The sequence below is a fragment of the Pseudacidovorax sp. 1753 genome, assembly GCF_040544975.1.
Lineage (GTDB): Bacteria > Pseudomonadota > Gammaproteobacteria > Burkholderiales > Burkholderiaceae_C > Xenophilus.
In genome coordinates, this window is the sequence record NZ_JBEPKY010000002.1 from 1 (window position 1) to 219,519 (window position 219,519).

A 219,519-nucleotide genomic window follows, 5' to 3' on the forward strand; every position below is an offset into this window, starting at 1 on the left:
CTCATGCGCGTGGCCTTCTCGCTGTTCAAGCAACACGCGATGTTCGATGCCCGCCTGGCGGCCACTGTCGCTTGACGAGAACCATAGAACCTCAGAGCGAACGGACTCGGAGGCCCCTGGCGGCAAATCCTGCCGTTAAGGACCACCGTCGAGGCGGAGGATGGCGGTGTGCGTGCGGAGGTGCCATTCGCGGCGCCGTGCAGTGCCCAAAGCACGTCGGTGGAGAGCGAGCACCCGTGTGGTGAGGCAAGCCGGTCAGCGCGAGCGTGCACCGGGAGCGCGCATGCCGACGTCCTCCGCCCGGTTAGCGGTACACCGCTGGTGCGCCCCGACATAGCGCGCCGCACCGAGCTGCTCTGCCCTCGGCTCGGCTCGGCTCGGCTCGGCTCGGCATCACCATATCCATGGCCATAACCATCGCCATACCGATGCCACCGGCCGATCGCTGAGGCAGACCCCGCAGCGCCCCCGATCGCATACCCCCGCGTCTCGATCTTTACGCCGTTTTGATACGGCACCGGCCAGTCTCTACACCGTCTTGAGGCGCCCCTTCAGACACTGCCAGCCATCGTCTTTTCGATGACTGGAGTGAGAAATGGACATCGTCTGGCTCGTCGCCATCGCCGCCCTGTGGGCCGGCATGGTGGCGCTGGTGTATGCGCTGGCCGCCATGGAGCGGCCGAACGGGAGCCGGCCATGATGTCGCTCGCCGCCCTCTACGGACTGGCCGGCACGCTGGCCGCCCTGCTGCTGGCCTACCTGGTCTATGCACTGATCCGGGCGGAGGACTTCTGATGACCGCCTCCGCCTGGACCCTCCTGGCCGTCTTCCTCGGCCTTCTACTGCTTCTCGCCTGGCCGCTGGGCCGCTGGCTCGCCGCGCTCTGCGAAGGCCGCATGCCGCGCTGGATCGCACGCGTCGAAGCCCCGCTCTACCGCCTGGCCGGCGTCGAGCCCAATGCCTCGATGGGTTGGATGCGCTACGCCCTCGCCCTGCTCGCCTTCAATGCCCTGGGCGCCCTGGTCGTCTACGGCCTGCAACGCCTGCAGGCCCTGCTGCCGCTCAACCCGGCCGGTCTGCCGGCCGTCTCGGGCGACTCGGCCTTCAACACCGCACTCAGCTTCGCCACCAACACCAACTGGCAGGGCTACGCCGGCGAGAGCACCATGAGCTACCTCACGCAGATGCTGGCGCTGACGGTGCAGAACTTCCTCTCGGCGGCCACCGGCATCGCCGTGGCCTTCGCGCTGATCCGCGGCTTTGCGGCCCGCGGCGAGGCGGGCCGCCGCAGCGCGCGCTTCGGCGCCATCGGCAATGCCTGGGCCGATCTCACGCGGCTCACGCTGTGGCTGCTGCTGCCCATCGCCTTCGTGCTGGCACTCGTCTTCGTCAGCCAGGGCACGATCCAGAACTTCGACGGCTACAAGACCGTCACGACGATCGAGGCGACCGTCTACCAGGACCCGCAGAACGGCCCCGACGGCCAGCCGCTGAAGGACGCCGCCGGCAATCCCGTCACCAAGGAAGCCACCACGCAGTCGCAGACCCTGCCCATGGGCCCCGTCGCCTCGCAGGAGGCCATCAAGATGCTGGGCACCAATGGCGGCGGCTACTTCAACGCCAACTCGGCCCATCCCTTCGAGAACCCGACGGCGCTGACCAACCTGCTGCAGATGCTGGCCATCTTCGCCATCCCGGCAGCGCTGTGCCTGGCCTTCGGCCAGGTGGTGGGCGACCGGCGCCAGGGCTGGGCGATCCTGGGTGCGATGACAGCGATCTTCGTCGTCGGCGTGATCGTCGCCACGGGCGCCGAGCAGGCCGGCAACCCACTGCTGGCCGCCCTGGGCGTGGACCCGTCGGCCGGCAACTGGGAGGGCAAGGACCTGCGCTTCGGCATCGCCGCCTCGGCCCTGTTCGCCGTGGTCACGACGGCGGCCTCATGCGGCGCGGTGATCGCCATGCACGACTCGCTCACACCGCTGGGCGGGCTGGTCACGCTGGTCATGATGCAACTGGGCGAGGTGGTGTTCGGCGGCGTGGGCTCGGGCCTGTACGGCATGCTGGTGTTCGCCATCCTGGCGGTGTTCATCGCCGGCCTCATGATCGGCCGCACGCCGGAGTACCTCGGCAAGAAGATCGAGGTCTACGAGATGAAGCTGATCGCCATCGCCATCCTGGTGACGCCCATCCTGGTGCTGCTGGGCACGGCCGTGGCGGTGAGCGTGGAGGCCGGCCGCGCCGGCATCGCCAACCCGGGGGCGCATGGCTTCTCGGAGATCCTGTACGCCTTCACCTCGGCCGCCAACAACAACGGCAGCGCCTTCGCGGGGCTCTCGGCCAACACGTCCTTCTACAACACGACGCTGGGCGTGGCCACCTGGCTGGGCCGCTTCGCCGTGATGGTGCCGGTGCTGGCCATTGCCGGCGCCCTGGCCGCCAAGCAGCGCCTGCCGGTGACGGCCGGCACGCTGCCCACCCACGGACCGCTGTTCGTGGTGCTGCTGATCGGCACGGTGCTGCTCGTCGGCCTGCTCAACTATGTGCCGGCGCTGGCCTTGGGCCCCATCGTCGAGCAGCTGATGCTCTGGAAGTGAGGCGCGCCCCATGAACAACAACACGCTTTCCCTGTTCGACGGCGCGCTGGTGCGCCCCGCGCTCGTCGCGTCCTTCACCAAGCTGAGCCCGCGCGTGCAGTGGCGCAACCCGGTGATGTTCGTCGTCTACGTCGGCAGCATCCTGACCACGCTCCTGTGGGTGCACAGCCTCAACTTTCCCGGCGACACCGGCATGCGGCCCGGCTTCATCCTCGCGGTGTCGCTGTGGCTGTGGTTCACCGTGCTCTTCGCCAACTTCGCCGAGGCGCTGGCCGAAGGCCGCAGCAAGGCGCAGGCCGCCTCGCTGCGCAGCCTGCGCAAGGACAGCTGGGCGAAGAAGCTCGAAGGCGCACCGCGCGAGATGGCACGCCTGGCCGAGCAGCTGGCCCGCGTGCGTGCCGAAGGCGCCGCGCCGGAGCCGGCCACGGCCGAGTCCACCAGCGCCATCTGGCGGCCGGAGCGCGCCACCAACCTGCGCCGTGGCGACGTGGTGCTGGTCGAGGTCGGCGACATGATTCCGCTGGACGGCGAGGTCATCGAAGGCGTGGCCTCGGTGGACGAATCGGCGATCACCGGCGAATCGGCGCCGGTGGTGCGCGAGTCCGGCGGCGACTTCTCCTCCGTCACCGGCGGCACCCGCGTGCTGTCGGACTGGCTGGTGGTGCGCATCGGCGTCAACCCGGGCGAGTCCTTCCTGGACCGCATGATCGGCATGGTGGAAGGCGCCAAGCGCGCCCGCACGCCCAACGAGATCGCGCTGACCATCCTGCTGGTGGCGCTGACGCTGGTCTTCCTGATGGTGACGGTGACGCTGCTGCCCTATTCGCTCTTCAGCGTGCAGGCGGCGGGCACCGGCACGGTGGTGTCCATCACCGCGCTGGTGGCGCTGCTGGTGTGCCTGATCCCGACCACCATCGGCGGCCTGCTGTCGGCCGTGGGCGTGGCCGGCATGAGCCGCATGATGCAGGCCAACGTGATCGCCACCTCGGGCCGCGCCGTCGAGGCCGCGGGCGACGTGGACGTGCTGCTGCTGGACAAGACCGGCACCATCACCCACGGCAACCGCCAGGCCTCGGCCTTCCTGCCGGCGCCGGGCGTGAACAAGGCGCGCCTGGCCCATGCGGCGCAACTGGCCTCGCTGGCCGACGAAACGCCCGAGGGCCGCAGCATCGTCGAACTGGCCCGCCGCGAGGGCGTGGATGTCGCCCCCGTCGACGGCGCCGTTTTCGTGCCCTTCACCGCCCAGACGCGCATGAGCGGCGCCGACCTGCCCGCCGCCGCGCTGGACCTGGCGGGCGACCCCGTGCCGCTGCGCAAGGGCGCGGTGGAGGCCGTGCGCCGCCATGTCGAGACCCTGCGCGGCACCATGCCGCCCGAGCTGCTGCGTGCCGCCGACGAGGTGGCCCGCCGCGGCAGCACGCCGCTGGCGGTGGCCGAGGGCGCCCGCGTGCTGGGCATCGTCGAGCTCAAGGACATCGTCAAGACCGGCATCCGCGAGCGCTTCGCGCAGCTGCGGCGCATGGGCATCCGCACGGTGATGATCACGGGCGACAACAAGCTCACCGCCGCCGCCATCGCCGCAGAGGCGGGCGTGGACGACTTCCTGGCCGAGGCCACACCCGAGGACAAGCTCAAGCTGATCCGCCAGTACCAGTCCGATGGCCGCCTCGTCGCCATGACGGGCGACGGCACCAACGACGCCCCCGCCCTGGCCCAGGCCGACGTGGCGGTGGCCATGGGCAGCGGCACGCAGGCCGCCAAGGAGGCCGGCAACATGGTCGACCTGGACTCCAACCCCACCAAGCTGCTGGAGGTGGTGGAGACCGGCAAGGCCCTCTTGATGACGCGCGGCGCGCTCACCACCTTCAGCATCGCCAACGACGTGGCGAAGTACTTCGCCATCATCCCGGCCATCTTCGTGAGCACCTACCCGCAGCTGGCGGCGCTGAACGTGATGCGGCTGGAAAGCCCGTCCTCGGCCATCCTGAGCGCGGTGATCTTCAACGCGCTGATCATCGTCTTCCTCATTCCGCTGGCGCTCAAGGGCGTGCGCTACCGGCCCATCGGCGCCGCCGCGCTGCTGCGCCGCAACCTGGCCATCTACGGCCTGGGCGGCCTGCTGGTGCCCTTCGTCGGCATCAAGCTCATCGACCTGCTGCTGGCCGCGGTCGGCCTGGTCTGAACCTTTGGAGATGTCCATCATGACGAAGCAGAAGCTCGTGCGTCCCTGCTTGGTGCTGTTCACCGCCCTGAGCGTGATCACCGGCGTGGTCTATCCCGTCGCCGTGACCGGCGTGGCCGGCACGCTGTTCCCGAAGCAGGCGGCCGGCAGCCTGGTGGAGCGCGACGGCCAAGCCGTGGGTTCCACCCTCATCGGCCAGAACTTCAGCGACCCTGGCCACTTCTGGGGCCGGCCCTCGGCCACCGCGCCGCAGCCCTACAACGGCAGCGGCTCCTCGGGCTCCAACCTGGGGCCGCTCAACCCGGCATTGACCGATGCCGTGAAGGCCCGCGTCGAGGCCCTGCGCACCGCCGACCCCGGCAACACCGCGCCGGTGCCGGCCGACCTGGTCACGGCCTCGGCCAGCGGCCTCGATCCGCACATCAGCCCCGAGGCGGCGCGCTACCAGGCCGCGCGGGTGGCGCGGGTGCGGGGCCTCGATGCCGCCCAGGTCCGGCAGCTCATCGACGCGCAGGTACAGCGGCCCGTGCTGCCTTTCCTCGGCGAGCCGGTGGTCAACGTGCTGGCCCTCAACCTGGCGCTGGATGGGCTGGCCCGCCGCTGAGTGCCTCCACATGCTCGCCGACCTTCTTGCCGCCGCCACGGCCCTGGTGGCCGTCCTGCTGCCCAGCGGCGTGGCCTGGCTGATCGTGCGTGGCTGCGAACGCCACGCCCGCCGACGCCGGCCGCGCTGAAAACACGCCGCTTCTTTCTCTCTGTTCCTTCGCATCGACGATGCCTTCTCCCATGAACTTCCGCTCTTCCTCCTTCTGCTTCCTCGGCCTGGGGCTGATCGCCCTGGGCGCCCATGCCCAGTCCGAGGCGCCCGCGCCGGCCGCAGCGGCCGAGCCCTCGCCGATCACGGCCAACATCTCCCTGACCAGCAACTACAAGTTCCGCGGCCAGGACCAGGACGCCATCGGCAACAACGGCTTCTACAAGACCAATGCCGCCAAGCCCGCCGTCCAGGGCGGCTTCGACTATGCCCACGAAAGCGGCTTCTACGTCGGCAACTGGAACTCCAGCGTCAACTGGCTCGCCGGCAACTCCATCGAGAGCGACATCTACGGCGGCTACAAGTTCAAGGCCGGCGTCTTCGACCTCGACTTCGGCGTGCTCACGTACATCTACCCCGGCAACCGCACCGGCAACACCACCGAGCTGTACGGCGCCGCCACCTGGAGCGACGAGGCCATCGGCGCCTTCACCGTCAAGTATTCCAGCACCGTCTCCAAGGACTACTTCGGCTTCGCCAGCAACCGCACCACCGGCTGGAAGGGCCGCGGCACCGGCTACCTGAACATCGCGTACAGCAAGGAAATCTTCCCGAAGGTCACGCTGAAGGCCGCCGTCGGCTACACCGCCCTGTCCAGCGACATCCGTCGCAACACGCCCTACAAGAGCTACGTGGACTACAACGTGGGCGCCACCTACGACTTCGGCGGCGGCCTGAGCCTGACCGGCGCCATCGTCGGCGCCAACAAGAAGGACGCCTACCAAGCCACCACCGGCCAGCTCGTGCTGCCCGCCGGCACCTTCACGACCAGCGAGTCGCCCAACAAGGCACGCTTCATCGCCACGCTGACCAAGACCTTCTAAGGTCGGCCAGCCCGCTGCTAACCTGCCGGCCCGATGACCGAGCGCGAACGCCCCGACCCCGACGCCCTGCTGGCCCAGATGCAGGCCGAGGATGGGCGCGCCCGCCGGGGCCGGCTGCGCATCTACTTCGGCGCCAACGCCGGCGTGGGCAAGACCTGGTCCATGCTCAGCGCCGCCCAGCGCGAGCGCGCCGCGGGCCGCGATGTGGTGGTCGGCGTGGTCGAGACCCACGGCCGCGCCGAGACCGCCGCGCTGCTCCACGGCCTGGAGCAGTTGCCACTGCGCCAGACGCCGCACCGCGGCCATGTGCTGCGCGAGTTCGACCTGGACGCCGCCCTGGCGCGTCGCCCGCAGTTGCTGCTGGTGGACGAGCTGGCCCACAGCAACGCCCCCGGCTCGCGCCACGGCAAGCGCTGGCAGGACGTGCAGGAGCTGCTGGAGGCCGGCATCGAGGTCTGGACCGCCCTGAATGTGCAGCACCTGGAAAGCCTCAACGGCACGGTGGGCGCCATCACCGGCATCCGCGTGCACGAGACCGTGCCCGACGGCGTGCTGGACGAGGCCGACGAGGTGGTGCTGGTCGATGCCACACCCGACGAGCTGCTGGCCCGCCTGGCCGCCGGCAAGGTCTATGTGCCGCATCAGGCGCGGCAGGCGCAACAGAACTTCTTCCGCAAGGGCAACCTGATCGCGCTGCGCGAGATCGCCCTGCGCCGCACGGCCGAGCATGTGGAGGACGACGTGCGCGGCTGGCGGGTGGAGCAGTCCGGCGCCCGCGCCGACGGCCAGACGCCACCGGCCTGGAACACCTCGGGCGCGCTATTGGCGGCCATCGGCCCAGGCGAAGCGGCGGCCCACACGGTGCGCGTGGCGGCGCGCATGGCCGGCCAGCTCAACGTGCGCTGGCATGCAGCCTACGTGGAAACGGCGCGGCTCGCCCGCCTGCCCGCCGCCCGGCGCGACCAGGTGCTGGCCGCCCTGCACCTGGCCGAGGAGCTGGGCGCCGAGACCGCCGTTCTCACCGATGAGGACGTGGCCGGCGCGCTGGCCGCGCAGGCGCGGCGCCTCAACTGCGCCACGCTGATCCTCGGCCCTGCGGCCGGCAGCGCGGACGCGCCCGCCTGGGACCGCTGGCTGGCCCGCATCCGCCGGCCGCTGGCCGAGCGGCTGGGTCGCCGCGCGCCCGACCTGGACCTGGTCTGCGTGGGCCGCGCCGACAGCGCCCGCCGCCTGGCCCGCTCGCCCGCCGGCCTGCGCCATGCGAGCACCGAGGACGAACCCGCCCGTGCGGCGGGGCCGTGGAAAGGGCTGGCCTGCGCCGCGGCCGTCTGCGTGGGCGTGACGCTGCTGGCCACGCCCCTGTCGGGCGTGCTGGAGCTGTCGAACATCGTCATGCTCTACCTGCTCGGCGTGGTGGGCGTGGCCTGGCGCTTCGGGCGGACGCCGGCGGCCTTCGGCGCGCTGCTCAACGTGCTGGCCTTCGACTTCTTCTTCGTGCAGCCCACCTTCTCCTTCGCGGTGAGCGACGTGCAGTACGTGCTGACCTTCGCCGTCATGCTGGGCGTGGGCCTGCTGGTGGGCCAGCTCACGGCCGGGCTGCGCTTCCAGGCCGCCGTGTCGGCCAGCCGGGCGCTGCGCACGCAGTCGCTGTTCGAGCTGACGCGCGACCTGTCGGCCGCGCTGGAGCGAACACAGGTGGCGGACATCGGCGCCGCCGCCGTGCAGCGGCATTTCGGCGGCGAGGCGCTGGTGCTCACCGCCGACGCGCAGGACCGGCTGCAGCCGCCGGCCGCCGCGCCCGCGGGCTTCGACTTCAGCGTGGCCGACTGGGCCTGGCAGCATGGCCAGAGCGCAGGCCTGGGCACCGGCACGCTGTCGGCCCAGCCCTGGCATTACGTGGCGCTCAAGGCACCGATGCGGGTGCGCGGCGTGCTGGCCCTGCGGCCGGCCGAGCCACGCTGGCTGCTCGTGCCCGAGCAGGCCCAGCAGCTGGAGACGCTGGCCCGCCAGATCGCCATCGCCGTGGAGCGGGTGCACTACGTGGAGGTGGCACAGCAGGCGGTCGTCGACATCGAATCCGAACGCCTGCGCAACGCACTCCTGGGCGCCCTGTCGCACGACGTGCGCACGCCGCTCACGGCGCTGATCGCGCTGGCCGAATCGCTGCAGCGCCTGCCCGGCGCCGATGCCTCGCCCGCCATCGGCGAGGCCACACAGGCCATCGTGGCGCAGGCCCGGGCGCTGAGCGCCCTGGTCAACAACCTGCTGGACATGGCGCGGCTCGAAAGCGGGGCGGCCGGCGGCGCTGTGAGCCTGCGGCGCGACTGGCAGTCGGTGGAGGAAGTGGTGGGCAGTGCCATCCGCGCCACGCGCTCCGTGCTGCCCGCGGGTGCCGTTCGCACGTCCCTGCCCGCCGACTTGCCGCTGGTCGAGTTCGACGCCGTGCTGCTCGAGCGCGTGCTGGTCAACCTGCTGGAGAACGCGGCCCGCTATGGCGCGCCGCCGGTGCTGATCTCGGCCCGCGCGCTGCCGCAGACGCTGCAGCTCACGGTGCGCGACCATGGCCCGGGCCTGCCCGCATCGCTGCAGGGCCAGCCGGACCCGCTCTTCGAGAAGTTCACCCGGGGCCATGCCGAGTCGGCCACGCCCGGCGTGGGCCTGGGCCTGGCCATCTGCAAGGCCATCGTGCAGGCCCATGGCGGACAGATCCATGCGGCCGATGCGGTGCCGGACGAGGCCGGCGGCGGCGCAGAATTCACCGTCGTGCTGCCGCGGCGCGACCCACCCGCCGCGCCCGCCTGAACCCTTGCGCCATGCCTGTCGCCGCCCCGCCCGCTTCCACCCCCAGCCCCACTGCCGTCGTCATCGAGGACGAGCCGCAGATCCGCCGCTTCGTGCGCGGCGCGCTGGAGGCCGAGGGCTGGCAGGTGCACGAGGCCGGTGATCTGCGCGAGGGCCTGGCCATGGCCGGCACCCGCCAGCCCGACCTGCTGGTGCTGGACCTGGGCCTGCCCGATGGCGATGGCGTCACGCTGATCCGCGATGTGCGCGGCTGGTCGGGCGTGCCGATCATCGTGCTCTCGGCCCGCAGCGACGAGGCCGACAAGATCGCCGCACTGGACGCCGGCGCCGACGACTACCTCACCAAGCCCTTCGGCACCGGCGAGCTGCTGGCGCGCGTGCGGGCCAACCTGCGCCGGCCCCGCGCGGTGGGCGAGACGCCGGCCGATCCCGTGTTCCGTTTCGGCGAGGGCGAAGGTGCGGTCGAAGTCGACCGCCTGGCGCGACAGGTGCGCCGCAACGGGCAATTGCTGCACCTCACGCCCACCGAATACCGCCTGCTGTGCACGCTGATCGCCAATGCCGGCCGCGTGCTGACCCATCGCCAGCTGCTGCGTGAGGTGTGGGGCCCATCGCATGCCGAACAGAGCCACTACCTGCGCGTCTACATGGGCCATCTGCGGCAGAAGCTGGAACTGGACCCGGCCCAGCCGCGGCACCTGTTGACAGAGACCGGCGTGGGCTACCGGCTGGTGCTGCAGCCAGGCTAATGCCACTTCGGCCCGGACGGACGTGGGACAGGCCGCACACGCGACGCCGGCAGGCGCGGTCAGGAACGCAAACGCCGCCGGGCTATCATGATTGGCTGGGTGCGAGGCGCAGACGGGCGCCACGCAGGAGTCGCGAAGGTCGGGCCGCCTCGCGGATTGCTCCTGGAGATCCGTCCCATGCATCGGACCGTCGCCCCCCACGCCCTTCCGCGCGCACAGCGCATCGCCAAACGCGCCTTTGCGGCCTTCGAACGCTTTCTCCACATCGAAGCCGTCAGCGGCATCGTGCTGCTGGCTGCGGCCGCCTTCGCCCTGCTGTGGGCCAACTCGGAATGGCGGGACAGCTACGACGCGCTGTGGCACCTGCCCGTGGGCCTGACCGTCGGCGCCTGGTCAGCGGCGCCCTCGCTGCACTTCTGGATCAACGACGGCCTGATGACGCTGTTCTTCCTGGTCGTCGGCATGGAGATCCGCCGCGAGATCCACGAAGGCGCGCTCTCCAACCTGCGGCAGGCGCTGCTGCCCATCGGCGCCGCGCTGGGCGGCGTGGCCGTTCCGGCGCTGCTGTATCTGGCGCTCAACCACGACCCGGTGCGGCAATCCGGCTGGGCCGTGCCCACGGCCACCGACATCGCTTTCGCCGTCGGCGTGCTCGCACTGCTGGGGCGCGGTATTCCGGGCAACGTGCGCGTCTTCCTGCTGGCCCTGGCCATCATCGACGACGTGATCGCGGTGCTGATCATCGCCCTCTTCTACTCCGGCGGACTGGCGATGGCCGGCTTCGCGGTGGCGGCCATTGGGGTGCTGATGGTGCTGGGCCTGCAGCGCATCGGTGCCGGCTCGGCCTGGGCCTATGTGCTGCCGGGCGCGGTGCTGTGGGGCGGCATCCTGATGACCGGCGCGCACCCGACCCTGGCCGGCGTGGTGCTGGGCCTGATGACGCCCGTGCGTCCCGGCCGCCTGGGCCAGCCGGCGCAGGCGCTGATCGACGAGGCGGCGGCCCGGCTGCGCAGCGCGGCCGCCGATGCGCGCCTGGGCGCCGCGCCGGCCGCGCTGCTGCATCCGCGGCGCCAGCTGCTGCAGGCCCAGCGCGAGCTCGTGCCGCCGGTCTCGCGCGTGCAGATGACGCTGCATCCCTGGGTCGCCTTCGGCGTGATGCCCATCTTCGCGCTGGCCAATGCCGGCGTGCACCTGGGCGGTGGCGGCGGCGATGCCGGCGCGGCGGTCTGGGTGATGGCGGGGGTGATGGTGGCCCTGGTGGCCGGCAAGCCGCTGGGCGTCGTCGGCGCGAGCTGGCTCATGGTGCGCAGCGGCCTGTGCCGGCTGCCGCCTGGCGTGGACTGGGGCGGCATCTGGCTGGTGGGCTTGCTGGCCGGCATCGGCTTCACCATGTCCATCTTCATCGCCATGCTGGCCTTTGCAGACCCAGACCTGCTGGCCGCCGCCAAGCTGGGCGTGCTGGGTGCCTCGGTGGTGGCGGCCGTGCTAGGGCTGGGCTGGGGCGCGGTGTATCGTCGCCGCGCAGCGCGGACGGACGCCGTGCCGCACGACCTTTCCCACCCCTCCCTGGCCGACGACCGCCCATGATGACTACCCTGCCCGGCCCTGACGGCCACGAACGCTGCCGCTGGTGCGCCGCCACGCCACAGTACGGCGCCTACCACGACGACGAATGGGGCTACCCCGTGGCCGACGACCGGCGCCTCTTCGAGAAGCTGTGCCTGGAAGGCTTCCAGTCCGGCCTGAGCTGGCTGACCATCCTGAACAAGCGCGAGAACTTCCGCGCCGCCTTCCACGGCTTCGACATCGCGCGCGTGGCCGCCTTCGGCGAGTCGGATGTCGAGCGGCTGCTGCAGGACGCGGGCATCGTGCGCCACCGCGGCAAGATCGAGGCGGCCATCCACAACGCCCGCTGCGCGCAGGAACTCATCGCCCGCGAAGGCTCGCTGGCCGCCTATGTGTGGCGGCACGAGGTGCCGGCCGATCGCGGCGATGGCGTGACGGTGCGCGCCACCTCGCCCGCCTCCATCGCCATGTCCAAGGACCTCAAGAAGCGCGGCTGGAAGTTCGTCGGCCCCACCACGGTGTACGCATTCATGCAGGCGATGGGACTGGTCAACGACCATGCGGCGGGCTGCGCCTTCCGCGAGAAGGCGGTGCAGGCGCGGGCGCGCTTCCAGCCACCCACGGGCCGCGGCTGAACGGCTGCGGCTGAGCGCCGGCCGCGACGTCGCGTCGCCCTGTCCCGCCCGCAGGCGCGTGGTTTGATGAGGCGCTCAGTCGGCGGGCGGCGCGACCCCCAGTGCCTTGAGCCGCCGATAGAGGGTGCGTTCGCTCAGGCCCAGCTGCTGCGCCAGGGCCTTGCGGCTGAGGCCGCGGTCGGCGGCCAGGCGCTGCAGTTCGGCGTCGCTCGGGCCGGAGGCCCGGGGCGCGGCGGCGACTGCGCCTGTCGCCGATGCTGCACCCGCCCGGGTGGCGGCGAGGAGCGCATCCGGCAGGTGCTCCTCGCGCACCTCGCCGCCATCGGCCAGCAGCTTGGCGCGCTCGATCACGTTGCGCAGCTCGCGCACGTTGCCGGGCCAGGCGTAGCGCGCCAGCCGCGCCATGGCGGCCGCGTCGATGCGCCAGGCGTTCAGGGGCGACTCCTGCTGCAGCAGGGTCTGCACCAGCACCGGCAGGTCCTCCACCCGCTCGCGCAGCGGCGGCAGATGGATGGGAAAGGCGCTCAGACGGAAGTACAGGTCCTTGCGGAAGCGGCCGGCCTGCATCATGGCCTCCAGCGGCAGATGGGTGGCGGCCACCAGGCGCACGTCCGCCCGCTGCATCTGCACGGCGCCCACGCGGCGGAAGGTGCCGCTTTCCAGCAGGCGCAGCAGCTTGACCTGCAGCGCCAGCGGCACGTCGCCGATCTCGTCCAGGAAGAGCGTGCCGCCCTCGGCCGTCTCGACGAGTCCGGCCTTGCGCGCATGGGCGCCCGTGAAGGCGCCCTTCTCGTAGCCGAAGAGCTCGCTCTCGAACAGCGTCTCGGTCAGGCCCGAGCAGTCCACGATGACGAATGGCCCCTGCGCGCGGTCGCTCGTCTCGTGCACGGCCCGGGCGAAGAGTTCCTTGCCCGTGCCCGATTCGCCCTGCAGCAGCACGGGCAGCCGCGAGGGCGCCACACGCTGCACGGCCGAAAGGGCCTTGTTGAAGGCGGCCGAATGGCCGATGAGCCGCGCACGGCTGGCCTGGGGCGAGGCATGGCGCAGCGCGGTCAGCCGCTCCACATAGGCGGCGATGGTGCCGTCGGCGGCCAGGATGGGCCGCAGTTCCACATCCACATGCTCCGGGCCGCGCGGTGTGTGATGCACATGGAGCACGCGGTCGGGCGCGCGGGTGTCGCGGGCATGCTTCATCGGGCAGTGCTCGCCCGACTGGTCGCAGGGGGCGTCGTAGCCGTGCGAGACCCGGTAGCACTTCTGCCCGAGGAAGGGGCGCGCCTTGACGCCGAACTGCCGGCGATAGGCCGCGTTGCCCGCCAGGATGGTGTAGTCCGGGTCCATCACGATGGTGGGCACGGCGTCGTGCTCCAGGTAGTTGACCAGGCTGTCGATGGCGGGAGCGGCGGGCGCGGGCGACGGGGACATGGGGCATTCCTTGTGCAAGGCTGCCATTCTGGCGGTGCCAGGATGGCAGCCCAACTGCCATGACAGGCGCAGCCGCGCCATCGCGCCGTGTCACCCCGCGCAAGAAATTCTTTTATCTCCACCACTTGCGCGTTTTCCTCGGCGGGCGGCCGCGTGGCATGGATATTGGATTGATCCAGGGCAAACCATCTGCCAAGGAGACGCCATGCCATCCGCTGCCACCCTGCATATCGAGCATTTCTTCGACCCGGACACCGGGACGCTGAGCTATCTGGTGCTCGATCCCGCCACGTACCAATGTGCACTGGTGGACAGCGTGCTCGGCTACGACCCCAAATCGGGCCGCACCTCCCACGCGCCCGCCGACCGCCTCATCGCCCGGGTTCGCGAGCTGGGCGCCACGGTGGCCTGGATCCTGGAAACGCATGTGCATGCCGACCACCTCACGGCCGCGCCCTACCTGCAGCAGCAACTGGGCGGGCGCATCGGCATCGGCAACCGCATCACGCGCGTGCAGCAGGTCTTCGGCGCACTGTTCAACGCGGGCGAAGGCTTCGCCAGCGACGGCCGGCAGTTCGACCACCTGTTCGAGGATGGCGAGGCCTTCCAGGTCGGCAAGCTGCAGGTGGAGGCCATGCACACGCCGGGCCACACGCCCGCCTGCATGACCTACGTCGTGCGCTCCGGCCCCGGCGAGGACGCCGACATCGCGGCCTTCGTGGGCGACACGCTGTTCATGCCCGACTACGGCACGGCCCGCTGCGACTTTCCGGGCGGGGATGCGCACACGCTGTTCCGCTCCATCCGCCGGGTGCTGGCCCTGCCGCCACGCACGCGGCTGTACATGTGCCACGACTACCAGCCCGGCGGCCGCCCGCTGCAGTGGGTGAGCACGGTGGCCGAGCAGCGCACGCACAACGTCCATGTGCACGACGGCATCGACGAGGACCACTTCGTCGCCATGCGCCGGGCGCGGGACGCGACGCTGGCCATGCCGGTGCTGATCCTGCCCTCGGTGCAGGTCAACATGCGCGCCGGCCACCTGCCCGAGCCGGAGGCCGATGGCCGGCGCTACCTGAAGATCCCGGTGGATGCCCTCTGAGCACCACCGCCCGGACGCCCCACCAGGAGACACGCCATGGACATCAGGACCCTGAACGCCGACATCGCCGTCGGCCCGCAGATCACGCCCGCCGACGTCGCCGCGCTAGCCGCAGCGGGCTACCGCGCGATCCTCTGCAACCGCCCGGACGGCGAAGGTGCCGACCAGCCCGGCTTCGCAGAGATCGCCCAGGCCGCGCAGGCTTGCGGCCTGCCGGTGCATCACCTGCCGGTCGAATCGGGCACGGTGCGCGACGAGGACGCCCAGGCCTTCGGCGTGCTGCTGGCCAGCCTGCCCAAGCCGGTGTTCGCCTACTGCCGCACAGGCACGCGCTCGGCCACGCTGTGGGCGCTGTCGCAGGCCACGAAGCTGACGCTGCCCGAGATCCTGCAGCGCGCCCGCTCGGCCGGCTATGACCTGCAGGCCGTGGTCCGCCGCGTGGCCAACGGCGGCCAGACGCCCAGCGATGCGATCGATGCCACGCACGACATCGTCATCGTGGGCGGCGGCGCCGCCGGCGCGGCCGTGGCGGCCAGCCTGCTTGCGCGCCGCCGCGACCTGGACATCGCCATCATCGACCCGGCCGAGGTGCACTACTACCAGCCCGGCTGGACCATGGTGGGCGCCGGCGTGTTCAAGCCCGAGGTGACGGCGCGCACCATGGCGTCGGTGCTGCCGCGCGGCGTGCGCTGGCTCAAGGGTGCCGTGGCCGCCTTCGAGCCCGAGCGCGACGCCGTCGTGCTCGACGGCTGCCGCGTCGTGCGCTACCGGCAGCTGGTGGTCTGCCCAGGGCTCAAGCTCGACTGGCAGGCCATTCCCGGCCTGCCCGAGACGCTGGGCCGCCATGGCGTGACCTCCAACTACCGCTACGACCTGGCGCCCTACACCTGGGAGCTGGTGCAGCGGCTGCGCGGCGGCAAGGCCGTCTTCACCCAGCCGCCCATGCCCATCAAGTGCGCGGGCGCGCCGCAGAAGGCGATGTACCTGTCGGCCGACCACTGGCGGCGCCAAGGCGTGCTGGACCAGGTCGACATCGATTTCTGCAATGCAGGCGCCGTGCTCTTCGGCGTGGCCGACTATGTGCCCGCGCTGATGGAATACATCGCGGCCTACGGCGTGCACCTGAACTTCGGCCACCAGCTGGTGGCGGTGGACGGGCCGGCCCGGCGGGCCACCTTCATCCACACGCACACGGACGGTCGGAAGGAAGCCGTGCTGAAGGACTTCGACCTGCTGCATGTGGTGCCGCCACAGACCGCCCCCGACTTCGTGCGCGTGAGCCCGCTGGCCGATGCGGCCGGCTGGGTGGACGTGGACCCGGCCACGCTGCGCCACAAGCGCCATGCCAACGTCTTCGCGCTGGGCGACTGTGCCAACACCACCAACGCCAAGACTGCTGCCGCAGCGCGCAAGCAGGCGCCGGTGGTGGCGCACAACCTGCTGGCTGCGCTGGGCCACGCCAAGGGCGAGGCGCGCTACGACGGCTACGGCTCCTGTCCGCTCACTGTGGAGCGCGGCAAGATCGTGCTGGCCGAATTCGTCTACGGCGGCAAGGTGGCGCCGACCTTTCCGAACTGGCTGATCGACGGTACGCGTCCATCGACGCTGGCCTGGTACCTGAAGGACCGGGTACTGCCGCCGATGTACTGGTCCGGCATGCTCAAGGGCCGCGAATGGCTGGCCGAGCCGGCCCTGACCGAGTGAGGGTGGCGCCATGACTGCCCTGCTCATCAGCCTGTCGATGGGCGCCGCCGTGGGCTTGGTGCTGGCCCTCAGCGGCGCGGGAGGCGGCATCCTGGCGGTGCCGCTGTTGGTCTTCGGCCTGCACCTGAGCATGGTGCAGGCGGCGCCGGTGGGCCTGATCGCGGTGGGGCTGGCCTCGGCCCTGGGCGCGGTGCTGGCGCTGCGCGAGGGCAAGGTGCGATACCGCGCCGCGGCCATCATCGGCGTGACGGGCATGGCCTTCGCGCCGTTGGGCGTGATGCTGGCGCACCGGCTGCCCAATGCGCCGCTGATGGTGGGCTTCTCGCTGGTGCTGGCCTGGGTGGCGGTGCGCAGCATCCGGCAGTCGCTGGCGCCCGTGCCGGCCGGGCCTTCCGCGCCGTCTGCGCTGCAGGTGTGCCGGCTCGATCCGGTGCGTGGGCAGCTGCGGCTGGTGTCGCCCTGCGTTCTCGCGCTGGGCGCCACCGGCGCGCTCTCGGGCCTGCTGAGCGGGCTGCTGGGCGTGGGTGGCGGCTTCGTCATCGTGCCGATGCTGGGCGCCTTCTCCAATGTACCGATCCGCGGCATCGTCGCCACCTCGCTGGCCGTGATCGCACTGGTGTCGGTGGGCGGCGTGGCCGGCGCCGCCTCGCAGGGCGCCGTCGCCTGGGACGTGGCCCTGCCCTTCGCCGCCGGCGCCGTGCTGGCCTTGCTGGCCGGCCGCCGCCTGGGCGCGCGGCTGGCGGGGGCGCGACTGCAGCAGGCCTTCGGCGCAACGGCCGCCGCGGTCGCGGTGCTGGTGTTGCTGCGCGGGCTGGGGGTGTTGGCGCTGTAGAGCAGCCTGGGAATCGCGCCGCGGCAGGCTGCGCAGGCCCCGGCAACCAGTGGGTGGCTCATCCGCGGGAGCATCTGGGCAACTATGGGGTTGCCGCGAGGGTCGTCGCTGCGTCGCTGCGTCGAATGGATGAATCCCTTCGCGCTAGGCAGGCTCCAGCCGTGTGAGACTGGCCCGATGAGTCACGCCTTCCTGCTTCTCGCACCCGTCACGGCGCTGGTTCTCGCGGCGCCACCGGTGTACGCCCAAAAAGCGGTCTACAAGTGCGTCACTCAGGGCAAAGTCGAATACAGCCACACACCATGCGTCGGCGCCGTCGAGATCGATGCCACCCCCACCCAGGGCGCCGACCGCTGGAGCGGCCAAAGCCGCAAGGGCCGGGACGTCCAGCGACTGGAATTCAACGAGCAGATGGGCCGGGCTGTGCGCCCCTTGACCGGCATGGACGATGCCCAATGGAAGACCGCCACCCACCGCCAGGCGCTCAGCCCTTCGGCCCGGCAGGAATGCGATCGACTGGACCCGATGCTGGCCGCGCAGAGAAGCCGGACCGACGCTGCGACAGTCGAAGAACGTGGCCGTGCTGATGTCCGCCTATGGCAGTTGAGACGCAGGTTCGCCGATCTTGACTGCTGAAGCCTAGCTTGCTGGCGGTGTCGGAGCATCCAGCGAAGCGGACGCGACCGCCTCGCCAACTCCTGAGTGCTGCGCGCCCCGCAGCGCCCGAACCGTGCAAGCAGCATGGGGGCACGATCAAGGTGCCATCGGGTCAGCAGGCCCGTACACCCTACGCTGGCCACAGCACGCCCACCGGCGGCGCGAGGCGCGAGTGGGCGCAGGAAGAGAAAAGTGGCGGTGCGGGGGCGGTGGGAAGACGTGAACCTGCGCGCCGGCACGATGCGCGTGCACCGGGCGCGTGCTGACCGAGGACAGGGCCCGCACCAAGACCACACCGCGAGCGGCTGGTGGAGCTCAACCACCGCGCTACATCGATGAGCGGTCGCAACGCCGCGCTTGGCTGCAAGCCCGGCTGGCGGCAGGTGTGCGCTATCGCCCGCCAAAGGAATGCCGCGACACGAGTGTGACGCTGGCACTGATGGCCGGCGCCAATCCGGTGTGGGTGGCCATGCAGCATGGCCACTCGGTGCAGGTGATGATGCGCGACTACGCGAAGTGGATTCCATCCGCCGACCGAGGCGCGAACCTGGCCGCGGTGAACGCCACGCTGGGCGCTGCGACCGAGGGCCCGCAGGGCCGGGAATGAGCGATTCAGGGATGGTTTAGGGCCAGCAGCGCGCGAGGCCAACCCCGGAAATGAAAAAAGCCGTTGAAGATCAACGGCTTTTTATGCGAAGGGCTTGGCGGAAACGGAGTCCTCCAAGCACACTGTAAAATCAATCACTTAGGGATGTCTTTCCGGCCATGCCCACAATGGTGCCCACAAACGCATGGAGCCCTTTCTGGTAGGTCCGCGAGGCTCAGAAGTGTGCGATGCGCTCACGAAGGATCACCGCAAGTTCGTGCATCACGTCCAGTTGGCGCATCTGCCGAGCCCGCTCATCCCGGTCCAGCGTCGGGAAGATCGGATTCGAATGGATGAACGCGTCGAGCTTCGCGATCCTCTGGTCCAGATCCATTTTCTCGTCCAGCACGCGGCGCTGGTGCGGCAGCAGTTCACCTGCCATGGTTAGCTCCCGGCGCCTGATGCCGAGCGGCCGAAGTTGAAGAGGGCCGCCCGGCACGAACCGTAGGCGAGGTTCACTCGGTCGGCTTCGTAAGCGTCGTCATCCGCTGCAGCCGCCGCGTCTGGAAATAGCCCGGCGGTTTGGGCTCCACCTGCAACACGATCGCCGGCACCGGCGCCGGCTGCGCCTGGGGCGCCACCACCACCGCCCCCACGTCCACCGGCTTCGGCGGCACCGGCGCGCAGCCGAGCAGCGCGAAGCTGCTCGCGCAGATGTTCAACAGTCGCGCCATTGGTCGCATCGGTCTTCTCCTGCGCCGCGGCCGCGGCGTCGATTCGTTTCTGCTGTGCCAGCACCGAGGCATTCAGGCTGGCCAGGGTTGCGGCCGCCTCGGCGCTCTGCCGCCTCACTGCGGCATTCACCTGGTCGAGCGCCTGGCGCGCGCCGTCCCGCTCCTCGGTGGCGGTCTTCAACTTCGAGGCCAGGCCGCCGGCGCGGGTGCGCTCTGCGCAGCCCATACCCCAGCCAGCGATGGCCACGGCGAGCAGCGCCCAGAGGGCTAGGTTGCGGATGTCGGGCATGTCAGCCTCCCGCGCTGAAGTGGCCGTCGCGGCCCCAGTCGCGGCAGAGCTCGTCGGTGGTGTCACGCCGGTCCACGAGGCCTGCCATGCGGGTGCGCACGCCAGCCACGGTGCCAAGGACCCAGCGCGGCATCTGGCGGCACGCGCCAATGAGGTCGCCGGCATTGGCCAGCCGGACGATGGTGGTGCTCGGCTCAAGCGCGGACGGCACGTTGAAGCCCATGTCGATGAAGCTGGCCCGAACCCACACGTTGTAGGAGGCCCAGTAGCGCAGCCGGCTCTTGGCCCGGGCTTCGGCACGCAGATAGTGCGGCAGTTCCAGGCGCTTGCAGTCCTCGGCTGTGTAGTAGCGGCTGGCCACGACCTCCGGGCCCGTGATGCCGTTGCAGACAGTCAGCGGCTGGCCGCGGCCGATCTTGTCGACGTAGGGCACGCCGATGTGTCGGCCGCTGCTCTCGTAGTAGGCGCCGATCTCCTGCGCCAGCACGACCTCAGGTGAGGGCTGGCCAGCGACGTAGGTGCCGACGCCTGTCCCGCCGACGCCCAGCGCCAGTGCGGCGGCCAGCAGCTTGCGGCGCAGCGGAGCGGGGACCTTGCTATCGCCGCTCACACATCCTCCAGATCGCCGAAGTCTGTGACCACCTGACGGCCGGAGCGGTTCAGCGCGTCGATCTTGGCGAGCTGCACCTGCTTGTTCAGCTGGAAGTCGCGCCAGCGGAAATAGGCATTGACCACCAGGCCCATCAGGCCGATCAGGATGCCCATGACGATCCCCGCCTCTGACGAGGTGACCCAGGCCCAGATAGTTGTCCCGGCTGCGGTGTAGGTCACCTTGCTGGCCGTTGAGGCAATGGCGGCGTCAGTGACGCCAAGGGTGGTGTTCGGCTCAGCCATACCTGAATGATCCCGGGGGCCAGCCGAATGCCTAACCCCTACAGGGGTGCAAGTCGAGGGAATCGCTTGGCCAGATCAAGATGAGCCGTCGCCGAACGAACAAGCAACGCTCACCTGAGTCAAGTTCAGCACAAGGATTTTCCGCTTTAAAGATACACTCTAAAGACCATCGGAGAATAAAGAATGACCCCTGCCGCAAAAGCGCTTGCACAAATATCTAGTGAATTTGAAAAAACAAAAATTTTAGAAGGTTTTTTAGAAAGACTCAGCAACATAAACGATGAAGTCATCAAAAACCTTCAAACAATTGCGTTGGGTGGAAATACCAATATTCAGAATGCAGGAACTCAAATAAAAGGTTTGCTTACCGATCACGTTACTGCCGCGGTAGCAGGAATTTCGATTTGGGATACTTTCAGAGAAGTGGATTCTCTTAGAAAAACATTGGATTCCATTGACAATCAGTCAACTAAGGTGGAATTTCTAGGCCAGCTAAAAACAGCTGCAAGCGAATTTGGCAATGCGCTCGGAAAATACCTCGGTAATCGGGAAGCCTCTCGTTCAGCTGACTTGGTTGCAAAGGCAGTCGTTCTAAATAAGCTTCGCGAAAGCGCTATTGAATTTTTCTCGATGCTCTGCAACCAAGCTGATATGCCTGCCGATGACAAGGTTGGCGCAGCATCGCTGGAGATCTACATCCCTGATATTTTCGATTTGGCGGATTTCATCGCAAAACTTCAAGCTATCGCTCAAATTTATACTGAGATAGCGGGCTTGCTTGGAATTTCCTTGCAAGACCACCCCCTGCGAATACAAAAAATTGAATCAGGAAGTCTGTGGGCGCTACTGTTTGGTGATACCAAGATCGTCGCTATAGTGGTTGAACTGATTCGCGACGCCGCAGCGTATATACACAGAAACTACACCGCCGAAGGAAAATTGGCTTCAATCCCTTCTAAGATTGAAACTATTGAAAAAGCCTTGCACGTAGTGAGTAAGTTGGAAGCCTTAGGAATCGAAACAAACCCAATTAAAGAAGAACTCACGCACGCGACTTATCAGTTGGGTAAATCCATGAACGAGCTTTTAGCTGATCAATCCCTCCTCGAACTAAATGGCGAAGCGATACCGCTGGGCCCACAAGACACACTGAAGCTAGGCCATCGCGGGTTACGCCGGATTTCCTATGAAAGTCCGGACCACGCTGATCCCGACTCGTCCACGCAATAAGCAAGGTTGAACAGCGTAAATAGTCGATGCTACGCATTCATTTAGTTCTAATACCTAGATTCCACAGCCAATTCGTGCATTCGTTGCCGCAGCGCCTTCGGAGATGAGGCTTCGATCCGCGAAGTGCGGTCTTTGTTCATCTCCCGCACCCTCTTCCATACGTCGGTCATCTTGACCACGATGGGCTGCTCCGGGTTGGCCTCGTTCCAGTCCTTGACGCGCTGGCGCGCCGCTTCGACGCCGCCCTCGTCCTTCTCGAAGAGCGCCTGCGCCCACTGCGCTTTAATCTCGCTCGACGTCTGCGTATAGAAGGCCTTGGCCCGCTGCATGTAGCTGTTGGCCTCCTGCACATCGGCGACGCTCTTGGGCTGAAAGCCGATTGCCTTTGCCAGAGCCTCGTCGACGGTGGTGTCGATCACCTTGTAGCCCTTGCGGTCCTTGTACATGCCGGAGGCCAGCATGTCCGCGCCTTTCACGGCGTTGGTCACGGCGGTCGGGGCCACCGACAGGGCCGCGCCGCCCAGGTCGCCCTTGAGCGCCTGGCCCGCGGCCGTGAAGCCGCGCTTGAGCAAGTCGCCCGCCGGGCCGGCCAGCTCGAGCATGTCGGTCGAGTGGTCCTGCTTCGTCAGCAGCATGCCGGTGCCGGGGATGATGTTGCCCAGGCCCAGTCGGCCGGAGACGTCCACCGGCGCGCCCGGCAGCCCCGAGACGCCCTGCTCCACGAAGTCCGCCATCTCTTTGCCCAGCACGGACTGCAGGGCCTGCTTGCGCCACTGCTTGGACGAGATGTTGTAGCCCAACATCTGGCCGATGGCGTCGATCAGGTCCTCGAGGTCTTCCATGAACGGCAGGCCGCCGGCGCCACCCATCAGCATCATGGTGGCCATGGCCCAGGCAACGGCACGCTTACCTTCTGGGCCGCCCTGCGTCCACATCCGGTTCAGGAGTTCGAGATAGCTGACGCTGTACGTCTTGAAGGTGAAGAGCGTGCCCCCGATCGGACCGCGCGCCCACCGCGGCTTGTTGGCCTTGCTGTAGACGAATTGGGTCTCCAGCACGGCACGGCGCGCGAATTCAGCCGGGTTAGGCATGTGCTCCGCCTTCGCCACGCGGTAGGCCGCGATGAAGGTGCTGCGACGGTTGAACTGCTCGGCCAGCGCGAACGGCTGCCCCCACACCACCTTCGTCCGCTCCCAGGCGTTGGAGGCCGCGGCGCGGGCATTGCCCACGCGCGTGCCGTCCCCTGCCCGTAGCGCTCCGGCGCCGCGCGCCTGCGCCATGAGCTGGTGGATCTCCTGCGGGCTGACCACGCCGTCGACCTCGGCCTGATGCAGCGCGTGGGCCAGATCGGCTTCGAAGCGCTTCCCGCGCGCGGCCATGTCGCGCACCGCGCCGGCCAGCTGCGCCGCCGCCTGCCGCATGCCGCCGTACTGGCTCAGCCAGGGCATGGTGATGGCGAAGGGCTGGGTGGTGTTCACGAGCGCAGAGGCGATCGAGCCCCCCAGGTACTGGGCGAAGAGCATGGCGCGCACCGCGTGGCCCTCCTCCTGCGGATTCTGGATGTACTGTTGCAGGCCCATGGCCAGGTCCTTCAGCTGGCCCTGCTCCTTCGGGATATCCGAGACAGCCCGCTCCAGCTGGCCGGCGTTGACGCCGCCGGACGCGAGTCGCGCGTTCGAATAGACGAAGTTGGCCAGCACGCGCCCCACGTCCTCACTGAAGCCCGCGATGCCCTGCCGATGGATCAGGCGCTTCAGGGCGCTGTGGTTGTTCTTGGCCAGGCGCAGGTATTCCTGGAAGGCCTTGTCGCGTGCGGCGCCTCCCTCCCCATCCAGGCCCAGCATGTTGCCGAACATCTCCAGGCTCTCCGGCGTCAGACCCTGGAACAGCTTGAAGGCCTCCTGGCTCATCGTGCCCTGCGTGACCTTGCCGTCCGGGTAGAGCCCCTTCATCTTGGCTTCCATGGCATTCGATTCGGACTTGCTCTCGAACATGCCGAAATACTGCCGCTCGCCCGCGGCGTCCACCACGTCGACGGTGTAGCGGCCGAAGCGGGACAGCGGCATGTAGCCCTTATCCATGAGCTCCTGCGCCTTCTCCTCGCGGTCCTGCACCTGCTTGAGCAGGTCGGCCACCCGGTCGGCCCGGTCGGGATTCGTGCGTGCCTCGTCCTGCAGCTCCGCCGTGATCGTGGCCACCGCGTCGCGCATGGTGGGCCCGTCCAGGACGATGTCGCGCAGATCCGCGTACTCGCGGCCAAGGGCCCGCAACATGTCGGCGCGGGCGGTCATGTCGATCGAGCGCTCCACCGCGGCCCGCGCCTCGCGATAGAGGCTGATCTGGCCGTCATCGGCCTTGAAGATGTCGCGCAACTCCTGATCCGACCACACTACCCCCGGCTGCAGCATCTGGCTCTCGAAGCGGCTGTTCACCGCGCTGTCGAACTGCTCCTTCTGCATGCCCTGCCACATCTTCAGCACGTTCGGATTCAGGCGGCCGGCACGCAGCATCATCTGAGCCTTCTCTTCCGAGGCCAGGCCCGCATATCGCTGCGTGAGCTCTTCTACCCGCACCGGCTTGCCGTCGGCGTCCCGAGCCCACGACAGCGTGCCTTCGAAGAGCGGCCGCGCGATCGCCGCGTTGTCCTTGGCCGCAAGCGGCTTCTTCGTCAGGTCGCGCCAGTTCTCCACGCGCGGCAGCAGCCGCGGCGCCGTGTCGGCCGCGTCGTTGGCGAACATCGAGATGTCATCGATAAAGCGCTGGGCCGACTCGTACACCGGCTTGAATGCGGGCGAGCGCTCGGCCAGGTTGCGCATGGTGCCCACCGTCTTGTCCCAGATGCTGACAGTCCCCGGATGGCTCATTGCCGCGGCGAGACGGTCCTGCGCAGCCATGCGGAAGTCCGCCACCTTGGTGCGGCTGAACGGCGTGTCCGCGGCATACTCGCGTTGGAAGCCGGCAGCAGGCTGAACCACCCCGGGCGATTGGCGACCGGCCGTCGTAGCGGGCTGTCGGCTTCCCTCGTTCATCGCAGCGCCACGCTCCACCCAGCTACGCGCCGGCGCCAGGTAGTTGCGCACGATCTCCGCATCGGACAGCGCCAACCGCTCGAAGCCCGGCACGTTCTCGCGCAACCAGGTGCGCACGGCCGCGATGGCCTGACGCACCACGCCCAGTTGCGGCGACGTCTGGGCCAGCTCGGCCAGGACCTCCTCCGCTGCCATCAGTCGCTGTCGCGGCACCTGCAGATTCAGGCCATAGGCCTCGGCCTTCGCCTGCACGTCCGCCTTGCGCGTGGTGGCCACCATGTTGAGCACGTTGGTGAGGCCGCTGCCGAAGACGCCGCGAAGGCCGTAGTGGCCCAGGGCTTCATGGAACAGCGCACGGGCAACGTCGTCCCGGCTGGCCAGCTGATCGGCGACCAGGTAGACCTTGCCGCCATGGAAGAACCCTTCGGGCGCGCCAGACGCACCCTGCGCCAGCTGCGCGTCGTTGTAGGACCGCACAGAGGCCGGTACCGCAGGGTCGCTCATCGACGCGACCACCTGCACGTCCGGGCTGTTCGTCCACCGGCTGGTCAGCTGCGCGACGTGACGGCGGACGTCGGCCACGCGGCCGGCGGTGGGAACGGCAGGGCTGCCCTTCTCCATGGTCCGCAGGAAGTCCTGCACATCGAACGACGCCGCGTCATCGCTGCGGCTGAAAACCGGGCCACTCGCGACTTGCCCGCCAACCTCGGCAGCAGAAGAGCCCGTGCGCACGTCGATCATGTCGAGCGGGCGCACGCTGACCTTGTCGAATGCCGCGGCCACGTTCTGGCCCTTGGAGACGGACACCGAGGACGGGTGTGGCCCGTCGAGTTCACCAGCATGGGCGAGGATCACCGCCCCTGCATTGGCCTCACTCACGGCACGATAGAGCGCCCGCAGCTGCCCGGTGCCGCGCAGGTCGCCCATCATCGCCTTGCCGATGGGCATCCATCCCACCACGCCGTGGCCAGCGTCAAGCAGGATCGCACCTGGCCCGCCAGACTGCTCGTAGTAAGTCTTTGCCACCTCGCGCGCGATGCCCGGGCTGGTCAACTGCACCGGCTCCGCTGACGAAGGAATCTGCTCACGCTCGATGACGGGCACCGATGTGCGGGTGGCCCTGGGCACGATATCGCCCCGATCCCCATCTGAGGCCGAGTAGCGGCCGTTCCCGACCGCGATCAATCCCATGGGCTCGATCCCGGTGCCGCGGAAGACATCGCGCAGCATGCTTTCAGTGAATTCGTCCGCAGTGGACAGCGTGGAGTTGCCAGAAGGGTGGTTGTGCGAGAACCAGATGTGGGCCGCTCCAGGCACGCGCACGGCCTCGGCCACAAGCGTCGGTGCAAAGACCGAAGTCTGAGCCAGGGCCCCCTTGAATCCACCCACAACGGCGAGAGGCTTGCCGTCCTTGTCCGTCACGATGCCGTCGAAGCGCTCGACGGCCGATCGATACAGGTACTGGGTCGCCGCGGCCAGATCTGCAAACGACCGGATTGTGGACGCGCCTAGCTTTCGCTCGGCTTCGCTTCCGACGATGGTTCGGACGAGGTATTGCCCGGCGGGGGCCGGGGTGTCGCCCGGTACTCCGGCGGCGGGCTGTACGTCCCGACGTACCCCGGCGCCGTCGGATCCGGTGTCTGCAGGTCGTTTGACGGGGGCACCGAATAGGTCTTGGGTGTAGATGTCACGGATGGCCTTCGATCCAGCCGAGCGGCTGAAAGGGACGTCTTCGAACTCGCCGGCGCCAGCAGATGGCCCCGGCTCAGTGCGCTGGGGCGCTTCCGCCTGGCGGCGGGCAGGCACCGGCGACGCGGCCGGCACGGCGCCAGCTGCGCGCATTTTCTCCACCACGCCGCGGGTGTACTGCGCGGTCCCGCCATTCGCGGCCGCGGGCGTCGGCGTCGCCACCGGCTTCTTGAACCGCCCGCTGGCCAAGCCCTTCTTGAACTCGTCCACCGACATGGCCGTCACGGGCCCGACCTTCCAGCCGCGGTCGTAGCTGCCCTTGTACGCCGCGATGGCGTCAGCCTTGGTGTCGAACCCGAAGAGGGCCTTCGCCTCGTCGTAGCTGCCATCCGGATTCACCTGGTCGACCACGTACACCGTGGAAGCCGCCGATGGGTTCGGGCCCACGAAGATGTCGACATGGTCGCCGTCTGAAGCGATCGAGCCCTTCACGTAGCCGTAGTGCGCGGCCATGGTGTTGCTCCAGGCCTTGCCGTCCGGCGAAATTCCGCTGCGGGCGCTGCCGGCGGGGTTCTCGATCGTGATGCGCAGGCCCTGCACCTCGGGCCCGGACAGGTGCCCCATGGCGTAATTGCCGGCATCCTTCTGACCATCCGTGGGCTCCGGCCGGTCGTTCTGCGGGCTGGTGGCTGCCTGGTTCGCGCGTGCCTCCACCGCGGCGCTGGCCTGGGCCTGCTCCCAGCCGGCGACGGCGGCCTGCAGCCGGCGGCGCTGAGCCTTGAGCGGCACCGGCGCTTTGCGGCTGCGCATGGCGACCTCGACGTCTCCACCAGAGTCGGGTGCAGCGGCCGCGATCCGGCGCTCGACCTCCTGCAACTGGGCCCGCAGCGCCGTCAGCTCCGGCGCGTCGGCCGCGCGGGCAGCTTCGGCTGTGCGCCCAGCGGCGGCGCGATCGGCTTCTGCCTGCGGCGGTCGGCGCGGCGCTGCTTGCTGGGCTTCAGGGGCTTGAGGGCCACGGGTGCGTCCTTTCTTCTGGGTGGTGGAAGGCCTTGCAGCCGCTACCCCAGGGGCTTCCAGGGAGGCGGATCCGGCAGCGGGTACGGCGCCGGCGGCGGCCGACGTGTTGGGATTTGGCGCAGCGGCACCTTGGGCATCAGTCAGCTCCAGCTGTTGGGGCGCGGCGCGACGTGCGCGGGCGCGGGCCAGGCCCTCGCGAAGGTTGGTGGGCGGCGCGTCGGTCGGCGGCACCAGCGTGGCCAGCTCCTGCTCCGCCTGTCGCAGGGCAGTCACCATCTGCTTCGTCCAGCCGCCCCGGCCCTGCTGGCGGATGTAGTCGATCTGGGCCTGCAACTCGGCGACACGCTGGCCATTTCCCGGACCGGACGCCTGCGCCGGCGGCTGGCCGGCGCGCGACTCACCGCCGCCGGCGGGTGCCGGCGCCGCCGCTGGAGTGCCGGCCGCACCGCGGCGGTCGCGTGCCTCGGCCCCGGCCTGCGCGGCAGCGGCCATCTGCAGCATCTGGTCGTGCGCACCGCCGTCCACCGCCAGCGCTGCGCCGGTGCTGAGCGGGCCGGCAGCCGGGTCGATACCCATGCGCTGCGAGCGCGGCACGCGCGGTGCGCCGCGCTCGGGGATCAGCGCCTCCATCTGGCTGTTGTTGGCCCGGGCGTCAGCGGGAGGCATGCCGAGATCGGGGAGCGGCGCGGGCTGCGTACGGCCGGTGAATGCCGCATTGGCATCGAGCATGCGCTGCACACGCGCGCGCTCGTCCGCGCCCATGGGCTGCTCGCCGATGCGCTGCAGGCCTTCGTCCAGGCCACGAATCAAGGCCGCCGAGTTCGGCGCGCCGGCATCGATCAGGTTCTGCGCAGCCGTGAAGACGCGGCGCTCGCGCACGCGGCGATCTACCTCAGCGGTCGCCGCGGCCTGATCGCCAGGCGCCCCCTGTTCAAAAGCGGCAGCGGCGTCCGCCGGCGGCGCGGCGGCGGCGACGGCCTGGTCCACCTGAGCCACGTTGTCGCGCAGCCAGGCGTCTTCGACTTCGCGACTGACCTGCTGCACCTGGTCCGGGCCGGTGTACGCCGTCTCACCGCGGACGCGCGCCTGCAGATCGCCAAGAGGATCGGGCACCTCGCGGCGGTAGGCGTTGTTGAAGGCGCGGATCTCGGCCGGCGTGAGCGGGCCGGCGGCGCCCTCGGCCCGCGCTGCAGCAGCGCCAGCCCCTGCGCCAGCCGCGTCAGGCCCGGCCTCGGCCGTGTCGGTGGCCGGCCCCGGCGCTTCCTGATCAGCGATCGGCGCCGCGTGGCCGGCCTCCTGCCGCCGGATCGCACCCGCCGCACCGCCCAGTGCCCCACCCAGGCCACCCAGCGCCGCGCTGTCGATGTAGTCGCGCACGGCATCACTGTCGCTCAGGCTCTGTTGCGCGCCCCATCGCTCGATCCCGGTCTGCGCGGCCTCGGTACCTGCCTCGCGCGCCAGCGTGCCGGGAATTGTTCGTATGGCGCGCCCGGCCAGGGTGGGTGCCGAGGATGCGCCCCCCATGACGCCATGCAGCATCTTGGCGTCCATGAGGGTATCCAGGCCGGCAGCCGCAACCGCGGAGCCACCAACCCGGGCCAGATCGCCACCGGTAAGCGTGCGCCCGTCCTTTTCGGCCTGCTCGACCGCATCGGGGTAGATGCTCCCGGCCTCCTGCATCAGGTTGCTGCCGCCCTGGGCGGCTGCGGCGCCGGCGATCGTGCCGCGCTGGACGGCCTGCTGTGCAGCCGCTTGGCCGGCTTCACCCGCGAGGTACTTCTCCGCGCCCGCGGCGGCCGCGCGCTCGACACCCTTCTGCGTGATCTTGCGACCTACGAAGCCGCCGACCCCGCCCGTGGCCAGGGCGCTGAGCGCCTGGCCGCCCACGTAGCCCGCGCCGTACTTCACGAACTCGCCGAGATCGCCCTGCCCCTCCAGCACATTGGAAAAAGAGTCGGACGGCCGGGACAGCTCCTTGATCTTGTCGTCCTGGCCCTTGTAGATGCGCATGCCGGCGTCGCGCACCGCGTCCGAGCCGATGGCGTCGCCGATCAGGCCGAGCGCGCCGCCTGCCGTTTGGGGGATCTGTCGCGCCGCAGTCTCGAGGCCGCGCGAAAAGGAGCCCTGCTCGCCGTCCAGAGCGCCCGAGAAGGGTCGCAACGATGGCGCCTGCGCTTGCTTGCCGTGCGCTGCATCGAGATTGCCGGAGAACGGCTTGAGCTGAGGATCTGCCATCCCTGCAGGATGGCCAGCTGCAGGGGGAAGGTCGAACCCTAGAGGGGGCAGCAATGGGGGGACAGGCGCGCCAGACCACGTTGCGGGCGCCAGACCCAGATGAATCGTTCAGGTCTACCTGCTGAAAACCCTAGGTAGGGGCGGCTTCAGGATGGCCCCGCATCTGCTGCCGCCGTCCTACGATCGCCGCATGACCCAGGAAGACGCCGGACGCATCGAACTCCTTGAGCTCGCCCTTGCGGAGATGGAAGAGGACCTGCGAGATCAGCAGGTCGAAGTGGAGATGCTGATGGAGCTTGTCGTTCGGCTGCTCCAGGCGCTGCACACCAAAGGGAGCCTGACACTCGACGAAGTGGCCGCCGCCGTCGAAGCGGCGCACCCACCATCGGTCTTCGCTCAGGACTCAGCCCCCCACCCGACGCATTCAGAGCTGGCCGCGAGGCTTAGAGAGCTTGGGGTCAGGATGTCCCTACGTTCGCGCTGAGCAATCCGCATGTTTCCGGCCCAAAAAGTCGGCCTGCTTTCGCCCCATCTTTGTCCTTCGCTTCTAGGTCCGACAGACCTTGAGGTTGGCAGCGTTACTTTTCGGGCCTGAACTTCGGCAAACTTGTTGCCTCATAATTGAGGCTAAAAACTTGGTCCGAAGAATGACCAAGGGCACTGAAGGGGCCGTTACGGACCTCGAGCAAGGAGAAAGAAGATGATTCGAGTTGGGTTTCCGGGTTGGAAACTTGCGGCTCGGCTAGGGCTGCGGGTGGTGTTCAGGATCAATGTGATCCATGACGACGAGGCGGGCGTGTACGTTGCTACCAGCCCTGACCTACAAGGCTTGGTCGCCGAGGCCAAGTCGATGGACGAGCTGTTCGCCGCGGTCTACGACTGCGTCGGCATGCTGATGCAAGACGAGCTGAAGAGCGTTCCCAAGTTCAAACCGTTTGCTGCTTGGACAGGCGAACTTCAGCCTGCATGAATGGTTACTACGTTCAGGTTACAGCCGTGCTCAAGAAGCACGGCTTTTCTTTTTCTAGGCAGAAGGGTTCGCACCAGACTTGGACGAACGGCAGGCGATCAGTGACCGTTTCGACGACCTGTGACTCGCGATACACCGCCAATGCGATCATGAAGCAGGCGGGTATCAATCACCATTTCTGAGCGGCTTCTCCATGGTCAGGCCAGGATGAAGTCGAGTGTGACCACTTCGCCGGCCGGAACCCCCAGCGCGAGGTTTGCCGCAACCTGAGCCCGTGACGTCACGTCGAGGAGGCGCTGGTACTCCTGGCTCGGCCGGAATGCCTCAAGGTAGCCGGTCTCCCCCCAACGCTCTTCCTCCGCCCAGGCCAGCCAAGCCTCGTAGGGATCGACGCCGGCAGTCTTGAAGACCGCTATCGCTGCTGCGCGCGCTGCCTCCAGCTGCTCGGGCGTCGCTGACGGGTAGTCGAGATCCAGCTTCATGTCCATACCGGCTCCTCAGTTGAAGGGGCCTGACACACGCCCCTTCGCGCGCGCCACCGGCGTCAGCCATTAGGCCCGAGCTCCCTTCGCCCAAGCAAGGGTGTAGAGGATGGCCAGCGCGAACATTCCCCACTGCCCTGCTTCCCACGTCGACAGCAGGAAGAACGGCTGGCTCAGCAGCCCGAAGACGCATGCCCAGCGCGCCAGGCGCGGGCGCCGGTCCTGAGACAGCCACGCCGCGGCCGCGCCGCATAGCAGGATGACCGCCTGATCAGCGCCCACCCGCGGACTCCACCGGTGCCAGCCATCGCGAGGCGGCGGCCGCCGGCGCCAGCCGCCGCAGCTCGGCGTCGTGCGCGATCTCACGCGCGGTCGCTTCCAGTTCAAGCGGATCGACAGTGCGCCAGTGCTGCTGGAGCCGATGCGCGCGAGCTGCAATCCAGGTGGGGTCTTCATGCTGTTCCATGCTGCCAGTCTACCGACAACACTGTATGTTTCAACAGTTGTGCTGTATATTTTTACAGCACTCTAACGAGACCCACGATCATGAAACTGGACAGCGGACGCACCTGCCGAATGAGCGGGCCCGAGGTGGCGGCAGCTACCGCAATGATGCCCAAGGCAGGGCCGGACCAGCCGAAGACGGCTACGGTCGAGATGGACACCGAATGGAGCGGCCGCGTGCTGGTCATGCTGGAGTGCCGCCAGTTCCGACACTACAAGATCACCCATTGGGGATGGACCGTCGTCGACGCCGTTCCGGCCCCACCGTCGGCGCCAGCCGCAGAGGCACAGCAATGACGGGCGCCGCCCTGGGGCATCCAACCCTCCTGCGTGTGCCCGCGTGGTACAGCGACCAGGTGCAGGACGAGATCATCCTGCCGCTGGCGCCCGAGGAATACGACATCGCTCCTGGCGATGGGATCAACGCGCGCTGGGTTGTCACGAGCTCGAGCGGCGCGGTCGTCTACAACGGAATCGGACCCGTGACGGTCCTTCGCTCACCCGCTCCCTTCTGACAGGAGTTCCCCATGCCATGCACCGTGCGACTGATCGACCCACCATCTGCCACGCCGCCCGAGGGCATCAAGGATGCCGAAGCCAGGTTCCGCCGCGAACTCGAGCGGGCACTCGGCGACGACCTCATCGAAGCCCTGCGGGCCTTCAACGCGGCCAGCGAGAGCAATGCCGAGGATCTCACCAAGGACGAGATCAAGTTGGCGGCGCGCTGGTCCGCCGCCTTCGACAAGGCGCGCCAGGCCGGCATGAGGGATCTCGGCGACGCGCAGGAAAGCTATTTCGAGGTGCGCGCCGCAGGCTGACCCGGCGGAGCGGCTGCTACATTCCTTCCGGAATGACGGAACGGAGTGGAGCATGACAGCACAAGCTGAAGCTGCGGGCACGATGCCGCAGCTGCGATGGGCGCGGCAGCTGATCGGCACGGCTTTGGTGGCCCTGCTGAACCCATTCGTCTACACGGGACCAGCCGGCATCTTCGCCTGGATAGTGCCGTGGGCCGTGGCCTTCATTGCCGCCGGCGTGATCTACGGCCTGTATGCCCTCTTCCTCACCTCGCGTGCGCGAGCCGGGTGGCCAAGCAGTTTCTTCATGCTGGCGTGGGTGCTGCTGGCCCTGCAGCTCGCTGGGTACTGGCTCACCTACACGCAGGCCGACAAGCTCCATTCAATGAGTGGAGCGTCTACCGGGGACGTGCCACCGCAGGGGCCACCCAGCCTGAAGCCGTTCCAAGGCAAGCTGGACGGTGAGTGATCAGTTGGCAATGAAGCGCTTTCCGTTCGCATCCTCATAGACGGGCTTTCCGCCGGAGGTCCCCACTTGGCGAGTCATGCCAGGTGGTAGCGAAGGCCCTGCTGGCCGCGGATCGATGAACTGCCGCTCCTGAGCATCGAACACACGGCTCGGCTCCTTGACCACCTGACCGCTGGCATCCACGGTCTGGCCGCCTTGTACTGCGATGAACCGGTTTGCCGGATCCGACTTGCCCTTCAGCGCCAGCAGCGCGGACTGAGCCTGCTGGCGCTGCGTTGTCGTCGCATTGGGGTCCAGCAGCACATTGCGCAGTTGCTCTTCCTGCGCGGCCGCTCGCGTCTGGAAGCCCTGGGCCGTCTGCTCCAGGCCGAAGCGATCACGTGCCAGCTGGGCGGCCGCGGTCTGCTGGGCTCCTTCGAGCGCGAGACGTGCGTCCTGTCGCTGGTTCTGGCCAGCCTCCTGCGCCGTCGTGCGCGCCATGTCAGCCGCGGCGCCGATGCGCGCACGTTGCGTGGCACCGCCCTGTTCCATCTCGGCCTGGCGCATCTGTGCGCGCTGGGCGAGCGGTGCGGCAGCGGCCTGCAGCTGCGCTTGATAGACCGCCGCGCCCGATCGGCCAGGGCTTGCACCCCGCGCCGCCGCCGTGCGCAGCGCCGCCGAGTCGTTGAAGTCGGCATTGCGGTTGGCGTAGTCGACCGGACCGATCATCCCCAGGCCGGGCGTTGCGGGCACGCCGATTCCTTGGCGCGCCTGCTCGATCGACGCCTGGGACAGCGCGCGCGAAGCGGCGGCATCCCGGTTCATCTGCGCCACGCGATCGCTCGAGGCGGCTTGCGCCGGCGGGAAGCCTGCTGCCTGCGGTGCGGGACTTGCGGCAGCCGCCGCACCTGGTGCGGGGGCCGCGATAGCCAACGGAACGCCGCCCGCTTCGGAAGCGGCCGCTTGCGGCGCAGGAGCCGGCGTGCTCGGTTGCTGGGCACGCGGCGTTGCGCCGGCCGCGGCGGGCGCTGCCACCGGGACAGGGGACGTCGACGGCGCAGCTGCGGGCGTGGCGCTCACCCCGAAGAGGCCCTGCCCGAAGCCCTTCGCAGCGTCGTATGCAGCGCCGGCTGCGCGCGTGCCCATGTCGATGGCCGGCGTGGTGATCACGCCCAGGCCGCCCGCAGCCGCCTGGCCAACCGCATTGGCGTACTGGCCACGGTCCCAGGCATTTCGAACGGACTGGCCCACCGCCTGGTTGTTGTCGGCGTAGGAGAGCGACGGCGCTGGCGCCGCGGCAGGTGCCGCCGGCGCGGAGGGCGAAGGTGTTGGCATGCCGGCGGTGGCGGCCTGCGCCAGCCTGCGCTTCTGCTCATCATCGACCAGGCCGCCGTCGGCATAGCCCCGGCGGGTCTGAAAGCCCAGGCCGGGCCCGGCCGCGCGCGCCGGCTTCATGCCAGGTCGGAAGCCGCGTGCAGCCACCTCGCCGCCGTCGGCGAAAAAGTATTCCGGCCTGGCCTGGGCAACCGGCGTGTGCGTGGCCTCGCGCGCCGCGTCGAGCACCTGCGCGCCGAGGGCATGGACCTGCTCCGGTGGCACTTCGAATTCACCATTGCTCAGCCGCACCGGCACACCCGCCGAGGTCGCTCCGCCGGCGGGACGCCGCGCGCCCGGGAAGCCGCGGCCGGCCGCCGCCAGCGCTTCAGCGCCGATCTTGGCCGTGCTGTCGGCGGGCATGATGAACGTGCCGGCGGGAACCTCCTTGGAGATACTGTCCGAGGTGCCGGAGCCAGGCCCGCGAACCATGCCGCCCGCCTGCTTTGATGGCTTGAAGCCGTACATGAGGTGTCCCTTCTCAGATTTCTTCGGATGCGTCTTGCGCGAAGGCCATGCCGAGATCGGCCAGCAGCTCGGGCACATCGACGCGCGGCACGATGACGCACGCCCCGAGGATCTGCTGGCACTGCTCCAGCTTCATGTCGAGGCCGGCGGCCTCGCAGGCTGCATGCATCACAGCGGGGTCATCCAGCAGTGCAGCCATGTCCTCACCCACCGCGCCGCTGGAGAGCCACCAGATGCCCTCATCCGCGTCGGCCAGGCGTCTGGGGAACATGCCTGCACCAGCTGGGCCAGCCAGGCTCTCGCACAGAGCGCGAGCCTGCGCCACGAGCGCGTCAGGGACGATGAGAGTGCGTAGAACGTAGTCCATCGTCAGGCTCCCATCTTGCTGCGGATCCAGGCCTCGCCGAGGGAGATCTGCTGGGCCGTCAACGGTGCGTTGGACGCGACTTCGATGTGGGCATAGATGCGCCCCGTGAAGTAGTTGGCCGTCGTGTTGCCGCGGCGAAAGATGAAGTGCGGAAAGGACCCAAACGGGGAGCTTCCTCCACCTCCGGGCGCCACGGCAGATTGGTCCTTGTTGAGCCGAACCGTCGCAAGGTCGCCGACGACGCCCGTGGTCACGACAACATCCCTGCCACCAATCAGCCGAGTGGCGTCGGTCACAGTTGCTTCCGCGACATTGCCGAAGTTCACGAGGCTGCGATATCGATTGCGACCGCTGTCGGGCGAAATCACGAGCGCGTGCGTCCCGACATTGTTGTCGCGGTTGACCGAGATCTCCCGGATGATGGCGGTGATCGGGTTGCTGAGACGCTGCACCCCGGTGAAGGTCGTCAGGCGGCCGAAGGCGCTGTAATCGATGTTGCCCAGAGACTGGAGAAAGTCGTCAGTCCCATCAGCATCGGCGTACCACCCATATGCGTCCTGTTGCCGCAGCGGCCGGGCGGTGGAGGTGGCCTGTTGAAAGTGATTGCCCGGAACTTCTCTGACGGATATGGCTGAAACCGAGAGCGTTCCTTGGTCGCCAGTTCCATTGCCAAGTAACAGTGAGCTTGCGACCGTGGTCGCTTGGAAAACAAATCGGAAGGCAGTATTTGCGGCTACGGTCTTCTGATACAGCACAGTGCCGAAGCCATCGTTCTGATTTCGGGCAAAGACCACCACCGGTTGTTGCGAGCCGATGTTGCCCACAACTTCATAGGAGCGACCCACAACCGTAGTAAGAGGGGTGAAGGCACGAACCGTGGACCCGCCGGATGCCGTGCCACTGACGGTGATGACATTTCCCGCAGTGCTGACCGTACTGGCATAGCCCGATGGTGGCTGGAACGCATTGACCGCGACTTCCGGCCCGCGAGCTAGGCCGGATTTCTGGTCCAGAACAAGACCCAGCGGATTCGTCGCCGCAGCAGCAGACGCTTCACCCGTGTTGTCTTGATACAGCGCCTCAGCCCGATCAAAGCTGAGCATGTAGCCGCCCTGCCCCTGACCAAACAGCGCGGCGCGCACCTGAGCATCGAGGTTGCCAAGCCGCATGCCCGGAGGCCGGGCACCGCGGCCACGCCCGAAGGCGTGCATCGAGGAAACACGCTGCATGGTCAGGCCACCGCGCGAGCTTCCGCAATGACCGTCACCGCCGTTGCGACTTGATCACGGCGGCGAACGCCAATCTGGCTGGCATTGGTGATGCCGTCGATCAGGCGCGTGTAGCCAGCGGGGATTGGCACGCTCGGGCCGGAGCCGCGGTTGTATTCGATGTCAACCGCATCCGAGCGAGTGTTGATGATTTCCAGCGCTGTGCACGCTTGCGCGGGGAAGGTCGCAAAACCCGAACCTCCAGCCGCGGGCGTCGATACGGAGATGGAAGTGACCGTGTAAAGCTCACGGCCGACGTTGGCGTCCGAGGCCGGCGTAACGCTGAGCGACGTGGCTGCGGTCTTCGCTCCCAACGAAGCAGGGAACTTACCAACCAGCACAACGACTTGTTGCACAAGCCGCTTGAAGAAGGACATGAACGAGAACGTGCCAGTGTCGCTGGCGGCAACGGCATCGTCTTGCTTGCCAAATGCCGTGTTCAGCGCAGCCAGAGTGGTCTCCGTTGCCCCACCGGCCCCTACCAAGGTGAGGTTGGCCGCCGAGGGAGCTGCCCCCAAATCAGTATTGGTCGAATCGTTGCGCCAGATTGATGCATCGGTCGTCGGAGTCGACGTGCTGACGTTGAGTACCCTCACGCAGGTGATGGTGTCGCCCACCGAGGCGCCGGCAAACGCGGTCTTCACCACATACGTGGTCAGCACCACCTCCCGGTCGACACCAGCCGAGCCGCCGACCAGGGACACAGGCAGCGGGGTTGCGGTGCCGATGGCCTCCCCCGTGGCCGGGTCGAGGAGCACCACCGGCAGCTGCGCGCGCGTGCGGCCGGGCTGGCCGGGAACGGGGATTTCGATGGAAGCCATGGGCGCACCTCGGGAGATTGAGTTGCGGCCCATTCTTCTGACGGCTCACGCTGCCGTCGAACCCTAGAGGGGGGATCAGTCGTCCTGGCCGCTGTAGCTCGCCTGGGCGTTGATCGCGTTGATGCCGGCTGAGGCCATCGAGGCCGCCGCCTGCAAGGCAGCGAGGGCGGCCTTCACCTTTTCCTCGATCGACGTGAGGACGGCTGACTGGTTGGCCTGGCCGACCTTTGCCGCCAGCTCTGCATTCCCCAGTGCGAGACGAATGCGCGGATCCAGCGCGGCGACCTGAGCGGAGTAGAAGGCAACCAGCGCCTGGGCACCGCGGGTGCGGAGGTCGGCCAGGCCGGTGGCCAGGCGCACAGCGATGTCCGGCGCCTGGGCCAGCGCTGTCATGTAGCGCAGCGCCGAGTCCATGGCCGCCTGACGCTGGTCGATGACCGTCCGCACCGCGAAGCGCACGTTCTCGAGTTCGGCCTCGAACTGCTTGATCGCGATGTCGCGACTTTGGGCGGCAAGCTGCCCAGCGGCGGCGAGCCGCACCTGCTGGACCTGGGCCGCCAAAGGGCCCGACGGAAGCGGGAAGCCACGATCTGCCCAACTGGCCACGGACTCTTCCTCGGCGCGCAGCATCTCGGCGGCTATGCGGGATCGATCACGCTCCCAAAGCGCCACCTCCACCGCGACCTTGATTCCCGAGCCTCCGTCTCGCACCGCCCGATCGCACCAGTCGAGCATTTCGTCGTAGAGGGCGAAGCGCGGGAAATATGTGCTGATGATCGACCCGAAAGAGTCCCGCATCATGGCCAGGATCTCTTCCTTCGATGACGAATACAGGGCCTCTTGATCGCTCGCGTCGTCCAGGGAGATCGTCGGCACCTCCGGCAGAGCCAGATCCGGCACAGCCGCCGTCTGCACCGTGGGCACCGATTGGCCCATCCCGATGGCGGTGTTGGCCCAGGTCGAAACCTCGGCGTATTTGTCCGCGGCCTCCTTCCACATGTCATTGATGACGCCGGCCGTGAAGGCGGCGGCAACAGAGGAGCCGTTGTAGGTCACTGCCATTTTCAGATCCTTCTCGCGAGGTCGACCACCTTGAACATCACGGTGTCGAGTTCGAAGTCCGCGCCCTCCTCGTTGTAGAGCTCGAAGGTCGCATAGTTGAAGCGCAAGCCCTTTCCGGGCGTCACCCGCTGCTGCCGCAGCGCCGGGTCGCTGCTGCGCGCGGCATAGGTGTAGGCACCGTCGCCGGTGATCACCTTCAGGAAGAGCCTCCCTGCCGACGACACGCCGAGATAGCAGGCCTCGACGCTCTTCTGCTGCTGGTTGCCGAAGTCCAGCGTTCCAAGACCGAGGGCAGCGCGAATGGGCAGGCCGTCGTCCGTATCCCCGTCGAGGGCGAAAAGGCCCCCTGCCCGTGCGCCGTAGTGCACGCCGCCGATCCGCGCGAAGCTGTTGAAGCCATACCCGGTGTATTCGGTCGTGCTGCCGCTGTCCAGGTTGACGACGAAGACCAGGTCGCCATCGCCCGGAACTGTGATGGCTGCTCCACTGCGTGCGTAGGATCGAATGACCGCTTCGAAGACCTGCTGCGCGGCGAAGCTATCGCCGGCCGTGGCCGCGCCCAGGATGGCGGCATCAAGCAGCACATGCGCCTGCACCGCTGCCCAAACATGCCCAGCGCTGTTGACGATGACCGCGAGAACCGCAGTGCCGGTCAGGCGGCTTTCTGCGCCACCCAGCGACAACATCGAAGCCCGGCTGTTTCCTTCCCACGCATTCAGCGTCACCTCCAGCGCGGGCAGCTGCAGGACCGCCTCCGCATAGGGATGGTCCGCGAAGAGCGTGGCCAGGGGCCGCAGCTCCAGCGCCAATTGCGCGACCTCCCCCGTCAGCGCGTGAGCGGTGAACAGAGACAAGGGGCACTGAACGTTGAACGAAGCCCAGGAGGGCTGCAGAGGCTGTGAGGCCAACTGGATCTGCAGGGGCACGACGACGCTGAGGGCCGCATAGAGATGCTCTGCCAGTATCAGCGCCAGGGGCGGCAGTGAAATGTCGAAGGTGGCATTCTGGTCGCTCGTGTCCAGCGAGGCGGCAACGATCGATGGATCCTGCACACGATCGCCGGCGGCATACAGTGACGCCTCAAGCCAGGCGACGCCACTGGACGGCGTCGGCGAGACGTAGACCTCGCTCTCGTCGATCAAGTACCGGACGACGCCCTCCTCACGCGCGATCTTGAAGACGGTTCCGCTCTGGTAGTAGCCGACGACGGCCTTCAGAATCCCGGCCTCCATCACACGCGCGGTCCCGCGCGTGAGATAGAACGCATGATCGATGTTGATGCCGGGGTAGTCGGCCGGCGCCGGCGAAGAGCACAGGCCCGCGATCACGCCAGAGACCGACGCCGCCACCTTGAACTGAACGAACCCGTCACCGTCGATGAAGGCAATCGACCGTCCGCCAGCATTCCAGCCGACGTTGGGATCGACGACGTACTCATACCCCGTGCCGTAGATGGCTTCGCTGGCGGGCACAGCAGCATGCTGCACGAGGACCTGCTGCTCACTGCACACGTACTGGCCAGGCGTATACGAGAGCGACGAGGGACTGCTGCTGTTGGAGGTGCCGTCGCTGTTGAGGATCACGGTGCCGCCGGTGGCCACCCATCGGCACACGGTCCGCGTCTCCACGCTCGTGTATGCGGCGCGGCCGGCCACCGCGGGCTGCAGCAGGATCTGCGTCGCTCGCAGCACGCGGGTGGAAGTCTTCAGGAGGTCATTGCTCATTGGGGGCCTCGATGCGGCAGTCCGTCACCCAGGGCGTCATTGGGAACGCTGGCGCCGGTCGCCCGTCGCGCTGGAGCAGCGTAATCCTCGAGAAGTCGCCGAGCACGTACTGCTCAACGGCAGGATCAGGCGCCGGCGCGCCCTTGGCGATGGTGGCCCACCGGCGCCACGTCTCCCCAAGGTCATCGCTCGCGTACAGCGAGTGTTCCCCGTCGTAGAAGGGACAGATCAGCGTGTCCCTGTCCCATCCCGTGATGACACCGGTCCGATACGTGGGCTGGGGCAGCTCTGCGACGAACGTCAAGCCGGCGCCGTCCGAGGTGTAGGCCTTCTGGGGCCGCAGCCATTCGTCCAAGCCACCGGTCACGGGCGAATAGCTGACCAGCGCCGCGCCTTTCATGGCCACCATCGAAAGGCTCTCACGCCATACCGTCGCCGAGCGGACAGGCCCATCGGCAAGCTCCACAGACGCGCCGATTCGAACGCCGTCGCTCAGATCGATGCTCCCGACCTTCAGCTTCCAGCGCACCTCATAGGCCTCGGCCGTGGTGCCGATCGCGTAGGGCACGACACCGACCATCACCGCCTTCGTGCCGCTGATCGGGGCGGCCCAGAAGGATGCGTACGCGGCGCCGATGTCGAACCCAGCGCTGACCGTCAGTGCGCGCAGCGCCGCCAGTTCGCCGACGCAGAAGTCGTTGTGCTCGACCTGCTGCCACGTCAGCCCACCATCTCGGCTGCTGGTGAAAACGAGTCCCGGGCATGCTTCATCGGCCGAATCGAGAGCGCGCAGGTACCGGTCCACGCGCAGCAGCTGACCGGGGGCCAGCGTCATCAGGTCGTGTCCGTGGGGCCGGTGGCCCGGCGCATAGAGCGCGGCGCCGGTGGTGAAGGTGCCGCGCCCGTCATCGTGCAGGTACACCGGCAGCGGCTCGTCCTCGCCGATCGCGGTCCATGCAGCCCCTGCGTAGAAGGCCGGACCTGCCGCGGTGGGCCGATAGCCGCCAGGCACCTGGGTCGATGCGGTCAGATAGCCTGCCGGGCTCGCCTGGACATAGGTGTAGTAGTCGGAGAAGCGCCGGCCGTCGCGCGTGCGCTCGATCGCCGTGTCGATCACGGTGTAAGAACCGAAGGCGGGGTTCTCAAAGACATGGGTGCCCGCGGCCTTTGACCGCGCGGCAATTCCGTACTGGCGGCCGAAATACGCAAGCTCAGAGGTGACAAAGCCGCCATCCTCTGGCGCAGGCCCACGGCGCGAGAAGCGGCCCCTTCCCGTATCGGAGGCCACAATGGTGGGCACGTCTCCGATGTTGCCGAGCGCGAACGCCTGCAGCGGTCCGCCCGTCCTGACGACGTCGATGAAGTCTCCGACCCGGCGCACGAGGGCGTCGCCACGGCGCCGCGTCAACACCGGCGTGGGCCCGCCCATCATCCGGGCCAAGTGCGCGCCGTCGCTCGTGTAGCCATTGCGGAATTTGGGAAGCTGCGGCATCTCTCACACCACCTCGACGGCGCCAATCACGCTTGTCCAGAACTCAGAGGCAGAGCCTTCCTCCTGGCCAATGTCGACATAGTCGACGAGCATGGACACACCACCTGCGGGCACGGCATAGCACTGGAGCGAGAACACGGTCGAGGTCGCTTCCAACGGCGCGGCAGGGAGGTCAATGGTGAAGGCGCTTCCGCTGTCTGGCTCGTAAAGGCAGCGCGCTCCGGTCTCGTCCCAGGTGATGCGAAGCGTGAACGGCTGAGTGCCCGCATTTGGCGCCGGCGTGCTGACGGATCCGCCGCCGTCGTAGGAGCAACGGCGCCGTACGTTTGAAGCACCAGGGCTGAGCCGGACCTGCACATATTCAGCACCGTTCTGGATGCTCAACGCGAGCCCATCCTGACCAATGCTCGCTACTTGGAACTGGGCCCGGACCTCGAGCGTCAGGGGCGCTGCCGAGGGCAGCTCCAGCGTCAACGTGTGGTCGAAGGAAGAGGAGGTCTGCGGATAGGCCATCAGAACCCCTCGGATCGAGCCTCAGCCTGACCTGCTCCGTTGAGGACCAAGCCATAGGTCGAACTTGCCCCCGCTTCGGAGACCCAAGCGGGCGGCGTGCCCAGCCCCTCTACGACGTTGGGCACTCGACCTTGAATGGGCGTGTTCGCGGCCCCCACAAAGTCGTCGCGGACATGAATTGCGAGTGCCATCTCGACGCTACGCCATCGGCATCGTGATGGCGCCGGAGTCGATGGTCTGAACGGCATTCAGCACCAGGTTGACGCTGCTCATGTTGAGCTGCGCACCTGCCGTGCCGCACGAGCCTTGGAGCCGCACGGCCGTGCTCGAAGCTGCACCGGTGTCGTCCGGCCGGACCCAGCGAAAGTGCGTCGCGGTGCCTGTGGCCACGACAACGCCGCCCCACATGTCGCCACTGGGCTTGCTCATGGTCTGCCCGACCGCGTCGTCGAGCTCCAGACCGGAGCCGTCGCCGTTCAAGCTCACGGTCACCAACAGCGTGCCGGTGGCGGCGTCATCGGCTCCGGCCGGCGCCGAACCGCCGTAGATCCGGATGATGCCGCCCGACAGTGCCGACTTCACGGATCCGCCGCTGAGGATGGCAGCGGCCAGGCCGGTGGAAATTTTCGTGGTCATGTGGAGCCTCAGTCAGAAGTGATTGCGATGCCAGCGACGACGGTCAGCACGTCGCCGATGGCCGGCTGCTTGGGTGTCGTGAACCGCGCGATCGAGCCCAGGCGGCCTGTGGTCGCGCCCTTCGCGGCCGCGGAGACCAGAAATGCCCCGTAGAGCGTGCTGGCCGCCGTGAACGTGAAGCTAGCCTTCGCGGCCGAGTTGTCGGCCAGGCCGGCAGCCACAGCGCCCGGCGTCCAATGCACGCGGGTGGCCGCGCTGTAGCCGGTGAACTCGGAGGCCAGCGTCGCCACGTTGGATGCACTCACGTCGCTCGTGGGTGTGTAGTTGCCGGCATAGATCCCCAGGTACCAGTCCGCGCTGGCAGTCGCGCCAGCGAATGCGGCCCCTACCAGGTAGTTGAGGCCCTCGACCGGAATGAGGTTGTGCACCTCGTCCAGGTCGATGATCCGCATGCGCCCGCTCTTGGCCGGCCGGCAAAGCTGCGTGCGGTACGTAAATCCCGCTCGAGCCAGCGCGGGGTGGTTTTCAGAGGTCACTGGATTGCTCCTTGCGGACGAGCTCCGCTTCGATGAAAGACGTCGCGCGAGCCATCGATGCGCCCGAGCCAAGACGTGACGTGACGACGTGCAGGTTTCCGTCCTGCTCACGATGCAAAGAGGCGCCATATGCCGCCGGGCCGAAGAACATCGCATCCTGCTGGGGCGTCTTGACGGCACCCGAACCGTCGCCCACCACGAGCCCTTGCGGACTGCCCCAGAAGGCGGTCAGTTGGTCCGGGGAGGTCCCGCCTGACCCCGGAATGCCGCCGAACGGAAGCACCGGCACCAATGCGCCTCCGGACAGATCGGGAAGCCAGTAGGTCTTGTCGGCGGCGATGTAGATCCCGCCGCCTGCGGCGCTCTCGACGGGCTGGACGACCGAGATGGGCGCGGGGAAGGGGATGAATCCGCTGGCGGCGTCATACAACCCGTAGTTGTAGGGCCGGGAGAAGTACAGGACCGCTCCCGCTGCCACGAGCATGCGGCCCTTGAAGTGCCGCACGATGGATCCCGGCGGCATACTCGCCGTCTGGCCCGTCCGCAGCCGCTTTCCGCCCTCCGTCGGTGCCACCACGAGGAAGGCCCCTGCGCTGGAGGTCTGCACCAGCGAAAGCACATCACCGTCGGGCCCGGAAAGGTAGAGGTTCACCGAACGCCCTGCCAGGCCTGGCGCATCCAGCACAAGCCCGCCGGCGGCGGGCACGCTGATCTGCTGGATGACCGTCGCTGCCGACTCGCCGGCATCGCCTTGGACGGTGAAGGCGTAGAGGTAGAGCCCCGCTCGCAGCGCACCGGCCGTGAGCTGCAGAGCAGGGGCACTGCTCAGGCCGTCGGTGGCAACCGGCAGATCGCTGGCGCCGATGAGCCGCCGCACCTCGTGCTGGTTGGTCCAGTAGACGGCCCCGTCTGCCCCCGATGAGTACGAGACCGGGGCCGATGCCATGCCCCCGCGCACGATCGTCGCGCGCAGCCCGGAGCCCTCCGGATCCAGCCGCGTCAAGGCCCCGTCCAGCACTGCCAACCCGAATGCCCCCGAAGGGTCCGCCCAGATCGAATGTGCAGAGGCGGCTTCGACCGCCACGGTCTGGCCGCGCCGCCGCTTTGCGAAGCCCTGTGCGGAGAGGTCGACGTTCTGGGCAGCGTGCAGGAACGTGCGCCGCCCGGCCTTGTCCGAGACGCCGAGGCGCGCAAGATCCAGCCGGTTGTTCAGGCCTGGCGCGATGCTTCCGAGATTGAAGTCCCGCATGTCAGAGCCAGAACGCCTCGGTGTGATGGTCCATGTCCGCGCGCGCATCCTTGCGCAGATCCGCATCCGGCCTGCTGCCGAAGTAGGCAGTGAAGGCCACCTCTTCGCGCGCCGCGCGTGCCGCGTCGAAGGTGTCGGCGTCCTGGTTGCTGTAGGCGCGATGGAGCGCCCAGTGCACGAGGAAGCGGTGATGTACCGGCGCGATCTCCGGCGTGTCGGCGCCGGCGGAAAGGACGGCGGCCGGCAGGCGGTAGCCCTCCAGCGTCAGCGTGTAGTCGCGCTCGACGGCGCCGCCGAGCACCACCTGCGTGTCCTCCACGATCAGGCGCGCGGGCACGCCCGGCCGTGTCCGCCAGCCGGCGTCGAACCGGTCCATGCCATCGCGCGAGACGATTCCAAGCTCTGAGGCGGGCGCCGACAGGTCGGACACCTGCAGCGTGGCGTGGGTCACCTCGAACAGGCCCGTGAACGGGTAGGTGCGCCCGGCGGCAGTGGTGACGTTGATCGCGGGAGCCGAGCCGTACAGCAGGCGCCGGCGCACGGCCGCTTCCTGCTGCGCCTCATTCAGCCAGCCCTTGACCAGGTCGTCCGCCCAAAGGTAGGGCTCCGCCTTGTCGCCAGCATCCTGCCGGAACGATGCGATGAGCTCGGCCAGCGTCACGTCAGCGCACCCCGAACTGCTCGACGGCCGTGCTCACCTGTTCGCGAAGCGCCTGCACGGCCTTGCGCTTGTCCAGCTTCAGCTCGTACTTTTCGGCGTAGTCGGCCAGCGCATCCTTGTCCCAGGTGCCGATCGAGGCCAGCATCTGCTCCAGCTCCTGACGCTGCGCTTCCGCCTGGCGGCGCGCCTCGTTCTCCCGGGCCTGCGCTTCTTCCAGCGCGGCCTGGTTGGCCGTGTCGTTGGGCGTGCTCGACGTGTCGCCGGAGGCCGCTTCCCCGGTCGCGCTGCTCTGCCCTTCAGTCCCTTGGGCGCCGGCAGCACCCTCGGTGGACGCGAGAGTGGCACTGGCGGAGGATTCGGCAGAAGCAGCCGCCACGGTCACGCGGTCGAACTCGGCGAACCTCAGCAGCTTGGTCGCGATCCTGGCCGGCACGAACCGGATCTGGCCCGGCGCCCACGTGGCGTTGAGCAGAGGGTCCGGGTACGGCTTGCGGCCGTTGTACTGCACGCGGTCGAAGTCGGTCGACATGAGAGATCCTTGAGGAAAACAGGCCGGTCAGAGCCGGCCTGTTGGGTTGCGAACAGGCGCGCTGCGCCCGCGTCAGGCGACGCCTTCGCTGATGCCTTCCAGCACCACGTCGACCCGCGATGCCTTCGCATTCGCCGCGCCGCCGGTGGTGAGGATCAGGTAGGCGTCCTTGGGCAGCGTCACCGGCGCGTTGGCCGTGGCGTTGCGCAGACGCGCGGCAGCAGACGCAGCGAGCGCGGTACCGAAGTAGGTCGCCGACTGCGGGACGATGGAACTGTCGACACCGTCCACATACTCGAAGCCGACGCTGAGCGTCACGTTGGCGCTCATCGGCGTCGAGACGATCACCTGGCTGTCGTACAGCAGGGTACCGGCCGGGATGACGCCGACGCGGACCTTGTCGCCCGAGGCGATGGCAGCGGCGGAATCGCTGTTCTCCAGCGCGCCGGCCGCGTTGGTGGTCAGGACATAAAGCAGTGCGTTGAGGTTGCCCCAGGGCGTGGAGCCCAGGTTGTTGCGGTGGGGCATGGTCTTGCGCGTGATGGTGGCCATGGACTTCTCCAGAGATTGGGCTACGGTCCCGCCCCGAGCGGATCGGGGCGGTGGGGGCGATTACGAGCGGGCCGCGATGATGGGCACCGCGGTGTCCACGGCGATCACGCCGTGGTCGGTGTAGTGCATGACACCGCCGCCTTGATCCACGAGCCAGCGCACCTTGGACAGGCCCATGATGGCGCCGATCAGCAGCTCCATCTTGTCGCCGTGGTCGAAGTCCTTCTCGCTCCAGAAGAACGGCATGCCGCCTTGGTCGCCCTTCGCGGCCGCGAAGGCCTGCGCCAGCGCCTGGCCGCCCAGCAGCAGCGCACGATCGACCGCGAAGGTGGTTCCGAACGACGCGGGCACCACGACCTGGCTCTCCGCCTCGCTGGTGTTGCTGGCGGCGTAGTTGATCGTGTCGCCCGCGTAGAAGCGGATCGGCTTCGGCATCTTGCAGATCAGGATGCCGTTCCACAGGCCCACCTCGCCCAGGAAGAGCGGGTGCTGTTGGGCCTTCGAAGCCCGCGCCAGCGCGTTCGCCTGGAACTGGCGGAAGCTGGGGTCCTGCGCGAACTTGTGGTACTGCGCGGGCGACACCAGCATGATGCGCAGCGGCGAGTCGTCGGCCACCACGTCGCCGGGAATCTTCACGGCCGGGGGAGGCAGCGCGATCGACTCGATCATGGTGCGCACGGCATCCACCACGTCCATGGTGAGCATGTCCGTGGTCTGCAGGTCCACCTCGCCCGCGTTGATCGTGAAGGGCTTCACGGTGCCGGAGTCGGCGATGAAGTGGCGGTTCTTCGTGGGCGCCTTCACCGTGTTCACCGCGATGGCAGCGAACTTCGGATGGGAGGCCAGCGGCACGCGCCACTCGATCGTGTCGTTGAAGCCCCGGGCGCCGGCAAGGTGCATCAGGGTGGCCTGATCCTGGTAGGAGTCCATCAGACTCTGGGCGATCGGGCGCCCCAGCCGACGGAACTCCACCGGGCTGCGCAGGCCGGTCATGGTGTCGCCCAGGTCCACGGGGAAGCGCGCCTGATTGACACGCACCCGGGACTTGTCGAGCGAGATACCCACGCCCTTGCCCTCGGCCATTTCGCTGCCCATGATCGGGTAGCTGTTCACGGGCTGCACGAAGTGGAACTCCACCTCGTCGCCGCGGCCGCGCGACAGGTCCACCGTGCGGACGATGGGCATGTCGGTCGTGGTCTGGTTGCGCACGGTCGAGGCCACGCCGGCCTCGCCCTGGGGCATCTTGCCCACCATGCGGTTGAGCGTGCTGTTGCGCTGCATGGACTGCGCGAACAGCCCGGCAGCTTGGACGAATTGCGCATTGGACGAGCCAGCGGCAATGGCGGTCTTGGTCATTGCAGTCTTCCTTCGAAGGGATGGGGCAGCCTCATCACGAGGTGGCCTGCGGGTTCAGGGTCAGACGCTGTTCATCGCGCGTTCGATCTGCGCGGGTGTCAGCGCCTGCATGTGGGTCAGCAGCGATTTCGGGTCCTCGGCCAGCTTGTTCAGACGTTCGCCTTCGCTGCCGGTGGTGCCGTCGCCCGTCAGATCCGACAGGCTGTTGGGCACGATGGGCTGCGCCTGCGCCGCGGCTTTCGCCTGGGCCACAGCGGGGCTTGCAGCGGCCGCGGGGGCTGCTGGAGCCGGCGCGGCGGCGGGCTTGGCTTCGGACTTGAAGGCCGAGAACACGTCGACCACATCCGTGGCGGCGCCGCTTTTCAGCGTGTTTTCGATGGCGCCCCGCAGGAAGGCAGGCTTTCCGGCCAGCCAGTCGCGGAACTCGGCGGATTCGTAGACCTCGTCGGCGTCCGGGTGGGCGCCGTAGATGGCCTCGCGGTGCGTCTGGGCCGCGGACTTGGCCGCGCTTTCCTGCAGCGGCGCCACGTGCTTTGACAGTTCTTCGCGCAACTCGGCGCGGACCTGGTCGCGCGCCTGGTCGGTCAGCGCACGGATGCCCTTGGCGATCCCCTCCTCGGAGAAGTCGCCGAACAGGGCCGCATCCGCGCCCTGCCCCACTGCGGCAGCTGCCACGGCGGCGTTCTTGTCGGCCTGGGTCGGCGCTTGGCCAGCGTCCGCACGGGCCTGCGCTGCGCCCTGGGCTCGCCCGAGGTTGGCGGCCTGGGCTGCGTTCAGCTGGGCGACCTGGTCTCGCAACTGCGCTGCCTCGGCGCGGGCCCGGTCGCGTTCCTCGCGTGCAGCGACGAGCTTCTCGTACGGGATGGTGTAGTCGCCCGACTTGCTCGCGATGGGTGCCGGCTTCTCTTCCGAGGAGCTGGGTGCCGCCGCGGCCGGTGCAGGGGAAGCCGCAGCCGGTGCGGCAGCCGTGGGCGCAGCGGCGGGTGCAGCACCATCAGCAGGTGCGGCTGCGGGCGCTGCAGGTGCAGCAGGGGCCTGCGCCTCCGGCGCCGGTGCGGGATTGGGTGCGGATGCGCCTTGACCCTGCGATGCGTCCGCATCCAGGTTCAGGTCGCCCGCGAAAGCGGCGTTCAGCAGTTGCTGAGCTTCGGTCGTCATGTGCTCCACCGTCCGGACGTCCATCCGGCATGAGGTTTGAGAACACCACGGCATTCGAGGGCCAGGCGGGGCCGAAGCCCCGCCGTGCACTCTCCAGCTATGGGAGATGCCTCGCGCTCTTTCGAGGGAGGCGCCGGCTCTCACGAGCGGGCTGCTTCACGATCTGCTTTCGCTTCACGCTTGGCGCTACTGTGCAGGCTATGGCGCGGCCGACGAAACCCTACAGGGGGGTAAAGGCCGCCGCGGCGCTACCCACGGCGGGCGCGACGGTGACGGGCCTGGTTGCGGCGCTTGCGCGCCATGCGCTGCACATGGCGCACAGTCCAGCCTGGACCGTCCGGGTAGCCAGCGCGACGGCTGCAGCGATGGCGCGCCCACCACGGCCCGAACGAAGGCTCCGCGTGCCAGGTCGTGAGCGGTGCCGGTGTGCTGGCATTGACCTTCGTCGCGGTGGCAGGCTCGAGGCTGCTTCTGGCCGGTGAAGGAACGATGAGCGACGTCGGGATGGCTGCTGCTGCGAGGCCGGCGGCCAGGACCCCGGCGATGGATGGGCGAAGTGAACGCATGGTGGACTTCCGGCTGATGATGGGCAGCCGATGCTCTGTCCATCACCACCCGGCGCCGAGCCCTACAGGGGTCAGGCCAGATTGTCGGAAGTCCGTGCCGTTTCGATCCCTCGCATCCCCGTGCCATCAGCTGGCGGTCGTGGCGGGAACGTGGGGCTCGTGTTCTCGTGCACCGGTGGCGCAGCTGCGGCCGCCTCTTCCGCGGCCGCGGGCTCGGCCGGGCCCTGGCCCTGGATGTACGGGCTCTTGATGTTCATCGCGGCGGTGACGGCCGGCGTGGGGAAGTTGGGATCGTCGCCAGCGGGTGTCGGGCGCTGATACCCCGCCCCTTGCATGATGGCATCGGCGATCGGCGCGATCATCGGCATCTGCGCCACCTGAGCACCGCCCTGCATCGCCGCGAAGGCGGCCTGCACGCCGGTCTGCACGGCCTGGGCCATGAGCTGGCGGATCTGCGCATCGGTCAGCCGTTCCTTGTTGGCCAGCTCCCGCTCTTTCAGATCGTGCATCAGCTCGGTCTTTACCTGCTCGCGAATGGCGTTCGGATCGGCCTGGCCCTGCTGCAGCGCCCGGGTCACGGCCTCGACCACTTCCCGCTTGCGCGGCAGATCCATCAGGTCGACCATGAAAGGCACGATCACCTGCTGCAGCGCCGGCGGGGCCGACTTCCCAACCTCGGTCAGCGCGGCCAGCTGCTGGGCCCGGAAGCTGCTGGTCGTGGGCACATCTTCCAGCGCCACCAGCAGGCGGGCCCGCTGAACATCGTTCGACAGGTACACCTCGCCTGTGGCGGGGTCGCGTTCTTGCACGTTGAGCATCACCGTGCGGGAGGGCTTGAGCGTGTCGCCCTCGATGACCACGGTTTGCTGGTCGACGCCGATGTCGTCAATCAGCATGGCCAGCAGCATCTCACCGACCATCGCGCGGCCGCGCTTGAAGTTGTCCATCAGGCCGGCGATGCTGACCTGGCTCTGCTCCACCTGCGTCTGCTCCTGCAGGCCCGAGTTGGCTGTCCCGGTCTGACCCTTGAAGCTCGCGGTGATGCTGCTCACGCGCTCGAGCGCCAGCCGCGAATCCTGCATCAGCTGAAACTGCTGGGCATTGAGCTGGAAGTCGCGCTTCACCTCGAAGCGGGCGCCTGGCCGCGCCATCGCGTCGGCTTCCAGCACGATGTCGGCATCCGGCCGCGCCACCTGCCGGCGCAGCTGCTCGTCCGTCATGGCCACGGCGCCCTTTGTGCGCTCAACCCGCGTGGCGGCCATGCCCCAGCGCAGCTTCGCCATCGTGCTGTTCAGGTTGTCCTGCGGGAAGAGCATGTCGCGCACGAGGCCGAAAGGCACGCCCGTCATGTCCTCGCGGTAGCCCCAGAACGGCACGTACGGGAAGTGCGGATGCGGATGGGGCGTTGGCCCGTCGTGCACGCACACCGGCCCGATCCAGTAGCTGCGACGCACGCGCGTGACGGTCGCGCGCTCAATACGGCCCCAGCCCTGCTCCACCGCCATCACGTGCGCGAAATTCTGCTCATCGAACTCGACCACACGGTTGTTGGCCTTCACGCGCAGGATGAGCGCTGGCACCCAGCGGCGGTACCAGACTTCACCGATGCACACCTCGTCCGACTCACGCCGGTACCAAGCCTGCTCGCGCGTGGTCCACGCACGGTTCATGTCGAGCCCGGCGATCAGGCCCGTGCCATCGCCACCCTCCATCACCGGGCCATAGCCACCGAGCCCGTTCGCCACCGTGTACTGCTCGATCAGGTCGGCAGCGGCCGGGAACTGCGCCAGGGCACGCGCCTTCTTCACGTAGCGCTCGCGCACGAGCCAGGCAGCATCGGACAGGTCGCGCTCGCGGGCGCGCATGTCCCAACGGATCTCGTTGCGGTGGACGTAGCGGCAGCGGAACGGAAAGCCGAAGGGGTCGCTGTTCTTCGTCACCTCGACCCAGCCGAGGCCCACGCTGGCCTGCGGACGGAAGGCCTCGCTCATCGCCTCATCAGCCTTGCTGTGCCGCTCGGCCTGGTTCAGGCGATAGTTCAGGGCATCGGCCAGATCCTGCCCGCCTGGATCGCCGTCGGGCGTGACGCGCCAATCCGTGCGCGTCTTGGCCTCGTAGCCACAGAGCGCGGCAATTGCCGGGCCGATGATGTTCTCCTTTGCCGGCGGCACGCCGAGGGCCTTCAGGCGCTGCATGAGCTCGGTCGAAAGCTGGTTGCCTTCGACGTAATCGGCTTCGACATCCGCATTGCGGCGCCACGGCGGCTGGTCGATGCCCTCGTCCAGGATGGCTGCGTACTCTTTGGGGGTGAGGGGCGCGCCGAAATCTGCGGCTGCCGGGGGGCGTCGGAATTGCATGATGGTCCTCTCCTATGAGCGCCAGTCGCCGGCGGGTGCCTCTCGGTAGCTGTCTTGGCCGCCCGAGGAGAGCATTCCAAGCTCCTTGGCCTGGGCCCACTGGCGCAGCGCGTCGGCGCCTTCGCTGCAGCCGTTGCTCTTGTCCGGCTGGTCGATGTACCGGTTGTCGGCCCGGTTGAACTTCTTGCGGTAGCCCTCGATGCGGCCGATGCCCCTCTCGCACCGACTCTCATCGAAGTAGGCCGCCTTCAGGTGCTTCCGCGTCTGCTGGATGCCGGTGATCAGCTCCGTGATGCGCGGCACAACCGTGAAGCGCTGGCCAGGCAGCAGGGCCTGCAGCATCTCCAGCGTGGAGCGGTTGAAGTCGCCGAGGCGGCGGTGCTCGGCGTCGTGCGGCAGGAAGTGCGTGCCGAACAGGTAGCCGAAGGCCTGCAGCTGGGTGACGTAGTGGCGCAGGTCCTCGCCGTGGGCCTCGTAGTACCCGATGAATCGGTCTTCCCCGCGCAAGTCCTGGTGGAACCAGATCGCGCAGCCGTCGCTGTTGCCGATGTCCCAGAAGGTGTTCACGGGCACGTCCAGCATGGGCACCTTGCAGACGCCGCCGCGCTTGCGCAGGGCCGCCATGTCCTTGGCGTAGTAGTTGCCCTCTGTGCTGACCTGGAAGGCCTCCGCCGGCGTCGACGGGTACTCCTGCCACATCTTTTCGTCGCGGCCGGAGAAGTCAGCGCGCTTCGTGGCCACGTACCAGGCACGCTGGTCCGGGTCGATGTGGCAACCCATCTGCGTCTCGATGAGCTCGAAGTATTCGTGATCCTCGCGGCTGATCGACACCGTGCGCGAATCCAGCCGGTACCGGGGCTCCTGCCACCAAGCGTAGAAGTGGAAGCGGTAATCGCGCGGGGTCAGCGGCAGCTTGCTGAGGTGGCGCGCCTCGGCCTGCTGCACCATCTCGAAGAAGTCGCCTTCGCGCCCCTCAGCCGTGCTCTCAATCACGAGGATGCCGGTCAGCGGCACGGCCGGGATCGAGCCCGTGACGACTTCCTGCGCTTTGTCGGGGAACTTGGCGCAGATCTTCCCGAACTCCGACACGTGCAGGCGGTGGATCGTGCCCGACCGCATGGACGTGGCCACGCGCACGCTGGAGTTGTTGTGGGCAAACAGCAGCTCGACCGCACTGTCACGAGCGAGCGGGAACCTCTCGCGGATCTCGGCTGGCAAGTTGTTGTAGGCGAAGCGGACCTTGTCCCGGAAGATGGCTTCGGCAGCCTCACGGTCCTGCGCGATGATCCCGCAGCGCTGGTCGGCGTTGAACAGCGCGTGGTCCAGCCACAGGATTGCGATCAGCGTGGTGAAGCCCAGTTGGCGGGCCTTGAGGATCAGATTGCGATGCCAGAGCCTGCGGACGAACCGTCGCTGCGCGCGATTGGGGATGAACGGCATGACCATCGCGTCCTCGCCGTCATCCCCCTTGATCATGATCTTGTAGAGGCAGCCGGAGAACACCCGCCACTCCGGATCGGCCAGGCACCGCGCCAACTCCTGCGCGTCAGTCGGCAGGGGCAGCAATGGCCGCTCAACCACCTGTACAGTGCTCACGGCTCGTCGCTCTCATGTTCGGGATCGCGCTGCACTGGCCGGAACCCGTTGCTGTTGCCCGAAGCGATGGAGTGCAGCAGGCTGGCCAGCGGATCCGTGCGCTGCCGGTTGTCCTCAGCGTAGAGGCCCAGGTGCTTGGCCAGCTTCTCCAGCGCCTCCACCTTAGAGTGCATCTTGATTTCGATGCCCTCCTTGGTCTGCTTCGCGCCGGCGTACAGCGCAGCGGCCTGCGGGGAAAGCGTCCGGGTGTCCTTCAGGACAGTGCGCGCCATGCCATCGCCGCCGCAGATGGGACAGCCTTCCTTCGGCAGCAGCAGGGGGTTGAAGCCGATGCCGCCGGCTTCATCGAACTCCGCTGGATTCCCGCCCTTCTCCACCCAGTCTTCCCGATCGCGGTTCATTTCGCCGACGGTGCGCTGGTATTTGTGGCCCTCGCCGTAGCAGCAGCGGCAGCAGCCCGTTCGGACCTCGACCAGCTCGCGCGCGTCAGCCAGCGCGACGTTGGCGATCTCCTGCACGACCCGGTCGGCCGTGATTCGGGTGCGCTGCTGCTGCGCACGGCGGGCTTCGGCGATCGCGTGCTGGATGTAAGGTTTTGACAGGTTCTCCGATGCGATCTGCCGGGCTGACGATGCGCTGTAGCCAGCGCGGATCGCAGCCTGCGTGCCGTTGAGGTCGATCAGGTATTCGTCGACGAAGCGCTGCTCCTTCGGCGTGCACCGGCGCATCGAAGAGGTCTGCTTTTGCCGTGAGGCTGCGGAGGAGGCAGACGCGGCAGAGCCCGCGGCCTTCTTTCTGGCTGCGGGCTTCTTTACTTCGGGTTTCGGCTTCTTCGGCGGATCGGGATCCGGCGGCTTGGCCGGCTTGCGTGGTGGCATGCCGGGCAGTCTGCTCACCGCCTCTGCGTCAGTCCAACCCTACAGGGGTTTCCCATTGATCTACTGCGTTGGCATGCGTTCGCTCCCAGCACTAAGATGCACTCTCCACAACATGGTCGGAGTTGAGAAGTGAACTGGCTCAATAGAATTCAAGATGCGATTGACCAAAAGAACCAGGCAGCCGAAGAAGCACGGCGTGCTGAAGAGAAAAAATCACAAGACGAGCAAAATGCCCGGGCGGTTTCTGCCAGAGTGATACAGCAAATCGTCGCTCCCACATTTCGTCGGGCCGCTCAAAAACTTATTGAGAATAAGCAATGGGCCGATGTGCCTATGCTGGAGGGCCCAAACGGACCTATCGTTGAGATTAGGTGGGGCACGCGAAAGCCAGCAGTGTTTCCTGACCACTCTTATTATGACGCCGTCGTCTTTTCAATTCTTTCTGTGGGCGAAATTGAGGCAAAATATGCAGACGCCGGAGAGGCTTTTGAAGCAATCGTGTTGCCTGATCAAATTACCACGGAATGGGTAGAAAATTTATTGGGCGACAAAATCTCTCAATCTTTCGGAAAATAGAGTCGATTGCTCTAGGGCCGGTGAGGCTCTAACTCAAGCTGCGTACTATCTCTGGTCCTTTCTTCGCGGAGCGCACGAACCGTACGTTCCAGCCGCTTGATTTGTCCAGCAAGCTCGGCCGCCATCATGGCGGTGTTCCTGCCCGTCTCGATTGCCGCCAGCTGCGCCGCCGCACCTGCCTGCAGGTTGGCCAACATGCGATCCTCTCGCGGGGTCAGCTCCAGGACCTGATCGCCGATCTCGATCTTCACCATGCCATCAGGCATCAGCGTGCGCGACATCGCCCGGGCGGCTGGGTGACGCGGTGCCGGTACGAACACCCCACGCTGCACGCGCAGAATCAGGCCATCGTCCACCAGCGTCGCCAGCCGGTCATCGATCACTGTCATCTTCAGGCCCGTGAGTTCTGCCAGCGTCTCGCGCGTCACGATCTGTTCCTGGCCATGCAGGTCCTGCACCGCCTCCAGCACGATGGCGGTGGTGCTGCGTCGTCCCTCAGCCATGGGCGTCTCCTTCGCGTGTGAATCGATATCCCTTCTGCTTCCGCAGCGGCTCCAGTACCTGAGCGCGGACCAGCTCACCGATCAGAGTGTTGGCAGCGTTCGAGCTGGCCCAGCCAAAGTGCTCGGCGATCACCGACAGCGTGGGCAGGTTGTCGTTCTCGGCAAGGTAGTCGGCCAGGAACTGACGGCCCGCCGCCTGGCGGGCGGTGAGCTTGCGTGGCGCCGCGGCGGACGAATGTTCAGCATCCACCTTCGTGCTCTCCTTCCACCCACATCGGCAGGCGTGCCGGCCACATGCCCTGGCTTCGAACTTGATGCCGTGTCGCCGCAGCCCAACGCGCGCCGGCGGCGCGGTGCGCATCGCGGCCACCTGGCAGCAGGCGGTACTGGTCGAACGCCACATGGCATCCCTCGACGCCCGGCCGGGCGCCGCACAGAGGGAACGCTCTCCGGTCATCCACTTTGAGGCCCAGCCCCTTGCCCATGTTCTCGTGCGCGTGCTGGCTGAACCCGCTCACGCCGCACCAGGCGCAGCGCATGCTCGCCACGAGGCGACGGTAGGGCTCGCTGCACAGCGCGTTGTCCTTCTCGCACGCGGCCATCGGCGTGCTGGCACAGGCCACCATCGAGGCCGACCGCGGGCATGCACTGGCCATTGCCCTTGCTGCGCGGTCTCGCAGGCGCTGTTCGCGCGCAGCCTCCGCATCCGCCGGCGGCACTGCCCCGCCGCGTGCGGACGTACGGCACGGCGCTCCGCTGAAGCCGCGGCTCGCGAGCTGCCGCGCTCCACGGCTCATCGGCTGCTTGCGGCTCAGCATCCTGGCCTCCGGCCGGCACCTGCAGCGATACCTCTGAACTGCCAAGCCACCATCGCGGCGTCGCGGCAGTGTTGATTGCTTCGGCCCGTCCAGCCGGTGTAGGCGGCGAAGTTCTCAGCACTGCGCTTCGGCCCTTTGGCGGCCGGGCTGATGCCGTGGGCTGGAATGCCCAGTTCCTCACAGATGGCGTCGATGAGGCTGCACCAGGCGTCCACCTGACCCAGATCGCGCGCCGTGGCCAGCGCCGCGCCCTTGGCGGTCTTCGCCTGCGCCGTCCATGCGCGCGACTGCAGGCGCGAGTCCTCGTAGATCACGCGCGCCGGCGCCGCGGCGCGAATGGTGCGCTCCAGCTGCAGCGGGGTGATCGTGTCCAGCGCCCGGAGTTGCCCACCCTCGAACGTTGCGATGCCGGTGTTCGCGCCTGGGTCGATGCCAAGAATCTTCATGCCGCGGCTCCCATCGTCGCGCCAGCAGTGCCGGCAAGTGCATGGGAGATCGCCATGGCCCGGCGCTTGTCGCGGCGTGCAGCGCGGGTGCGGCGCCGGATGACGGCGAGCGGCTGCGGCGCCGGCCGCGGGGCGCTCCGCCCCGGCCCGATGACCCAGCACGCAACGTGCAGACCATTGCCGCCGGCCCGCGCGGGCGGGTCCCATGAGTGCAGATGCGCCAGTCCAAGCCGCGTGAGCAGGCGCACCAGCTGATTGATGGTCATCTCGTGGGAGCCGGTTTCGCGCGCCAGCGCTTTGGCTTGCGAAGGCTCCCCCATCGCGCGAAGGATCACCCGCAGCTGCATGAGCTCGGCGAACTTCTCTCGGCACGCCCAACCGAGGCGACTGACCTCGCCAGCGCCGGCGAGCCACAGAGGAGAGGCGGGGCCGGCCGGGCCGGTTCGCTGACTGCCGACGGTATGCGCAAGCCCCAGCTCGCCCATCCGATTCACCAGCTCGCGCACGTGCTGCCTGCTCGACAGGCCAAAGTCCTTCCACACGTCGATGGTGGTGGCGGGCCCCGCCGTCAGGTAGGCCAGGATGCAGCAGTAGCCGGCCATGCCCAACCGTGTCATGCCCAAGTCCTGCCATGCTGCCACCGCCCGCGCGCGGCCCGCGATGATCTCGTCGCTCACTTCCATGCTGTTTCCTGCTGTGCCTGATAGGCGGCCACCTTCGCGGCAGCCGCCGCCTTCAATGCCCGGACGCGGCGCTGGTCCTGCCACACGCGCACGCGCTGCAGGCGCACCGCGCGCGGGAACCCCTTCGTGATCTGGTTGCGCAGCACGGACAGTCGCGCCAGCGTCATGCCTTGCGCCTCGTTGAGGGCCACCGCAGGCGCAGGCAGCGCCATCTGCTGGCGCGGTCCGGGCAGCTGCACTTGGTCGCGCACGTCATCCGGGAGCGCCTCAACGCCGCCGAGCAGGCGGCCGGCCATCTCAGCTTCCTGCAGGGCTCGCGTGCGCCCTTCGAAGTCGTAGCCCAGGCTGACGAGCGGCCGCGGCGTGCGGCGCAGCGCCCGAGCCTCGCCTGTGATCCGCCCGTAGGCCTCCATGAAGGCCTGGCGCGCGCCGAACTTGTCGCCAGCGCGGGCCAGCGGCGCCGCCACGCCCCACGCAGCCGCGATCTCGTCGTTCCAGACCACGGTGATCTGGTCATCAGTGCTGGCCAGCGCCAGCGCATATGCCTCGGCGGGCAGTAGCCGGCCCATCGCGTGGTCGACGTACTGCAGCACCGTGCCGGTGAGGATGGGACCTTTGTGCTCGGCCCGGATCCGCGCCAGCGCGACCTGCAGCAGCTGCCTTGGCACGTGCTCCAGGTCGCTCACCAGCAGCGCAAGCGCAGTTGGACGGATCTGCTGGCCGGCCAGCTCCATCGTGGCGCCGAGCTCTTCGGTGAGCCAGTCATCGTGATTGAGCTCAGGCATGGGCGCCCTCCCTTGCGTCGCGAGCGGCGCGCTGTCGGAGGAGGCGCTTCGTCTCCTCGATCGCGTCAAGGTTGGCGCTCGACTTGTCGGCGGCCTGCGCGGCAGCGCCGGTGACGGCCTGACCGCGTGCCCACTGGGTGCGGAAGCTCTCGGCCTGGTTCACCAGGATGCCCACGCCGTGCGAGTTCTTCACCACGAACGCCTCGTTCACGTGCTCGACGTACCAAGCCGCCACCAGCGGCGCCTCGTCGTGGCCCAGCCGCTTGACCAGCGTCTTGACGTTGGCGTTGACGGCGGCGTTGCGGACCGGCTTCACCTGGTAGCGGGCCAGGTAGGCCTGGGTGTAGGCGTGCCAGGTCAGCCGGCAGGCGGCCTGAAGCTCTGTCTCGCCGCCCGAATCAGCCTCCCCACCGGCCGTCGGGCCCGCCTGCTCGCCAGGCGGGAATGGTTCAGTGGCGGTTCCCTGATGGTTCCCTTTACGGTTCATTGATGATTTGGGTGCGCCATCTGCACCCCCGGGGTGCGCCACCTGCGGGGGGTGGGGTGCGCTATCTGCACCACCCGGTGCGCCATCTGCACCCCCTGGTGCGCAAAGTGCGGGGGGTGCGCTATCTGCGGGGGGTGCGCCAGCTGCACCCGGTGCGCTTGGCGCACCCTTGCGCATGCGCTCGCGCTTCGTCGGCGCCGCGGCGGGCCGGTAGCTCGCTGGCGTCACGGTGTAGCTGGTGCTGGTGTTGAAGCGGTATTCCCTGAACACGAGGCCCACGGTCTGGAGCCAGCCGATCGCCTCCTGCACCGCACGCTCCGACAGGCAGGTGCGCTGCGCGATGGTCGAGATCGCCGGCCAGCACACGCCGTCGTCGTTCGCCTGGTCTGCCAGCGAGATCAGCACGGCCTTCTGGGATGGGCTCATGCCCTGCAGCGGCCAGCAGGCTGCCATCACGATCGTGCTCATGCCGTGCCGCTCTCCTGCGCCTTGCGCGCCAGGCGCTGCCCCCAGAGGCCGGCCACCCACTCGATGCCCTTCGGCGTGAACTTGGCCTGCGCGTAGGCGTGCTCGTTCCGCGGCGCGGTGCCTGTCCTGACCACGAACCGGCCGGCGTCCAGGTGCGGCGCGTGCGGCGTCATCTTCCCGGCCAGGCGGTACATGATCTTCTCGGCGATCAGGAACTCGCTGAACTCGTACTCGTTCGCCTGCAGCAGCTTGCAGACCTCGCGGAATCCCTTCTCTCCCGACGTGGCAGACACGTAGCGGTCCACGAACGCCACCTTCGGCGCGGCCAGCGCCAGCGCGGCCTGCTGCTGCTCCAACTGCTCCGCCTGCTCGGCGGCCAGGCGCAGGGCCTGAGCCATCGTCCGCGGTACGGCAGGCGACTGCTGGGCATGCTGGGCCTCCAGCTCCTGCCAGCGATCGACCAGCCGCGCCGTGAATTCCGGTGACAACCGCGCGATCAGGACGAGCGAGTCGCGCTTGGCCAGAAGGCACTCCATGTAGGCCTGCCCGTTCTGCGGGTTCGTCCAGGGGGTCTCCTGAATTTCAGGACACACCCCTCCGTTCCGAAGCGCGCGGCACACGGTCATCACGTTGTCGTGGCGTTTGCCCGTCAGCTCCGCGATGTCGCGGCTGCTCATGGTCAGCGGCGCGTTCTGCGCCAGCATGGTCAGAGTGGCCGTCATTGATCCGGGCCTCCGGATTCGCGGCCCTCGAATGGGCCTGTCATGTGCGCCAGCACGTCCATAGCATCGGCGTCATGCAATGCCTTCTCAGCCGCCATGACCGTGTACGTCTTCTGGTGCACCCAGGCATAGGCGCAGTCGCGCAACGCCGCGGAGGCGTCCTGCTTGCGCATCGCGGCCTTGCGACGGAACAGATCCGCAGTGCCAGCGTCGAGCCAGGTCTTCAGCGGGGTGTCCAGCTTGCCGAGCGGGCCGGCAACGCTGCGCGCGAACGGCGGGGGCGCATCATCCTCAGCGGCAGCGCTGACCTTGGCCAAAATCGCCCTGGCCCGCGCCGGCGAGAACTGTTCAAGCAGGGCCGCGATTTGCGAAGCGGCCAACGTCTCTGTCTTGTTGAGATGGTTGGGCATCTATGGCACCTCTCGGTCGAGAGTGGCCAAGGGCACCTCGCCACAATGGGCGTTCCCAAACGAGCCGGAAAAGGTCCCTGCCATGGACAAAGACGTGAAGGCGCTCACGGAGGCGCTACACAGCAACCTGGAACTCGTTCGCTTGCTCTCGCAGCGCATCGAATCGCTGGAGAGCCAAGTGGAAGAAAACGCAGCGCAGCGGATGTCCGTCATGCTGCTGCTCCGGGCTGTGGTTCAGTGCTCACCGAACCGGGATCAGGTGCTGACGATGCTGGAGCGGATGACAGCCCAGATGGGAGTGCAGCCCGGCATCCTTCTGGACGGGGGCAAGGACACACTGCAAAGAATGCAGTCTCATCTGGACTGGATGACAGGTCCACCCCGATCCATGGGGTGACGGCGGCCACATCTGGTGACCACATCGCGTCGAGGGCTGCCCGCACACCAAGGTCCGCGGATTGCGCGCGCGCCAGCGCTGCATGGCACTGCGCCATCAGCGGCTGCACTCCGGTGTCATCCATGAGCAACCTCCTTCGGCAAGAGCGCGGCGGCGCTGGGGGCCGGCGTCTCCGGTGTCACGAGCTCGGGCCAGATGAGGTGCCAGTCGTGGGGGAAGAGAGTCTTCCGACTGACGATTCCTCTCGCCTCGGCAACCGGGGCAAGGCGGATCCGCTTGTCGTCAGGTATGCGCGCGGAGTCCTTCCATCCGGAGACAGAAGGAGGCTTTACGCCAGCGAGAGCGGCAACCGCGAAGGTGCCTCCAAGCGCTTCTATGAGGGACAGGTCATCCATGCCCAAATGTTAGGCATCCCTTACATCCGCGTCAATAGGCATGCCTTACATGCCTATTATTAGGATTGCCTAATGCAAAGCACTTTGGCAGAGCGAATGAGGATTGCGCTTGAGGGACCGCCCAAGCGCACGCAGGCCGCGCTGGCCAAGGCCTGCGGCATCAAGCCGCCGTCCGTCAGTGCCTGGCTAAGCGGGGAAACGAAGTCGGTGGAGGGCACGAACCTCGTGAATGCCGCAGCCTTTCTGGGTGTGAACCCTAAGTGGTTGGGGGAAGGCTTGGGTCCAATGCGGACCGGCGAACAAACATCCAGCTCGCGCCTTGCCGCTGCGCCTCAAGTCGAAGTGGAAGAAGCGCCCACCCTGCGTTCTCGTGTCGCGGTCCCGCTCGTCGGCGAGGTGAAGGGTGGCCATGACGGCTACCTTGAGGAGACCCAGTACCCCGTTGGTGTCGGTGAGGGCTTCATCCTCTACCCGACGTCGGATCCGCAGGCCTATGCGCTCCGGGTGCGCGGGGATTCCATGCACCCGCGATACCGGCACGGGGAATTTGTCGTCGTGGAGCCTTCGCATGAAGCCCAGCCCGGCGACGACGTCGTGGTCCGCTGCCACGACGGGCGGAAGCTCCTGAAGGAGTTCGGCTGGCAACGACAGGATGAGATCCAGCTGCGATCCATCAACGATGGCTTCGAGCCAATGACACTCTCGCTTGCGGAGGTCGCCTCAATGCACCTGGTAGGTGGCCGGGCGCGGAGGGGCGCCCTTCAGATGCATACTTAGACGGGGTCTACCCACCATCAGCCCTTTGTCTTGCGCCGGCTGCTTGTTGGAAAATCCTGAGGCCGCGGGACACAGCATGAGCAATGAAACTGGCATCTTTTGGTACCTCCCTGCCGAGGTGATTGCCGCTGCTGCGCGGCAATTGCCCGCGCCTGACGAGACCCAGCCTGTGAGGCTGAGTGTGGCTGTCGAAACGGTTGATCACGGATTGGTGGCGATCCGCTATCAGCGACTTTCCATCCTTCGATCTGAAGGCGTGTTTTGGGAATGGAGCGTCTTGCGAGCCGACGCGATTCCCAGCCGCGATGCGCTACAGCCCCCAGTGCCTTAACCCGTTGTTAAGCCCCCCTGTTGCACCTGCAAGCAGGTGAAGCTCAACCGTCGCAGTCTAGGTCGTACTGCAACTGCAGCTGCTTAAGCACGCGAGCAACATCCGGCCGCCACGCACTAGGCGGCACGGTCGACCTCATCATCCACGTCGGTCCACCCTCGCCGTCACCCTCGATTCCGACCACCCGCACCAGCTGCGTGGCCAGCGCCGTGCCGCCCATGCCCGGCAGGGCCGCGAAACGCGCTTGTAAAAGCTTACTGAGTTCGCTGGCGGTCCGGGTGGGCTTGCTCATGTGCTCACTGTAGCGCCACGCATAGTGCCGACGCCGCCACTTAACTTTTAATTAGGCATGCCTATTGACACAAAAGTAAGGCATCCCTAATATTGACCCATCGACACACCACCTGAGCCCTAGCGACACGAGCGCGAAGCGCATAGGACGCAAACGCGGGGTGGGGCCAAAAGGCCGCGTGTCGATGGGCCAGCCTCCATCGTGCAGCAGCCCTACTCAGCACCTTTACAAAGCAGCCTGCCGATGTTGCTGCGCCACCTGGGGCGCTTTGTCCGGCACAAGAGGTTCCATGCGGCATGGGTGCGTGGTTCTGCGGGGTCCGCCCGTCTCCAGCCCGCCCAAGCGCGGTACACGGTCCAACAGGTGAGGGGTAGACGCCCAAGATCAGAAACGGTCACGCCGGTTGGAATGCCGGCATGCCCTCGAGAGAGGGCCATCACGCATGCAGGTTGCAGGCAGCCGGAAGGTCCGCCCGACAGCCAGCAATGGAGTAAGCCGGGTCAGCCTGCAGTCGTGATGGTGAAGCCGATACAGCACATCGAAGGCACCGAAGCCCATGGCGCCCGTCGCTCTGCGCGGGAAGACGCCAGCATCCCTTCACAACGGGTGCGGCCGAGGTTGAGTCGGTAGGCGCGCTCCCTGTCGATAGCCGTCATGACAGCCCGGAAAGACGGGCCTAGTTCCCTGATGAGCCCGTGGGATCCGGGCGAAACCGCGAGGTCGGAACGATGCCTGCGAAAGCAGAGGTTTTGCCGAGGAGGTGCATCCCAAATCGGCCACTGGTGCGGCAAGACGACCGCGTGAACGCCTGCACATGGTCAGAAAAGCCCCGCATGGGCAATGGCGTGACACCTCGGAGAGACGGGGACGAATTGCATGGGAAGGTGCGGCAAATGCCCGAATGCGGGTGATGCCCTGGCCGAGCGTTATGACCACGCCGATGAGCGTGGGCGCGGAGCAGAACAGCACTGACACCCCGGAAAGACGGGGACCATCATCGAAGCGCCCGTTGGGGCTGAGATTGGGGCATCAGGGCGCGCCTGCATGCTCAGCCCGCTTCGACGATGGTGGCGCATGGCCGTAGCCGGCCGGGACACGATCCTGGCCCCACTGGACGAGCCCCGTTGACCCTCGGTCTGCCCGAGGCGAGGCAAGCGCATCGGACGCAGCGAAAGCAGCCCGCCACCATCTCCTTTTCGCCGGGCCTGGGTAGGTTCTTTCTCCGACCTTCCTCCCTCCTCTTCCCCAGGCATGCCCCTTGGGGCACCGGCTTCTTCTTCTCGTGGGGTCCACCTCGGTGGACTTTTAGGCCCGGCACGCCCGGGCCTCTTTTCTTTCCCCCTCCGGCCCGCCTCACGCGGGCTTCGTTCTTTCTGGAGAAGCCAATGAGCGAACCCGACGCCTTGCCACCAGGCCTGCAGGCCCTGCGCACCTTCTACGAGCTGGCCGCCAACCACAGTCACGGCGGCGCCCGCGTCGCGGCCAAGCTGCTGCTGGGGCTCTACAACGGGGCGCGCTTCCCATTCGAGCTCACCGAGTTGCGCTGCCTCGATGACAAGCACCTGACGATGGCGCTTGAGCTGATGCGCTTCGATGCGACGCCCAAGATGGAGGTGCACGACTGGCTGAATCGACTCTACGGCCGGAAGGACTTCGGCATGCGCTTCGAACACCTCGCCCACGCCTGGCGCATGAAGGGCCGCTGCAAGAAGGCCTACCTCGAGCCGATCGCACCCATCGAGCTGCGCCAATGATCACCGAAGACCTGATCGAGCCGGATGCCGGCACCTGGTACCGCGTCGATGACGGCGGAGCCGTCCACGAGTCCAAGCCCAACGCCCCGCTCCACGGCCATGCCGTGCGACCCACTGTGCCCGCAGATGCGCGCCACACCCAGTGGATCACCGGGGCCGAGGCCCACGCCATGTGCATCAACCTCCGCCGGATCCGCCAATGCTCGACCGCATGAAGAACTGGGCCCTGGCCCTCGTCATCGTCGCCGCGTTCTGCTGGGCCAGCAGCATGGAGCCGGAGCCCGATGACCTGGTGCAACAGGATCTGCAGGACGCGATCGCGCAGGCTCAACTCGCCGCCGCCAACGATGCGAAGGGCCTGCCGCCACGATGACGCAGAACCCTCCCTCCGCGGTGGTGCCGCTGAGACTGGCCGACCTTTCCGAAGAGGAATTTGCCGCGGCCGTTGAGCGCGGCGCCACTCTCAACGTCGGCCAGATCAACGCGCTGATCGGCCTGGCCAAGATCGACCGCGAGACGCTGGCACTCCTTGGCATTGAGACGCGGTCGGCCCGAGCCGCCACCCACATCCCCCACCACGCCTGGCCGCTGCTCTGCCGTCGGCTGGCCTCTCACCTGCTCGCGATCGCCGGCCAAACGTCGGCGCGTGCTGGCACCGCGGCCGCGCCGAGGCACCAGGTGCTGCGGCTGCCGGCCGACGACTCCGAAGGCGGCGCTCTCTGAGCGGCCGCGCCCCTCATCTGAAGGATCCACATGCGCTTCAAGCACTGCATGACCTATCGCATCGAGCCCACCTGGGCGCCCGACTTCGACGCCGCCCAGCAGCAGTTGGAGAAGGAGCGCTTCGTGCCCTGCGGCGCGACGCAGGAATCCTCCGCCGGCTGGGTCGAGCCGCGTGGCCAGGCCGAGGGCCCGCTGCTGGAGTCTGTCGGCGGCCAGTGGCTTCTCGAGTACATGGTCGAGAGCAAGACGCTGCCGGCCTCGGTGGTGCGTCGCAAGCTGGACGAGCGCTGCGCGCAGATCGAGCAGCAAACCGGCCGCCAGCCCGGCAAGAAGGAGAAGAAACAGCTCAAGGAAGACATCACCCAGGAGCTGCTGCCCATGGCCTTCACCCGCCATGCGCGCATCGCGGTGTGGATCGACCCGATCGCGCGGCGCCTGACGCTGGATACCTCCAACCAGGCCCGCGCCGACGGCGTTGTGACGGCGCTGGTGAAGGCGCTGGACGGTTTCGGCGTGTCGGCCTTCCACACGCAGGTGGAGCCCGGCAGCGCCATGGCCGGCTGGCTGGCCACGCAGGAGCCGCCGGCGGGCTTCTCCATCGACCGCGAGTGCGAGCTGAAGGCCACGGACGATTCCAAGGCCGTGGTGCGCTACGGCAAACACCCCCTGGACATCGAGGAGGTGCGCCAGCACATCGCCCAGGGCAAGCGGCCCACGCGCCTGGCCATGACCTGGGAAGACCGCGTGTCGTTCGAGCTGACCGAGGGCATGCAGCTGCGCAAGCTGCAGTTCCTGGAAGGCGTGTTCGATGGCGCTGCCAGCGATGCACAGGCCAAGGACGAGGGCTTCGACACCGATGCCGCCATCGTGACGGGTGAGCTGGGTCAGCTGCTGCCCGCGCTGCTGGAGGCGTTAGGCGGAACGTGAGCAAAGGTCATGCGCGCCGAAGCAAGCGGTGCACGCTCCCGGGACGACGCGCTTCGGCCAGATCCTCCAACGCTTTGGCAGCGGCTGCGCGGATCTCGGGCGCAAGCGCAAGCGATTCGGCATCTACCCAGATGCTGTAGCAGCCCGTGTCCGTAAGGACGCGCCTTCGGTAAGCGCGAAGAGCGACCTCGTAGACCTCCTGATCGAACAGGTCCATCTGGGGATGGCGTGACGTTAACAACTCCTCCTAATTTAAGCGTCGTTCCCGCATATCGCAACTAGCTCAGCTCAGCCATTTGGAACAACTCATGACCATCGAAACCTTTTTGGCACTCATCGTCGGAAGCACCATCCTCCTTGCCTTCATTGCAGGCTTAGGTGTCGGCTTGCTGTTTGGGCGCAGGCGCGCACTCCGATTGCCCGCCCCAGCCGCGCAAGCTACGGAGCTGGAGCCTGGCCATGTCGACTTCCTCGACATCGCGCCCACCCGAACCCTGAACCCGTCGCGCGCGCTCCATCGCACGCCATGTGCGTCGTGCGAGACCGTGGTGCACTGCTCGAAGAGCGGCTGCATTCCCGTCAGCGGCGGCCCGGCACCTGAGGTGCTGCAGCCAGGCCATCACCCCCTCTGAGGAGCACGCTCATGGCTGATTGGGAAGGTAAGCAATCCATGCTGAAGCGCGGCATCCAGCTGATGGAGGGGTTCTGCGCCGCCAACGATCTGCCGGTGCCACCGGTCACGCTCACGAATCGCGAGGGCTGGAGCTTCGACGCCTGCGCCTACTACCGCCCGGTCGAGATCCACATCTGCGTGGACAAATGTGCCTCCATCGGCTATGCCGGCATGCAGTGGTCGTTCCCTAGCCACTCGGTCGACCGCACCCCCTACGGCGTCATCGCGCACGAGCTGGGCCACCACGCCGACTGGAGCAGGAGCACCCGCAAGGGCCGCTACTTCGGCGACTTCAGCATCGGGGTGCGCAAACGCAGCGGCGAGGCCCCCCTGACTTCGTACTGCCCGAATGACGCGGAGTGGTTTGCGGAGATGTTCCGCCTCTTCGTCACCAACCCCGACCTGCTGCAGCACCTGCGTCCCCGCACGCATGCAGACCTGCTGCAGCACTTCAAGCCGGTCCTCAATGAGCCGTGGCGCGCGCGCCTCGCTGGCGCACCTGACCGCACCATCCTTTCCATCGAGCGCAAGCTTACGCCGAAGGCGCCCACCCAAAAGCGCCCCCGCGAGAAGCGCCCGGCACAGGGGACCCTGGTATGAGCCGTGAGGCCACATTCATCCGCGAGCAGTTTCTGCAGAACGTCGCCCGGCACGAAATGACAGTGCTCCGCGATGACGGCGTGGACCGTCACCTCTGTTTCAAGCAGCCCGACAGCAGCATCTACTGGTTCGACGTCATCACCTGGTCGGGCCGGCTCTACATCGGCGGCGACTGCGGAACGTGGGTCTTCAACCGCCTTGAAGACATGTTCCAGTTCTTCCGCTCGGATCGCGGCGGCATCAATCCCAGCTACTGGTCCGAGAAGCTGGAAGCCACGCCAGAGAGGGGCGCCGAGGAATTCAGCGAGGACCGATTCATAGCGGTCGTCAACGAATACCGGCTGAGATGGGTGCGCGATGCCGCACGCAGTGGTGACCTGACGCGCGAGCAGCGCCGCGAGCTGTGGCAGGCCGTCGACGATGAAGTGTTCCGCGCCCTGAGTTACCACGGTGAGCATGGGGCGTTCCAGGCCGCCAACGACTTTTCGTGGAAGCCTGACCTCGACCGCAATCGAGGTCGGTCCTGGTGCTTCGTGGACTTCTTCGACCACCGCTTCACCCGGTACACCGATCGCTTCATCTGGAACTGCTACGCCATCGTGTGGGCCATCGCCCGCTACGACGAGCGCAAAGCCCTTGTCGACTCCACAGCTATGAAAGGCAGCGGGCATGCGTAATCTGCTCTGGCGCCTCGTCGCCTTCATCGTCACGCGGCCCACCCTGACGGCATGGCTGATCACGCGCGCGCACCGAACGCCCTACTTCCACATCACCAGCCAGGACGGCAGCAGCATCTACATGGGCCGCTGGTGGCTGTTCAACGCATACGGCAGAGGGCCGGACGGCGAAACGCTCCCCGCGCGGTGGTCCTGGCTGCCAAGCGTGCGCATCCACCACATCATGCGGCCGGACACTGACCGACATCTGCACGATCACCCATGGAACGCGCGAACCATCGTGTTGGACGGTTGCTACACGGAGGAGCGGCCAACCTCCGGCATGCAGCGCGATGAGCTCCTGCGCGCCGATGGATTCGTGCTACCGCCCGACGAGCCGAGGCGGGCGCTCTTCCATCGGCGGGCTGGGTACACCGGCCGGCTGCTCTTCGGACAGTACCACCGCATCAGCACGGTCTCCGAGGGAGGTGTCTGGACCATGTTCTGGACATGGCGCAAGCAAGGTACATGGGGCTTCGACGTCGACGGCGTCAAAGTGCCCTGGCGCGAGTACCTGAACGAGAACACCCCCTCAACCAGGGACGCCTCGCAACCATGAAGGCACTCAGCATCCGACAGCCCTGGGCCTGGCTCATCGCGGCCGGATGGAAGGACATCGAGAACCGCACTTGGCGCACCCAGGTGCGCGGGCGCATCCTGATCCATGCTGGCAAGGGCATGACCTCCACGGAATACGCCAATGTGCGCGCGTTCCTGCAGGACACGCCCTCACTTCAGCACGTCCTGCCCCATTTTCCGAAGCCGGGCGACCTGGTACGCGGCGCCGTCATCGGCGCGGCAGAGATCACCGGCTGCGTGGATGTGTCGGACTCGCCGTGGTTCTTTGGCCCCCACGGCTTTCGGATGGCCAATGCCATCCAGTTCGCTGAGCCCATCCCAATGCGCGGGGCGCTGGGCTTCTTTCCAACAGGCATTACGGAGGACAGGCCATGAGCACAGAAGCCTTCCCGCTGCATTGGCCTGAGGGCCGCTCGCGCACCGTCTCATGGAAGCGCGAGCGCGCCAAGTTCGATGTGACCTTCGCTCGAGCCCGTGACAACATCGTCGCGGAGATCGGGCGCCTGGCCGGCCGCTACCCTGATCCGGCGATCGTGCTGAGCACGAACATCGCATTGCGACGCGATGGCCTGCCGCTGGCGAACCAGCGTGCGCCCGAGGATCCGGGCGTCGCCGTCTACTTCCTTTACAAGAAGCGTCAAGTCGTCTTCGCGTGCGACAGGTGGGAGAAGGTCGAGCACAACATGCAGGCCATCGCGAAGACGGTTGAAGCGCTGCGAGGTATTGCCCGCTGGGGCACCGGCGACATGCTCGAGGCGGCCTTCACAGGCTTTGCGGCCCTGCCCGCGCCAGCACCGGAGGCGTGGCGAAAGGTGTTCGGCGCTGACGTGAAGAATCGTGCCCAACTGCAGGAGGCCTTTCGCCAACTGGCCTTGATCCACCATCCCGATCGCGGGGGTGACCCCTCCAAGATGGCGGAGATCAATGCAGCGCGCGAGCAGGCGCTGCGGGAACTGCCATGAACGACGGAATGCCCCGACGCGTCCAACTCAGCCGCGCCAAGGGATGGCGGATGCCGGAGAACACGGTGAAGGTCGACCGGACCACGAAATGGGGCAACCCGTTCGTGCCGGGTCAGCCGGCCCCATTCGGCCCGACGAAGGGCGCGCCGGTCACGGACAAGCGCCATGCATTCGTGCTGTTCCGCTCGCTGGCCCCGCTCAACGACAACCTGGTGGCCGCGGCGCGCGACGAACTGGCCGGCAAGAACCTCGCGTGCTGGTGCCCGAAGGACAACCCCTACGAGGACGCATGCCACGCGGCCGTCCTGCTCGAGCTGGCCAATCCGCCAGACGGAGCCGGTCCGTGAGCAACCGCGCCAAGGCGAACCCTCTGCTCCTTCGCCGCGTCCTTGAAGAGTTGCCTCGCTTCGCCTACCGCTTCGCTGACGAGGTCGAGCTTCATGAGGGAATGGCCCAGGTGCTCACTGGGGCGGGCGTCCCCTTCGTGCGCGAGCACATCGCCGGCCCGCAGGACCGCTTCGACTTCCTCATCGACAGCGGCATCGTGATCGAGGCGAAGGTCAAGGGCTCGCTGCCGCCCGCACTTCAGCAGTGCGCGCGCTACCTCGACCGGGATGACGTCAGCGTCGTGATCCTGGCCGTCACCCGCTACTGGGGCAAGGCCCAGCCGGAATACCGCTCAAAGCGCACCGGTAAGTCCATCCATACCGTACACCTCCGGGGAGCATCGTTTTGACCTACGGAAGCGTCCAATACCTCCCAGGCATGCGCCAGTGGAAGATCGTCGGCGAGCCCTTCGTCCGCTCGCGCTTGAAACGTGTCTTCCCACGCATGCCCCAGCGCGCCGCAGACTCGATCGCCATCTCGGCCACGCCCGAGAACTCCCGCGAGCTGCAATGGTTCCTGGAGCGCTACCCCATGACCGTCGATCGGCCCGACGTCCTGGCCAAGCTCGCACAGCAGCACATCGACATGGAGGCGCGCATCGGCAAGCTCATCGCTGGCCACATCCCGCCCGACAAGATCGAGATGGCCGAGCCGCCCCGCGAGTACCAAGCCTTCGTGCCGCAGTTCCTGCAGCAACGCCGCGGCCTGATCCTGGCCGATGACCTGGGCCTCGGCAAGACGGTGTCGGCGATCGCCTGCATGGCATCGCCGGGCATGCTGCCGGCGCTCGTCGTGTGCCCCGCACACCTGCCGCGCCAGTGGGCCAAGATGATCCACCGCTTCATGCCGTCCCTGCGCACGCACATCTTGAAGAAGGGCACGGTCTACGACATGGCGCCAAAGCGCCGCCGCAATGCGCAGATGGAGCTCGTGCCGAACTCGGATACGCCGGACGTCATCATCACGAGCTACCACCGACTGCGCGGCTGGGCCGAGGAATTGGCCGGCAAGGTACCGCTCGTGGTCTACGACGAGGGGCAGCAGCTCCGCAGCCCCGGCACGCTGATCTACGAGGCCGCCCAGCACGTGGCCGCCGCGGCCACCTACCGCCTCGCCCTCACTGCCACGCCGATCTACAACTACGGCGAGGAGTTCTTCAACGTCATCGACGTGCTGGTGCCGGAGGCCCTGGGCAACCGTGAGGAGTTCCTGCGCGAGTGGTGCACGGCCGCGCCCGGCGGCAAATCTCGGCTGGCAGACGCCAAAGAGTTCGGCGCATACCTGCGACGCGAGGGGCTGATGCTGCGCCGCACGCGCGCCGACGTTGGCCGTGAGTTGCCGCCGCTGGAGAAGATCGTGCACGAGATCGAGGCGGACCATGCTCAGCTCGACGCCCTCAACTCCGACGCCGAAGCGCTGGCCCGCGTCGTACTGCAACACAACGAACGGTTCCGCGGCGAGAAGATGCAGGCCGCCGGCGAGTTCGACAACCTGATGCGGCAAGCCACCGGCCTTGCCAAGGCTCCCTTTGTGGCCGAATTCGTGCGCCTGCTGCTGGACAGCGGCGAGCCCGTAGTGTTGTTCGGCTGGCACCGGGCTGTCTACGACATCTGGGTCGAGAAGCTGGCCCCATTCAATCCGGTGCTCTACACAGGTACCGAGTCGGCTCTGCAGAAGGACGCCGCGGTGGCATCGTTCCTCAGCGGCGAATCTAAGGTGCTGATCATGTCGCTGCGCTCCGGCGCCGGCGTCGACGGCCTGCAGGGCTTCTGTCGAACCGTCGTGTTCGGCGAGATGGACTGGAGCCCTGGCGTGCATGAGCAGTGCATGGGCCGGGTCCATCGCGACGGCGCCGAGTCCGGGTGCCTCGCCTACTTCCTCCTCTCCGACGCAGGCACAGATCCGGTCATGGCTGAGGTGCTGGGCGTGAAGCGCGAGCAGATCGAAAGCGTGCGCAACCCGGACACCGCGCTCGCCGAGCGGATCCAGACGGGCGAGAACCACCTGCGGCGGCTCGCGCGTCAGTTTCTCGCCAAGCGAGGGTTGCCGACTATCGAGGCAGAAGACGCAGCCGTCGTCCCGATTGAGTGAAAAGCCCCGCCGGCTGACAGACACCATCATGAGCACAGAGAAGAAGGTCGCCGACCTGATCGGCCAAGAGCTGGACTACTGGGTCGCCCGCGCTGAAGGCCATGGCGTCTACAACGCCGGCAACAGCAAATGGTCTCCAGGCTGCTGGGTGATCAGCAAGGAGCGAAAGCTGCTCGGATACCTGGGTGGAACCCACGTCCCGCAGTGGTCGCCCAGCACAGACCCTGCCCAGGGCCAACCCATCATGGAGCGCGAGCGCCTAGAGATCATTCCCAACCATGAGGGGGGCTGGGAAGCAGGAAGTGAAGGTTCACTGGAGGCCAGCGCAATGTGCGTCTCATTCTGCGGGAGCGGCTACGCGGGCGCCACCATGTTGATCGCCGGCATGCGCGCCAGAGTGGCCAAGGCCTTCGGCTCCACGATCCGTGCGGACGGAAATTCCAGATGAAGCAGTACCGCCGGACAGGCCTCCAGTGGCACCCCGAGAACTTACTGCGCCCGGGCCTGGCGGACGACTACGAAGCAGGGCTGATCCGACGCGGGCACTGGAGCGTTTGCCTTCGCCTGACCGAGTTTGAGGTACAGGCCATCCAGGCCAACACAGCCGTATCGCTCGCGCCGCCCCGCGGGGTCAAGCATCGCATCCTGGGCCCGGGCCTCCTCATCTCGCCGCACTACGCGCTGCGCCTCGCCACGGAGCATGTGATGGAACTGCCTGATGGCTTCTACGTCTCGGCGTTCACCGCCCGCGTCGACCCACCTCACGAGATCGGCGTGCACCTTCTCGCTCCAAGGGAGCCGCTGCGCCGCTTCGTTGAAGCACGCAAGGTTCCCTCGCCGCCAGGTAGACAGCCGGCCGCCGCGCCAGCATCCCCAACAACGCCCGCACCTCCGGGCGTTTTTCGTTCTGAGGACCCATGAGCAACTTCCGCGACTACGTCACCAGCACCGCCTTCGCGCTCACGATCAGCCACCGGCAGATCCAGTGCATGTGCGAGATCGATCAGTACGGCGCCAGCTACCGGCTGCTGACCACCTTCCAGGCGCTGGAGCGCAAAGGCCTGGTGGAGCGCGTCAAGTCCGATGAGCAGTTCAAGGAAGGCGCCCTAATCCAGCTGACCGATGCGGGCCGCGCCGTGATCCCGCTCCTCAAGCTGGCCGGCCTGTACGTCGAGATGCCGAAGTGGGACCCGCAGCCGCCGGCTCCCGCATTCGACGTCGAGGTCGAGCACGCGCCTGGCCAGAAGCCACGCATCGTGTTCCGAGAGCGACCTGAAGGCGCTCCCTCCCCCACCTGACAACCCAAGCCCGCGCCAGCGGGCTTTCTTCTTTCTGGAGCCCGAATGCTCACACCCCAGTTCGTCCTTGCGCTGTCGGCAAAGCTTGTGATCGACCTGTTCGCCGGTGGCGGCGGCGCCAGCACCGGCATCGAGCAGGCCATTGGCCGCCATGTGGACGTGGCGATCAACCACGACGCCGAAGCGATCGGCATGCACGAGCTCAACCACCCGCAGACGCGCCATTACCGCGCAGACATCCGCGAGGTCGACCCGCTGGCCGTGACGCGCGGCCAGGCCGTGGGCCTGCTGCACGCCTCGCCCGACTGCACTCACCATTCCCAGGCGCTCGGCGGGCAGCCGCGCAAGTCCGAGATCCGCTCGCTGGCGTGGCAGGTGCTGCGCTGGGCTGGCAAGACGCGGCCCGACGTCATCACGCTGGAGAACGTCGAGCAGATGCTGCTGTGGTCGCCGCTGATCGCGAAGCGCGACCCCGCGACCGGGCGCGTGCTTACGCTGGAGCGTGTCCGCGATCCCGTAAGCAGCAAGCTCGTGCACCGCGTTGCCGAGCCAGGCGAACGGGTCGCGCGTAGCAATCAGTTCCTGATCCCCGACCCGAAGCGCAAGGGCAAGAACTGGGACCACTTCGTCGCGGCACTGAGAGCGCTGGGCTACAAGGTGGAATGGCGGGTGATCTGCAATGCGGATCTGGGCGCGCACAGCACCCGGACGCGGCTCTACATGGTCGCGCGCTGCGATGGCCTGCCCATCGTCTGGCCCGCACAGACGCACGCCAAGCGGCCCCGCGCCGGCCTGCAGGCCCACCGACCCGCCGCCGACTGCCTCGACTGGAGCATTGCGGGCACGAGCATCTTCGGGCGCAAGAAGCCGCTTGCGGAGGCCACGATGCGGCGCATCGCGCACGGCATGCGCAAGTACGTGCTCGACACGCCCAATCCATACATCGTCGCCGGCGCTGCGCCTGCTCTCGTGCCCGTCACGCATTCGCGGGACACCGCCTTTGACATCGGCAAGCCGTTGCGCACGATCACGACGGCCAAGGGCGGAGAAACGGCTCTGGCTGCAGCGCACCTGCTGCCGCTCACCCATCAGGGCGGTCATCGCAACCACGATCCGCGCGAGCCCCTGCCCACCGTCACGGCCGCGCGCCGCGGCGAGATCGCCCTGACGGCCGCGCACCTGGTGCAGATGGGCTATGGAGAACGCCCCGGGCAGGAGCCGCGCTCGCTCGATCCGACGAAGCCGCTTGGCACCATCACTGCGGGCGGGCAGAAGTTCGCCGTCGCCTCTGCCTACGTCGTGCAGGCGGGCCACGGCGAGGGCAGCCAGGGCGGGAAGCGTTGGAGCCATGGCGTCAACGACGTGACCGGCCCCCTCGGCACCGTGACGGCCAGTGGAGGCGGCCAGAGCCTCGCCGCAGCGTTCATGGTCCAGGCGAACGGCGGTTTCAACACGAGCCACGGCCGCGACCTGCGCGAAGGCGTCTCCACGGTCACCACCTCGGGCAGTCAACAGCAGCTCACGGCAGCGCACATGGTCACCCTGCGCCGGAACTGTAACGGCCGTGCAGTGGATGAGCCCGTGTCAACGGTCACCGCCGGCGCCGAGCATCACGCCCTGGTGCAGTACGCGTTGAGCAAGGAGCACGAGGCCGGCGCGCTGCGCTGCGCAGCATTCCTCATGCGCTACCACGCCAGCGGCGGCCAATGGGCTGACCTGCGCGACCCCATGACCACGATCACCACGCACGACAGGCTCGCGCTGGTCACCGTGTGGCTGCAGGGCGAGCCCTGGGTGATCGTGGACATCACGCTGCGCATGCTGGTGCCACGCGAGCTGTACAACGCGCAGGACTTCCCGCCCTCCTACGTCATCGACCGGACGGCCAGCGGAAAGCCGTTGACCAAGACGGCACAGGTGCGTATGGCGGGAAACAGCGTGAGCCCACTCCCAATGCGCCTGCTCGTGGCGGCGAACTACTGCGACCACGATCGCGAAAGGCTCGCAGCATGAACTACGACGACTTCCTCCGCGCCAAGGTCACGATCGCACAGCCGAAGGGATTCAACGTCGACCCGGCCGAGATCCACCCGCTGCTCAAGCCGCACCAGGTGGCGGCCGTGATCTGGGCCATCCGCTTGGGCTGCGCCGCGCTGTTCATGGCCTTCGGCCTCGGCAAGACCTTCGTGCAGCTGGAGATCGTGCGCCTGGTCCGCCAGCGCGTCGGCGGCATGGCGTTGATCGTGATCCCGCTCGGCGTGCGGCAGGAGTTCATGCGCGACGCGGCCCGCCTGGGCATCGCCGTGAAGTTCATCCGACGCATCGAAGAGGCCGACGACCCCGAGGGCATCTACCTCACCAACTACGAGACGGTGCGCGACCGCAAGCTCGACCCGCTGCTCTTCGGCGTGGCCAGCCTGGATGAGGCGGCGTGCCTGCGCGGCTTTGGCGGCAGCAAGACCTTCCGCGAGTTCATGGCCATGTTTGCCGGCGACGACCGGCGCGACATGGGCAACCGCATCAAGGGTGCCGGCGTGGCCTATCGCTTCGTGGCCACGGCTACGCCGAGCCCGAATGAGTTCGTGGAGTTGCTGGCCTACAGCGCCTTTTGGGGCGTCATGGACGTGGGACAGGCCAAGACCCGCTTCTTCAAGCGCAACAGCGAGAAAGCGGACCACCTGACGCTGAGCCCGGCGCGGGAGCAGGACTTCTGGATGTGGGTGGCCAGCTGGGCCCTGTTCGTGCAGAAGCCCTCCGACCTGGGCTACAGCGACGAGGGCTACGAGCTGCCGCCGCTCGACATCCGCTGGCACGAGATCCCGGCCGACCATGCCGCCGCCGGTGCTGACCTCAATGGCCAGGGCCAGATGTTCGCCCGCCAGGCGATCGGCGTGGTGGACGCCGCGCGCGAGAAGCGCGAGAGCCTGGACGCGCGCGTGGCCAAGATGCTGGAGCTGCGCGCCGAGGATCCGGGCGCGCACCGCGTGATCTGGCACGACCTCGAGGACGAGCGCCGCGCGATCGAGCGCGCCATACCGGGCGTGGCGAGCGTCTATGGCACCCAAGACCCGGAGACCGCACGCGAGCCGCTGGTGGTCGCCTTCAGTGACGGCCAGCTGCAGGAGCTGAGCAGCAAGCCGGTGCTGCTGGGCAGCGGCTGCAACCTGCAGCGGCACTGCGCCTGGGCGATCTACCTCGGCATCGGCTTTAAGTTCGCCGACTTCATCCAATCCATCCACCGCCTGCAGCGCTTCCTGCAGACGCGCCAGGTTCGCGTCGACCTCATCTACACCGAGGCCGAGCGCGAGGTGCGCCGCACGCTCGAACGGAAGTGGGCACAACACAAAGAACAGGTGCAACGCATGACGGAGATCATCAAGGAGTTCGGCCTGTCGCACGCGGCCATGATCAAGACCCTCTCGCGGGCCATGGGCGTGGAGCGTGTCGAGGTCCGGGCCAAGGGCGGCGAGTACACGCTGGTGCACAACGACTGCGTCAAGGAGACGCGGTCGATGCCCAGCGACAGCGTCGGCTTGGTGCTGACCAGCATCCCCTTCAGCACCCAGTACGAGTACTCGCCGAACTTCGCAGACTTCGGACACACCGACGGGAACGAGCACTTCTTCGAGCAGATGGACTTCCTGGTGCCGGAGCTGCTGCGCGTGCTGAAGCCAGGCCGCGTGGCCGCCATCCATGTGAAGAACCGCATCGTGCCCAGCGGCATGGTCGAAGGAGTCGGCTTCCAGACCGAGTACCCCTTCGACGTCGACACCATTGCCTGCTTCCGCCGGCACGGCTTCCACTTCGTCGGCCGCAAGACCATCGTGACGGACGTGGTGCGGGAGAACAACCAGACCTATCGCCTCGGCTACAGCGAGCAGTGCAAGGACGGTAGCCGCATGGGCTTCGGCCTCTGCGAGTACCTGCTGATCTTCCGCAAGGCGCCAACGGACGCCAGCCGCGGCTACGCGGACGTGCCGGTGGTGAAGGACAAGGCAAAGTACTCACGGCCGCGCTGGCAATTCGACGCCCACGGCTTTGCGCGCAGCAGCGGCAACCGCTTTCTCACGCCCGAAGAGCTGGAAGGGCTGACGCATGCCGACGTGTTCAAGCTGTTCCGCCAGCACTCTCTGGAGCAGGTCTACGACTGGGAACACGATGTGCGCATCGGCGAGGGCCTGGCCGGCCGCGGGATGCTCCCTACTACCTTCATGCTGTTGCAGCCGCAGAGCTGGCACCCGGACGTTTGGACCGACATCACTCGCATGCGCACGCTGAACGGCGCCCAGTCGGCAGCCGGCCGCGAGCAACACCTTTGCCCGATGCAGTTCGACATTGCCGAGCGCGCCATCACGCAGTACTCAATGGAGGACGAGGAGGTCTACGACCCCTTCGGCGGCCTGATGACCGTGCCCTATATCGCGGTGAAGCTGGGCCGGCGCGGCCGCGGCTGCGAGCTGAGCCCAGGCTACTTCGCAGACGGGGTCTCCTACTGCGAGGCCGCGGTGCGCGAGCGCTCGACCCCCTCGCTCTTTGACCTGGAAAGGGAAGCAGCATGAGCGCCAGCAGCAACATCGAGTGGTGCGACAGCACGTTCAATCCGTGGACCGGCTGCGCCAAGGTGTCGCCAGCGTGCGATCACTGCTACGCCGAGGGCTGGAGCAAGCGCGCCGGTGCAAGGGTCGGTAAGTGGGGCGCTGGTGCGCCGCGCGTGCGCACGGTGCCGGCCAACTGGCGCCATCCGGTGGTCTGGAACGAGACGCCTTTCTCGTGCTGTCAATCCTGCCGCTGGCGTGGCGAGACGCGCCAGTGCATCAGCGTGCCGCACCCGGATGACCAGATGCCCACGCGCGGCTGCCCGGCATGCAAGTCCGCTGGCGTGCGCGACGCACGGCGCCGCGTGTTCTGCGCCAGCTTGGCGGACTGGCTGGACAACGAGGTGCCCATCGACTGGCTGGTGGACCTGCTGGACCTCGTCCGCACCACTCCGGCGCTTGACTGGCTGCTGCTGACGAAACGCATCGGCAACCTCGGCCGCATCGCGACTGCTGCGATGGTGGCGAACCAGCGGGGCAACGAAGACCTGCGTGCCTGGTGCGTGGACTGGTGGAGCAACCGCAAGCCGCCGGCCAACGTCTGGCTGGGCATCACGGTGTGCGACCAGAAAGAGGCCGGCCGCGACATCCCGAAGCTGCTGGACGCGCCCGCAGCGAAGCGGTTCCTGTCGATGGAGCCGCTGCTGGGACCGGTCCAACTGCCGCTCTACATCGACCCAGCCCGAAGCGGCGCCTTTGATGTTTGGACGCCCGGCATCGACTGGGTGATCGTCGGCGGCGAGAGCGGCCCAGGCGCGCGCCCCATGCACCCAGCCTGGGCTCGCAGCCTGCGCGACCAGTGCGCCGAGGTGGGCGTGCCGTTCCTATTCAAGCAATGGGGTGAATGGTCGCCGCGGGCTGCGATCTGCGGAGCAGGGCAGGATTTCCAAACGCTGGACCCCCAATGCACTCGGTGGCCCGATGTGATCCGGCTTGGCGAGCACGGCCGGGATACGCGCATGACCGAGAACTGCACCGCCGATGCCGGAGAGGATGTCTTTGTACAACGCGTAGGGAAGAAGGCCGCCGGCCGCCTGCTGGACGGCCGCACGCATGACGGCTTCCCGTCGTGATGAACGACGCCGCCAGGCCGCCCACCTGGGACGCAGCGGACAGCGCCTACCAGCGGCACCACTTCACCTGCGCCACATGCTGCGCCGCCGGCGCCTCGCAGGGAGCGGACGCGCGCTGCCCGGCCGGCCAGACCCTGTGGGGCGCCTACCAATCCGCGGGCATGCCCCCGCACTTTCTTTGGATCCGAGAACACCGATGACGTGCAAACACACAAACTTCGCGGCCGAATGCGCCGTGGCCCGCCTCGAGGACGTTGGTCGATTCATGCTCGAGGTCAAGGTGCGCTGCACCGAGTGCGGCGAACCGTTCCAGTTCCTGGGGCTGCCGCCTGGCTGCAACCTCGAAGGCGCCAGCGTCAGCCTCGACGGGCTGGAGGCCAACATCGCCATCTGCCCGCAGGGCACGAGGCCCAGCCCGCTGCAGTCGCTCCTGGGCTACACGGTAGAGGCGTACAACTGATGGACCTTCGCATCCGCTGCATGCACTGCGACGCCCTGATCCAGGACGTCTTCTGGCGGATCTATGACCACGAGCAAAGGGTCTTCATCCGCGTGCGCTGCCACGGCGACGAAGAGACGATGGAGGCCGACCTGGCCGCGCTCTTCGGCGCGAGGCACCTTGAAGGCGTCGCCTTCTGCCCGCCAACCGCACTGCTTCCTGCTTCTTCAGCCCCGCCACCGAGCGGGGCTTCTTCTTTGGAGCCCCACCATGAAGATGGCCAAGCCTTCTGAACGCGACATCGACGCCGGCAGCGCCCTCCTGTCGCTGCGCAACGACCTCTCGAGCGGCTACTACCCATGGAACGATGGCGAGCACCGCCCGACCTACTTCGACCCGGACGACCGGCAGCACCTGCGCCGGCTCTACGACGCGCTGGACGCCCTCCTTGAGCGTGCACCAGGGTTCGCGGGCCGGGTGATCGGCGGCATGTGCTACGTCATCTGCTGGGACCGCAACCAGATCTTGGATCCCGCAGACGACTGCCTCGCACTGCATCCCGATCTGGTCCGCGGCCGCCAGCTGCTTGCCCTGGCCCGGGCTGACTTACTTCCTCGGCTCGAGCGCGAGGCCCGCGCCACGCTGGCCAGCCACATCGACCGCTCGGCCGCCGCTCACTTGGCCGCCATGCGCGCCAGCTGGGGCCGGCCAGCAAGCCCCGGGGAGTTCAGTTGATGAGCAGGAACACCACCAAGCCGCCGGCGGAGCCCGCGCCGGAGACGCTGTACCGCGAGAAGCTGGTCCTCTCGCGATTCGCACCCGTCCATCGCACCACCTGGTGGCGATGGATCAAGGCGGGCAAGGCGCCGGCCCCGGTGGCCATCGGGCCGCACGCGGTGGCCTGGCGCGGGATCGACTTGGCGCGCTGGCAGCGCGGCGAATGGGTCAAGCCGGAGCCAGGAAGTCTGCCCAATCCTGCATGAGGGGGCGCCGGCGCTCCAGCGCTCGCATGCGCCGGTACGCCGCCTCCGACTTGTTCTCGATGGTGTGCGCCAGCGCCATCTCGGCCAGGTCGCGGGGATAGGAGGTGTGCTCCCCTACCCAGTCACGGAAGGTGCTGCGGAAGCCGTGGGGCACGCAGGTCAGCTTGCGATCCCGGAGCACCTTCGTGATGGTCATGTCCGAGATGGTCTCGGCATCCTCTTTCACCGAGGGGAACAGGAAATCCTGTCCGTCCAACCTCGGTATCCTGGACAGCAGGTGCAATGCCTGCTCGCTCAGCGGAATGCTGTGCTCCACGTCGGCCTTCATCCGCGCCGCCGGCACCGTCCAGACCCTCTTTCCCAGATCGAACTCGCTCCACCGAGCGCCACGCGCTTCGCCTGACCGGGCGGCCGTCAGGATGAGCAGTTGCAGCGCCAGCGCGCCTATGCCGTTCGCGGCCTGCAACGACCGATAGAACGCCGGCGTGTCGTCAATCGGCATGGCCTCGTGGTGCGAAACCTTGCGCACCTTCTTCGGCTCCGGGAGGATCATCTCCAGCCCTCCCTTCCAGCGCGCCGGATTGTCGCCCACCCGCCACTTCTTCACCGCCGTGGCGTAGTCGAGCACCGCCTCGATGCGACCACGAACCCGCGTGGCCGTTTCGGTTTTCTCCGTCCAGATCGGCTTGAGGACCTCGAGCACATGCGACGGCTCAATGTCGGCCACGTTCATCTCGCCGAGCAGCGGGTACGCATAGGCCTCGAGGGTGGCGGCCCACTGGGCCGCGTGCTTCGCGTTCTTCCACCCCTCGCGCTTGGACTCGATGTACTCCTCGGCCGCCACCTTGAACTGGTGGGAGGGCGCGCCAGCAGTCTGGACGGCAACGCGCGGCGCGGGCCGCGGATCGGCGCCCGCCCGGATCATGCGCCGCCGTTCGATGGCGGCGTCGCGCGCCTGGGACAGGGACATGTCCTCCATGTTCCCCAGGCCGACGTCCAGCCGCTTGCCCGCTGCCATGGCGCGGTAGATCCACAATCGGGTGCCGGCAGGCGTGATGCGGAGGTGCAGCCCCTGCACGCCGCCCACTGGGTACCGGCCGGGCTCGCGCAGCTTGGCAACGGCGGCGGCGGTGAGTTCGCGGGCGATCTTAGGCATAGCGCAATGCTATCCCATGCCCACATCCTGCCCACAAACGCACTGCAATTTAGCGCAGCGGTTTGCAACAAGAGAACGGTTTGAGCCAAGAAAAAAGCCAAGTGAATCAATCGCTTGGCTTCGGGTTGCATCAACATGCAATCAACTTTTGGCGGAAACGGAGGGATTCGAACCCTCGATGAGGCTCTACACCCCATACTCCCTTAGCAGGGGAGCACCTTCGGCCACTCGGTCACGTTTCCAGTGCGCTAGGCAGACCATGATTATGCCATCAAATCTGCCCCGTTCGACCCCGAAGGCCGCGCGTTGCGCATTAATTTGCAGGCTGGTCCAGGTCAAAGGCCTTGTGCAGCGCGCGCACGGCCAGTTCCATGTACTTCTCGTCGATCACGACCGAGGTCTTGATCTCGCTGGTGGAGATCATCTGGATGTTGATGCCCTCCTCGCTCAGCACGCGGAACATCTTGCTGGCCACGCCCACATGGCTGCGCATGCCGATGCCGACGATGCTGACCTTGCAGATCTTGGTGTCGCCCACGATGTCGGCCGCTCCCAGCGTGGGCAGCACCTTGGTCTTGAGCAGGTCCACCGTGCGCGCGAACTCGGCGCGATTGACGGTGAAACTGAAGTCGGTCTTGCCGTCCTTGGAGAGGTTCTGGATGATCACATCCACCTCGATGTTGGCGTCGGCCACCGCGCCCAGGATGTGGTACGCGATGCCCGGCTTGTCGGGCACGCCCAGGACGGAGATCTTGGCTTCGTCGCGGCTGAAAGCGATGCCGGACACGACGGCTTGTTCCATGGTTTCGTCTTCCTCGAAGGTGATCAGAGTGCCCGACACGGCCTCTTCATTGATGTCGATGTCCCAGGGCGTGAAGCTGGAGAGCACGCGCAGCGGCACGCGGTACTTGCCGGCGAACTCCACCGAGCGGATCTGCAGCACCTTGGAGCCCAGGCTCGCCATCTCCAGCATCTCTTCGAAGCTGATCTTGGCCAGGCGGCGCGCATCGGGCTCGACGCGCGGGTCCGTCGTGTAGACGCCATCGACATCGGTGTAGATCAGGCATTCGTCCGCCTTCATGGCGGCGGCGATGGCCACGGCCGAGGTGTCGCTGCCGCCACGACCCAGCGTGGTGATGTTGCCCAGTTCGTCCACGCCTTGGAAGCCGGTGACGACGACCACGCGGCCCGCGTCCAAGTCGGCGCGTACGCGCTCGTCGTCGATGCGCTCGATGCGGGCCTTGGTGTAGCTGCTGTCGGTCTGCACGCCCATCTGCCAGCCGGTGTAGCTCACGGCCTCCACGCCTTCGCTTTGAAGCGCAATGGCCAGCAAGGCCGACGAGGCCTGCTCGCCGGTCGCGGCCAGCATGTCCAATTCGCGGTTGTAGGGCGTGGTGGGCTTGGCCGGGGCCAGTTCCTTGGCCAGGCCCAGCAGGCGGTTGGTCTCGCCGCTCATGGCGCTGGGGACCACCACCATGCGATGGCCTGCGCGCGCCCATTTGGCGACGCGCTTGGCGACATTGCGGATGCGCTCGGTCGAGCCCATCGACGTGCCGCCGTACTTGTGAACGATCAATGCCATGGGTGAGATGTCGGAAGAAAAGTGAGTCGCCTGGTCGGCGTCGCCCGGGATGGCGGGCCTTCAGAGCGGCCTGCGCGGTGGCGGCCCGGATGCCATTCAGCGCGGGGGCTTCGGCAAGGGCGCGCTATTGTACCAACGCAGGGTGTCGCCTTCGCGCACCACCTGGCCGCTGCCGGCCTTGATATGGATACGGTGGCCACGCGTGGTGCAGTCGGCGATCTGGTCCAGCAGTTCGTCGATCTGACGGGCCGCCGGCGCACGGCCGGCGGCCTGCGCCAGCCAGGCCCGCAATGCATTGGCCTGCCGGCTTCGCGGCAGCGCCTGCAGCGCGCGGATGCGGGGTGGCGTGCCCGTCTGGTCCAGGTCGGCACGGGCGATGTTGGCCAGCAGTTCCTGCGCCTGGGCTGCGTGCCGCGCACTGCGGGCGAAGGTTTCGCGGAACTGCGGGAAGGCGGCGGCCAGCGCGGGCAGCACCTGCTGGCGGATGCGGTTGCGCGTGTAGCGCGCATCGGCATTGGTGGGGTCGTCGACCCAGCTTTCGCCGCGGGCGCGCAGCCAGGCGCGCAGGGTGTCGGGCGGCAGGTCCAGGAAGGGCCGGTGCCAGCGCAGGCCGGCACGCTCGGCCATGCGCGGCATGGCGGCCAAGCCCGGCAGACCGGCACCGCGCGACAGGGCGAGGATCAGCGTCTCGATCTGGTCGTCGGCATGGTGACCCAGCACGATGTCCTGCACAGCGCGGGGCCCGTCGCCGGTCGGGGCAGGTTCCACGGCCTTGGCCTCACCCGACGCGTTCTGGACGAAGTCACCCTCCGCGCTGGCCAGCTCGGCCAGCGCCCTGTAGCGCCCCAGCCGCGCCGCCTCCTCCGGGCTTTCGCCAGCCTGCGCTCGCGCGTCGATCCGGCCCACCCGCAACGGCACCTGCCAGCGTTCGCAAAGCGCGGCGCAATGGCGCTCGAAGGTATCGGCCGCCGCCTGCAGCCCGTGATTGACGTGCAGCGCCACCACCTGGCCCGGCCAACGGCGCGCGCAGGCGACCAGCAGCGCCGTCGAGTCGGCACCGCCGCTCAAGGCGACGCCCAGCGGCAGGCGCGTCGTGAGCGCGGCGACGGCTGCCTCGACGCCACCCGGGGGAACCCCTGCCCCCCCTGGCGCTCCAACTGCGCTCATGGCCGCCGCATTCCCGCGCCGGCCGCACCCGGACCGAGGAGTTGCCGAATGTGGAAGTTGGGACGACTGTGGTGGGCGATGCGCAAGGAACTGCTGCTGGCCTGGGCCGTCCTGCGCGACGGGCGCTCGCCGTGGGGTGCCAAGCTGGCCGTGCTCGCTGCGGCGGCGTACCTGATCAGCCCCCTGGACCTGATCACGGATGCCGTACCGTTGCTGGGCTGGCTGGACGACGGCATCGTGGTGTTCCTGCTGTTGCGGCTGTCGCAGAAGCTGCTGCCGCCCGGACTGAGCGAAGCGCTCAAAGCGCGCGGTGCAACACGTCGGCGGTGACGCGCACGGCCGCGTGCATGAAAAGGGGAGCCGCCCTGCTGCGCGTCAACTCGGAACTCAGCGCCCGGCGTCAACCTTCGTGTCGGCGAAGCGCCCGTAGCTCTGAATGCGGTCATAGCGGCGTTCCAGCAGTTCGCGCGGCTTGAGGTCCACCACCTGGCGCACCGCCTCCGTCAGCGCGCGCTTGAGGAAGGACGCCATCTGCCGATGGTCGCGGTGCGCCCCGCCCACCGGTTCGTTGACGATCTTGTCGACCAGGCCCAGCGCCTTGAGGCGGTGCGCCGTGATGCCCAGCGCGTCCGCAGCGTCCTGCGCCCGGTCTGCGGTCTTCCAGAGGATGGAGGCGCAGCCCTCGGGGCTGATCACCGAATACACCGAGTACTGCAGCATCAGCACCTGATCCGCCACCGAGATGGCCAGGGCACCGCCGGAGCCGCCCTCGCCGATGATGGTGGTGAAGATCGGCACTTCGAGCTGCGCCATCTCGAAAATGTTGCGGCCGATGGCCTCGGACTGGCCGCGCTCCTCGGCATCGATGCCGGGATACGCACCCGGCGTATCGACGAAGGTGAAGACCGGCAGCTTGAACTTCTCGGCCGTCTTCATCAGGCGCAGCGCCTTGCGATAGCCCTCGGGCTTGCTCATGCCGAAGTTGCGCGCGGTGCGCTCCTTGGTGTCGCGGCCCTTCTGGTGACCCAGCACCATGCAGGGCATGCCGTTGAAGCGCGCCAGACCGCCCACGATCGACAGGTCGTCCGCGAAATGGCGGTCGCCGTGCAGCTCGACGAAGTCGGTGAACATCTCGTTCACATAGTCCAGCGTGTAGGGCCGCTCCGGGTGGCGGGCGATCTTGGTGATCTGCCAGGGCGTGAGGCTGCTGTAGATCTCTTTGGTCAGTTGCTGGCTCTTCTTGCCAAGTTGGTCGATCTCTTCCGAGATGTCGACCGCCGATTCGCTCTGCACATAGCGCAGTTCTTCGATCTTGCTTTCGAGTTCGGCAATGGGTTGCTCGAAGTCGAGGAAGCTACGTTTTGCCAAGATCTACTCCTGTGAAGTCAATAGGCCACGGGCAGGGGCTCGAGCGAGCGCCAAATGTACCAAGTGGCCACACTGCAATAAGGGGCCCAGGCGACGGCCACCTCGCGCGCATCGCTGCGGCTGACGGGGTCGCCCGAGAAATACTGCTGGCTGATGCCGGCGATGAGGCTGGCGTCGTCCAGCGGCAGGATGTTTGGGCGCAACAGATGGAAGATGAGGAACATCTCCGCCGTCCACCGGCCGATGCCGCGGATGGCCACGAGCTCCGCGATGATCATCTCGTCGGCCATGTCCTTCCAGGCGTCGACGTGCACGGTACCGCCGTCGAAGTGCAGCGCCAGGTCGACCAAGTACTCCACCTTGCGCGCCGAGAGGCCCGCAGCACGCATGTCGTCCACCTTCAGCTTGAGCACGTTCGCGGGCGTCATGCGGCGCGGCAGCTTTTCGAAGCGCTCCCACACCGATTGCGCCGCCTTCACCGAGATCTGCTGGCCCACGATGCTGCGCGCCAGCGTGGTGAAGGCGTCGCCGCGCGACTGAAGGCGTGCATCGCCGAATTGCGGGATCAGCCGGCGCATCACGCGGTCCTTCTTGACCAGGTGGCGGCAGGCCTCCTCCCAGTAGTCGGGCGTGATGAATTCCGGATCCTGCGGGCGCGGAGCAGCCATGGCCAGGGTTGCCGTCCTGTCCACCGATTACTGGGCCGCGGCCCAGGTGGTGCCCGTGGGACCGTCCTTGAGCACGACGCCCTGGGCGAGCAGATCGTTGCGGATGCGGTCGGCCTCGGCGAAGTTCTTGGCCGCCTTGGCCGCGGCGCGCTCCGCGATGCGCGCCTGGATGGCCGCGTCGTCAAGCCCCGCACCGGCCTGCAGGTAGGCACGCGGCTCGGTCTGCAGCAGGCCCAGCGTGCCGGCCAGCGCCTTGAGCAGGCCGGCCGTCTGTGCGGAACGGGTGCGGTTGGCCTCAGCGGCCAGTTCGAAGAGCACGGCGACCGCCTCGGGCGTGCCAAAGTCCTCGTCCATGGCGGCCTTGAAGCGTGCGGCATGGGGGTCTTGCCAATCGATCTCTGCCACCTCCACCGGCGGAACTCCGTCGAGTGCCGTATAGAGGCGGCGCAACGCGTTGCGCGCATCGTCCAAGTGCACGTCGCTGTAGTTGAGGTCGCTGCGGTAATGCGCGCGCACGATGAAGAAACGCAGCGTCTCGGCGTCGTACTTCTTCAGCACGTCGCGGATCGTGAAGAAGTTGCCCAGGCTCTTGGACATCTTCTCGTTGTCGATGTTGATGAAGCCGTTGTGCATCCACTTCATCGCGAAGGTCTTGCCCGTGGCGCCTTCGCTCTGCGCGATCTCGTTTTCGTGGTGCGGGAACTGCAGGTCGGCACCGCCGCCATGGATATCGAAGGTCTCGCCGAGCAGGTCGCAGGCCATGGCCGAGCATTCGATGTGCCAGCCGGGACGGCCGGTGCCGAAGGGGCTCTCCCACTTGGCCTCGGCGGGCTCGGTGGGCTTGGCACTCTTCCAGAGCACGGGGTCGAGCGGGTCTTCCTTGCCCTCGGCCACGGCCACGCGGTTGCCGGCGTGAAGCTCGTCGAGCGACTTGCCCGACAGCTTGCCGTAGCCCGGGAACTTGCGCACCGCATAGTTCACGTCGCCATCGGCTGAGCGATAGGCCAGGCCCTTGCGTTCCAGTGTCTCGATCATCGACAGCATCTGGGGGATGTAGTCTGTGGCGCGCGGGTCGTGCGTGGGCCGCTCGACGCCCAGCGAGTCGGTGTCCTCGTACATCGCGTCGATCATCCGGCCAGTGAGGGCCTTGAGCGTTTCGCCGTTCTCCACTGCGCGGCGAATGATCTTGTCGTCGATGTCGGTGATGTTGCGCACGTAGGTCACGCGCCAGCCGCGGGCCTTGAACCAGCGCTGCACCACGTCGAAGGCGATCATCGAACGGGCATGACCCACGTGGCAGAAGTCGTAGACCGTGATGCCGCACACGTACATCCGTACATGGCCCGCCTCCAGCGGCGAAAACTCCTCCAGTGCACGCGTGAGCGTGTTGTAGATACGCAGGGTCATGGAAATCGGAATGGGCGCCGTTGAAAGGTGGCGCCGGCCTGGGGGGTCGATCATGCGCCGCCGCGGGCGCACTGCCAAGGGCTTCGGACAACCCGTGGCTACAATCCGGCAAGTATAAACGGCCCCTGCGCAGCGCCTTTTTCAGAGGGGGCTGCCGCATCCAACCACGCCGGGGCGCACTCGCGGTCCGGCCTCACTCGCTCCATGACGCACGCCGCATCCCCCGTCGCCCGTTCCCTGCTCCGCGCTGCCCTGGCCTGCCTGTTGGTCGCAGGGGCCGGCACGGCCCTGGCCGACGACTACGCCGACGTCAGCGCGCTGCTGCGCGCGGGCAAGGCCGCAGAGGCGCTCGACAAGGCCGACCGCTACATCGCCGGCAATCCGCGCGACCCGCAGATGCGCTTCCTGCGCGGCGTGATCCTCAGCGAACAAGGCAAGCCGCAGGACGCGGCCGACACCTTCGTCAAGCTGACGCAGGACTATCCCGAACTGCCCGAGCCCTACAACAACCTGGCCGTCATCTACGCCGCCCAGGGCCAGCTCGACAAGGCGCGCGACGCGCTCGACAACGCCCTGCGCCTCAACCCCAACTACGCCGTCGCGCACGAAAACCTGGGCGATGTCTATGTGCGCCTGGCTGCGCGCCAGTACAACCGCGCGCAATCCTTCGCATCGACCAGTTCCAGCGTCGCGCCCAAGCTGGCGCTGGTGCGCCAGCTGGTGGACAGCACCGGCAATGCCGCCAACGGCAAGCTGCCCGCGGCCACGCCCGAGCAGCGGCGCATCGCGCGCTGATGCACCATCGGCGCCCGGCCGGAACCGCCGGGCCAACGGTCGCTCCTATCCCTTTCCGTGACCTCGCAGGGAGTTTTTGCGTGATGTTTTCCCGTTCCACCCTCTTCACCCGCCGCTGGCTGCTGGCCCTGGCTGCGGCCGCCACCGTACCCACTGCCGCCTGGAGCCAAGCCGCTGCGCCGCGCGTCAAGCTGGCCACCAGTGCTGGCGACATCGTGCTGCAGCTCGATCCGGCCAAGGCACCCAAGACCGTCGCCAATTTTCTGCAGTACGTGCAGGAGAAGCATTACGACGGCACCGTGTTCCACCGCGTCATCGACGGCTTCATGATCCAGGGCGGCGGCTTCACGCCCGACCTGCGCCAGAAGCCCACGCGTGCACCGATCGCGCTGGAGGCCGACAACGGACTGAAGAACGACCGTGGCACCATCGCCATGGCTCGCACCAGCGATCCGAACTCGGCCACGGCCCAGTTCTTCATCAACGTGAAGAACAACGACATGCTCAACGCGCCCAACCCGGACGGCCATGGCTACGCCGTGTTCGGCAAGGTGGTGTCGGGCATGGACGTGGTCGACAAGGTCCGCGCCGTCCCCACCGGTGCCCAGGGCCCGATGCGCGACGTGCCGGTCGAGCCCGTCATCATCCGCAGCGCCACGGTGCTGAAGTAAGCCCGCCCCGCGAGCGCCCTCCCCTTTCTCCAGGAGCCCCCATGAGCAATCCCAAAGTCGAACTCTCCATCAAGGACCACGGTCCCATCGTCATCGAGCTGGACGCCGAGAAGGCACCCAAGACGGTCGAGAACTTCCTGGCCTACGTCGCCCAGGGCCATTACGACAACACCATCTTCCATCGCATCATCGACGGCTTCATGATCCAGGGCGGCGGCTTCGAGCCCGGCATGAAGCAGAAGCCCACGGGCGCCGAGATCACCAACGAGGCCAACAACGGCCTGAAGAACGACATGTACACCGTGGCCATGGCCCGCACCAGCGCGCCCCATTCCGCCACCGCGCAGTTCTTCATCAACGTCGCCAAGAACGACTTCCTCAACCACACCGCGCCGTCGCAGCAGGGCTGGGGCTATGCCGTATTCGGCAAGGTCGTCTCGGGCACCGAGATCGTCGACAAGCTGCGCAAGGTGAAGACGGGCCGCCGTGGCTTCCATGACGACGTGCCCGCGGACGACGTGGTGATCGAAAAGGCCACCGTTCTGGCCGAGTGATCGCAAGGCGGCATGCACGCAACCGGCCCGTACGCGGATCCCCTCGCCTGCATCGCGGCTGAGCGCCCCGCGCCTGATCGATGACCGCGCAGGCCGCCTTCACCGAATTCCTCGCGCCGCCCGAGTGGCGCACGGTCGACCTGCTGTCCGACCTGCACCTGCATCCTGCCGAGCCGCAGACCCTCCTGGCCTGGCGGCAGTACCTGCAGACCTCGCCGGCCGACGCCCTGTTCATCCTGGGCGACCTCTTCGAAGTCTGGGTGGGCGACGATTCCGCCTCCGAGCCCGGTTTCGAGGCCGACTGCGCCGCCTGGCTCAAGGAAGCGGCGGCGCGCCGGCCGATGTTCTTCATGGCCGGTAACCGGGACTTTCTGCTCGGCCAGGGCTTTGCCGCCCAGGCCGGCATCCAGCGCGTGCCTGATCCGCTGGTGCTGGTGCTGCATGGCCGGCGCTGGCTGCTCAGCCACGGCGACCTGCTCTGCCTGGAGGACCACGAATACCTGGCCTTCCGTGCGCAGGTGCGCAGCCTGGAGTGGCAGCAGGACTTTCTCGCGCAGCCCCTGGAGGAGCGCCGCGCACTCGCCCGCCACATGCGCGAACAGAGCGAATCGCGCAAGGCCGATCCACGCGCCGTCTGGGCGGACGTCGATGCCGATGCAGCCGTCGCCTGGCTGCGCAGTGCACACGCCCAGACCTTGATCCACGGCCATACCCACAAGCCCGGACGGCACGACCTGGGCGACGGCCTGGAACGGCTGGTCCTCAGCGACTGGGACGTGGCTGCCTCACCTCCTCGCGCCCAGGTGTTGTGCCTGACGGCGGCCGGCGCGCAGCGCGTCGATCTGCGCTGAGGCCTCCATCGATGCTGGGACGCTGGCTGCGCGGACTGCGCCCCCCTCCCGAGATTCCCGAAGCCGACTGGCAGCGCGTCCTGGATGCGCTGCCCTTTCTCGCCGCCCGTCGCAGGGACGAGCGCGAGCGGCTGCGCGAGCTCAGCGCGCGCTTTCTGCAGCAGAAGGAATTCCACGGTGCGCTGGGCTTCGCGATCACCGACCAGGTCGCGCTGCTCATCGCCGCGCAGGCCGTGCTGCCACTGCTTCATCTGCCGGGCGACCTGGGTTGGTACGACGATTTCGTCGGCATCGTCGTCGTGCCCTCTGAGGTGTCCACGCGTCGCACCCTGGTGGACGAGGCCGGCGTGGTGCACGAGTACGACGAGGCCATCATCGGCGAGGCGCGCGAGCACGGCCCGGTCATGCTGAGCTGGCCGCATGTGGCCGAAGGCGCCGCCGGCACGCAGGCCGGCCCCATCCTGAACGTGGTGATCCACGAGTTCGCCCACAAGATCGACATGCGCGACGGGCAGGTGGACGGCTGTCCGCCACTGCCAATCGGCTTCATGGCCAGCACGACGGCGCTCCAGGCCCGCGAGCGCTGGCTGGCTGCGCTGCAGCCCGCCTACGACCGCTTCCGCGAGCAGGCCATCGTGGCAGAGCGCTTCGGGGGAGAGCCGCCCTGGCTCGACGATTACGCGGCCTCGTCCCTGGCGGAGTTCTTCGCCGTTGCCTGTGAAGCCTATTTCGTGGACCGGTCGCGCTTCATCCAGGAGTTCAGCGGCCTGGCGTCCGCCTTCGACGCGTTCTTCCTCGCCAACGACCGTCAACGCTGAACGCGAGAGGTCCGCAGGGGCCGCCCGCAGGTTGCCGCGGGTGTCGCGCCCGCTTCGAAGGGTAGCGTCGCCCCGGCGCTGCAGCCCCAAGAAAAAAGCGGCGCACCGTCGCCGGCACGCCGCTTTCGATGAGGCAACGCCCCGCGATCAGCCCTTGCGCAACAGCGGCTTGAGCGCGCTTTGCAGGCGACGCGCGGTCGTCGGCTCATGCGCCGAAGCCAGCACACGCGCGGCGTCCTGGGCCCAGGTCTCGACCGGGCCAGGCTCGTTGCGCTTGGTCAGCAGCTTGAGCTGCAGTGCGCGGCGCGCGTCCAGTTGCTCCGGCGGGGTGGGGACTTCGGCGGCCATCTCCAGGCGCAGCAGGGCCTCGGCCGGCTCGCCCGAAGGCGCGGCGGACAGCGACTGCACCCACTGGTTGCGCACCGAAGGCGTGACGCGGCCCAGTTCCTGCGCCGGCGGCACGGCGGCGCCGTCGCGCTTGCTCCAGGCGTCGAGCAGTTGCGTCACGGCCTCGCCGTGCGCCTGGCTCGCCAGCTTGCGCAGGGCGGCCTGGGCGTGCTCCATGGCGTCGCGCTGGGCGCGGAAGGCGGTATCGCCCAGACGGGGACCGCGGTCCTCGCGCGGCGGACGATCACCGCGCATGTCGCCGGGACGTCCGGCGCGGTCGCGGCCGAAACGGTCGCCACTGCGGTCGCCGCCCCGCGGGCCGCCACGGCTGTCGCGGGAATCACGGCGGTCGCCGAAGCGACCGGCGGGTGCGGCGGCCGGGCGTGCCGCGCCGGGACGGTCGTCGCCGCGGACGGCCACGACCGGGCGAGGTGCAGCCTTGGGCGCCGCAGCCGGTGCGGGTGCCGCACCCTCGCCACCTTCGGCGGCGGGTGCGCCCTCCTGGGCGGCAGCGTCCGTAGGCGCGGCGGTGGATTCGGCAGGGGCGGCAGCATCGGCGCTGGCCACAGGTGCTGCAGCGCCGCCCGGAGCCGCGGCTTCGCGACGGCCGCGCAGGGCATCTTCCAGCGCGGTCATGGCGGCGCGGATCTTCTGGGCATCGCCGGTGGCATTGGCTGCCTCCAGCGCCTTCGAAGCCTCGAGCACCGCACGGTCGTGTTCACCCATGGCTTCGGTCTGGCGCTCGCGCTCGGCGCTCTTGCGCTGGAAGGCGTCGTCGATGGGCTTGCGGAAGGCGTCCCAGAGCTTCTGCTCCTGGCGACGCTCCAGCGGCACGGCCTGCGCCTCGGCCTGCCAGCGCTGCTGCAACGCCTTGACGGCGTCGATGCGCAGCTGCGGCGCAGCGCCGAGTTCGGTGGCCTCGGCAATCATCTGCTGACGGCGCTCGATGCTGGCCTTCTGCGAAGCCTCGAGCGGGCCACGGGCCTCGGTCATGGCTGCGCCCCACAACGGCTGCAGCTCGGCGAACACCTTCTCGCTGACATGGCCGCCATCGCGCCAACGATCGGAGAACTGGTGCAGGGCGCGGTTGCGGGCCTTGAGGTCGGCATCGCTGGCGTGCTCAACCGTCCAGGCGCGCAACTCTTCGATCAGCGCAAGACGCTGGGCGCGGTGTTCGGCGGCTTCGGCGCGCACCTTCTCCAGCCAGGCCTCGACCACCTTGTGGGCCTTGTTGCAGGCCTCGTCGAAACGACGCCACAGCCCGTGGTTGGGCACGCCACCCTGGTCGGCCTGCTTCCATTGCTCGCGCAGGGCGCGCAGTTGCTCCTGCATCTTGCGACCGCCCAGCGCCTGACCCTCGGGACGATTGAGCAGGCCTTCGGCCTTTGCCACCAGTTCTTCGCGGACCTTGTCGGCGCCCCAGCGCTGCCAGCCTTCGAGTTCGCCGGCGGCGACGAGCGCGGCATGCACGCGCGCTTCCAGGGCATTGCCCACCAGCTTGCCGTGCTCCTTGAGCACAGCGCGCAGCGCATTGGCCGCGGCCTGGCTGCTCTTGCCCTGGCCCTGGGCCGTGGCTTCCTCCAGCTTGGCCAGGGAGGCTTCGACGGCTGCTTCGGCGGCAGCACGCTGTGCCGGATCCACCTTGGGGGCGGGCGGTGCCGCGGCCGGGGTCGGCGCGTTTTCGGGCGGCAGGCCCCGGGCGGCGCGCAGTTCGTCGGCCCAGACGGGGACGGGAGGCAGCGGCGCCTGGGCATCGGCCGCAGCGGCCACGGCCTGGGCCAGCGCGCTGTGGAAGGCCTCGGACACGACCTGCAATTGCGACCGCGATGCGTCGAGCTGCGGCGCGAAGCGCGCATCCAGGCTGGCCCAGTTCGGGTCCTGCGCAATCTCGTCGGCCTGGGTCGTCCAGTGGGCGACGTCGCCGCGCAGGCCCTCCTCGGCGGCCTGGGCGTCCTGCCAGCCCTTGGTGGAAAGCACCTCGAAGCGCTGCGCCAGCAGCACGGCGGCTTCGCGATGGACCTGGGCGCGGTGCTGCAGGTCCTCCACGCCCTTCACCCGTTCGGCCAGGTTGGCCTTGAGGCCGGCGAGCGGTTCACGCGACAACGGTGCGCCGGCCTTGGCGGCGTCGCGCTGCCAGGCCATGGCGTCGGCGATGTTCAGCCGGGGCTGGTCGAGCAGCGAGCGGGCCTTTTCGGCCCACTCGGCGGCGATCACCTCCTGGCCCTTGGCGCGCTTGATCTCGTCAAGGCGCTCGCGCAGGGCGCGGGCGGCGCCCTTGTCGCGGCCGCTGAGTTCCTTGAAGACTTCCTGCATCAACTCGGGCGAGGGATTGCCCGCGAGCCAGTCGCGCACGCGCTGCGCCCGTTCGCCGGAGGTGGCGGCGGTGAAGACGCCCCCGGTGAGCTGGTCGAGGGTGGGGAGATCGTGTTTGGTCGTGGCTTGAGTCACTGCGCCAGAGTCGTTGAAAGAGATCGGAGGGGGTGGGCCGGCGCGAAGCCGGTCATCCAAGCAAAGGCGCCGGCAAGGCCGGCGCATCCCGCATTGTCGCCCAGGAGCGCGTGCGTCTGGAATACCGCAGAAAGCGGTTGAGGAATCCTTCTCAGGGCATGTCCAGCGCCAAGGCCGTGCCGGGCATCCAGTCGGCGCCGTCCGCACGCGTGCGAACCGCCCCCAGGAAGATCCGGTCGCCGGGCAACTGCCGCTGGAGCAGGTAGTCACGTACGGCCGCGGCCCGGGCGATGGCCAGCTCGCGGATGGACTGCTCGTCGACGGCAATGGTCGGCAGCAGCAGCTTCTCCATCTCGGCGACCGACTGCGACTTGGCCATGCCGATGAGATTGCGGGGCTTGGGAATGTCGGCCCGCTTGTAGACGGCCTCCAGCAGCGCCGGGTATTCGGCGTCGGTGACCGGACCGACCTCGGCCGGGTCGGTGCCGCCGCGCACCGCTGCGCGGCGCTTCTCGGCCAGGGCCATGCGGCGCAGGCGCTCGCGCTGCAGCGCGTCGCGTTCACGCTCCAGGCTGGCCCGCCCGACGAGGGTGAGGCGCAGGCCGTCGCGCTGGCCCAGTGCCTTCTCGACCTTGTCCAGGCTCTGCTTCGCCGCGTCGGACAACGCGTCGCTGCCCAAGGCGAAGGGCACGACGCTCGATTCGCTGCTGCCGCCGCCCAGGCCGCCCGTGAGCAGGCTGAACGGAGAGGTCACCGCCTTGGCGATCAGGTTGAGGATGCCCTTCCAGATCAGCGGCCCGATGCTGAATTGCGGATCGTTGAGCGAGCCCGACAACGGCAGATCGACGTCGATGACGCCGTTGCGGTCGGCGAGCAAGGCGACGGCCAGGCGCACCGGCAGGCTGTTGGGCGCATCCTTGACCTCGTCGCCGAAGGCCAACTGGTTGAGCACCAGCTTGTTGGTGGCGGTGAGGCGCCCGTCCGGCGCCACTTGGTAGTGCACGTCCACGCTCATCTTGCCGCGCTCGATGCCATGGCCGGCATAGCGGATCGAATAAGGAGACAGCGGCGCCAGCTCCAGGTCGCGCACCTTCGCCGCAATGTCCAGTTCCAGCGGCTTGGCCAGCGGATTGAGCTTGCCCAGGATCTCGAGCGAAGCGGTCTGCTGCGCCTTGCCGCGAAGCTCCAGATCGGCCAGGGCCGGCCGGCCGCCGTCGGCCGGCTCGGAGGAGAAGGCGCTGAGCCGGCCGGTCAGCTCCGTGAGGTCGGCCGAATAATTCGGCTGCACAAACAGGTCGGAGAAGTCAACGCGCGCATTGACCACGCTGATCGGGCCGAAATGGATGATGGGCGCGAGGCCTGGCGCGGCCTCTGCCCGCGCAGTGGCCGGCGCCGGCGCTGGCGCCGATGCGGGGCCCCTTTCGCCGGCATTGGTGGTGGCACTGGCACCACCACGCGCGGACGCGGTGCGCGGTGCCGGCCGCTCGGCCGCGGCCCGCTCGCTTTCCTGCTGGCCCTGGCGGGTGATGGCCTGCAGGTTCAGGCGTCCCGAGGGCTGCACGATGATCCGTGCGAACGCATCCGTGAGCGTGGTCTCGCGCACGTCGAGCCGCAGGGCGGCGCGGGGACGCTGATCGAGTTCGAAACCGCGCAGGGCAAGCGTCTTCCAGCGCAGCAGCCGCTCGCCCCGCGCCGCGCCCGTCGCAGGGCTGTCTGCGGCGGTCAGCGCCACGCTGTCCACCCGCAGGTCGTCGACCGACAGGTCGCCGCTGAGCTTTGCCTGAACGCCCGCCGGCTGGACGGCCACCGCCAGCGTGCCCCGGTAGGCGGCGAAGGCACGCCGCACGTCCACATTGAGCGACTGCCCGTAGTAGGGCTGGAAGGCATGCACCGGCAGGCCCGTGGCCTCCAGCCGGCCGGACAGCACCACCGGGGCCATCGCCAGGCTGCCCTTGAAGTCGACGCGGCCCGGCTCCGACCGGGTGCCTGCCGTGATGCGGCCAGCCAACTCCACGGGCGACGCCGCAGCAGACGCGGGATCGAGGTCGCGGGCCCGCAGGCGCAGGCTGGCAAGCTTCACCTCCACCGGCGCGCCGGCCTGGGCGCGGTCGGCGAATTCCACGTCACCGCCGTCGACGGACAGGGCCGCGATCCGGAGCTTCCACGGGGGCGGCGGCTCACCCTTCACCTGGCGGGGCCGCGCCACCGGCGCAGTCGACGCGTCGGGCGTGCGCAGCCAGCGCTGGTACATCCAGCGCTGCTCCTCGTCCCGCTCCACCCGGACGCGCGGCTCCGTGGCCGTCAGGCTGCCCACGCTGAGCGTGCGCGCCTTCAGATCGGCCTGCGCATCGCGCACCTCGAAGTGGCCGACCGCAGCCAGGGCCGTCTTGCCTTCGGTCAGCGACAGGCTGTCGAGCGTGGCGCGCTCGGCCGTGAGCAGCAGCGTCTGCGGCGACCACTGCAGCCCCAGTCGGCCGCCCAGGCGCCCGTCCACGGCCGGATTGAGCGTCGAGGCCAGGTAGGGTGCGGCCAGGGACAGCGGGACGTCGCTGGCCTCCAGCTGGGCCTTCACCGTGCTCGGGCTGCCCTGCCCTTCGAAGCGCAGCCGACCTTGCGCCACGGCCATCTCGCCCGAGAAGCGGGCCGGTTGCGCCATGGGCCATGCCGCGTCGTCCACCGTGACGCCCAGGCCGGTCACATCGATGGCCGCCGCTGGGCGCACGGAATCGTCGCGCCAGGCCACGCGGCCTTCCCGCACCGCCACGCGGTCGACCCGCACCTGCCACGCACCGGGCGCGGCAGCGTCCTTCGATGGCGCCGAGGTCGGCGGCGCGGCCGTGCGAGCGGCGTGCGCGGTGGCCGGCGCCGGCGTCCGGCCGTCGGTGAGCAGCAGGTTGATGCGACCCTGCGCGTCGCGGCGTGCCGCCAGCGTGGGCGCATCGACCTCCACGGACGCCAGATGCACCTGCCGCTCCAGCGGACGCACATCCGCCAGCTGGACCTTCAGCGCATCGAGCCTGAGCAGTTCGCCGCCCTGCGCATCCACGGCCTTCACGTCCTTGACCTGGACCGTGCCGGACAGCTTGAGCGAGGCATGGTCGGCCCGCTCGAAGTCGGCACGCAGGTCCACGTCCACGACGCCCGACTGCAGCGCGACCGGCAGGCCGGGCGGTGCATAGGCCAGGTAGGGCGCCAGATCGAGGCCGGCAATGTGCAACTGCGCGGCCGTCTTGTGCGTGGCGGCGAAGGGCAGGGACGACGCGGAGGAGTCGAAGCGGCTGCCATTGAGCGTGAATGCCAGCCGGGGCTCGACGTCCACCTCGCGTTTCGATGCCAGGCTGCTGAGGAAGGGCAGCTGCACCTCCAGCCCCTCGACCACGTGCTGGCGCTTCGCCACCTGGTCGTCCAGCGCAATGCGCCCGTCGTGGATCGCGAGGTTGTAGAGCACGAAGCGGGCGGGCTCGCCCGCGGGCTTGGGCTCGGCGGGGCCGCTCAGCCGGCGCAGGATGTCGTCGACGTCCAGCGCGCCATCCGCGCGCCGCGTCAACCGCAGCGCGGGCTGCTCGATGCGCAGCGCATCGACCACCGGCGCCAGGCGCAGGAAAGACTGAAGTTCGGCGTCCGCATACAGGCGCTTCGCCGTGAACAGCGGCGGCGCAGCGTCCACGCCAGCGATCGCCAGGTCCGACAGCGACAACTCCAGCGTCCAGGGCCGGAACTGCACGCCCCCCAAGGTCACGCTACGGCCCAGCGCTGCCGATGCCTGCTTCTGGATCTGCCATTTCAGGAGCGGCGGCACGGCGGCCCAGAGCAGCAGCCACAGGAGCAGCAGGCCGGCGATGGCGACGCCCAGCCGCCTCAACCAAAGGCCGTACTTCGTTCCGGAGAAATTCATGGGCGGAGTGTGCCGCAACGCGTACTCGCCCTGCGACGAGAGGCGGGGCGCCGCCGCGTGGGCGCCCCTTGTCGGCATCGGCGGACCTCACAACGAAAAAGCCCGGTGGCTGCTTGCACAGGCCACCGGGCTCGACGGAGGGCGCCAGGCCGCATCCATCTTTTGGCGCGGGAAGAAGAAGGTTCCCGACGCACTGGCAGCAAGGGATTGCCGCCGAGGGGCCGGGCCACCCGTCAGGACTGCGTCCTTCAGGAGAAGCGCCGGCGGAGCGTCTGCGATGCAGACAGCCGCAGATTAGGCCTGCCGACCGGGCGTGGCAAATGAAGTCGAGCGATGAGGCTGGGTGGGGCAATAGACAAACTTTTAAGCACCTATTTAGCATAAAGAAAAGATTCGATATTCTTGACCGTGTATTTAACGGTTCATAGAATGCGCGCTGCCCGGGCTCCCGCAGTCCTACTCCCCGGGCTCTCTTCCGGACTTCCCAGGTCCGGCCTCTCTGGCGAAGTCAGGACGCCCGTGCACCTTGTATCCCTGCACGGACCTGTTCTCCGCCGCATCACGCGATCGTTCGAGGCAGTCGGCACCCTGGTGCACGACTCGCAGCCTTGGAGCTCGCAGAGAAAGGAAAGTAGCGAATGAATCAGGTCTTGCGGGCTGGCATGCAGGGGTTGCGAACCTTTGCCAGCGACGTAGCCGATGGTTTCTTCGAGATCGTCCACAACGGCTTCGCGCTGATCGGGCTCGCGCTCGTGTTCGTCGTCGTCGCGCTGGCCGCCCGCCCCGACCTGCAACAGGTTGGCGAGGAGCGTCTGGCTGCCTGGGTGGAATCTCGCAAGCCGGCTCCGGCCCCCACCGATCCGGCACCCAACGCCGTGGAGCGGGCCACCGCGGCGCGCCCCGAAGAGCTGCCCCGCCCCCAGGCGGCCGTGGCCTACTGGCTCAGCCGCAAATACAAGGTGGCGGCCGAGCCCCTGAGCGTGCTGGTCGCCGAGGCCTACGACATCGGCCGGCAGACCAAGCTCGATCCGACGCTGATCCTGGCCATCATGGCCGTCGAATCGAGCTTCAACCCGTTCGCCCAGAGCCCCGTCGGCGCACAGGGCCTGATGCAGGTGATGACCCGCGTCCATGGCGACAAGTACGAGCCGGCCGGTGGCACGCTCGCGGCCTTCGACCCCATCACCAACCTGCGCGTCGGCGTCAAGGTGCTGCAGGAATGCATCGCCCGCGCCGGCTCGCTAGAAGGCGGCCTGCGCTATTACGTCGGTGCCGCGAACCTGGGTGACGACGGCGGCTACACCGTGAAGGTGATGGCCGAGCACGACCGCCTGCGCCAGGTGGCCAACGGCCGCAATGTGCCGATCTTCACCCCCTCGGCACCGGCCGCCAGCACGCCGCCGCCAGCCGCGATGCCGACGCAGCCCACGCAACGGACCCAGCCGATCCCGGTCATGGCCCCGGCGGGAGAGCCCAAGCCCACGACGCGGCCGCCCGCCACGGTCGCCCTGCTGGAACAACCCGCGTCCTGACCGCTGCCGCCCCGGCGAGCCTTCCAGGCGCCTTTGATCAGGCGCCTTTTTCTTTCTTGGGCGTGGCGCGCTGCGGTTCCCCTGGGACGAGGGAGGGACGAAGGCCTCGGCTACACTCCGCCGGTGCGCGACTGGCGATAGGCGCGGCCCCTCCTTGCGAGGCGAGCCGGCGCTGACGTGGATGACCACTGGGAAGCGCACCGCCCGCGGCTGGAGCCGGGGCGATCAGCCGTTCGCCTGGGCAGCCCTTGCCGGATCCGACGCCGCAAGGTCCCTCTTCTTCGAAGGACTGCCATGTACCAACGCAATATCCTGGTCCCAGAGACCGATCCCGAGCTGTACGCCGCCATCGTCGCCGAGACGCAGCGCCAGGAAGACCACATCGAGCTGATCGCCAGCGAGAACTACGCCTCGCCGGCCGTGATGGCCGCCCAGGGCTCGCAGCTCACCAACAAGTACGCCGAAGGCTATCCGGGCAAGCGCTACTACGGTGGCTGCGAATATGTCGACGTCGCCGAGCAGCTGGCCATCGACCGCATCAAGCAACTCTTCGGCGCCGACGCCGCCAACGTGCAGCCGCACTGCGGCGCCTCCGCCAACGAGGCCGTGTTCCTGGCCTTCCTCAAGCCAGGCGACACCATCATGGGCATGAGCCTGGCCGAAGGCGGCCACCTCACCCACGGCATGCCGCTGAACATGTCAGGCAAGTGGTTCAACGTCGTCTCGTACGGCCTGAACGACAAGGAAGAGATCGACTACGACGCGATGGAGCGCAAGGCCCACGAATCGAAGCCAAAGCTCATCGTGGCCGGCGCCTCTGCCTACAGCCTGCGCATCGACTTCGAGCGCTTCGCCAAGGTGGCCAAGGACGTCGGCGCCATCTTCATGGTCGACATGGCCCACTATGCCGGCCTGATCGCCGCGGGCGTGTACCCCAACCCTGTGCCCTATGCCGATGTGGTGACCTCCACCACCCACAAGAGCCTGCGCGGCCCGCGTGGCGGCTTCATCCTGATGAAGGCCGAGCACGAGAAGGCGATCAACAGCGCCATCTTCCCCGGCCTGCAGGGTGGCCCACTGATGCATGTGATCGCAGCCAAGGCGGTCGCCTTCAAGGAAGCGCTGACGCCCGAGTTCAAGGCCTACCAGCAGCAGGTGGTGAAGAACGCGCAGATCGTGGCCGAGACGCTGACCTCGCGCGGCCTGCGCATCGTGAGCGGCCGCACCGAGAGCCACGTGATGCTGGTCGACCTGCGCGCCAAGGGCATCACCGGCAAGGAAGCCGAGGCCGTGCTGGGCAGCGCCCACATGACCATCAACAAGAATGCGATCCCCAACGATCCCGAGAAGCCCTTCGTGACCAGCGGCGTGCGCGTTGGCACCCCTGCGATGACCACCCGCGGCTTCAAGGACGAGGAAGCCCGCGCCACGGCCCACCTGATTGCCGACGTGCTGGACAACCCGCGCGACGCCGCCAACATCGAAGCCGTGCGCGCCAAGGTTGCAGCACTCACCAGCCGCTTCCCGGTCTACCGCTGAAGCAGGCACGGCCGCATGAAATGCCCCTTCTGCGGCCACGCCGAGACGCAGGTCGTCGAGACCCGCATCTCGGAAGACGGTGACTTCGTGCGCCGCCGCCGTCAGTGCGGCGGCTGCGAGAAGCGCTTCACCACCTACGAGCGGCCAGACGTCAACTTCCCGGCGGTCGTCAAGAAGGACGGCAGCCGCGCCGACTACGACCCGGCCAAGGTGCGCGCCTCGATGATGCTCGCCCTGCGCAAGCGACCCGTGGGCGTGCAGCAGATCGACGAGGCGCTCATGCGCATCGAGCAGACGCTGCTGTCGGGCGGGCTGCGCGAGATCGAGTCGAGCAAGCTCGGCGAACTGGTCATGCACGAGCTGCAGCGGCTGGACAAGGTCGCCTACGTGCGCTTCGCCTCGGTGTACCGCAGCTTCGAGGACGTCGAAGAGTTCCGCCGGCTTTTGCGGGACATCTGACCGCCGCCGGCCTCCTGGGGCGGCAGCATGCCGATGCACGCCCGCAGCGTCGGCTCACCTTCCTTTCCCGACTCTCCCTGCCTGTCCGCTGATCGCCCCCGGCGGCACTCCCGTCGTGCATCGGTGCCTGGCGCATGGATGCGTCCCTAACATCCCGCGCTCGAACGGGAACGAGGGGGCGCACCATGCGAGGAAGGAACGCGCGATCGGCGCGGATGCGGGGCTTTTCGCTGGTCGAGGGGCTGATCTGTCTGGCCGTCATGCTGACGGCCGCCACGGTGGCCATGCCCAACGTGGCGCGCTGGCTGCGCGACTGGCAGAGCAGCCGTGCCAGCCAGGCCCTGCGCGAGAGCCTCGACCTCGCGCGCATCCACGCCCTGCGTTCCTCCGGCCGTGCCACGGTCTGCGTCAGCGCCGACGGCAACGGCTGCCTCGCCTCCTCGGACTGGAGCGCCGGCTGGATCGTCTTCGGCGACCGTGATGGCGACGGCGTGCGCGGCACGGACGAGCCGCTGATGCACGTCCAGCCGCGTCTGCCCGGGCTGCTGCGCATCGCGCCGGCCAGCGGCAGCGTCCAGCGCCTCGTGTTCCTGCCCAACGGCCTGCTGAACAGCACGCCGACCAGCCTCGCGATCACCTCGAGCCATCCCGAAGTGCCGGTGCGCAAGCTGGTGCTCAACCGCATCGGCCGTGCGCGGGTGACGACCGGATCGTGAGGGTGGCCGCCATCGCGCCTCGCCGCCGCGCCCTGGGCTTTTCGCTGCTCGAAGTGCTCGTCGCGCTGATGCTCCTGGCCGGTGCCGCCCTGGGTGGGGCGCGGCTGGCCGCACGCACCTACCAGCAACTGCAGGCCACCCAGCAACGGGCGGCCGCCCTCCTCCTCGCGCAGGACCATGCCGAACGCGCCCGCATGAATCCCAGGGGCCTGCAGGAGGGGCGCTATGCGCTCGGCCTCGATCAGCCACCGCCTGCAGCCGCCGCACCCGCAGCCGACCTGGCCGACGCCGCGGAGGCCGCGCGGCGGGTCGCAGCGCTGGACCAGCGCAACCTCCTCACGACGGCGGCCGCCCAACTGCCCCAGGCTCGTGCGCAGGTGAAGACCACCCAGGACAACGGCGCCCAGGTGCTGCAGGTCTGGCTGGTCTGGTGGACCGCCGGCGCGGCAGCCGAGGACGGGCTGGGTGCCGCCAACCAGGCCGACTGCCCGGCCGAACTGGGCAAGCCTGCCCCCGAACAGGCCTGCCTCTTCCAGCGCTTCGCCCTCTGATGCCATCGGAACACCGTCGACACGCGCGGCGCCGGCAGGCCGGCACCAGCCTCGTCGAGTTGCTGCTGTCCTCCGCCATCGGCCTTGCCCTCGTGCTTCTGGCGGTCCAGGTCTACGTGATCACCGGCCAGCCGGTACGCCGCGTCGCGGCGCAGGTGCAACTCCACAGCGACGGCGCGATGACCCTGCAACTGCTGGCCCAGCAGATGCGGCTCGCCGGCTTGTCGGAGCTCGACGACCAGGGCACGCCGCATTTCCAGGGCCTCGCCGTGCGAGGCTGCGCAGGCGCCTTTTCCGATACGGGCGCCGCCTTCGACGCACTGGCCTGCAAGGCGCCCACCGGCGATGCGCGGCCGCACGCCTTCGCGATCCGGCATCAGGCAGACGTCCATGTCACGGTGCCGGTGGGCACCGACCAGCCGTCCAACTGCGTGCTGGAGGGCATCGCCGCCTGGGCCACGTCCAGCTCGGACGGCGCCTTGCGCTACGCGCTGGCCGACCAGCGCTACTTCATCGAGCCGGACGATGACGGCGTGCCCACGCTGTACTGTCGCGGCATGCGCGACGCGGGCGTGATGGGCAGCAAGCAGGCCCTCGCCAGCCAGGTCGAGGACATGCGCGTGCTCTACGCCGTGACCCGCCTTCCCGACGGCAGCGAACCGCAGTCGGCGCAGGTCACAGCCTATGTGCGGGCCGACGATGCCGCGCTGGGCGCCACCGCCGAGCGCTGGCGGCGCGTGATCGGCATGAGCCTGTGCATCGTCGTGCGCAGCGCCTCGCCGGTGGCAGGCGCCCAGCAGACGCCGGAGTCCTACCTCGATTGCGACGGCGAGCCGCAGCAGGCCCTGGACGGACGGCTGCGGCGCAGCTTTCGCACCACGGTCTTCTTCCGTGCCCTGCGGCCTGCACTGGACGCGGGAACCTCCTCATGAAGCGCCGCAGTCGCCAGGCACCCCGCGCGCGGCATCTGGCCGAGCGAGGGCAGGCCCTCGTGGTCCTGATGCTGCTCCTGCCTGCGCTGACAGCGGCCACCGCCCTGGCGGTGCGGGGCGCCATCACCGCCGCCCGGCAGTTGCAGGCCCAGCAGACCAGTGCGCAGGCTCAGGAGGCCGCCAGCCTCGCCCTGCGCCAATGCGAAGCGCTGGTCATGGCAACCCTCGCCCCCGATGCAGCCGATCCGCGAACCGTCGCCGTGACCGCCGCCCAGGCCGAGCAGACCTGGAACCGGCTGTCTGCCTGGCGCCCGGGCGCCTCCGGCCTGCGCACCGCCGCCGTCGCTGGACCCGACGGCCGCAGCCTGGGGGCGGGGCAATGCCTGTTCCAGCGGCTCGCGGACGGCGCGCAGGGCCTGCGCTTCGTGGTCACGGCACGGGGTCTCTCGGCCGATGCGCAGGTCTCGGCGCAGACCGGCATGCTGCTCGACGGTGCCGAGGCCTGGCAGCAGGCGGTGCTTCGCAAGGCCGCCGACCCTTGCCAGGGCGCGGGCGCGCCGTCCACCCCGACCTGCGCGCCCCCAGGCTGGACGCGCCGCTGGCGCACGTTGATCACCCCTCCCGCCGCCAACCCCGGATGAAACGTTCTGCCCCGCGCCGGCCACCCACCGGCTTCTCGCTGATCGAGCTGCTGGCGGCCCTGGCCATCGCCACGCTGCTCGCCGCCATCGCGCTGCCGGCCTACCAGGAGCACGTGCGACGCACTCATCGCGCGGCGGCCCAGTTGGCCCTCATGGAGGCCGAGCATCATCTGCATCGCTACCACGCCGCCCGCCTGAGCTTTGCGGGCGCGGCCATGCCGGACGCCCTGACCCGCGTGCCCGCCACCGGCGCTGCCGTCTATCGCCTGACGCTGACGCTCGACGCCAGCCAGCCGCAGCGCTTCACACTGGCCGCCACGCCCACGGGCGCCATGCAGGGCGACCGCTGCGGCACGCTGTCCGTCGACCAGACCGGCCGTCGCACGATCAGCAACAATGCCGCGGACACCCTGCCGAGCGACTGCTTCAAAGCCTCATGAGCGACCTCCCCGTCCTGCCACCCCTGCCCGACCACGACCTCACCTGGATGGCCCGGGCGCTGGACCTGGCCTCGGGCGCGGTCGGCCTGTCCGATCCCAACCCCCGCGTCGGCTGTGTGATCGTGGCCGAGGACGGCACGGTGCTGGGACAGGGCCACACCCAGCAGGCCGGCGGGCCTCATGCCGAAGTGATGGCGCTGCGCGATGCCCAGGCGCGCGGCCATGCCGTCAAGGGCGCCACCGCCTATGTGACGCTCGAGCCCTGCAGCCACCACGGCCGCACGCCGCCCTGCTGCGATGCGCTGGTGGCGGCCGGCGTGGGCCGAGTCGTGGCGGCGCTACAGGACCCGAACCCCCAGGTCGCCGGCCGCGGCATGGCGCGCCTGCGCGCGGCGGGCATCGACGCCCGCCTGCTCGACGCCGCCAGCGAGCCGGCCCAGGGCGCCCGCGCCCTCAACATCGGCTTTTTCAGCCGCATGGTGCGCGCCAAGCCCTGGGTCCGCCTCAAGACCGCCGCCTCGCTGGACGGCAAGACCGCCCTGCCCGACGGCACCAGCCAATGGATCACCGGCGAGGCCGCCCGCGCCGACGGCCACCGGTGGCGGGCCCGCGCCGCCGCCCTGCTCACCGGCGCCGGTACCGTGCTGGACGACGACCCCCGGCTGGACGTGCGCGGCCTGACCATCGCCCGCCAACCCACGCTGGTGGTGGTGGACAGCCGCCTGCAGACCCCGCTGGACGCCCGGCTGTTCGCGGCCGAGCGGCCGGTCTGGTTCTACGCGGCAGCGCCGGAGGACGCGCGAGCCGACGCGCTGCAGGCCCGCGGCGCCCACCTGACGCGCATGGCCGACACCCAGGGCAAGGTCGACCTCGCCGCGATGCTGGCCGACCTGGCCCGGCGCGAGATCAACGAGCTGCATGTGGAAGCCGGCCACAAGCTCGCCGGCTCGCTGTTGCGGGCCGGGCTGGTCGACGAGCTGCTGGTCTACCTCGCGCCCAAGCTCATCGGCGAGGGGCTGGACATGTTCCACCGGCCCACGCCCACCAGCCCGCTGGCCTCGCTGGCGGACGCGCCGGCGTGGGTGTTCCACGACGTGCAGCGCATCGGCGAGGACCTGCGCATCGTCGCCCGTCCGGCCGGCCGCGACGCGTTTTGACCCAGCGCGCGGTCCGCGCCTCGCCAGTCTGCGAAAATGGCGAGCTATGTTCACCGGCATCATCACCGGCATGGGGCGCATCGCCGCCGTCCATGACCTCGGAAGCTCCTCTCTTCACGGCAAGCGGCTGGACATCGAGGCGCCTGCCGGCTATCTGGACGACGTCGGCCTCGGCGACAGCATCGCCCTCAACGGCGCCTGCATGACGGTCACCTCGCTCGACCCGGCCGCCTCGCGCTTCACCATCGACATCTCCGCCGAATCGCTGGCCAAGACCGCTGGCCTCGGCCAGTCGGGCACCACCCTCAACCTCGAGAAGGCCCTGCGTCCGCAGGACCGGCTCGGCGGCCACATCGTCTCGGGCCACGTGGACGGCATCGGCCGCGTCAGCCGCTTCGAGTCGCAGGGCGAGAGCTGGAACCTGCGCATCCTGGCCCCCGCCGCGCTCGGCCGCTTCATGGCCTACAAGGGCTCGGTCACGGTCAACGGCGTGAGCCTGACGGTCAACACCGTCGAGGACCATGCCGAGGGCTGCGAGATCGGCATCAACCTCATCCCCCACACCGTCGAGCACACCACGCTGGGCCTGCTCAACGCCGGCAGCCAGGTCAACCTGGAGATCGACACCGTGGCCCGTTACGTGGAGCGCATGCTGCAGGCCGGCACCGCGGTCTCCGGCACCTCCTCCCTCGCACCATGAGCGCTTCCATCAGTTCCCTGCCCACCGCGGCCGTCACGCCCGCCCCCATCTCGCCGGTCGAGGAGATCGTCGAGGAGATCCGCGCCGGCCGCATGGTCATCCTCGTGGACGAGGAAGACCGCGAGAACGAAGGCGACATCGTCATCGCCGCCGACCACATCACGCCCGAGAGCATCAACTTCATGGCCCGCCATGCGCGCGGCCTGATCTGCCTGACGCTGTCGCGCGAGATGTGCGAGCGCCTGAACCTGCCGCCCATGGTGGCGCGCAACGGCGCCAAGCATTCCACGGCCTTCACCGTCTCGATCGAGGCGGCCGAGGGCGTGACCACCGGCATCTCCGCCGCCGACCGCGCGCGCACCGTGCAGGCCGCCGTGGCGCCGGACGCCCGCGCGAGCGACCTGGTGCAGCCCGGCCACATCTTCCCGCTGCAGGCCGTCGACGGCGGCGTGCTGATGCGCGCCGGCCACACCGAAGCCGGCTCCGACCTCGCCCGCATGGCCGGCTGCTCGCCCGCGTCCGTCATCTGCGAGGTGATGAACGACGACGGCACCATGGCCCGCCTGCCCGACCTGCAGCGCTTCGCCGCCGAGCATGGGCTGAAGATCGGCACCATCGCCGCGCTGATCGAATACCGCAGCCGCCACGAGTCGCTGGTGCAGCGCGTCGGCAGCCGCGAGGTGCAGACGGCCCACGGCCCCTTCCAGCTGCATGCCTTCCGCGACCAGCCCAGCGGCGGCTTCCACCTGGCCCTGGTGCGTGGCGAATGGCAGGCGGACGAGGCCGTGCCGGTGCGCGTGCACGAGCCGCTGTCGGTGCTCGACCTGATCGAGCTGCACCGCCCCATGCACACCTGGAGCCTCGATGCGGCGCTCGCCCACATCGCCGGTGCCGGCAAGGGTGTGGCGGTGCTGCTGAACTGCGGCGAAAGCGCGGCCGACCTGCTGGCCCAGTTCGAAGGCACGGCGCGCCCCGCCCAGGCCCCCGAGCGCGGCCGCATGGACCTGCGCAGCTACGGCGTGGGCGTGCAGATCCTGCGCGAATGCGGCATCCAGAAGATGCTCCTGATGGGCAAGCCCCGCCGCATGCCCAGCCTGGTGGCGGGCTACGGCGTCGAGATTGCCGGCTACGTGACCAAATGACCCCGGAGCGGCACCGGCCGCTCCAACCCCATAAAAAAGAATCCTCATGCTCAACGCCAACAAGGGAGCGGTCGGCCCGCTCGACGGACGCGGCCTTCGCATCGGCATCGTCCAGGCCCGCTTCAACGAAGACATCACCAATGCGCTGGCCGAGGCCTGCCTGGCCGAGCTGGCCCGGCTGAACGTGCAGCCGGCCGACATCGAACATGTGCTCGTGCCCGGCGCGCTGGAAGTGCCGCTGGCCCTGCAGGCCATGGCGCACCGCGGCGGTTTCGATGCGCTGGTGGCGCTGGGCTGCATCATCCGCGGCGAGACCTACCACTTCGAGCTGGTGGCCAATGAATCCGGCGCCGGCGTCACGCGCGTGGGGCTGGACCACCGCCTGCCCATCGCCAACGCGATCCTCACCACCGAGGACCTGCCGCAGGCCATCGCCCGCCAGACCGACAAGGGCCGCGATGCGGCCACTGTCGCCGTGGAGATGGCCCGGCTGGTGCAGCGCATCGGAGGCCAGGCATGAGCAGCACCCAACCGCCCGAGGACGCCCCGCTGACCGGCACCGAACTGCCGGCCGAAGGCGAGGTCCGCCCGGTGGCTCCAGCGGCCGGCGCCAAGCCCGGCACCAAATCCAACGGCGTGCGCAAGGCTTCGGCCAAGTCGGCCCGCACGCGGGCGCGCGAATTCGCCGTGCAGGCGCTCTACCAGCATCTGGTGGGCCGCAACGACGCATCGGCCATCGACGCCTTCACCCGCGACCTCTCGGGCTTCCACAAGGCCGATTCGGCCCATTACGACGCCCTGCTGCACGGTTGCGTGAATGAGGCCGCCGAGCTGGACGCGCTGATCGTGCCGCTGCTGGACCGCAAGCTCGAAGAGATCTCGCCGATCGAGCATGCCGTGATGTGGATCGGCGCCTACGAATTCCGCCATTGCGCCGACGTGCCCTGGCGCGTGGTCATCAACGAATGCATCGAGCTCGCCAAGGAGTTCGGTGGCACCGACGGCCACAAGTACGTCAACGGCGTGCTGGGTGGCCTGGCGCCGCAGTTGCGCGCGCCCGAGGTCGAAGCCGACCGCGCCTCCGGCAAGGCGCGATGAGCATCGCCACGCCCCTGCGCATTGCCCGCCGGGCCGAGCGCATCGAGCCCTTCTTCGTCATGGAAGTGGCCAAGGCCGCCAGCGCACTGGCGCGCGAGGCCGCCGCCGGCAGCCAGCCGATGCTCTACCTGAACATCGGCGAGCCCGACTTCACCGCACCGCCACTGGTGCAGGAAGCCGCCGCCCGCGCCGTCTCGGCCGGCCGCACGCAGTACACACCCGCGGTGGGCATCGACGCGCTGCGCGAGCGCATCAGCGGCTGGTATGCCCAGCGCTTCGGCCTCGACGTGCCGGCACGACGTATCGTGGTCACGGCCGGTGCCTCGGCCGCGCTGCAGCTGGCCTGCCTGGCGCTGATCGAGGCCGGCGACGAGATCCTCATGCCGGACCCGAGCTACCCCTGCAACCGGCATTTCGTGAGCGCCGCCGAGGGGCGCGCGGTGCTGCTGCCGACCACGGCGGAAGGCCGCTTCCAGCTCACGGCCGAGCAGGTGAAGGGCGCGTGGAACGAACGCACGCGCGGCGTGCTGCTGGCCTCGCCCTCCAACCCGACCGGCACGTCCATCCCGCTGGACGAACTGCGCCGCATCCACGAAGTGGTCAAGGCCCACAACGGCATCACGCTGGTGGACGAGATCTACCTGGGCCTGAGCTACGGCGCCGCCCTGGGCGACGCCGCCGAGGCCGATGCCCGCTTCGGCCACAGCGCACTCGCCATCGACGACAACGTCATCAGCATCAACAGCTTCAGCAAGTACTTCAGCATGACCGGCTGGCGCCTGGGCTGGCTGGTGGTACCCGAGGCGCTGGTGCCGGTGGTCGAGCGGCTGGCGCAGAACCTGTTCATCTGCGCCAGCGCCATCGCCCAGCAGGCGGCGCTGGCCTGCTTCGAGCCCGAGAGCATCGCCGAGTACGAACGCCGCCGCGCCGAGTTCAAGGCCCGCCGCGACTGGTTCATCCCACAGCTCGAATCGCTGGGCCTGCCTGTGCCGGTGGTGCCCGACGGCGCCTTCTATGCGTGGGCCGACTGCAGCGAATTCGCGCGCCATCTTGGCATTTCCGGCCCCGAGACAAGCTGGGACTTCACCTTCGAGCTGATGAAGCGCGCCCATGTCACCGTGGCACCAGGCCGTGACTTCGGCACCGACCAGACGGGCCGCTTCATCCGCTTTTCCACCGCCAACGCCCTGCCCCAGCTCGAAGAGGCGGTCACCCGCCTGCGCGCACTCGTCCGATGAACCGCTTCACCCACGACATCCGCGTCTACTGGGAAGACACCGACGCAGGCGGCATCGTCTTCTACGCCAACTATCTCAAGTTCATGGAGCGCGCCCGCACCGAGTGGCTGCGCGCCATGGGCGTTCAGCAGCAGCTGCTGCGCGACGAGACGGGCGGCATGTTCGTCGTCACCGACACCCAGGTGCGCTATCAGCGCCCGGCGCGACTCGACGACCTGCTGTGCGTCTCGGCCGAACTCAAGCACATGGGCCAGGCGTCCATCACGCTCTCACAGCAGGTGGTACTGGCCGCCGACCCCGCGTACAGGCTGGCCGAAGGCACCATCCGCATCGGCTGGGTCGAGGCGGCGACGCTGCGCCCGCTGCGCATGCCGGCCACGTTGCTGGGAACCCTCGAACGCCATCGCGCTCCATCCAACGCATAACCACACCGAAGAACATGAACCAGGATATGTCCATCGTTTCCCTCATCCTGCAGGCGAGCATCGTCGTGCAGTTCGTGATGGCGCTGCTGGCCTGCGTGTCGGTGGCCAGCTGGGCCGCCATCATCCGCAAGTTCTTCGCCCTGCGACGCATGCGTGCGCTCAACGACGAGTTCGAGCGCGAGTTCTGGTCGGGCTCCAGCCTGAACGAGCTCTACGCCGCTGCCGCGCAGAACGCCAAGCTGGCCGGCCCCATGGAGCGCATCTTCGCCTCCGGCATGCGCGAGTACCAGAAGCTGCGCGAGCGCCGGATCGGCGATGCCAGCACGCTGCTGGACGGCACCCGCCGCGCCATGCGCGCCAGCTTCCAGCGCGAAATGGACGCGGCCGAATCCAACCTGTCCTTCCTGGCCACCGTCGGCTCGGTCAGCCCCTACGTGGGCCTGTTCGGCACCGTGTGGGGCATCATGCATGCCTTCACCGGCCTGTCGACCATGACGCAGGTGACGCTGTCCACCGTGGCCCCCGGCATCGCCGAGGCGCTGGTGGCGACGGCCATCGGCCTGTTCGCCGCCATCCCGGCGGTGGTCGGCTACAACCGCTTCGCCCGCGACATCGACAAGGTCGCGATCGCGCTGGAGACCTTCACCGAAGAGTTCTCCAACATCCTGCAGCGCAACCTGTCCACCGCGCCCGCCGCCACCGCGGCCGGTCACTGAACCGCACGGAGAGCCAAGCATGCCCGCCGTCGCCTCCCGCGGCCGAGGTCGCCGCACGATCAACGAGATCAACATGGTCCCGTTCATCGACGTGATGCTGGTGCTGCTGATCATCTTCATGGTCACGGCGCCGCTGATCACGCCGAGCGTCATCAACCTGCCCACGGTCGACAAGGCCAACCGCCAGCCCGACAAGCCCCTGGAAGTCACGATCAAGAGCGACGACGTGATCGAGTTCAAGAAGGACCCGAGCTCCGGCTCCTCCGGCCTGCAGGTGCCCATGAACCAGATCGGCCAGGCCGTGAAGGCCGCCCAGAACGGCGACGACCAGCGCCCCGTGGTCATCAGCGCCGACAAGTCGGTCAAGTACGAGACGGTGGTGAAGGCCATGAACCAGCTCAAGCGGGCCGGCATCGAACGCGTGGGCCTGTCGGTGCAGGCCACCGGCAGCGGCCGCTGAGCGGCCCCGCGAGGACCCCGCCCCGATGTCCCTGGCTTCCGAACGCTCAGAGTTCAATCCCCCCCCGCAGCGCGGCACGGTGCGCGCCGTGGTGCTGGCCCTGCTCGCCCACGCGCTGCTGATCGCAGCCCTTACCTGGGGCGTACGCTGGAAGCGCGAAGGCGACGACGAGCCGGTCGAGGCCGAGATCTGGTCGTCTACCGTGCAGCAGGCACGGCAGAACGTGACGCCCACGCCACCGCCACCGCCGCCCCCGGCTCCGGCACCCACACCCGCACCACCGCCGCCGCCCCCTCCCCCCCCGCCGCCGGCCCCGGCGGTCGCGCCCACGCCACCACCGCCCAAGGCGCCAGACATCGCCCTGGAGCGTGAGCGCAAGCAGCGCGAATTGCAGGCGCAGCGCGAGGAGGAAGAGCGCCAAGCCGAGAAGAAACGCCAGCAGGACGCGCAGCGCAAGGCCGAGCAGGACCGCAAGGAACAGGAAGCCCGCAAGCGCGAGCAGGAAGAAGACCGCCGCCAGAAGGAACAGCAGCGCCTGGCCGATCAGAAGAAGCAGGAGCAGGCCGAGAAGGCAGCCGCCGACAAGGCCGCTGCACAGAAGGCTGCCGCGGCCGAGAAAGCTGCGGCCGACAAGCGCGCGAAGGACGCAGCCGCCGCACGCGCTGCCGCCCTGGAGAAGGAGCGGCAGGACAACATCCGGCGCATGCTGGGCCAGGCCAACGGCGGTGCCGATCAGTCCAGCGGGCCGCGTTCGGGCAAGGGCAATGGCAGCGGCGGTGTGTCCGCCGGCTACCTGGGCCGCGTGGCCGCGCTGATCAAGCGCAACGTGGTCTTCGACCCCAACTCGGTGGCCGGCAACCCGGCGGTCGAAATCCAGATCCAGACTTCGCCGGACGGCACCATCGTCGGCACGCCGCGCGTCACCAAGTCCAGCGGCAACCCGTCCTGGGACGATGCCGCGGTGCGCGCCGTCCAGCGCGCAGAGGTCATGCCGCGCGACACGGATGGCCGGGTGCCCTCCCCGTTCCCGATCATCGTGATGCGCCCCAAGGACTTCTGAGTTCGCGCGCTCGCCCGTTCAGCGGCGAGCGCGGCGCGACGACTTGGTCGTCGCCGCTTCCTCCCGCTCCCACACCCTTTCCTGCCGCAGCCATTCGCGTAGCGCGCCGGGCGCTTCCAGGGCTTGCAGCAGCTGCCGCAACCCCTTCTGCGCCGCGACGAGCGACTGCTTGCGCGCGCGCAGGTCCGCCTCGAAACGAGCGGCGGTGAGCGTGGGATGCGGCGGTAGCCCGAACGCTGCCGCCAGCCGCACCTGCTCGGCCCGCCATTGCGTTTGCAGATCGGTCAGTTGGCTTTCGAGCAGGCGGTTGTAGCGCGCGACGGCCTCATCGTTCATCTGGGCCAGGCGGCTGGATTCCGCACTCGCCAGCGCCTGCTGGATCTCCAGCAGTTCGAGCAGTTGGCCGGCCTCGTAGGCGCGGTTGGCGCGCTGCATGAGCCCCGTCTTGCGCTCGCGCTCGGCCGGGTTGGGCTCGCGATCGGGATGCAGCTGGCTGGCCAGGCGGCGGTAGACCTCGCGCAGCGGTACGGCCGTGTCGCGCGCTTCAGCCAGGGCCACACGCTCCTTGGCCTGGCGCGTGCGGTGGGCCCGGTGCGCGGCGCGGGCGGCCTCGGCCAGCTCGGCGGCGGCACGGGCGTGGGCTTCGGCGCGGTCGGCGAGCGTGACGGGGTCGTCGTCGGGCGGGGTGCCGGCGTCTGCCGTTGCGCCAACCTCGTCGTCGGATGGGCGCGCGCGACGGTCGGGCTCCACATCATCTGACCAGCCTTCGGATGCCTCGGGCGCGTAGTAGGCCCGCAAGCGCTGCATCGCCGCGCGCCGCGTCGCGTCCTCGGTCTCTTCGAGTTCACCCGCCAGTTGCGCGATCAGTCCATGCAGCCGCATGCGCTCGGGATGCGACAGGCGCTCGCCGCCGGAGGCCAGCGCATCGAGCCGCTCGACCAATTCCGCCCTTAGCGCGTCGTAGGCCTCGTGCAATGGCGCCACGTCGCGCGCGTACTGCACGCCCAAGCGCTCCGACAGCGCCTGCCACTCCGCCAGCCGCGCGCGGGCGGCCTCGATGTCGGCCAGCAGCTGCGCGAAGGCCGCACGCGGCGAGGCGTCCGACGCGGCCTCGGGTTTCGCCAGGTCCTGCCGACGTGCGACGTCTCCGCCCGTCATCAACGCCGGTCCGCCAGGCGGTCGGTCTCGCGGATCAGCGCGTCGAGGATGCCGGGCTCGGAATAGGCATGCCCCGCGCCTTCGATCCGATGGAAGTTCGCGTCGGGCCAGGCCTGGTGCAGCGACCAGGCGTAGCGCATCGGGCAGGGCATGTCGTAGCGGCCATGGACGATGGCACCGGGAATGCCCTTCAGCCGGTGCGCATCGCGCAGCAGCTGGCCTTCCTCCAGCCAGGCGCCGTGCACGAAATAGTGGTTCTCGATGCGCGCGAAGGCCAGGGCGAAATGCGGGTCGCGGAAGGGCTCGCTGAAGGCGGCGTCGGGCAGCAGCGTGATGGTCTCGCCCTCCCAGATCGTCCAGGCCTGGGCGCAGGCCAGCCTGGCGGCTTCGTCGTCGCCCACGAGCCGGCGACGATAGGCCGCGATCATGTCGTGCCGCTCTTCCACTGGAATGGGTGCCTGGAAGCCCTCCCACTTGTCCGGAAACATCTCGGAGACGCCGAACTGGTAGTACCACTGCAGTTCGGCCTTCGTGACGGTGTAGACGCCGCGCAGCACCAGCGCGCTGACCCGCTGCGGGTGTGTCTCGGCATAGGCCAGCGCCAGTGTGGAGCCCCAGGAGCCGCCGAAGACCTGCCAGCGCGGCACGCCCACGATCTCCTCCCGCAGCCGCTCGATGTCGGCGACCAGGTGCCAGGTGGTGTTGGCCTCCAGGCTCGCGTGGGGCGTCGACTGGCCGCAGCCGCGCTGGTCGAAGAGCAGCACGTCGTAGCGCGCCGGATCGAAGAGTTGGCGATGAGCGGGCGAAATGCCGCCGCCCGGACCGCCGTGCAGGAAGACCACCGGCGTGGCGCCGGGCGTGCCGCAGCGCTCCCAGTAGACGTGGTGCCCGTCACCCGCGTCCAGCATGCCGGTGGCGTAGGGTTCGATGGCGGGATACAGCGTGCGCAATGCGGTGCTCATGGTGATTGATTGCGTTCAGGCCGATTCGTAGACGATGGCCGCCTGCCCGGCCTCGGCCTGCGCCATCCAGCTGGCCAGCGCCGCATCGACCGGGAAGAAGCGCGCCGACTCGCCCAGCTGCAGCTCCACCTGCGCACCCGCGCGCTTGAGCGCCAGCCGTACCGGCAGGCCACGGTGCACCTCGCCCTGCTCCGTCGCCTCCACCCGCGCCGGATGGTCGCGCACGATGCGGGCGATGTCCGGCAGCTTGCCGTTGACGGCCACGCGCAGGTACTTGCCGAAGCGGCAGCGGGCGGTGGCGAGGTCCCACACCTGCTGCACGTTGAAGCGCGGCTCGAAGCCGCCCCGGCCCGGCTGCAGCCGGCCGCTCACGATCACCAGTTCGTCTTCCTTGAGCAGGTTGCGCGCGGCGTCCAGCACGGCCTCGTCGGCCACGGCCTCGATGGTGGCGCTCTTGTCGTCCAACGCGAAGATGGCCAGCCGGCCGCGCTGCCCGCTGATGACACGCAGGCCGCTCACGATGCCGGCGATCATCTGCGGCTCGCGGCTGTCGATCAGCTCGTCGATCTGCCGGCGCGCGAACTGGCGCACCTCGCGCGAGACCTCGTCGAACAGGTGGCCCGAGAGGTAGAAGCCGATGGCGGTCTTCTCGTGGGTCAGGCGCTCCTTCACGCCCCAGGGCGTGACCTCGGCCAGGGGCGGCGCCTCGGTGCTGCAGCCGGGGCCGCCGTCCATCATGTCGAACAGGCCACCCTGGTTGGCATTGGCCTCCTGCGCGGCGGCGTAGTCGAAGGCGCGGTCGAGCGAGGCGACCAGCGCCGCGCGGTCCGCGTGCAGGGTGTCGAAGGCGCCGGCCTTGATCAGCGCCTCGACGGTGCGCTTGTTCATGCGCTGGCGGTCCACGCGGGCGCAGAAGTCGAACAGGCTCTGGAAAGGCCCGCCCTCCTCGCGCGCCTTCACGATGGCCTCGATGGCCAACTGGCCGGTGCCCTTGACGGCGCCCAGGCCATAGCGGATGACCTTGTCGCTGACCGGCTCGAAGCGGTAGCGGCCCCGGTTGACGTCGGGCGGCTCGAAGCTGATGCCGAAGTTCTTGACCGCATCTTCGAACAGCACCTTCAGCTTGTCGGTGTTGTCCATTTCCACCGTCATGTTGGCGCAGTAGAACTCGGCGGTGTAATGGACCTTGAGCCAGCCGGTGTGGTACGCCAGCAGCGAATAGGCGGCCGCGTGCGACTTGTTGAAGCCGTAGCCCGCGAACTTCTCCATCAGGTCGAAGATCTCGTCGGCCTTCTCCTGCGGGATGTTGTGGGTGGCGAGGGCACCGGCGCGAAACTTCTCGCGGTGCTCGGCCATTTCCTCGGCCTTCTTCTTGCCCATGGCCCGGCGCAGCAGGTCGGCGCCGCCGAGCGAGTAGCCGCCCAGGATCTGCGCCGTCTGCATCACCTGCTCCTGGTAGACCATGATCCCGTAGGTCTCGGAGAGCATCTCGGCCACGGCCGGGTGCGGGTACTCCACCTCTTCGCGGCCATGCTTGCGGGCCACGAAGCTGGGGATCAGGTCCATCGGGCCCGGACGGTACAACGCGTTCAGGGCGATCAGGTCCTCGAGCCGCGTCGGCCGCGCGTCGCGCAGCATGCCCTGCATGCCGCGGGATTCGAACTGGAACACGGCCTCGGTCTTGCCCTCCTGGAACAGCCGGTAAGTCGGCTTGTCGTCCAGCGGGATGTTCTCGTAGGCAAAACCTTCCTGGCCCTTGTGGCGCTGCACGATGAACTCGCGCGCGATCTCCAGGATGGTGAGCGTGGCCAGGCCCAGGAAGTCGAACTTGACCAGGCCGATGGCCTCCACGTCGTCCTTGTCGTACTGGCTCACCGCCGACTCGCTGCCCGGCTGCTGGTAGAGCGGACAGAAGTCGGTGAGCTTGCCCGGCGCGATCAGCACGCCGCCGGCGTGCATGCCGATGTTGCGCGTCATGCCTTCGAGCTTCTGCGCCATTTCGACGACGGTCTTGACCTCTTCCTCCTTCTCGATGCGCTCGGCCAGCTGCGGCTCGGCGGCGATGGCGTACTTCTCCTTGTCGGCCTCGGACAGGTCCTTGGGCGGGTACTGCAGCGTGACCGGCTTGCCCGGCTTGTTGGGAATGAGCTTGCTGATGCCGTCGCAGAAGTTGTAGCTCATGTCCATCACGCGGCCCACGTCGCGGATGGCGGCGCGGGCGGCCATGGTGCCGAAGGTGGCGATCTGGCTCACCGCGTTGCGGCCGTACTTCTGCTTGACGTACTCGATGACGCGGTCGCGGTTGCCCTGACAGAAGTCGATGTCGAAGTCGGGCATGGACACCCGCTCCGGGTTCAGGAAGCGCTCGAACAGCAGGTTGTATTCGAGCGGGTCCAGGTCGGTGATCTTCAGCGCATAGGCCACCAGCGAGCCCGCACCCGAACCCCGACCGGGGCCCACCGGGCAGCCGTTGTTCTTGGCCCAGTTGATGAAGTCGCCCACGATCAGGAAGTAGCCCGGGAAGCCCATCTTGAGGATGGTGCCGATCTCGAACTCCAGCCGCTCCACATAGCGCGGGCGCTGCCTGTCGCGCTTGGCCGCGTCGGGGTACAGGTGCACGAGGCGCTCCTCCAGGCCCTCGAAGGAGGCCAGGCGGAAGAACTCCTCCATCGGCACGCCGCCCGGCGTCGGAAAGTCGGGCAGCCGCGGCTTGCCCAGCACCAGGGTGAGGTTGCAGCGGCGGGCGATCTCCACCGTGTTGGCGATGGCGCTGGGGATGTCGGCGAAGAGCGCGCACATCTGCTCAGCGCTCTTGAAATACTGCTCGCGGGTGAAGCGGCGCACCCGGCGCTGGTTGCCCAGAATCTCGCCTTCGGAGATGCAGACGCGGGCCTCGTGGGCCTCGAATTCGTCCGGCTCCAGGAACTGGACCGGGTGCGTGGCCACCACCGGCAGCGACAGGCGGGCCGCCAGCTTGACGGCGGCCACGACATGGGGCTCGTCCTCGGGACGGCCGGCGCGCTGCAGTTCCAGGTAGAAGCGGTGCGGGAACATGCCGGCAAGGCGCAGCGCCACCTCGCGCGCACGCTCGTCGTTGCCGGTGGCCAGGGGTGCGCCCAGCGGGCCGGCCTGGGCGCCCGAGAGCAGGATCAGCCCGCCGTTGAGTTCCTCCAGCCAGGCCCATTTGGCCTTGGCCTGGCCTTCGCCGCGACCCACGTTCTGGGTCCAGCCGCGGGCCAGCAATTCGCAGAGGTTGAGGTAGCCCTCGCGGCTTTGCACCAGCAGCACGACGCGCGAGGGCGGCGCGTCGGCATCCAGGCCTTCCATGGCCACTTCGCAGCCCAGGAGCGGCTTGACGCCCTTGCCGCGGGCCTGCTTGTAGAACTTGACGCCGCCGAAGAGGTTGTTGAGGTCGGTGATGGCCAGGGCGGGCTGGCCGTCCTTGGCGGCTGCCTTGACGACTTCGTCGATGCGGGTGGTGCCGTCGACGACGGAAAACTCGGTGTGCAGGCGCAGATGAACGAACATTCGCGCGATTGTAAAAAGCCCCCCGGCCCGCAAGGTCGACAGTGATCGGGCCGGCCTTGAACTGCGTAAGGCCAGAACACCCGCTCCCCGCGAACCGTGCTGCACTTCCCATGACCGAGCCCCGAGGTTTCAAGGGCAACAAGGCCGCCCTGCCCGCCAAGCCCTGCGCCGTCTGCGGCCGGCCGATGACGTGGCGCAAGGCCTGGGCCCGCAACTGGGACGAGGTGCGCTACTGCTCCGAGGCCTGCCGGCGTCGCCGTGCCGAGGCGCCACGGTGACGCTGCGCAACCTGGTGCTCGTTCTGGGCGACCAGCTCGACCTGGAGGCCAGCGGCTTCGACGATTTCGATGTCGCGCAGGACGCCGTCTGGATGGCCGAGGTGGACGACGAGGCCAGCCATGTCTGGTCGATCCAGCCGCGCATTGCCATCTTCCTGGCCGCGATGCGGCATTTCGCCCAGGCGCTGGTGGAAGCCGGCCGTACGGTGCACTACACCCGCCTCGACGGGAAAGGCAATCGCGGCAGCCTGGCGGCCGAACTCGAACTGGCCATCCGCACGCACCGGCCGCAAGGGCTGGTGATGACTGCACCGGGCGAGCACCGGGTGCTCAAGGCGCTCCAGGCGGTGGCTGCCGCCGAAGGCGTGCCGCTGGAAATCCGCGAAGACCGGCATTTCTTCTGCACCGTCCGCGAATTCGCCGCCCATGCACGGGGCCGACGGCAATTGCGCATGGAGTTCTTCTACCGCGAGCAACGCCGCCGCCACGACGTGCTGATGGATGGCGACGAGCCCGTCGGCGGCCAGTGGAACTACGACGCAGAGAACCGCGCCTCATTCGGCAAGACCGGTCCGGGCTTGGTGCCGGCGGCGCCGGCCTTCGGACCTGACCCGCTCACCCAGGGCGTGCTCGACCTGGTGGCCGAGCGCTTCGCCGACCGGCCCGGAAAGCTTGCGAACTTCGCCTGGCCGGTCACGCGAGCCCAGGCCCTGGACGCTCTGGCCGACTTCATCAGCCACCGCCTGGCCGGTTTCGGCCACTGGCAGGACGCCATGTGGCCGGGCGAGCCGTGGCTCTGGCATTCGCGCCTGTCGGCCGCGATGAACCTCAAGCTGCTCCATCCGCGAGAAGTGGTCGAGGCCGTCGAGAAGGCGTACCGCGCAGGCCATGTGCCGCTGGCCAGCGCCGAGGGCTTCATCCGCCAGGTCCTGGGCTGGCGCGAGTACGTGCGCGGCATCTACTGGACACGCATGCCGCGCTACCTGGAACTCAACGCGCTCGGCGCCAAGGAGCCATTGCCCGGCTTCTATTGGACCGGTGACACGCCCATGGCCTGCCTGGCCGACGCCATCGGCCAGACGCTGGAACACGGCTACGCCCACCACATCCAGCGCCTCATGGTCACCGGGCTCTATGCCCTGCTGCTGGGCGTCGAGCCGCAGCAGGTCCACGCCTGGTACCTCGCGGTCTATGTCGATGCGGTGGAATGGGTGGAACTGCCCAACACGCTGGGCATGAGCCAGTTCGGCGACGGCGGCCTGATGGGCAGCAAGCCCTATGTGGCCACCGGCCGCTACATCGAGCGCATGAGCGCCGGCAGCCTGTGCGGCCGCTGCCGCTTCAAGCCGGCGGAGCGCCTGGGCGACGAGGCCTGCCCCTTCACCACCCTCTACTGGGACTTCCTGGCGCGCCACGAGGAGCGCCTGGCGTCCAATCCGCGCATGACCATGCAGTTGCGCAACCTGCAGCGCCTGGACGCTGACGAGCGTCGGCGCATCGCTGAACGCTCGGCCGCCATCCGGCGCGGCGAGATCGTCGGTTGACGCACAAGACCACTGCGCTACCCCACCTCTCCTCCCACAACAACGCCGTCTGCCCATGTCCCAGACCCTGCTCGTCACCGGCGCCACCGGCTTCGTGGGCCGCCATCTCGTCCGCCGGCTGCTGGCGGACGGCCATGCGGTCATCGCGCTCTCCCGCGATCCCGCGCGCGCCGGCCGGACCCTGGGGCCGCAGGTGCGGGTGGTCGGCCAGCTGTCCGACATCGCGGCCGACACCCCCATCGACGCCTGCATCCACCTGGCCGGCGCGCGGGTCATCGGCCCGCCCTGGACCCAGTCCCGGCGCGAGGAACTGATGCGCAGCCGGGCCGCGCCAGCCTCCCAGTTGCTGGCACTGATGCACCGGCTGGCGCGCCCGCCCCGCGCCCTGCTGGTGGCGTCGGCCATCGGCTGGTATGGCAAGGTGCAGACAGGCGCCGACCTGCCTTGCGACGAAAGTGCGCCGCCGCAGCCCGGGCAGTTCCAGTCCGACCTGTGCGCCGCCATCGAACGCGATGCGCAGCTCGCCGAGGCGCTGGGCGTGCGTGTGGTGCGTCTGCGCTTCGGCGTGGTGCTGGGCACCGACGGCGGCGCCTATCCGCCACAGGCCCTGGCGGCACGCCTGGGCCTGGGCGCGGTGCTGGGCGACGGCCGGCAGCCCTCGCCCTGGGTGCATGTGGACGATGTGGTGGGCCTGGCCTGCTTCGCCCTGGCGCAAGAGACGATGGCCGGGCCGGTCAATGTCGTGGCGCCGCCGACGCCCACGCAGTCCGAATTCGTCCATGCGCTGGCGGCGTCCTACGGGCGGAAGGTGCGCCTGCGCGTTCCGGGGTTGGCCGTGCGCCTCGCCATGGGCGAGATGTCCGACCTGCTGCTGGCCGGCCGGAATGTGGTGCCTGCTGTGGCACAGCAGGCCGGCTATGCCTTTATCCATCCTTCGCTGGAGGCGGCCCTGGCCGCCTTGGCGGCCGAGTCGCGGCGCGCCTTGGCCGGCGCCCGCTGACGCCGGACGCTCACCAATAGCCCAGCACCTTCCACCACAGAAGCCCCACGGTCGCGAAGACCGCCAGTTCCACCACCGCCATCACCAGCCCCACGAACCACCAGCGGCCCATGCCCACGTAGCCGCTGCCGAAGACGATCGGCGAAGTACCGGTGGCGTAGTGGGTCAGGGTCATCATGATGCAGGAGGCCGCCGCCATCATGAGCAGGAAGGGCACGAGGTAGGCGCCAGGCACCAGGTGCGCGCCCACGCTCAGGAAGGCCAGCAGCATGGCACTGATGTGCGCCGTCGTGCTGGCAAAGAGGTAGTGCGAGAACAGGAAGACCAGCACCAGCACCGCCGCCGCGGGCAGCCAGCCCATGCCGCTGGACTCGATGCCACTGCGCAGGCCCGCCGAGAACCAGCCGATCACGCCGGCCTTGTTGAGCTCGCCCGCCAGCATCACCAGGGCGCCGAACCACACCAGCGTGTCCCAGGCGCTCTTCTCGGTCAGCACATCCTCCCAGTCCAGCGTGCCGGTGATCAGCAGCATGAACAGGCCGAGCAACGCCACCACCGTTGCATCCAGGCTGAAGGCCTTGCCCAGCAGCAGGGCCGGCACGTCGGCCCACAGCACCAGCAGCAGCGCGAAGGTGCCCAGCATGACCCACTCACGGCCCTGTAGCGGGCCCATGCGGGCCAGTTCGGCGCGCGCGAAGGTCACGGCATCGGGCGTGCGCGTCACCTCGGGCCGGGCCAGCACGTAGATCACCAGGGGCATCAGCGCCATGCACACCAGGCCGGGCAACAGCATGGCCAGCGCCCAGGTGCCCCAGCTCAGGTGGAAGGACTGGTTCGTCACCTTCGCCACGTAGTCGACCACCAGCGGATTGGGCGCCGTGGCCGTGACGAACATGGCCGAACTGATCGGGTTGGCGTGGTAGTTGACCAGCGCCAGGTAGGTGCCGACCTTGCCCTGCGTCTTCTGCTCCGGATCGGAGCCGAAGGCATGGGCGATGGACTTCATGATCGGGTGCACGATGCCGCCGCCCCGGGCGGTGTTGCTGGGCGTGAACGGCGCCAGGATCAGCTCACAGGCCGCCAGGCCGTAGCCGATGCCCAGGGTGCGCCGCCCGAGCAGCGAGATGAACCAGAAGCCGATGCGCGCGCCCAGCCCGGTCTTCTTGAGCCCACGCGAGATCATCACCGAGACCACGATCAGCCAGATCAGCGGATTGCCGAAGCTGGCCAGCGCATCGGTGATCGCCCCCTTGGACGAGGTGGCGGTGACCTGCGACAGCGCCACCACCATGATGGCCATCATCGCCATCACGCCGATGGGCATGACCTTGAGGATGATCGCCACGATGGTGGTCAGGAAGATAGCCACCAACGCCCAGGCCTTGGGCGTGAGGCCGTCGGGCCTGGGCACGAGCAGAAGGCCGATCAGCACGGCGGTGGCGATGGTGGCCGGCACGATGCGGAAGGGCACCGCGCGGCGAAAGTGGTCGAGCATCCTGGAAATCATGGCCATGGCCGGGTCGTCGGGAACGTGCCCATCGTGCAGGCGCGCTGCCCGGGGAGCCTTGACTCATGTCAACCGAAGCCGGATGTGCCCGATCACGCGCGGACGCCTTCCTACAATCCGCGCCGTGTCCGAATCCGTGCTCAACATCTCCGCCTATCTCTTCGTGCCCATCGACGACCGCGACACGCTGCGGCCGCACTTGCTTGAGCGTTGCCGTGCGCTGGGCCTGATGGGCACCATCCTGCTGGCCGAGGAAGGCATCAACCTTTTCCTGGCAGGCGCGCCCGAGGCAGTGCGCGGCTTCGTGGCCGAGCTGCGTGCCGATCCCCGCTTCGCGCCGCTGGCGCCCAAGGAAAGCTGGTCCGCCCACCAGCCCTTCCGCCGCATGCTGGTCAAGAACAAGCGCGAGATCATCCGCATGGACCATCCGGCCATCCGCCCTTCCGCCGGCCGTGCGCCGGCGGTGGATGCGCCGACGCTCCGCCGCTGGCTGGACCAGGGGCACGACGACGCCGGCCAACCTGTGGTGATGCTGGACACCCGCAATGCCTTCGAGGTGGACTACGGCACTTTCGAGGACGCCATCGACTGGCGCATCGGCAAGTTCAGCGAGTTTCCAGCGGCGGTGCAGGCGCACCGCGACCAGCTGGAGGGCAAGACGGTGGTGAGCTTCTGCACCGGCGGCATCCGCTGCGAGAAGGCGGCCATCTACATGCACGAGCTGGGGCTGACCCATGTGCTGCAGCTCGAAGGCGGCATCCTCAAGTACTTCGAGGAAGTGGGCGGCGCGCATTACCGCGGCGACTGCTTCGTCTTCGATGGCCGCGAGGCCCTGGCGCCGGACCTGAGCGCGCGCTCGTCGCATGCGAGCGCACGGGCCTTCGAGGACCCGGATCTGCCGATCAAGCAGGGTTGAGGGCGGCGAGGTCGGGCGGCACCGCTGCCCGTTGCCAAACCCGTCTGCCTGCTCAAGCCTTGGAATTGCCCTCAGGCTCCGCCGCGCTCGTCTGCGACTGCGTCTTGAAGGGATGGTCCGGCAGCGGGATGAATTCCGTCTCGCCGGGCACATGGCCCATGCGCTGGGCCTCCCAGTCCGCACCCGCCTGCAGGATGCGTTCGCGGCGGCTGGAGACGAAGTTCCAGCTCATGAAGCGCGGGCCGTCCAGCGACGCGCCGCCCACCACCACCAGGCGGCGCGCGCCATCGGCGGTGATGCGCACCGGGGGCCGCTCGCCGGCCGCGGCGTCCTCGTCGGGCAGCACGCCCATGGTGTGCTGCGGCAGGGGCTCGCCGTCCAGCAGCACATCGCCATCGACGGCGTAGATCGCCATCTGCGGCGCCAGTGGCGGCAGCGAGAAGGCGCCGCCCGCCGGCAGCGCAATGTCGAGGTAGAGCGTCGGCATCAGCGTGGGCACGGGCGAGCGCAGGCCGAAGGCCTCGCCCACGAGCACGCGCACCGGCACGCCCTCCACCTCCGTCGCGGGAATGTCCGCGGCTGCCGTGTGCGAGAAGCTGGGCTCGACCTCCTCGTGCTCGCGCGGCAGCGCGCACCACAGCTGCAGGCCGTGGTTGACGTAGGTCTCGGTCTTGAGCGCCTGGGGCTTGCGCTCGGAATGCACGATGCCGCGGCCGGCCGTCATCCAGTTGATCGCGCCGGGGCGGATCTCCTGCTCGGTGCCCAGGCTGTCGCGGTGCATCATCGCGCCCTCGAACAGGTAGGTGACCGTGGCGAGCCCGATGTGCGGATGGGGCCGCACGTCGTGCTGGTCTTCCGGTGTCTCGGTGGCCGGACCGAAATGGTCGAAGAAGACGAAGGGGCCGACCGCGCGCCGTTGCGCGGCCGGCAGCACGCGGCGAACCTGAAAGCCGCCGCCCAGGTCCTTGGCATGCGGATGGAGCGTGAGAAGGTCGGACATGGCGGCTCTCCGGTTCGGTTGGCGTGGATGGGATGCAGAGGGATCAGGCCAGCAGCTTCAGCGCGCCTTGCAGGCGCTCGCCGAAGGCGCGGGCGGTCTGCAGGTCGCCAGCCGGGATCTCGGCGGGGCTCGCGTCTGCGGGCGAGGTGGTCATCAGGCCACCGAAGCCACCAACGTAGTTGAGCGAGTCGCGGCTGGATTCCTTCTTGTTGCTCGGCACGATGCCCAGGCCAGCCCACAGGCCGCCGTGCTGCATGGCCAGCTGCCAGAAGTAGGCGATGGTGGCGAACTTGTCGCCGTTCATGGTGGCGCTGTTGGTGAAGCCGGCGAAGAGCTTGTCCTTCCAGCCCTGGACGAACCAGACCTTGGACGAGGCGTCGGCGAACTTCTTGAACTGCCAGCTGGGGGCGCCCATGTAGGTCGGCGCGCCGAAGACGATCAGCTTGGCCGCGGCCAGCGTTTCCCAACCGCCTTCGGGCAGGTTGCCATCCGCGTCGATGGCGATCACGGCGGCGTTGGCGCCTTCTGCGACGGCCTGCGCGACGCGCTGGGTGTGGCCGTAGCCGGAGTGGTAGACGATGGCGATGTCGGTCATGGGAGTTCCAGGTTCAGAAAGGGATTGGAAAAAGATGGGCCGTGGCGCCAGCACCGCGGCCCGCGGGCATCACTTCTTGTCGATGCTGAAACGGCCGGGGCCGAAGGCAAAGAAGGCCAGGAAGCCGCCGGCAATGGCGAAGTTCTTGAAGAAGTTGGTCTTCTGGGCCATCACCATTTCGGGGGGCACATTCCAGAAGGCATGGCCCAGGAAGGCGGTGGCGACGGTGAACACGGCCAGGATGATGGCCATCAGGCGCGTCTTGAAGCCGACCAGGAAGAGCAGACAGACCAGCAGTTCGACCACCACGGCGATCACCGCCGCCACCTCGGGCATGGGCACGCCGATCTTGCCGAAATAGCCGACGGTGCCGGCAAAGCCGGTGAGCTTGCTCCAGCCGGCGGGCAGGAACAGCAGTGCGATGAGCACGCGGCCGACCAGGGCTGCGGCGTCCTGGGTCGGGGTGGTGTTGGAGGTCTGGGTGATGGCCATGGAAGTAGCTCCTTGCGTTGAAAAAATCGGTTTGGACAGATTGGAAGCAGTGAAAGATGCCGCCGCATGACGGACGGCACCGCGAAGGGAATCGATGAAGAAACGGCCCGCACAGGGCGGGCCGTCTCATTCTGCGATCACGGCGCCAGGTCGAACACCAGCACCTCGGCGTCCTGGCCGCCGGCCAGGCTCAGCTGCGACTCGGCCGCGATCATCGCCGCATCGCCGCCCTGCAGGCGCTGGCCGTTGACGTCCAGCGCACCGCGGATCAGGTGCACATAGGCCTTGCGGGCCGGGTCGAGCTTCAGCTCGGCCGCCTCGTCGCCGTCGAACAGGCCGGCATAGAGCCGCGCGTCGGCATGCATGCTCACGGCGGCGGCTTCGCCTTCGGGCGCCGCCACCAGGGCCAGCTTGCCGCGCTTGTCGGCCACGTCGACCTGCTTCTGCTCATAGCCCGGCGGGATGCCGCGCACATTGGGTTCGATCCAGATCTGCAGGAAGTGCGTGGTCTGGTCGGCCTTGTGGTTGAACTCGCTGTGCATCACGCCGCGGCCCGCGCTCATGCGCTGGACGTCGCCGGGCGGGATCGATTCGACGTTGCCCATGCTGTCCTTGTGGGCCAGCTCGCCGTCGAGCACGTAGCTGATGATCTCCATGTCGCGGTGGCCATGGGTGCCGAAGCCGGCGCCGGCGGCCACGCGGTCCTCGTTGATCACCCGCAGGTTGCCCCAGCCCATGAAGGCGGGGTCGTAGTAGCCGGCGAACGAGAAGCTGTGAAAGGACTTGAGCCAGCCATGGTCGGCATAGCCACGTTCCTGGGACTTGCGGATCTGCAGCATGATGTTGAACTCCTTCGAATGGGGCTGGCGGTGGCGCCTGCTGCGCCGGCCTTCCCCGGTAGGCGGCACCGAACTGCGCCGCGATGGGATGAACTTTAGGCCGGCGGACCCGGCTTGAAACCGCAGTGCATTGAAGACGTCGTTCAAATTTTTTGAATGACAATCCGGCCATGCCCACCGCCCGCGAAGTGCTCACGCCCGACGCCCTGGCCATGCTGCAGACCGTGGTCGACCGCGGCAGCTTCGCCGCCGCCGCCCGCAGCCTGGGGCTGGTGCCCTCGGCCCTCACCTACCGTGTGCGGCAGATCGAGGACGCGCTGGACGTGCTGCTGTTCGACCGCAGCGCCCGCCAGGCCAAACTGACCGAGGCGGGCCGCGAACTGCTGCGCGATGCGGTGCGGCTGTTGGGCGAGATCGACGCGGTGGCGAACCGCGTGCGCCGCATCGCCACGGGCTGGGAACCTCAGCTGACCATCGCCATCGACAGCGTGATCGCCCGCGACCCGCTCTACGACCTGGTGGGCGCCTTCTATGCCCTGGCGCCACCCACGCGGCTGAAGCTGCGCGACGAGACCCTGCTGGGGACCATCGAGGCGCTGACCAGCGGCCAGGCCGACCTGGCCATCGGCTCGGTGCTCGACGCGGACGGGCTGGGCTTCACCGGCACCGGCATCCGCAGCTGTGTGCTGGGTCAGCTGTCCTTCGTCTATGCCGTGGCACCGAACCATCCGCTCACGCGCACCAGCTTGCCCGTCACCGAGGCCATGATGCGCCAGCACCGCGCCGTCGCCGCCGCCGATTCGGCGCGGCTGTCGCAAGGCATGAACGTCAACCTGCTGGCCGGGCAGGACGTGCTCACCGTGCCCACCATGCAGGCCAAGCTGCATGCCCAGCTGCACGGGCTGGGTGCCGGCTTCCTGCCCGAGCCGATGGCCCGGCCCTATGTGGAGGCCGGCCACCTGGTTGCGCTCCCCACCGAACGCGCCGCCCCCACCACCAACATGCATGCCGCATGGCGCGTGCGCAGCGCCGCCCAGCCAGGCCTGGCGCTGCAGTGGTGGCTGTCGCAGTTCGAGCATACGGGCACGCGCGAGGCCCTGCTGACGCAGCACCGCGGCCGCTGAAGGCGAGGCCACTGGCCGGCGGCCCGACCGTACCGGGGACAAACCCGGTCGCCCTGCGTTGGCGCAGCATGGTGCGTCATCGGTGCGGTTAGAGTCGCACGACCATCCCGCTGCCCGCAACACCTGCCACCATGCCCCTCTCCGACGCCGCCCGCCCTGACTCCCAACCCCGCCGCATCGCCATCGTGGGCGCCGGCATCGCCGGCCTCGCGGCGGCGCGCACGCTGGCGCAAGCCGGCCTGGAGGTGGCGGTGTTCGAGCAGGCGTCCACGCCCGGCGGACGGCTGGCCGGCCTGGACAGCCGCACCGGCAGCTTCGACACCGGCGCCCAGTACTTCACCGTCCGTGACGCGCGCTTCCGCCGGGCCCTGGACGCCACCGCCGCGCCCTGCCGCCGCTGGAGCGCCAACGCCGTGCGCGTGCTCGATGCCCTGGGCCGGGTGGTCGAAGCCTCGCTGCCGGGCCTGGAGCCGCACTGGGTCGGCCTGCCCCGCATGGACGGCCTGGCCGCCCACTGGGCGGCGCCGCTGGGCCATGCCCTGCACCTGGGCACCACCGTCTCGTGCCTGGAGGCCGACACGCTGCAGCCCGGCCGCTGGCAGCTGCGCACACAGGGCGACGGCGACGACCACGCCGTGCATGCCGGCTTCGATGCCGTGCTGCTGACCGTGCCGGCCGGCGCGGCGCGCAGCCTGTTGCAGCCCGTGGCCCCTGCCCTGGCCGCGCCGCTGGCACCGGTGCGCATCGCGCCCTGCTGGTCGCTGCACATCGCCTTCGCGCAGGCCAGCCAGCCCGGCCTGCCCCACCTGGGACCGCAGTGGAACTGCGCCCGCTCCACCCACCACCGCGTGGCCTGGCTGGCGCGCGAATCGTCCAAGCCCGGCCGCGGCAGCATCGAACGCTGGACGGTCCAGGCCAGCGCCCCATGGTCGGCCGAGCACATCGGCGACGACGCGGCCCGCGTGCAGGCCAAGCTGCTTCGGGCCTTTGCCGAGATCACCGGCATCCGCGTGGAGCCCTCCTTCGCCCACGCCCGCTTGTGGACCGAAGCCAAGACCGAGACGCCGCTCGGCCGCAGCCATCTCTGGAACGCCGCCTCGGGCATCGGCATCGCGGGCGACTGGTGCCTGGGCCACCGGGTCGAGGACGCCTTCGTCTCGGGGCTGGAACTGGCGCTGGCCATCCTCTGAGGTCCGTGCCCGGCTACATCGGCCGCTTCGCGCCCTCGCCCACCGGCCCCCTGCATGCGGGCTCGCTCGTGGCGGCGCTGGCCAGCTGGCTGGATGCACGCGCAGCCGGCGGCCGCTGGCTGGTGCGCATCGAGGACGCCGACACCGAACGCTGCCTGCCCGGCATGGGCGAGCACATCCTGCAGCAGCTGGCCGCCTGCGGCCTGGTGCCGGACGAGGCGCCGGTCTGGCAGACGGCGCGCGTCGGTCGTTATCAGGCCGCATTGGAGCGGCTGATCGGTGCCGGCCTGGCCTATCCCTGCGGCTGCACGCGCCGCGAGATCGACGCGGTGCTGGCCGCGCAGGGCATCGGCCACGACCGCCATGGCGAGCGCGTCTATCCCGGCACCTGCCGCCATGGCCTGAACGGCAAGGCGGCGCGGGCCTGGCGCTTCGCCACCTGGCGCATGCCGGCGTCGACCGTCGACTGGACCGATCGACGTCTGGGCGCGCAGCAGCAGGATGTGCTGCGCGAGGTCGGGGACTTCGTGCTCAGGCGCGCCGACGGGCCCTGGGCCTACCAGCTCGCCGTGGTGGTGGACGATGCCGAGCAGGGCGTCACCGACGTGGTCCGCGGCGCGGATCTGACCGACAACACGCCACGCCAGATCCTGCTGCAGCGCGCCCTCGGCCTGCCCACGCCGCGCTACCTGCACACCCGGCTGGTGCTGGGCGCCAATGGCGAAAAGCTGTCCAAGCAGAACGGGGCTGCGGCCATCGACACCGGCACGTCCAGCGCGGCGCGGTCGGCCCTGGACGCCGCCGCGCAGGCCCTGGGGCTTCCCGCGGCACCATTGCGAGATGGTGTCCGACAGGCCCTGGAGGGCTGGGTCGCACCCTGGGCCGCTCTCTACAATCCCGCCCCGTGACCGCCGACGAAACGAACGACTCCCCCGCTGCTCCGCCCGAAGCCGGCGACACCGAACATCCCCACCGCCGCATCCGCAGCTTCGTGCGACGCGCCGGCCGCACCACCGATGCGCAGGCCCGCGCCTATGCGGACTTCGGCCCGCAGTACCTGATTCCCTACCGCCCCGCCCCGCTCGACTTCGCGCAGGCCTTCGGCCGCGAGGCACCCACCGTGCTGGAGATCGGCTTCGGCATGGGCGAAGCCACCGCGCACATCGCGCGCGTGCGGCCGGGCGACAACTTCCTCTGCTGCGAAGTGCATGAGCCGGGCGTGGGCGCGCTGCTCAAGCGCGCGGGCGAGCAAGGCCTGGCCAACATCCGCATCGTGGCGCACGATGCCGTGGAGGTGCTGCAGCACATGATCCCGCCGGGCAGCCTGGCCGGCGTGCATGTGTTCTTTCCCGACCCCTGGCACAAGAAGCGCCACCACAAGCGCCGGCTGATCCAGCCCGGCTTCGTGCACCAGCTGGCCGAGCACCTGGCCCCCGGCGGCTACCTGCATTGCGCCACCGACTGGCAGCCCTATGCCGAGCAGATGGTCGAGGTGCTGGCAGGCGAGCCCCTATTGGCCAATACAGCCGCACCCGATGCGGGTGGTTTCGCGTCCAAGCCGGAGTACCGGCCGCTGACCAAGTTCGAGAACCGGGGCATCAAGCTCGGCCACGGCGTGTGGGACGTCGTCTTCACCAGGCGCTGACCGCATTCGCCGCTCCTGTCGTCTGCCGGACAGACGGCGCCCGCTGCGCAGGCCTACAGTGCCGTCTCCCCCACGACAACGACGGAGACGACCATGGCCCACAGGGCGACTTTCGTGCGCATGCAGGACAGCACGCGCGAGGACTGGCAGGCCATCAGTGGCGAGTTCATGCACTTCGCCAGCGGGCTGCCCGAGCGCGTGATGGCGCACCTGAAGCTGCTCGAAGGCGACTACGGCGGCTTTCCGGTCGACCGCTATACCCACAGCCTGCAGACCGCCACCCGCGCCCTGCGTGACGGTCGGGACGAGGAATACGTGGTCTGCGCCCTGCTGCACGACATCGGCGATACGCTGGGCGCCTTCAACCATCCGGACATCGCCGCCGCCATCCTCCAGCCCTTCGTCAGCGAGGAGAACCACTGGATGGTCAAGCACCACGGCATCTTCCAGGGCCACTATTTCTTCCACCACATCGGGCTGGACCGCGACCTGCGCGAGCAGTTCCGCACGGATCCGCACTTCGACCGCACGGCCGAGTTCTGCGAGCTCTACGACAACCCGGCCTTCGACCCCAAGGGCGAGACGTTGCCCATCGCCGAGTTCGAGCCCATGCTGCGCCGCCTGATGGCCCAGTCGCGCCAGAGCATCTACAAGAAGGCCCTGGCCACGGAAGCGGCTTGAGTGGGCACGCTGCCGCCGCTGCCCATCCCCGCGACCATCCGAACCTGCCGCCCGCGCGGCGCCCAAGGAGACACCCATGAACGCCACCACCCAAGCCGAACTCAGCGAAGTCCGCCGCCTCGTCTCCGACGAGGAATGGCAGCTGCGCGTGGACCTCGCCGCCTGCTACCGCCTCGTGGCGCTGTACGGCTGGAGCGACCTGGTCTTCACCCACATCAGCGCCCGCATCCCGGGGCCGGACCATCACTTCCTCATCAACCCCTACGGGATGATGTTCGACGAGATCACGGCTTCCAGCCTGGTCAAGGTGGACATGGACTGCAACAAGCTGATCGACTCGCCGTACCCGGTCAACCCGGCCGGCTTCGTGATCCACAGCTGCATCCACGCCGCCCGCGACGACGTGCAGTGCGTGCTGCACACCCACAGCCGTGCCGGCGTGGCCGTGAGCGCCCAGAAATGCGGCGTGCTGCCCATCAGCCAGCAGAGCACCTTCGTGCTGGCTTCGCTGGCCTATCACGAGTACGAAGGCGTGGCCGTGCGTGACGACGAGAAGCCGCGCCTGCAGCAGGACCTGGGCCGCAACAACTACATGCTGCTGCGCAACCACGGTCTGCTCACCGTGGGCAAGACGGTGGCAGACGCCTTCCTGCACATGTACACGTTCGAGAACGCCTGCCGCATCCAGATCGACGCCCAGGCCGGCGGCGAACTGGTCCATGTCAACCCGCAGATCATGGACGGCATCAGCCAGGTGATGAAGAAGGTCACCACCGGCCAGGGCGCCAACATCGCCTGGCCGGCGCTGCTGCGCAAGCTGGACCGCGAGAGCCCAGGCTACAAGGACTGAGCCCGGCCTTGGGCCGGGGACTTTTGACCTTTGTTGACAATTGGCGGCATGCATCGCCGCCAAGCCCTGCTCCGTCTTGCCTCGCTCCCCATCGCCACCGGCCTCGCCGGCTGCGCCGAGCTCCAGAAACCCGCCGAAGCCCTAGCCGAATCCCTGGCCGCCGATGCCCGCATCGAGGCGCTGATCCTGCGCATGACCATCGAGGAAAAGGTCGGCCAGCTGAGCCTCTACGCCCCTGCCGCCGAGGAGATCCTGGGCAATCCGCAGACCGGCCAGGTGGGCCTGCGCCAGCAGCTCGATGACATCCGCGCCGGCCGCGTCATGGGCCTGTTCAATGGCGAGGGGCTGGCGGCCAAGCGCCGCGCGCAGGAGGTGGCGGTGCGCGAATCGCGCCTGGGCATTCCGCTGCTCTTCGGCGTGGACATCATCCATGGCTTTCGCACTGTGTTCCCCGTGCCGCTGGCCGAGGCCGCGAGCTGGGATCCGTCCCTGTCCGAGCGCACCGCCCGCGCCGCCGCCCGCGAGGGCACGGCCGACGGCTTCCGCTGGACCTTCGCACCCATGATCGACATCGCCCGCGATGCCCGCTGGGGCCGCGTCGTCGAGGGCTATGGCGAGGACGTGCTGCTCACCCGCCGCTTCGCAGCCGCCCGCGTGCGCGGCTTCCAGACGGCGGACCTGTCGCGCGCCGACGCCATGCTGGCCACGCCCAAGCATTTCGCCGGCTACGGCGCGGCCGAGGGCGGGCTGGACTATGCCGCCGTGGACCTCTCGGAGCGCACTCTGCGCGACGTCTACCTGCCGCCCTTCAAGGCCGCCATCGACGCCGGCGCGCTGTCGGTGATGGCCGCCTTCAACGAGATCGGCGGCGTGCCCTCCAACGCCAACCCCTGGCTGCTGACGCAGGTGCTGCGACGCGAATGGGGCTTCGAGGGCTTCGTGGTGTCGGACTACACGGCCGACGAGGAACTGATCGCCCATGGCTTTGCGGCCGACGAGCGCGAGGCCGCCCGCCGCGCCTTCCTGGCCGGCACGGATGTGAGCATGCAGAGCGGCCTGTACATGCGCCACCTGCCGGAGCTGGTGCGCAGCGGCGATGTCTCCATGGCACGGCTGGACCAGGCCGTGCGACGCGTGCTGCGCGTCAAACAGCGGCTGGGCCTGTTCGAGCAGCCCTTCCGCGGACTGCAGGAGGACGCGCCCGGCGCGCCGCCGCGCTTCGACGGCGCCGCCCACCGCCGGCTGGCCCGCGAGGCGGCGCAGCGTTCCATCGTGCTGCTGAAGAACAGCGGCGACCTGCTGCCGCTGCCCAAGTCGGGCAAGCGCATCGCGCTGATCGGGCCCTTTGCGGATGCGCAGTCGCTCTTCGGGCCGTGGCGGCCCTTTCCGGGCCAGCTGCCACCGGTGGGCATCGAGGACGCGATCCGCGCGCAACTGGCCGATCCGTCGCTGCTGAGCGTCGTGCGTGGCAGCGACGTGGAATCGCCGCTCGATGGCGGCATCGCGCAGGCCGTGGCGGCCGCGCGCCAGGCCGACGTGGTGGTCATGACGCTGGGCGAGAGCGACCAGATGTCGGGCGAATCGCGTTCGCGCACCGACATCGAGGTGCCGCAGGCCCAGCAGCAACTGGCCGAGGCCGTGGCGGCCACGGGCAAGCCGGTGGTCGTGCTGCTGCGCAACGGCCGCGCGCTGGCCCTGCGCGGCGCGGTGCGCAACGCGCAGGCGCTGCTGGTCACGTGGTTCCTGGGCACCGAGACGGGGCCGGCCATCGCCGACACCCTGTTCGGCGACGTGTCGCCTTCCGGCCGGCTGCCGGTGAGCTTTCCGCAGACGCCGGGGCAGGTGCCCTTCTACTACGCGCACAAGCGCACCGGCCGGCCCGATACGCAGGGCGGGCCCGGGCGCTTCCGCACCCGCTACCTGGATGCGACCAACGAGCCGCTCTACGCCTTCGGGCACGGGCTGGGCTACTCGGCCGTGCGCTACGGCGCACTGGAAGTCAGCCCCGGCCGCATGGCGCCCGACCAGCCGCTGCGTGTGATGGCCAGCGTCACCAACGCCGGCACCCGCGCCGTCGACGAGACGGCGCAGCTCTACATCGGCGCCCGCGCCGCCAGCTTCACGCGGCCCGTGCGCGAGCTCAAAGCCTTCCACCGCGTGCGCATCGAGGCCGGGCAGACCGTGCAGGTGCATTTCCTGCTCACCCGAGAGGACCTGCTCTTCACCGGCGCCGACATGCGGCCCACGGTGGACACCGGCGAGTTCGACCTGTGGGTGGGGCCCTCGGCCATCGCGGGGCTGCACGCCACCTTCATGCTCGTGCCCGGCTGAGTGGATGTCACGGCCTTCCTGCCCCGCATACGGTGGAAGGCCAAGACAGCGGCCACACATGCCCATGTCCCCCTGACAGGGCCCATCGGCCCTCTCCCACAGGGTGCACGACGGTCACCGCGCAAGGTTCTTCCATGCGTCGGCACATCGCCGACCCCAGAAGGAGCACACCATGGCCAGAAGCAGCATCCTGGGCAGCGTGGACAACACCCTGCCCCACGACGACGACACCACCCTGCTGGGCCCGAGCGACAACTCGGACAGCGGCAGCGACACGGTGGGCGAGGACGCCTTTCTCGCACGCCCCGAGGACAGCCCCGGCGGGCCCATGCTGGAGCCGCTTGGCGGCGCCACCGATGCGTCCGGCACCGGCGAGCGCGCGGACGTCGAGGGCACAGTGACGCCCGATGCCGACATCCTGCCCGACCGCATCGTTGGCCCCAACGACGGCATGACAGATGACGACGTGCGCGTCGCCGTAGGAGAGATGGTCGATGACGACGCGGAAGACGAAGGCGAAGACGACGATGTCTGAACGGCGCTCTGACCCGCGGCGCCCCGCCAGCGCATGAACGAAGGGCGGTCCGACTTGCGTCGGACCGCCCTTCTTGTGTGCCGTGCACGCGCCAGAAGCGCGAGCTACGCCAACGTGCTCAATCGGCCTGGATGCCCAGTTCCTTGACCACGCGCGTGAAGCGCTCCAGGTCGGCCGCCGTCGTCTTGGCCAGCACGTCCGGCGCGCCACCGACCGGGATGGTGCCCAGCGTCTTCATCTTGGCGGCCACGTCGGGCATCTTGATGATCTCGTTGATGTGGGTGTTGAGCGTCTTCACGATCTCGGGCGACAGGCCCTTGGGACCGTACAGGCCGTTCCAGGCCGTGACCTCGACGTTCTTGTAGCCCAGTTCGGCCAGCGTCGGCACGTCGGGCGCCAGCGGGCTGCGCTGGGCCTGGGCGACGGCGAACAGGCGCATCTTGCCGTCGGCGAGGTAGGGCGCGATGGGGCCGTAGGTGATCCACGTCAGGGGCACATGGCCGCCGGCGATGTCGGTCAGGGCTGGGGCGACGCCGCGGTACGGCACATGGCGGAAGTTGGCGCCGGTGCTCTTGTTGAACATCTCGCCCAGCACGTGCATGGGCGAGCCGCTGCCGGGGCTGGCATAGGCCAGCTCGCTCTTCTTGGACTGGTCCATCGCCTCCTTCAGCGACTTGGCCTTGGTGCCCGGGCCTGCGGCGATGAACAGCGGCTGCGCGCCCGTCTGGATGATGGGCGTGAAGCCGTTCAGCACGTCATAGCCGGCCTGTGGCGTGGTCTTGAGTACCAGCTGTGCCATGGCGAAGGTGTTGGGTGCCATCAGCAAGGTGTAGCCATCGGGCTGGGCCTTGCCCACGAACGCGCTGCCGATCACGCCGCTGGCGCCGGGCTTGTTGTCCACCAGCACCGGCTGGCCCAGGCGCGGGGCCAGCTTCTCGGCGAAGACGCGCGCCAGCGCGTCGGTGTCGCCGCCTGCCGGATAGGCGACGACGATGGTGATCGGCTTGGACGGCCAGTTGCCCTGCGCCAGTGCGGCGCTGGCGGCAGCGACCAGACCCAGGCCCAGCATCAGGGCGCGGAGTAGTTTCGTGGGAAAGGACATGATTGATTAATAGGTGAAACGACGATTCTTTTCTGAAATACGACAGCGAGATTAAGGGCTGTCGACGGCTTTGGTATGCGGGTTGTTCCTAGGTTAGATGGCTCTTCTGATTCACATATGAATCAACGATCTATTACAGGAACGTTTATGCAGGAAGCATGCCCAAGCAAAACGCCCCGGCGCAGCCTGCGTCGGGGCGTTTTTCGGAACGCTGGCGGACGGTGGTGCGTCCGGCCCGCCTCGCGCACCGTAGCGATGCGCGAGGCTCAATAGGTCTTGTAGGGCAGGAACTTGCCCGACAGCACCACGTTCACGCGGTCGCCCTTGGGATCGGGTTCGCGCACGATGTCCATCTTGAAGTCGATGGCGCTCATGATCCCGTCGCCAAATTCCTCGTGGATCAGTTCCTTGATGGTGGTGCCGTAGACGTTGACGATCTCGTACCAGCGGTAGATCAGCGGATCGGTGGGCACGGCCGTGGGCAGCGAGCCCTTGTAGGGCACGACCTGCAGCCACTTCTGCTCGTCGGCGCTGAGGCCGAAGATCTCGCCGATGGTGGCGGCCTGGGCGGCGTCCAGCGTCATCTGGCCCAGGCAGGCGGCCGTGACCCATTCCTTCGAGAGACCGACCTGTTCGGCCACGGAGGCCCAGGTGATGCCCTTGGACACCTTGGTGGCGATGATCTTCTCGGTGACGTCGTTGCGGTTCATGCGATGGCTCCTTGTGTGTGGGGAGGGGTTGGAAGAAGGAAACGAGGGTCGTCACACCGCATGGGCGCGGCTGACCAGGAAATCGACGATGTGGTTGCGCAGCTCGTAGTAGCCGGGCAGCCGGTGCAGGCCGGCCCGCGTGCGCTCGCGCGGCAGCGCCACCTGCACCGATTCGGCAATGCCGCCCGGCCGCCATTGGCCGCCCGGGAGTTCGACGCCGTTGCGCATCAGCAGGATGCGGTCGGCCAGCAGGATGGCCTCGTCCACGTCGTGGGTGATCATGAACACCGTCTGCTGCGTGCGCTGGACGATGGCCAGCAGCTCGTCCTGGATCGTGCCGCGCGTCAGCGCATCCAGGGCGCCGAAGGGCTCGTCCAGCAGCAGCATCTTGGGCTCGATGGCGAAGGCGCGGGCGATGCCCACGCGCTGCTTCATGCCGCCCGACAGCTGCGAGGGCTTCTTGTCCAGCGCGGCCGACAGGCCGACCAGAGCCACGTACTTCTCGACATGGGCCGCCACCTGCGCCCGGCTCCACTGCGGCCAGCGCGACTCGACGGCGAAGGCGATGTTGCGACGCACGGTCAGCCAGGGCATGAGCGCATGGTTCTGGAACACCACGCCGCGCTCCAGGCTGGGGCCGCGCAACTCTCGGCCGCCCATGAACACATGGCCCTGGTCGGCCTCGTCGAGTCCAGCCAGCACGTTGAGGATGGTGGTCTTGCCGCAGCCGGAGTGACCGATGATGCAGACGAACTCGCCCCGGGCCACGCCGAAGCCCACGTCGGCAAACACCGGGCGGCCGGGCTGGAACACGCGGCCCAGGCCCTGCACCTGCAGGAAGTCGCCCGGCGCTGCTGCGATCGCGCCGGTCGCCGGCACCGGGCCGGCCTGTGCGGAGGGCATGGACATGTCGGCGGCCTCACTCCACATAGGTCACCTTCTTCTGCAACGCCGCGAAGCCCAGGTCCAGCAGCATGCCGACCACGCCGATCAGCAGGATGGCGAAGATCACGTGGGTCAGCGACAGGTTGTTCCACTCGTTCCAGAGGAAGTAGCCGATGCCGGTGCCGCCGACCAGCATCTCGGCGGCCACGATCACCAGCCAGGCGATGCCCATGCTGATGCGCATGCCGGTGAAGATGGTGGGCGCCGCCGCCGGAAGGATCACCCGCAGCGCCCGGCGCATCGGCCGCACCTCCAGGGTGCTGGCCACGTTGAGCCACTCGCGCTTGACCGAGGCCACGCCGAAGGCGGTGTTGATCAGCATCGGCCACACCGAGCAGATGAAGATGACGAACACGCCCGACACCGACGAATCCTTGATGGTGTAGAGCGCCAGCGGCATCCAGGCCAGGGGCGAGATCGGCTTGAGCACCTGGATGAAGGGGTCGAAGGCCTTGCGCATCAGCGGCGACATGCCGATCAGAAAGCCCGCCGGCACCGCCACCACGCAGGCCAGAGCGAAGCCCAGGCCCACGCGCAGCAGCGACCAGCCGAGCTGGATGGCGATGCCCTTGTCGTTGGGACCGTTGTCGTAGAAGGGATCGGACAGCTGCTCCATGACCGTGCGGCCCAGCTGGGCCGGAGTCGGAAAGCCACTGCTCTTCTGCGCTTCGCCCGCTGGGTCCTTGCCCATGAGCTTGAGGTAGTCGATCTGCTCCTGCGTCAGGCCGGCCGTGCTGGCGGCGGCGGCCACCGGCGCGGTGGCCAGGTGCCAGCCGCCCAGCAACAGCACGAGCAGCAGCAGTGACACGATGGCCGCCCGCAGGGTGAGCGACGGCGAAGACCGGTTGCTGGACATGCGTGCCTCCGGCTCAGGCCATCTTCGCGATGGCGAAGCTCTTGACGTACGCCTCGGGCTTGGCAGGGTCGAACTCCTTGCCCATCACCTTGAAGCGCGGATACGCGCCCTCCGGCGCCTTCCAGCCGGCGGCGGCCATCTGCTTCTTGGCGTCCGTCAGCAAAAAGACCTTCTCGGCGATCTGGCGGTAGTCGATGTCGCCCTTGACGTAGCCCCAGCGCTTCATCTGCGTGAGCATCCAGACGGCCATGCTCTGCCAGGGCACGGGATCGAAGTTGGCGCGGTCGGGCACGTTCTTCACGGCGCCCAGGCCGTCGGCGTACTTGCCGGTGAGCACCTGCGCGATCACCGTCTCGGGCTGGTTGAGGTACTGCGTGGGCGCGATCACCTTGGCGATCAGCTCGCGGTCCTTGGGCTGGCTGGCCATGAACGAGGCGTTGATCACCGCGCGGTACAGCGCTGCGAAGGTGGCCGGGTTCTGCTGGATGAAGGCCTCGCTCACGCCGAAGGCGCAGCACGGGTGGCCGTCCCATATCTCCTTCGACAGGATGTGGATGAAGCCGACCTCGTCGTACACCGCCCGCTGGTTGAACGGGTCCGGCCCCAGGAAGCCGTCGATGTTGCCGGCGCGCAGGTTGGCCACCATCTCGGGCGGCGGCGTGACGCGGATCTGCACGTCGGTGTCGGGGTTCACGCCATGCTCCGCCAGGTAGTAGCGCAGCAGGAAGTTGTGCATGCTGTATTCGAAGGGCACCGCGAACTTCATGCCCTTCCACTGCTTCGGGTCGCGCTTGTCCTTGTGCTTGACGTGCAGCGTGATGGCCTGGCCGTTGGTGTTCTGGATGGTGGCCACCTTCATCGGCACCTGCGTCGAGCCCAGGCCCATGCTGATGGCCAGCGGCATGGGCGACAGGAAGTGGCTGGCGTCGTGCTCGCGGCTGAGCATCTTGTCGCGGATGAGGGCCCAGCCCGCCGTCTTGTTGAGCTGGACGTTGAGGCCTTCCTTTTTATAGAAGCCCAGAGGGTCGGCCATGATCAGCGGCGTCGCGCAGGTGATGGCGATGAAGCCGATCTTCAGGTCCTTCTTCTCGGGCGTGCGCTGCTCCTGCGCCATCGCCTGCAGCGAGGCGACGGGCAGCAGCGAGGCGATGGCGGCACGGGCGGTGCCGGCACCCACCGCCTGCAGAAAGCGCCTGCGCAGCGGCTCGTGCGGAAAGAGCGCCTTCACCAGGCTCGCCTCCACGAAGTCGCGCGAGGCCTCCTCCACCGAAGCGGCTGCGGCGCCGTGGTCGCCAGGGGCATGGTCCTGGCCGCAGGCGCACCGCAGCATCAGCGGGCGTTCGGCGTCATAGGGGTCGGGACGGCGGTCGATGGCAGGCAGACGGGACATGCTTCACCTCGTTGATGGAATGTCCTCGCCTTGCAACGCGTGGGCCGGAATGGGCCAACACCGATGCGCCCTCGACAAATCGCGCCCGCACCGTCGAGCCCCTGTAGGGCTGCCACTACACGGGCGGCCGGAATCAGGGCCGGGTGCCGCCCTGGGCCAGCCTTTCGGCGTAGAGCGCGAGCTCGACGTCATTCTTGGTGCCGGTCTTTTCGAGGACGCGCGCCCGGTAGGTGCTGACCGTGTTGGGCGCCAAGCCCAGGCGCGCACCAATCTCGCTCACGCTGTGCCCCGTCGTGAGCAGGCGGAAGACCTGGTGCTCGCGGTGCGACAGCGCTTCGGTGGCGGCGCCGCCGCGGCCCACGGCGGCCGCCAGCGCCTCGGCAGTGGCAGCCGTCACGTGGATGCCACCGGCCGCCGCCTTGCGCACGGCCGCCACCATCTCGTCCGCATCGGCGCTCTTGTTGAGGTAGCCGGCCGCGCCCAGGCGGATGCAGCGCACGGCGTACTGCCGCTCCGGGTAGGTGGAGATCATCACCACCGGCAGCGTGGGCCAGTCGGCGCGCAGGGCCTGCAGCACGTCCAGCCCGTCGCGGCCGGGCAGCGCGATGTCCAGCAGCACCAGGTCGATGCCGGCCCGGCCGCCCAGGGCGGCCACCTGCGCCAGCACCTCGGGCCCGGTCACGGCCTCGGCGGCGACCACGATCTCGGGCGCGCCGTTGGCAGGGTCGCCCAGCACTTGGCGCAGCCCCTCGCGCACGATGCGGTGGTCGTCGCCGATCAGCACGCGCACGGCGGCGGGGCGGGAAGCGGTCGTCGGGGTGTTTGGCGTCATGGCGCCGGCATGCGAAGGTGCAGCGTGGTGCCCTGCCCCACCGTGCTGTGCACGTCCACCGTGCCGCCGAAATGCAGGGCGCGCTCCCGCATGCCGCGGATGCCGTAGGAGCCCGGCGCCTGGAAGGCCTGCACGGGCGCGCCCGCGCCGTCGTCGCTCACCATCAGGTGCAGGCTGCCACCGACGATGCGGATGTCGATGTCGACCCGGCTGGCGCGGGCATGGCGCACGACATTGCTCAGCATCTCCTGGAAGATGCGGAACACGGCCATCGCCGTGGGCTCGGGCAGCTCCGGCGCATCGTCGACGGCCATGCGCCAGCCCAGGGCCAGCTCGGTCGACTGCACGAACTCGTTGGCCTGCCACTCGAGCGCCGCCCACAGGCCCTGGTGGTCGAGGATGCTGGGGCGCAGGTCGGTGATGATGCGGCCCACGTTGTCCACGGCCCGCTCGATGAGCTGGCTCATGTTGTCGCACTTGGCGCGCAGCTGCAGGCGCATGGCCTCGGCCTCGGCGGGCTCGCGCGCCTTCTGCTCGCCCAGGCGGCGGTTGACCCAGTCGACGTCCATCTTCATGGCCACCAGCAGGCTGCCGAGTTCATCGTGCACCTCGCGCGCGATGCGTGTGCGCTCTTCCTCGCGCACCGAGTCCATCCAGGCCGACAGCGCACGCACCTGGCTGAGCGCGGCGCTCAGCTCGGCCGTGCGCTCCGCCACGCGGCGCTCCAGTTCGTCGCGCGATTCACGCATGGCCTGCGCGGCACGCTTTCGCTCGGTGATGTCGACGAAGGTGATGACGGCGCCGCGCACCGTGTCGCCGTCCACGATGGGATAGCTGGAGTATTCGACCGCGAAGCAGCTGCCGTCGCGGCGCCAGAACACCTCGCTGTCGATGCGGCACGGCAGGCCGCGGCGGAAGGCGTTGAAGATCGGGCAATCGGTGTCGGCATAGACCGAGCCGTCGGGATGCGAATGGTGCGTGAGCTCGTGCATGTTGCGGCCCAGCACCTCGGCGGCGTCATGGCCCAGCAGCTCGGCCCCGGCCCGGTTGATGAACATGCAGTGCCCGTCCAGGTCGATGCCGAAGATGCCTTCGCCGGTGGACTCCAGCAGCAGGCCCAGGCGCCGGTGCCAGGGCACGCCATCGCCCAGGTCCATCGGGGAAAGCGCGCCCGCGAAGGCGCCAGGGTCGTGCACAGCCATGCACCATCCGCATGCAACCGCCGTGCCTGCAAGGTGCACGGCGTGCCGCTCAGAGGCCGAGCTCTTCCAGCCCCGGATGGTCGTCGGGCCGGCGCCCCAGCGGCCAGTGGAAGCGGCGGTCGCTTTCGGCGATGGGCAGGTCGTTGATGCTGGCGAATCGCCGCTGCATCAGGCCCTGTTCGTTGAACTCCCAGTTCTCGTTGCCGTAGCTGCGGAACCAGTGGCCCGAGTCGTCGCGCCATTCGTAGGCGAAGCGCACGGCGATGCGGTTGCCGCCGAAGGCCCAGAGGCCCTTGATCAGCCGGTAGTCCAGCTCTCGCGCCCACTTGCGCTGCAGGAAGGCGCGCGCGGCCTCGCGGCCGACCGGGAACTCGGTGCGGTTGCGCCAGACGGTGTCCTCGGTGTAGACCTGGGCCACCCGGTCGGGATCGCGGGAGTTCCAGGCGTCCTCGGCGCCGCGCACCTTCTGGGTGGCGGATTCGAGCGTAAAGGGCGGCAGGGGTGGGCGGGTGTCGGTCATCAGAGTCAGGCTCCTGGGGTGGCAAGGGTGGAAAGCGGCCGATGTAGACAGACCTGTCTATATCGGCGGCCGCACGATACTGCATGTAGACAGACCTGTCTACAATGGCGGCATGCCCTCCCCTGCCCCCCAGGATTCCGAGCTGCCTGCGCGCGACCGCATCCTCTCGACCGCCCACGACCTGTTCTACCGCGACGGCATCCGCGCCACCGGGGTAGACCGGCTGATTGCCGAGTCGGGCGTGGCCAAGCTCACCTTCTACCGGCACTTTCCGAGCAAGGATGCGCTGGTGCGCGCCTTCCTGGACCTCCGGCATGCGCGCTGGATGGCCTGGTTCATCGACGCGCTGGGCCGCCATGGCGCCGGCGAGGCCGCGCACGGCAGCGCACACCTCCTGCTGCTCGCCGACGTCCTGGACGAATGGTGCGCGCAGCCGGACTTCCGCGGCTGCGCCTTCATCAACACCGTGGTCGAGCTGGCGCCCGCCATGCCCGATGCCGCCGCGGTGGTGCAGGCGCACAAGGCGGAGATGACGCAGGTGATCGCGCAACTGCTGCCGGAAGGGCCGCTGCAGGGCCTGCTGGCCGATGCCGCGGCCCTGGCCTTCGACGGCGCCATCGTGCGGGCACAGATGGCCACCGGCGAGGGCGGACGGAAGGCGGCCGTCGCGACGCTGCGCGCCGTGCTGTCCGCACTGGTCGCGCGGCGCTGAGCGCCCTCAGAGCCCCAGCGCCTGCCGCAGTTCGGCTGAACCCAGGCGCGGCGGCGGCGCGGGCCAGCCGCCATCCATCAACGCGACCATGCGCGCGTTGCGCGGCGCATCCAGGCCGTGGCCGCGGGCCAATCGGACCACGGCGCCGCACAGCGCATCGACCTCGGTGCGACGGCCCAGCGCCACGTCGTCGGCCATGCTGGAGCGCGCCTTGGCATCGACCTTGAGCATGGGCGCCGCCACGCGGCGGAAGAGCCAGTCCGGCAGGCGCAGCAGCCCGGGCAACCGGCCGGGCTGCACCGCGGTCATCTGTGCGGGTTCGATGCCCGCGGCACGCAGCACCGCCAACGCTTCGTCGATCAGCGCGGCGAAGCAGCGGCGGTAGCCGCGGTCCAGCAGTTCGTCACGCAGCGGCATGCCCGACAGCGCGTTGACGGGGTTGTTGAGGTTGAGCAGCAGCTTGCCCCACTGCACGCCGGCCATGTCGGCATGCAGGTCCAGCGGCAGGCCGGCGGCCTCGAACACCGGCAGCCAGGGCCGCAGCGCCGCATCGTCCTGTGCTGCCAGCCTGCCGGGCGTGCCGCGGTGGTAGGCACCAGGCGCGAGCTCAGCGATGTTGTAGGGCACCATGCCCGGCAGGGCGCGCAGCGCAGGCGCGGCCGCCTGCACCACGCGGTCGTTGCCGATGCCGTTCTGAAGCGAGAGCACGGGCGTGCCGGCCGGCAGGCTCGCGGCCAGTTCGGCCGCCGCCTGTGCCGTGGCGCCGCCCTTGACCGTGAGCAGCACCAGGGCCGGCCGCGAACCGGCCGGGACGGCCTGCGCCAGGCCCAACTGGGGCGCGCCAACGGTGCGGCGCGCGCCATCGCGGTCGGTCAGCGTGAGCCCCTTGGCCGCCAGCGCCTCCACCACGCGCGACCGCCCCACGAAGGTCACCGGCACGCCTGCCGCAGCCAGGCAGCCACCGACGTAGCAGCCGACGGCGCCCGCCCCCATGACCAGCACCTCGCCCGGTACGGACGGCTCGGAAGCGACCGGCACGTTCATCTGTATGGAACGAGCAATGCGGCGGCTGATCAGACCCGCTCGGCCACCCAGCCCTGCACCGAGCCCAGGGCCTTCGGCACGGCCGCGGCATCGGTGCCGCCGGCCATGGCCATGTCCGGCTTGCCGCCGCCCTTGCCGCCCACCTGCTGGGCGACGAAGTTGACCAGCTCGCCGGCCTTGGCCTTGGCCGTGAGGTCGGCCGTGACGCCCGCGGCGATCTGCACCTTGGCACCGTCGACTGCGGCCAGCACCACGATGGCGCTCTTGAGCTTGTTCTTGAGCTGGTCCATGGTGTCGCGCAGCGTCTTGGCATCGGCGCCGTCGAGCTTGGCCGCCAGCACCTTCACGCCCTTGACGTCGATGGCCGAGCCGGCCAGTTCGTCGCCCTGGCTGGAGGCCAGCTTGCCCTTGAGCGCGCCGATCTCCTTCTCGAGCGCACGCACCTGGTCGAGCACCTGTGCCAGGCGCGGCTGCACCTCGGTGGCGGGTGTCTTGAGCGTGGCGGCCACGCTCTGCACGGTGCCTTCCAGGCCCTGCAGGTAGGCCAGCGCGTTCAGGCCGGTGACGGCCTCGACGCGGCGCACGCCGGCGGCCACGCCCGATTCGCTGACGATCTTGAACAGGCCGATGTCGCCGGTGCGCTGCACGTGCGTGCCGCCGCACAGCTCGCGGCTGCTGCCGATGTCCAGCACGCGGACGGTCTCGCCGTACTTCTCGCCGAACAGCATCATGGCGCCGGTCTTCTGGGCTTCTTCCAGCGGCAGCACGCGGGCCTGGGTGGCGGCATTGGCCAGCACCTCGGCGTTGACGCGCTGCTCGATCTCGGCGATCTGCACCGCGGTCACGGGCGCGTTGTGGGCGAAGTCGAAGCGGGTCTTGTCGGCGTCGACCAGCGAGCCCTTCTGCTGCACATGCGTGCCCAGCACCTCGCGCAGGGCCTTGTGCATCAGGTGGGTGACGCTGTGGTTGCGGGCCGTCGAAGCACGGCGCTCGCCGTCGACGGCGGCCGTGACGGCATCGCCCACCTTGAGCGTGCCTTGCGTCTGCATGCCGTGGTGGCCGAAGACGTCGGCCTTGATCTTCTGCGTGTCCTGCACGCCGAAGACCACGCCCTCGGCCGTGATCAGGCCCTGGTCGCCGACCTGGCCGCCGCTTTCGGCATAGAAGGGCGTGGTGTCGAGCACCACGATGCCGGCCTGGCCCTGGGCCAGCTGCTGCACGGCAGCGCCTTCGTGGTAGAGCGCGACCACCTTGGCGGCCTCCTGCAGGTGCTCGTAGCCGGTGAAGACGTTGCCAGCGCCGCCGTACTCGACCGCGCGCTCCATCTTGAACTTGCCGGCGGCGCGGCCGGCGGCCTTCTGGCGCTCCATGGCGGCATCGAAGCCGGCCTCGTCGACCGTGACGTCGCGCTCACGGCAGACGTCCTGCGTCAGGTCGAGCGGGAAGCCGTAGGTGTCGTGCAGCTTGAAGGCGACCTCGCCCGGCAGGGTCTTCTGGCCGCCGGCCAGGGCCGTGTCCAGGATGTCCATGCCGTTGGCCAGCGTCTCGTAGAAGCGCTCTTCTTCGGCCTTGAGCGTGTCGGTGATGTGCTGGGCCTGAGCCTGCAGGCGCGGATAGGCGGCGCCCATCAGCGCAACCAGGTCGGCCACCAGCTTGTGGAAGAAGGGCTTCTTCTGGCCCAGCTTGTAGCCGTGCCGGATCGCGCGGCGGATGATGCGGCGCTGCACGTAGCCGCGGCCTTCGTTGCTGGGCACCACGCCGTCGCTCACCAGGAAGGAGGTGGCGCGGATGTGGTCGGCGATGACCTTGAGCGAAGGATTGGCCAGGTCGGTGCAGCCGGTCTCGCGCGCGGCGGCCTTGATCAGCGCGTCGAAGATATCGATCTCGTAATTGCTGTGCACGTGCTGCAGGATGGCCGCCAGGCGCTCCAGGCCCATGCCGGTGTCCACGCAGGGCGCGGGCAGCTTGACCACGCTGCCGTCTTCCTTCATGTCGAACTGCATGAACACGTGGTTCCAGATCTCGATGAAACGGTCGCCGTCTTCCTCGGGGCTGCCCGGGGGGCCGCCGGGGATGTGCGCGCCGTGGTCGTAGAAGATCTCCGAGCAGGGACCGCAGGGGCCGGTGTCGGCCATCATCCAGAAGTTGTCGGACTTGTACTTGCCGCCCTTGTTGTCGCCGATGCGGATCACGCGCTCGGGCGGCAGGCCGATCTCCTTGGTCCAGATGTCGTAGGCCTCGTCGTCGTCGATGTAGACGGTGGCCAGCAGCTTCTCGGCGGGCAGCTTGAAGACCTGCGTCAGCAGCTCCCAGCCCCACTTGAGCGACTCGCGCTTGAAGTAGTCGCCGAAGCTCCAGTTGCCCAGCATCTCGAAGAAGGTGTGGTGGCGGGCGGTGTAGCCCACGTTCTCGAGGTCGTTGTGCTTGCCGCCGGCACGCAGGCAGGCCTGCACCGACGCGGCGCGCACGTAGGGCCGCTTGTCCTCGCCCAGGAACACGTCCTTGAACTGCACCATGCCCGAGTTGGTGAACATCAGCGTCGGGTCGTTGCCCGGCACCAGCGGGCTGGACGCGACCACGGTGTGGCCCTTGGATTCGAAGAAGTCGAGGAAGGTCTTGCGGATGTCCGCAACCGTGAAGGTGGGCTGGCTCATGTGGTGTGGTCGCTCTGTACCGCGGTGCGCCGCGGCTTGGGGGCGCCTGATGCAGGCCCCGATGGCCGGCCCAAGTGCCTGATTTCGCAGAACATTCGATTATAGGTTTGGGGGGGTGGCCGACCCGCCCCGCAAGGGATAGCGCGCCAGCACCTCGTGGTGTACCGGATGCGGTGGCAGCCAGGAGCGCACGAGCAGGAATTCGTCCACCGCCCAGTCGATGACATCGCCCTGGGGCGCGGCGGCCTCCCAGGCGCGGCGCGCCAGCGTGACGTGGGGTGTCCAGGGCGGCGGCGGGGGTGCCCAGGGGCGCAGCACCTGCGCGATGCGGGCATGCAGATCCACCAAGGCGGGATTCGCCTCGGCCAGCAGCACGGCGACGCCGTTGTGCGTCCAGACGCGGGCCCCACCGAGATGCAGGTGCAGGTGCGAGCCGTCCACGCCGGCCAGCGCCTGCCGGATGCCCGGGATCGCCGTATCCGGCTGCGGACCGAGCACCGCCATCGTCAGGTGCAGCCGGTCCGCCTTCGGCCGCTTGGCTGGCTTGGGCCAGCACCACCGCGCCCGGTGGCCGTCCAGCGCCTTCTGGACCGCCGGGCCGGGCATGAGGAAGACGTAGAGGACGGGCGGACGGAGGTCGGTCATTGGACGAATGTGGGCCTTGCCCGCGGAACGGATCTCCCGGCGAAAGCCGGTCGGAGGCTCAGGGCGCCGGCGGTCATCATGCGGTCAGCTGAATGGCATGCGAATTGGGGCATCATCCAGCACGGCTCGGACGGTTCGTGACGATTTCCTACTGAATGGAAACAGTAAAAGCCCTAGTGTGTCGGCTTGCCGGCACGGCATCCGCCGAAGCCCGCAAGGAGAACCCATGCTGGATGTGCACACCAAACCGCACTGGACCCTGGATGACCTCGACTTCTCGCGCATCGACATCGACAAGGCGCGTGGCGACGACACCCTCTTCTACCTGGCCTGCTCCGCCTCCTTCATCGAGAGCGGCTCCGACCTCTACACCCGCAACCTGATCGACTATTTCGAGGGCGACGACGAAGTGGCCGGCTGGCTGCGCAGCCAGTGGGAGCCCGAAGAGCTGCAGCACGGCAGTGCGCTGCGCGCCTATGTCGAGCACGTGTGGCCGGACTTCGACTGGCAGCCTGCCTACGACGCCTTTCTGGCCGAATACGCCACCTACTGCAAAGTGGAGCTGCTGGCCCCCACGCGCGGCCTGGAGATGTCGGCCCGCTGCGTTGTCGAGACCGGCACCGCCACCTACTACAAGGCACTGGCGCGCTTCACGCGCGAGCCGGTCTTCCACGACCTGGCCACGCGCATCGCGGCGGACGAAGTCAACCACTACAAGCACTTCTACCGCTACTACCGGCGCTACCGGGCGCAGGAACGGCTGGGCCGCATGCGCGTGTTCGGCACCGTGGCCCGCCGCACGCTGGAGCTCAAGAGCGAGGATGCCGACTGCGCCATCCGCCACATCGCACCCGCCCGCGCGCCGGCCCAGGGCCATGATCCGCAGTACCTGCGCAAGGTCAGCCAGGACCTGAACCGCGTGATCCGCACGAATCTCGAAGTCGGACCCACCCTCAAGATGCTGATGCGTCCGCTGGAGCTGCCACCCCGCGTGCAGGCGGCCATGCAGGTGCCGGTGGCCCAGTTCATGCAGAAGGTCTTCCTGCGCTGACCCTGCGCCCGGGCCGCGGGGCGGCGCCCCATAATCGCCGCCCCATGAAAGTCGCCGACATCGGTCCCTTCTTCGCCACGCTCCAGGCCGCCAACCCGGCGCCCGCCACCGAGCTGGAATACACCACCCCCTTCGAGCTGCTGGCCGCCGTGCTGCTGTCGGCCCAGGCCACCGACGTCGGCGTCAACAAGGCCACGCGCAAGCTCTATCCCGTGGCCAACACGCCGCAGGCCATCCTGGACCTGGGCCTCGAAGGCCTGGAGGGCTACATCAAGACCATCGGCCTGTACCGCAGCAAGGCCCGCCACCTGATGGAGACCTGCCGCATGCTGGTCGAGCAGCACGGCGGCGAGGTGCCGCGCAGCCGCGAGGCGCTGGAGGCCCTGCCCGGCGTGGGCCGCAAGACGGCCAACGTGGTGCTCAACGTGGCCTTCGGCGAACCCACCATCGCGGTGGACACGCACATCTTCCGCGTCAGCAACCGCACCGGCCTGGCGCCGGGCAAGACGCCGCTGGCGGTGGAACTCAAGCTGGGCAAGCGCGTGCCGGTCGAATACCGCCTGCATGCCCACCACTGGCTGATCCTGCACGGCCGCTACGTCTGCGTGGCGCGCAAGCCGCGCTGCTGGGAATGCGCTGTGGCGGCCTACTGCGACTTCAAGCCGAAGACGCCGGCACCCGCCACGAAGTAGCCCGGGCGCCTTTCTCAACCAGCTGATCCACACAGCCACGTCCACCCGCCCTTTCACCCGACGACCGCCGCCATGACCCGCCACATCGTCCTCATCCACGGTGCCTGGCAAGGCGCCTGGGCCTTCGACGCCTGGCTGCCGCTGCTGCGCGAACGCGGCTGGCAGCCGCATGCAGTGGACCTGCCGGGCAACGGCTGGCCGCCGCTGGGCGATGCGCCCGCCAGCCTCGACACCTACGCCGCCCATGTGGCGGGCGTGATCGACGCCCTGGGCGAGCCGGCCGTGGTGCTGGGCCACAGCGGTGGCGGCATCACCGCCTCGCAGGTGGCCGAGGTGCTGCCCCAGCGCGTGGCCGCCCTGGTCTACCTGGCCGGGATGATGTTGCCTTCCGGCATGGGCTTCGGGGAACTGGTGCGGCAGGTGCAGGCCGAACAGCCCGGCCGCGACTTCTCGGGCATCGGGCCTTGGCTGCGATGGAACGCCGACCGCAGCGCCAGCCGCGTGGCCGCCGAAGGCGCGCTGCGCTGCTTCGTCCACGACTGCGAGCCCGCTGCCGCCGCACAGGCCGCGGCGCTGCTGCGTCCGCAGCCCGAAAGCGGACGCGCCATGCTCAACCGGCTGAGCGCCGACCGCTTCGGCCGCGTGCCGCGCTTCTATGTGGAATGCCTGGACGACCAGTCCGTCTATCACCCGCTGCAGGCGCGCATGCAGCAGCTCAGCCCCGGTGCCCGCCGCCTCACCCTGCCCTGCGGCCATGTGCCGCAGCTGGCCGCCCCGCAGGCCCTGACCGACCTGCTGATCCCCGAACTCGAAGCCCTGCTGCCATGACCGACACCACGCCGACGACCTATCCGCCTCAGGGCCTCGCGCCCACGCACGAACAGATCCTGCGCCACCTGCGCCGCTCCAACGACGTCGCGCGCCGCGCCATGGCGCTGGGCCACCATCCCTTCGGCGCGATCCTGGTCGGCCCGGACCAGGAGACGGTGCTGCTGGAGCAATGCAACATCGACACGGTCAACCATGCCGAGTCGACGCTGGCGCGCGTGGCGGCCACCAACTTCACGCCGGAGTTCCTGTGGAGCTGCACGCTCTACACCGCCGTGGAACCCTGCTGCATGTGCGCCGGTACCGCCTATTGGGCCAACATCGGCCGCCTGGTGTTCGGCATGACCGAGCACCAGCTGCTCGAGGCCACGGGCGACCATGCCGAGAACCCGACGATGAGCGTGCCTTCGCGCTATGTCTTCGACCATTGCCAGAAGCCGGTCGAGCTGATCGGGCCGGTGCCGGAGATCGCGGAGGAGACGGTGGCGATGCAGAAGGCGTTCTGGGCGAAGCGCTGACTGAAAGGCTCAAGGCGCTGCCAACGGCGAGCAGCGGCCGAACTCCACCGGCGTGGACGGCCAGTCCGCGGCAATGGCGATGCGCCGCCGGCCCTGGCTCAGCAGCTCCACAGCGCGGATCACGCCGGCATGGGTGATCCAGAGTTCTGGCCGGCGCGCCTGATGCCATTCTTCCCAGGCGCCGCCGATGCGGTCCAGGAAGCGGTGCACGCTCTCGCCATGCAGCCCGGGTGGCGTCTCGCCGAAGTCCCCGGTCCACGTCTCCATGGCCTCACGGCCGATGTCCGACCACAGACGGCCCTCCCAGGCGCCGAAGTCCATCTCGGCCAGGCGTGGTTCGGTGCTCGGCATCAGGTCCGGACGCAGCGCATGGAGCGCAAGCGCCAGGTCCTGGCAGCGACGGGCGGGCGAGCAGCGCAGTGCCATACCCTGCGGCAGCAGCCGCGCTGCCTGCGCCGCGGCCTCCTGCGTGGCCACCGGGTCGGCCTCGACCTCGGTGATGCCGTAGCACAGCCCCGGCGCCACCAGCACGCGCGCATGCCGCATCAGCCACAGCGCGGGCAGCGCGCCCTCCGCACGGTTCACCACGGCCGCCATGCCAGCGCCAGGTAGATCGCCAGCTCGCACAGCTGCTGCGTGGCGCCCAGGCCGTCGCCCGTGAAGCCGCCGAGCCGGCGCCGCAGCAGGCGGAACATCCACGCCGCCGCGGCTGCGCCCAACAGCAGCGCTGCAAGCCCGTTCAGCAGGCCCTGGGCGGCCAGCAGCAACAGGGCGGCAGGCACGGACCAGGCCAGGCCCACCGCCAGCGCCCCGGCCGGCAAGGCATCGGCCAGCGGCTTGGACTTGGAGGTCGCGCTGTCGCCCACATGCGGCAGGCCCCGGATGAGGACGAGGGGCGCCAGCCGCGACAGCACGTGTGCGGCGAGCAACGACGCCACCGCCGCCGCCGCGCCCTGCTCCGCCAGCGTGGCGAGCAGCGCCGTCTTGAGGCCCAGTGCCAGCACCAGCGCCAGCGCGCCGAAGCTGCCGATGCGCGAGTCCTTCATGATCTCCAGCGCGCGCTCGCGCTGCGCCGAACCACCGAGCCCATCGGCCGTGTCGGCCAGGCCGTCCTCGTGGAAGCCGCCGGTCGCCCAGACCGTCACGGCCGTGGCCAGCACGGCGGCAGCCAGGGCGCCCATGGGTCCGCGCAGGCCGGCCAGACCCAGCGCAAACACCATGGCCGCGATCAATCCGACCACCCAGCCGATGCCTGGAAAGTGCGCGGCGCTGGCCCGCAGCATCTGCGGGCTGTAGCCCACCCAGGCCGCCAGCCGGCCCGTGACCGGGATGCGGGTAAAGAATTGCAGCGCGAGCAGGAAGTGCCGCACGCCGTTCATCGCGACCTCATTCCGACTGGCGCGACACGCCGGCCGACTCGAAGCTGGCCATCTCACCCAGGATGCGGCAGGCCGATTCGAGCAGCGGCCAGGCCAGCGCGGCGCCGGAGCCCTCGCCCAGGCGCAGGCCCAGGTCCAGCAAGGGCTGCAGCCCCAGTGCCTGCAGCAGGCGCGCATGTCCCGGCTCGGCCGAGCCATGGGCGGCGACACAGCGCTGCACCACCTGCGGCCGCAGGCCCTGCGCCACGAGCACGGCGGCACTGGCGATGAAGCCATCGACCACGATCACCCGCCGCTCCTCGGCCGCCTGGAGCACGGCACCCACCAGCGTGGCGATCTCGAAGCCGCCGAAGGCGCACAGCGCGGCCAGCGGCCCCTGCGCATCCGCATGCCGCGCCAGCACCTGGCGCAGCACGGTGCGCTTGCGGGCCAGGCCGGCGGCATCGAGGCCGGTGCCGGGACCGGTGCAGGCATCGATGTCCGCGCCCTTCAGGCGAGACAGCAGCAGTGCCGCGGCCGAACTGTTGCCGATGCCCATCTCGCCCAGCAGCAGCGCATTGCCGGGCAGCCCGCGCACCACCTCGCGGCCGTTGGCGATGGCCTGCGCGCATTGCTGCGGCGTCATGGCAGGGCCCTGCGACGCATCGGCCGTGCCGGCGCCGATCCGCCGCGACAGCAGGCCCGGCGCAGCGTCGAAAGGCTGACGCACGCCGCAATCCACCACGGTGAGGGCCAGCCCGTGCTGTCGGGCCAGCACGCTGACGGCCGCACCGCCCGCCAGGAAGTTGTGGACCATCTGCCAGGTCACGTCGGCCGGATAGGCCGACACGCCCTGCTGCGCCAGGCCATGGTCCGCAGCGCAGACCAGCACCTGGGGCTGTGTCAGTGTGGGCGTGGCGCTGCCGAGGATCAGGCCCAGGCGCAATGCCAGGACCTCCAGCCGGCCCAGGGCGCCCAGGGGCTTGGTCTTGTTGTCGATGGCAGCCTGCAGGCGCTCGGCCAGTGCGGCGTCGTGCAGGTCGGCAACGGGGGGCAGGTCGAGGTCCTGCAGCAAGGAGTCTGGTGAGAAGGTCATTTCAGTTTCAAGGGCGACGGCCCGGGGGCACCAGCCGCCGCAGGCGCCTCTGTCAGTGTCCGTCAGGGGCGCTGAGCGCCGCCAAGTCCCGCCGCCGGGTCACGGGTCGATCAGCCCGGCCAGCACGCCGGGCGCGAAGTGTCGGTCGATGTAGTCGGCCAGGCCGTCGAAGGTGGCATCGAGCGTGGGCACCTGCGCGCCGAACAGCGCGCGCACCACGCCCGCATCCTCGAACAGGCCGTGCAGGTAGAGGCCCAGCACGTTGCCCGCGGTGTTCTGCCAGCCCAGGCCATCGGGCAGCACCGGCCGACCCTGGGACGCCAGTTGCGGATGCACGCCGGTCTGGCCGTGGTGGATCTCGTAGCCCGCCAGCGGCACCTGGGCAAGCGCGGACCAGGGGCCGGTCACGGCCTCGAAACAGGTGCGGCGAAGGCGCACGGTCTTCTCCCGTGTGAACACGGTCACCAGCGGCAGCAGCCCCAGGCCGGGCGCGTTTCCGTCGATGCCATGCGGATCGACCAGCGCCTCGCCCAGCATCTGCAGGCCGCCGCAGATGCCCAGCACCCGCCCGCCCGCCGCGGCGTGCGCGGCGATGGCGCGGTCCAGGCCCTGGGCCCGCAGCCAGGCCAGGTCGCTGGCGGTGGCCTTGGAGCCCGGCAGCACGATCCAGTCGACGCCTGCCAGCGCCTGCGGCGTGCGTGCCCAGACGAGCCGCAGGCCGGGCACCTTCTTGAGCGGCTGGAATTCGTCGAGGTTGCTGATGCGGGGATAGGCGACCACCGCCACCGTGATGCCGCCCGCCACGCGATCACCGCTGGGCCGGTCGTCGAACACGCCGTCTTCCTCCGGCAGACCGTGCTGCCACCACATGGGCAGCGTGGCCACGGTGGGCACGCCGGTCAGGCCCTGCAACTGCTCGGGGCCGGGTGCCAGCAGCGACGCATCGCCGCGGAAGCGATTGAGCACGAAGCCGGTCAGACGGGTACGGTCGGCCTCCGGCATCAGCGCCCAGGTGCCGTAGAGATGCGCGAAGGCACCGCCGCGGTCGATGTCGGTCACCAGCAGGCAGCGCGCATCGGCATGGCGGGCCATGCGCAGGTTGACGATGTCGCTGGCCATCAGGTTGATCTCGGCCGGCGAGCCGGCGCCTTCGAGCACCACCACGTCATGGTTGGCCGCCAGGCTGTCGAAGGCCTCGGCGATGCGCGGCCACACGGCGGCGCTGCGTTCGCGCCAGGGCGTGCGGGTCAGCACCTCGTGCACCTCGCCCATCAGGATCACCTGGCTGGCGGTGTCGCGCTCGGGCTTGAGCAGCAGCGGGTTCATGCGCACGTCGGGCACGGCACGCGCGGCCAGGGCCTGGAAGTACTGGGCGCTGCCGATCTCGCCGCCGTGGTCCGCGTCGGTGCGGGCGGGCACCACGCGGGCGTTGTTGCTCATGTTCTGCGCCTTGAAGGGCGCCACCCGCAAGCCCTGCCGCGCATACCAGCGGCACAGCGCGGTGGCCAGCCAGCTCTTGCCGGCACCGCTGGTGGTGCCGAGGACCATGACGCAGCGCGCGCCCATCAGCGGCCTGGGCGCCATGCGCTGGAACGGATCGGCAAATGGAGGCAGCAGGCGCAGGGCATCGAAAAATCATAGCCGCCGCGGCATGGGCGATCCGGCCGGCGGGGCAGTCGGCCTGTTCTGCTGCCGTGCCCTTCGATCTGTTCCGGCTCTTGCGGGGTCCGGCGTGGCATGCTCCGATGCATGACCGAGCTGACCCTCCCCAACTACGACGATGTGGCTGCCGCAGCCGCACGGATCGACGGCCACGCCCACCGCACCCCCGTGATGCGCTCGCGCACCGCGGACGCCGAACTCGGCGCCCAGGTCTTCTTCAAGTGCGAGAACCTGCAGCGCATGGGCGCCTTCAAGTTCCGGGGTGCCTTCAACGCGCTGTCGAAGCTGGACGCCGCACAGCGCCGCGCCGGCGTCGCGGCCTTCTCTTCGGGCAACCACGCGCAGGCCGTGGCGCTGGCCGCGCGCGAGCTGGGCATGCCGGCCGCCATCCTGATGCCCGAGGATGCGCCGGCCGCCAAGATCGCCGCCACCCGCGGCTACGGCGGCGAGGTCATCACCTACGACCGCTACACGCAGGACCGCGAGCAGTTGGCCCGCGGCCTGGCCGAGCAACGCGGCATGACGCTGATTCCGCCCTACGACCACCCGGACGTGCTCACCGGCCAGGGCACGGCCGTCAAGGAGCTGATCGAGGACACGGGCCCGCTCGACGCGCTCTTCGTCTGCCTGGGCGGCGGCGGGCTGCTGTCGGGCTCGGCGCTGGCGGCGCGGGCGCTGTCACCCCAATGCAAGGTGTACGGCGTGGAGCCCGAGGCCGGCAACGATGGCCAGCAGTCGCTGCGCGCCGGCCGCATCGTGCACATCGAAACGCCCCGCACCATCGCCGACGGCGCGCAGACGCAGCACCTGGGTGCCTACACCTTCGCCATCATCCGCCGCGACGTCGACGACATCCTCACCGCCACCGATGCGCAGCTGGTCGAGGCCATGCGCTTCTTCTTCACGCGCATGAAGCTGGTGGTCGAGCCCACCGGCTGCCTGGGCTTCGCGGCAGCACGGGCCATGAAGGACTCGCTGCGCGGCCAGCGCGTCGGCGTGATCCTGAGCGGCGGCAATGTGGACATGGCGCGCTTCTGCGCGCTGATGGCGGAACCGGCCCAGCCCCGCTGAGCCGCACGGTGGGCAGCAGGGACTTCCGTTTTTCACGGCCTTTGCGTCACCCCCGCCGTATGAACTGGCCCTGGGACAAAGATCGAAGGGCCGCGGAGCAGGCCACGCCCGAGCACCCCAGGAACTGGCTCTGCCAGGCCTGCGGGTGCGCCCCCCTCCAAGCCGAAGGCGCCAGAGAGGGGGGAGCCGCGAAGCGGCATGGGGGGTGCCTACTTCGGTGCATCCAGCTTGTCATGGCGGATCGCATCGTCTTCCATCAGCTCGAACCACATCGCGTTGAGCACGGCGAAGGCCGCCGCGAGCGGCAGGCCGAGGAGCCAGGAGAAATACCACATGGTGTTGTTCCTTCGTGTTTGTAGATAAGCAGTGCAGGCACGCTCAGTAGGCGTGGCCGCGCTCCTCGCGGATCGCATCGGGATCGACCTTGCCGCGCATGACCGAGAACACCCAGCTGGTATAGGCCAGGATGATCGGCATGAAGACCAGCGTGCAGACGAGCATGATGAAGAGGGTGAGGTGGCTGGACGAGGCGTCCCACACGGTCAGGCTGGCCCGCGGGTCCAGCGACGAGGGCAGCAGGAAGGGAAACATCGACACGCCCACGCTGACGATCACGCCCGCAATGGCGAGGCCGCTGGCCAGCAGCGCCGACAATTCGCGCCGAGCCATGAAGCACAGGGCCGCAAGCAGCGCGCCCGCCACGCCCAGGGCCGGCACCAGCCACAGCGCCGGATGCGCCGCGTAGTTGGCGAACCAGGCGCCCTGCCCCACCGCCACCGTCTTGAGCAGCGGTGCCGAAGGGCCAACCGGGTTGATGGGGCTCGTGATCTCGTAGCCGCCCACGAAGCGCGCCAGCAGCAGGCCGGCCACCCCATACAACACAGCCGTCAGCGGCGCGGCCACGATGCCGATGCGGCGTGCCCGCTCGGCCACGGCGCCGCCCGTCTTCAGCTGCAGCCAGGCCGCGCCGTGCATGGCCAGCATGGCCACCGACAGCACACCGGCCAGCAGCGCATAGGGGTTGAGCAGGCCGAGGAAGCTGCCCTCGTAGAAGATGCGCATGTCGTCGCTGAAGCGGAAGGGCACACCCTGCAGCACATTGCCCAGCGCCACGCCGAAGATCAGCGCTGGCACGAAGCCACCGACGAAGAGCGCCCAGTCCCAGCGCGAGCGCCAGGCCGGGTCTTCCTTCTTGCTGCGGAACTTGAAGCCCACGGGCCGAAGGATCAGCGCCACCAGCGTGGCGAACATCGCCAGGTAGAAGCCCGAGAAGGAGACGGCATAGATGTGCGGCCAGGCGGCGAAGATGGCGCCGCCGCCCAGGATCAGCCAGACCTGGTTGCCTTCCCACACCGGGCCGATGCTGTTGATGACCACGCGGCGCTCGGTGTCGTCGCGGCCGACGAAGGGCAGCAGCATGGCGCTGCCCAGGTCGAAGCCGTCGGTGAGCGCGAAGCCCACCAGCAGCACGCCCAGCAAGGCCCACCAGATGAGGCGCAGGACGTCGTAGGAAATGAGTTCGTGAAGGATCATGATGCGGCTCCTGCGGTGATCAGCGCACCAGCGCGAGTTCGGGGGCGGCCTCGGCGCGCAGCGCGGCGGGCGGCGGCACGGGATGTTCCTGCGGTCCCTTGCGGATGGCCTTGAGCATCAGCTTCATCTCGATGACCAGCAGCACGCTGTAGATGGCGACGAAGCCCAGCAGCGTGGCCAGCACGGTGCCGGCGCCCAGGTTGGAGACGGCCACGCCGGTGGGCAGCACGCCTTCGATGATCCAGGGCTGGCGGCCGAACTCGGCCACGAACCAGCCGCATTCGGCGGCGATCCACGGCAGCGGGATCGCCCACAGCGCCACCTTCAGCAGCCACGGGTGCGCCTCCAGCCGGCGCCGTGCCGACAGCCAGAAGAAGGCGGCCGTGAGCACGATGAAGAACAGGCCCAGCGCGACCATGATGCGGAAGGTCCAGTACAGCGGCGCGACCTGCGGCACGGTGTCCCAGGCGGCCTTGGCGATCTGCTCGGGCGTGGCCTGGCGCGGATCGTCCACATAGCGCTTGAGCAGCAGCGCATAGCCCAGCTGCCGGCCGTTCGCCTCGAAGGCCGCCTTGGCTTCGGGCGGCACGGTGCCGCTGGCGCCGGCGGCGCGGATCTTCTGCAGCGCGTCGTAGGCCACCACGCCCTCGCGGATGTTGACCTCGGCGCGCTTGACCAGGTCGTCGATGCCGGGGATTTCGGTGTCGAGCGAGCGCGTGCCGATCAGGCCCATAACCCAGGGAATGTGCACGGCGAAGTGCGTCTCGCGCGCCGCCTGGTCGGGGAAGCCGAAGGCGGTGAACGCGGCGGGCGCGGGCTCGGTCTTCCACATGGCCTCGATGGCGGCCAGCTTCATCTTCTGGTGCTCGGTGGAGAGGTAGCCGCTCTCGTCGCCCAGCACCACCACCGACAAGGAGGCGGCCAGACCGAAGGAGGCCGCGACGGTCATCGAGCGCTTGGCCAGGTGCACATGCCGGCCCTTCAGCAGGTACCAGGCCGAGATGCCCAGCACGAAGAGCGCCGCCACCACGTAGCCGGCCGAGACCGTGTGCACGAACTTGGCCTGCGCCACCGGGTTGGTCAGCACGGCGAAGAAGTCGGTCACCTCCATGCGCATGGTCTGCGGGTTGAACTGCGCGCCCACCGGGTTCTGCATCCAGCCGTTGGCGATCAGGATCCACAGCGCCGACAGGTTGGAGCCCAGCGCCACGCACCAGGTCACGATCAGGTGCTTGAGCTTGGACAGTCGCTCCCAGCCGAAGAAGAACAGCCCAACGAAGGTGGCTTCGAGGAAGAAGGCCATCAGCCCCTCGATGGCCAGCGGCGCGCCGAACACGTCGCCCACATAGTGGCTGTAGTAGCTCCAGTTCATGCCGAACTGGAACTCCATGACGATGCCGGTGGCCACGCCCATGGCGAAGTTGATGCCGAAGAGCAGGCCCCAGAACTTGGTCATGTCGCGCCAGAGGGTGCGGCCGGTCATGACGTAGACGGTCTCCATGATCGCGATCAGGATCGCGAGCCCGATGGTCAGGGGAACGAAGAGAAAGTGGTAGAGGGCCGTGACTGCGAACTGCAATCGTGAGAGGCCGACGATGTCGAGGTCCATGGTGAGACTCCTTCTGAAATGCTTGGCGTCGGAATGCGGGGAATGGCGATGGCCTCAGTCGTCGCGCAATGCGGCGAGGGCGGCGTCGAAGGCGGGTGTGCCGCGCCGCAGGTCGGCGCGCAACGCGCCGGCCTCGATGCAGAGCAGGCGGTCGGCGAGCCGCGCCTCGCGACGCAGATGGGTGGCGATGAGCAGCGTGCGGCCCTGCGCGCGCGCGTCCAGGCGGCGCAGAACCTCGCGGGCGGTGACGGCGTCGAGCGCCTCGGTCGGCTCGTCGAGCAGCCACAGCGGCGCGTCCTGCAGCAGCAGGCGGGCCAGCGACAGGCGGCGCATCTGCCCGCCCGACAGGCCCAGCCCGCCTTCGCCCAGGGAAGTGTCCAGGCCTTCGCGCAGGCGGGCGACATCCGCCTGCAGGCCGGCATCGGCGAGCGCCGCGCTCAACTGGGCGTCGGTGGCGTGGGGTGCGGCAAGCGTGAGGTTGTCGCGCAGGCTGTCGCGGAAGAGCTCGGGCCGCTGGGTCATCCAGGTGGCGCGCGGTGCCTGGACCTGGCCGGCGACCGGCGCGCGTTCACCCGCCACCAGCGCGAGCAGCGTGGACTTACCGGCGCCACTGGGCCCGATGACTGCCACGCGCTCGCCGGACTGGATGTGCAGCGACGACAGTTGCAGGACGGGGCGTGCCCCGCCGTCTCGGCGCACCACGATCCCTTCGAGATGGATGCCGCCGTCGGCCGCGGCGCCAGGGCGGGCCTGCGGCGCATCGCCCGACGGTGCGGACTCGGCCGCCGCCACGGCCGGCGCCAGCCGCCGGGCCGCCAGCCAGGTGCGGCCCGACTCCAGCGCGCCGCGGCGCAGCGCCGCCATCGGCTCGCCTGCGGCCAGCGCCATGAGCATCAGCAGCGCCGCGGCCGGCGCGCCGATGCGGCCCTGCTCCACCAGCCAGGCGGCCGCCAGCAGCACGCCCACCAGCGTGGCCGTGTGCATCAGTCCGTGCGCGAAGCTGGCCCGCGCTTCCAGCCCGGCCATGCGCAGGTCGGTGGCGGCCAGGCGCGTGTCGGCCTCGGCCAGCGCTTCGCACTGGGCCGTCAGCCTACCGGCCATGGCCAGTTCGGTCTGCCCCGCCACGAGGTCGACGGCACGGGCGCGCAGGCGCTCCAGCGCCAGTGCCCGGCGCACCGCCACGGGGCGGGCCCGGCGCGCGACCACCCATGCACTACCCCAACCTGCCACCAGCAGCCAGGCGGCCAGGGCCAGGCCCAGCCGCAAGTCGTGCAAGCCGGCCACGACACCGGCCATCGCCGCCGCTGCCAGGCTGACGGCCAGCGGCACGGCCATGCGCAGGTAGAGGGCGTCGAGCGCATCGATGTCGGCCGTCAGACGCTGCAGCAGCCGCGCGGGACGCAGCAGCAGGCGTTGGGCCGCCTCGGGTTGCGCCCAACCGCGCAGCAGACGCTCGCGCAGGCCGGCCAGCACGCCGAGCGTGGCGTCGTGCGTGACGAGCCGCTCGGCATAGCGCGCGCCGGTGCGGCCCAGGGCCAGCAGCCGGATGCCCGCCGAGGGCATGAAGACGTCGAACACCAGCGCCGTCGTCAGTTGCAAGCCAGCCAGCGCCGTCGCCGTGATGAACCAGCCCGACAGGCCCAGCAGGCCGATGCCGGCGAGGCTGGTGAGCACGGCAAGCCCGGCGCCCAGCCACAGCGCCCCGCGCCGCTGGCCGATGAAATGGCGACGCAGAACCTGGAGATCGTGGGTGGCAGAACGGGTCATGGCGTGGGCTCCTGATGGATCGCGGCTTCAGGCCGCTTCGCGCAGCGGCGCCGCGTCGAGGCGGAGCACACGGTCCATGCGCGCAGCGAGGCGCGGATCGTGGGTAGCCAGCACCAGCGTCCGGCCGCGACTCAGGGTGAGCAGCGCGTCGATGACGCGGTCGGCCGTCTCGGCATCGAGGTGGGCGGTGGGCTCGTCCGCCAGCAGCAGGCCGGCTTCGTCGTTCACGGCCAGCCGGGCCAGGGCGAGGCGGACGGCCTCGCCACCCGACAGGCCCACACCGGCCTCGCCAAGGCTCTGGCTGGGACGGCCGGCGGCCACGTCGGCGAGGCCTGCGAAATCGATGGCGCGGGCGACGGCCTGCGCGTCCGCGACCGGCCGACCCAGGTCCACGTTGGCGTCGAGGGAGCCGGCGAACACATGGGCACGCTGCCCCATCCAGCCCATCCGGCGGCGCAGGCCCGGCGCATGGGCTTCGTCCATGGGAACGCCGCCGATGAAAACCTGCCCCGCCTGCGGCGCCACCAGCCCGGCCAGCAGCGACAGCAAGGTCGTCTTGCCCCCGCCGCTGGGCGCGAGGATGGCCAGGCGTTCACCGGGGCGGACGTCGAGGTCGAACGCGTCGAGCACCGGCCGCTCGCCCGCCGGGGCAAAGCGCAGCCCCCGCACGCGCACGCCCAGCGCGCCACCGGCAGGCGCCGGCTCTGCCGGCAGGGCAGCGTCAGACTGCCCGGGAAGCCTCGGCCCCGCGCCATCGAGTGACGCCAGCGCCTTGCGCGCGGCCTCGCCGGCCGCACGGTCATGCCACACGGCCGACAGCTCGCGCAGCGGCTCGAAGAAGGCGGGCGCCAGCAGCAGGATGAACAGGCCCTGCCCCAGGCTGAGCGTGCGGCCCCAGCTGCCGAACTGCAGATGCCCCAGCAGATGGAAGCCCACATAGACAGCCACCATGGCCACGCCCAGCGCGGCGAACAGCTCCAGCACCGCCGACGACAGGAAGGCGATGCGCAGCACGGCCATCGTGCGGCGGTGCAGATCCTGTGCCGAGGCCCTCAGCCGCAGCGCCGTGTGATCGACCGCGCCCAGCGCGCGCAGGGTGGAGAGGCCCCGCAGCCGGTCGAGCAGGAAGGCGTTCATGTCGCCCTGTCGCGCCAGTTGCGCTTCCGACGCGGCCTGTGCACGGCGGCCGACCAGCGCCATGAACAGTGGGATCAGCGGCGCGGCCACCACCAGGATGGCCGCGGCCACCCAGGACAGGGCACCCACCGCCAGCGCGATGGCGAGGGGCACCACCATGAGCCTCAGCCGCACGGGCTGGAAACGCGCCAACCAGGGCACGATGGCCTCGGCCTGCTCCGCCAGCACGCTGGCCGCCAGGCCGGAGGCCGGCCGGTCGCGGTCGACCGGCGATCCGCCAGCGAGCGCCGCCGTTGCCGCGCGCCTGAGGGCACCGAGCGCCTGCCGCGCATCTTCGAGGGCGCGGCGCACACCCCATGCATCGAACGCCGCGCGCAGCAGCCCGACCGCCGCCACGCCACCCGCCAGCGCAAGCACGCCATGCAGGCCGCCGCCGTCGGCAAGCCTCTGGACCGCCCAGGCCAGCAGTGCCGCCTGCGGCAGCCACAGCAGGGCGGCCATCGCCTGCGCCGCGGCCGCCATCGACATCGGGCTCGGCAGCCGGTCGGGATCAACGGACGTGGATTCAGTCATGGCGAAGCGGTAAATGTTGAAATTTCAGTAATTACCGAAATTTCAATCATGATAAGTCGCCATGGGTCCGTTGACCCACCTCAAGCGGCAAAAGGTTTACTGCGACTGTAGGAATTGACTGGCGTCCAGGCGCACGACGCCAGCAGCCCCGGGGCTTGTGGTCGTGGCCTGGGCAATGGCGGCCGGCCGGCCCCGCCCTTCGGGCCGCGACGGCTCAGCCCACCTCGGCTTCGCGGGGAAAGCGTTCCATCATCTGCCGCCCCAATGGCGTGATGGCAGACACCGTGGCCGCCGGCTGGTGATGGCCGGACAAGGTCCGCACGGGACGGGGGATCACCGCCTGCACATGGCCGGCGAGCGCCAGCATGCGGATGGCGTCGATGTCGCCGCCCTCGGTGAAGGAAACAGGAAGCTGCGCGCTGGCCAAGCGGTGGAGAAGGGACAGAGGCATGGGCGAAATGTTGGGCCCGGCCGGGACCGGCGTCGCGCAACAAATTCACACAAAGTCAATTTTGCTTTATCAGAGCAGCGCCCGCAGTTCGCGCGCAGCCTCCGCGAGCAAGGGCAGCATGCTTCGTTCCAGCGCCTCGGGCGGCTGCAGCCCGCCCGACAGGACGAGGTTCAAGGCGGCCACGGTCCGGCCTTGCATGTCCCGCAGCGGCACCGCCAGGGCCTGCACGCCCAGTTCGTGTTCCTCGCTTGCCAGCGCATGGTCGTCCTTGCGGATCTGCGCCAGCCGCCGGCGCAGCTCTGCAGGCCGGGTCAAGGTGTGCGGCGTGAGCCGCGCGAGGCTGCGCCCCTTGAGCCAGGCCGAAAGCGCCGCCGGCGCCATGGCCGCCAGCAGCAGTTGCCCCGTCGACGTGGCATGCGCCGGCAGCCGGGCGCCCAGGTGCAGGCCGTAGGCCAGCACGCGCGAAGGCGCGCCATAGCTGCCGCTGCGGGCGACGATCACCACCTCCTCGCCATCGAGCACGACGGCGGAGAAGGACTCCCCCGTCTGTGCCGACAGCCGGTTGAGCGTGGGCTGCAGCGCCCGCGGCAGGCGCGACGAGGCCAGGTAGCTGCCGGAAAAACGCAGGACCCGCGGCGCCATCCAGAAATAGCTGCCGTCGGTCTCCAGGTAGCCCAGGTGCGCCAGCGTGAGCAGGTGCCGCCGCGCCGCCGCCCGGGTGAGCCCGGCACGCTGGGCGGCCAGCGTGGCGTTCAGGCGCTGACGCTCGGTGTCGAAGCTTTCGAGCACCGCCAGGCCCTTGGCCAGGCCCTCGATGAAGTCCGCCTTGGCGATGGTCATGGATCGGCTCCTTGGATCAGTGATGTTGCGCGATCATCGCGCAACCCAACGAATCATCGCGCGGCAGGACCTGACGGGCCGCCGGATCGGGACGGCTTTTTTCTACGCTTCGGCCCATCCCTTTGTTGCCCCTGGATCAGGAGACCCTTCCCATGCGTACCCAAGTCGCCATCATCGGCGCCGGCCCGGCCGGCCTGCTGCTGGGCCAACTGCTGCACGTTGCCGGCATCGACAACGTGATCGTCGAACGCCAGACCGGCGACTACGTGCTCGGCCGCATCCGCGCCGGCGTGCTGGAGCAGGTCACGATGGACCTGCTCAAGAAGGCCGGCGTCGATGCCCGTGCGCACGCAGAAGGCCTGCCGCACCACGGCATCGAGCTGCTCTTCCAGGGCCAGCGTCACCGCATCGACATGCACGCGCACACGCAGGGCCGGCAGGTGATGGTCTATGGCCAGACCGAGGTCACCCGCGATTTGATGGACGCCCGCGCCGCCGCCGGCCTGACCACCCTCTACGGTGCGGCCAATGTCAGCCTGCACGACTTCGACGGCGAGCGCCCCCGCGTGCGCTACGAGAAGGACGGCGCCACGCACGAGCTCGAATGCGACTTCATTGCCGGCTGCGACGGCTACCACGGCGTGAGCCGGGCCAGCGTGCCGGCCAGCGCCGTCAAGCTCTACGAGAAAATCTATCCCTTCGGCTGGCTGGGCATGCTGGCGGACGTGCCGCCGGTCTCCGACGAACTCATCTACTGCAACACCCCGCGCGGCTTCGCGCTGTGCAGCATGCGCAGCCGCACCCGCAGCCGCTACTACGTGCAGGTGCCGGTCGAAGAGAAGGTCGAGAACTGGAGCGACGACGCCTTCTGGAACGAGCTGCGCCTGCGCCTGGACCCGGAAGGCCGCGAGCGCCTGGTGACCGGCCCCGCGCTGGAAAAAAGCATCGCCCCGCTGCGCAGCTTCGTCGCCGAGCCGATGCGCTTCGGACGGCTGTTCCTGGCCGGCGATGCGGCGCACATCGTGCCGCCCACCGGCGCCAAGGGCCTGAACCTCGCGGCCTCGGACGTGGGTTACCTGTACCAGGCGCTGGAGCGCTACTACGGCGAGCGCAGCACCAGCGCGCTCGACCGCTATTCCGACCTCTGCCTGCGCCGCATCTGGAAGGCCGAGCGCTTCTCGTGGTGGTTCACCTCGCTGATGCACCGCTTCCCGGACACCGGCGACTTCGGCCAGAAGATCCAGGAGGCCGAGCTGGACTACCTGGTGCACTCGCCGGCGGCCTCGACCTCGCTGTCCGAGAACTACGTCGGCCTGCCGCTGGAATCGTTCTGAGCGGCACCCCGTGGACGCGGCCGGCGACTCGGCAGCGTCTCGCGGAGATGGATCGTGTCGAAGGCCGAGGCTTCCTGCCCGCGCAGGTGCAGCTCCAGCGCCAGCGTCCAGTGCCCGTCGGCGCCTTCGGACTGCCGGACGGCCAGCCAGCCTTCCCCGTCCCAGGCGCCCACGCCCTCGACCTGCAGCGTGAGGCCGCCAACGAGCGGAACCGACTCTTCGAGCAACACGGTGTCGGCCAACGAGTTGGCGAAGCGCATGGGTGCATGCAGGGGCGGTGCCACGATGGCGAGGCCCTGCAGGTCGAGCCCGATGTGCAGCCGCGCCACGGCCGAGCAGTGGTAGTCGCTGGACAGCAGCACCACGTTCTGGATGCGGTGCCGCACCAGGAGGTCGAAGAAGCGTTGCCGGTCGGCGGGCGACATCTGCCAGTTGTCGGCCTGCCGCGGCGCGGGGCGGCCGGCAAACTCCCGCAGGCCCGGCGCAATCACCGAGCCGCACATCACCCACTTCGGTGCATCGCCGTGCATCTGCTGCTCACGGCACAGCCAGTTCTCCAGCAGCCTCCAGCCGGTCTCCGACAGCAGCCGACGCGTGCCGAGTTGCCGCGAGGTGCGCGCATCCAGCATGAAGGCGGAGATGTCGCCGCAGCGGAAGGCGCCGTGGTGGCGCGCGTCGTCGGCGTCGCCTTCCGCGGCCGGAAAGGGATCCGGCCCGTGGGCGCGCTGGAAGGCGCGGTAGGCCGCGCGTGCGGTGAGCGCCCGCCATAGGCCGCCCTCGCCCAACCATAGCTGCTCGCGCGTCCAGTTGTCGACGATCTCGTGGTCGTCCAGCACCATGAAGAGCGGCAGCCGCTGGGCCAGCGCGCGGAAGCCGGGCGAACCCATGGCGTCGCGGTAGCGCGGCAGGATGCGCTCCAACTCTGAGGCCGTGTCGAAGAGGCCGGCACGCGCATCGGCATAGACCTGGTCGCCGAGCATGGCCATGAAGCGGGCGTCGCCCGTGCGGGCATGGGCGTGCGCCAGCGCTGCCAGGCTGGCGTCGGCACGCGCCGATTCGAAGCCCGTGATGCCCGGATGCCGGCACCCCGCGGCAAGGAAACAGGTGCCCCCCTCCGCGGGCCGGCGCAGGGCATCGGCCACGTGCAACCTTGCCTGCTCAGGCGTGGCCAGTTCACGGTCCACCCGCGACAGCGTGGCCGGGTCGGCGCGGCGCGCGGCGGCGGCGCGGCGCTCCAGCTCCGCCCGCAGCACGGCCACCAGGCCATCGGCATACCCATGCGGCAGCGGCGCGCCCTGCTCGACCACCGGGCCGATCAGGCCGTCCTCAGGCAGCACGACCTCGTCCGTGGTCGGGGGGACTGCGAAGGGCGCGGGCACCCGGTCCTCGGGCAAGGGCATGCGCCGGGCGGCGCGGACGAGCAGGCTCTGGTCGATGGTCAGGCGGAAGGGCGTGGCAGCGTCCGCGGCGGCGGCCGACACCATGCCCGGCGTCTGCCCGGTCAGCACCGCCAGGTCATGGGTGGCCTGGGCATCCTCATCCAGCATTTCTCTGGGCTCCCGGACACCGTTGGATGCCGACGGGGGCGTCTGGCCCGGCACGCCCGCAGGCACCAGCGGCGCGGCACCCGTCGGCCCGGCGCTGGCGTCGAAGGTGTAGAGCCCGAAGACGTCGATGTGCACGCCCTCCACGTCCGCAGGCAGCACCACATCGGCGACGAGCACGCTGACCGGAAAGGCCGTGCCCGGCGGCACGGTGTCGGACACCTGAGCCGGCGGCCGTGTCTGCAGGACCACGGTCCTCAGAGGCCAGGCCTGCGAGAGCCGCCATGACTCCCCCCGGAGCCGGCCGCACGCCAGCGTCATGCAGCCCACCAGGAGGCCGCCATGGCGGCGCCGGAATTCGGCCCACACCCGCACCACCGTCGCGCCGCCCTGCCCCGGCCGCACCCAGCCCATCAGCGGACCGGTCGCCGGCAGTTGCGCCCCGGCATGGCGCTGCACCTGCGGCGGGACCAGCGGGCGCGTCCACGCATCGGCCAGGAACTGCTCGATGCGCGGAAAGACCTGCTGCGCTGCGGCGCGGCCGATGGTGCAGTCGAAATGCGCGAAGCCCGGCAGCGGGTGGGCCGTGACCCGCGGCATGGGCTGAGCCGGATCGGAGGCGATCGAGCGCCCTTCCTCGCCGAAGACCCGGCGCAGCTGATCGGCGCTGCGCGCGAGGGAAGCGACGTCGAACAGCTGGTTGTCGCTGCCGTGCATGAGCATCATCGGCATGTCGAAATAGCGCCGGACCTTGTCGTCCGAGAGATAGTCGCGGCCATCGTCGTCCACCAGCCGCTCGTGCTGCACGCACTTGGCGCCATGCAGGAAGACGCCGAGGTTGGTGCGGCCGAAGTAGATGTCCAGCCGCTCGTGGAAAGTCTCGCCCAGGCGCCCGTGATCGAACAGCGGACTGAGCAGCCCGGACATGCGCTTGCAGGTGGTGGTGTCAGGCTGCTCGACGCGCAGATCGGCTTCGTGCGGGCAGGCCTGAGTCTTGTGCGGACAGCGCTGGGCATGCGGGCACGCCGGATCGTCGTGCGGGCAGGCCTCGCCGCGGGGAACGCAGGGCAGGTCTGCGTGCGGCATCGTGGCGAAGAGCCGGTCCAACAGCCCGTGCAGCAGGTCGGGCGTGCCGACGCCGGCGGCGAACTCCAGGAACTCGCGGCCGAGCACGTTGTGCATGAAGGCGCCCAGCTGCAGGCGCTGCTGCGCCGAGTTGGAGCCGATCACATAGGGTTGGAACTGCGAAAAAACGGCCCCGCCCAGGCGATGCACCTGGCCGTCGCCCTCGGGATGGCGCACGGCCAGGTGTCCGCCGGCCAGCGACATCGCCAGCGAAGCAGCGCCCACGCAATGGCTGAAGGCGTGGATGCGCAGCAGCTCGGGCGCCAGGTCGAGCTCCTGGCCCAGCTCTGCGCACACGCGGGCCACGGCCGACGGAATGTCGAAGGCCGCGATGTCGTCCATGGTCGAGAAGCGGGCGGAGGCATCCAGCAGCGGACTCACGCGGTACTCCAGCAGCCACAGGTCCCAGCCCTCGTCGTACAGCCGCGCCGCCAGCGCATCGGCGCCCATCAATGGCTCGACGAAGGGCAGCGTCGACTGGGCAAAGCCGTTGATCATCAGCAGCGCACGCACGCGGCAGGCCCCCTGCCCGTCGGGGGCGTGCACTTCGGGCCGGGGCTGCCGGTAGCGCACCAGCGCCAGGTCCATGGGCGAGGCCGCCGGATCCGCCAGCCGCGCGCGCACGCGCAGCCGGATCGGCGCACAGGGCGGCACCCGGCCGTGCCGACGGGTCTGCAGCAGAGGAAAGCCGCCATGGGTCCAGCCCTCGGGGAAATGCAGCCAGACCTGCTCGGCCTCGCCACCTGCCGGCGGCGCGGGCGGCACGGTGCGGCGAGCGTAGTCCGGCGCACGGAAGTCCAGCAGCCGCGTGCGCAACAGCCCGCGCGCGAGCATCAGCGGATAGCCCAGCGCGGCCATCGTCGCCGTCACGCTGTCGCGGCCGCTGTGCAGCTGGGGCAGCAGGTTGCGGGCGATGTCGGGCATGTCCATGCGCAGCCGACCCTGCAGCAGGACCTGGCCGGACGCGTCGCTCAGCGAGAGGGGCAGTTCGCCCAGTTGGCTCCAGACGCTGGGGCGCGGCACGGCGGGCCAGCCACCGGCCCATGCAGCGCGGCACCACTGCCCCAGGTCCTTCCAGGACGCTGCGCCATCGATGACCTTGGTGCCGCGCAGATGAAGCGGCGGCTCGGCCCTGGCCTTGTCCTTGTCCTCGACCTCCATGCGCAGGACCATGCGGTAATCGAAGACCCGTACTTCCGCGGCCTGCCACAGCATCCGGGCCACCCGCCACAGGTTGGCGGGTTTCAGCGAGAAGCTTCCGCCGCCCTCCTTGCCGGAATCCGGCAGCCAGCGGCTGAGGGTGTAGGTGAGGACCAGCCGCAGCCAGCGACTCGCATGCCGCCGCCAGGACTCCGGCTGGCGGGCATACAGGTCGGCATGGCCCTCTTCCACCCACAGCGTGCGCGGTGCGCGGCCTTCGAGCTGCACCAGCAGGCGCGACGCCTCATAGGCACTGGAGGGCGCCATCCGCGAGGGCTGGACGAGCGCCCGATGGCGCGGGTCGGCCAGGAAGCGCGCCCAGTCGCTCACCTCCATCTGGACGAAGAGCGAGGCGGCATCGCCCACGGGCACCGCGTCCCGAGGCAAGGGCCCGCACCATTGCTGCGAGGGCGATGGCTGCACGAGGCCGCGAAGCACCTCGCGCAGCGACGCACCCGGGGCGACGGCGCCGGCGGTGCTCGTCGGCCTGGGCGCAGGCACGACCGGCGCAGACAAGGGCCGAGGCACGGCGCCGGCCGGCGGGGGCATCCGTGCGGCCGACCCGGCATTCAGGCGCTGCACCAGGTCGGCGCAGCTGCGCTCGGCCAGGGCGGTGATGGTGAGCATGGGATTGACACCGAGCGATGTCGGCACCACCGAGCCGTCCATCACATACAGGCCTTCGTGCACATCGCTGCCCTGCGGTCCGCGGAAGACCTGCCCCAGGTGGTTGCACACCCCTTGCACCGCATCGTCGCCCATGGGGCAACCGCCGAGCGGATGGACGGTGACCAGCAACTGGCCCATGCCGGCCCCGCCCAGCAGCCCGTCCATGGTGGGCGGCAGGATGCCGCTGCCCGGATTGCGCAGGTAGCGCCCATCCTGGCCCGTGGCGGGCGCCACGCGGGCCCGGTGCAGCGGCGGCGCGGACGCCGCCTCGGGACGCGGCCACTGCCAGCGGATGCGGTCGCTGCGCGTGTCCAGGTCGATACGGGCCGGGCTGTCGTCGTGACCCATGCCCAGCAGCGTGAGCGAGTGGGTCAGGACCTTCGGCTGCGGCGCCAGGTCGTCCACCTCCGTCGATGCCGGACCGGCGGAGTCGTCCAGCCGGGCGAGCGTGGTGAGCGTCTGGATGAGCTCCTGGAACACGGGCGCCAGCAGCCCCGGCACGCCGCCATCCTGAACCAGGGTCGAGCGTCGCTCGTCCGCGGCATCCCGGAAGCGGATCATGGCCGAGATGGTCGGCCCGGCCGGTTCGGGGCTTCGGCCAGCGGCCGTGTCGCCCAGTGCGTTGGCCGGCGCATCCAGCTCGGCAATGCAGGCCACGTCGTCGCCGTTGCCGGACACCCGCTCGCCGAGCCGGTCGCTGGTGGCGAGCGGCGCGCGTGGCGCGCCCTCTGGCGTGGAACGGGAGCGCAGTAGGATCTCCGTGCTGCCGAAGGTGCCGGCGGCCAGCACCACCTGCCGTGCGCGCAGTTCATGGACCCAGCCGGCGCGGGCCGCGGCGCCTGCATGCTGGCGCTGGCCCTCGTACAGGCTGCGCTCGGCCGTGCGGACCACGCGCAGCACCCAGGGGAAGTCGCCATCCTCCTCGCGATGGACGCTGAGCACCGTCACGCCCGCGAAGAGCCGCGCCCCCGCCCGCCGGGCAGCGGGCAGGTAGGTCTTGGTGAGCGTCAGCTTGGCGTCGTCGTTGCATCCGCTGACGCAGTTGCCGCAGCCGGTGCAGGCCGACCGCGGGCCCAGCGCGCCCTCGTGCGCCGTGACCTGCCAGGGATGCAGGCAGACGGCGATGGGCACCTCCTCGAACTCGGGCCGGACCGCGGCGGAATCGCCCCGGGCCGGCCGGGAGGGCAGCCGGTCGTGCAGTCCGCGCAGCGCCTGGTACTTGCGCGTGCCCTGCGGGTCGAAGCAACGCTGGCCGTCCTCCGGCCTGGACAACTCCAGCATGGCACGGGCGCGGTCGAACCACGGCTGCAGGTTGGTGCGCCGGATGGCGGCAGGCCAGTGCTCGGACTGGAACACCACCGCTTCGGGCTGCAGGCCGACACCGGCGTTGATCAGGCTGCCGCCGCCCAGTCCGTTGCCCACGAGGGCCGCGGCGCCCTGCCCCACCCGGAAGTCGAAGAGCGCATCCTCATAGCCGGCCCCCTGGACGCCGGTCGTGCCCTGCCACTGGGCGCGCACGTACTTGCCGGCATCGCTCAGGTCGCTCGGGAATTCGCCAGCCACGTATTCCTGCCCGCGTTCGAGCACGACGACATTGAACGCGGCTTCGGCCAGCCGCAATGCCGCCACCGAGCCGCCGTAGCCGGAGCCCACGACGACGGCGTCGAAACGTCGCTGCTCATCGGGCGCTTCGAGCAGCGCCTCCAGGTTGTCGGAGAGCCACTGCATCGATCACCCTTTCGTTCATCATTCGTCCATGGCGCGGAACAGGCCCAGCACGGCGCGCAACTCTTCGGGATCCACCGGCTTTTCCAGCACCGGCAGGCCCTCGTCCGCCAGCCGCTGGCGAATGACCGCATCGGATTCGCCCGTGACGATGACGCAGCCCATCTCGGGCTGATCGCGGCGCAACGCCTCCAGGGCCATCAGGCCGTTTTCCGAAGGGCCGAGGTGGTAGTCGGCCAAGGCCACATGCGGCGGTCCCAGGCGCTGTACCGCAGCGGCCACCTCGCTGCCGCTGCGGCAGGTGGCGACCACACAGCCCCATTGCTCCAGCAGGGCGCGGGTGGCGTCGAGCACCGTTGCCTCGTCGTCCAGTACCAGCACGCGCAGGCCCTGCAGGTCGGGCAGCACCACCTCGGGCTCGACGGCCTGCTCGTCGCTGGGTTGCGCCAACGGCAGCATCAGGGTGACCCGCGTACCGGAGCGGCGGACCGGGTCGACGAATTCCATGTGCAAGCGGGCGTTGAGCAGCCTGGCCAGGCGCTGCACGATCGACAGCCCCAGCCCCATGCCGGACGAGACCACGTGGCGGCTGCGATAGAACTCGTCGAACACCCGGTCCTGCTCCTCCACCGGGATGCCCGGGCCCGTGTCGGAGACCTCCAGCATCACGCCATCGGGCTGCGTGGACAGCGCCAGACACACCCCGCCATCGGCGCCATGCTTGAGCGCGTTGTCGAGCAGGTTGCGCAGCACCCGCTCGAGCAGCGCCAGGTCGGTGCGGACATGCGCCGTCTCGGCCCGGCATTCCCAGCGCCGGCCGCCTTCGAGGCACAGGGCGCGGTACTCGATGTCCAGGCGCGCGACCAGCGGCGCGATGGGCACGTAGCGCAGTTCGGGCCGCAGCGCCCCGCTGTCCATCCGCGAGAGATCCAGGATGGCGGAGAAAAGCTGCTGCAGCCCCTCCAGCGCGATGGCCAGGGCCTCGCGCGCCCGGTGGATGTCCTCTGCGGTGGTGGCACGCGCCAGCACCCCGCCCAGCAGCCCGATGGCATGCAGCGGCTGGCGCAGGTCGTGGCTGGCCGTCATGATGAAGCGGGTCTTGGCGGCGTTGGCCGCCGACAGCTGCTTGACCAGTTGCGCGTTCTCGGCGCGGATGGCGATGCCCTCGGCCACGCGGCGGGAAAAGCCGTGGGCGAAGACGCTCAGCACCAGCCAGTACATGAAGAGGCCGCCGAAGATCGCCGGAGCAAGCTGGGGCGTGAAGTCCCGCCCCCAACCCGCGGCCACGCCCCCCAGCATCAGCCCCAGATAGCCGGCGTACAGCCGAGGCACGATGCCCAGGGATGACATGCCCGCTGCACCCCAGCAGCAATAGAAGAGCGTCACCAGCAATCGCGTCTCGGTCTGCATGCGCGGAAGCCCCAGCAGGGGCAGGCTGACCAGGGCAAAGGCCAGCAGCAACGAGGAGGCCCAGAGGATGCGTCGTGCGCTGCGCGTGGGACGCCCTTGCGACAGCCAGCGGGCCGCCACGGCCATGACGCGGTTGCGCAGCAGCAGAGACCCCGCCGCGGCCACGCTCCAGGCGAGAACGCCTGATGCACCCACATCCCGCCATGCGACCGCGGCGAGGATCAACACACCCACCAGGGCCAGCCTGGCCGCGGCGGCGGCCTGGGCCAGGGCGAAGCTGATCAGGTCGCGGTCGTGCGCCTCAGCATCCAAGCGTGATGCCTCGCCGATGCGCTTCCACCACCGCCTGCGCACGGGAGCTGACATTGAGGGCCCGGAACACCGCCACCGTGTGGCTCTTGACCGTGCCTTCGGACAGGCCGAGCGTGCGTGCCACCTGCTTGGCCGACATGCCGTGCAGCAGGCAGTTCAGCACGTCGCGTTGCCGGGCCGACAGCGACAGCCCATCGTCCGGCACCGCGCGGCCCCGGCCGCCGGCCTTGGCCGTGATGCTTTCGGGCAGCGCAAGCCGGCGGCCGCAGACATCCTTGAGCGCCTGGAAGAGCACCGTCTCGCTCGCCGACTTGAACAGATAGCTGGAAGCACCGGCCTGCAGCGCCGCATCGACGCTCTGGGGGCTTTCGTCCGCAGAAAGGACGAGCACGGCCAGTTCCGGCCGCAGCTGCTTGACCTCCGACAGGACGCTCAGGCCGGACATGCCCGGCAACTGAAGGTCGAGCACCAACAGGTCGAAGTCGCGGCGCCCACGCAGAACCTCGACGAGGTCGCGGGCGTTGCCGGTCTCGGTGACATCGCTGGTGGGATCGACCTGACGCGCGAGCAACCGCAGTGCCGTCCGGATGGGCGGATGGTCATCACAGATCAGCAGGCGGAACACGCAAGCTCCAGGAAAGGCGGATCGCCTCGAATAGTTCTCCACGCCGGCAAAGCCTTGGGCCGGCGCCCTCATGGCTGCCTCGCGGCGGCCGGCCGAGAGTGTGCCGCAATCCAGGCCCTTACCCTTCGCCTTTTTGGGGGAAATCGGAGGGTGCGGCCCATTGGAAGCGGCGCGTGCCGGGATCGCGCCCGGCATGCGCCAGAATCCAGCCGTGGCACGACTTCCCCGCAAACTGCCGTGGCTCGCCGCTGGTGAGCCGCTCCCACCGCCAGCAACCGCGTGGGGGCCCCAAGATCCCGTTCCGGGCGTCGTGGCGGCCGGCGGCGCACTGGACGTGCCGACGTTGCTCGACGCCTATGGCCACGGCATCTTCCCGTGGTTCGGCGACGACCAGCCCATCCTGTGGTGGAGCCCGGACCCGCGGATGGTGCTCCGGCCTGGCGCCTTCCGCTTGCACCGCTCGCTGCGCAAGACCCTGCTGGCGTTTCGCCAGCAGGCGCCGCGGTGCGAGATCCGCATCGACCATGCATTCGCCGACGTGATCACCGCCTGCGCCGAGGCGCCCCGGGCGGGCCAGTCGGGCACCTGGATCCTCCCCGAGATGCAGCAGGCCTATGTGGCACTGCACCGCGCCGGCCACGCGCACAGCGTGGAGACCTGGATCGACGGACAACTCGCGGGCGGCCTCTATTGCGTGGCATTGGGCCGGGCGGTCTTCGGCGAATCGATGTTCGCGCGGCGCACCGACGCCTCGAAGATCGCACTGGCGGCCCTGGTGGCCTTCTGCCGCCACCACGGCGTGCAGGCCATCGACTGCCAGCAGAACACCGCCCATCTGGCCAGCCTGGGCGCGAGCGAATGGCCACGGGCGCAGTTCCTCGCCCATATCGGCGATGCATGCAGGCAGCCGCCCATTCCTGCATGGCAATTCGACCCCATATACTGGAACGAACTTCTGCCGGCACAGCAATGACGCTCCTCAAGGATCTGCCGCTCCAGACGCTGCAGTTCTACGCGACAGCGCCCTACCCCTGCAGCTATCTGCCCGACCGTCAGGCGCGCTCCCAGGTGGCCACGCCCAGCCACCTCATCAACAGCGACGCCTACTCCGACCTGGTGCTGGGCGGCTTCCGCCGCAGCGGAATGTTCACCTACCGCCCCTACTGCGACGGTTGCCGCGCCTGCATCCCCCTGCGCATCCTGGCGGAACATTTCGCTCCCAGCCGCAGCCAGCGCCGCGCCGCGCAACGCCACCAGCATCTGCAGGCCCGGGTGCTGCGACTGTGCTTCGTGCCCGAGCACTACCAGCTGTACCTGCGCTACCAGAACGGCCGCCACGCCGGCGGGGGCATGGACCACGACAGCATCGACCAGTACACCCAGTTCCTGCTCCAGAGCCGCGTCAACTCACGGTTGGTCGAGTTCCGCGAGCCGGCCGACGACGGCAGTCCCGGCGCCCTGAAGATGGTGTCCATCCTGGACGTGCTCAACGACGGACTGTCGGCCGTCTACACCTTCTACGAGCCGGAGGAAGGTGCTGCCTATGGCACCTACGGCGTGCTCTGGCAGATTGCCCAGGCGCGCGAACTCGGCTTGCCGCACGTCTACCTGGGCTACTGGATCGAGCACAGCAACAAGATGGCCTACAAGGCCAAGTTCGCCCCCCACCAGATCCTGGTGGACGGTGAATGGCGCGAAGTTTGATTTCACGCTATAAAATGGCGGCCGTTTGGTTCAGTGCCGTCCCATGAGAAAGAACAACACCGACGTTCCTGCCACGCCCGTCATCCAGGTCATCGAGCGCATGTTCGCCCTGATCGACGTGCTGGCGTCTCGCGAGGACGCGATCTCCCTCAAGGAGATCAGCGAAAAGACGGGGCTCCATCCCTCCACCACCCACCGCATCCTCAACGACCTCGCCGTCGGACGTTTCGTGGACCGGCCGGAACCGGGCAGCTATCGCCTCGGTATGCGGCTGCTCGAACTGGGCAATCTGGTCAAAGGCCGGCTGAATGTTCGCGACGCCGCCCTGGGGCCGATGCGCGAATTGCACAAGCTCACGCAGCAGCCGGTCAACCTGAGCGTGCGGCAAGGCGATGAGATCGTCTACGTGGAGCGGGCCTACAGCGAACGCTCCGGCATGCAGGTGGTGCGGGCCATCGGCGGCCGTGCGCCACTGCACCTCACCTCCACCGGCAAGCTGTTCCTCGCTGCCGACGAACAGCAGCGCGTGCGCAGCTACGCGACGCGCACCGGTCTCGCAGGCCACACTCGCAACAGCATCACGCAGTTACCTGTCCTGGAGCGCGAACTCGCCCGGGCGCGGCAGTACGGCATCGCGCGGGACAACGAGGAACTGGAACTCGGGGTGCGCTGCATGGCGGCAGGCATCTACGACGACCAGGGCAAGCTCGTGGCGGGCCTGTCCATCTCGGCCCCCGCCGATCGGCTCGATGACGGCTGGCTCCCCAAGTTGCAGGCCACGGCGAACGAGATCTCGGGCGCGCTCGGCTACTCGGATGCGACGCCGCCCTCTGCCGACATGGCACAGCCGGCCAGGGCGGCCTGACGCCACAGCGTCGTTCACGGTTCCCGGCGCGCCGCGGGTACGCCGACGCAAAACGCAAAGGGCCCTCGAGAGGGCCCTTGGTTCATCTGGAGCAGCCCATACTGCCCCGGGGGTCAGCCAGAAATCTGGCTGCTGGCCGTATGCATCGGCGCGAAGCGGTTGGTCTCCACCCAGCGGCGAACGCGCTCGGCATCGGCGATCCGGCTGAACTTGCCGGCAGAGTCCAGGAACACCATGATGAGCTTGCGGCCGGCGACGCGCGCCTGCATCACCAGGCACTGTCCGGCCTCGGAGATGTAGCCCGTCTTCTGCAGACCGATGTCCCAATCGGGGCTGCGCACCAGCCGGTTGGTGGTGTTGAACTGCAGCATGCGGTTGCCCACCTCCACCTGGTATTCCGGCGAGGTCGTCAGGCTGCGCACCAGCGAATCCTGCGACGCGACAGCCACGAGAAGGGCCAGGTCCTGGGCCGTGGACTGATTGCTGCTCGACAGACCCGTGGGCTCGACATAGCGGGTGTCCTTCATGCCGATCATCCGCGCCTTGGCATTCATCACGCTCACGAAGGTGGCCAGACCGCCTGGGTAGGTACGCCCCAGCGCATGAGCGGCCCGGTTCTCGCTCGACATCAGGGCAAGATGCAACAGTTCGCCGCGCGGCAGCGTGGTGCCCACGGCCAGGCGCGAACGGCTGAACTTCTCGGTGTCCACATCGTCCTGGGTGATAGTGATCGGCTCGTCCATCGGCAACTTCGCCTCGCTGATCAGCAGGCCCGTCATGAGCTTGGTGATCGAGGCGATGGGCAGCACGGCATGGTCGTTCTTGCTCAGCAGCACTTCGCGGGTGTCCTGATCCATCACCAGCGCCACGCTCGACTTCAGGTCCAGCGGGTCCTGCGAGTGATGAAGGCCAGCGAGTTGGCCATAGGACTGGCGGGGCGGCTCGGCGACGCGCACCACGGAGCGACGCTGCACGGCCACCACCGTCTTGCCGCCACTCTTTCGCACCGTCGCGACCACATTCCGGCCACCGCGCACGGCACGCTCCTCGATGCGGTTCTTGGACGCCTTGGTGGCGGGCTTGGCCGCGACCTTGCTGGTGGCAGTTGGCCGCTTGGCCGCGGCCTGCTGCTTCTTGCCAGTGGCATGGGCGGCGGGCGTCAGGAAGGAAACTGCGCAAAGCGCCACGGCCAGAAGGCGCAGCGCGGGCAAGTACCGCTGTGAAGGAATTCGGGGCAAAACAGGCTGCGCGGGGGCTTCGGCCATCAACTACTCCAGCGGCATGGAAATCGACAAGGTGCCGCAGTCTATCGAATACAAAAAAGAGACGCAAATCAGTGACTTGCGCCCCCTTCTTCATGCAAGCCGAAGAACGCTCGAAACTAACCCTGCGCCGCCACGCGCTCAGTCTGGCTGTGCAGCTTGTTCAGGGCGCTGAGGTACGCCTTGGCCGAGGCCACCACGATGTCGGGATCGGCCCCGACACCGTTGACCACGCGCCCCGCATTCTGCAGCCGCACCGTCACTTCGCCCTGGCTTTCGGTCGAGCCACTGATGGCATTGACCGAGTACAGCACCATCTCGGCGCCACTCTTCACATGCGACTCGATGGCCTTGAGCGAAGCGTCGACCGGGCCGTTGCCGCCCGATTCGCCCACCACCTCCTTGCCCTGGTCGATGAAGACCACACGGGCATGAGGCTGCTCACCGGTCTCGCTGTGCTGTGAAAGCGACACAAAGCTGAACTGCTCGTCAACGTTCGACTGCTGCTCGGCGCTGACAAGGGCAAGGATGTCCTCGTCGAAAATCTCGGCCTTGCGATCCGCCAACTCCTTGAAGCGCAGGAAGGCGGCGTTCAGGTCGGCCTCGCTGTCCATCGAGACGCCCAGGTCTTGCAATCGCTGCTTGAAGGCGTTGCGGCCGCTGAGCTTGCCCAGCACGATCTTGTTGGCCGTCCAGCCCACGTCCTCGGCGCGCATGATCTCGTAGGTGTCGCGGGCCTTGAGCACGCCATCCTGGTGGATGCCGGAGGCATGCGCGAAGGCATTGGCGCCCACCACGGCCTTGTTGGGCTGCACGACGAAGCCGGTGGTCTGGCTGACCATGCGGCTGGCCGCCACGATGTGCTGGGTATCGATGTTGAGGTCGAGTCCGAAGTAGTCCTTGCGGGTCTTCACCGCCATCACGATCTCTTCGAGCGAGCAGTTGCCCGCGCGCTCGCCCAGGCCGTTGATGGTGCATTCGACCTGGCGGGCGCCGCCGATCTTCACGCCGGCCAGCGAGTTGGCCACCGCCATGCCCAAGTCGTTGTGGCAGTGCACCGACCAGATGGCCTTGTCGCTGTTGGGAACACGTTCGCGCAGCGTCTTGATGAACTGGCCGTAGAGCTCGGGGATCGCGTAGCCCACCGTGTCGGGCACGTTGATGGTCGTGGCGCCTTCGGCGATCACGGCCTCGAGCACGCGGCAGAGAAAGTCCACGTCGCTGCGGTAGCCGTCCTCGGGGCTGAATTCCACATCGGCCACCTTGTTGCGGGCGAAGCGCACGGCCAGCTTCGCCTGCTCCAGCACCTGCTCCGGCGTCATCCGCAGCTTCTTCTCCATGTGCAGCGGCGACGTGGCGATGAAAGTGTGGATGCGCGCCCGCGCCGCGCCCGCGAGGGCGTCCGCGGCGCGCGAGATGTCGCGGTCGTTGGCACGCGAGAGGCCGCACACGGTGGAGTCCTTGATGGCGTTGGCGATGGCCTGCACCGCCTCGAAGTCGCCATTGGAGCTGGCGGGAAAACCAGCCTCGATCACGTCGACCTTGAGCCGCTCCAACTGGCGCGCGATGCGCAGCTTCTCGTCACGCGTCATCGAGGCGCCTGGCGACTGCTCGCCGTCGCGCAAGGTGGTGTCGAAAATGATCAGCTGGTCGGTCATCATGGGCTCCTTGTCCGTGTACGTTCTGCGTCAGGCCACCTCGGCGGCAACCGACGATTGTGCCTGCTGCGCCTCTGCACCTCCGGCACGCTGCATGCCCGAGACGATGGCCTTGAGCGCGGCGGCCGTGGTGTCGGCATCGATGCCGACGCCGAACACCGTGCGCGAATCGCCCATGCGCATCTCCACATAGGCCACCGAGCGCGCGTCGGCCCCGGCGCCGATGGCATGCTGGTGGTAGTCCATCACGCGGATCGGCTGTCCGATGGCCTCGGCCACGGCCCGGCTGAAGGCATCGATGGGCCCGTTGCCGCGGCCTTCGATGGCCACTGATTCGCCGGCCCACATGAGTTCGCCACGCAGCACGGTGAGCGCCTGGTCGCCCTCGCCTTCCACGGACTGCACGCGCTGGCGCAGGCCCTGGGCGCCGTCCATGCGGTACTCGCGGCGGAAGATGCTCCAGAGGTCGGCCGCGCCCAGTTCCTTGCCTTCCACGTCCATCACCTGCTGCACCACCTGGCTGAACTCGATCTGCAGGCGGCGCGGCAATTCGAGGCCGTATTCGCTTTCGAGCAGGTACGAGATACCGCCCTTGCCCGACTGGCTGTTCACGCGGATCACGGCTTCGTAGCTGCGGCCCACGTCCTTCGGGTCGATCGGGAGGTAGGGGATGTCCCAGATGTCGCCGTCCTTGCGCGCCGAGAAGGCTTTCTTGATCGCATCCTGGTGCGAGCCCGAGAACGATGTGTAGACCAGGTCACCCACATAGGGATGGCGCGGGTGCACGGGAATCTGGTTGCAATGCTCGACCGTAGCGCGGATGTCGTCGATGTGCGAGAAGTCGAGGCCCGGCGACACGCCCTGCGTGTAGAGGTTGAGCGCCACGTTCACGACGTCGAGGTTGCCGGTGCGCTCGCCATTGCCGAAGAGACAGCCTTCCAGGCGGTCCGCACCGGCCATCACTGCGAACTCGGCAGCGGCCGTACCCGTCCCACGATCGTTGTGCGGGTGCACCGAAAGCACGATGGATTCACGCCGCGCCAGATTGCGGTGCATCCACTCGATCATGTCCGCGAAGATGTTCGGCGTGGAATGCTCGACCGTGGACGGCAGGTTGACGATGCACTTGCGCTCGGGCGTCGGTGCCCAGACCTCGGTCACGGCATCGACGACACGCTTGGAGAAGGCCAGGTCGGTGCCGGAGAACATCTCGGGCGAATACTGGAAGGTCCATTGGGTGGCCGGCTGGCGCGCGGCCTGGTCCTTGAACATCCGCGCATGGGTCACGGCGAGTTCGACGATGCCGTCTTCGTCGAGGCCGAGCACCACGCGCCGCATGACCGGCGCCACGGCGTTGTAGAGGTGCACGATGGCGCGCGGTGCGCCTTGCAGAGATTCGAAGGTGCGTTCGATCAGGTGTTCGCGGGCCTGGGTCAGGACCTGGATCGTCACGTCATCGGGAATGCGGTCTTCCTCGATCAGCTTGCGCACGAAGTCGAATTCGGTCTGCGACGCCGAGGGGAAGCCGACCTCGATCTCCTTGAAGCCGATGGCCACGAGGGTCTCGAACATGCGCATCTTGCGATTGAGATCCATCGGCTCCACCAAAGCCTGGTTTCCGTCGCGCAGGTCGGTCGACAGCCAGATCGGCGCACGAGTGATGACGGCGTCGGGCCAGGTGCGGTCCTTGAGGCCGATCGGTGCGAAGGCGCGGTACTTGGTGTGAGGCTGCTGAAGCATGTCGATTTCTCTGCAAGAGGTTGGAACCGACCAGCAACCCCATAGACAAACGGCCCGTTGCTGGTGCAAACGGGCCGTGTCGAGGGTGTTTTGCGCGTGCGCCTTTACCTTCTCCGCCCGTCGGGGGAGATCAGTAGTAGGGCCAGGGCAAAAACGTTCATGAGGGCTCCGACTCTAACACAGGGCCCGATCATTCGTGCAACCCACGCTCGTCGGGCTCGTCGGTGGAAATGCTGATCATGCTCACCGGTTGGCCTTTGGCCTTGCGCCATGCATAGATCGCGTAGCCACTCAGGCCATAGAGCACGAAGAGGCAGAACAGCACGGTGGGCGGATGGATGTTGATCACCGCGATGCCAAGCGCGATCAGCACCAACGTGGCGAAAGGCACGCTCTTGCGGATCTGCATGTCCTTGAAGCTGTAGAACGGCGCATTGGTCACCATCGACAGTCCCGCGTACAGCGTGAAGAAGAAGGTGATCCAGGTGATCTGCGTCCAGCTCAGGTACCAGACGTCCGCGCCGCGCCGACCCCAGTCGGTCATCAGCCAGATGAAGCCGGCCACCAGCGCCGCTGCGGCGGGCGAAGGGAGACCCTGGAACCAACGCTTGTCGACCACGCCAGTGTTAACGTTGAAGCGCGCCAACCGCAGCGCCGCGCAGGCACAGTACACGAAGGCAGCGATCCAGCCCCAGCGGCCCAGGCCCTTGAGCGACCATTCGTAGGCGATGAGCGCCGGCGCCGCGCCGAAGGACACCATGTCCGCCAGCGAGTCCATCTGCTCGCCGAAGGCACTCTGGGTGTGCGTCATGCGTGCCACGCGGCCGTCCAGGCTGTCGAGCACCATGGCGCAAAACACGCCCACCGTGGCCAGGTCGAAGCGGCCGTTCATGGCCATGACGATGGCATAGAAGCCACCGAACAGCGCCGCCAGCGTGACCAGGTTGGGCAGTACGTAGATGCCCTTGCGGCGCTTGCGGATCGGCGCGTCGTTCAAGGGGGAGTGGTCGTGCATGAATTCGGCCTCCGGCCTTCCGGGAAACGTGGCAGTGTAGTCAATGACGTCGCCGCGCCCCGCGGCGGATTGCCGCTTCCAAAGGACATCGGCGCACACGCCATCAAGGGTGACGACAAAGAAAAAGGCCACCGCACGCGGTGGCCTTTGCGGCTGGCGAAGATGCCCCGCCGAAGCCCGATCAGTTACGGGTCTGGTCGACCAGCTTGTTCTTGGCGATCCAGGGCATCATGGCGCGCAGTTGGCCACCGACCTGCTCGATGGAGTGGTCGGCAGTGTTGCGGCGGCGGGCCGTCATCGACGGGTAGTTCAGGCGGCCTTCCTGGATGAACATTTTGGCGTAGTCGCCGTTCTGGATGCGCTTGAGGGCGTTGCGCATGGCGGCGCGCGACTGATCGTTGATCACCTCGGGGCCGGTCACGTACTCGCCGAACTCCGCATTGTTGGAGATCGAGTAGTTCATGTTGGCGATGCCGCCTTCATAGATCAGGTCGACGATCAGCTTGAGCTCGTGCAGGCACTCGAAGTAGGCCATCTCGGGCGCGTACCCGGCTTCCACCAGCGTCTCGTAGCCCATCTTGATCAGTTCGACCGCGCCGCCGCACAGCACGGCCTGCTCGCCGAACAGGTCGGTCTCGGTCTCTTCCTTGAAGTTGGTCTCGATGATGCCGGCCTTGCCGCCGCCATTGGCCATGGCGTAGCTCAGGGCCAGGTCACGAGCCTTGCCGGACTTGTCCTGGTGCACGGCCACGAGGTGGGGCACGCCGCCGCCCTGGGCATAGGTGGAACGAACGGTGTGGCCCGGAGCCTTGGGCGCCACCATCCACACGTCCAGATCGGCGCGGGGCACGACCTGGTTGTAGTGCACGTTGAAGCCGTGGGCGAAGGCCAGCGAGGCGCCTTCCTTGATGTTCGGCTCGACGTTGTTCTTGTAGACCTCGGCGATCTGCTCGTCGGGCAGCAGGATCATCACGACGTCGGCGGACTTCACGGCGTCATTGACCTCGAGGACGTTCAGGCCGGCCTTGCCGACCTTGTCCCACGAAGCGCCGCCCTTGCGCAGACCGACCACGACCTTCACGCCGCTGTCGTTCAGGTTCTGCGCATGCGCGTGGCCTTGCGAGCCGTAGCCGATGATGGCGACGGTCTTGCCCTTGATTAGGCTCAGGTCACAGTCCTTGTCGTAAAAAACTTTCATGTCTTCTCTCCGGTTGGATGATGCGTTTGCGATGCGTGGATGCCGTCCGTGCTGAGCCTGTCGAAGGGCTCATTGCAGTCCCGCAGGCCGGCTGGCGCGCGGGGCTTCGACAGGCTCGGACCGGACGGGCAAGGACCGAGCCCCGATCTCGTCACACGCGCAGGATGCGTTCGCCACGCCCGATGCCGCTCGGGCCCGTTCGCACCGTCTCGAGGATGGCGCTGCGGTCGATGGCGTCGAGGAAGGCGTCGTTCTTGCCGTGGTCGCCGGTGAGCTCGATGGTGTAGCTCTTGTCGGTCACGTCGATGATGCGGCCACGGAAGATGTCGGCCATGCGCTTCATCTCCTCGCGTTCCTTGCCCACGGCGCGCACCTTCACCATCATGAGCTCGCGCTCGGTGTAGGCGCCTTCGGTCAGGTCGACCACCTTGACCACCTCAATGAGGCGGTTGAGGTGCTTGGTGATCTGCTCGATCACGTCGTCCGAACCCTGGGTCTGGATGGTCATGCGCGACAAACTCGGGTCTTCGGTGGGGGCGACCGTCAGCGACTCGATGTTGTAGCCGCGGGCCGAGAACAGGCCCACCACGCGGGAGAGTGCGCCGGGCTCGTTCTCGAGCAGCACGGCAATGATGTGCTTCATGGTGTCGATTCCTCTTTTCGCCGCCCTCCCCTGCGCACGGTAATGCGCAGGCTTGGCGGGCAATAGATTCGTCTGGAAGAAAGGGAGAAGAAGGCGCCAGCCGGCGCCGCCGGCGGCGCCGGGTGCGTCAGAGGTCTTCGCTGCCCAGCAGCATCTCGGTGATGCCCTTGCCGGCCTGCACCATCGGGAACACGTTCTCGGTGGGGTCGGTGCGGAAGTCCATGAACACGGTGCGGTCCTTGAGCTTGCGGGCCTCGCGCAGGGCGGGCTCGACGTCCTGCGGGCGCTCGATCAGCATGCCGACGTGGCCGTAGGCCTCAGCGAGCTTCACGAAGTTGGGCAACGCGTCCATGTAGCTGTGGCTGTAGCGGCCGGAGTATTCGATCTCCTGCCACTGGCGCACCATGCCCAGGTAGCGGTTGTTGAGCGAGCAGATCTTGATCGGCGTGTTGTACTGCAGGCAGGTCGACAGTTCCTGGATGCACATCTGCACCGAGCCTTCACCGGTGATGGTGAAGACCTCCGCCTCCGGCTTGGCCAGCTTGATGCCCATGGCGTAGGGAATGCCCACGCCCATCGTGCCCAGGCCGCCGGAATTGATCCAGCGCCGCGGCTCGTCGAAGCGGTAGTACTGCGCGGCCCACATCTGGTGCTGACCCACGTCGGAGCACACATAGGCCTCGACGTCTTTGGTCATGTTCCAGAGGGTCTCCACGACGTACTGGGGCTTGATCACGTCCTTGTTGTCGCGGTCGTACTTCAGGCAATCGCGGCTGCGCCAGGTTTCGATGGTCTTCCACCAGTCGGCCAGGGCCCCGGCGTCGGGCTTGGTGCCACTCTCGCGCACCATGGAGATCAGCTCGGTCAGCACATCCTTCACGTCGCCGACGATGGGCACGTCCACCTTGACCCGCTTGGAGATGCTCGACGGGTCGATGTCGATGTGGATGATCTTGCGTTCGTTCTGCGCGAAGTGCTTGGGGTTGCCAATCACGCGGTCGTCGAAGCGCGCGCCCACAGCCAGCAGCACGTCGCAGTTCTGCATCGCGTTGTTGGCTTCGATGGTGCCGTGCATGCCCAACATGCCCAGGAACTTGCGGTCGCTCGCAGGATAGGCGCCGAGGCCCATCAGCGTGTTGGTGACCGGATAGCCCAGCATGTCCACCAGCGTGCGCAGCTCGTTGGTGGCATTGCCCAGCAGCACGCCGCCGCCGGTATAGATGTAGGGACGCTTGGCCGTCAGCAGCAGTTGCAGCGCCTTGCGGATCTGACCGCCATGGCCCTTGCGCACCGGGTTGTACGAGCGCATTTCGACCTTGTCCGGGTAGCCGTGGTAGCCCACCTTCTTGAAGGACACGTCCTTGGGCACGTCCACGACCACCGGGCCCGGCCGGCCGCTGCGGGCGATGTGGAAGGCCTTCTTAATGGTCATCGCCAGATCCTTGGGATCCTTGACCAGGAAGTTGTGCTTGACGATGGGCCGGGTGATACCCACGGTGTCGCACTCCTGGAAGGCGTCCAGGCCGATGGCCGCCGTCGGCACCTGGCCAGCGACGATCACCATGGGGATCGAATCCATGTACGCCGTCGCAATGCCGGTGACGGCATTCGTCAGGCCGGGGCCCGAGGTGACCAGTGCCACGCCTACGTCGCCGGTGGCGCGAGCATAGCCGTCGGCGGCATGCACGGCGGCCTGCTCGTGACGCACCAGCACGTGCTGGATGGTGTCCTGCTTGTAGAGCGCGTCGTAGATGTAGAGAACGGCGCCACCGGGATAGCCCCAGATGTACTTCACCCCTTCGGCCTGCAGTGCCTTGATCAGCACTTCAGAACCCATGAGTTCTTGAGGTTGGCCAGCCGCGACGGCGGCGGTTTCGGCCTTGGAGATTTCCATTTGATGAACCTTCCGAGTTTTCGGGAACGAAAAACCTTGGGTGCCCCTTGCCAGCCCTTGTGGGGCCGCGCCAGGACTTGAGGCCAAAACCATGGGCGGACAGGTGAACCGCCGGACTTTGACCCGTTTGCCTTTTGACTGCGAGCCAACGATTATGACACCGGACAGGACAAAAGCCAGCCTCCTGTCAGCCAATGCAATAATCCATGAGTTTGTCTGCGGGCCTTTGTCACAGGTTCGCGCCATAGCCCCCGCAGTCGCCCCTCCCTCGCCCTACGGCAACCTCGCGCTTGGCCACCGAACAAGAACTCTCAGATTTCCTCAAGAGCGTCGAAAAGCGTGCATTCAAGCGCTCGCTGTACCACGTTCGCGATGAAGAGGCGGCCCTAGACATCGTGCAGGACAGCATGATGAAGCTGGCCGAACACTATGGCGACAAGCCACCGGCCGAGTTGCCGATGCTGTTCCAGCGGATCCTGTCCAACTGCACCCTCGACTGGTTTCGGCGGCAGAAAACGCGGCGGGCATTGTTCTCGAACCTCAGCGACTTCGAGAGCGACGACGACGACGCGGGCGATTTCGATCTGCTCGGCAGTTTCAACGGCGACCTCGACACCCGCGAGACCGAAAGCGCCGAGGATGTCACCCGCCGCACCCAGGTCTTCCACCAGATCGAAGCGGAGATCGCGGCGCTTCCCACTCGTCAACGAGAAGCTTTCCTGTTGCGTTACTGGGAAGAGATGGATGTGTCCGAGACAGCCGCCGCCATGGGCTGCTCAGAAGGCAGCGTGAAGACGCACTGCTCCCGGGCCATCCAGGCACTCAGCCGCGCCCTCAAGGCGAAGGGGTTTCTGCCGCCATGACTTCGACACGCATGACCTCCTCCTCCAATCCGGAAGACCTGTTCGGCCGCGCCATCGCCGCTCGACTGAGCGCCGGTGCCGACGACCTGCCGCGCGACATCAGCGAGCGCCTCCGAGCGTCCCGCACACGGGCGCTTTCCCAGAAAAAGCGCGAAATGGGCCACGCCGTCGTGGTCGACACCGGCGGCAGCGCCATGCTCGGCCTTCAGGGCTGGTGGCAACGCGCGCTGGCCGTAGTGCCCTTGCTGCTGCTGACCATTGGCCTGCTCACCATCGGTCTGACCCAGGAAGAGCGCCGTACCGCCGAACTGGCCGAGGTCGATGCAGCCTTGCTGACCGACGACCTCCCGCCCGCCGCCTATACCGACCCCGGTTTTGCCCAGTTCCTGAAGGCGAACGCCGCCGCTGCGCACCAGTGATGGAGGTCGATATGACCTGGCCTTCCCACAAGAGTTTTTCGCCTGGCGACCATGCCAAAGGCCGTCAAATGTTGCCGAAACGCAACATTGTTGCGCTGATCTTGGCCGCCATGACGGTCGGGGCAGGTTCGGTTGCAGTGCATGCCGGCGAAAGTGGCCCGGCCGCAGGATCGATCAAGTCGGCAGCGCAAACGCGCAGTGGACCGCGGTGGACCACGCTCACCAAGGCCCAGCAGCAGGCGCTTGCGCCCCTGGCACCCCACTGGAACACCCTGAGCGATGCCCAGCGCCGCAAATGGATCGCGCTGTCCCGCAACTTCGACCACATCGGGCCAGCAGAACAGGCCAAGTTGCATGAACGCATGACGGATTGGGCTGCGCTGAGTCCGCGCCAGCGCGCGCTGGCTCGGCTCAATTTCGCCGAAGTGCGCAATCTCGCGCCGGCCGAGCAGCTCAAGGCCAAATGGGAGGCCTATCAGGCCCTGAGCGAAGCGGAGCGACGCAAACTGGCGGAAAGTGCGGGTGGGCGCAGCATCGGTGCCGCTCCTGCAGCGCGGCCGGTGCCGGCAGACAAGCTGGTTCCCGTGCCCGCCACCGCCTTTCAGCAGCCGCATGGCGGCCCGCGGATCCAGATCACGCCCTCGCCCGGGCCGGAGGCTGCCAATGCCGCGCCGATCGGCGACGCCACGGGGCAGGACGCGGGCAACGTCCTGATGACGGGACGGCCGTCGGCCGAGCCGACTGCCACGGCGCCTTAGCCGGCGTGCCCGACAATAGGGCATGCCTTCGTTGCACACCCCGGCTTCCTCCATTCCTCCAGCCCGCCAAGACATACCGACGCCAGTGGCCACCCCAGGCATCTGGCGCCGGATGGCCTGCTGGCTCTACGAGGGACTGCTGCTTTTTGCCGTCGTGTTCGTGGCTGGCTGGCTCTTCAGTACGCTGGGGCAGATGCGTGACGCCATGGATGCACGTCGCCCCCTCCTCCAGGCTTTTCTCTTCGTCGTGTTCGGCATCTATTTCACGGTGTTCTGGTCCCGCGGCCAGACACTCGCGATGAAGACCTGGAGGCTGCGCATGGTGGACCGGAGCGGACGCCCCCTGACCCAGGGTCGCGCGCTGGTCCGCTACCTGCTCGGCTGGATCTGGTTCCTGCCGCCGTTGGCGGCCATCCATGCCCTCCCGTTCAAGGTGAGCGGCGGCGAAGTGCTCGTTCTGATGACAGGCTGGGTCGCCATCTGGGCCCTGCTGGCACGTTTTCACCCTCAACAACAGTTCTGGCACGACGCATGGGCAGGCACCCGCATCGTCGATGCCTCGCCGATTCCCCGATGAGCACTCCTGACCCCACCCTGCATGTCAATCCCCAGAAAGCGCGCAAGGGTCTAGACCGTCTTTGGCATGCCACCCTCTACTCCCTCAATGGGCTGAAGGCAGGCTGGGGCGAGCCTGCCTTCAGGATGGAGGCCTGCCTCGCGATCGTCCTCCTGCCGCTGGCCTTCATCGTCGGGCAGAGTTGGATCGAGACGGCGCTTCTGGTCGCCGGCGTGCTTCTGGTGATGATCGTGGAACTGCTCAACACCGCGGTCGAGGCCGCTATCGACCGCATCGGTCCTGAATGGCACGACCTGTCCAAGCGTGCCAAGGACATGGGCAGCGCCGCCGTCTTCCTCACAAGCCTCCTGGCAGGAGGCATCTGGCTTGCCGCGCTCTGGCAACGTTTCTTCGCCTGACCAGGAAGGCGCGCACGCATGAATCACCCCGCTTCCTTTTCCGTCTGCGTGTACTGCGGCTCCCGGCCCGGCACGCGACCCGAGTACCTGGAATCGGCCGAGGCCACGGGCCGCTGGATCGGCGCAAACGGTGGGCAACTGGTCTATGGCGGCGGACGCACAGGCCTGATGGGCGCCGTCGCCGAGGCCACGCGAGTCGCGGGCGGCCGCGTGGTCGGCATCATTCCCAAGGCGCTGGTCGACAAGGAACTGGCCAACACCTTGTGCGACGAACTGCACGTGGTCGACACCATGCACGAGCGCAAGGCCATGATGGCCGCGCGTGCACACGCCTTCCTTGCGCTGCCGGGCGGCATCGGCACCTTCGAAGAACTCTTCGAGATGTGGACGTGGCGCCAGTTGGGCTACCACGACAAGCCCATCGGCCTGCTCAACGTCGCGGGCTACTACGACGGACTGCTCGCTTTCGTGGACCAGAGCATCCGTGCAGGGCTGATGAATGACTGGCAGATGGGCCTGATCGAATCGGGCAGCGAGCTGGATGTCCTTCTTGAGAAACTGCGGCAGCAGGCCCCTCCAGACCGCCGCGCGCCGCTCCTCACCCAGAACATCTGAGGGACGCGGATCAGCCCTCGTGCAGGCCTGCGGCGGGCGGCCCCGTTCGGGAGCGGCCCGCCCTCAGACGGCGCTCTCGTTCTCCTCGCCGGTCCGGATACGAACAATGCGCTGCACCTCGGTCACGAAGATCTTGCCGTCGCCGATCTTGCCGGTGCGGGCCGCCGTGACGATGGCATCGACGCAGTTCTCCACGTCGGCGTCGGCGACCACCACCTCGATCTTCATCTTGGGCAGGAAGTCGACCACATACTCGGCGCCGCGATAGAGCTCCGTGTGGCCCTTCTGGCGGCCGAACCCCTTTACCTCGGTCACCGTCAGGCCGGAGACGCCGACTTGACCCAGCGCCTCGCGCACGTCGTCGAGCTTGAAAGGTTTGACGATGGCAGTGATCTGCTTCATGGCGGTGTTCCTGTAATGAGAGTGATGCAAGAGACTGGGTGACAGGCCGCGCGCACGCAGACCCCTGGGGCACGAGGTGTCGCAAGCCGCTGAGGCGGCGCGAAGTTGCACCCACGCTCGGAAATTATGTCATTCGCACCATCGCCCAGCGCACAGGGCGGTCGGCTGCTACGCTCGCCGATCCATGCCTTCGACTTCCCCGCCTGCGCTTCACGGGATCGCCGCCGCGTACCGGCGCGCCAGCCACAACGCCACGCTGCTGCTCGTATTCACCACCCTGATGTGGGGATGCAATGCCGTCGCTGCGAGGCTCGCCGTCGGAAACATCTCGCCCATGATGCTGACCACGGCGCGGTGGACGATCTGCTGTGTGGCGCTGTGGTTCACCGCCCGGCACGAGATCGCCCGGCATTGGCGCACCGTGGCGCGATCCTGGCGCCTGATCGCCATCATGGGCACGGCAGGCTTCACTGCCTTCAATGCCCTCTTCTACGCGGCGGCACACCACACCTCGGCCATCAACATCGCCATCATCCAGGGGACGATCCCGGTGCTGGTGCTTCTGGGCAGCTTCGTGTTCGCGGGCCGGCGCTTCCGGCCCATGCAGGCGCTGGGGGTGGCCGTGACCCTGGCGGGCTGCGTCGTCGTGGCTTCGCGCGGCCAGCTTCACGTGCTCGCCACGCTCGACTTCAACGTCGGCGACCTCTGGATGCTGCTGGCCAGCCTCTTCTACGCGGGGTACATGCTCGGGCTGACCCGCCGGCCACCCGTGCCGCCGATCGTCTTCTTTGCCGCCGCCGCCGGCGTCGCGGCGTTGACCTCCCTGCCGCTGCTGGCCTTCGAGGTGGTCACGGACCGCTTCTTCATGCCCACGGCGACCGGCTGGGCGTTGATGCTGTTCGTGGGCCTGCTGCCCTCCTTCGTGTCGCAGATCACCTTCATCCAGGCCGTCTCACTGATCGGGCCGGAGCGCGCCGGGGTCTTCGTCAACCTGACGCCGATCTTCGGCCCGCTGCTGGCAGTGCTGGTGCTGGACGAGCCGCTGCGCCCCTTCCACCTCGCCGCACTGGCGCTCGTGCTGGGCGGCATCTGGATCGCGGAGCGCCGCCGGCGCGCTGTCGACACGGAGTGAAGCGGTCATGCCTGGAGCGTCCCTCGAATTCAGGATCGTCCACGATCCATTGCAGATCGATGCCTCGGCCTGGAACGCCCTGCTCGCCCGGCAGGCCGCGCCCAGCCCCTTCATGCGGCACGAGTACCTTGCGGCGATGCATGCGAGCGGAAGCGCAACGCCGCAAACGGGCTGGGCTCCCGCCTTTGCCACGCTGTGGCGGGGCAACGAGTTGGCGGCGGCCTGCGCGCTCTACCTGAAGTCCCACTCCTACGGCGAATACGTGTTCGACTGGGCCTGGGCGAATGCGTATGAACAGCACGGCCTGCGCTACTACCCCAAAGCCCTGGTGGCGGTGCCGTTCACGCCGGTGCCCGGCACCCGGCTGCTGGCGCTCGACCCACCCACGCGCCTGGCGCTCCTCCGATCGCTGGTGGCCTGGGCGGCGGACAACGAACTGTCTTCCCTGCACCTGCTGTTCGGCGTAGACGAAGACATTGCCGCCTGCGAAGCCGCTGGTCTCATGCTGCGGCACACGGTGCAGTTCCACTGGGAGAACGCGCACCCTGCGCAGGACGAGCAGGCGCGCCGCTATCGGGATTTCGACGACTTCCTCGCGGCCCTCAACCAGGAGAAGCGCAAGAAGATCCGCCAGGAGCGCCGCAAGGTCGCCGAGAACGGCGTGCGCTTCCGCTGGGCGCGCGGCACGGACATCCGTGACGCGGACTGGGATTTCTTCTATCGCTGCTATGCGCGCACCTACCGCGAGCATGGCAACCCACCCTACCTGACCCGGGACTTCTTTCACCGGATGGCGACCAGCCTGCCCGACGCCTGGCTCCTGTTCGTGGCCGAACGCGAGGGCCGTCCCACAGCCTGCAGCCTGATCGGCCTTGGCGCCGACGCCGATGGCCGTGGCATCGCCTACGGACGCTACTGGGGCGCGCTGGAACGTGTCGACTGCCTGCACTTCGAAGCCTGCTACTACCAGCCCATCGAATGGTGCATCGCCCATCAGGTGCATCGCTTCGAAGGCGGCGCACAGGGCGAGCACAAGATGGCGCGCGCACTCATGCCGGTCAGGACCACCAGCGCCCACTGGCTCGCCCACCCGGCCTTCGCGGATGCGGTGGAGCGCTTCCTGGCGCGCGAAGACGAAGGCGTGTCGGCCTACCTGTCGGAACTCGGCGAGCGAAGCCCGTTCCGCGCCTAGCACCTCTCGCGCCGTGAGGCCGCAGGACGCACCCCTGCGCCAGATCATGCGGGCCAGCCCTGGCACCCGCTAAGCTCGGTCGATGACCGACGCCGCCGCTCCCGTCTCCCCAGCAGCCCCGCGGACCCGCCATGCCTTGTGGGAGGACGCACTGGCCATCGCCAGCGGCACGCTGCTCATCTCCGTGGGCGTGGCGCTGTTCACCACGGCCGGACTGCTGACCGGCGGCACGGCTGGCATCGCGTTCCTGTTGCACTACGGCACCGGCGCCAGCTTCGGCACCCTCTTCTTCCTGCTCAACCTGCCCTTCTACTGGCTGGCCTGGCGCAAGCTGGGCCCGGCCTTCACCATCAAGACCTTCCTGGCCGTTGCCTCGCTGTCCTTGCTGACCCTTTGGCAGCCGGCATTGCTGCACTTCGACCGACTGCACCCACTCTATGCCGCCCTGGCCGGCGGGCTGGTGACGGGCACCGGCTTCCTGATCCTGTTCCGCCACCGCTGCAGCCTGGGAGGCATCGGTATCCTCGCGGTCTGGCTACAGGAGAAGAACGGGTGGCGCGCCGGGCAGGTGCAGATGGGCTTCGACTGCCTCATCGTCGCGACCGCCTTCGCGCTGGTGGAGCCGCAGCGGGTGATGCTGTCCATTGCCGGCGCCGTCGCACTCAATGCGGTGCTGGCCATCAACCACAAGCCGGGCCGCTACCTGGGCTTCTGACTCGCACGGCGACCAGTGCGCCGAGTGCCCAAGAAAAAGCCCGCCGAAGCGGGCTCATGATCGCGATCCGCGGCGGCGGATTACTTCTTGTACGCGGCGATGCCGTCGGTGATTTCCTTGTGGGCGGCTTCGATGCCGTCCCAGCCCAGCACCTTGACCCACTTGCCGGCTTCGAGGTCCTTGTAGTGCTCGAAGAAGTGGCTGATGGCCTTCAGGCGCATCGGGTTCACGTCCTGCACCGTCTTCCAGTGGCTGTAGATCGGCAGGATCTTGTCGGTGGGCACGGCCAGCACCTTGCCATCCACGCCGGCCTCGTCTTCCATCTTCAGGATGCCCAGCGCGCGGCACTTGACCACCACGCCCGGCAGCAACGGATAGGGCGTGACCACCAGCACGTCCACCGGGTCGCCATCGCCCGACAGCGTCTGCGGCACGTAGCCGTAGTTGGTCGGGTAGTACATCGCCGTGGTCATGAAGCGGTCGACAAAGATCGCACCGGTTTCCTTGTCCACCTCATACTTGATCGGATCGGCGTTCATCGGGATTTCGATGACGACGTGGAACTCTTCAGGGGCCTTGGGGCCCGGGGGGATTTTGTCGAAGGACATGGCTTGTCTATGGTTGGAATGGCGTTCGCCCCGCGGCTCGGGACAAACCCCGAGTTTAGCCAGCGGGCCGACGCCAGCCTGACACCGACGCGGTTTGCCTGTAAATTCGTTCCGTTGGCCAATCAGTGCAAAGCGGGTTCTACCCCCAGCATTGAGGAAGCAACGCGGCGGCAGTTGGGCCCGGCGCGTTGTGGCAGGGTCCCGGCTGGCGTCTTCACAACCATATGGAGACGGCAATGACTGGCAACTTCCCTTTGTATGCGGTGATCGCCTGTGGGCTGATCGCTGTCATCTACGGCATCTGGGCGCGAAGCTGGATTCTTTCCCGCGACCCGGGCAACGCCCGCATGCAGGAGATCGCCGCGGCGATCCAGGCCGGTGCCTCGGCCTACCTGGCCAAGCAATACACGGCCATCGGCATCGTAGGCCTGGTGCTCGCGGTGCTGATCGCGCTCTTCCTCGACAGTCTCACGGCGGCCGGCTTCGTGGTCGGCGCCGTGCTGTCGGGCGCCTGCGGCTTCATCGGCATGAACGTCTCGGTGCGTGCCAATGTGCGCACGGCGCAGGCCGCAGCGCAGGGCATCGGACCGGCGTTGCAGGTGGCATTCCGGGGTGGCGCCATCACCGGCATGCTGGTGGTCGGGCTGGGGCTGCTGGGGGTCGCCGGCTTCTATGCCTTCCTGGGCGCGGGCACGGCCACGCCGCAGGCACTGAATCCGCTGATCGGCTTTGCCTTCGGCTCCTCGCTGATCTCCATCTTCGCCCGGCTCGGCGGCGGCATCTTCACCAAGGGAGCGGACGTCGGCGCCGATCTCGTCGGCAAGGTCGAAGCCGGCATTCCCGAGGACGATCCGCGCAACCCCGCCGTGATCGCCGACAACGTGGGCGACAACGTCGGCGACTGCGCCGGGATGGCGGCCGACCTGTTCGAGACCTACGCCGTCACGCTGATCGCCACCATGGTGCTGGGTGCGCTGATGGTCACGGCAGCGCCGGCGAATGCGGTGATCTATCCGCTGGCGCTGGGCGGCGTCTCGATCATCGCGTCCATCGTCGGCTGCTTCTTCGTCAAGGCGTCACCGGGCATGACCAACGTGATGCCGGCGCTCTACCGCGGCCTGGCAGTCGCCGGCGTGCTGTCGCTCATCGCGTTCTGGTTCGTCACGTCCTGGCTGATGCCCGACAACGCAGTGGTCGCCGCCGGCAGCCAGCTGCGCCTGTTCGGCGCCTGCTTCGTGGGCCTGGCTCTAACGGCCGCGCTGGTGTGGATCACCGAGTACTACACGGGAACGCAGTACAAGCCGGTACAGCATGTGGCCCAGGCCTCCACCACCGGCCATGGCACCAACATCATTGCCGGCCTGGGGGTGTCCATGCGGTCCACGGCATGGCCGGTGATCTTCGTCTGCGCCGCAATCCTGGCGGCCTACACGCTGGCCGGCCTGTATGGCGTGGCCGTGGCGGCAACCTCGATGCTCTCGATGGCCGGCATCGTGGTCGCGCTGGACGCCTACGGCCCCATCACCGACAACGCGGGCGGCATCGCGGAGATGGCCGAACTGCCGTCGTCCGTCCGCGACGTGACGGACCCGCTGGATGCCGTCGGCAACACGACCAAGGCGGTGACCAAGGGCTATGCCATCGGTTCGGCGGGTCTGGCTGCGCTGGTGCTGTTCGCCGACTACACGCACAAGCTGGAGAGCTATGGCCAGGCCATCGACTTCAACCTGTCCGATCCGCTGGTCATCGTGGGGCTATTCATCGGGGGGCTGATTCCCTACCTCTTCGGCGCCATGGCCATGGAGGCTGTGGGCCGCGCGGCCGGCGCGGTGGTCGAGGAAGTGCGACGTCAGTTCCGCACCATCCCCGGCATCATGGACGGCACCGGCAAGCCCGAGTACGGCAAGGCGGTCAGCATGCTCACCGGCGCGGCCATCAAGGAGATGATGATCCCGTCGCTGCTGCCGGTACTCGTGCCCATCGTGGTGGGCCTGGTGCTGGGGCCGAAGGCCCTGGGCGGCCTCCTGATGGGCACCATCGTCACCGGCCTGTTCGTCGCGATCTCGATGTGCACTGGCGGCGGCGCCTGGGACAACGCCAAGAAGTACATCGAGGACGGCCATTTCGGCGGCAAGGGCAGCGAGACCCACAAGGCGGCCGTCACAGGCGATACGGTGGGCGACCCCTACAAGGACACGGCCGGGCCGGCCGTCAATCCGCTGATCAAGATCATCAACATCGTGGCGCTGCTCATCGTGCCGCTGGTGGTGCAGTTCCACGCGCCTCAGCCCCCGCGCGCGGCGAGCCTCGGCGCGCCCGTCTTCGGGCAAGTGGCCCAGGCACAGCCGACCACCTCGAACCCAATGCCGACGCCGACGCAACGCTGACCGTCAGCGCTGCGCCACGGCACGCACCAGGCGCGTGGCCGGCTCCACCAGCGCGGTGAGGTCGGCCTCCCGCCCCTCCTCCACCGCGAGGAGCACGAGTTCGTGGATGCCGCCCACGACCGTCATGGCCATCTGCCGGTCAAGCGGCTGGCCCTGCGCATCGGGAACGGCCGCGCCGATGAAATCGGCGATGGCCAGATGTACCCGGCGCCGGACCGCGAGGCCTTCCAGGCCCAGGCCGAGGATCTCGACGAACAGCGTGCGCAGAAGAACCGGATCGGAGGCCAGGCACTCCAGATAGGCCCGCACCGCGCCGTCCACCTGGACCTGCCAGGGCCTCGACCGGTCGACCGACTCGACCAGCACCTTCAACGCCACACCGCTTGCCGCTTCATATAGCGCAAGCAGGCACTCGGTCTTGCCCGCGAAGTGCTCGTAGAAGGTCCGGCGCGACACCGCGGCCTCCCGCACGATGTCGGCGATGGAGGTCTGGGCATACCCGCGCGCCGCCAGGGCGCGGGCCATGCCTTGCAGCAGGCGCTCGCGATGGCCGGCCTCTGTGAGCTTCTCTTCGGGTGCGGTGGAGCTGTTCATGCGGTGCGAAGGCCGCGGAACGCGGCCGGCAGTAGATCGTACAAAGCCCCTCATCGGGGCCCGGTCGGCACTTGAGCGTACCGGCTCCTGGGAGGATGATCGCGGTACGCTTCCGTACCAATTCTCCGAAAGTGACCCCTGATGAGCCAGCTCGTGATTCGAAGACTGCTGATCGACCTCGACGCGCCGTTCGAGCGCCAGTGGTGCGCGGGCAATGCCTTCCAGACGGCTTTCTTCAATGCGCTCTCCATGAGCTTTCCGTTCGGGGAGCAGTTCTTCATCGATGCCGTGCGGGGCGCGCTGCCGATGCTGACGCCCGACGCCCAACAGGGCTGGCAGTCCGAGGTGCGCGGCTTCATCGGCCAGGAAGCCACGCACCGGCGCATCCACGCCCTGTTCAACGGCCAACTCGAACGGCAGGGCCTCAAGGATTCCTGGACGCCACGCATGAAGCAACGGATGGCGCTGCTCGACGGCCAGGATCCGCGACACGCCCTGGCGATCACTGCCGCGACCGAGCATTTCACCGCCATCTTCGCGGACTGGCTGCTGCGCCATCCCCAAACCCTGGAGGGCGTCGAGCCTCGTCTACGGACGATGTGGATGTGGCATGCGGCCGAGGAGTCGGAGCACAAATGCACCGCCTTCGACCTCTATCGCGCCGTCGGAGGCGCCGAATCATGGCGGCGGCGCTGGATGCGGCGCGTCACCCTGCTCTTCCTGACCGACCTGCTCCGACAGACCGTGGCCAATCTGCGCCATGAAAAACAGCTGTGGAAGCGATCGACCTGGCGGCAGGCCTGTCAGACCCTGTTCGGTCGCGAAGGCCTGCTGACCAGCAATGTGCGCGCGTGGCGCGCCTACTTTCGCCCGACGTTCCATCCCTCCGAACAGGATGGCACGCTTGCGCAGCAGTGGCTGGCCGACCACCGTGACAGCTACACCCCTGTCGGCGCAAACTGAACATCGGCAAACGACGAAGGCGGCGTGCCCCGCCTTCAGCCTCCTGGAGCAACGGTCCAGGCTTCAAAGCGCCCCATGCGGGGCGCCCCGTGGGTTCAGCCTCCGCCCTTGAGCGTCGCTTCCAGTTCCTTGCAGGACGGCGCGCACACCGGCTGGGCCTTGCCCAGGACGCGCTTGGTCTGCATCAGGGAGCGGGGGCGGTGCTTGCCGCACAGGAAGCACGACATCGTGGCGCCGCTGAAAGAGGACGAGGCCTTGAAGGGAGAACCTGGGGTCTTGGACTTGTAGCGCAGCCCAGCCTCGTCCATGGTCGTCTTGACATCAGAGCTGGCCATGGGCGCCTCCCTGTTGAACGAACACGCCGCGGACGGCAGAGAGAAGTGGGGAGTACATGCACGGCATGTCGTTATTTTCGGCGATTTCCGGATACCTGTTTTGACGGGGGACATTATCCCCGCCGACGCAATGGCGACGGCTCCTCCACAATTGGGGGCATGCAACTGAATTTCATCGCCAACGAGCATGCCGCCTCCGCCAGCGGCCGCGTGATTCCGGTCCTCGACCCCTCCGACGGTCAGGCCTTCGACGAGCTGCAGCGCAGCGATGCGCGCGACATCGACGCCGCCGTGCGGGCTGCGCGCGCCTGCTACGAGGGCGCGTGGGCCCGCCTTTCGGCCGCCGACCGCGGCCGCCTGCTGTACCGCCTGTCCGTGAAGGTGGCGGAACATGCCGACGAACTCACGGCGCTGGAGCAACGCGATTGTGGCAAGCCGACCAAGCAGGCGCGTGCCGATGCGCTGGCCCTCGCGCGCTACTTCGAGTTCTACGCCGGCGCGTGCGACAAGTTCCACGGCGAGACCATTCCGTACCTCGACGGCTACAGCGTGATGACCTGGCGCGAGCCGCATGGGGTGACGGGCCATGTGATCCCCTGGAATTACCCCATGCAGATCTTCGGGCGCAGCGTCGGTGGTGCGCTGGCCGCGGGCAACTGCTGCGTGGTCAAGCCTGCCGAAGACGCCTGCCTGTCGCTCATCCGCGTAGCGCAACTGGCGGCCGAAGTGGGCTTTCCCGCAGGCGCCATCAACATCGTCACCGGCTACGGCCATGAAGTCGGCGACGCGCTGGCACGCCACCCCGGCATCGACCACATCAGCTTCACCGGAAGCCCCCGCGTGGGCACGCTGATCCAGCAGGTGGCCGCCGAGCGCCACTGCCCCGTCACGCTCGAACTTGGCGGCAAGAGCCCGCAGATCGTGTTTGCCGATGCCGACCTGGACGCTGCCATTCCGGTGCTCATCAATGCCATCGTGCAGAACTCGGGCCAGACCTGCTCGGCCGGTTCGCGCGTGCTCATCGAAGGCAGCATCTACGAACCGCTGCTCGACCGCCTCGGCGCGGCGTTCGAGAAGCTGCGCGTCGGCCCCGCCGCCATGGACCTGGACCTCGGCCCGCTGATCCGTCAGACCCAGCAGCAGCGCGTGTGGGACTTCCTCTCGGATGCCCAGACCGCCGGCATCCCCATGGTGGCCCAGGGCCAGGTCGTAGAGGAGGCGCCCGACTCCGGCTTCTACCAGGCGCCCACGCTGCTGCGCGACGTGCCGGTGGACCACCGCATCGCCCAGGAGGAAGTCTTCGGCCCCGTGCTGGCGGCCATGCGTTTCGATGGCGAGGACGACGCGGTGCGCCTGGCCAATGCCACGCAGTTCGGCCTCGTGGCCGGCGTGTGGACGCGCGATGGCTCGCGGCAGTTCCGAATGGCCAAGCGGCTGCGCAGCGGCCAGGTGTTCATCAACAACTACGGCGCGGGCGGCGGGGTCGAACTGCCCTTCGGCGGCGTGAAGTCTTCCGGCTACGGCCGCGAGAAAGGCTTCGAGGCGCTGTACGGCTTCACCACGATGAAGACGATCGCCATTCGCCACGGCTGATGCCGGCCGTGCACGGGGCTCAACCGAGCGCCGTGTCCAGCAACATCATCAGGACGAAGCCGACCATCAGCCCACCCGTCGCGAAGGCCTCATGGCCCTTCCGATGGGACTCAGGGATGATTTCGTGGCTGATGACGAAGAGCATCGCGCCGGCCGCAAAGCCCAGTCCCCAGGGCAGGAGCAGGGCCGAATGCTCAACGACTGCCGCGCCGAGCACAGCGCCCAGCGGCTCGATCAGGCCGGACGCCATGCCCAGCGCAACCGCGAGACCGCGCCCATAACCCGCAGCCAGCAGCGCCACCGCGACCACCAGCCCCTCGGGCACGTCCTGGATCGCGATGCCCGTCGCCAGCGCGTTGGCACGCAGCCCATCATTGCCCGCGTAGCCGACGCCGATGGCCAGCCCTTCGGGCAGGTTGTGCAAGGCGATGGCGATCACGAACAGCCAGGTGCGCCGCAACGTGCGCACGGCATCGGTGTCGCGTCCTTCGCGGCCCTTGATGAAATGCTCGTGAGGCAGCAGCTTTTCCATGGCCATCAAGGCCGCTGCGCCCAGCAGGATCGCGGCGCCGATCACGCCGCCCGCGGACCAGCGGCCGCCGCCGAACAGCGCCTGCTCCTTCGCCACCTCCAGCCCGGGCAGGATCAGCGAAAAAGCGCAGGCCGCCAGCATGACGCCCGCGCCGAAGCCGAAGAGCGTGTCCTGCACACGCTCCGAAAGCCGTTGGGAGAACAGCACCGGCAGCGTGCCCAGTGCCGTGGCCAGGGCCGCGACCGAGCCACCCACCAGGGCCTGTCCCACCACCTCGCTGCTGGCAACCAGCGACCAGAACTGCCCTGCCAGGACCGACACGCCCAGTGCCATGATCGCCAGCCCGAGCCAGCGGCGCGCGGTGCGCGGATGCCGGCGCGTGGCAGGCCAGGCAGCGGTTTCAGAGTCGTTCATGGTCGGTCCTTGCGGTGATGGCGTCGCTCCGGCACCGGGAGGGCGCCCGCCCTCCAACACTGGAGCGCTGGCAGTGAACCACCGGGCCAGCCCCGTCGATGTAGTCCGGGCGCCGGTCCGGCTACCAGCGGACGCAGGGGGTGCCGACGGCTGGGCATCGCCTGCCCGCGGGCAGCGTGCGTCCGCCCCCCGGGTTCTCCCGCAAGGGCAGACCCCACGCTGCGCCGGAATGCACCCCGTCGATAAACTGCAACGCCCACCGACGTCGCCCTTGCGAGGCGCCGCTCCACACAGATCCCATGGCCTTTCGCGTGATTCCCCTCGTCGACCAGCGCCGCGATGCGCCCCTGCCCGCGCCGCGCGACGAAGAGGGGGTGCGCGCAGGCCTGCTGCAGGACAGGCTCGGGCGTCCCCTCACCGACCTGCGCATCAGCGTGACCGACCGCTGCAACTTCCGCTGCAGCTACTGCATGCCCAAGGAGGTGTTCGACAAGAACCATGTCTACCTCCCGCATTCCGCGCTGCTCAGCTTCGAGGAGATCACGCGTCTGGCGCGCGTATTCGTCGACCAGGGCGTGCGCAAGATCCGCCTCACGGGGGGCGAACCGCTGCTGCGCAAGAACATCGAGCACCTGATCGAGCAACTCGCCGCGCTGCGCACGCCCGACGGGTCGCCACTGGATCTGACGCTCACCACCAACGGCTCGCTCCTTGCACGCAAGGCGCATGCGCTCAGGGCCGCCGGCCTGCAGCGCGTGACGGTCAGCCTCGATGCGCTCGATGACGCCGTCTTCCGCCGCATGAACGACATGGACTTCCCGGTCGCGGACGTGCTGGCCGGCATCGATGCCGCGCGCGAGGCGGGGCTGGGGCCGATCAAGGTCAACATGGTCGTCAAGCGCGGCACCAACGAGCAGGAGATCCTGCCGATGGCGCGGCACTTCCGTGAGCGGCATGGCGGCGACGTGGTGCTGCGCTTCATCGAATACATGGATGTGGGCGCCACCAACGGCTGGCGCATGGACGAGGTGATGCCTTCCGCCGACGTGGTGGCGCACATCGCCGCCGAGTTGCCGCTGCTGCCCCTGGAGGCCAACGCCCCGGGCGAGACCGCGCAGCGCTGGGCCTACGCCGATGGCCGTGGCGAGATCGGCGTCATCAGCAGCGTCACGCAGGCCTTCTGCCGCGATTGCAGCCGGCTTCGCCTTTCCACCGAAGGCCGCGTCTACCTTTGCCTCTTCGCCTCCCAGGGCCATGACCTGCGGCAACTGCTGCGCGGTGGCGCAGACGACGAGGCGCTGGCGCGCACCGTGCGCAGCATCTGGACGCAGCGGGGCGACCGCTATTCCGAGTTGCGGGCCCGCCGGCCTGCCGACGAGGTGGACGGGGGTCCGGCCCCTCGCCGCGTCGAGATGAGCTACATCGGCGGATGAACGCCAGCCCTCTTGCCGCGTGGATGCGCACGCCGCCAGCCAGGCCGGAGGACCGCCGTTGAGCGCCGCTGACGCGCCGCTGCATCACCCACCCGCCCTCGGGGCGGCCGCCCTCACCGGTGCCGTGCTGGCCGGCGGCCAGGGCCGGCGGATGGGCGGCGCCGACAAGGGCCTCCAGCCCTATCGCGGCCAGCCGCTGGCGCTGAACGCGCTGCAACGGCTGCAGCCCCAGGTGGAGGCCTGCCTCATCAGCGCCAATCGCCATCTGCCCACCTACGAGACTTTCGGCGTACCGGTGGTACAGGACAGCATCGCCGGCTTTGCCGGCCCGCTCGCCGGCATGCTGGCCACCATGGAGCACTGCACCACGCCATGGCTGCTGACGGTGCCGTGCGACGTGCCGGCGTTTCCCCCCGACCTTGCCGCACGCCTGTTGCAGGCCGCCCGGTCCGCGGCGGCCGACATCGCCATCCCCACGGTTCGAAGCGGGCCCGGCGACGACGACGCGCGTCCGCAACCCGTGTTCTGCCTCGTCCACACGCGGCTGCACGCCAGCCTGCGCGACTGGCTGGCCCGCGGCGAGCGTCGCGTCATGGGCTGGGCACGCCAGCAGGGCGCGCAGTTGGTGCCTTTCGACCAGCCCGGCGACCCGGCTGCCTTCGCCAACATCAACACCCTGGAAGCGCTCGCCGCTCTCAACGACCAGCGCTGAGGCGGCCGATACTCGGCGGCCGCGCCCTGCCGGCACGCCTCCCGCCATGACCTCTCCGCCCAACCATCCCTCCCACGCCGACACCACGCCCGACCTGCATGTCGACGAAGTGCACCAGCGCATCGCCCGCCTGGTCGCGCGTGGCCGCAAGGACCTGTCGACCGAGCAGATCGCGCTGGGCAAAGCAGTGGGCCGCATCCTGGCGGCGGACGTCCTGTCGCCGGTTTCCGTTCCGCCGCACGACAACGCCGCCATGGACGGCTATGCCTTCTCCGGCGCGGCGCTGCAGTCCGCGGGCGCGGAGCTGGACCTGCGCGTGGTGGGAAAGGCCCGCGCGGGCGCACCCTGGACCGGCCAGTTGGGCCCGGGCGAAGCCCTGCGCATCATGACGGGCGCCGTGATGCCACGGGGCGCCGATACCGTGGTGCCCCAGGAGCTGTGCCAGCCCCAGGCCGACCGGGTGCGCTTCGACCGCCTCCGCGTCGTCACCGGCGCGCACTGCCGCAAGGCGGGCGAGGACCTGCGGGCCGGGGGGCTGGCGCTGGCCGCGGGGACACGCCTCACGCCGGCGGCGCTCGGCCTCCTCGCGAGTCTCGGACAGGCAGAGGTGACCGTGCGGCGCAGGCTCAGGGTCGCCGTCCTGTCCACCGGGGACGAACTGCTCCAGCCCGGCGAGCCGCCACGCCCCGGTGCGATCTACGACAGCAACCGCACCACCCTCTCGGCGCTCGTGCGCAGCCTGGGCCTGGAGCCCCTCGACCTGGGCCCGGTGCCCGACCAGGCCGACGCCCTGGCCGCAGCGCTCGCAGATGCCGGACGGCAGGCGGACGTGGTGATCAGCTCCGGCGGCGTGAGCGTGGGCGAGGCCGACCACACGCGGTCCGCACTCGCAGCATCGGGCGAACTGGCCTTCTGGCACGTCGCGATGCGCCCCGGCCGGCCCTTTGCCGCTGGCGTGCTGAGGGGCGATGCCGGCGCGCCGATGCCCTTCTTCGGCCTTCCGGGCAACCCGGTGGCCGCGATGGTGAGCTTTCTGGTCTTCGTGCGGCCGGCGCTGCTGCAACTGGCCGGGTGCGGCGCAGCCGAGGTGGTCTCGCCACCCCTGGTGCGTGCGCGCACGAGCCGCGCGCTGCGCAAGCGCCCCGGCCGGACCGAATACCAGCGCGCGGTGCTCCGCCGGGTGCCCGGCGCCCTGCCGGTGGTCGACGTCGCGCTCAACCAGAGTTCGGCGGTGCTCAGCGCGATGGTGGCGGCAGACGCCCTGGTCGTGCTACCGCACGATCAGGGCGACGTCGACGCCGGCGAGGAAGTCGACGTGCTGCTGCTGGACACGTTGTTCTGACGGCGGCGCGCGCCTGGCGCCCGGCCGTCACCCTGAACAACGACGAAAAGCTCAGGCGCGCCCTTGCGCGTGCAGCACGCCACGGTTGGCGAGTGCATCCGCGCGTTCATTGCCTGGATCGCCCGAATGCCCGCGCACCCAGCGCCATTCGATCTGGTGCCCGCCGTCGGCCACCAGCTGATCGAGCCGCTTCCACAGCTCCACGTTCTTGACCGGCTGACCGGTCGAGGTGCGCCAGCCCTTGGCCTTCCAGCCGCGGATCCAGGACGTGATGCCCTGGCGCACGTACTGGCTGTCCAGGAAGAGCACCACGCGGCAGGGCCGCTTGAGTGCGGCCAGCGCCTCGATCACCGCCATCAGCTCCATGCGGTTGTTGGTGGTGTCCAGCTCGCCGCCGAAGATTTCTTTTTCAAAGGTGCCGGACTTGAGCCAGGCACCCCAGCCGCCTGGGCCAGGATTGCCCTTGCAAGCACCGTCGGTGTAGATCGTGACTTCGTTCAAAGGTTGTGTTTCTTTCCAGTTCTGGACGTCCGGCCGGCGATCGGGCGCGGTGCCGCCGCCATCGCCGGCCGCCGTTTCCAGTCGGCCGGTAGCAGACGCATGCCGCGCACGCGCTTGACCGCGACGACGAAATAGACGGCGCCGAAGATGGGCCACCAGCGCTCGCCCAGGTCGTCCATCCAGCGGTAGCGCTGAAGCCAGGCTTCACCGCGCGCGGCCGGCCGGTACAGGCCGAAGCGGCCGGACTCGACCTCGAAGCCCAGCAGACGCAGCCAGTCGCGCAGACGCCAGTAGTTGATGAGTTCGGAGGGGCCCGGCAAATAAAGTTCGCCGCCGCCCAGATGCCGGTACAGTCGGGCCCGGCGCTGCCGCAGGCCCCAGAGACTCGCCGGGTTCAGCCCGCAGACGACCACGCGGCCTTCGGGCACCAGCACCCGTTCCACCTCGCGCAGCGTGGTGTGCGGGTCGGCAGCGAGTTCGAGCGTGTGAGGCAGCGTGACGAGGTCCAGGCTGTTGGCGCCGAAGGGCAAGGCCGAGAAGTCCGTCAGCAGGCCGGCCGAAGCGGCCGGCGGCTCCTCGGGACCGCCGGCCAGCCAGCGATGCGGCATGCGGTTGGTGCGCAGCGTGTCGATCTCGGCACAGCCCAGCTGCAGTGCGTGATAACCAAAGATGTCGACCACCGCCTCGTCGAACTGCGACGCCTCCCAGGCCTGCAGCAGGCGGCCGGGCGGGGTCTTCAACCAATCGCCCAACTTTATAATTTGATCGGTCATGACCCTTGTTCCGTTGCCTGCTTTCGCCGACAACTACATCTGGATGCTCCAGATTGGCGCGCAGGCCGCCGTGGTGGATCCAGGCGACGCCGGACCGGTGTTCGACGCCTTGGCCCGGGAGCCCGGGCTTGAACTGGCGGCGATTCTAGTCACACACCATCACGGCGATCACACGGGCGGCGTGGCCGCGCTGCGCGAGGCCACCGGAGCTCAGGTCTTCGGTCCGGCCACTGAAAACATCCCCCAGCCCTTCACGCCACTGCGCGGTGGCGACCCTGCGCGCGCGCTCGGTCTGACCTTCGAGGTGATCGACGTCCCCGGCCACACCGCGGGCCACATCGCCTACGTGCTGCGCGAGCCGCCCGCCCCTCTTTCCCATCCGCTGCTCTTCTGCGGCGACACCCTCTTCTCGGGCGGCTGCGGCCGCCTGTTCGAGGGCACACCGGCGCAGATGCTGGCCTCGCTCGATGCGCTGGCTGCCCTGCCCGACGACACCCAGGTGTGCTGCGCGCATGAGTACACCCTCTCCAACCTGCGCTTTGCCCTGGCGGTGGAACCCGGCAATGCCGCGCTTGTCGATCACGAGCGCCACTGCCAGACGCTGCGCGCCCAGGGGCGCCCCACCCTGCCGGCCCGGCTGGCGATGGAGCGCCGCACCAACCCCTTTCTGCGCTCGCGCGAAGGCACCGTCATCGCCGCCGTCCAGGCGCACGCGCCCGGCGTGCAGTCCGACGACGAGGTTGCCGTCTTCGCTGCCCTGCGCCAATGGAAAAACGACTTCCGATGAAGAGACTTCTCGCCGCCGCCATGGTGGCTGCCTCGCTGTTCCTGGCCGGCTGCGCCAGCACCCCGCCCGACTCCAAGGCGATCCAGGCCGCTGCGGCGGCCTCCTCGTCCTCGGCCGCGCCGGTTTATCCCACGGGCCGGCTGACGCCGCTGGTGCCCGGCAGCCAGGAATGGACCGGCCACAGCGTGGTCACCCTCGCGCCGCCGGTGGACATGTGGGACCGCATGCGCCGCGGCTTCAAGATGCCCGACCTGGACAGCGACCTGGTGCGTGACCGCGAGCAGTGGTACGCCACCCGGCCCGACTACATCCAGCGGATGACGGAGCGCTCCAGCAAGTACATCTTCCACATCGTCGAAGAGCTCGAACGGCGCGGCATGCCCACCGAACTGGCGCTGCTGCCCTACATCGAGAGCGCCTTCAACCCGCAGGCCGTCTCCAGCGCCCGGGCCACCGGCATGTGGCAGTTCATGCCGGCCACCGGCAACGACTACGACCTCAAGCAGAACCTGTTTCGCGACGACCGGCGCGACGTGGTCGCCTCCACCCGCGCCGCCCTCGACTACCTGCAGCGCCTGTACACCATGTTCGGCGACTGGCAGTTGGCGCTGGCGGCCTACAACTGGGGCGAGGGCAATGTGGGCCGCGCCATCGCGCGCAATCAGAAGGCCGGCCTGCCCACGGGCTACGCCGATCTGAAGATGCCCGACGAGACCCGCTACTACGTGCCCAAGCTGCAGGCGGTGAAGAACATCGTCGCCAACCCGCAGCAGTTCGGCGTCGACCTGCCCTTCATTGCCAACCACCCCTACTTCCAGACCGTCGAGCTCACGCGCGACCTGGACGTGGAACTCGCCGCCAAGCTGGCCGACGTGCGCATCGAGGACTTCCGGGCCCTCAACCCCGCCGCGCACAAGCCGGTGCTGCTGGCCGCCAGCGGCACGCCCATCCTGCTGCCCTGGGACAACGCCGCCGTCTTCAAGCGCAACTTCGAGGCCTACAACCAGGGCCAGTACGCGAGCTGGACGGCCTGGACGGTACCCTCCACCATGACCGTGGCCGACGCCGCCCAGCGCGCAGGCATGAGCGAAGCCGACCTGCGTGCGATGAACAACATCCCGCCGCGCATGCTGATCAAGTCGGGCTCCACGCTGATCGTGCCCCGCACCGCCCGCGTGAAGGAAGACGTCGCCGCAGTGGTGGCCGAGACGGGCCACCTGAGCTTCGAGCCCGAGATCGTCACCCGCCGCACCGTGGTCAAGGCGGGCCGCAACGACAGCGTCACCAGCATCGCCAACCGTTATAAGCTCAGCCCCGCACGGGTGGCGCAGTGGAACGACGTGGCAGCGGGCCACCGCTTCAAGCGCGGCTTCCAGGTCGTGGTGTACCTGCCCGTGCGTGCGGCGGCCGCCGAGAACGTGGGCAGCGGCGCCAAGCATGCCGTGGTCACCAGCAAGCGCGGCGGCGGTGTGGCCCGGGCCGCGGTCGCGCCGGTGTCCACGCGCGCGGTTGCGCGCAGCACCACGGCCAGCTCCAAGAAGGCGGTCACGTCGCCCCGTGGCGGCTCGCCGTCCAAGAAGAAGCGCTGACCGGCGCGCCGCCGATCAGGCCTTGAAGCGCTCCTTGGCGCGCTGGGCGAAGTCGTTGGTATAGAGCCGGTCCAGCTCGATCCGCTCCGGCCTGAAGCTGGCGTCGAAGGTGGTCATGGCGGCCAGTGCCGTGCGCGGCCCTTCCGGGGGAACCAGCCCGTCCAGCGCGATCGACTCGCGCACCTTGTCGAAGGCCGCCAGGTACAACGCGCGGTCGCCGAGCAGGTGACTTTCGGGAAGCGCCTTGATGAGGTCGCCGGGCCCGGCCGTCTGCAGCCACTTGAGGCTGTGCACGACCGCATTGGCCACCGCCTGCGCCGTGTTGGGTGCGCGCCGCAGGAAGTCCTCGGACGCATAGAGACAGGCGGCCGGCATGGGACCGCCGAACACCTCGGCCGTGCCACGCAAGGTGCGGCAATCGGCGATCAGCTTCACATCGCCTTTCTGTTCGAGCATGGTCATCACCGGCTCGCTGTTGCTCATGGCATCCACCTGGCCCGTGCGCAGCGCGGAAAGCGCGCCCGCGGACGAGCCCACGCCCACGTACTGCACGTCGCCAGGGCGCAGGCCGCCGCGGGCCGCCACCAGGCTGGCCATCATGTGCGTGGCCGATCCCACGGCCGACACGCCCACGCGACGCCCGCGCAGATCGGGCACCGCCTGATAGGCCGCAAAGCCCTTGGTCGACGTGCCCATGGCCACCTGGGGCGCGCGGCCCTGCAGCACGAAGCAAGGGAAGAACTGGCCGCCGGCCTGCAGGTTCAGCGTGTGCTCGAAGGCGCCCGAGCAGATATCGGCCGAACCGCTCAGCAGGGCCTGCAGGGCCCGCGCGCCCGCCGCATGGTCCACCACCTCCACGTCCAGGCCCTCGGCCCGGAAGTAGCCCAGCTGCTCGGACAGCGTCAGGGGCAGGTAGTAGAACGAGCCCTTGCCCGCGACGGCAATGACGACGCGGTTCTTTTCGAGCCGCGGCTGGGTGCGCACGCCAGGCGCGATGGCCAGCGCGGCACCTGCGGCGGCCGCGGCGCAGAAGGCGCGGCGGTGGAGCATGGCGGCGGTGGTTCCTCTCTGGCAAGGCTGTGGTGCTCGCTGACAGGGTCGCCGCCCCGTCGCATCGAGGGGGCCGCGCCCTTCAGGAGAGCCCGGGCATTTGCCACGAGCTTAGGAGGCGCCGACGCGCAGCAGCATCCGGACCATCCCCCACACGGGTTTCCACGGAACGCACCGCGGGCAGCGGCGGCCCCCTACCGCCCACCGGGTGGCTCAGCGCCCGACGAAGAGGATCGCGATGTTGACCAGCAGCGCCAGCGCGAACACGGCGCTGCGCATCGTGCTGCGTCCGCGGATGTAGAGCGACACGAACACCACCCGCAGCAGCACGTAGGCGACCGCGAGGGCATCGAGCCGCGCCTGCGCCGCGCCGTACTGGTGGGCGATGACCACCGCACCGATGAAGAAGGGCAGGCTTTCGAAACCATTGGCATGGGCCGCCATGGCCCGCGCGCGCCAGCCCTCCAGGCGGCAGGCCCAGTCGCGTGGCGCATCGTTGTCGCGGCGGGCGAAGGCGCCCGCCTTGGCGATGTAGGCCGTCAGGTAGGGCAGCAAGGCGGCCACCAGCACGCACCAGTAGGCCAGCGTCAGATGGCTCGCGTTCATGCCTTGCGCCTCAACGGCGGTCGACCAGCGCGTGCGCGATGGTGCCCAGGTCGACGTACTCCAGCTCGCTGCCGGCCGGCACGCCACGCGCCAGGCGCGTCACGGTCAGGCCGCGGCTGCGCAGCGCCTCGGCGATCACATGGGCCGTCGCCTCGCCTTCGGCCGTGAAGTTGGTGGCGACAATCACTTCGCGCACATGGCCGTCGGTGGCCCGCGCCACGAGCTGGTGCAGGCCGATGTCGCGCGGGCCCACGCCGTCGAGCGGACTCAAACGCCCCATCAGCACAAAGTAGTAGCCGCGGAAGGCGCCCGTCCGCTCCAGTGCCGCCTGGTCGGCCGGCGTCTCCACCACCGCCAGCTTGCTGGCGTCGCGCTGCGGGTCGCGGCAGACCTCGCACAGCTCGGCCTCGGTGAAGGTGTTGCAGCGGCTGCAGTGGTGCACCTGCAGCACCGCGTCCTGCAGCGCGCGGGACAGCACCTGCGCGCCGTTGCGATCATGCTGCAGCAGATGGAAGGCCATGCGCGAGGCCGACTTGGCGCCCACACCCGGCAGGCGCCGCAGCGCCTCGATCAGCGTGTCGAGCGAATGGGCGTCGGACATGGTGGAGCGGCGGAAGGCTGGCTCAGAAGGGGAACTTCATGCCACCGGGCAGGCCCGGCATACCGGCCGTGATCTTGCCCATCTTCTGCTCGCTAGTCTCCTCGGCCTTGCGCACGGCGGCATTGAAGGCGGCAGCCACGAGGTCCTCAAGCATGTCCTTGTCGTCGGCCAGCAGGCTGGGGTCGATGGTCACGCGCTTGACGTCGTGCTTGCAGGTCATGACGACCTTGACCAGGCCGGCGCCGGATTCGCCTTCGACCTCGATGTGCGCCAGTTCTTCCTGGGCCTTCTTGAGGTTGTCCTGCATGGCCTGGGCCTGCTTCATCAGGCCGGCGAGTTGTCCTTTGTTGAACATGGGGCGGGTTCCTTCCTAGGTCTGGAGATAAGGTTGTCGGTGAACGGAATCAGGCCGGCTTGAGGGAGCCGGGCACGATGCGGGCATCCCACTGGCGCATCAGCGCCTGCACATCGGGATCGCCCATGATGGCTTGCTCGGCCGCGAGTTGGCGGGCCTCGGCAGCCGCCCTGTTGCGCAGCGCCGGGCTGTCGACCACGGCGCCCACCTCGATGGCCAGCCGCACGGCGTGGCCGGCGCCGGCCAGGGCATTCTGCAGCCGCTCGCGGCTGGCGCCCTGGTTGAGGGTTTCGCGCTCCACGCGCAGCAGCCACTGGTCGACGTCCCGCGCCACGAGCTGCGACTGCAGCGCCAGTTCGCGTGCCAGGGCATTGATCGCCTCGGCGGCCACGAGGCCCATCACGGTCTGGTGCCAGAAATCGCCCTCCTCGCTGGGACGGATGCGCCCGGCGGCGGACTCGCGCGGCGCCTCGCGCGCGCCCGGCGGCGGCTGCACGCGCAGCGGCACGGCAACCACCGGCGTGTCGGGCTCGCCGGTCGCGGGCGCCGGCCTGGGCGGCGGCGAAGGACTGCGGCCCCGCATGTCGACGACCGGCAGCCTTTGCACGGGGTGCCCGGCGGCGGGTGCGGAAGCGGGCGCCACGGGGGCGGGACGTGCAACGGAGACGGCGTGCGTCTCGGCCTCGGCACGCAGGACGACGGGCGCCGGCGATGCCTGCTGCGCAGGGGGCATCCGCTCCGCCGGTAGCCGTTCGGAAGGCGTCTCCGGCAACTGTGCGGGATGCGCATGCGCAGCCGGTGGCGCGGATGCAGACGCCTGCGCCGCGGACGAGCCCCGCGGCGTCGCAGGCGCCACCGCCATGCCGGCGGGTGCCGGCCGCGCCTCAGCGTTCAGCGGACTTTTTTTTTCAGCCGCGCCCGCAGGCTTGAAGGCCAGCAGACGCAGCAGCACCATGGTGAGCCCGGCGTACTCGTCGGGCGCCAGACCCAGTTCCGCACGGCCATGCAGGCAGATGCTGTAGAGCAGTTGCGTCTCGTCGGCGGGCATGGCGCCGGCCAGCCGCGCCACCTCGGCCGCATCCGGGTCGGCGGCATCGACGGCCGCGGCGCGGGCGGGCACGGCCTGCAGCACCGCCATGGCCTGGAGCACGGCCGTCATCTCCTCCAGCGTGGACGCGGCGGCCAGGCCGGCCACGCGCATGGCCTCGACGGTCTCGACCACGGTGCCACCATCGCCACGCGCCAGGGCGTCGATCAGCGCATGCACATGGCCCCGGTCGGCACTGCCCAGCATCTGGCGCACACCGCCTTCGGCCAGGCTGCCGTTGCCATAGGCGATCGCCTGGTCGGTGAGGGACAGCGCATCGCGCATGGAGCCGCGCGCCGCACGCGACAGCAGGCGCAGCGCGCCCGGCTCAGCCTCGATCTGCTCGGCGCCCAGGACACGCGTCAGGTGATCCAGCACCGTCTCGGGCGCCATGGGCCGCAGGTTGAACTGCAGGCAGCGGCTGAGCACCGTGACCGGCACCTTCTGCGGGTCGGTGGTGGCCAGGACGAACTTGAGGTACTCGGGCGGCTCTTCCAGCGTCTTGAGCATCGCGTTGAACGCGGTGTTCGTGAGCATGTGCACTTCGTCGATCATGAAGACCTTGAAGCGCCCCTGCACCGGCTTGTAGACGGCCTGCTCCAGCAGGCCCTGGACCTCGTCCACGCCACGGTTGGAAGCCGCATCCAGTTCGGTGTAGTCGACGAAGCGGCCGGCGTCGATGTCGGTACAGGCCTGGCACACGCCGCAGGGCGTGGCGGTGATGCCGCCCTGGCCGTCCGGCCCCTGGCAGTTGAGCGACTTGGCCAGGATGCGCGAGACCGTGGTCTTGCCCACGCCGCGGGTGCCGGTGAAGAGGTAGGCATGGTGCAGCCGCTGCTGCGTGAGCGCATTGCTCAGGGCCTGCACCACATGCTCCTGGCCCACCATCTCGCCGAAATTGCGAGGACGGTATTTGCGGGCGAGCACGAGGTAGGACATCCGGTCGATTCTAAGAGGCGGTGCCCGCGGCCCCGGGATGGCCCGCCGCCGCGGGATGGCTTGCAAGCCTGGGTTATGATCGACCTCGACGGGCCTCCCCGCATGGTCAAGCGGCCAACCGGGTCAGGTGGGGAACCAAGCAGCCCTAACTGCGTAGCCAGTGCCGGGGGTAAGGCTCGTCACCTTCTTCTTCGATCATCGTGTCCGCGCCAGCGGGCCTCGAACCCGCCGGGTTCGCGATCCCTCCCCCATCTCCTCTGTGTCACCGCTGTGGGTCGGGCGCGTGCATTCGCGCCCTTTCCTCGGGTTCGTGAATGTTGCTTTGCAAATGTTAAGCGCTTGACAGCAGGCCGATCCGACGCCTGCATCGATTCCTAGACTGCCGCCCAGACCCCCATCCCGGGGCTATTGGCTCGACTGGAATACACCGTGAAGCGCTCGACTTTCCTGCTGCCCGTGCTCGTCCTCCTCACCCTGCAGGGCTGTGCCTGGATGGCCCGTCCCGGAGACCGCGAGGACCCGATTCCTCCGCGGCTCGTCAAGGAAGGCGACACCTGGGTGTGGGACCGTCCGGGCGCCTTCGGCCCGGTGCCCCAGACGCTGGCTTCGGCCGGCGACCGCGTGTGTGGCTCGCTCGACAAGAACGGCACACACTGGAAACCCACCGGCTACCACGCACGCGCCGAAGACGGGCTCGGCCGTCCCTTCGACGGGGGCGGCTACTTCTGCGTGCCGCAGTAGGCCCAGCGCTGGCGCAAGGCAAGCGCAGTTGAGGCTTGGCCTCAACGGCCACCCACGAAACCGCCCAGCATCCGGTCGATCAGGCCCAGCAGCGGCGACTCCAGCATCGGCAGCACCCAGGCCATGGCCGCCATGCCGGCCGTGAGCGTCACCGGAAAGCCGATGGCGTAGATGTTCATCTGCGGCGCCACGCGCGAGATGATGCCGAGCACCAGGTTGACGAAGAGCAGCAGCCCGACCATCGGCAATGCGATCCATAGTGCGCTGGCGAAGAGCTCGGCGCCCAGTTCGTGCACACGCACCCGCATCAGCGCATCCATGAGGCCGCCGCCGATGGGGAACACCTCGAAGCTCTTGATGACGGCCATCAGGACCGCGAGGTGGCCATTGACCACCACGAAGAGCAAGGTGGCCAGCGTGCCGAAGAAGCGCGACACGGCGCTGGCCTGCGTGTTGTTGATCGGATCGAAGAAGCTGGCGTAGTTCAGGCCCATCTGCAGGCCAGCCAGTTCGCCCGCCAATTCCACGGCGGCCAGGATCAGCCGCGCCGCGAAGCCGATGGCCATGCCGATGCCGGCCTGCTGGACCAGCGCTCCCAGGGCCAGCGGGCTGTCCACGCCGATGGCGGGGGCCGGCGGCAGCACGCCCTGCGCGCACAGGGCGATGACAAAGGCCAGGCCGATGCGCGCGCGCACGGGCAGCGCGCGCGAGGAGAACACGGGGGCGGTGGTGAACAGGCCCAGCACCCGCAGGAAGGGCCAGAGCACGGGCGTGATCCACGCCGTGAGCTGGGCTTCGCTGAAGGTCAGCATGCGTGGGCTCGCACGGCCGGCCGACTGCCCGGTGCCGGGCGGGAGATCACGCGACGACGCTGGGCAGCGACTCGATGATGCGGCGCAGGTAATCCACCAGCATCGTCAGCATCCAGGGCCCGGCGATGGCCAGCACGGCCACGGCCGCGACCAGCTTGGGCACGAAGGCGAGCGTGGCCTCGTTGATCTGCGTGACGGCCTGGAAGATGCTCACCACCAGGCCGACCGCCAACACGGCCAGCAGCACGGGCGCGGAGACCATCAGCAGCAGCAGCAATGCGTCCTGGCCGGTCGTCAGCACCATCTGGGCGTTCATGGAAAAGGTCCTCGAAGAGAGCGGTCAGGTAATGAAGCTGGCGGCGAGCGAGCCCAGCAGCAGGTTCCAGCCGTCGGCCAGCACGAAGAGCATGAGCTTGAAGGGCAGCGCCACCAGCACCGGCGACAGCATCATCATGCCCAGCGACATCAGCACGCTGGACACCACGATGTCGATCACCAGGAAGGGGATGAAGATCATGAAGCCGATCTGGAAGGCCGATTTCAGCTCGCTGGTGGCGAAGGCCGGGATCAGCACGCGCAACGGCGCCGTCTCGGCCGTGGTCTCCGAGGGCAGCTTGGCCAGCCGCGCGAACAGCGCGAAGTCGGACTGCCGCGTCTGCTTGAGCATGAACTGGCGCATCGGCTGCTCGGCGCGCGAGAGCGCCTCGTCGAACGCGATCGCGTTGCGGCTGTAGGGCTCGTAGGCCTCGGCGTAGACCTTGTCCAGCGTCGGCCCCATCACGAAGAGCGTGAGGAAGAGCGAGAGGCCGATGATCACCTGGTTGGGCGGCGCAGCCTGCGTGCCCATGGCCTGCCGCAGCAGCGACAGCACGATCACGATGCGGGTGAAGCCCGTCATCATCAGCACCACGGCCGGCAGGAAGCTCAGCGCGGTGAAGAAGAGCAGCGTCTGGATGGGCACCGAGTAGCTGGTGCCGCCGGCGCCCTGCCCGATCAGCAGCGGCAGCTGACCGGCCGCGGGCGCCTGCTGCGCGAGCACCGGCGCGATGAGCGCCAGGCCGAGGCCCGCGCCCGCGATCCACTTACGCATCGCCGGGCTCCTGGACAGGGAGGATGCCGGCCGCAGGCAGGGTGTGCAGGCAGTTCACCGCCTGCGCCGTCACGCCCAGCACCAGCCAGGTCCTCGCATGGGCCGGCCCGACTTCCACGGTGACCACCCGCTGCTGCGGCCCCACGGCCACCGCCGACACCACGCGCGACGCCGCATCGGCCGCGCCCGGCGCCAGCAATTGCCGTGCGCGCAGGCGCCGCAGCACGAAGGGCAGCGACGCGATCAGCGCAATGAAGAGGACGATGGTGAGAAGGCTCTGCGTCACGCGGCAAGCACCCGGATCGGATCGAAGGAAAAGGCGCTCAGGCGCGGTGCACGCGACGCAGGCGCTCGGAAGGCGTCACCACATCGGTCAGCCGGATGCCGAAGCGGTTGTTGACCACCACCACCTCGCCCTGCGCGACCAGGTAGCCGTTGACCAGCACATCCATGGGCTCGCCGGCCAGCGTGTCCAGCTCGACGATGGTCCCCTGCCCCATCTGCAGCACCTGCTTGATCGGCACCTTCTTGCGGCCCAATTCCACCGACAGCTGCACCGGGATGTCCAGCACGCGCTGGATGTCCTGTGCCATCGCCGCCGCATCGGGCGTGGCCGCGGCGGCGCCAGGCTCGCCGGGCTCCAGCGGCTCGGCCCAGGCGGCGGAAGAGGAAGAGGTGTCATTGCTCATGGAAGGCTCCTTGGCTGCCGAGGTGCTGCTCGATGCGCAGCGCATAGCGGTCGTTGTGCGTGCCGTAGCGGCAGGCGAAGACGGGGGCGCCTTCGATGGTGGCCAGCACCATCGGCTGGCGGTCCAGCTGGATGAAGTCGCCGGGCTTCATGGCCAGCAGATCGGCCACGCTCAGTTCCGCCTGGGCCAGTTCGGCCACCAGCGTGACCTCGGCGGCCTGGATCTCGCGTGCCAGCTGGCCGACCCAGCGGCGGTCCTCCGCCAGCGCGGTGGCCTGTTGCGGCCCATAGAGCACGTCGCGGATCGGCTCCAGCGCCGCGTAGGGCAGGCACAGGCGCAGCTGGCCTTCGTAGGTGCCGAGCGCGACAGACAGCGTGGTCACCACCAGCGCATCCTGCGGCGTCGCAACGCCGGTGAACTGCGGCAGCCGCTCGTGGCGCAGATAGCTGGGCACCAGTGGATAGACGTCCTTCCAGGCGCGGGCGTACTCCTGGCCCAGCAGCACCATCAGCCGCTGGATCACGCGCTGCTCGGTGGGCGAGAAGTCGCGGTCGATGGGGGTGTGGACCGTGCCGCCGCCACCGTACAGCGCATCCACCAGGGCCGAGACGAAACCGCTGTCGCAGGCAAACAGCGCCTGGCCGCGCAGTGGCTGCAGGCCGTACACGCCGAAGCAGGCGGGCATGGCCAGCTCGCCGGTGTAGTCGGCCATGACCTCTTCCCAGCGGCGGACCTGCACGCTCGCGGCGCCCAGTTGCGCACTGCGGCGCGACAGCTGGAACAGCCCCTGGCCCAGGTGGCGCACGAAGCGTTCGTTGACCACGTCCAGCATGGGCAGCGGCTGGCGCACGCGCCGGTCGCTGGGCAGCAGCTCCAGCACGCCAGGCGGCGTGGCGGCCTGCGCGGGGTCGGAAAGGGAGTCCTCGCTCATCGCTTCACCTCCGGGCACGGCACGCGCTCACTGCACGATGAAGCTGGCGAACAGCACGGCGCGGATGGGGCCGGTGTAGCGCTGGGTCAGCGGTCGCCTGTCGCCCTCGCCGTCGGTGCGGATGGGGCGCGGCGTGCGCAGCCCGGCCACGCGGGAGACCTCCATGACGATGTCCTGGGCCAGCTTGTCCTTGCCGTCGCGCCGCAGCAGCTCCTCCGCGGTGCGCTGCGAGACCAGCATCAGGATGCTGCTGCGCACGGCCGGCAGGCGCTGCTTGATCTGGTCGCCCAGCTTCTCGTCGCTGAGTTCGAGCGTCACGCCGATTTGCGCGAAGCGGTCACCGCCGGGGTCGGCCAGGTTGACCACCATGTTGTCCAGGGCCATGTAGATCGGGGCGGGCTTCTTGGCCGACGAGGGCGCCTCGTCGTCCTCCTCGTCGCCGGCCGCGGCCTCGGCATGGGTGTCCTTGCCCTTGGCATGGCTGCCACCCTTCATGAAGAACCAGGTTCCGCCGGCGGCGCCGCCCGCCAGCACGAGCACGGCCACGACGATCAGCACGATCTTGATGAGGTTGCTCTTGGGCTTGGCGGCCCCTTCGGCGGCGGCATTGGCGGACACGGATCATTCCCCTCGGTTTGCAGGGCCCGGCACCGGACCTTGGCGGAATTATTCGGCGCACCCGCCCGGGCCGAGCCGCGGAACAAAGGCAGGAAAACCGGCTTCTTTCCGGATTACACGAAGAGGTCGAGCGCGCCACGACCCGGTCGGCGCGTCCCGACCGATGCCATCGCGGGGGGCATGTCGGCCGGGTCGGCCGAAGACCGGCCGGCCCCGGACTCCGGCGGCGTCGAGCCGCCACCCTGCGCCTGCGCGCCGGTGCCCTGCCCCTGGCCCGGCGCGGTGCCCACGCTGGCCGAGCCCAGGCTCAGGCCCTGGCCGGCCAGCATCTGCTCCAGCTGCGGCAGCGACTGGTGGATCAACTGGCGCGCCTGCCGGTCGTCGCTCTGGAAGAGCACCTGCGCCTCCTGCCCCTGCAGCCGCAGTTGCACCGAGACGGGCGCGTCGCCCGGCCCCGCGACCGTGAGCTGTGCGCCCTGCACCTGCTGCGCCGCCCACCAGCTGATCGGGTCGAGCAGCGCGTCCGAGGCGTCGCCCCAGGCGGCGCCCACGTGCGTGGCGGCCAAGGGCGCGGTGACGGGCAGCGTGCCGCCCAGATCGGGCGCACCACCAACCGGCCAGCCGGGCGGCACGACCGTCGTCGAAGTCGTAGCGGACGCATCGGCATCGGGCTCGTCGACGCGCTTCCAGCCCGCGGCAAGCACCGCCTCTGCCGGCAGGAGGGCAGACGGCGGCTGGACCGCTGCCGCATCCGGCGCGATCGGCGGCGTCGCCGCTGCCCCATGTTGTGCGGCCAGCACCGGATTCGACGGCGACTGCGGCAGCAGGGCGCCCGCGGCGCCGGCGTGCCCATGCGCGGACGCGCCGGCCGGATGCGCGGGCGCGGCCACCTCAGGCACCGGCCGGTGATCGGCCAGGGCCTGGCCCAGCATGCGGGTCTGCCAGCGGGCGGACACGGCCGCGGTGGCCGCTTCGGCCGGCGTCTGGACGACGGGGGTCGCGGCGCTGCGCGCGCCATGCGGCGCTGCCGGGCTCCCGGCCATCGCACCCTCGCGCTCCTGGGCACCGCCGCCCGGCCCTGCGGCGGACGCCAGGCCGGCGCCGGCCGACATGACGGACGCGCGGCCTGCCGGCCCGCCCGCCGCGGCATCGCCGACGGCCTCGACGCCCAACCCTGCCGCGGGCTCCGCGCTGCCAGCCTGGGCACCATCGGGCGTCTGCTGGCGCTGCGAGAGCATCAGCGCCAGGTCCTGCGCAGCGACGGCGGCCGGCGGATCTTCCTGCAGCGCTTCCGTTTCATCCTTGTCGCTGTGGTCCGTGCCGGGCGCTGCCAATGTGTCCGCGGCCGCATCGGGCGGCGTGGGCACCGAGGGCGCCGCTTCTGCCTCCGCGGCCGCCGTCGCCGGGCGATGCGCTCCGTCCGGGGCTCGTTCGGCGCCCGGAGGCCGCGCGCGCGCGGCGCTCCCCTGCGACGCGCCGGCCGGCGCCTGCGCCTCGGCCCCGTTGGCTTGCCGAAGCAGCGACGCGAATCCGGCGCCCTCACCGGCCGCCCGGGCCTGCAGGCCCACCTCGCCACCCGGAGCCGGCAGCCCCGTCGGCGCCTTGGCCGTGGCGGCGCCGGCCGCAGAGGCCGACACGACGGTCACCGGCCCTCCCACGACGCACGCCCCGGGCCACGCCGGTGCACCTGCGCCGCCAGTTCGTCGGCGGCCTTCTGCTCCCGCCGCTGCTCGGCCTGGCGTGCCTTGGCGTCGCGGCTGGCGATCACCTGGCGCAGCGCTTCGAGCTTCTGCTCGGCCTCGCGCACCTTGGCAGAGATCCGCGAGACCGCCTGCGCATGCTGCTCCAGGATGCCGGTCTGCATCCGGATGGTGTGGTGCAGCCGGTCCATGAACTGGTAGTGGTGCCGCATGATCTCGGGCGCATGCCGCGCTTCGGAGGCACCCCAGCGGGCGGTGGTTTCCTGCGCATAGCCTTCCAGCTGGTCCAGCTGCAGCTGCGCCGCGACCCAGGCCTGGCGCGCCACAGCCAGCTGCTGCGCCACGGCATCGCGCCGGGCCCGAGCCATCTGCTCGGCCATGGCCAACGCGTCGGTCTTGGGTGCGGTCATGGACATCCTCGGAAAAAAAGATCGGGCGCCGGTCAGTTCGCCTGCACGGCGTCGGCGATGTACTGCAGGCCGGCAACGCTTTCGTCCATGGGCGCGCCTTCGCGCATGTCCTGCTGCAGGAAGGCGCTCATCACGGGCTGCAGGCGGATCGCCTCGTCCAGCACCGCATCGCTGCCCGCCGCGTAGGCGCCCACCCGCACCAGGTCGCGGCTGCTGCGGTAGCGGCCATAGAGCGTGCGAAAGCGCCGCGCCGCCTCCAGGTGTTCCGGCGTGGCCACGTTGTGCATCACGCGCGAGGCCGACTGCTCGATGTCGATGGCCGGGTAGTGCGCCTCTTCCGCCAGGGCGCGGGACAGCACGATGTGCCCGTCCAGGATGGCGCGGGCCGCGTCGGCGATCGGGTCCTGCTGGTCGTCCCCTTCGGACAGCACGGTGTAGAAGGCGGTGATCGAGCCCACGCCGTTGAGGCCGTTGCCGCTGCGCTCCACCAGCTGCGGCAGCCGCGCGAAGCACGAGGGCGGATAGCCCTTGGTGGCTGGCGGCTCGCCGATGGCCAGCGCGATCTCGCGCTGCGCCATGGCATAGCGGGTAAGCGAATCCATGAGCAGCAGCACATGCTGGCCCCGGTCGCGGAAATGCTCGGCCACGGCCGTGGCATAGGCGGCGCCCTGCATCCGCAGCAGCGGCGGCGCATCGGCGGGCGCGGCCACCACCACCGAGCGGGCGCGCCCCTCCTCGCCCAGGATGTCCTCGATGAATTCCTTGACCTCGCGGCCGCGCTCGCCGATCAAGCCAACCACGATGACGTCGGCCGCGGTGTAGCGGGCCATCATGCCCAGCAGCACGCTCTTGCCCACGCCCGAGCCGGCGAACAGGCCGATGCGCTGGCCACGGCCGACGGTGAGCAGCGCATTGATGGCCCGCACGCCCGTGTCCAGCGGCAG

The 219,519-nt window shown here is 68.7% G+C and carries 222 protein-coding genes, 1 tRNA gene, 1 other RNA gene and 1 riboswitch (1 of these 225 only partly in view); of the genes, 115 read left to right on the forward strand and 109 right to left on the reverse strand.

All coding sequences use genetic code 11. The annotated features are described in order from the left end of the window. The first annotated feature begins 696 nt into the window (after nucleotides 1–696). The 9 genes from kdpF to ABIC63_RS02345 all read left to right on the forward strand — a co-directional run bounded on the left by kdpF (nucleotide 697) and on the right by ABIC63_RS02345 (nucleotide 12,166). Entirely contained in the window at nucleotides 697–795 is a 99-nt protein-coding gene (gene kdpF / locus ABIC63_RS02305; RefSeq protein WP_017757755.1) for a K(+)-transporting ATPase subunit F, read from the forward strand. Further along, nucleotides 795–2,594, forward strand: coding sequence for a potassium-transporting ATPase subunit KdpA (gene kdpA, locus ABIC63_RS02310; protein WP_354318533.1), 1,800 nt, complete (start codon nucleotides 795–797; stop codon nucleotides 2,592–2,594). The genes kdpF and kdpA overlap by 1 nt, the downstream gene beginning before the upstream one ends. A 10-nt stretch (nucleotides 2,595–2,604) precedes the next feature. Further along, nucleotides 2,605–4,776 carry a potassium-transporting ATPase subunit KdpB gene (gene kdpB / locus ABIC63_RS02315; protein WP_354318534.1) on the forward strand — a complete coding sequence of 724 codons (2,172 nt, stop codon included), beginning with the start codon at nucleotides 2,605–2,607 and terminating at the stop codon, nucleotides 4,774–4,776. 19 nt (nucleotides 4,777–4,795) lie between these two features. Then, complete coding sequence (gene kdpC / locus ABIC63_RS02320) at nucleotides 4,796–5,380, forward strand: potassium-transporting ATPase subunit KdpC (RefSeq protein ID WP_354318535.1); 585 nt, start codon at nucleotides 4,796–4,798, stop codon at nucleotides 5,378–5,380. A gap of 182 nt (nucleotides 5,381–5,562) precedes the next feature. Further along, a complete protein-coding gene (locus ABIC63_RS02325) occupies nucleotides 5,563–6,414 on the forward strand; it encodes a TorF family putative porin (protein ID WP_354318536.1) in 852 nt (283 codons plus the stop codon). Nucleotides 6,415–6,447: 33 nt separating this feature from the next. Then, on the forward strand, nucleotides 6,448–9,216 hold the full coding sequence (locus tag ABIC63_RS02330; RefSeq protein ID WP_294369252.1) for a DUF4118 domain-containing protein: 2,769 nt from the start codon (nucleotides 6,448–6,450) through the stop codon (nucleotides 9,214–9,216). Nucleotides 9,217–9,227: 11 nt separating this feature from the next. Then, nucleotides 9,228–9,965: a two-component system response regulator KdpE gene (gene kdpE, locus ABIC63_RS02335; RefSeq protein WP_294369255.1), complete on the forward strand. Its 738-nt coding sequence runs from the start codon at nucleotides 9,228–9,230 to the stop codon at nucleotides 9,963–9,965. A gap of 177 nt (nucleotides 9,966–10,142) precedes the next feature. Then, entirely contained in the window at nucleotides 10,143–11,552 is a 1,410-nt protein-coding gene (gene nhaA / locus ABIC63_RS02340) for a Na+/H+ antiporter NhaA (protein WP_354318537.1), read from the forward strand. Then, nucleotides 11,549–12,166 (forward strand): DNA-3-methyladenine glycosylase I, encoded by a 618-nt coding sequence (locus tag ABIC63_RS02345; RefSeq protein WP_294369263.1) that lies wholly within the window; start codon nucleotides 11,549–11,551, stop codon nucleotides 12,164–12,166. The genes nhaA and ABIC63_RS02345 overlap by 4 nt, the downstream gene beginning before the upstream one ends. Nucleotides 12,167–12,241: 75 nt before the next feature. Here the strand turns inward: ABIC63_RS02345 and ABIC63_RS02350 are convergent, their stop codons facing one another. Continuing rightward, nucleotides 12,242–13,591, reverse strand: coding sequence for a sigma-54 interaction domain-containing protein (locus ABIC63_RS02350; protein ID WP_354318538.1), 1,350 nt, complete (start codon nucleotides 13,589–13,591; stop codon nucleotides 12,242–12,244). A gap of 205 nt (nucleotides 13,592–13,796) precedes the next feature. On the opposite strand from ABIC63_RS02350, the gene ABIC63_RS02355 reads away from it, so the two are divergent. The 5 genes from ABIC63_RS02355 (at nucleotide 13,797) to ABIC63_RS02375 (ending at nucleotide 18,493) form a co-directional block, all read left to right on the forward strand. Continuing rightward, complete coding sequence (locus ABIC63_RS02355) at nucleotides 13,797–14,693, forward strand: MBL fold metallo-hydrolase (RefSeq protein ID WP_354318539.1); 897 nt, start codon at nucleotides 13,797–13,799, stop codon at nucleotides 14,691–14,693. A gap of 36 nt (nucleotides 14,694–14,729) precedes the next feature. Further along, nucleotides 14,730–16,397, forward strand: coding sequence for a bifunctional protein tyrosine phosphatase family protein/NAD(P)/FAD-dependent oxidoreductase (locus tag ABIC63_RS02360; protein ID WP_354318540.1), 1,668 nt, complete (start codon nucleotides 14,730–14,732; stop codon nucleotides 16,395–16,397). Nucleotides 16,398–16,407: 10 nt separating this feature from the next. After that, nucleotides 16,408–17,229, forward strand: a complete 822-nt coding sequence (locus ABIC63_RS02365; RefSeq protein WP_294369272.1) for a sulfite exporter TauE/SafE family protein — start codon at nucleotides 16,408–16,410, stop codon at nucleotides 17,227–17,229. A 177-nt stretch (nucleotides 17,230–17,406) separates the two neighbouring features. After that, nucleotides 17,407–17,865 (forward strand): DUF4124 domain-containing protein, encoded by a 459-nt coding sequence (locus ABIC63_RS02370; protein WP_354318541.1) that lies wholly within the window; start codon nucleotides 17,407–17,409, stop codon nucleotides 17,863–17,865. Nucleotides 17,866–18,145: 280 nt separating this feature from the next. Next, nucleotides 18,146–18,493: a hypothetical protein gene (locus ABIC63_RS02375; RefSeq protein WP_354318542.1), complete on the forward strand. Its 348-nt coding sequence runs from the start codon at nucleotides 18,146–18,148 to the stop codon at nucleotides 18,491–18,493. A gap of 214 nt (nucleotides 18,494–18,707) precedes the next feature. On the opposite strand, the gene ABIC63_RS02380 is transcribed toward ABIC63_RS02375, so the two are convergent. From ABIC63_RS02380 to ABIC63_RS02395, 4 genes are read right to left on the reverse strand one after another with little or no spacing between them, the layout of a single operon-like run. After that, nucleotides 18,708–18,914, reverse strand: a complete 207-nt coding sequence (locus ABIC63_RS02380) for a crAss001_48 related protein (protein ID WP_354318543.1) — start codon at nucleotides 18,912–18,914, stop codon at nucleotides 18,708–18,710. A gap of 2 nt (nucleotides 18,915–18,916) precedes the next feature. Then, nucleotides 18,917–19,495 (reverse strand): hypothetical protein, encoded by a 579-nt coding sequence (locus ABIC63_RS02385; RefSeq protein ID WP_354318544.1) that lies wholly within the window; start codon nucleotides 19,493–19,495, stop codon nucleotides 18,917–18,919. Between the two features lies 1 nt (nucleotide 19,496). Beyond that, complete coding sequence (locus tag ABIC63_RS02390; protein ID WP_354318545.1) at nucleotides 19,497–20,105, reverse strand: glycoside hydrolase family protein; 609 nt, start codon at nucleotides 20,103–20,105, stop codon at nucleotides 19,497–19,499. Beyond that, complete coding sequence (locus ABIC63_RS02395; RefSeq protein WP_354318546.1) at nucleotides 20,102–20,389, reverse strand: holin; 288 nt, start codon at nucleotides 20,387–20,389, stop codon at nucleotides 20,102–20,104. The genes ABIC63_RS02390 and ABIC63_RS02395 overlap by 4 nt, the downstream gene beginning before the upstream one ends. Nucleotides 20,390–20,572: 183 nt before the next feature. On the opposite strand from ABIC63_RS02395, the gene ABIC63_RS02400 reads away from it, so the two are divergent. Continuing rightward, nucleotides 20,573–21,619 carry a hypothetical protein gene (locus ABIC63_RS02400; RefSeq protein ID WP_354318547.1) on the forward strand — a complete coding sequence of 349 codons (1,047 nt, stop codon included), beginning with the start codon at nucleotides 20,573–20,575 and terminating at the stop codon, nucleotides 21,617–21,619. A 47-nt stretch (nucleotides 21,620–21,666) separates the two neighbouring features. Here the strand turns inward: ABIC63_RS02400 and ABIC63_RS02405 are convergent, their stop codons facing one another. After that, nucleotides 21,667–27,855, reverse strand: a complete 6,189-nt coding sequence (locus ABIC63_RS02405; RefSeq protein WP_354318548.1) for a PLxRFG domain-containing protein — start codon at nucleotides 27,853–27,855, stop codon at nucleotides 21,667–21,669. A gap of 6 nt (nucleotides 27,856–27,861) precedes the next feature. Between ABIC63_RS02405 and ABIC63_RS02410 the strand changes: the two genes are divergently transcribed. From ABIC63_RS02410 to ABIC63_RS02425, 4 genes are all read left to right on the forward strand, one after another. Beyond that, nucleotides 27,862–29,631 (forward strand): hypothetical protein, encoded by a 1,770-nt coding sequence (locus tag ABIC63_RS02410; RefSeq protein WP_354318549.1) that lies wholly within the window; start codon nucleotides 27,862–27,864, stop codon nucleotides 29,629–29,631. Nucleotides 29,632–29,779: 148 nt separating this feature from the next. Next, a complete protein-coding gene (locus ABIC63_RS02415; protein WP_354318550.1) occupies nucleotides 29,780–30,073 on the forward strand; it encodes a hypothetical protein in 294 nt (97 codons plus the stop codon). Between the two features lie 216 nt (nucleotides 30,074–30,289). After that, nucleotides 30,290–30,559 (forward strand): DUF1902 domain-containing protein, encoded by a 270-nt coding sequence (locus tag ABIC63_RS02420; protein WP_354318551.1) that lies wholly within the window; start codon nucleotides 30,290–30,292, stop codon nucleotides 30,557–30,559. Next, nucleotides 30,556–30,741, forward strand: a complete 186-nt coding sequence (locus tag ABIC63_RS02425) for a type II toxin-antitoxin system HicA family toxin (protein WP_354318552.1) — start codon at nucleotides 30,556–30,558, stop codon at nucleotides 30,739–30,741. The genes ABIC63_RS02420 and ABIC63_RS02425 overlap by 4 nt, the downstream gene beginning before the upstream one ends. Nucleotides 30,742–30,756: 15 nt before the next feature. Here ABIC63_RS02425 and ABIC63_RS02430 read toward each other — a convergent pair whose 3' ends face one another. Both ABIC63_RS02430 and ABIC63_RS02435 read right to left on the reverse strand, forming a co-directional pair. After that, a complete protein-coding gene (locus ABIC63_RS02430; RefSeq protein ID WP_354318553.1) occupies nucleotides 30,757–31,047 on the reverse strand; it encodes a hypothetical protein in 291 nt (96 codons plus the stop codon). Between the two features lie 265 nt (nucleotides 31,048–31,312). Next, nucleotides 31,313–31,507: a hypothetical protein gene (locus ABIC63_RS02435; protein ID WP_354318554.1), complete on the reverse strand. Its 195-nt coding sequence runs from the start codon at nucleotides 31,505–31,507 to the stop codon at nucleotides 31,313–31,315. Nucleotides 31,508–31,587: 80 nt separating this feature from the next. Here ABIC63_RS02435 and ABIC63_RS02440 point away from each other — a divergent pair, with 80 nt between their 5' ends. The 4 genes from ABIC63_RS02440 to ABIC63_RS02455 are packed head-to-tail and all read left to right on the forward strand — an operon-like array spanning nucleotide 31,588 to nucleotide 32,811. Next, nucleotides 31,588–31,842 carry a hypothetical protein gene (locus tag ABIC63_RS02440; protein WP_354318555.1) on the forward strand — a complete coding sequence of 85 codons (255 nt, stop codon included), beginning with the start codon at nucleotides 31,588–31,590 and terminating at the stop codon, nucleotides 31,840–31,842. After that, a complete protein-coding gene (locus tag ABIC63_RS02445) occupies nucleotides 31,839–32,060 on the forward strand; it encodes a hypothetical protein (RefSeq protein WP_354318556.1) in 222 nt (73 codons plus the stop codon). Before ABIC63_RS02440 ends, ABIC63_RS02445 begins: the two co-directional genes overlap by 4 nt. Before the next feature lie 12 nt (nucleotides 32,061–32,072). After that, entirely contained in the window at nucleotides 32,073–32,363 is a 291-nt protein-coding gene (locus ABIC63_RS02450) for a hypothetical protein (protein WP_354318557.1), read from the forward strand. A 52-nt stretch (nucleotides 32,364–32,415) separates the two neighbouring features. Then, nucleotides 32,416–32,811, forward strand: a complete 396-nt coding sequence (locus ABIC63_RS02455) for a hypothetical protein (RefSeq protein ID WP_354318558.1) — start codon at nucleotides 32,416–32,418, stop codon at nucleotides 32,809–32,811. On the opposite strand, the gene ABIC63_RS02460 is transcribed toward ABIC63_RS02455, so the two are convergent. From ABIC63_RS02460 to ABIC63_RS02550, 19 genes are all read right to left on the reverse strand, one after another. Further along, nucleotides 32,812–34,632: a hypothetical protein gene (locus tag ABIC63_RS02460; protein WP_354318559.1), complete on the reverse strand. Its 1,821-nt coding sequence runs from the start codon at nucleotides 34,630–34,632 to the stop codon at nucleotides 32,812–32,814. Nucleotides 34,633–34,645: 13 nt separating this feature from the next. Next, nucleotides 34,646–34,999 (reverse strand): hypothetical protein, encoded by a 354-nt coding sequence (locus ABIC63_RS02465; RefSeq protein WP_354318560.1) that lies wholly within the window; start codon nucleotides 34,997–34,999, stop codon nucleotides 34,646–34,648. Between the two features lie 2 nt (nucleotides 35,000–35,001). Beyond that, nucleotides 35,002–36,228: a hypothetical protein gene (locus tag ABIC63_RS02470; protein WP_354318561.1), complete on the reverse strand. Its 1,227-nt coding sequence runs from the start codon at nucleotides 36,226–36,228 to the stop codon at nucleotides 35,002–35,004. A gap of 2 nt (nucleotides 36,229–36,230) precedes the next feature. Continuing rightward, the gene (locus ABIC63_RS02475) at nucleotides 36,231–37,088 is read right to left on the reverse strand and encodes a hypothetical protein (protein ID WP_354318562.1); all 858 of its coding nucleotides are present in this window, start codon (nucleotides 37,086–37,088) and stop codon (nucleotides 36,231–36,233) included. Nucleotides 37,089–37,163: 75 nt separating this feature from the next. Continuing rightward, a complete protein-coding gene (locus ABIC63_RS02480) occupies nucleotides 37,164–38,150 on the reverse strand; it encodes a hypothetical protein (RefSeq protein WP_354318563.1) in 987 nt (328 codons plus the stop codon). 2 nt (nucleotides 38,151–38,152) lie between these two features. Continuing rightward, nucleotides 38,153–39,874: a hypothetical protein gene (locus ABIC63_RS02485; protein ID WP_354318564.1), complete on the reverse strand. Its 1,722-nt coding sequence runs from the start codon at nucleotides 39,872–39,874 to the stop codon at nucleotides 38,153–38,155. Further along, nucleotides 39,864–41,366 carry a hypothetical protein gene (locus ABIC63_RS02490; RefSeq protein ID WP_354318565.1) on the reverse strand — a complete coding sequence of 501 codons (1,503 nt, stop codon included), beginning with the start codon at nucleotides 41,364–41,366 and terminating at the stop codon, nucleotides 39,864–39,866. Before ABIC63_RS02490 ends, ABIC63_RS02485 begins: the two co-directional genes overlap by 11 nt. Nucleotides 41,367–41,369: 3 nt before the next feature. Further along, nucleotides 41,370–41,879 (reverse strand): hypothetical protein, encoded by a 510-nt coding sequence (locus ABIC63_RS02495; RefSeq protein WP_354318566.1) that lies wholly within the window; start codon nucleotides 41,877–41,879, stop codon nucleotides 41,370–41,372. A gap of 198 nt (nucleotides 41,880–42,077) precedes the next feature. Continuing rightward, nucleotides 42,078–42,515 (reverse strand): hypothetical protein, encoded by a 438-nt coding sequence (locus ABIC63_RS02500; protein WP_354318567.1) that lies wholly within the window; start codon nucleotides 42,513–42,515, stop codon nucleotides 42,078–42,080. An 8-nt stretch (nucleotides 42,516–42,523) separates the two neighbouring features. After that, nucleotides 42,524–42,967, reverse strand: a complete 444-nt coding sequence (locus ABIC63_RS02505) for a hypothetical protein (RefSeq protein ID WP_354318568.1) — start codon at nucleotides 42,965–42,967, stop codon at nucleotides 42,524–42,526. 73 nt (nucleotides 42,968–43,040) lie between these two features. Continuing rightward, nucleotides 43,041–44,300 carry a hypothetical protein gene (locus ABIC63_RS02510; protein WP_354318569.1) on the reverse strand — a complete coding sequence of 420 codons (1,260 nt, stop codon included), beginning with the start codon at nucleotides 44,298–44,300 and terminating at the stop codon, nucleotides 43,041–43,043. Between the two features lies 1 nt (nucleotide 44,301). Continuing rightward, nucleotides 44,302–44,961, reverse strand: a complete 660-nt coding sequence (locus ABIC63_RS02515) for a phage adaptor protein (RefSeq protein WP_354318570.1) — start codon at nucleotides 44,959–44,961, stop codon at nucleotides 44,302–44,304. Between the two features lies 1 nt (nucleotide 44,962). Continuing rightward, nucleotides 44,963–45,490 carry a hypothetical protein gene (locus tag ABIC63_RS02520; RefSeq protein ID WP_354318571.1) on the reverse strand — a complete coding sequence of 176 codons (528 nt, stop codon included), beginning with the start codon at nucleotides 45,488–45,490 and terminating at the stop codon, nucleotides 44,963–44,965. A gap of 72 nt (nucleotides 45,491–45,562) precedes the next feature. Continuing rightward, nucleotides 45,563–46,042 (reverse strand): hypothetical protein, encoded by a 480-nt coding sequence (locus tag ABIC63_RS02525; RefSeq protein ID WP_354318572.1) that lies wholly within the window; start codon nucleotides 46,040–46,042, stop codon nucleotides 45,563–45,565. 60 nt (nucleotides 46,043–46,102) lie between these two features. After that, a complete protein-coding gene (locus ABIC63_RS02530; RefSeq protein ID WP_354318573.1) occupies nucleotides 46,103–47,398 on the reverse strand; it encodes a phage capsid family protein in 1,296 nt (431 codons plus the stop codon). 60 nt (nucleotides 47,399–47,458) lie between these two features. Further along, complete coding sequence (locus ABIC63_RS02535; protein WP_354318574.1) at nucleotides 47,459–48,556, reverse strand: hypothetical protein; 1,098 nt, start codon at nucleotides 48,554–48,556, stop codon at nucleotides 47,459–47,461. A 637-nt stretch (nucleotides 48,557–49,193) separates the two neighbouring features. Next, nucleotides 49,194–51,479 (reverse strand): portal protein, encoded by a 2,286-nt coding sequence (locus tag ABIC63_RS02540; protein WP_354318575.1) that lies wholly within the window; start codon nucleotides 51,477–51,479, stop codon nucleotides 49,194–49,196. A 12-nt stretch (nucleotides 51,480–51,491) separates the two neighbouring features. After that, nucleotides 51,492–53,075: a terminase gene (locus ABIC63_RS02545; RefSeq protein WP_354318576.1), complete on the reverse strand. Its 1,584-nt coding sequence runs from the start codon at nucleotides 53,073–53,075 to the stop codon at nucleotides 51,492–51,494. Then, complete coding sequence (locus ABIC63_RS02550; protein WP_354318577.1) at nucleotides 53,072–53,971, reverse strand: terminase small subunit; 900 nt, start codon at nucleotides 53,969–53,971, stop codon at nucleotides 53,072–53,074. The genes ABIC63_RS02545 and ABIC63_RS02550 overlap by 4 nt, the downstream gene beginning before the upstream one ends. Nucleotides 53,972–54,082: 111 nt before the next feature. On the opposite strand from ABIC63_RS02550, the gene ABIC63_RS02555 reads away from it, so the two are divergent. Next, the gene (locus tag ABIC63_RS02555) at nucleotides 54,083–54,529 is read left to right on the forward strand and encodes a hypothetical protein (RefSeq protein ID WP_354318578.1); all 447 of its coding nucleotides are present in this window, start codon (nucleotides 54,083–54,085) and stop codon (nucleotides 54,527–54,529) included. An 11-nt stretch (nucleotides 54,530–54,540) separates the two neighbouring features. On the opposite strand, the gene ABIC63_RS02560 is transcribed toward ABIC63_RS02555, so the two are convergent. From ABIC63_RS02560 to ABIC63_RS02600, 9 genes are read right to left on the reverse strand one after another with little or no spacing between them, the layout of a single operon-like run. Beyond that, a complete protein-coding gene (locus tag ABIC63_RS02560) occupies nucleotides 54,541–55,032 on the reverse strand; it encodes a hypothetical protein (protein ID WP_354318579.1) in 492 nt (163 codons plus the stop codon). Further along, nucleotides 55,025–55,282, reverse strand: a complete 258-nt coding sequence (locus tag ABIC63_RS02565; protein WP_354318580.1) for a LexA family transcriptional regulator — start codon at nucleotides 55,280–55,282, stop codon at nucleotides 55,025–55,027. Before ABIC63_RS02565 ends, ABIC63_RS02560 begins: the two co-directional genes overlap by 8 nt. After that, nucleotides 55,272–55,850 (reverse strand): hypothetical protein, encoded by a 579-nt coding sequence (locus tag ABIC63_RS02570; RefSeq protein WP_354318581.1) that lies wholly within the window; start codon nucleotides 55,848–55,850, stop codon nucleotides 55,272–55,274. The genes ABIC63_RS02565 and ABIC63_RS02570 overlap by 11 nt, the downstream gene beginning before the upstream one ends. After that, the gene (locus ABIC63_RS02575; RefSeq protein ID WP_354318582.1) at nucleotides 55,844–56,296 is read right to left on the reverse strand and encodes a hypothetical protein; all 453 of its coding nucleotides are present in this window, start codon (nucleotides 56,294–56,296) and stop codon (nucleotides 55,844–55,846) included. Before ABIC63_RS02575 ends, ABIC63_RS02570 begins: the two co-directional genes overlap by 7 nt. Beyond that, nucleotides 56,293–56,979: a hypothetical protein gene (locus ABIC63_RS02580; RefSeq protein WP_354318583.1), complete on the reverse strand. Its 687-nt coding sequence runs from the start codon at nucleotides 56,977–56,979 to the stop codon at nucleotides 56,293–56,295. Before ABIC63_RS02580 ends, ABIC63_RS02575 begins: the two co-directional genes overlap by 4 nt. Beyond that, entirely contained in the window at nucleotides 56,970–57,764 is a 795-nt protein-coding gene (locus ABIC63_RS02585) for a hypothetical protein (protein ID WP_354318584.1), read from the reverse strand. Before ABIC63_RS02585 ends, ABIC63_RS02580 begins: the two co-directional genes overlap by 10 nt. After that, nucleotides 57,757–58,719: a helix-turn-helix domain-containing protein gene (locus ABIC63_RS02590; RefSeq protein ID WP_354318585.1), complete on the reverse strand. Its 963-nt coding sequence runs from the start codon at nucleotides 58,717–58,719 to the stop codon at nucleotides 57,757–57,759. Before ABIC63_RS02590 ends, ABIC63_RS02585 begins: the two co-directional genes overlap by 8 nt. Beyond that, nucleotides 58,716–59,423, reverse strand: coding sequence for a phage antirepressor KilAC domain-containing protein (locus ABIC63_RS02595; RefSeq protein ID WP_354318586.1), 708 nt, complete (start codon nucleotides 59,421–59,423; stop codon nucleotides 58,716–58,718). The genes ABIC63_RS02590 and ABIC63_RS02595 overlap by 4 nt, the downstream gene beginning before the upstream one ends. Before the next feature lie 14 nt (nucleotides 59,424–59,437). Next, on the reverse strand, nucleotides 59,438–59,851 hold the full coding sequence (locus ABIC63_RS02600; RefSeq protein WP_354318587.1) for a hypothetical protein: 414 nt from the start codon (nucleotides 59,849–59,851) through the stop codon (nucleotides 59,438–59,440). A gap of 82 nt (nucleotides 59,852–59,933) precedes the next feature. Between ABIC63_RS02600 and ABIC63_RS02605 the strand changes: the two genes are divergently transcribed. Next, complete coding sequence (locus ABIC63_RS02605) at nucleotides 59,934–60,248, forward strand: hypothetical protein (RefSeq protein ID WP_354318588.1); 315 nt, start codon at nucleotides 59,934–59,936, stop codon at nucleotides 60,246–60,248. Between the two features lie 116 nt (nucleotides 60,249–60,364). On the opposite strand, the gene ABIC63_RS02610 is transcribed toward ABIC63_RS02605, so the two are convergent. Further along, nucleotides 60,365–60,643: a hypothetical protein gene (locus tag ABIC63_RS02610; protein ID WP_354318589.1), complete on the reverse strand. Its 279-nt coding sequence runs from the start codon at nucleotides 60,641–60,643 to the stop codon at nucleotides 60,365–60,367. Between the two features lie 72 nt (nucleotides 60,644–60,715). On the opposite strand from ABIC63_RS02610, the gene ABIC63_RS02615 reads away from it, so the two are divergent. Continuing rightward, nucleotides 60,716–61,420: a LexA family transcriptional regulator gene (locus ABIC63_RS02615; RefSeq protein WP_354318590.1), complete on the forward strand. Its 705-nt coding sequence runs from the start codon at nucleotides 60,716–60,718 to the stop codon at nucleotides 61,418–61,420. A 374-nt stretch (nucleotides 61,421–61,794) separates the two neighbouring features. Here ABIC63_RS02615 and ABIC63_RS02620 read toward each other — a convergent pair whose 3' ends face one another. Further along, nucleotides 61,795–62,043, reverse strand: a complete 249-nt coding sequence (locus tag ABIC63_RS02620; protein ID WP_354318591.1) for a hypothetical protein — start codon at nucleotides 62,041–62,043, stop codon at nucleotides 61,795–61,797. A gap of 1,385 nt (nucleotides 62,044–63,428) precedes the next feature. Here ABIC63_RS02620 and ABIC63_RS02625 point away from each other — a divergent pair. The 24 genes from ABIC63_RS02625 (at nucleotide 63,429) to ABIC63_RS02740 (ending at nucleotide 79,843) form a co-directional block, all read left to right on the forward strand. Beyond that, a complete protein-coding gene (locus tag ABIC63_RS02625; protein WP_354318592.1) occupies nucleotides 63,429–63,797 on the forward strand; it encodes a DUF7673 family protein in 369 nt (122 codons plus the stop codon). After that, entirely contained in the window at nucleotides 63,794–64,012 is a 219-nt protein-coding gene (locus tag ABIC63_RS02630) for a hypothetical protein (RefSeq protein WP_354318593.1), read from the forward strand. The genes ABIC63_RS02625 and ABIC63_RS02630 overlap by 4 nt, the downstream gene beginning before the upstream one ends. Further along, nucleotides 63,997–64,170 carry a hypothetical protein gene (locus ABIC63_RS02635; RefSeq protein ID WP_354318594.1) on the forward strand — a complete coding sequence of 58 codons (174 nt, stop codon included), beginning with the start codon at nucleotides 63,997–63,999 and terminating at the stop codon, nucleotides 64,168–64,170. The genes ABIC63_RS02630 and ABIC63_RS02635 overlap by 16 nt, the downstream gene beginning before the upstream one ends. Next, on the forward strand, nucleotides 64,167–64,520 hold the full coding sequence (locus ABIC63_RS02640; RefSeq protein WP_354318595.1) for a hypothetical protein: 354 nt from the start codon (nucleotides 64,167–64,169) through the stop codon (nucleotides 64,518–64,520). The genes ABIC63_RS02635 and ABIC63_RS02640 overlap by 4 nt, the downstream gene beginning before the upstream one ends. A gap of 30 nt (nucleotides 64,521–64,550) precedes the next feature. Beyond that, nucleotides 64,551–65,447, forward strand: coding sequence for a recombination-associated protein RdgC (locus ABIC63_RS02645; RefSeq protein WP_502935835.1), 897 nt, complete (start codon nucleotides 64,551–64,553; stop codon nucleotides 65,445–65,447). 308 nt (nucleotides 65,448–65,755) lie between these two features. After that, nucleotides 65,756–66,079: a hypothetical protein gene (locus ABIC63_RS02650; protein WP_354318596.1), complete on the forward strand. Its 324-nt coding sequence runs from the start codon at nucleotides 65,756–65,758 to the stop codon at nucleotides 66,077–66,079. Nucleotides 66,080–66,090: 11 nt separating this feature from the next. Continuing rightward, complete coding sequence (locus ABIC63_RS02655; RefSeq protein WP_354318597.1) at nucleotides 66,091–66,720, forward strand: hypothetical protein; 630 nt, start codon at nucleotides 66,091–66,093, stop codon at nucleotides 66,718–66,720. Beyond that, nucleotides 66,717–67,397, forward strand: coding sequence for a hypothetical protein (locus ABIC63_RS02660; RefSeq protein ID WP_354318598.1), 681 nt, complete (start codon nucleotides 66,717–66,719; stop codon nucleotides 67,395–67,397). The genes ABIC63_RS02655 and ABIC63_RS02660 overlap by 4 nt, the downstream gene beginning before the upstream one ends. Continuing rightward, nucleotides 67,390–67,995: a hypothetical protein gene (locus ABIC63_RS02665; RefSeq protein ID WP_354318599.1), complete on the forward strand. Its 606-nt coding sequence runs from the start codon at nucleotides 67,390–67,392 to the stop codon at nucleotides 67,993–67,995. The genes ABIC63_RS02660 and ABIC63_RS02665 overlap by 8 nt, the downstream gene beginning before the upstream one ends. Next, nucleotides 67,992–68,390 (forward strand): ASCH domain-containing protein, encoded by a 399-nt coding sequence (locus ABIC63_RS02670; protein ID WP_354318600.1) that lies wholly within the window; start codon nucleotides 67,992–67,994, stop codon nucleotides 68,388–68,390. The genes ABIC63_RS02665 and ABIC63_RS02670 overlap by 4 nt, the downstream gene beginning before the upstream one ends. Then, nucleotides 68,387–68,977 (forward strand): hypothetical protein, encoded by a 591-nt coding sequence (locus ABIC63_RS02675; protein WP_354318601.1) that lies wholly within the window; start codon nucleotides 68,387–68,389, stop codon nucleotides 68,975–68,977. Before ABIC63_RS02670 ends, ABIC63_RS02675 begins: the two co-directional genes overlap by 4 nt. After that, entirely contained in the window at nucleotides 68,974–69,324 is a 351-nt protein-coding gene (locus ABIC63_RS02680; RefSeq protein WP_354318602.1) for a DUF4326 domain-containing protein, read from the forward strand. Before ABIC63_RS02675 ends, ABIC63_RS02680 begins: the two co-directional genes overlap by 4 nt. Continuing rightward, on the forward strand, nucleotides 69,321–69,713 hold the full coding sequence (locus tag ABIC63_RS02685; RefSeq protein ID WP_354318603.1) for a hypothetical protein: 393 nt from the start codon (nucleotides 69,321–69,323) through the stop codon (nucleotides 69,711–69,713). The genes ABIC63_RS02680 and ABIC63_RS02685 overlap by 4 nt, the downstream gene beginning before the upstream one ends. A 29-nt stretch (nucleotides 69,714–69,742) precedes the next feature. Then, entirely contained in the window at nucleotides 69,743–71,455 is a 1,713-nt protein-coding gene (locus ABIC63_RS02690) for a DEAD/DEAH box helicase (RefSeq protein WP_354318604.1), read from the forward strand. Nucleotides 71,456–71,483: 28 nt separating this feature from the next. Further along, complete coding sequence (locus ABIC63_RS02695; RefSeq protein WP_354318605.1) at nucleotides 71,484–71,903, forward strand: phage protein NinX family protein; 420 nt, start codon at nucleotides 71,484–71,486, stop codon at nucleotides 71,901–71,903. Continuing rightward, a complete protein-coding gene (locus ABIC63_RS02700; protein ID WP_354318606.1) occupies nucleotides 71,900–72,376 on the forward strand; it encodes a hypothetical protein in 477 nt (158 codons plus the stop codon). The genes ABIC63_RS02695 and ABIC63_RS02700 overlap by 4 nt, the downstream gene beginning before the upstream one ends. Further along, nucleotides 72,373–72,753 (forward strand): hypothetical protein, encoded by a 381-nt coding sequence (locus ABIC63_RS02705; RefSeq protein WP_354318607.1) that lies wholly within the window; start codon nucleotides 72,373–72,375, stop codon nucleotides 72,751–72,753. The genes ABIC63_RS02700 and ABIC63_RS02705 overlap by 4 nt, the downstream gene beginning before the upstream one ends. Nucleotides 72,754–72,798: 45 nt before the next feature. Next, the gene (locus ABIC63_RS02710; protein WP_354318608.1) at nucleotides 72,799–74,766 is read left to right on the forward strand and encodes a DNA cytosine methyltransferase; all 1,968 of its coding nucleotides are present in this window, start codon (nucleotides 72,799–72,801) and stop codon (nucleotides 74,764–74,766) included. After that, nucleotides 74,763–77,312 (forward strand): DNA methyltransferase, encoded by a 2,550-nt coding sequence (locus ABIC63_RS02715; protein ID WP_354318609.1) that lies wholly within the window; start codon nucleotides 74,763–74,765, stop codon nucleotides 77,310–77,312. The genes ABIC63_RS02710 and ABIC63_RS02715 overlap by 4 nt, the downstream gene beginning before the upstream one ends. Next, complete coding sequence (locus tag ABIC63_RS02720; RefSeq protein WP_354318610.1) at nucleotides 77,309–78,421, forward strand: phage Gp37/Gp68 family protein; 1,113 nt, start codon at nucleotides 77,309–77,311, stop codon at nucleotides 78,419–78,421. The genes ABIC63_RS02715 and ABIC63_RS02720 overlap by 4 nt, the downstream gene beginning before the upstream one ends. A 196-nt stretch (nucleotides 78,422–78,617) precedes the next feature. Then, complete coding sequence (locus ABIC63_RS02725) at nucleotides 78,618–78,881, forward strand: hypothetical protein (protein ID WP_354318611.1); 264 nt, start codon at nucleotides 78,618–78,620, stop codon at nucleotides 78,879–78,881. Continuing rightward, complete coding sequence (locus ABIC63_RS02730; protein WP_354318612.1) at nucleotides 78,881–79,153, forward strand: hypothetical protein; 273 nt, start codon at nucleotides 78,881–78,883, stop codon at nucleotides 79,151–79,153. Before ABIC63_RS02725 ends, ABIC63_RS02730 begins: the two co-directional genes overlap by 1 nt. Continuing rightward, nucleotides 79,131–79,595, forward strand: coding sequence for a hypothetical protein (locus tag ABIC63_RS02735; RefSeq protein WP_354318613.1), 465 nt, complete (start codon nucleotides 79,131–79,133; stop codon nucleotides 79,593–79,595). Before ABIC63_RS02730 ends, ABIC63_RS02735 begins: the two co-directional genes overlap by 23 nt. Beyond that, complete coding sequence (locus ABIC63_RS02740) at nucleotides 79,595–79,843, forward strand: helix-turn-helix transcriptional regulator (RefSeq protein ID WP_354318614.1); 249 nt, start codon at nucleotides 79,595–79,597, stop codon at nucleotides 79,841–79,843. The genes ABIC63_RS02735 and ABIC63_RS02740 overlap by 1 nt, the downstream gene beginning before the upstream one ends. Here ABIC63_RS02740 and ABIC63_RS02745 read toward each other — a convergent pair. The 4 genes from ABIC63_RS02745 to tilS all read right to left on the reverse strand — a co-directional run bounded on the left by ABIC63_RS02745 (nucleotide 79,806) and on the right by tilS (nucleotide 83,748). Further along, nucleotides 79,806–80,999 carry a tyrosine-type recombinase/integrase gene (locus ABIC63_RS02745; RefSeq protein WP_354318615.1) on the reverse strand — a complete coding sequence of 398 codons (1,194 nt, stop codon included), beginning with the start codon at nucleotides 80,997–80,999 and terminating at the stop codon, nucleotides 79,806–79,808. The genes ABIC63_RS02740 and ABIC63_RS02745 overlap by 38 nt on opposite strands. 149 nt (nucleotides 81,000–81,148) lie before the next feature. Next, nucleotides 81,149–81,241, reverse strand: a tRNA-Ser gene (locus tag ABIC63_RS02750). 71 nt (nucleotides 81,242–81,312) lie between these two features. Next, on the reverse strand, nucleotides 81,313–82,581 hold the full coding sequence (locus ABIC63_RS02755; protein WP_114804209.1) for an aspartate kinase: 1,269 nt from the start codon (nucleotides 82,579–82,581) through the stop codon (nucleotides 81,313–81,315). Between the two features lie 96 nt (nucleotides 82,582–82,677). Next, nucleotides 82,678–83,748 (reverse strand): tRNA lysidine(34) synthetase TilS, encoded by a 1,071-nt coding sequence (tilS, locus tag ABIC63_RS02760; protein ID WP_354318616.1) that lies wholly within the window; start codon nucleotides 83,746–83,748, stop codon nucleotides 82,678–82,680. A gap of 48 nt (nucleotides 83,749–83,796) precedes the next feature. Between tilS and ABIC63_RS02765 the strand changes: the two genes are divergently transcribed. Further along, a complete protein-coding gene (locus ABIC63_RS02765; RefSeq protein ID WP_294369285.1) occupies nucleotides 83,797–84,078 on the forward strand; it encodes a DUF1232 domain-containing protein in 282 nt (93 codons plus the stop codon). 57 nt (nucleotides 84,079–84,135) lie between these two features. Here the strand turns inward: ABIC63_RS02765 and ABIC63_RS02770 are convergent, their stop codons facing one another. Genes ABIC63_RS02770 through cysS form a run of 3 tightly spaced genes read right to left on the reverse strand, consistent with a single transcriptional unit; the run spans nucleotide 84,136 to nucleotide 87,191 of the window. Beyond that, nucleotides 84,136–85,116, reverse strand: coding sequence for an acetyl-CoA carboxylase carboxyltransferase subunit alpha (locus ABIC63_RS02770; protein WP_294369288.1), 981 nt, complete (start codon nucleotides 85,114–85,116; stop codon nucleotides 84,136–84,138). A 17-nt stretch (nucleotides 85,117–85,133) separates the two neighbouring features. Further along, a complete protein-coding gene (locus ABIC63_RS02775; RefSeq protein WP_234192200.1) occupies nucleotides 85,134–85,784 on the reverse strand; it encodes a DNA-3-methyladenine glycosylase family protein in 651 nt (216 codons plus the stop codon). 27 nt (nucleotides 85,785–85,811) lie between these two features. Next, nucleotides 85,812–87,191, reverse strand: coding sequence for a cysteine--tRNA ligase (cysS, locus tag ABIC63_RS02780; protein WP_294369296.1), 1,380 nt, complete (start codon nucleotides 87,189–87,191; stop codon nucleotides 85,812–85,814). A 204-nt stretch (nucleotides 87,192–87,395) separates the two neighbouring features. Here cysS and ABIC63_RS02785 point away from each other — a divergent pair, with 204 nt between their 5' ends. From ABIC63_RS02785 to ABIC63_RS02805, 5 genes are all read left to right on the forward strand, one after another. Then, on the forward strand, nucleotides 87,396–87,986 hold the full coding sequence (locus tag ABIC63_RS02785; RefSeq protein WP_354318617.1) for a tetratricopeptide repeat protein: 591 nt from the start codon (nucleotides 87,396–87,398) through the stop codon (nucleotides 87,984–87,986). An 83-nt stretch (nucleotides 87,987–88,069) separates the two neighbouring features. Further along, nucleotides 88,070–88,657, forward strand: a complete 588-nt coding sequence (locus tag ABIC63_RS02790; protein ID WP_354318618.1) for a peptidylprolyl isomerase — start codon at nucleotides 88,070–88,072, stop codon at nucleotides 88,655–88,657. Nucleotides 88,658–88,698: 41 nt separating this feature from the next. Next, complete coding sequence (locus ABIC63_RS02795; protein WP_294369324.1) at nucleotides 88,699–89,211, forward strand: peptidylprolyl isomerase; 513 nt, start codon at nucleotides 88,699–88,701, stop codon at nucleotides 89,209–89,211. Between the two features lie 80 nt (nucleotides 89,212–89,291). Continuing rightward, on the forward strand, nucleotides 89,292–90,062 hold the full coding sequence (locus tag ABIC63_RS02800) for a UDP-2,3-diacylglucosamine diphosphatase (protein ID WP_354318619.1): 771 nt from the start codon (nucleotides 89,292–89,294) through the stop codon (nucleotides 90,060–90,062). Nucleotides 90,063–90,073: 11 nt separating this feature from the next. Beyond that, entirely contained in the window at nucleotides 90,074–90,880 is an 807-nt protein-coding gene (locus ABIC63_RS02805; protein ID WP_502935836.1) for a M90 family metallopeptidase, read from the forward strand. Nucleotides 90,881–91,027: 147 nt separating this feature from the next. On the opposite strand, the gene ABIC63_RS02810 is transcribed toward ABIC63_RS02805, so the two are convergent. Both ABIC63_RS02810 and ABIC63_RS02815 read right to left on the reverse strand, forming a co-directional pair. Next, a complete protein-coding gene (locus ABIC63_RS02810; RefSeq protein WP_354318620.1) occupies nucleotides 91,028–93,715 on the reverse strand; it encodes a DUF349 domain-containing protein in 2,688 nt (895 codons plus the stop codon). A 151-nt stretch (nucleotides 93,716–93,866) separates the two neighbouring features. Beyond that, the gene (locus ABIC63_RS02815; RefSeq protein ID WP_354318621.1) at nucleotides 93,867–97,610 is read right to left on the reverse strand and encodes a DUF748 domain-containing protein; all 3,744 of its coding nucleotides are present in this window, start codon (nucleotides 97,608–97,610) and stop codon (nucleotides 93,867–93,869) included. A 638-nt stretch (nucleotides 97,611–98,248) separates the two neighbouring features. On the opposite strand from ABIC63_RS02815, the gene ABIC63_RS02820 reads away from it, so the two are divergent. The 18 genes from ABIC63_RS02820 to tolA all read left to right on the forward strand — a co-directional run bounded on the left by ABIC63_RS02820 (nucleotide 98,249) and on the right by tolA (nucleotide 112,416). Beyond that, nucleotides 98,249–99,142, forward strand: coding sequence for a transglycosylase SLT domain-containing protein (locus ABIC63_RS02820; RefSeq protein ID WP_354318622.1), 894 nt, complete (start codon nucleotides 98,249–98,251; stop codon nucleotides 99,140–99,142). 117 nt (nucleotides 99,143–99,259) lie between these two features. Beyond that, nucleotides 99,260–99,392, forward strand: a riboswitch (ZMP/ZTP riboswitch). Nucleotides 99,393–99,436: 44 nt separating this feature from the next. Then, nucleotides 99,437–100,681 carry a serine hydroxymethyltransferase gene (glyA, locus tag ABIC63_RS02825; protein WP_354318623.1) on the forward strand — a complete coding sequence of 415 codons (1,245 nt, stop codon included), beginning with the start codon at nucleotides 99,437–99,439 and terminating at the stop codon, nucleotides 100,679–100,681. A 15-nt stretch (nucleotides 100,682–100,696) separates the two neighbouring features. Next, nucleotides 100,697–101,140 (forward strand): transcriptional regulator NrdR, encoded by a 444-nt coding sequence (nrdR, locus tag ABIC63_RS02830; protein ID WP_017759788.1) that lies wholly within the window; start codon nucleotides 100,697–100,699, stop codon nucleotides 101,138–101,140. A gap of 215 nt (nucleotides 101,141–101,355) precedes the next feature. Next, nucleotides 101,356–101,856 (forward strand): GspH/FimT family pseudopilin, encoded by a 501-nt coding sequence (locus tag ABIC63_RS02835; protein ID WP_294369338.1) that lies wholly within the window; start codon nucleotides 101,356–101,358, stop codon nucleotides 101,854–101,856. A gap of 2 nt (nucleotides 101,857–101,858) precedes the next feature. Continuing rightward, a complete protein-coding gene (gene pilV, locus ABIC63_RS02840; RefSeq protein ID WP_294369339.1) occupies nucleotides 101,859–102,407 on the forward strand; it encodes a type IV pilus modification protein PilV in 549 nt (182 codons plus the stop codon). Then, a complete protein-coding gene (locus ABIC63_RS02845; RefSeq protein ID WP_354318624.1) occupies nucleotides 102,407–103,339 on the forward strand; it encodes a PilW family protein in 933 nt (310 codons plus the stop codon). Before pilV ends, ABIC63_RS02845 begins: the two co-directional genes overlap by 1 nt. After that, nucleotides 103,336–103,980 carry a hypothetical protein gene (locus tag ABIC63_RS02850; RefSeq protein ID WP_354318625.1) on the forward strand — a complete coding sequence of 215 codons (645 nt, stop codon included), beginning with the start codon at nucleotides 103,336–103,338 and terminating at the stop codon, nucleotides 103,978–103,980. The genes ABIC63_RS02845 and ABIC63_RS02850 overlap by 4 nt, the downstream gene beginning before the upstream one ends. Beyond that, on the forward strand, nucleotides 103,977–104,420 hold the full coding sequence (locus ABIC63_RS02855; RefSeq protein ID WP_354318626.1) for a type IV pilin protein: 444 nt from the start codon (nucleotides 103,977–103,979) through the stop codon (nucleotides 104,418–104,420). Before ABIC63_RS02850 ends, ABIC63_RS02855 begins: the two co-directional genes overlap by 4 nt. Continuing rightward, nucleotides 104,417–105,577, forward strand: coding sequence for a bifunctional diaminohydroxyphosphoribosylaminopyrimidine deaminase/5-amino-6-(5-phosphoribosylamino)uracil reductase RibD (gene ribD / locus ABIC63_RS02860; protein ID WP_354318627.1), 1,161 nt, complete (start codon nucleotides 104,417–104,419; stop codon nucleotides 105,575–105,577). The genes ABIC63_RS02855 and ribD overlap by 4 nt, the downstream gene beginning before the upstream one ends. A 46-nt stretch (nucleotides 105,578–105,623) precedes the next feature. Further along, entirely contained in the window at nucleotides 105,624–106,277 is a 654-nt protein-coding gene (locus ABIC63_RS02865; protein WP_354318628.1) for a riboflavin synthase, read from the forward strand. Next, a complete protein-coding gene (gene ribBA / locus ABIC63_RS02870) occupies nucleotides 106,274–107,419 on the forward strand; it encodes a bifunctional 3,4-dihydroxy-2-butanone-4-phosphate synthase/GTP cyclohydrolase II (protein ID WP_354318629.1) in 1,146 nt (381 codons plus the stop codon). Before ABIC63_RS02865 ends, ribBA begins: the two co-directional genes overlap by 4 nt. Before the next feature lie 46 nt (nucleotides 107,420–107,465). Beyond that, on the forward strand, nucleotides 107,466–107,939 hold the full coding sequence (gene ribH / locus ABIC63_RS02875; RefSeq protein WP_294369360.1) for a 6,7-dimethyl-8-ribityllumazine synthase: 474 nt from the start codon (nucleotides 107,466–107,468) through the stop codon (nucleotides 107,937–107,939). Continuing rightward, nucleotides 107,936–108,517, forward strand: a complete 582-nt coding sequence (nusB, locus tag ABIC63_RS02880) for a transcription antitermination factor NusB (RefSeq protein ID WP_234192216.1) — start codon at nucleotides 107,936–107,938, stop codon at nucleotides 108,515–108,517. Before ribH ends, nusB begins: the two co-directional genes overlap by 4 nt. Before the next feature lie 14 nt (nucleotides 108,518–108,531). Beyond that, nucleotides 108,532–109,755 carry a pyridoxal phosphate-dependent aminotransferase gene (locus ABIC63_RS02885; RefSeq protein WP_354318828.1) on the forward strand — a complete coding sequence of 408 codons (1,224 nt, stop codon included), beginning with the start codon at nucleotides 108,532–108,534 and terminating at the stop codon, nucleotides 109,753–109,755. After that, nucleotides 109,752–110,180: a tol-pal system-associated acyl-CoA thioesterase gene (gene ybgC / locus ABIC63_RS02890; RefSeq protein WP_354318630.1), complete on the forward strand. Its 429-nt coding sequence runs from the start codon at nucleotides 109,752–109,754 to the stop codon at nucleotides 110,178–110,180. Before ABIC63_RS02885 ends, ybgC begins: the two co-directional genes overlap by 4 nt. 14 nt (nucleotides 110,181–110,194) lie before the next feature. Next, complete coding sequence (tolQ, locus tag ABIC63_RS02895) at nucleotides 110,195–110,896, forward strand: protein TolQ (RefSeq protein ID WP_294369367.1); 702 nt, start codon at nucleotides 110,195–110,197, stop codon at nucleotides 110,894–110,896. Between the two features lie 19 nt (nucleotides 110,897–110,915). Beyond that, nucleotides 110,916–111,356, forward strand: a complete 441-nt coding sequence (locus tag ABIC63_RS02900; RefSeq protein ID WP_234192219.1) for an ExbD/TolR family protein — start codon at nucleotides 110,916–110,918, stop codon at nucleotides 111,354–111,356. A 25-nt stretch (nucleotides 111,357–111,381) separates the two neighbouring features. Continuing rightward, nucleotides 111,382–112,416 (forward strand): cell envelope integrity protein TolA, encoded by a 1,035-nt coding sequence (gene tolA, locus ABIC63_RS02905; RefSeq protein ID WP_294369375.1) that lies wholly within the window; start codon nucleotides 111,382–111,384, stop codon nucleotides 112,414–112,416. An 18-nt stretch (nucleotides 112,417–112,434) separates the two neighbouring features. Here the strand turns inward: tolA and ABIC63_RS02910 are convergent, their stop codons facing one another. From ABIC63_RS02910 to dnaE, 3 genes are read right to left on the reverse strand one after another with little or no spacing between them, the layout of a single operon-like run. Continuing rightward, the gene (locus tag ABIC63_RS02910) at nucleotides 112,435–113,574 is read right to left on the reverse strand and encodes a J domain-containing protein (protein WP_354318631.1); all 1,140 of its coding nucleotides are present in this window, start codon (nucleotides 113,572–113,574) and stop codon (nucleotides 112,435–112,437) included. Continuing rightward, complete coding sequence (gene pip / locus ABIC63_RS02915; protein ID WP_354318632.1) at nucleotides 113,574–114,536, reverse strand: prolyl aminopeptidase; 963 nt, start codon at nucleotides 114,534–114,536, stop codon at nucleotides 113,574–113,576. Before pip ends, ABIC63_RS02910 begins: the two co-directional genes overlap by 1 nt. A gap of 15 nt (nucleotides 114,537–114,551) precedes the next feature. Further along, a complete protein-coding gene (gene dnaE / locus ABIC63_RS02920; RefSeq protein WP_354318633.1) occupies nucleotides 114,552–118,064 on the reverse strand; it encodes a DNA polymerase III subunit alpha in 3,513 nt (1,170 codons plus the stop codon). Between the two features lie 110 nt (nucleotides 118,065–118,174). Here dnaE and ABIC63_RS02925 point away from each other — a divergent pair, with 110 nt between their 5' ends. Genes ABIC63_RS02925 through ABIC63_RS02935 form a run of 3 tightly spaced genes read left to right on the forward strand, consistent with a single transcriptional unit; the run spans nucleotide 118,175 to nucleotide 120,886 of the window. Next, nucleotides 118,175–118,342 carry a DUF2256 domain-containing protein gene (locus tag ABIC63_RS02925; RefSeq protein ID WP_294369387.1) on the forward strand — a complete coding sequence of 56 codons (168 nt, stop codon included), beginning with the start codon at nucleotides 118,175–118,177 and terminating at the stop codon, nucleotides 118,340–118,342. Between the two features lie 2 nt (nucleotides 118,343–118,344). Beyond that, nucleotides 118,345–119,886, forward strand: coding sequence for a cryptochrome/photolyase family protein (locus ABIC63_RS02930; protein WP_354318829.1), 1,542 nt, complete (start codon nucleotides 118,345–118,347; stop codon nucleotides 119,884–119,886). Between the two features lie 55 nt (nucleotides 119,887–119,941). Next, nucleotides 119,942–120,886, forward strand: a complete 945-nt coding sequence (locus ABIC63_RS02935; protein ID WP_354318634.1) for a TIGR01777 family oxidoreductase — start codon at nucleotides 119,942–119,944, stop codon at nucleotides 120,884–120,886. A gap of 10 nt (nucleotides 120,887–120,896) precedes the next feature. On the opposite strand, the gene ABIC63_RS02940 is transcribed toward ABIC63_RS02935, so the two are convergent. Continuing rightward, nucleotides 120,897–122,399, reverse strand: a complete 1,503-nt coding sequence (locus ABIC63_RS02940) for a DASS family sodium-coupled anion symporter (RefSeq protein WP_354318635.1) — start codon at nucleotides 122,397–122,399, stop codon at nucleotides 120,897–120,899. 76 nt (nucleotides 122,400–122,475) lie between these two features. Here ABIC63_RS02940 and ABIC63_RS02945 point away from each other — a divergent pair, with 76 nt between their 5' ends. After that, nucleotides 122,476–123,309: a sulfurtransferase gene (locus ABIC63_RS02945; protein ID WP_354318636.1), complete on the forward strand. Its 834-nt coding sequence runs from the start codon at nucleotides 122,476–122,478 to the stop codon at nucleotides 123,307–123,309. Nucleotides 123,310–123,361: 52 nt separating this feature from the next. Here the strand turns inward: ABIC63_RS02945 and ABIC63_RS02950 are convergent, their stop codons facing one another. The 4 genes from ABIC63_RS02950 to ABIC63_RS02965 all read right to left on the reverse strand — a co-directional run bounded on the left by ABIC63_RS02950 (nucleotide 123,362) and on the right by ABIC63_RS02965 (nucleotide 126,235). Continuing rightward, nucleotides 123,362–124,309: a pirin family protein gene (locus tag ABIC63_RS02950; RefSeq protein WP_354318637.1), complete on the reverse strand. Its 948-nt coding sequence runs from the start codon at nucleotides 124,307–124,309 to the stop codon at nucleotides 123,362–123,364. A gap of 43 nt (nucleotides 124,310–124,352) precedes the next feature. Next, nucleotides 124,353–124,904, reverse strand: coding sequence for a flavodoxin family protein (locus ABIC63_RS02955; RefSeq protein WP_294369401.1), 552 nt, complete (start codon nucleotides 124,902–124,904; stop codon nucleotides 124,353–124,355). A gap of 69 nt (nucleotides 124,905–124,973) precedes the next feature. Continuing rightward, entirely contained in the window at nucleotides 124,974–125,396 is a 423-nt protein-coding gene (locus ABIC63_RS02960; RefSeq protein WP_294369404.1) for a DoxX family protein, read from the reverse strand. A gap of 137 nt (nucleotides 125,397–125,533) precedes the next feature. Then, nucleotides 125,534–126,235 (reverse strand): pirin family protein, encoded by a 702-nt coding sequence (locus ABIC63_RS02965; protein WP_354318638.1) that lies wholly within the window; start codon nucleotides 126,233–126,235, stop codon nucleotides 125,534–125,536. Between the two features lie 170 nt (nucleotides 126,236–126,405). Between ABIC63_RS02965 and ABIC63_RS02970 the strand changes: the two genes are divergently transcribed. From ABIC63_RS02970 to ABIC63_RS03005, 8 genes are all read left to right on the forward strand, one after another. Beyond that, on the forward strand, nucleotides 126,406–127,359 hold the full coding sequence (locus ABIC63_RS02970) for a LysR family transcriptional regulator (RefSeq protein WP_294369409.1): 954 nt from the start codon (nucleotides 126,406–126,408) through the stop codon (nucleotides 127,357–127,359). Nucleotides 127,360–127,490: 131 nt separating this feature from the next. Further along, nucleotides 127,491–128,549, forward strand: coding sequence for an NAD(P)/FAD-dependent oxidoreductase (locus tag ABIC63_RS02975; RefSeq protein WP_354318639.1), 1,059 nt, complete (start codon nucleotides 127,491–127,493; stop codon nucleotides 128,547–128,549). Next, a complete protein-coding gene (gluQRS, locus tag ABIC63_RS02980; RefSeq protein WP_354318830.1) occupies nucleotides 128,546–129,457 on the forward strand; it encodes a tRNA glutamyl-Q(34) synthetase GluQRS in 912 nt (303 codons plus the stop codon). Before ABIC63_RS02975 ends, gluQRS begins: the two co-directional genes overlap by 4 nt. Then, the gene (gene trmB / locus ABIC63_RS02985) at nucleotides 129,454–130,194 is read left to right on the forward strand and encodes a tRNA (guanosine(46)-N7)-methyltransferase TrmB (RefSeq protein WP_354318640.1); all 741 of its coding nucleotides are present in this window, start codon (nucleotides 129,454–129,456) and stop codon (nucleotides 130,192–130,194) included. Before gluQRS ends, trmB begins: the two co-directional genes overlap by 4 nt. A 93-nt stretch (nucleotides 130,195–130,287) precedes the next feature. Beyond that, nucleotides 130,288–130,875, forward strand: a complete 588-nt coding sequence (locus ABIC63_RS02990) for an HD domain-containing protein (protein ID WP_354318641.1) — start codon at nucleotides 130,288–130,290, stop codon at nucleotides 130,873–130,875. 76 nt (nucleotides 130,876–130,951) lie between these two features. Beyond that, entirely contained in the window at nucleotides 130,952–131,725 is a 774-nt protein-coding gene (locus ABIC63_RS02995; RefSeq protein ID WP_354318642.1) for a class II aldolase/adducin family protein, read from the forward strand. Between the two features lie 48 nt (nucleotides 131,726–131,773). Then, entirely contained in the window at nucleotides 131,774–134,056 is a 2,283-nt protein-coding gene (gene bglX / locus ABIC63_RS03000) for a beta-glucosidase BglX (protein ID WP_354318643.1), read from the forward strand. Between the two features lie 172 nt (nucleotides 134,057–134,228). Then, complete coding sequence (locus tag ABIC63_RS03005) at nucleotides 134,229–134,591, forward strand: hypothetical protein (protein ID WP_354318644.1); 363 nt, start codon at nucleotides 134,229–134,231, stop codon at nucleotides 134,589–134,591. 118 nt (nucleotides 134,592–134,709) lie between these two features. Here the strand turns inward: ABIC63_RS03005 and ABIC63_RS03010 are convergent, their stop codons facing one another. The 8 genes from ABIC63_RS03010 to ABIC63_RS03045 all read right to left on the reverse strand — a co-directional run bounded on the left by ABIC63_RS03010 (nucleotide 134,710) and on the right by ABIC63_RS03045 (nucleotide 142,148). Beyond that, on the reverse strand, nucleotides 134,710–135,660 hold the full coding sequence (locus ABIC63_RS03010) for a Bug family tripartite tricarboxylate transporter substrate binding protein (RefSeq protein ID WP_354318831.1): 951 nt from the start codon (nucleotides 135,658–135,660) through the stop codon (nucleotides 134,710–134,712). Nucleotides 135,661–135,959: 299 nt separating this feature from the next. Beyond that, complete coding sequence (cynS, locus tag ABIC63_RS03015) at nucleotides 135,960–136,403, reverse strand: cyanase (protein WP_234192256.1); 444 nt, start codon at nucleotides 136,401–136,403, stop codon at nucleotides 135,960–135,962. A 51-nt stretch (nucleotides 136,404–136,454) separates the two neighbouring features. Beyond that, nucleotides 136,455–137,333 (reverse strand): ABC transporter ATP-binding protein, encoded by an 879-nt coding sequence (locus ABIC63_RS03020; RefSeq protein WP_502935837.1) that lies wholly within the window; start codon nucleotides 137,331–137,333, stop codon nucleotides 136,455–136,457. Beyond that, entirely contained in the window at nucleotides 137,323–138,204 is an 882-nt protein-coding gene (ntrB, locus tag ABIC63_RS03025; RefSeq protein ID WP_354318645.1) for a nitrate ABC transporter permease, read from the reverse strand. The genes ABIC63_RS03020 and ntrB overlap by 11 nt, the downstream gene beginning before the upstream one ends. A 13-nt stretch (nucleotides 138,205–138,217) precedes the next feature. Next, nucleotides 138,218–139,594, reverse strand: a complete 1,377-nt coding sequence (locus ABIC63_RS03030) for a CmpA/NrtA family ABC transporter substrate-binding protein (protein ID WP_294369431.1) — start codon at nucleotides 139,592–139,594, stop codon at nucleotides 138,218–138,220. Nucleotides 139,595–139,727: 133 nt separating this feature from the next. Further along, the gene (locus ABIC63_RS03035; RefSeq protein WP_294369434.1) at nucleotides 139,728–140,426 is read right to left on the reverse strand and encodes a response regulator transcription factor; all 699 of its coding nucleotides are present in this window, start codon (nucleotides 140,424–140,426) and stop codon (nucleotides 139,728–139,730) included. Continuing rightward, a complete protein-coding gene (locus ABIC63_RS03040) occupies nucleotides 140,423–141,628 on the reverse strand; it encodes a sensor histidine kinase (RefSeq protein ID WP_502935838.1) in 1,206 nt (401 codons plus the stop codon). Before ABIC63_RS03040 ends, ABIC63_RS03035 begins: the two co-directional genes overlap by 4 nt. A 49-nt stretch (nucleotides 141,629–141,677) precedes the next feature. Next, nucleotides 141,678–142,148 (reverse strand): nuclear transport factor 2 family protein, encoded by a 471-nt coding sequence (locus ABIC63_RS03045; RefSeq protein ID WP_294369435.1) that lies wholly within the window; start codon nucleotides 142,146–142,148, stop codon nucleotides 141,678–141,680. A gap of 112 nt (nucleotides 142,149–142,260) precedes the next feature. Here ABIC63_RS03045 and ABIC63_RS03050 point away from each other — a divergent pair, with 112 nt between their 5' ends. After that, entirely contained in the window at nucleotides 142,261–142,860 is a 600-nt protein-coding gene (locus tag ABIC63_RS03050; RefSeq protein ID WP_354318646.1) for a TetR/AcrR family transcriptional regulator, read from the forward strand. 6 nt (nucleotides 142,861–142,866) lie between these two features. On the opposite strand, the gene ABIC63_RS03055 is transcribed toward ABIC63_RS03050, so the two are convergent. From ABIC63_RS03055 to ABIC63_RS03065, 3 genes are all read right to left on the reverse strand, one after another. Continuing rightward, nucleotides 142,867–143,853 (reverse strand): 2-dehydropantoate 2-reductase, encoded by a 987-nt coding sequence (locus ABIC63_RS03055; RefSeq protein WP_294369879.1) that lies wholly within the window; start codon nucleotides 143,851–143,853, stop codon nucleotides 142,867–142,869. An 80-nt stretch (nucleotides 143,854–143,933) separates the two neighbouring features. Further along, nucleotides 143,934–146,558, reverse strand: coding sequence for an alanine--tRNA ligase (gene alaS, locus ABIC63_RS03060; RefSeq protein ID WP_294369439.1), 2,625 nt, complete (start codon nucleotides 146,556–146,558; stop codon nucleotides 143,934–143,936). Nucleotides 146,559–146,657: 99 nt separating this feature from the next. Continuing rightward, complete coding sequence (locus ABIC63_RS03065; RefSeq protein ID WP_354318647.1) at nucleotides 146,658–147,203, reverse strand: 2'-5' RNA ligase family protein; 546 nt, start codon at nucleotides 147,201–147,203, stop codon at nucleotides 146,658–146,660. 226 nt (nucleotides 147,204–147,429) lie between these two features. Here ABIC63_RS03065 and ABIC63_RS03070 point away from each other — a divergent pair, with 226 nt between their 5' ends. The 4 genes from ABIC63_RS03070 to ABIC63_RS03085 all read left to right on the forward strand — a co-directional run bounded on the left by ABIC63_RS03070 (nucleotide 147,430) and on the right by ABIC63_RS03085 (nucleotide 150,292). After that, nucleotides 147,430–148,254 carry a ferritin-like domain-containing protein gene (locus tag ABIC63_RS03070; protein WP_294369447.1) on the forward strand — a complete coding sequence of 275 codons (825 nt, stop codon included), beginning with the start codon at nucleotides 147,430–147,432 and terminating at the stop codon, nucleotides 148,252–148,254. A 44-nt stretch (nucleotides 148,255–148,298) separates the two neighbouring features. After that, a complete protein-coding gene (gene nth, locus ABIC63_RS03075; RefSeq protein WP_294369450.1) occupies nucleotides 148,299–148,946 on the forward strand; it encodes an endonuclease III in 648 nt (215 codons plus the stop codon). Between the two features lie 72 nt (nucleotides 148,947–149,018). Further along, a complete protein-coding gene (locus ABIC63_RS03080) occupies nucleotides 149,019–149,774 on the forward strand; it encodes an alpha/beta fold hydrolase (protein ID WP_354318648.1) in 756 nt (251 codons plus the stop codon). Next, nucleotides 149,771–150,292 carry a nucleoside deaminase gene (locus ABIC63_RS03085; RefSeq protein ID WP_354318649.1) on the forward strand — a complete coding sequence of 174 codons (522 nt, stop codon included), beginning with the start codon at nucleotides 149,771–149,773 and terminating at the stop codon, nucleotides 150,290–150,292. The genes ABIC63_RS03080 and ABIC63_RS03085 overlap by 4 nt, the downstream gene beginning before the upstream one ends. 9 nt (nucleotides 150,293–150,301) lie before the next feature. On the opposite strand, the gene ABIC63_RS03090 is transcribed toward ABIC63_RS03085, so the two are convergent. From ABIC63_RS03090 to ABIC63_RS03105, 4 genes are all read right to left on the reverse strand, one after another. Further along, a complete protein-coding gene (locus tag ABIC63_RS03090; RefSeq protein ID WP_354318650.1) occupies nucleotides 150,302–150,889 on the reverse strand; it encodes a histidine phosphatase family protein in 588 nt (195 codons plus the stop codon). Beyond that, nucleotides 150,874–151,671, reverse strand: coding sequence for an adenosylcobinamide-GDP ribazoletransferase (cobS, locus tag ABIC63_RS03095; protein ID WP_354318651.1), 798 nt, complete (start codon nucleotides 151,669–151,671; stop codon nucleotides 150,874–150,876). Before cobS ends, ABIC63_RS03090 begins: the two co-directional genes overlap by 16 nt. A 7-nt stretch (nucleotides 151,672–151,678) precedes the next feature. Next, on the reverse strand, nucleotides 151,679–152,746 hold the full coding sequence (gene cobT, locus ABIC63_RS03100; RefSeq protein ID WP_354318652.1) for a nicotinate-nucleotide--dimethylbenzimidazole phosphoribosyltransferase: 1,068 nt from the start codon (nucleotides 152,744–152,746) through the stop codon (nucleotides 151,679–151,681). A gap of 99 nt (nucleotides 152,747–152,845) precedes the next feature. Continuing rightward, nucleotides 152,846–154,312, reverse strand: coding sequence for a cobyric acid synthase (locus ABIC63_RS03105; RefSeq protein WP_354318835.1), 1,467 nt, complete (start codon nucleotides 154,310–154,312; stop codon nucleotides 152,846–152,848). Between the two features lie 183 nt (nucleotides 154,313–154,495). Between ABIC63_RS03105 and ABIC63_RS03110 the strand changes: the two genes are divergently transcribed. After that, entirely contained in the window at nucleotides 154,496–155,479 is a 984-nt protein-coding gene (locus ABIC63_RS03110) for a threo-3-hydroxy-L-aspartate ammonia-lyase (protein ID WP_354318653.1), read from the forward strand. A 209-nt stretch (nucleotides 155,480–155,688) separates the two neighbouring features. Here the strand turns inward: ABIC63_RS03110 and cydX are convergent, their stop codons facing one another. The 7 genes from cydX to ABIC63_RS03145 form a co-directional block, all read right to left on the reverse strand. Further along, the gene (gene cydX, locus ABIC63_RS03115) at nucleotides 155,689–155,814 is read right to left on the reverse strand and encodes a cytochrome bd-I oxidase subunit CydX (RefSeq protein WP_017761995.1); all 126 of its coding nucleotides are present in this window, start codon (nucleotides 155,812–155,814) and stop codon (nucleotides 155,689–155,691) included. A gap of 43 nt (nucleotides 155,815–155,857) precedes the next feature. After that, nucleotides 155,858–157,012, reverse strand: a complete 1,155-nt coding sequence (gene cydB / locus ABIC63_RS03120; protein ID WP_294369465.1) for a cytochrome d ubiquinol oxidase subunit II — start codon at nucleotides 157,010–157,012, stop codon at nucleotides 155,858–155,860. A 19-nt stretch (nucleotides 157,013–157,031) separates the two neighbouring features. Next, the gene (locus tag ABIC63_RS03125; RefSeq protein ID WP_354318654.1) at nucleotides 157,032–158,621 is read right to left on the reverse strand and encodes a cytochrome ubiquinol oxidase subunit I; all 1,590 of its coding nucleotides are present in this window, start codon (nucleotides 158,619–158,621) and stop codon (nucleotides 157,032–157,034) included. Between the two features lie 54 nt (nucleotides 158,622–158,675). After that, nucleotides 158,676–160,388, reverse strand: coding sequence for a thiol reductant ABC exporter subunit CydC (cydC, locus tag ABIC63_RS03130; protein WP_354318655.1), 1,713 nt, complete (start codon nucleotides 160,386–160,388; stop codon nucleotides 158,676–158,678). Nucleotides 160,389–160,415: 27 nt separating this feature from the next. Continuing rightward, nucleotides 160,416–162,098 carry a thiol reductant ABC exporter subunit CydD gene (gene cydD / locus ABIC63_RS03135; protein ID WP_502935839.1) on the reverse strand — a complete coding sequence of 561 codons (1,683 nt, stop codon included), beginning with the start codon at nucleotides 162,096–162,098 and terminating at the stop codon, nucleotides 160,416–160,418. Nucleotides 162,099–162,312: 214 nt separating this feature from the next. Then, nucleotides 162,313–162,549, reverse strand: coding sequence for a hypothetical protein (locus tag ABIC63_RS03140; protein ID WP_234192278.1), 237 nt, complete (start codon nucleotides 162,547–162,549; stop codon nucleotides 162,313–162,315). A 69-nt stretch (nucleotides 162,550–162,618) separates the two neighbouring features. Then, complete coding sequence (locus ABIC63_RS03145) at nucleotides 162,619–163,389, reverse strand: IclR family transcriptional regulator domain-containing protein (protein WP_017758064.1); 771 nt, start codon at nucleotides 163,387–163,389, stop codon at nucleotides 162,619–162,621. 152 nt (nucleotides 163,390–163,541) lie between these two features. Between ABIC63_RS03145 and pobA the strand changes: the two genes are divergently transcribed. Continuing rightward, on the forward strand, nucleotides 163,542–164,723 hold the full coding sequence (pobA, locus tag ABIC63_RS03150; protein WP_294369482.1) for a 4-hydroxybenzoate 3-monooxygenase: 1,182 nt from the start codon (nucleotides 163,542–163,544) through the stop codon (nucleotides 164,721–164,723). Here the strand turns inward: pobA and ABIC63_RS03155 are convergent. Genes ABIC63_RS03155 through ABIC63_RS03165 form a run of 3 tightly spaced genes read right to left on the reverse strand, consistent with a single transcriptional unit; the run spans nucleotide 164,693 to nucleotide 173,333 of the window. Then, nucleotides 164,693–170,989, reverse strand: coding sequence for an alkaline phosphatase D family protein (locus ABIC63_RS03155; RefSeq protein ID WP_354318657.1), 6,297 nt, complete (start codon nucleotides 170,987–170,989; stop codon nucleotides 164,693–164,695). The two genes, pobA and ABIC63_RS03155, sit on opposite strands and share 31 nt — an antisense overlap. 18 nt (nucleotides 170,990–171,007) lie before the next feature. Next, a complete protein-coding gene (locus ABIC63_RS03160) occupies nucleotides 171,008–172,708 on the reverse strand; it encodes a hybrid sensor histidine kinase/response regulator (RefSeq protein ID WP_354318658.1) in 1,701 nt (566 codons plus the stop codon). Beyond that, nucleotides 172,698–173,333 (reverse strand): response regulator, encoded by a 636-nt coding sequence (locus ABIC63_RS03165; RefSeq protein WP_017759062.1) that lies wholly within the window; start codon nucleotides 173,331–173,333, stop codon nucleotides 172,698–172,700. Before ABIC63_RS03165 ends, ABIC63_RS03160 begins: the two co-directional genes overlap by 11 nt. Nucleotides 173,334–173,526: 193 nt before the next feature. On the opposite strand from ABIC63_RS03165, the gene aat reads away from it, so the two are divergent. From aat to ABIC63_RS03180, 3 genes are read left to right on the forward strand one after another with little or no spacing between them, the layout of a single operon-like run. Next, entirely contained in the window at nucleotides 173,527–174,306 is a 780-nt protein-coding gene (gene aat / locus ABIC63_RS03170; RefSeq protein ID WP_502935840.1) for a leucyl/phenylalanyl-tRNA--protein transferase, read from the forward strand. After that, nucleotides 174,303–175,037 (forward strand): arginyltransferase, encoded by a 735-nt coding sequence (locus ABIC63_RS03175; protein ID WP_294369494.1) that lies wholly within the window; start codon nucleotides 174,303–174,305, stop codon nucleotides 175,035–175,037. The genes aat and ABIC63_RS03175 overlap by 4 nt, the downstream gene beginning before the upstream one ends. Nucleotides 175,038–175,080: 43 nt before the next feature. Beyond that, nucleotides 175,081–175,902 (forward strand): IclR family transcriptional regulator, encoded by an 822-nt coding sequence (locus tag ABIC63_RS03180; RefSeq protein ID WP_017759059.1) that lies wholly within the window; start codon nucleotides 175,081–175,083, stop codon nucleotides 175,900–175,902. 113 nt (nucleotides 175,903–176,015) lie between these two features. Here ABIC63_RS03180 and ABIC63_RS03185 read toward each other — a convergent pair whose 3' ends face one another. The 7 genes from ABIC63_RS03185 to ABIC63_RS03215 form a co-directional block, all read right to left on the reverse strand. Further along, complete coding sequence (locus ABIC63_RS03185; RefSeq protein ID WP_502935841.1) at nucleotides 176,016–177,113, reverse strand: serine hydrolase; 1,098 nt, start codon at nucleotides 177,111–177,113, stop codon at nucleotides 176,016–176,018. Between the two features lie 170 nt (nucleotides 177,114–177,283). After that, a complete protein-coding gene (locus tag ABIC63_RS03190) occupies nucleotides 177,284–178,822 on the reverse strand; it encodes a 2-isopropylmalate synthase (protein ID WP_294369501.1) in 1,539 nt (512 codons plus the stop codon). A gap of 30 nt (nucleotides 178,823–178,852) precedes the next feature. Then, complete coding sequence (gene leuA, locus ABIC63_RS03195; RefSeq protein WP_354318661.1) at nucleotides 178,853–180,562, reverse strand: 2-isopropylmalate synthase; 1,710 nt, start codon at nucleotides 180,560–180,562, stop codon at nucleotides 178,853–178,855. 190 nt (nucleotides 180,563–180,752) lie between these two features. Next, nucleotides 180,753–181,577 (reverse strand): CDP-diacylglycerol--serine O-phosphatidyltransferase, encoded by an 825-nt coding sequence (gene pssA, locus ABIC63_RS03200; RefSeq protein ID WP_017759055.1) that lies wholly within the window; start codon nucleotides 181,575–181,577, stop codon nucleotides 180,753–180,755. 181 nt (nucleotides 181,578–181,758) lie between these two features. Then, nucleotides 181,759–182,775, reverse strand: coding sequence for a ketol-acid reductoisomerase (ilvC, locus tag ABIC63_RS03205; protein ID WP_017759054.1), 1,017 nt, complete (start codon nucleotides 182,773–182,775; stop codon nucleotides 181,759–181,761). 151 nt (nucleotides 182,776–182,926) lie between these two features. After that, on the reverse strand, nucleotides 182,927–183,418 hold the full coding sequence (gene ilvN / locus ABIC63_RS03210; protein ID WP_017759053.1) for an acetolactate synthase small subunit: 492 nt from the start codon (nucleotides 183,416–183,418) through the stop codon (nucleotides 182,927–182,929). 127 nt (nucleotides 183,419–183,545) lie between these two features. Next, the gene (locus ABIC63_RS03215; RefSeq protein ID WP_354318662.1) at nucleotides 183,546–185,312 is read right to left on the reverse strand and encodes an acetolactate synthase 3 catalytic subunit; all 1,767 of its coding nucleotides are present in this window, start codon (nucleotides 185,310–185,312) and stop codon (nucleotides 183,546–183,548) included. Between the two features lie 290 nt (nucleotides 185,313–185,602). On the opposite strand from ABIC63_RS03215, the gene ABIC63_RS03220 reads away from it, so the two are divergent. From ABIC63_RS03220 to ABIC63_RS03245, 6 genes are read left to right on the forward strand one after another with little or no spacing between them, the layout of a single operon-like run. Then, nucleotides 185,603–186,175, forward strand: a complete 573-nt coding sequence (locus tag ABIC63_RS03220) for an RNA polymerase sigma factor (protein WP_017759051.1) — start codon at nucleotides 185,603–185,605, stop codon at nucleotides 186,173–186,175. Nucleotides 186,176–186,186: 11 nt separating this feature from the next. After that, nucleotides 186,187–186,594: a DUF3619 family protein gene (locus tag ABIC63_RS03225; protein ID WP_017759050.1), complete on the forward strand. Its 408-nt coding sequence runs from the start codon at nucleotides 186,187–186,189 to the stop codon at nucleotides 186,592–186,594. Between the two features lie 11 nt (nucleotides 186,595–186,605). After that, the gene (locus tag ABIC63_RS03230; RefSeq protein ID WP_354318663.1) at nucleotides 186,606–187,352 is read left to right on the forward strand and encodes a DUF3106 domain-containing protein; all 747 of its coding nucleotides are present in this window, start codon (nucleotides 186,606–186,608) and stop codon (nucleotides 187,350–187,352) included. A gap of 22 nt (nucleotides 187,353–187,374) precedes the next feature. Then, complete coding sequence (locus ABIC63_RS03235) at nucleotides 187,375–187,929, forward strand: RDD family protein (RefSeq protein ID WP_114804153.1); 555 nt, start codon at nucleotides 187,375–187,377, stop codon at nucleotides 187,927–187,929. Continuing rightward, entirely contained in the window at nucleotides 187,926–188,327 is a 402-nt protein-coding gene (locus tag ABIC63_RS03240; protein ID WP_043113319.1) for a diacylglycerol kinase, read from the forward strand. The genes ABIC63_RS03235 and ABIC63_RS03240 overlap by 4 nt, the downstream gene beginning before the upstream one ends. A gap of 18 nt (nucleotides 188,328–188,345) precedes the next feature. After that, a complete protein-coding gene (locus tag ABIC63_RS03245; RefSeq protein WP_017759046.1) occupies nucleotides 188,346–188,942 on the forward strand; it encodes an LOG family protein in 597 nt (198 codons plus the stop codon). Between the two features lie 63 nt (nucleotides 188,943–189,005). Here the strand turns inward: ABIC63_RS03245 and ABIC63_RS03250 are convergent, their stop codons facing one another. Continuing rightward, on the reverse strand, nucleotides 189,006–189,344 hold the full coding sequence (locus ABIC63_RS03250) for a P-II family nitrogen regulator (RefSeq protein ID WP_017757297.1): 339 nt from the start codon (nucleotides 189,342–189,344) through the stop codon (nucleotides 189,006–189,008). 184 nt (nucleotides 189,345–189,528) lie between these two features. Here ABIC63_RS03250 and ABIC63_RS03255 point away from each other — a divergent pair, with 184 nt between their 5' ends. From ABIC63_RS03255 to ABIC63_RS03265, 3 genes are all read left to right on the forward strand, one after another. Continuing rightward, on the forward strand, nucleotides 189,529–190,476 hold the full coding sequence (locus ABIC63_RS03255; RefSeq protein ID WP_354318664.1) for a DMT family transporter: 948 nt from the start codon (nucleotides 189,529–189,531) through the stop codon (nucleotides 190,474–190,476). Between the two features lie 7 nt (nucleotides 190,477–190,483). Beyond that, on the forward strand, nucleotides 190,484–191,668 hold the full coding sequence (locus ABIC63_RS03260; RefSeq protein ID WP_354318665.1) for a GNAT family N-acetyltransferase: 1,185 nt from the start codon (nucleotides 190,484–190,486) through the stop codon (nucleotides 191,666–191,668). Nucleotides 191,669–191,750: 82 nt separating this feature from the next. Then, on the forward strand, nucleotides 191,751–192,383 hold the full coding sequence (locus ABIC63_RS03265) for a YitT family protein (protein WP_354318666.1): 633 nt from the start codon (nucleotides 191,751–191,753) through the stop codon (nucleotides 192,381–192,383). 80 nt (nucleotides 192,384–192,463) lie between these two features. On the opposite strand, the gene ppa is transcribed toward ABIC63_RS03265, so the two are convergent. Further along, a complete protein-coding gene (gene ppa, locus ABIC63_RS03270) occupies nucleotides 192,464–192,991 on the reverse strand; it encodes an inorganic diphosphatase (RefSeq protein ID WP_234192296.1) in 528 nt (175 codons plus the stop codon). Between the two features lie 236 nt (nucleotides 192,992–193,227). Between ppa and ABIC63_RS03275 the strand changes: the two genes are divergently transcribed. Continuing rightward, the gene (locus tag ABIC63_RS03275; RefSeq protein WP_354318667.1) at nucleotides 193,228–195,378 is read left to right on the forward strand and encodes a sodium-translocating pyrophosphatase; all 2,151 of its coding nucleotides are present in this window, start codon (nucleotides 193,228–193,230) and stop codon (nucleotides 195,376–195,378) included. Between the two features lie 3 nt (nucleotides 195,379–195,381). On the opposite strand, the gene ABIC63_RS03280 is transcribed toward ABIC63_RS03275, so the two are convergent. After that, nucleotides 195,382–195,972, reverse strand: coding sequence for a TetR/AcrR family transcriptional regulator (locus ABIC63_RS03280; RefSeq protein ID WP_354318668.1), 591 nt, complete (start codon nucleotides 195,970–195,972; stop codon nucleotides 195,382–195,384). A 141-nt stretch (nucleotides 195,973–196,113) separates the two neighbouring features. Between ABIC63_RS03280 and ABIC63_RS03285 the strand changes: the two genes are divergently transcribed. Further along, nucleotides 196,114–196,935 carry a metal-dependent hydrolase gene (locus ABIC63_RS03285; protein WP_354318669.1) on the forward strand — a complete coding sequence of 274 codons (822 nt, stop codon included), beginning with the start codon at nucleotides 196,114–196,116 and terminating at the stop codon, nucleotides 196,933–196,935. 95 nt (nucleotides 196,936–197,030) lie between these two features. Here ABIC63_RS03285 and ABIC63_RS03290 read toward each other — a convergent pair whose 3' ends face one another. After that, nucleotides 197,031–197,270: a hypothetical protein gene (locus tag ABIC63_RS03290; RefSeq protein WP_017757288.1), complete on the reverse strand. Its 240-nt coding sequence runs from the start codon at nucleotides 197,268–197,270 to the stop codon at nucleotides 197,031–197,033. A 159-nt stretch (nucleotides 197,271–197,429) separates the two neighbouring features. On the opposite strand from ABIC63_RS03290, the gene ABIC63_RS03295 reads away from it, so the two are divergent. Beyond that, nucleotides 197,430–198,863, forward strand: a complete 1,434-nt coding sequence (locus tag ABIC63_RS03295) for an aldehyde dehydrogenase family protein (RefSeq protein ID WP_354318671.1) — start codon at nucleotides 197,430–197,432, stop codon at nucleotides 198,861–198,863. A gap of 19 nt (nucleotides 198,864–198,882) precedes the next feature. Here ABIC63_RS03295 and ABIC63_RS03300 read toward each other — a convergent pair whose 3' ends face one another. Further along, complete coding sequence (locus tag ABIC63_RS03300) at nucleotides 198,883–199,809, reverse strand: ZIP family metal transporter (protein WP_476344923.1); 927 nt, start codon at nucleotides 199,807–199,809, stop codon at nucleotides 198,883–198,885. A 299-nt stretch (nucleotides 199,810–200,108) separates the two neighbouring features. On the opposite strand from ABIC63_RS03300, the gene moaA reads away from it, so the two are divergent. The 3 genes from moaA to moeA are packed head-to-tail and all read left to right on the forward strand — an operon-like array spanning nucleotide 200,109 to nucleotide 203,296. Next, nucleotides 200,109–201,242, forward strand: coding sequence for a GTP 3',8-cyclase MoaA (gene moaA, locus ABIC63_RS03305; RefSeq protein ID WP_354318672.1), 1,134 nt, complete (start codon nucleotides 200,109–200,111; stop codon nucleotides 201,240–201,242). A 58-nt stretch (nucleotides 201,243–201,300) separates the two neighbouring features. Next, nucleotides 201,301–201,954, forward strand: a complete 654-nt coding sequence (mobA, locus tag ABIC63_RS03310; protein ID WP_354318673.1) for a molybdenum cofactor guanylyltransferase MobA — start codon at nucleotides 201,301–201,303, stop codon at nucleotides 201,952–201,954. A gap of 46 nt (nucleotides 201,955–202,000) precedes the next feature. Further along, nucleotides 202,001–203,296, forward strand: a complete 1,296-nt coding sequence (gene moeA, locus ABIC63_RS03315) for a molybdopterin molybdotransferase MoeA (RefSeq protein WP_354318674.1) — start codon at nucleotides 202,001–202,003, stop codon at nucleotides 203,294–203,296. A 51-nt stretch (nucleotides 203,297–203,347) separates the two neighbouring features. Here moeA and rnhA read toward each other — a convergent pair whose 3' ends face one another. Both rnhA and ABIC63_RS03325 read right to left on the reverse strand, forming a co-directional pair. Then, nucleotides 203,348–203,797: a ribonuclease HI gene (gene rnhA / locus ABIC63_RS03320; RefSeq protein ID WP_234192304.1), complete on the reverse strand. Its 450-nt coding sequence runs from the start codon at nucleotides 203,795–203,797 to the stop codon at nucleotides 203,348–203,350. Next, nucleotides 203,794–204,570, reverse strand: a complete 777-nt coding sequence (locus tag ABIC63_RS03325; RefSeq protein ID WP_234192305.1) for a class I SAM-dependent methyltransferase — start codon at nucleotides 204,568–204,570, stop codon at nucleotides 203,794–203,796. Before ABIC63_RS03325 ends, rnhA begins: the two co-directional genes overlap by 4 nt. Here ABIC63_RS03325 and gloB point away from each other — a divergent pair. Next, complete coding sequence (gene gloB, locus ABIC63_RS03330; protein WP_354318675.1) at nucleotides 204,569–205,357, forward strand: hydroxyacylglutathione hydrolase; 789 nt, start codon at nucleotides 204,569–204,571, stop codon at nucleotides 205,355–205,357. The two genes, ABIC63_RS03325 and gloB, sit on opposite strands and share 2 nt — an antisense overlap. Next, nucleotides 205,354–206,946, forward strand: a complete 1,593-nt coding sequence (locus ABIC63_RS03335; RefSeq protein ID WP_354318676.1) for a transglycosylase SLT domain-containing protein — start codon at nucleotides 205,354–205,356, stop codon at nucleotides 206,944–206,946. The genes gloB and ABIC63_RS03335 overlap by 4 nt, the downstream gene beginning before the upstream one ends. 15 nt (nucleotides 206,947–206,961) lie before the next feature. On the opposite strand, the gene ABIC63_RS03340 is transcribed toward ABIC63_RS03335, so the two are convergent. The 5 genes from ABIC63_RS03340 to dnaX form a co-directional block, all read right to left on the reverse strand. Further along, on the reverse strand, nucleotides 206,962–207,996 hold the full coding sequence (locus tag ABIC63_RS03340; RefSeq protein WP_354318678.1) for an ABC transporter substrate-binding protein: 1,035 nt from the start codon (nucleotides 207,994–207,996) through the stop codon (nucleotides 206,962–206,964). Between the two features lie 213 nt (nucleotides 207,997–208,209). Further along, nucleotides 208,210–208,602 carry an MAPEG family protein gene (locus ABIC63_RS03345; protein WP_354318680.1) on the reverse strand — a complete coding sequence of 131 codons (393 nt, stop codon included), beginning with the start codon at nucleotides 208,600–208,602 and terminating at the stop codon, nucleotides 208,210–208,212. 10 nt (nucleotides 208,603–208,612) lie between these two features. Next, nucleotides 208,613–209,203 (reverse strand): recombination mediator RecR, encoded by a 591-nt coding sequence (gene recR, locus ABIC63_RS03350; protein WP_294369580.1) that lies wholly within the window; start codon nucleotides 209,201–209,203, stop codon nucleotides 208,613–208,615. Between the two features lie 22 nt (nucleotides 209,204–209,225). Further along, entirely contained in the window at nucleotides 209,226–209,558 is a 333-nt protein-coding gene (locus ABIC63_RS03355; RefSeq protein ID WP_017759408.1) for a YbaB/EbfC family nucleoid-associated protein, read from the reverse strand. Between the two features lie 49 nt (nucleotides 209,559–209,607). Next, the gene (dnaX, locus tag ABIC63_RS03360; RefSeq protein ID WP_294369585.1) at nucleotides 209,608–211,584 is read right to left on the reverse strand and encodes a DNA polymerase III subunit gamma/tau; all 1,977 of its coding nucleotides are present in this window, start codon (nucleotides 211,582–211,584) and stop codon (nucleotides 209,608–209,610) included. Nucleotides 211,585–211,671: 87 nt separating this feature from the next. Between dnaX and ffs the strand changes: the two genes are divergently transcribed. After that, nucleotides 211,672–211,768: signal recognition particle sRNA small type (ffs, locus tag ABIC63_RS03365), an RNA gene on the forward strand. Between the two features lie 245 nt (nucleotides 211,769–212,013). Beyond that, nucleotides 212,014–212,325, forward strand: a complete 312-nt coding sequence (locus tag ABIC63_RS03370) for a hypothetical protein (RefSeq protein WP_294369587.1) — start codon at nucleotides 212,014–212,016, stop codon at nucleotides 212,323–212,325. Between the two features lie 41 nt (nucleotides 212,326–212,366). Here ABIC63_RS03370 and fliR read toward each other — a convergent pair whose 3' ends face one another. The 10 genes from fliR to fliI all read right to left on the reverse strand — a co-directional run. Next, entirely contained in the window at nucleotides 212,367–213,137 is a 771-nt protein-coding gene (gene fliR / locus ABIC63_RS03375) for a flagellar biosynthetic protein FliR (protein WP_294369590.1), read from the reverse strand. Between the two features lie 46 nt (nucleotides 213,138–213,183). Then, on the reverse strand, nucleotides 213,184–213,453 hold the full coding sequence (fliQ, locus tag ABIC63_RS03380) for a flagellar biosynthesis protein FliQ (RefSeq protein ID WP_017757546.1): 270 nt from the start codon (nucleotides 213,451–213,453) through the stop codon (nucleotides 213,184–213,186). A gap of 24 nt (nucleotides 213,454–213,477) precedes the next feature. Then, complete coding sequence (gene fliP / locus ABIC63_RS03385) at nucleotides 213,478–214,227, reverse strand: flagellar type III secretion system pore protein FliP (protein WP_294369593.1); 750 nt, start codon at nucleotides 214,225–214,227, stop codon at nucleotides 213,478–213,480. Next, the gene (locus ABIC63_RS03390; protein WP_294369596.1) at nucleotides 214,220–214,513 is read right to left on the reverse strand and encodes a FliO/MopB family protein; all 294 of its coding nucleotides are present in this window, start codon (nucleotides 214,511–214,513) and stop codon (nucleotides 214,220–214,222) included. Before ABIC63_RS03390 ends, fliP begins: the two co-directional genes overlap by 8 nt. A 37-nt stretch (nucleotides 214,514–214,550) precedes the next feature. Continuing rightward, nucleotides 214,551–214,916, reverse strand: coding sequence for a flagellar motor switch protein FliN (gene fliN, locus ABIC63_RS03395; protein WP_476344937.1), 366 nt, complete (start codon nucleotides 214,914–214,916; stop codon nucleotides 214,551–214,553). After that, a complete protein-coding gene (gene fliM, locus ABIC63_RS03400) occupies nucleotides 214,906–215,847 on the reverse strand; it encodes a flagellar motor switch protein FliM (protein ID WP_294369601.1) in 942 nt (313 codons plus the stop codon). The genes fliN and fliM overlap by 11 nt, the downstream gene beginning before the upstream one ends. Nucleotides 215,848–215,874: 27 nt before the next feature. After that, nucleotides 215,875–216,465: a flagellar basal body-associated FliL family protein gene (locus ABIC63_RS03405; RefSeq protein WP_294369604.1), complete on the reverse strand. Its 591-nt coding sequence runs from the start codon at nucleotides 216,463–216,465 to the stop codon at nucleotides 215,875–215,877. Nucleotides 216,466–216,578: 113 nt separating this feature from the next. Next, complete coding sequence (locus ABIC63_RS03410) at nucleotides 216,579–218,111, reverse strand: flagellar hook-length control protein FliK (protein WP_354318681.1); 1,533 nt, start codon at nucleotides 218,109–218,111, stop codon at nucleotides 216,579–216,581. After that, nucleotides 218,108–218,575: a flagellar export protein FliJ gene (locus tag ABIC63_RS03415; protein WP_294369610.1), complete on the reverse strand. Its 468-nt coding sequence runs from the start codon at nucleotides 218,573–218,575 to the stop codon at nucleotides 218,108–218,110. Before ABIC63_RS03415 ends, ABIC63_RS03410 begins: the two co-directional genes overlap by 4 nt. A gap of 32 nt (nucleotides 218,576–218,607) precedes the next feature. Beyond that, nucleotides 218,608–219,519, reverse strand: the 3' portion of a protein-coding gene (gene fliI, locus ABIC63_RS03420) for a flagellar protein export ATPase FliI (protein WP_502935844.1). Its footprint extends 462 nt past the window's final position; the window shows 912 of its 1,374 coding nt (coding positions 463–1,374); its start codon lies beyond the right edge, outside the window — the gene reads right to left on this strand; the stop codon is at nucleotides 218,608–218,610.

Excerpts from the sequence above, each read along its gene's own strand:
- kdpF (WP_017757755.1), top strand. The coding sequence starts at position 697 with ATGATGTCGCTCGCCGCCCTCTACGGACTGGCCGGCACGCTGGCCGCC.
- kdpA (WP_354318533.1), top strand. The coding sequence starts at position 795 with ATGACCGCCTCCGCCTGGACCCTCCTGGCCGTCTTCCTCGGCCTTCTA.
- kdpB (WP_354318534.1), top strand. The coding sequence starts at position 2,605 with ATGAACAACAACACGCTTTCCCTGTTCGACGGCGCGCTGGTGCGCCCC.
- kdpC (WP_354318535.1), top strand. The coding sequence starts at position 4,796 with ATGACGAAGCAGAAGCTCGTGCGTCCCTGCTTGGTGCTGTTCACCGCC.
- ABIC63_RS02325 (WP_354318536.1), top strand. The coding sequence starts at position 5,563 with ATGAACTTCCGCTCTTCCTCCTTCTGCTTCCTCGGCCTGGGGCTGATC.
- ABIC63_RS02330 (WP_294369252.1), top strand. The coding sequence starts at position 6,448 with ATGACCGAGCGCGAACGCCCCGACCCCGACGCCCTGCTGGCCCAGATG.
- kdpE (WP_294369255.1), top strand. The coding sequence starts at position 9,228 with ATGCCTGTCGCCGCCCCGCCCGCTTCCACCCCCAGCCCCACTGCCGTC.
- nhaA (WP_354318537.1), top strand. The coding sequence starts at position 10,143 with ATGCATCGGACCGTCGCCCCCCACGCCCTTCCGCGCGCACAGCGCATC.
- ABIC63_RS02345 (WP_294369263.1), top strand. The coding sequence starts at position 11,549 with ATGATGACTACCCTGCCCGGCCCTGACGGCCACGAACGCTGCCGCTGG.
- ABIC63_RS02350 (WP_354318538.1), bottom strand. The coding sequence starts at position 13,591 with ATGTCCCCGTCGCCCGCGCCCGCCGCTCCCGCCATCGACAGCCTGGTC.
- ABIC63_RS02355 (WP_354318539.1), top strand. The coding sequence starts at position 13,797 with ATGCCATCCGCTGCCACCCTGCATATCGAGCATTTCTTCGACCCGGAC.
- ABIC63_RS02360 (WP_354318540.1), top strand. The coding sequence starts at position 14,730 with ATGGACATCAGGACCCTGAACGCCGACATCGCCGTCGGCCCGCAGATC.
- ABIC63_RS02365 (WP_294369272.1), top strand. The coding sequence starts at position 16,408 with ATGACTGCCCTGCTCATCAGCCTGTCGATGGGCGCCGCCGTGGGCTTG.
- ABIC63_RS02370 (WP_354318541.1), top strand. The coding sequence starts at position 17,407 with ATGAGTCACGCCTTCCTGCTTCTCGCACCCGTCACGGCGCTGGTTCTC.
- ABIC63_RS02380 (WP_354318543.1), bottom strand. The coding sequence starts at position 18,914 with ATGGCAGGTGAACTGCTGCCGCACCAGCGCCGCGTGCTGGACGAGAAA.
- ABIC63_RS02385 (WP_354318544.1), bottom strand. The coding sequence starts at position 19,495 with ATGCCCGACATCCGCAACCTAGCCCTCTGGGCGCTGCTCGCCGTGGCC.
- ABIC63_RS02395 (WP_354318546.1), bottom strand. The coding sequence starts at position 20,389 with ATGGCTGAGCCGAACACCACCCTTGGCGTCACTGACGCCGCCATTGCC.
- ABIC63_RS02400 (WP_354318547.1), top strand. The coding sequence starts at position 20,573 with ATGACCCCTGCCGCAAAAGCGCTTGCACAAATATCTAGTGAATTTGAA.
- ABIC63_RS02405 (WP_354318548.1), bottom strand. The coding sequence starts at position 27,855 with ATGCTGCAGATGGCCGCTGCCGCGCAGGCCGGGGCCGAGGCACGCGAC.
- ABIC63_RS02415 (WP_354318550.1), top strand. The coding sequence starts at position 29,780 with ATGACCCAGGAAGACGCCGGACGCATCGAACTCCTTGAGCTCGCCCTT.
- ABIC63_RS02420 (WP_354318551.1), top strand. The coding sequence starts at position 30,290 with ATGATTCGAGTTGGGTTTCCGGGTTGGAAACTTGCGGCTCGGCTAGGG.
- ABIC63_RS02425 (WP_354318552.1), top strand. The coding sequence starts at position 30,556 with ATGAATGGTTACTACGTTCAGGTTACAGCCGTGCTCAAGAAGCACGGC.
- ABIC63_RS02430 (WP_354318553.1), bottom strand. The coding sequence starts at position 31,047 with ATGGACATGAAGCTGGATCTCGACTACCCGTCAGCGACGCCCGAGCAG.
- ABIC63_RS02435 (WP_354318554.1), bottom strand. The coding sequence starts at position 31,507 with ATGGAACAGCATGAAGACCCCACCTGGATTGCAGCTCGCGCGCATCGG.
- ABIC63_RS02440 (WP_354318555.1), top strand. The coding sequence starts at position 31,588 with ATGAAACTGGACAGCGGACGCACCTGCCGAATGAGCGGGCCCGAGGTG.
- ABIC63_RS02445 (WP_354318556.1), top strand. The coding sequence starts at position 31,839 with ATGACGGGCGCCGCCCTGGGGCATCCAACCCTCCTGCGTGTGCCCGCG.
- ABIC63_RS02450 (WP_354318557.1), top strand. The coding sequence starts at position 32,073 with ATGCCATGCACCGTGCGACTGATCGACCCACCATCTGCCACGCCGCCC.
- ABIC63_RS02455 (WP_354318558.1), top strand. The coding sequence starts at position 32,416 with ATGACAGCACAAGCTGAAGCTGCGGGCACGATGCCGCAGCTGCGATGG.
- ABIC63_RS02460 (WP_354318559.1), bottom strand. The coding sequence starts at position 34,632 with ATGTACGGCTTCAAGCCATCAAAGCAGGCGGGCGGCATGGTTCGCGGG.
- ABIC63_RS02465 (WP_354318560.1), bottom strand. The coding sequence starts at position 34,999 with ATGGACTACGTTCTACGCACTCTCATCGTCCCTGACGCGCTCGTGGCG.
- ABIC63_RS02470 (WP_354318561.1), bottom strand. The coding sequence starts at position 36,228 with ATGCAGCGTGTTTCCTCGATGCACGCCTTCGGGCGTGGCCGCGGTGCC.
- ABIC63_RS02475 (WP_354318562.1), bottom strand. The coding sequence starts at position 37,088 with ATGGCTTCCATCGAAATCCCCGTTCCCGGCCAGCCCGGCCGCACGCGC.
- ABIC63_RS02480 (WP_354318563.1), bottom strand. The coding sequence starts at position 38,150 with ATGGCAGTGACCTACAACGGCTCCTCTGTTGCCGCCGCCTTCACGGCC.
- ABIC63_RS02485 (WP_354318564.1), bottom strand. The coding sequence starts at position 39,874 with ATGAGCAATGACCTCCTGAAGACTTCCACCCGCGTGCTGCGAGCGACG.
- ABIC63_RS02490 (WP_354318565.1), bottom strand. The coding sequence starts at position 41,366 with ATGCCGCAGCTTCCCAAATTCCGCAATGGCTACACGAGCGACGGCGCG.
- ABIC63_RS02495 (WP_354318566.1), bottom strand. The coding sequence starts at position 41,879 with ATGGCCTATCCGCAGACCTCCTCTTCCTTCGACCACACGTTGACGCTG.
- ABIC63_RS02500 (WP_354318567.1), bottom strand. The coding sequence starts at position 42,515 with ATGACCACGAAAATTTCCACCGGCCTGGCCGCTGCCATCCTCAGCGGC.
- ABIC63_RS02505 (WP_354318568.1), bottom strand. The coding sequence starts at position 42,967 with ATGCGGATCATCGACCTGGACGAGGTGCACAACCTCATTCCGGTCGAG.
- ABIC63_RS02510 (WP_354318569.1), bottom strand. The coding sequence starts at position 44,300 with ATGCGGGACTTCAATCTCGGAAGCATCGCGCCAGGCCTGAACAACCGG.
- ABIC63_RS02520 (WP_354318571.1), bottom strand. The coding sequence starts at position 45,490 with ATGTCGACCGACTTCGACCGCGTGCAGTACAACGGCCGCAAGCCGTAC.
- ABIC63_RS02525 (WP_354318572.1), bottom strand. The coding sequence starts at position 46,042 with ATGGCCACCATCACGCGCAAGACCATGCCCCACCGCAACAACCTGGGC.
- ABIC63_RS02530 (WP_354318573.1), bottom strand. The coding sequence starts at position 47,398 with ATGACCAAGACCGCCATTGCCGCTGGCTCGTCCAATGCGCAATTCGTC.
- ABIC63_RS02535 (WP_354318574.1), bottom strand. The coding sequence starts at position 48,556 with ATGACGACCGAAGCTCAGCAACTGCTGAACGCCGCTTTCGCGGGCGAC.
- ABIC63_RS02540 (WP_354318575.1), bottom strand. The coding sequence starts at position 51,479 with ATGCAATTCCGACGCCCCCCGGCAGCCGCAGATTTCGGCGCGCCCCTC.
- ABIC63_RS02560 (WP_354318579.1), bottom strand. The coding sequence starts at position 55,032 with ATGGCTGAGGGACGACGCAGCACCACCGCCATCGTGCTGGAGGCGGTG.
- ABIC63_RS02570 (WP_354318581.1), bottom strand. The coding sequence starts at position 55,850 with ATGCTGAGCCGCAAGCAGCCGATGAGCCGTGGAGCGCGGCAGCTCGCG.
- ABIC63_RS02575 (WP_354318582.1), bottom strand. The coding sequence starts at position 56,296 with ATGAAGATTCTTGGCATCGACCCAGGCGCGAACACCGGCATCGCAACG.
- ABIC63_RS02580 (WP_354318583.1), bottom strand. The coding sequence starts at position 56,979 with ATGGAAGTGAGCGACGAGATCATCGCGGGCCGCGCGCGGGCGGTGGCA.
- ABIC63_RS02585 (WP_354318584.1), bottom strand. The coding sequence starts at position 57,764 with ATGCCTGAGCTCAATCACGATGACTGGCTCACCGAAGAGCTCGGCGCC.
- ABIC63_RS02590 (WP_354318585.1), bottom strand. The coding sequence starts at position 58,719 with ATGAGCACGATCGTGATGGCAGCCTGCTGGCCGCTGCAGGGCATGAGC.
- ABIC63_RS02595 (WP_354318586.1), bottom strand. The coding sequence starts at position 59,423 with ATGCTGGCGCAGAACGCGCCGCTGACCATGAGCAGCCGCGACATCGCG.
- ABIC63_RS02600 (WP_354318587.1), bottom strand. The coding sequence starts at position 59,851 with ATGCCCAACCATCTCAACAAGACAGAGACGTTGGCCGCTTCGCAAATC.
- ABIC63_RS02605 (WP_354318588.1), top strand. The coding sequence starts at position 59,934 with ATGGACAAAGACGTGAAGGCGCTCACGGAGGCGCTACACAGCAACCTG.
- ABIC63_RS02610 (WP_354318589.1), bottom strand. The coding sequence starts at position 60,643 with ATGGATGACCTGTCCCTCATAGAAGCGCTTGGAGGCACCTTCGCGGTT.
- ABIC63_RS02615 (WP_354318590.1), top strand. The coding sequence starts at position 60,716 with ATGCAAAGCACTTTGGCAGAGCGAATGAGGATTGCGCTTGAGGGACCG.
- ABIC63_RS02620 (WP_354318591.1), bottom strand. The coding sequence starts at position 62,043 with ATGAGCAAGCCCACCCGGACCGCCAGCGAACTCAGTAAGCTTTTACAA.
- ABIC63_RS02625 (WP_354318592.1), top strand. The coding sequence starts at position 63,429 with ATGAGCGAACCCGACGCCTTGCCACCAGGCCTGCAGGCCCTGCGCACC.
- ABIC63_RS02630 (WP_354318593.1), top strand. The coding sequence starts at position 63,794 with ATGATCACCGAAGACCTGATCGAGCCGGATGCCGGCACCTGGTACCGC.
- ABIC63_RS02635 (WP_354318594.1), top strand. The coding sequence starts at position 63,997 with ATGCTCGACCGCATGAAGAACTGGGCCCTGGCCCTCGTCATCGTCGCC.
- ABIC63_RS02640 (WP_354318595.1), top strand. The coding sequence starts at position 64,167 with ATGACGCAGAACCCTCCCTCCGCGGTGGTGCCGCTGAGACTGGCCGAC.
- ABIC63_RS02645 (WP_502935835.1), top strand. The coding sequence starts at position 64,551 with ATGCGCTTCAAGCACTGCATGACCTATCGCATCGAGCCCACCTGGGCG.
- ABIC63_RS02650 (WP_354318596.1), top strand. The coding sequence starts at position 65,756 with ATGACCATCGAAACCTTTTTGGCACTCATCGTCGGAAGCACCATCCTC.
- ABIC63_RS02655 (WP_354318597.1), top strand. The coding sequence starts at position 66,091 with ATGGCTGATTGGGAAGGTAAGCAATCCATGCTGAAGCGCGGCATCCAG.
- ABIC63_RS02660 (WP_354318598.1), top strand. The coding sequence starts at position 66,717 with ATGAGCCGTGAGGCCACATTCATCCGCGAGCAGTTTCTGCAGAACGTC.
- ABIC63_RS02665 (WP_354318599.1), top strand. The coding sequence starts at position 67,390 with ATGCGTAATCTGCTCTGGCGCCTCGTCGCCTTCATCGTCACGCGGCCC.
- ABIC63_RS02670 (WP_354318600.1), top strand. The coding sequence starts at position 67,992 with ATGAAGGCACTCAGCATCCGACAGCCCTGGGCCTGGCTCATCGCGGCC.
- ABIC63_RS02675 (WP_354318601.1), top strand. The coding sequence starts at position 68,387 with ATGAGCACAGAAGCCTTCCCGCTGCATTGGCCTGAGGGCCGCTCGCGC.
- ABIC63_RS02680 (WP_354318602.1), top strand. The coding sequence starts at position 68,974 with ATGAACGACGGAATGCCCCGACGCGTCCAACTCAGCCGCGCCAAGGGA.
- ABIC63_RS02690 (WP_354318604.1), top strand. The coding sequence starts at position 69,743 with ATGCGCCAGTGGAAGATCGTCGGCGAGCCCTTCGTCCGCTCGCGCTTG.
- ABIC63_RS02695 (WP_354318605.1), top strand. The coding sequence starts at position 71,484 with ATGAGCACAGAGAAGAAGGTCGCCGACCTGATCGGCCAAGAGCTGGAC.
- ABIC63_RS02700 (WP_354318606.1), top strand. The coding sequence starts at position 71,900 with ATGAAGCAGTACCGCCGGACAGGCCTCCAGTGGCACCCCGAGAACTTA.
- ABIC63_RS02705 (WP_354318607.1), top strand. The coding sequence starts at position 72,373 with ATGAGCAACTTCCGCGACTACGTCACCAGCACCGCCTTCGCGCTCACG.
- ABIC63_RS02710 (WP_354318608.1), top strand. The coding sequence starts at position 72,799 with ATGCTCACACCCCAGTTCGTCCTTGCGCTGTCGGCAAAGCTTGTGATC.
- ABIC63_RS02715 (WP_354318609.1), top strand. The coding sequence starts at position 74,763 with ATGAACTACGACGACTTCCTCCGCGCCAAGGTCACGATCGCACAGCCG.
- ABIC63_RS02720 (WP_354318610.1), top strand. The coding sequence starts at position 77,309 with ATGAGCGCCAGCAGCAACATCGAGTGGTGCGACAGCACGTTCAATCCG.
- ABIC63_RS02725 (WP_354318611.1), top strand. The coding sequence starts at position 78,618 with ATGACGTGCAAACACACAAACTTCGCGGCCGAATGCGCCGTGGCCCGC.
- ABIC63_RS02730 (WP_354318612.1), top strand. The coding sequence starts at position 78,881 with ATGGACCTTCGCATCCGCTGCATGCACTGCGACGCCCTGATCCAGGAC.
- ABIC63_RS02735 (WP_354318613.1), top strand. The coding sequence starts at position 79,131 with ATGAAGATGGCCAAGCCTTCTGAACGCGACATCGACGCCGGCAGCGCC.
- ABIC63_RS02740 (WP_354318614.1), top strand. The coding sequence starts at position 79,595 with ATGAGCAGGAACACCACCAAGCCGCCGGCGGAGCCCGCGCCGGAGACG.
- ABIC63_RS02745 (WP_354318615.1), bottom strand. The coding sequence starts at position 80,999 with ATGCCTAAGATCGCCCGCGAACTCACCGCCGCCGCCGTTGCCAAGCTG.
- ABIC63_RS02755 (WP_114804209.1), bottom strand. The coding sequence starts at position 82,581 with ATGGCATTGATCGTTCACAAGTACGGCGGCACGTCGATGGGCTCGACC.
- tilS (WP_354318616.1), bottom strand. The coding sequence starts at position 83,748 with ATGAGCGCAGTTGGAGCGCCAGGGGGGGCAGGGGTTCCCCCGGGTGGC.
- ABIC63_RS02765 (WP_294369285.1), top strand. The coding sequence starts at position 83,797 with ATGTGGAAGTTGGGACGACTGTGGTGGGCGATGCGCAAGGAACTGCTG.
- ABIC63_RS02775 (WP_234192200.1), bottom strand. The coding sequence starts at position 85,784 with ATGGCTGCTCCGCGCCCGCAGGATCCGGAATTCATCACGCCCGACTAC.
- cysS (WP_294369296.1), bottom strand. The coding sequence starts at position 87,191 with ATGACCCTGCGTATCTACAACACGCTCACGCGTGCACTGGAGGAGTTT.
- ABIC63_RS02785 (WP_354318617.1), top strand. The coding sequence starts at position 87,396 with ATGACGCACGCCGCATCCCCCGTCGCCCGTTCCCTGCTCCGCGCTGCC.
- ABIC63_RS02790 (WP_354318618.1), top strand. The coding sequence starts at position 88,070 with ATGTTTTCCCGTTCCACCCTCTTCACCCGCCGCTGGCTGCTGGCCCTG.
- ABIC63_RS02795 (WP_294369324.1), top strand. The coding sequence starts at position 88,699 with ATGAGCAATCCCAAAGTCGAACTCTCCATCAAGGACCACGGTCCCATC.
- ABIC63_RS02800 (WP_354318619.1), top strand. The coding sequence starts at position 89,292 with ATGACCGCGCAGGCCGCCTTCACCGAATTCCTCGCGCCGCCCGAGTGG.
- ABIC63_RS02805 (WP_502935836.1), top strand. The coding sequence starts at position 90,074 with ATGCTGGGACGCTGGCTGCGCGGACTGCGCCCCCCTCCCGAGATTCCC.
- ABIC63_RS02815 (WP_354318621.1), bottom strand. The coding sequence starts at position 97,610 with ATGAATTTCTCCGGAACGAAGTACGGCCTTTGGTTGAGGCGGCTGGGC.
- ABIC63_RS02820 (WP_354318622.1), top strand. The coding sequence starts at position 98,249 with ATGAATCAGGTCTTGCGGGCTGGCATGCAGGGGTTGCGAACCTTTGCC.
- glyA (WP_354318623.1), top strand. The coding sequence starts at position 99,437 with ATGTACCAACGCAATATCCTGGTCCCAGAGACCGATCCCGAGCTGTAC.
- nrdR (WP_017759788.1), top strand. The coding sequence starts at position 100,697 with ATGAAATGCCCCTTCTGCGGCCACGCCGAGACGCAGGTCGTCGAGACC.
- ABIC63_RS02835 (WP_294369338.1), top strand. The coding sequence starts at position 101,356 with ATGCGGGGCTTTTCGCTGGTCGAGGGGCTGATCTGTCTGGCCGTCATG.
- ABIC63_RS02845 (WP_354318624.1), top strand. The coding sequence starts at position 102,407 with ATGCCATCGGAACACCGTCGACACGCGCGGCGCCGGCAGGCCGGCACC.
- ABIC63_RS02850 (WP_354318625.1), top strand. The coding sequence starts at position 103,336 with ATGAAGCGCCGCAGTCGCCAGGCACCCCGCGCGCGGCATCTGGCCGAG.
- ABIC63_RS02855 (WP_354318626.1), top strand. The coding sequence starts at position 103,977 with ATGAAACGTTCTGCCCCGCGCCGGCCACCCACCGGCTTCTCGCTGATC.
- ribD (WP_354318627.1), top strand. The coding sequence starts at position 104,417 with ATGAGCGACCTCCCCGTCCTGCCACCCCTGCCCGACCACGACCTCACC.
- ABIC63_RS02865 (WP_354318628.1), top strand. The coding sequence starts at position 105,624 with ATGTTCACCGGCATCATCACCGGCATGGGGCGCATCGCCGCCGTCCAT.
- ribBA (WP_354318629.1), top strand. The coding sequence starts at position 106,274 with ATGAGCGCTTCCATCAGTTCCCTGCCCACCGCGGCCGTCACGCCCGCC.
- ribH (WP_294369360.1), top strand. The coding sequence starts at position 107,466 with ATGCTCAACGCCAACAAGGGAGCGGTCGGCCCGCTCGACGGACGCGGC.
- nusB (WP_234192216.1), top strand. The coding sequence starts at position 107,936 with ATGAGCAGCACCCAACCGCCCGAGGACGCCCCGCTGACCGGCACCGAA.
- ybgC (WP_354318630.1), top strand. The coding sequence starts at position 109,752 with ATGAACCGCTTCACCCACGACATCCGCGTCTACTGGGAAGACACCGAC.
- tolQ (WP_294369367.1), top strand. The coding sequence starts at position 110,195 with ATGAACCAGGATATGTCCATCGTTTCCCTCATCCTGCAGGCGAGCATC.
- ABIC63_RS02900 (WP_234192219.1), top strand. The coding sequence starts at position 110,916 with ATGCCCGCCGTCGCCTCCCGCGGCCGAGGTCGCCGCACGATCAACGAG.
- tolA (WP_294369375.1), top strand. The coding sequence starts at position 111,382 with ATGTCCCTGGCTTCCGAACGCTCAGAGTTCAATCCCCCCCCGCAGCGC.
- ABIC63_RS02910 (WP_354318631.1), bottom strand. The coding sequence starts at position 113,574 with ATGACGGGCGGAGACGTCGCACGTCGGCAGGACCTGGCGAAACCCGAG.
- pip (WP_354318632.1), bottom strand. The coding sequence starts at position 114,536 with ATGAGCACCGCATTGCGCACGCTGTATCCCGCCATCGAACCCTACGCC.
- dnaE (WP_354318633.1), bottom strand. The coding sequence starts at position 118,064 with ATGTTCGTTCATCTGCGCCTGCACACCGAGTTTTCCGTCGTCGACGGC.
- ABIC63_RS02925 (WP_294369387.1), top strand. The coding sequence starts at position 118,175 with ATGACCGAGCCCCGAGGTTTCAAGGGCAACAAGGCCGCCCTGCCCGCC.
- ABIC63_RS02935 (WP_354318634.1), top strand. The coding sequence starts at position 119,942 with ATGTCCCAGACCCTGCTCGTCACCGGCGCCACCGGCTTCGTGGGCCGC.
- ABIC63_RS02940 (WP_354318635.1), bottom strand. The coding sequence starts at position 122,399 with ATGGCCATGATTTCCAGGATGCTCGACCACTTTCGCCGCGCGGTGCCC.
- ABIC63_RS02945 (WP_354318636.1), top strand. The coding sequence starts at position 122,476 with ATGTGCCCGATCACGCGCGGACGCCTTCCTACAATCCGCGCCGTGTCC.
- ABIC63_RS02950 (WP_354318637.1), bottom strand. The coding sequence starts at position 124,309 with ATGTCCGACCTTCTCACGCTCCATCCGCATGCCAAGGACCTGGGCGGC.
- ABIC63_RS02955 (WP_294369401.1), bottom strand. The coding sequence starts at position 124,904 with ATGACCGACATCGCCATCGTCTACCACTCCGGCTACGGCCACACCCAG.
- ABIC63_RS02960 (WP_294369404.1), bottom strand. The coding sequence starts at position 125,396 with ATGGCCATCACCCAGACCTCCAACACCACCCCGACCCAGGACGCCGCA.
- ABIC63_RS02965 (WP_354318638.1), bottom strand. The coding sequence starts at position 126,235 with ATGCTGCAGATCCGCAAGTCCCAGGAACGTGGCTATGCCGACCATGGC.
- ABIC63_RS02970 (WP_294369409.1), top strand. The coding sequence starts at position 126,406 with ATGCCCACCGCCCGCGAAGTGCTCACGCCCGACGCCCTGGCCATGCTG.
- ABIC63_RS02975 (WP_354318639.1), top strand. The coding sequence starts at position 127,491 with ATGCCCCTCTCCGACGCCGCCCGCCCTGACTCCCAACCCCGCCGCATC.
- ABIC63_RS02990 (WP_354318641.1), top strand. The coding sequence starts at position 130,288 with ATGGCCCACAGGGCGACTTTCGTGCGCATGCAGGACAGCACGCGCGAG.
- ABIC63_RS02995 (WP_354318642.1), top strand. The coding sequence starts at position 130,952 with ATGAACGCCACCACCCAAGCCGAACTCAGCGAAGTCCGCCGCCTCGTC.
- bglX (WP_354318643.1), top strand. The coding sequence starts at position 131,774 with ATGCATCGCCGCCAAGCCCTGCTCCGTCTTGCCTCGCTCCCCATCGCC.
- ABIC63_RS03005 (WP_354318644.1), top strand. The coding sequence starts at position 134,229 with ATGGCCAGAAGCAGCATCCTGGGCAGCGTGGACAACACCCTGCCCCAC.
- ABIC63_RS03010 (WP_354318831.1), bottom strand. The coding sequence starts at position 135,660 with ATGCTGGGCCTGGGTCTGGTCGCTGCCGCCAGCGCCGCACTGGCGCAG.
- cynS (WP_234192256.1), bottom strand. The coding sequence starts at position 136,403 with ATGAACCGCAACGACGTCACCGAGAAGATCATCGCCACCAAGGTGTCC.
- ABIC63_RS03020 (WP_502935837.1), bottom strand. The coding sequence starts at position 137,333 with ATGTGGAGTGAGGCCGCCGACATGTCCATGCCCTCCGCACAGGCCGGC.
- ntrB (WP_354318645.1), bottom strand. The coding sequence starts at position 138,204 with ATGTCCAGCAACCGGTCTTCGCCGTCGCTCACCCTGCGGGCGGCCATC.
- ABIC63_RS03030 (WP_294369431.1), bottom strand. The coding sequence starts at position 139,594 with ATGTCCCGTCTGCCTGCCATCGACCGCCGTCCCGACCCCTATGACGCC.
- ABIC63_RS03035 (WP_294369434.1), bottom strand. The coding sequence starts at position 140,426 with ATGACGCCAAACACCCCGACGACCGCTTCCCGCCCCGCCGCCGTGCGC.
- ABIC63_RS03040 (WP_502935838.1), bottom strand. The coding sequence starts at position 141,628 with ATGGCTGTGCACGACCCTGGCGCCTTCGCGGGCGCGCTTTCCCCGATG.
- ABIC63_RS03045 (WP_294369435.1), bottom strand. The coding sequence starts at position 142,148 with ATGACCGACACCCGCCCACCCCTGCCGCCCTTTACGCTCGAATCCGCC.
- ABIC63_RS03050 (WP_354318646.1), top strand. The coding sequence starts at position 142,261 with ATGCCCTCCCCTGCCCCCCAGGATTCCGAGCTGCCTGCGCGCGACCGC.
- ABIC63_RS03055 (WP_294369879.1), bottom strand. The coding sequence starts at position 143,853 with ATGGGGGCGGGCGCCGTCGGCTGCTACGTCGGTGGCTGCCTGGCTGCG.
- alaS (WP_294369439.1), bottom strand. The coding sequence starts at position 146,558 with ATGAGCCAGCCCACCTTCACGGTTGCGGACATCCGCAAGACCTTCCTC.
- ABIC63_RS03065 (WP_354318647.1), bottom strand. The coding sequence starts at position 147,203 with ATGACCGACCTCCGTCCGCCCGTCCTCTACGTCTTCCTCATGCCCGGC.
- ABIC63_RS03070 (WP_294369447.1), top strand. The coding sequence starts at position 147,430 with ATGCTGGATGTGCACACCAAACCGCACTGGACCCTGGATGACCTCGAC.
- nth (WP_294369450.1), top strand. The coding sequence starts at position 148,299 with ATGAAAGTCGCCGACATCGGTCCCTTCTTCGCCACGCTCCAGGCCGCC.
- ABIC63_RS03080 (WP_354318648.1), top strand. The coding sequence starts at position 149,019 with ATGACCCGCCACATCGTCCTCATCCACGGTGCCTGGCAAGGCGCCTGG.
- ABIC63_RS03085 (WP_354318649.1), top strand. The coding sequence starts at position 149,771 with ATGACCGACACCACGCCGACGACCTATCCGCCTCAGGGCCTCGCGCCC.
- ABIC63_RS03090 (WP_354318650.1), bottom strand. The coding sequence starts at position 150,889 with ATGGCGGCCGTGGTGAACCGTGCGGAGGGCGCGCTGCCCGCGCTGTGG.
- cobS (WP_354318651.1), bottom strand. The coding sequence starts at position 151,671 with ATGAACGGCGTGCGGCACTTCCTGCTCGCGCTGCAATTCTTTACCCGC.
- cobT (WP_354318652.1), bottom strand. The coding sequence starts at position 152,746 with ATGACCTTCTCACCAGACTCCTTGCTGCAGGACCTCGACCTGCCCCCC.
- ABIC63_RS03105 (WP_354318835.1), bottom strand. The coding sequence starts at position 154,312 with ATGGGCGCGCGCTGCGTCATGGTCCTCGGCACCACCAGCGGTGCCGGC.
- ABIC63_RS03110 (WP_354318653.1), top strand. The coding sequence starts at position 154,496 with ATGACCGAGCTGACCCTCCCCAACTACGACGATGTGGCTGCCGCAGCC.
- cydX (WP_017761995.1), bottom strand. The coding sequence starts at position 155,814 with ATGTGGTATTTCTCCTGGCTCCTCGGCCTGCCGCTCGCGGCGGCCTTC.
- cydB (WP_294369465.1), bottom strand. The coding sequence starts at position 157,012 with ATGATCCTTCACGAACTCATTTCCTACGACGTCCTGCGCCTCATCTGG.
- ABIC63_RS03125 (WP_354318654.1), bottom strand. The coding sequence starts at position 158,621 with ATGGACCTCGACATCGTCGGCCTCTCACGATTGCAGTTCGCAGTCACG.
- cydC (WP_354318655.1), bottom strand. The coding sequence starts at position 160,388 with ATGACCCGTTCTGCCACCCACGATCTCCAGGTTCTGCGTCGCCATTTC.
- cydD (WP_502935839.1), bottom strand. The coding sequence starts at position 162,098 with ATGACTGAATCCACGTCCGTTGATCCCGACCGGCTGCCGAGCCCGATG.
- ABIC63_RS03140 (WP_234192278.1), bottom strand. The coding sequence starts at position 162,549 with ATGCCTCTGTCCCTTCTCCACCGCTTGGCCAGCGCGCAGCTTCCTGTT.
- ABIC63_RS03145 (WP_017758064.1), bottom strand. The coding sequence starts at position 163,389 with ATGACCATCGCCAAGGCGGACTTCATCGAGGGCCTGGCCAAGGGCCTG.
- pobA (WP_294369482.1), top strand. The coding sequence starts at position 163,542 with ATGCGTACCCAAGTCGCCATCATCGGCGCCGGCCCGGCCGGCCTGCTG.
- ABIC63_RS03155 (WP_354318657.1), bottom strand. The coding sequence starts at position 170,989 with ATGCAGTGGCTCTCCGACAACCTGGAGGCGCTGCTCGAAGCGCCCGAT.
- aat (WP_502935840.1), top strand. The coding sequence starts at position 173,527 with ATGCGCCAGAATCCAGCCGTGGCACGACTTCCCCGCAAACTGCCGTGG.
- ABIC63_RS03175 (WP_294369494.1), top strand. The coding sequence starts at position 174,303 with ATGACGCTCCTCAAGGATCTGCCGCTCCAGACGCTGCAGTTCTACGCG.
- ABIC63_RS03180 (WP_017759059.1), top strand. The coding sequence starts at position 175,081 with ATGAGAAAGAACAACACCGACGTTCCTGCCACGCCCGTCATCCAGGTC.
- ABIC63_RS03190 (WP_294369501.1), bottom strand. The coding sequence starts at position 178,822 with ATGACCGACCAGCTGATCATTTTCGACACCACCTTGCGCGACGGCGAG.
- leuA (WP_354318661.1), bottom strand. The coding sequence starts at position 180,562 with ATGCTTCAGCAGCCTCACACCAAGTACCGCGCCTTCGCACCGATCGGC.
- pssA (WP_017759055.1), bottom strand. The coding sequence starts at position 181,577 with ATGCACGACCACTCCCCCTTGAACGACGCGCCGATCCGCAAGCGCCGC.
- ilvC (WP_017759054.1), bottom strand. The coding sequence starts at position 182,775 with ATGAAAGTTTTTTACGACAAGGACTGTGACCTGAGCCTAATCAAGGGC.
- ilvN (WP_017759053.1), bottom strand. The coding sequence starts at position 183,418 with ATGAAGCACATCATTGCCGTGCTGCTCGAGAACGAGCCCGGCGCACTC.
- ABIC63_RS03215 (WP_354318662.1), bottom strand. The coding sequence starts at position 185,312 with ATGGAAATCTCCAAGGCCGAAACCGCCGCCGTCGCGGCTGGCCAACCT.
- ABIC63_RS03225 (WP_017759050.1), top strand. The coding sequence starts at position 186,187 with ATGACCTCCTCCTCCAATCCGGAAGACCTGTTCGGCCGCGCCATCGCC.
- ABIC63_RS03230 (WP_354318663.1), top strand. The coding sequence starts at position 186,606 with ATGACCTGGCCTTCCCACAAGAGTTTTTCGCCTGGCGACCATGCCAAA.
- ABIC63_RS03235 (WP_114804153.1), top strand. The coding sequence starts at position 187,375 with ATGCCTTCGTTGCACACCCCGGCTTCCTCCATTCCTCCAGCCCGCCAA.
- ABIC63_RS03240 (WP_043113319.1), top strand. The coding sequence starts at position 187,926 with ATGAGCACTCCTGACCCCACCCTGCATGTCAATCCCCAGAAAGCGCGC.
- ABIC63_RS03245 (WP_017759046.1), top strand. The coding sequence starts at position 188,346 with ATGAATCACCCCGCTTCCTTTTCCGTCTGCGTGTACTGCGGCTCCCGG.
- ABIC63_RS03250 (WP_017757297.1), bottom strand. The coding sequence starts at position 189,344 with ATGAAGCAGATCACTGCCATCGTCAAACCTTTCAAGCTCGACGACGTG.
- ABIC63_RS03255 (WP_354318664.1), top strand. The coding sequence starts at position 189,529 with ATGCCTTCGACTTCCCCGCCTGCGCTTCACGGGATCGCCGCCGCGTAC.
- ABIC63_RS03260 (WP_354318665.1), top strand. The coding sequence starts at position 190,484 with ATGCCTGGAGCGTCCCTCGAATTCAGGATCGTCCACGATCCATTGCAG.
- ABIC63_RS03265 (WP_354318666.1), top strand. The coding sequence starts at position 191,751 with ATGACCGACGCCGCCGCTCCCGTCTCCCCAGCAGCCCCGCGGACCCGC.
- ppa (WP_234192296.1), bottom strand. The coding sequence starts at position 192,991 with ATGTCCTTCGACAAAATCCCCCCGGGCCCCAAGGCCCCTGAAGAGTTC.
- ABIC63_RS03275 (WP_354318667.1), top strand. The coding sequence starts at position 193,228 with ATGACTGGCAACTTCCCTTTGTATGCGGTGATCGCCTGTGGGCTGATC.
- ABIC63_RS03280 (WP_354318668.1), bottom strand. The coding sequence starts at position 195,972 with ATGAACAGCTCCACCGCACCCGAAGAGAAGCTCACAGAGGCCGGCCAT.
- ABIC63_RS03285 (WP_354318669.1), top strand. The coding sequence starts at position 196,114 with ATGAGCCAGCTCGTGATTCGAAGACTGCTGATCGACCTCGACGCGCCG.
- ABIC63_RS03290 (WP_017757288.1), bottom strand. The coding sequence starts at position 197,270 with ATGGCCAGCTCTGATGTCAAGACGACCATGGACGAGGCTGGGCTGCGC.
- ABIC63_RS03295 (WP_354318671.1), top strand. The coding sequence starts at position 197,430 with ATGCAACTGAATTTCATCGCCAACGAGCATGCCGCCTCCGCCAGCGGC.
- ABIC63_RS03300 (WP_476344923.1), bottom strand. The coding sequence starts at position 199,809 with ATGAACGACTCTGAAACCGCTGCCTGGCCTGCCACGCGCCGGCATCCG.
- moaA (WP_354318672.1), top strand. The coding sequence starts at position 200,109 with ATGGCCTTTCGCGTGATTCCCCTCGTCGACCAGCGCCGCGATGCGCCC.
- moeA (WP_354318674.1), top strand. The coding sequence starts at position 202,001 with ATGACCTCTCCGCCCAACCATCCCTCCCACGCCGACACCACGCCCGAC.
- gloB (WP_354318675.1), top strand. The coding sequence starts at position 204,569 with ATGACCCTTGTTCCGTTGCCTGCTTTCGCCGACAACTACATCTGGATG.
- ABIC63_RS03325 (WP_234192305.1), bottom strand. The coding sequence starts at position 204,570 with ATGACCGATCAAATTATAAAGTTGGGCGATTGGTTGAAGACCCCGCCC.
- ABIC63_RS03335 (WP_354318676.1), top strand. The coding sequence starts at position 205,354 with ATGAAGAGACTTCTCGCCGCCGCCATGGTGGCTGCCTCGCTGTTCCTG.
- ABIC63_RS03340 (WP_354318678.1), bottom strand. The coding sequence starts at position 207,996 with ATGCTCCACCGCCGCGCCTTCTGCGCCGCGGCCGCCGCAGGTGCCGCG.
- ABIC63_RS03345 (WP_354318680.1), bottom strand. The coding sequence starts at position 208,602 with ATGAACGCGAGCCATCTGACGCTGGCCTACTGGTGCGTGCTGGTGGCC.
- recR (WP_294369580.1), bottom strand. The coding sequence starts at position 209,203 with ATGTCCGACGCCCATTCGCTCGACACGCTGATCGAGGCGCTGCGGCGC.
- ABIC63_RS03355 (WP_017759408.1), bottom strand. The coding sequence starts at position 209,558 with ATGTTCAACAAAGGACAACTCGCCGGCCTGATGAAGCAGGCCCAGGCC.
- dnaX (WP_294369585.1), bottom strand. The coding sequence starts at position 211,584 with ATGTCCTACCTCGTGCTCGCCCGCAAATACCGTCCTCGCAATTTCGGC.
- fliR (WP_294369590.1), bottom strand. The coding sequence starts at position 213,137 with ATGCTGACCTTCAGCGAAGCCCAGCTCACGGCGTGGATCACGCCCGTG.
- fliQ (WP_017757546.1), bottom strand. The coding sequence starts at position 213,453 with ATGAACGCCCAGATGGTGCTGACGACCGGCCAGGACGCATTGCTGCTG.
- fliP (WP_294369593.1), bottom strand. The coding sequence starts at position 214,227 with ATGCGTAAGTGGATCGCGGGCGCGGGCCTCGGCCTGGCGCTCATCGCG.
- fliN (WP_476344937.1), bottom strand. The coding sequence starts at position 214,916 with ATGAGCAATGACACCTCTTCCTCTTCCGCCGCCTGGGCCGAGCCGCTG.
- fliM (WP_294369601.1), bottom strand. The coding sequence starts at position 215,847 with ATGAGCGAGGACTCCCTTTCCGACCCCGCGCAGGCCGCCACGCCGCCT.
- ABIC63_RS03415 (WP_294369610.1), bottom strand. The coding sequence starts at position 218,575 with ATGACCGCACCCAAGACCGACGCGTTGGCCATGGCCGAGCAGATGGCT.